This is a genomic window from Acidovorax sp. (genome assembly GCF_034519795.1).
Lineage (GTDB): Bacteria > Pseudomonadota > Gammaproteobacteria > Burkholderiales > Burkholderiaceae_C > Acidovorax.
The window spans coordinates 332,596-555,111 of record NZ_JAXHOB010000014.1 but is presented as its reverse complement, the minus strand read 5'-3'; the positions used below and the strand labels follow the sequence as shown (position 1 = coordinate 555,111).

Sequence of the window (222,516 nt, the reverse complement as noted above, 5' to 3'; positions counted from 1 at the left end):
GGGCTCCGACGCCTGGCTCATGGCCACCGTGGCGCTGGGCATCGTGGTCGACAACCTGGCCATGTTCACCTTCGGCAAGGAGCCGCGCAGTCTGCCCTCGCCGCTGGCCCAGGCACCGATGACGCTGGGCGACATCGGCCTGGGCGTGTACCCGCTGCAGCTCCTCATCCCGGCCATCGGCCTGGTGCTGGCCGCCGTGCTGCATTTCGTGGCGCGGCGCACGCGCTGGGGCACGGCCATGCTGGCCGTGGTGCAGAACCGCGATGCGGCGCGGCTCATGGGCATCCCCATCGGGCGCGTGGTGTCGGCCGCGTTCGCGCTGTCGGCCGTATTCGCCGGCGTGGCCGGTGTGCTCATCGCACCGCTCGTGAACGTGCAGTCCGACATGGGCACGCTGTTCGGCCTCAAGGCCTTTGCGGTCGCCATCCTGGGCGGTATCGGCAGCGCCTGGGGCGTCATGGCCGCAGGCCTGCTGTTCGGTGTGGCCGAGGCGCTGATCACCTCCACGCTGGGCTCGGGCTACACGCAGATCCTCACTTTCTCGCTCGTCATCGTGGCGCTGGCCCTGCGGCCCAACGGGCTGTTCGGGCGTGCCCTGGTGCGCAAGGTATGAAGACCACTTTCCCCTCCATGCAGAACGCATCCTCCCTTCCTGCGTCCGCGCGCGGACTGGCCATGCCCACCCTGCTCGTGCTCACCGCACTGGGCGTGGCGGCGGGCCTGGCGCTGGCCACGCAGGTCAATGGCTACTACGTCTTCGTGCTGGCCAACGTGGCGCTGCTGGCGCTGGTGGGCATCGGTCTGAACGTGCTGCTCGGCCTGTCGGGCCAAGTCTCGTTTGGGCACGTGGGCTTCTACGCCATCGGCGCCTACGCCGTGGCCATTCTCACCACCAAGGCCGGCTGGAGCTTCTGGGCCGCCTGGCCGGTCGCTGCCGTGCTGGCCGGCGCCATGGGCGCGCTCCTCGCCTTGCCGGCACTGCGCGTCAAGGGACCGTACCTGGCCATGGTGACGATTGCCTTCGGCCTGATCGTGGAGCACAGCGCGGTGGAGATGCGCGAGCTCACCGGCGGGCAGAACGGCATCATGGGCATTGCCGCACCGGCACTGGGCATCGATGCCCTGCGGGGCGAGCGCGCCATCGCAGTGTTGGCCATCGTGGCCGTGGCGGTGGCGCTGCTGGCCTATGTGCGGCTCTCGCGTGGCGCCTGGGGCGCCGCGTTGCGCGCGGTGCGCGACTCCGAGACGGCGGCCGAGTCCATCGGCCTGAACCCGCTGGTCGTGAAGACCGTGGCGTTCGCCGTGTCGGCCCTGCTCGCGGGGCTGGCGGGTGGGCTGTATGCGCCGCTGTCGGGCTTCGTCACGCCGCACAGCTTTTCCTTCCTGCAGTCCATCCTGTTCGTGCTGGTGGTGATGATCGGCGGCGCGGGCAGCATCGCCGGGCCGCTGGTGGGCGCGGTCATCGTTGGCCTGCTGCCCGAGCTGCTGTCCAGCCTGGAGGAGTACCGCCTGCTGTTCTTCGGCGCGCTGCTGCTGGTGGTGCTGTGGGTGGCGCCGCAGGGCCTGGTAGGGCTGCTGGCGCGCCTGCACCGCAATGCGCCGGCCAGCGTGGATGCGGGCACCGCATCAGGCGCTGCCTTGCCAGCCCTGAAACCCGAGGGCAGCCGTGCGCTGAGCGCGCAAGGCCTGTCCATGGTGTTCGGCGGCGTGCGCGCGGTGAGCGAGCTGTCGTTCGCAGTGCGGCCCGGTGCCGTCACCAGCCTGATCGGGCCCAACGGCGCGGGCAAGAGCACGGTGCTCAACATGCTCAGCGGCTTCTACACCCCCACCAGCGGCGGCGCGCTGCTGGGCGCCGAGCCGCTGCAGGGCCGCGGTGCCTGGCGCATCGCGCGGGCCGGCGTGGCGCGCAGCTACCAGACCTCGCAGCTCTTCGGTTCGCTCAGCGTGCTCGACAACGTGGCCCTGGCGCTGGCACGCGGTGGCCTGGGCCCCTTGCTGGGCGATGGCCGCGTATGCTCGCCCGGTGCCCGGGACGAAGCGCGCGCGCTGCTGGCCTGGTGCGGCTACCGGGGCGCCGTGCAGGTGCCGGCAGCCGACCTGGCCCACGTGGACCGGCGCCTGGTGGAGATTGCCCGCGCACTGGCCCTGCGGCCCGAGGTGCTGCTGCTCGACGAGCCGGCCGCCGGCCTGTCTGCCGAGGACAAGGACCAACTCTCCGCCCTGCTGCGCCGCATTGCCGACCAGGGCGTGGGCGTGCTGCTGGTGGAGCACGACATGGCGCTGGTGATGGGCCTGTCGGACCATGTGGTGGTGATGGAGTCGGGCCGCCACCTGGCCGAGGGCTCGCCGGCCGAGGTGCAGGCCCACCCCGCCGTGCGCAAGGCCTACCTGGGCGATGGCGCAGGCGGTGCGGTGGCCGTGCACGCCGCCTCGGCACGCACCCTGCTGGCCGAGGCGCCCGAGGTACTGGGCGTGGGGCGGCTCACCACCGGCTATGGCGCCGAGCCTGTGCTGCACAACGTGGACCTGCGTGTGCGCCAGGGCGAGATGGTGGCGCTGCTGGGCGCCAACGGCGCGGGCAAGTCCACGCTGATGCGCACCCTGGCGGGCCTGCACCGGCCGCTGTCGGGCGGCATCCACATGGACGGCGTGGAGTTGGGCCCGCTGCGCGCCGAGCAGATCGTGGCGCGCGGCCTGGTGCTGGTGCCCGAGGGCCGCCAGGTGTTTCCCGAACTTTCGGTGCTCGACAACATCCGCCTGGGCGCCTTCCTCCACCCCGAGGGCCGCGAGGTCCGGGTGGAAGAGATGCTGCAGCGCTTTCCGCGCCTGCGCGAGCGCCTGCACCAGCGCGCCGGCCTGCTGTCGGGCGGCGAGCAGCAGATGCTGGCCATCGCCCGTGCCCTGATGAGCCGCCCGCGCGTGCTATTGCTCGACGAGCCCTCGCTGGGCCTGGCGCCCAAGGTCATCGAAGAGCTGTTCGCCTCGCTGGCGCGCCTGCGCGACGAATCCATGACCCTGGTGCTGGTGGACCAGATGGCGGCGCTGGCGCTGTCGCTGGCCGACCGGGCCTATGTGCTCGAAGGCGGGCGCGTGGTGGCCCAGGGCACGGCGGCGGAGATCGCCGCCAACGATGCCCTGACCCGGGCCTACCTCGGAGGGGGGCATTGAACGCCATGGACAACACCGCCATCAACCTGCCCGATGTCCTGGCCGAAGTCACTGCCGCGTTTGTTCGCTACGAGCATGCCCTGGTCCACAACGAAGTGGATGTGCTCGATGCGCTGTTCTGCCATAGCCCGCACACCGTGCGCTATGGCGCCACGGAATGCCTTTACGGCATCGATGCAATCCGCGCCTTCCGCAGCGGCCGTTCTGCGGCCGGCCTGGCGCGAACGCTGTGCAACACCACCCTCACCACCTACGGGCGCGACTTTGCCACCGCCAGCACCGAATTCACGCGCGAAGGCAGCGCGCGCACGGGCCGCCAGCAGCAGACCTGGGTGCGCATGCCCGGCCAGGGTTGGTGTGTTGTCGCAGCCCATGTATCGTTGATGGATTGACCGACAAACGACGGACCGACCGATACCCAGGAGACTTCTCGATGTTGCACAGCCTGCAAAGCCGCGGTGGCATGGTCACCGCCCCCCACCACCTGGCCGCACAGGCCGGCGCCGCCGTGCTGCGCGAGGGTGGCAACGCGGTCGAGGCCATGGTCGCGACAGCCGCCGCCATCGCCGTGGTCTATCCGCACATGAACGGCCTGGGCGGCGATGGCTTCTGGCTCATCCACACGCCTGGCACGGCGGCACCGGTAGCGGTGCGCGCCTGCGGTGGCGCGGCCCAGGCGGCGGACGCGGCCTTCTACCAGGCGCACGGCGACGCGGCCATCCCCACGCGCGGACCGCGCGCGGCGCTCACCGTGGCAGGTGCCGTCGGCGGTTGGGCCGAGGCGTTGGAAGTGGCGCGCGCCTGGGGCGGCAAGCCCTTGCCGCTGGCGCGCCTGCTCGAAGACGCCATCCGCCATGCGCGCGAGGGCATGCCCATCACCACCTCCCAGGTCGAGCTGACCCGCACCAAGTGGGCCGAGCTTGAACATGTGCCCGGCTTTGCCGCCGCCTTCGCGCCCGAGGGGCAACCGCAGCGGGGCGACACCTTGCGCCAGCCGCGCATCGCCGCCACCTTGCAGCGCCTGGCCGAGGCCGGGCTGCACGACTTCTACCGCGGCGACCTGGCGCGCAGCATGGCGCGCGACCTGCAGGCCCTGGGCAGCCCGCTGGCGCTGGCCGACCTGGAGGGCTGGCACGCGCAGCGGGTGGCAGCGCTGGAAGTGCAGCTGTCGGCGGGCCGCGTTTTCAACCAGCCGCCGCCCACGCAGGGCGTGTCCTCGCTGGCCATCCTGGGCCTGTTCGACCGCCTGGGCGTGGGCCAGGCCGAGGGCTTCGACCACGTGCACGGCCTGGTGGAATCCACCAAGCGCGCCTTCGCCTGGCGCAACAAGCATGTGGGCGATCCGGCCTTCATGCGTGCCGACCCGGTGGCCTTCCTGCAGGCCGCCGCGCTCGACGCCGAGGCCGCGCGCATCGACAAGGCCCGCGCCGCGCCCTGGCCGGAGCCCACGGAGCCCGGCGACACGGTGTGGATGGGTGCTGCCGATGCCCAGGGCAATGTCGTCAGCTACATCCAGAGCATCTACTGGGAGTTCGGCAGCGGCATCGTGCTGCCCGAGACAGGCCTGCACTGGCAGAACCGCGGCGCCTCGTTCACGCTCGGCGCCGGGCCCAACCAACTGGCCCCGGGGCGCCTGCCGTTCCACACCCTCAACCCGGCATTGGCGCACCTCAAAGACGGCCGCGTGCTGGCCTACGGCACCATGGGCGGCGAGGGCCAGCCGCAGACGCAGGCGGCGGTGTTCACGCGCCACGTGCTCTTCGGCCAGGACATGCAGGCGGCGGTGACCGCGCCGCGCTGGCTGCTGGGCCGCACCTGGGGCGACCACTCCACCAACCTCAAGCTCGAATCGCGCGCGGACCCGGCCCTGGTGGACCGGCTGCGCGCCGCCGGCCACGACGTGCAGGTGGTGGGCGCCTTCGAGGACATGATGGGCCATGCAGGGGCGGTGGCGTTCCACCCCGACGGGCGCATCGAGGGCGCGACCGACCCGCGCGCCGACGGGGTCTGCGCGGCCGTTTAGGCCGTATTGCCTCAGCGCGGCGCCAGGATCGCCATGGTGATGCGCGACACGCAGGTCATCTCGCCGGCGTCGTTGACCATGTCGATCTGCCACACATGCGTGGTGCGGCCGATGTGCACCGGGCGTGCCGTGCCCGTCACCCAGCCGCTCTGGGTGGAGCGCAGGTGGTTGGCGTTGATATCGAGGCCCACGGCGCGGTAGCCCTCGGGGCAGGAGTGGGCAGCGCCCACCGAGCCCAGGGTTTCGGCCAGCACCACGCTCACGCCGCCGTGCAGCAGGCCGTAGGGCTGGTGGGTGCGCTCGTCCACGGGCACGCGGCCGCGCACGAAGTCGTCGCCGACTTCCAGGAACTCGATCCCCAGGTGCGGCACGGCGGTGCGCAGGCTGTGGTGGGTGAGCGATTCGACGGTGATGGGTTTCTTCCAGATGGCAGGCATCGTTGATCTCTTCTCTCGCAGAGGGCGCCGTCAGGCGCCCGTCGGGTTGGCAACACGCCATTGTGCTTCGGTTCGGCGACCTGGGCTGCGGGTTGCGTCGCCAGCGGGTCGGCTCGCCAGCGCGCTACCATGGCCGCATTCCCGTCGACTTTCCACCCGTCCCATGCAGCACCTGCCCTCTTGCCCCTCCTGCCGCCAGCCCATGGAAGCGCACCAGTTCGCCACCAACCAGGGAGGCATGCAGACGCTCGACCTGTGCTTTGCCTGCCAGGGCATCTGGTTCGACCGGCACGAGAACCTCAAGCTTGCGCCTGCGGCCGTGGTGGAACTGTTCAGGCTGCTGCACGAGCACCGGACGGACGAGCGGCGCCCGTTGCAGAACAGCCTGGCCTGCCCGCGCTGCGTGCGCCCGCTGGCGCACGGCTTCGACCTGGTGCGCAGCGGCCGCTATGTGCTCTACCGCTGCGCCAGCCAGCATGGCCGCTTCAGCACCTTCTCGTCCTTCATGGTGGAGAAGGGCTTCGTGCGCCACATGACCAAGCCCGAGGTGGCCGACCTCGCCAAGCGCGTGGGTGCCATCTACTGCACGGGCTGCGGCTCGCCGGTGGATATCCGCAAGGACCACGCCTGCCCCTACTGCCGCGCTGCGTTCTCGCTGATCGACCCCGAGGCCGTGAAAAGCGCGCTGGAGGGCTATGCCCAGGCCGGTCAGCGCGCCGCCCAACTGCACCCGCCCCAGCGCACCGACCTGGCGGACGCACTGGTGTCGCTGGAGCGCGACCGCACGCGCGCCGAGCGCGAGCGGCAGAAAGAGCGCTTCACCAGCGCCAATGCGTCCGACGCAGGCGTCACCGGCGATCTGCTCGTGGCCGGGGTGGCCCTCGTCTGGGGCATGCTGAGTTCTTAGAGCGGCTCACAAAACTCTTCTGGCGTCGTTGCTGCGTCTTGTCGTACTGCTCGTACTGCTCGTACTGCCTGCGACGCAGCGCCTGGCCAGAACCGCTTCGCTGGGTTTTGTTGGCCGCTCTTAGGCCAGGCTTTTCAGTCCCAGGGCCGCAGCGCGGTCCGGTGCGGCGCGGCAGCGAGCGCGCCCATGCGCCCGGTGAGCTGCCCCACGATGGCCGCCTGCAGCGGTGGCAGGTGCCGCGCCAACTGCAGCACGCCCTGGCGCAGCAGGCGTGGCACGGGCCGGGCATCGGTGTACAGGCGCACGAGGGCGTTCGTGCCCTGGTACATCGGCCAGGCATTGCGGTGGTGCGCGCTGGCATAGCGGGCCAGGGCCGCGCCATGGCCCGGGTCGTGGCCCTGGTGGCGGCCTGCCACAAGCGCCGCGACCAGGCGCTCCACCCCTGCCAGCCCGAGGTTGAAGCCATGGGCCGTCACCGGGTGCATGCCCACGGCGGCGTCGCCCAGCAGCGCGCAGCGCGGCCCGGCAAAGCGCGGGGCGTACACGCCGACCAGCGGGTAGGCATGGCGCTCGCCGTCCAGTGCCATGGGCCCCAGCCGCTGCTGGAACTGGGCCTGCACCCGTGCGGCGAAGGCCTCGGGCGGCAGGGCCATCAGGGCCGCGGCATCGGCGGCCCCGGCCGTGACCACCACCGAGCACACGGGCTGGCCGTCCGTTGTGTCGGGCAGGGGCAGGATGGCGAGCGTGCGCTCGTAGCCAAAGCATTCGTGGGCCGTGCCGCCGTGCGGCAGGGCATGGCGCATGCGGCAGACGATGACCGTGCGGCCGAAGTCGGTGATGTCCGCGCCGATGCCCAATTGGCGGCGCGTGGCCGAAAAGCGGCTGTCGGCCGCCACCAGCAGGGGTGCGCGCAGCTGCAGCGTCTGCGAGGCGCCCGTGCCTTCGGCCGGCGCCAGCGTGCAATCAAGTTCGGCATGCTCGGCCCCGGTGGCGACCCGTTGCACCTGCGCGCCGCTGAGGATGCGCACGTCCGCCATGCGCGCGGCCACCGCATGGGCCGTGCGCCGCAGCGCATGGTTGGAGACGATGGCACCCAGCGCCTGCGTGCCGCCGGTGTGCAGCCGCAGGGGGCCGTGGCGACCCAGGGGGCCGTCGTGCACCTGGGCCTCGCGGATCGTGCCGCGTTCGTGCGCCTGCAGGCCGGCCCAGGTGCCCAGGCGCTGCAGGGTGGCCACGCTGGGGTGGGTGAGCGCGATCTCGCGGCCGTCGGGTGCTGGGTCGGCCAGTGCCGCCTCGGGCTGCTGCTCCACCACCGTGGTGCCGAAGCCGGCCTGCGCCAGGGCAATGGCGAGCGAAAGCCCGGCGGGGCCGCCGCCCACGATGAGAACGTCACTTCGGGAAGAAGCCATGGCAAGAGGGTATGGGCGCACCCGCTGTGGGTGCGTGCCCATTGTGCTGCCCCCGTGCCAGCAAGGGCTTTGCCCTGGGTCAAGCCTTGCGCGACTTGCTGGCTGCCTTGGCCGGCTTTATCTTCTTGCCAGCACCCGGTTTGCCGCCGCCGCGCAGGTGCAGCACCCAGGCCACCAGCAGCCACAGGAAGGACAGCGGCACGGAATACGCCGCCACAGCGGCCATGGACAGCGGCGGCGCCGTAATGGAGCGCGGGTTGGCGATGGTCTGCAGCAGCCGGCGCGTGCCGTCGCCCAGCGCCGGCGTGCCCTGCACACCGCCCGTGCGCGACATGCGCGCGGCCATGAAGAGCATGAACTCCATGAGCAGCGCACCGATCAGGAAACAGGCCACCAGGGCCAGCAGTTGCAGGAAGGCGCGCCGATCGCCTCGGGCGAGAAAGACAATGGCGGACAGCACGACCAGGGCGAGCAACACCCAGACCAGGATGGGCCAGGCGGACATGAGCAGGGACATCGGGAATTCGGGTCGGCAGGAACAGGCTGCCGATCATAGGCCTGGCACCCGGGGCGGTATCAGCCCTGTATGAAATCCGCCACGGCGCGCAGCACCGCGTCGTCCTGCAGCAGCTTGCGATGGCCCAGCCCATCGGTGGCCAGCAGCTGCGCGCCCGCGATGTGGTCGCGGTAGGCCTCGCCATCGGCAAAGCGGTTGATGCGGTCGCCCCGGTCGTGCACCACCAGCGTGGGCTGGGCGATGCGCGGCCCCACGGCCTGGGGTTCGAACTGGGGCATGAGGATGCCTTCGCGCGCTTCGATGTGCCGCTCCATGGCGGCGCGCGTGGTCTCGGTCAGGCCGAACACCTGTGCGAACAGCCGGGTGTACTCACGCGGCGACGCGGGCGGCGCCAGCAGCACCAGCCGGGCGGCCGGCAGGCCCCGGCTGGCGGCATGGGCCGCCGCATTCGCCGCCAGCGAATGGGCGACCACGGCGGCCAGCGTGCCCCCCCGCGCCTGCAGACGCGCCGTGGCGTATTCGATGGCGCGGGCGAACTGCGGCAGGTTGCTCACCCGTCCGCGGCTGCCGCCGTGGGCGGGCAGGTCCACCAGCACCGGGCGCATGCCGCGCGCGGCCAGGGCGTCTGCCAGGGGCAGCATGTGCCGCGCATGCCCGCCCCAGCCATGGGACAGCAGCACCACGGGGCCGTCGGTGGGCAGGTCGCTGCGGGTATAGAGCGTGATCTCGGCATCCTCGAAGGGCCAGCGCTCCGCTTGCCAGCCTGCGGCGGGCAGTGCCTGTTGGCCGCTCTTGCGCAAGGGCAGGGGCGTGCCGAAGAGGCGGTAGGCGCTGCGCACGGCAAGCCGGGGCCACAGGCGCTGCGCCGTGCCCAGCGCCAGGCGCACCAGGCGCATGCCGGCATGCGCGCCGTAGAAGTTCGAGGTGGCCTGTACGGCAGTGGACTGGCTCATGGTGGGGCTCCGAAAGCGATGGACGGGGGTGAAGCGGGCGGCGGCGGGTCAGTAGAAGACCCAGTCACGGTTGTTGCGCGGAAGGCCGGCGAGTGCCTTGCGCAGCACATGGATGGCGCCTGCGATGGCGGCCGCGGCCGCAATGCCACAAAGGATCAATATGGTGGTTGTCTTTCTTCGCACGACTGTGCGAAATTTGGGCGAACAAGAACAAGGGTTGCCATGGCGTATGCCCGGGTGTCAGGCGGTCTGGTAACTCTTGACGAGGCGCGCCCAGGACGCCTCGGTGCGGTGCACTGCCTGCGGATCGCGCAGGAAGCGGACATCGTGCAACAGGCCCATCATCAGGGCGTAGATCTCCGCGACCAACTGGTCGGCCGGGGTGTCACCAGGCAGGTGCCCGGCCTCGGTGGCCTGCAGCACGGTGCGGCGCAGCGCGGCTCGCCAGCGCGTGATCTCGGAGTGCAGCAGGTCGCGCAGCTCGCCGGTGCGGTCGTCGAGCTCGAAGGCCCCGGCGATGTAGATGCAGCCCGTGAAGGCCTCCACATCGCGGGTGCGAGCGATCCAGCGGCGCACGATTTCGTGCAGGCGCGGCAGGCCCTTGGGCTGCTGCATGGCGGGCACGAACACCTGGGCCAGGAAGCTGCGACCGTACTCTTCGATCACGGCCTTCTGCAGCGCCTCGCGCGAGCCGGCGCGCGAAAACACGCCGCTCTTGGACAGGCCCACCCGGTCGGCCACGGCCTGCAGGGTGATCGATTCCAGCCCGTCTGCCGCAGCGACATCCAGCGCGGCCCCGATGATGGCGGCGCGTGTGAGTTCTGCTTTCTGGGTCTTGGCGTCCATGGCCGCAATTTAGCACAACTGTGCTAAAAAAGACGCACCTGTTCCGGCATGGCCCTGCCGGCAGCGCGAGTTTTTCCTACGGCGTGTTCCCCGCAGGGGCAGTAGAGTGGGTCTTTTGTAACCGCCAAAGGACCAACCATGCGCGTGGACATCTACCGTCGGGCCGAAGCTGAGGGCCGTTTCTCCCACCTGGCCGTGCCGGAAGGAAAGCGGATTCCGGAGGAAGCGACGAACACGGATTGGGACACCGAGGTGAAAGGCCAGGACCTGGACGAAGATGCCGAGCGCTGGGACCCCTACGGAATCGTCAAGCCCGGGGCCCAGCTCAAGGAGAAGGGCTACGCGATCACGGGCCTGCACGAGCCGGAAGGTGCCTGACCCCGGCCCTTGCGCAGCCGGATGACCGGCGCCAGGCCAGGAGGCCAGCCGCAGGAGTGCGGGGTCTCTATGGCCCATGACCGGGAGGGTTTGTCAATCCGGTGACGGCGCCGTATGGCACGCCTGCGCCAGCACTGGTACGCTGCGTCGCCATGGAGACAAACAACACCCCCCCGTTCATTCCCCAGATCCGTCTGTACCAGGACTGGCTGCGCGAGCAGCGCGGCCTGGCCTTCGACAACTACGACGCGCTGTGGCGCTGGTCCACCACCGAGCTCGACGCCTTCTGGCACAGCGTCTGGGACTACTTCGAGATCGAGTCGCCCAAGCCCCCCACCGTGGCGTTGGCGAAGAACACCATGCCCGGGGCCGAGTGGTTCCCGGGCGTGCAGCTCAACTACGCGCGCCAGGCGCTGCGCCATGTGCAGGCGGCCCATGCCGCCGGCCTGCCGGCCATCGTCAGCCGCAACGAAAAAGGGCAGCACCGCGAGCTGGCCTGGCCCGAGCTGCACCGCCAGGTGGCCTCGCTGGCGCTGCACCTGAAGGCCCAGGGCGTGCAGCCCGGCGACCGCGTGGCCGCCTACCTGCCCAACATCCCCGAGGCCATGGTGGCCCTGCTGGCCACGGTGAGCATCGGCGCCGTGTGGAGCATCTGCGCGCCCGACATGGGCACGAACGCGGTGCTCGACCGCTTCCGCCAGATCGAGCCCAAGGTGCTGATCGGCGTGGACGGCATCACCTACGGCGGGCGCGACCACGACCGCACGGGCGTGCTCACCGAGCTGCGCGCAGCGCTGCCCAGCGTGCAGCACGCCATCCTGGTGCCCAACCTCGATGCGGCGGCCACGCTGCCCGGCTGGTCCGACTGGGCGGCCGACGTGGCCGCCAACGGCGCGGCGGTCGACGCCTTCGAACCGGCGTGGATGCCCTTCGACCACCCGCTGTGGATCGTCTACTCCAGCGGCACCACGGGCCTGCCCAAGCCCATCGTGCACGGCCACGGCGGCATGGTGCTGGTGGCGCTGCAGCTCAAGGTGCTGCACAACGACATCGGCTGCAGCTACGAGGCCAACAGCTTCGGCGAGCGCTACCACTGGTACAGCTCCACCGGCTGGGTGATGTGGAACGCCCAGGCCAGCGGCCTGCTGTCGGGCACCACCTGCGTGATCTACGACGGCAATCCCGGCGGCAGCAAGGACAGGCCCGACTGGGGCACGCTGTGGCGCTTTGCGGCCGAGACGGGTGTGACGTTTTTCGGTGCAGGCGCTGCCTTTTTTGCCAACTGTATGAAGTCGGGGTTGGACATCGCTGCCTGCGGCGACCTCTCGCGCGTGCGCGCCCTGGGCACCACAGGGTCGCCGCTCTCGCCCGAGGTGCAGGCCTGGGGCACGGCGCAGTTCGCGCGCATAGGCACGCCCGACATCTGGTGGAACAACATCTCGGGCGGCACGGACTTCTGCGGCGCCTTCATCGGCGGCCACCGCGAGATGCCCCAGGTGCCCGGAGAGATGCAGTGCCGCATGCTGGGCGCCGCGGTGGAATCGTGGAACGCCCAGGGCGAGCCGGTGAAGGACGAGGTGGGCGAACTGGTCTGCGTGCAGCCCATCCCTTCCATGCCGCTGTACCTGCTGAACGACCCGAAAGGCGAACGCTACCTCTCCAGCTACTTCGACATGTACCCGCCGGGCCATGGCCGCCGGCCCGGCGGCGGCGACACCGGGCCCGAGGCCGGCGCCGTCTGGCGCCATGGCGACTGGCTCAGGATAGATGGTGCCAGCGGCGGCTGCATCATCTACGGCCGATCCGACGCCACCATCAACCGCCACGGCCTGCGCATGGGCACGAGCGAGATCTACAGCGCGGTGGAGGCCCTGCCCGAGGTGCTCGACAGCATGGTGGTCGACCTCGAGTACCTGGGCCGCGAGAGCTACATGCCGCTGTTCGTGGTGCTGCGCGAGGGCGTGGCGCTCGACGAGGCCGTGCGCCAGCGCCTGAATGTCGCCGTGCGCACCGCGCTGAGCCCGCGCTTCGTGCCCGACGACATCTTCCAGGTGCCCGAGATCCCGCGCACCCTGAGTGGCAAGAAACAGGAGCTGCCCATCAAGAAGCTGCTGCTGGGCCAGCCCATCGAGAAGGTCGTCAACAAGGACGCCATGGCCAACCCAGGCTGCCTGGACTGGTATGTGGCGTTTGCCAACCAGCGGGCTGCCAAGGCGGCAGCGCAAGGCTGAGCAAGGCTCTCGGCCTGCAAAGCGGGCGCGCCCGAAGCCAGTGCCCCGTGCAAGGGCCGCCCCGCCGCACCGGGGGCGTCCCCCTTCAGGGGGATGCTGCGAAGCAGCTCAGGGGGTCAGTCAAGCTTTGCGCCCGACTGCCTGATCAAACGCTCCCACACCGGCCGCTCCTTCATGTACGCGGCCTTGAACTCGGCCGGCGAGCTGGCCTTGGCCTCGAAGCCCATGCCCGCAATGCGCTGTGCCACATCGGGCAGCTGCACGGCCTTGCGCACCTCGGCCGCCAGGCGCTCCAGAATGGCCGGTGGCGTGCCCGCTGGCGCAGCAAAGGCCAGCCAGCCAGCCACGCGGTAAGCCTCGTCGTTCATGCCCTGCTCGGCCAGCGTGGGCACATTGGGCAGGATGCCCATGCGCCGCTCACCGGTCACGCCCAGCGCCTTGAGCTTGCCGGCGTCGATGTGCGGCTTGGCCACCAGCGCGCTGGCGTAGGCCATCTGGATCTGGCCGCCGATCAGGTCCTGCACCATGGGCGCTTCGCCCCGGTAGGCCACATGGCTCATGTCGGCGTTCTGGGTGAGGCTCATGTAGGCGCCCGCCAGGTGCGGGTAGGCGCCCGTGCCGTAGGAACCATAGGCCACCTTGCCCTTGTTGGCGGCGGCGTACTTGAGCAGCTCGGGGCCGGTGGCCACGGGCACACTGGGGTGGGCCACCAGCACCAGCGGGGCGATGGCGATCTGGTAGATCAGCGCCAGGTCGCGCTGCGGGTCGTAGGGCAGCTTTTCGTAGAGGAACTGGTTGGTCAGCAGCGAGTTGCTCAGGCCCAGCACGATGGTGTAGCCATCGGGCGCTGCCTTGGCCACGGCATCGGTGCCGATGATGCCGGCCGCGCCTGGCTTGTTGTCGATGACCAGGGGCTGGCCCAGGCCGGGCGCCATCTTCTCGGCGAGCACGCGGGCCAGCACGTCGGTGGCGCCGCCCGGTGCGAAGGGCACGATCACCTTGATCGGCTTGGTGGGGTAGGCTGGCTGCTGCGCCAGCGCGGCCATGCCGGTGAGGGTGCCGATGGCCAGAGCGGCTGCGCCGAGCCAGGTGCGCCGTTGAAGGGTTGAAAAGCTTGGCATGGTTTTGTCTCCTGGAGTAGTTGTTGGCGATGCGGTGTGAAGGGATCGGTCAGGTTGCGGGGGGCGACAGCGCCACCTGCACCTTGACGGGCAGGGGCTCCAGCACCTGGCGCAGGCGCTCCAGCAGTGCCTGCGAGCCTGCGGCGGCGGCATCGACGGCGACACGCACGGCGCTCTCGCCCTCGGCCTGCACGGTGGGGCGTTCGGCTACGCTGAGCTCGGTGCACAGGCTGTCCACCAGCGCCTGCACGGTCTGGCAGGCGGCCTTCTGGCGCAGGGCGGGCTTGTAGATCTTGCCCACGTTGGTCACGGGCATGGTGTCCAGCACAGTGATGCGGCGCGGCCGGGCCACGGCCTCGTCCACGCCTGCGCTGGCGAAGTCGAGCAGCTCGGCCTCGCTGGCCTGCTGGCCTGGCACCAGCGTGGCGAACACCACGGGCAGCTCGCCCGCATAGGCATCGGGTGCCCCCACGGCGGCGCACAGCTGCACGGCGGGGTGGGCGCCCAGGGCATCCTCGATCACCTTGGGGTCGATGTTGTGGCCGCTGCGGATGATGAGGTCCTTGGAGCGCCCGCTCAGGTGCAGCCGGCCCTCGGCATCGACGAACCCCAGGTCGCCCGTGGCCAGCCAGCCATCGGGCGTGAAGGCCCGGGCCGTGTCGGCCGCATCGAGGAAGCCCGAGAACAGGTTAGGCGAATGGAACAGCACCATGCCCGGCTCGCCGGGCGGCATCTCCTGGTCCGAGGCATTGCCGTGCGCATCGAGCGCCACGATGCGCAGCCGCGTGTAGGGCAGGCGCCAGCCCACGCAGCCTGCGGGCGCGTCCACGCCGGGCGGTGTGATGGTGGAGATGCCGGCCATCTCGGTCATGCCCAAGCTCTCGTGCACCTGCAGGCCGAACAGGCGCGCAAAGCGCGCTGCGAGCTCGGGCGCCAGCACGGCCGCACCCGTGCGGCAGTAGCGCAGGGCCGAGATGTCGGCCCCGTCCAGCGGCACATTGGCCAGTGCCGCCAGCACCGTGGGCACGGCCGACAGGTAGGTGCAGCGGTAGCGCTCGGCCAGGCGCCAGTAGTTGGCGATCACCTGGCGGTTGCGGAACAACCCGGCGGTCGGGATGATGGTCTCCACCCCGGCTGAGAGCGCGGCCAGCGCGCCCGGCAGCACACCCGCCACGTGGAACAGCGGGTAGCCGTTGATGCCCGCGTCTTCGGGCCGCATGCCCTGCATCTGCACGCAGGCCCAGGCCGTGAACACCTGCGCCCCGTGGCTGTGGCGCGCGAGCTTGGGCGCCCCCGTGGTGCCGCCGGTGTGGAAGTAGGCGGCGATGTCGCCGGCCACGATGCGCCGCCCGCTCACCAGCCTGTCGTCGGGCTGGGCGCTGCGGCTGGCAAAGTCGATCACGCCCTCAGGCAGGGGGCCGGCGGCGCCGGGGGCCTCGCCGTGCGGTGCCACGCGCAGCACGGTGCGCAGCGTGGGCACCTGGCTGCGCAGGCCCATGGCCTTGGTCCAGAAGCCCGAGTCGCCGTCCTCGCCATAGGCGATCAGCACCTTGGCACGGGCCAGGCGCATCATGGACGCGAGCTTTTCGGGCGTGAGCAGCGGGTTGAGCGGCTGCACGATGCCGGCCGCCTCGCCACCCCACAGCGCCAGGTGGTATTCCAGGCAGCCGGGCAGCAGCACCGCCACGGCATCCCCAGGTTCCACGCCCAGGTCGTGCAGCAGGTTGGCCGTCTGGTGGATGCCGGCCAGCAGCTGCGCGTACGAGCAGCGCACGGGCTCGTCCGCCGGGTCGGCGGTGGGCAGAAAGCTCAGTGCCGTCTTGTCGCCAAAGGCATGGGCCGAATTGCAGAAAATTTCGTAGGTGCTCTGCACCGGCAGCGCCTGGGCCAGCGGCAACGCCTCCAGGCGCTCCACGTCCTGCAGGCTGCGCACCGGGAACGCCGGAGCGAAAGGGGCCGACAAGGGCGGGCGCTGGTGCGGGGTCCCGGTGGCGGTCGTCATGCGCAGGCCCCCCAGCCCGTGGCGACAAGGGTGGGGCAGGGCGACTGTGCGCTCCCGGCTGTGTGCATGGTGTTGTCTCCTGGCAAATCGGGTCCATCCTGAAAAACAGGTGGAGAGGCCATTGTTGGTGCGCGCCGATTTTTTGACAATCCTATAAATTCATGGACACACTGTTCAAAGAATTCATACAGCCAATGGCGTCTTTGCGAGGCGCCTGCGCCTGGGGCCTTGCGCCGAAATCCCGCAAGTAGGGGCCGCCTGCCGATGCCACCGCTTGCGGGCGGGTGATGTGCCTACAGGAGCCGGCGCCCATGGCCGCCCATAATGTGGCGTCACCACTTCCCCTGGCGCGACCCGACATGACCACTCCCCAACCCCATCCCAAGCGTTTTTCGATGATCCGCGAGTTCCACCTGGCCGACTGGTTCACGCTGGGCAACGCGGTGTGCGGCGTCGGTGCGCTGTTCTCGGCCATGACCTACCTGGCAACCGGGGATGTGCTGCATGTCTACTTTGCCGCTGCCCTGGTGCTGGCGGCCCTGATCTTCGACGTGCTGGACGGCCGCATCGCGCGCTGGCGCCAGAAGAGCTCGGCCATGGGGCGCGAGCTCGATTCGCTGGCCGACGTGATCTCGTTCGGCGTGGCTCCCGCCATCATGGCCTACGGCTGCGGCATGCAGGGCCTGTATGACCGGGTGGTGCTGGCCTACTTCGTGGCCTGCGGCGTCTCGCGCCTGGCACGCTACAACGTCACGGCCGAAACGCTCTCGGGCGACGACGGCAAGGTCCGGTACTTCGAGGGCACGCCCATCCCCACCTCCATCGTGCTCGTGGCCTTGCTGGCCCTGGCCGGCTACATGGGCGCGCTGGGCGAGAACCTGTGGTTCGGCAAGGTGCTGGTTGGCGGCTTCACGCTGCATCCGCTGGTGCTGCTGTTTGCGGTTTCGGGTTCCTTGATGATCAGTCGCATCCGTATTCCAAAATTCTGAAGTGGGACGTGCCCTGAATTCTCAGGCTGTCGCGGGTTTGCGATTCACCAGCACGATGCCCGCCGCCACCAAGGCCAGGGCCACCACCAGCCCCGTGGTCACTGGCTCGCCCAGCCACCAGGCGCCGAACAGCAGCGCGAAGACCGGCGTCAGGAACACGAACACCGAGATGCGCGTGGCCGGGTAGTGGGCCAGCATCCACATCCAGGCCAGGTAGCTCACGAAGGCGCCCACCAGGGCCTGCACCAGCAGCGAACCCCAGGCGAAGGCGCTGAAGTGCCAGGTCCAGGTCTCGCCCAGCGCCAGGGACAAGAGGGGCAGCACGGCGGCGCTCACGCCCACCTGGTAGAGCAGCTGCTTGGCCGGTGCCACGCGCGTGAGCGGCGTGGTGCGGATGACCACCGTGGTCAGTGCCCACATCAGGCCGGCGGCCACCCCCAGCAGGTCGCCGAGCCAGGCCTGGGGCATGGCGGCGTTGGCCGGGCCCACCATGCCGTCGCCCAGTGCCAGACCCACGCCCACGAAGGCCGCGGCCAGGCCCAGCCATTGCCAGCCGCGCAGCCGCTCGCTGGGGATGAAATGCGGCAGCAGCAGCGCCACCCAGAACGGCGCACCGTACAGGAACACCGTGAGCCGCGAGGCGCTGGTGTACTGCAGGCCGACATAGATGCAGGCGAACTCGCCTGCGAACAGGGTGCCTGCCAGCAGCCCGGCGCGCAGCGCGCCTGCGGGCTCGCTGCGGCTGGACAGGGGCACGCCGCGCCACAGGCACCAGGCAGTCACGGCCAGCGCCGCCAGCACGAAGCGCACGAAGGCCTGGAACACCGGGGCCACTTCGGCCACGGTGGCCTTCACCAGCACCTGCTGGAAGCCCCAGAACATGCAGCAGGCGAGCAACAGGCCGACGGCCAGGGAGTCGAGATGGGTTTTGCGGGCAATAGTGGGCATCGGCCGATTATGGAAGGGGTGTGCCAGGGCTGCCGGGAACGCCTGAAACGTTGCGAGACAGGGCCTGTGTGGGCCCACGGTACACTTTGCGGCTGGCGATACCGGCTTTCGGGCGCTTTCTTCACCCCACTCCGTTGACATGGCCTTTTCCACGGCGGCCCAGGTCCGCACCCGCTTCGATCTCAAGAGCGCATCGCTGTCCGTGGTGGCGGTGCTGCTCAAGACCACCGATGCCGCACAGTTCGCCGCCGAACTGGCCGAGCGCGTGGCCGACGCCCCGGGCTTTTTCGACAACGACCCGGTGCTGATCGACCTGGCCCTGGTGCGCGAGGCCGAGGAGGCCATCGATTTTGCCGCCATCGTCGCCGTGCTGCGCGAGCACCGCACCCTGCCCGTGGCGGTGCGCGGCGGCAGCGATGCCCAGATGGAGGCCGCCCGCGCCGTGGGCCTGGCAGCCGTGCCCGATGCGCCGCCGGCCCGGGCCGAGGCCGCAGCCCCTGCGGTTGAGCCCGAACCGGAGTCCGAGGCGCAGGCCCCGGTGCAGGAAGTCATCCGCGAGGTGGTGCACGAGGTCGAGGTGGTGCGCGAAGTGCCCGTGGCCAGGCCCGGCACCATGGTCATCGACAAGCCGCTGCGCTCGGGCCAGCAGGTCTATGCGCGCGGTGCCGACCTGGTGGTGCTGGCCATGGTCAGCTTCGGTGCCGAGGTGATCGCCGACGGCAACATCCACGTGTACGCCCCGCTGCGCGGGCGCGCCATCGCCGGCGCGCGCGGCAACACCGAGGCGCGCATCTTTTCCACCTGCATGGAGCCGCAACTGGTGTCCATTGCAGGCATCTACCGCACGACGGAGACCGCACTGCCCGACGACGTCGCGGGCAGGCCGGCCCAGGTGCGCCTGGAGGGCGAGAAGCTCTTCATCGAGCCGCTGCGCAATCCCGTTCGTATCAACCCCAGAGAGATCCAATAATCCATGGCCAAAATCGTCGTCGTGACCTCCGGCAAGGGTGGTGTGGGCAAGACCACCACCAGCGCCAGTTTTGCCACCGGGCTCGCCCTGCGCGGCCACAAGACCGCCGTGATCGACTTCGACGTCGGCCTGCGCAACCTGGACCTCATCATGGGCTGCGAGCGCCGCGTGGTGTACGACCTCATCAACGTGATCCAGGGCGAGGCCAACCTGAACCAGGCCCTCATCAAGGACAAGCAGTGCGAGAACCTGTTCGTGCTGGCCGCCAGCCAGACACGTGACAAGGACGCCCTCAAGCAGGACGGCGTGGAGAAGATCCTCAAGGACCTGGCCGAGATGGGCTTCGAGTACATCGTCTGCGATTCGCCCGCCGGCATCGAAAGCGGCGCACTCATGGCCATGCACTTTGCCGACGAGGCCTTGCTGGTGACCAACCCCGAGGTCTCCTCTGTGCGCGACTCCGACCGCATCCTGGGCATGCTGGGCAGCAAGACCAAACGCGCCATCGAGGGCGGCGAGCCGATCAAGGAGCACCTGCTCATCACACGCTACAACCCGAGCCGGGTCGAAGACGGGCAGATGCTCTCGCTCGAAGACATCCAGGACATCCTGCGCATCAAGCTGATCGGCGTGATCCCCGAGTCCGAGGTGGTGCTGCAGTCGTCCAACCAGGGCACGCCCGCCATCCATGCCCAGGGCACGGATGTCTCGGAAGCCTACAAGGACGTGATCGACCGTTTCCTCGGCCAGACCGACAAGCCCCTGCGCTTCATCGACGCGGAGAAGCCGGGCTTCTTCAAACGCCTGTTCGGGAGCAAGTAAGCCATGGCATCGTTTCTCTCCTTCCTGCTGGGCGAAAAGAAGAAGACCGCCAGCGTCGCCAAGGAACGCCTGCAGATCATCCTGGCGCACGAACGCAACGGCCGCAACGCCTCCGAACCCGACTACCTGCCCGCGCTGCAGCGCGAACTGGTGCTGGTGATCTCCAAGTACGTGAAGATCAACCCCGAAGACCTCAAGGTGCACCTGGAACGCCAGGACAACCTGGAAGTGCTCGAGGTGAAGATCGAGCTGCCCGACACCGTGCGCTGAGGTCTCGCGCCGCTTTCGTGCGGCAAGCATTCTTGAGGAGGTGATCGGCGCATGCTGTCCCATGTCCATATCGGCGTGAACGATTTCGGGCGCGCCCTGGCCTTCTATGGCCCGGTGCTGGAGCGCCTGGGCCTGGTGCAGCGCTTTTGCGAAGCGCAGGTGCCCTGGGCCGGCTGGCAGGCGCCTGGCGTGGCGCGGCCGCTGTTCCTCATCGGCCGCCCATTCGACGGCCAGGCCGCCAGCCCCGGCAACGGCGCCATGAACGCCTTGCTGGCGGCCGACCGCGCCACCGTGGACGAAGTTCATGCCCTGGCCCTGCGCCATGGCGGCCGTTGCGACGGCCCCACCGGCCTGCGCCCCCAGTACCACGCGAACTATTACGGGGCGTATTTTCGCGATCCGGACGGCAACAAGCTGTGCGTGTGCTGCCACGGTGCGGCCTGAACAACCTTCTGGCCGGCTTATTGCTTAACATTAGGGTTATCCCTGATGTGAGGCATCCCCGTGGACGAATCCTGGAAATCCAGCTGGCAGCGCGCACGCAACCATGAAGGGGTCACGCGCGGGGCGCGGGCCTTCTGCGCGCTGGCCGCCGTGCTGGCCTGGGGCTGGTGGGCGGGGTGGCAGGCCGAGCTGATGCCGGTGCTGCTGGGGGTGATCGCCAGCGCCCTGACGGAGACCGATGACAGCTGGCGCGGCCGCCTGCGCGCGCAGCTGCTGGCGCTGGGCTGCTTTGGCCTGATGGCGCTGGCGGTGTGGGCCACGGTGGCCTGGCCCTGGGCGCTGATGGGGGTGCTGGCGCTGTCGGCCCTTGCCTTCACCCTGCTGGGGGCACTCGGTGAGCGCTACCGGGCCATCGCCTTCGGCTCGCTGGTGCTGTTCATCTATGCCGCCCTGGCGGCGCACACCAGCCGCGCCGGGGCAGCGCAGGCGACGCCGCTGATGCTGGCGGGCGCCGCCTGGTACGGCCTGGTGTCGGTGGCCTGGGCCTGGGCCATGCCGCGGGCACCGGTGCGCTTTCGCCTGGCCCGGCTGTATGCGGTGCTGGGCGAGTACCTGCGCCTGAAGGCCCTGCTGCTGGAGCCGGTGCGCGATGTGGACCTGGAGCGCCGGCGCATGGCGCTGGCGCTGCACAACGGGCGCGTGGTGGATGCCCTCAATGCCGCCAAGGAAAGCCTCATGAGCCGCATGGGCCGAGGCCAGCCGCCCGCCTGGCTGCAGGCCGCCATGCACCAGTACCTGGCCGCGCAGGACGTGCACGAGCGCGCGAGCTCCTCGCACGAGCACTACGACCTGCTGGCCACGGCGTTCTTCCACAGCGATGTGCTCTACCGCTGCCAACGCGTGCTCACGCTGCTGGGTGAACAATCGCTCAAACTGTCGCTCGCCATCCAGCAGCAATCGCCCCCGCAGCACGGAGGCATGACCTCCCGCGCCATCGAGGACCTGCAGGCCGCCATCGCGCACCAGGACGGCATTGCCGCCGAACTGGCGGGCGCGCAGGGGGCTGCCCCCATGGCCCGGCCCCTGCGTTCGCTGCACGCCCTGGGCCACAACCTGGCGGCCATGGCCGCGGTGTTCGCGACCGCCCTGGGCGGCGCTGCTGCCGACGAGCGCGGCGGTGTCGACCACGCCCTGTTCGACCGCGAGCCGCGCAGCCTGGGCGATGCCTGGGGCCGCGTGCGTGCGCAGTTGCACGCGCAGTCGCCCTGGTTGCGGCACAGCGTGCGACTGGCCCTGTCGCTGCTGGCGGGCTTTGCCCTCATGCAGGCCACGAGCGATCCGCACGGCTACTGGATCCTGCTGACCATCGTCTTCGTGAGCCAGCCGCAGTACGCAGCCACGCAGACGCGGCTGGTGCAGCGCGCCAAGGGCACCGCCATCGGCCTGGCCCTGGGCTGGGCGGCGATCCAGCTGTTCCCCGGAGCTCTGGTGCAGGCCGCGCTGCTGGTGCTGGGGGGCGCCGTGTTCTTCGGCGCGCGCCACACCCGCTACGTGCTGGCCACGGCGGCAGTGACCACCTTGCTGCTGCTCGGTTTCCACCAGATGGGCATGGCCCAGGGCGTGATCCTGGCGCGCCTGCTGGACACCGCAGCCGGCTGCCTGATCGCGGCCGCTGCCTCCTGGCTGGTGCTGCCGCACTGGCAGTCGCGCCAGTGGCCGCGGCTGGCGGCCCAGGTGCTGCAGACCCAGGCCCTGTACCTGCGCGCCATCCTGGCGCAGTACCACAGCGGCAAGCGCGACCACCTGGAATACCGCCTGGCGCGGCGCAATGCACACAATGCCGATGCCGCGCTGTCCAACTCCTACAGCGCCATGCTCAAGGAGCCGCGCAGCGTGCGCGGCAACGTGGAGGTAGTGGCCAACTTCCTGCGCCTGTCGCACACCCAGCTCAATTACCTCTCGGCCCTGGGTGCGCAACGCGGCGGGGCCGGGGCGGATATGGACGCGGCAGACGAGGAGATGGCCAGCGCCCTGCTGCTGTCGCTGCAGCAACTGGCTGAAAAGCTGGAGCAGGCCCAGCAGGCCAGCGGTGCGCGAACCGGCAAAGCGCCTGCAGCCCCGGCCGTGGCACAGGTGCTGCAGGAGTTCGGCCCCACCGGCAGCGCGCCGCCCCACGCTCCGGCCCGCAGCCTCATGGCCGCTCAGCTGGCGCTGGTGGGCAAGGTCTTCCCGCAATTGCAGGAGCAGGCGCGGCAACTGGTGGAGCCGCCGCACGGCCGGGCCGTGTAGCGTGCGAGCGCGTTGCAGCGTCAGCGCGAATGCTTTGCGAACTTGGCCGCGAAGGCCTGCGCAATGCCCAGCGAGCGCCGGCCGGGCACCAGTGTGGCGCGCTGGCCGGCGGCGATGGCGCCGGGTTCGTCCACCGCCAGGTAGTAGCCGCAGCAGCCCGCCAGCGCCATCGCGCGGCTGGCCTGGGCAAAGCCCATCACCGCGTTGAACTTGAAGCAGGGCTCGCGCGGTGCGGTCACGCGCAGCACGCAATCGGGGAAGTGCAGGGTGTCGCCCACGAAGATCTCGTGCTCCAGCGGCCCGTCCACGGTCAGGTTCTCGCCCGCGAAGCCCGCAGGCAACACTTCATCGAACAGGCTCACACCATGCTCGCGGCGCTGCGCCTGCCAGAACGCGTAGTGTGCGGCGGGGTAGGCATACACGGCCTTGTCCAGGCCGCCATGCACGCTCGGGTCGGCCTGCTCGTCGCCCTCAAGGCCCAGGCGGTGCACGGCCACGGGGCCTTCGACCGGGTGCTTGCCGATGGCGGTGAGCACGCTGCGCTCTCCCACCTTCAGGCACCGGGCACTGCCCGTGTTGATGCTGCGCACCTGCATACGGCGCTCACCAGCCCCACAGCAGGCGGCCGGCCACCCAACCCCTGGGGCCGCCGTCCTGCTGGACCTTGACCCACTCGCTGCGCCGCTCCAGGGTGCGCAGCACCTCGCCGTTCTCCGCCGTCCCCAGCACCCGGCTGCGCGTGCTTGGGGCACTGCGGATGTTGGCACGGGGGCTCTTGACGATGTGGTGGGGCGTCTTGCCCACCAGAGGGCGGTGCACCCAGCCGGTGTCTCTTTCGAAATCGCGCACCTTCAGCCAGTTGCCGCTGCGCCCGATGACTTCCAGTGGAAAGCCCCGTCCGAGCGTGAACAACGCTGGATGCCGGGTACCGGCACCAGCGCGCAGGTTGATCTCGGGCTTGGCCACGCTGACCATGTTGCGCGGTGGAGCCGCCTGGGCGGATGTGGCCAGGACCAGGCCGATGAGACAGGAGGCGAGAAGGCGACGGGGCAGTGACATGGGGCTCCAGTGCAGGCAGGGCGGGCCCGGCAGCGCCCTCAGGCACGGGTTGGTGCCCGGTGCGGCCGGAAGCGATGCGGCCATTCTTCCAGCTTCGCCGTGCATGTCAAAACCCCGGCGCATGCCGCAGCGGGATGCGTGGGCTTGTGGCGCACCAGCGGTCTACAGCGGGTGCTCGGTGTAAAAGCGCCCGCCGTGGTACAGCAGCGGCGGCACGCCGGCACGGTGGCTGCAGCGCTCGACCTCGCCCACGAAGATCAGGTGGTCGCCCTCTTCATAGCGGCTGCGGTTGAAGCACTCGAAGCTGGCGGCCGCGCCGTCGAGCACCGGGGCGCCGCTGATGCCGGCATGGTGGCCGACGCCGGCCCAGCGGTCGATGCCGCGTGTGGCAAAACGTTCGGCCAGTTGCTTCTGGTCTGCCGCCAGCACGTTGATGGCGTAGTGTGCGCCATTGGCAAAGGTGGGCATGGTGCTGGCACCGCGCGACAGGCTCCACAGCACCAGCGGCGGGTCCAGCGAGACGGAGTTGAACGAGCTGGCGGTGAGTCCCACCAGGCTGCCGTCCTCATTGCGTGCGGTGACGATGGTGACGCCGGTGGCGAACATGCCCAGCGCATCGCGGAACTCGCGGGCGGAGAAGCTCGGGGGCCGGGCAAGGGCGGGGCGGGGCAGGGGGCGGTTCACGGAGGGCGGGCGCAGCGGCCGGAAAAGGGGGCAGGTGCCCATTATGGGCCGCATGCCACAGCCATGCTGCGGCCGGGGGCGCTGGGGGTGTCGCGCACGCGTGTCGGGCAGGGGTGCACGGAAAGCGATGGCCTGACCAGCGTCCGGGGTTAAAAAGGCCTGGGCTATCATGGCCAGGCCCTTGCCATGCAGGGCTTTTCGCAGGAAAACCATGGCACTCCTCCCCCATTTCTCCACCCTGGGCAGCGGGCATACCGTGCTCATGCTGCACGACGCCGATGGCGGCCACCTGACCTTTGCCCCCCAGGTCGAAACCCTGGCCAGCCTGGGTTACCGCGCCGTGGCCTGGGACATGCCCGGCTATGGCAACAGCGCCCCGATCGAACCCTATGGCTTCAAGGGCCTGGCCGAGGGCTGCATGGCGTTGATCGATGCGCTGCAATGCGGCCCCGTCACCCTGGTAGGCCACGGCATGGGCGCCATGGTGGCGCTGGAGGTGGCCGTGCGCCAGAGTGCCGTGGTGCGCCGCCTGGTGCTGTGCGCCGGCGGCCCTGCGCTGGATGCGCAGGCCGTGGCGGACTGGGTGGAGCCGCGCCTTGCAGCCCTGGACGCCACGCAGGACGACATGCATTCGCTGGCCCAGGCCCTGGTGCCGCAGTTCATCGGCAGCGGTGCCCTGCCCGAGGGGGTGCGCCTGGCCACCCATGCCCTGTCGCAGGTGTACAAGGGCTCGTACCGCCGTGCGCTGCAGGCCCTGTCCACCTTCGACCGCGCTGCCGGCGTGCTGGGCCGGCTGCACATGCCGGCGCTGATCATCGGCGGCGCGCAGGACCGCTGCACGCCGCCTGCCGCGCTGCAGGCCCTGGCCCACGTGCTGCCCGACGCGCGCCACCTGAGCCTGCCGCACGCGGGCCACTGGCCCCAGCTCGAAGACCCCGATGGCTTCGATGGCGCGCTGGCAGATTTCCTGGCGTCCTCGCGGGTACTGCATTGACGCAAGCCGTGACGCCCTGGGGATCCGGCTGGCTGGGTTCGGCACTGGCCGGTGGCGTGCTGGCGGCCCTGGCGGCCGGCGGCTTGTGGATCGCGCCCCGCGCCGATCTGGAGCGGGGCACCACGGCGCCCCGGGCTGCGGCCGTGCGCTCGCCGGCGGCCCCTGACGCGAAGGCGGTGGCCGAGCCGGTGGCGCCGCTTCCCGTTGCCGCAGCATCCGCAACCCCGCCAGCGCCGGGTGGGCCAGGCGCCTGCGAGCTGTTCCTGCAGCGGCTGCCCACCGTGTCGCGCGCCCAGTGCGATGCCGCGCAACTCACCCCGAGCGGTGCTGCCTCGGCGCATGGCGTGCCGCTGTTCTGGCGCGACCTGCCGGTGCCCGGGGTGCAGGCTTCCGCCGACGCCCCGCTGCGCGTGCTGGTGGCTGGCGCCATCCACGGCGACGAGCTCACAGCCGCTGCGCTGGCCTTGCGCTGGATCGCCCTGGCCGAGCAGACAGAGCGGCCGGTGCACTGGCGCTTCATCCCCGTGCTCAACCCCGATGGCCTGCTGGCCAGGCCCGCCACACGCACCAATGGCCGTGGCGTCGACCTGAACCGCAACTTCCCCACGCCGGGCTGGGACAAGGATGCGCCGCTGTACTGGGACAAGCGCACCCAACGCGACCCGCGGCGCTATCCCGGACCGTCGGCACTGTCCGAGCCCGAGTCGCAGTTTCTGCACGCGCAGATGGCGGCTTTCCAGCCGCACCTGATCGTGAGCATCCACGCGCCCTATGGCGTGCTCGATTTCGACGGCCCGCTGTCGCCGCCCGAGCGGCTGGGCCGCCTGTGGCTGGACCAGGTGGGCATCTTTCCGGGGTCGCTGGGCAACTACGGCGGTGTGCACCGCGGCATCCCGGTGGTCACCATCGAACTGCCGCACGCGTTGCGCATGCCCGAGGACGCGGAGCTGCGCTCCATGTGGGAGGACCTGCTGCGCTGGATGGGAGCGCATTGGGCCGAGGTCCAGGCTCCCGAACCGAAGCCCTGACGCCGCAGGTGGCGGCTCGGTCAGGAGGCTGCGAGGGTGGCGTTGCGCGGCTGCGCGGACTGCTGGCCCAGAAAACCGAAGTTCATCGCCGGCTGTTCGCCGCTGATCAGTTCGGCCAGCGCCTTGCCCGAGCCTGCGCCGTGCGTCCAGCCCAGCGTGCCGTGGCCGGCATTCACCCACAGCTTGCCCACGCGCGTGCGGCCGATGAAGGGGATGTTGGTGGGGGTGGCGGGGCGCAGGCCGGTCCAGTACTGCGGGTTGCCCCCCTGCTCGGGCGTGCGCGTGTCGCACACACCGGGCAGAATTTCCTCGATGCGGCGCGACAGCATGTGGCAGCGTGCCTTGGCCACCGGCGAGTCGAGCGACAGGTCGTAACCACCCAGCTCGATGGTGCCGGCCACGCGCAGCACATTGCCCAGGCGGCTCATCGCGATCTTGCGGCCGTCGTCGATGGTGGAGACCGAGGGCGCCGCCTCGGGGCGCAGCAGCGGGAAGGTCGCGCTGTAGCCCTTGCCGGGGTAGATCGGCAGGTCCACGCCTACCGTGCGCAGCAGCGGTGCACTGTAGGAGCCGCAGGCCACCACGACGGCATCGGCCTGGAGCAGGAAGTCCTTCTTGAGCCCGTTGGCGCCGCCGCGCGCCATGACGGCCACCGAATCGATGGTGTCACCGATCTTGTTCAGCCGCAGCACGTCGTGGCCGTACAGGAACTGCACGCCGCGCTCCGCGCAGCGGCGCGCCAGGGCCTGCGTGAACACGCGGGCGTCGCCGCTCTCGTCGGTGCTGGTGTAGGTACCGCCGGTGATGTGATCGCCATAGGCCTTGAAGGCCGGCTCGATCTGCAGCAGTTCTTCCTTGCTCACCAGGCGGCGCTGCACGCCGTGCTTGCGCATCAGCTCCACGGCGTGACCGGCATCGTCGAAGGACTTCTGGTCGGTGTAGAAATGGGCGATGCCGCGCTCGAGCCGGTTGTAGTCGATGCCGGTCGTGGCCACCAGGTCCTTGAGTGCGGCATGGCTGTACGCGCCCAGCGCCACGATCTGCTGCACGTTGCGCTCGAAGGCCGTGTCGTTGCACTGCGCCAGGAATTTGAGGCCCCAGCGCCATTGCTCCCAGTCGAGCTGGGGTCGGAACAGCAGCGGTGCCTCCTTGTCGAACATCCACTTGAGCGCCTTGAGCGGTGCCTCGCGGTTGGCCCATGGCTCGCAATAGCTCACCGAAATCTGGGCGGCATTGGCGAAGCTGGTTTCCAGCGCCGCATCGGGCTGGCGGTCGACCACGACGACCTCGTGGCCACGCTCCAGCAGGTGCCACGCGGTGCTGATGCCGATGATGCCGGCGCCCAGGATGATGGTTTTCATGGATGGCAGTGTGATCCACATTGCGTTCTACTAAAAGCAAAATTAAACTCAATCCAAACGCATCAGTCTGTCTAATGCAAGCAGTGCCCACAAGGCCACCCTTGCACCCGTTTGCCGAGAACCCTGCCATGAGCACCTACGACCCCGCCGCCCTCGAATGCCTTGCCGCCATCGTCGAAGAAGGCGGCTTCGAGCGCGCCGCCCAGCGCCTGAACGTCACGCAATCGGCGGTTTCGCAGCGCCTGCGCGCGCTGGAGGCGCAGGTGGGTTCGGTGCTCATCGTGCGCAGCCGGCCGCTGCGGCCCACCTCGGCGGGGCAGTTGCTGCTCAAGCACACCAAGCAGATGCGCCTCTTGCGCGCCGACCTCGAGCGCGACCTGCAGGAACTGGCCCCGAGCGCACCCGGCGCCACGCGCGAGGACGAGCGCATCTCGATCGCCATCAATGCCGACAGCATCGCCACCTGGGCCATGGGCGCGCTGCACGAACTGGTGGGCCAGCGCCTGCCGCTGGAAATCATCGTCGACGACCAGGACTTCACGCAGGAGTGGCTGCGCTCGGGCCAGGTGCTGGGCTGCGTCACCACGCTCAAGCAGGCGCTGCGCGGCTGCAAGATGGTGCCGCTCGGGGCCATGCGCTATGTGGCTGTGGCGTCCCGGGATTTTGCTGAAAGGCACCTGCCCCATGGGCTCACGCCGCACAACTTCCGCGAGGTGTCGTTCCTCTCGTTCAACCGCAAGGACGACATGGCGGCCGAGTTCGTGGCGCGCGCCTTCGGGCTCAAGCGCGTGGCGCTCAACCATCTGTTCGTGCCCAGCACCGAAGGCCAGATGCGCGCCGTCGCCGCTGGCTGGGCGGTGGGCGTGGTGCCCGAACTGCTCGCGCGCGGGCCGGTGGCCGATGGCAGCATGGTCGACCTGGCGCCGGGCCACGCACTGCCCATCCAGCTGTACTGGCACTGCTGGAACCTCGAATCCGTGGTGCTCGACGCCCTGACGGCCGCGCTCACCGCCACGGCTGCCAAGACACTGACCCAGCCCTGAACTCCAGGACAGCGGCAGCAAAAGCAGTCAACAGGGGGTAACCCGCACGAAATGGCACTCCCTGCAGTGGGGCGGCACGATTCCTGCAGACTAAAACGTGAACGGCGTAGTTGTATTGCAACTTTGTCATTTATTTTTCTACTGCAATGTATAAGATGGGGCCCATGTCTACCACCACGCTACAACCCAAAGTGTCCTTCAAGGAGCAGATGCACCAGGCTCGGGAGGGCGCGATCCTCCAGTCGGCCTGCCGCCTGCTGGGTGAGAAGGCCTTCGATGCCATGACCATGGACGATGTCGCCAATGCGGTGGGCATCGCCAAGGCCAGCCTGTACAAGCACTTCTGCAGCAAGGAAGAACTGTGCAGCGCCGCCATGGTGCAGATCCTCGCGCGGGTGCGCACCTACCTGGAGGGGCTTCCGGCCGAGCTGCCGGCGCACGAAAAGCTGCGCGCCCTGGTGCGCTGGTCGCTCGAGCGCCTGCTGACCAATGAAATGCCGCTGCTGCCCAGCCGCAACTCCACGCTGCGCGCCGTGCTCATGGCCGACAGGGACTACCTCGATGGCCTGGTCACCGTGAGCGACCAGATCGGCGAGTGGATCGTGCAAGCCCAGGCGCAGGGCGTGATCAACCCCACGCTGCCACCGCTGGTGGTGCTGTACACCCTGTACGCCCGTGCCTGCGACCCGGTCGTGACCTTTCTCAAGGAAGGCGGCCAGTATTCCGACGCCGAGATCGTGGACCTGGTGCTGCGCACCTGTTTCGATGGGCTGGTATCGAGGTGAAGCGGTGGTGGTGACTGCACGCTAAAACGCCCGGCAGTCCGGGCGTTTCGCATCAGGGGGCGGCGCATGCCGCCGCCAGCTCAGCGCACCAGCAGCACCGGCACCTTGCAGTGCGCCAGCACCTGCGTCGTGACGGAGCCCACGACCAGGGTGGCGATGGCGCCGTGGCCGTGCGAGCCCATCACCAGCAGGTCATAGCGGCCAGAGTCCGCCACCTTGGCAATGGTTTCACCGACATGGCCGACCTTGACGATGGTCTTGGCCTGCACGCCTTGGCGCGAGATGAACTTGAGCACCGGGGCCAGGATCTTGTCGGCCTCTTCGGCGTGGTAGGTGTCCACGGCTTCCTTGCCCAGCGCAGAGCGGGCGCGGGCCGGCAGGGGCGCCTGCACGGTGAGCACCGTGTAGTCGTGCTTCGGGCCCAGCAGTTCTTCGTGCGCCGCCAGGTAGGCGAGCATTTTCTTGGTGTAGGCGCTGCCGTCGACAGCGAGCAGGATGTTCATTCGAGTTCTCCTAATTGGAATGGTCAGACTAATCGGCGCGGGCGGTTGTTGTCTTGACCTGTGTCATGCTTTTCATCCTGCGCTCTGCGGGGCATGGGCCCCGTCGACCCATCATACGGTCACGCAGTACCGGGGCCGGAAGGTTTCCTGTTCCCCGTTGCGGGCATAGCCCAGCGGGTTGGCCACCACCCGGCATGCGAAGGGGCTGCCATCGGCCCGCGCGCCCTGTACCGTGTAGTCGCTCGGTGCATGCAGGTGGCCGTGGATCCATACCTGCGCATGGGGCAGCAGGTCGTCGAGCACGTTGCAAAAGCCGGCCGTGCCGGGCACCACGCCATAGCGCGGATCGGCGCTGCGCAGGCTGGGGGCAAAGTGGGTGATGGCCACGGTGGTGCCGTCGAAGGGCGTGGCCAGTGCCTCGCGCAGCCACTCTGTGCACACCAGCGCCAGCTCGCGCATGGGCTCGGCCAGGAAGGGCTCGCCGTCCTTGGTGCCGCCGGTCTTGCGCAGGTAGTGGTTGGCTGCGCGAAAGGCCTTCTCGCGCAGCTTCAGGCGCCGGGTGAGGTCGCTCACCTGCTGCTCATCGGCCAGCGCGTCGTAGTCGGCCCACAGGGTGGTGCCCACGAAGCGCACGCTGCCCATCACCAGGGTCTCGCGCTCCAGCATGCGGATGCCCAGGCGCTCGCAGGTGGCGCGCAGGCGCGCGTGGGCGACGTCGAAATCGAGCGCGTCGTACTCATGGTTGCCGGGCACGTACAGCACCGGCGTGGGCCAGCCGGCGAACTGCGGCAGCGGCGAAAAACGCGCCAGGCCGAAGTCCTCGTCCTGCATGCGGCCCCCCTCCTGGTAGGAGCCGATGTCGCCGGCCAGCACCAGCAGATCGGCGCCCGGGGCGGGCTCGGGCATGAAGTCGGGGTTGGCTTCGAGGTGCAGGTCGGACAGGATCTGGATTTTCATGGACCCCGCAGTCTAAGGGGATGTGCCAAATGGCGTGCCCGCTGCATGGCCGGGCTCCCCCTGCGGAAAGGCGCGCCGGGCCGCACGCGCCAGCGCCGACAGCAGCCAACCCATGGCCGCCTCCTGCGTGCTGTTGCGGCGCCACAGCGCGTCCACGTGCACCGGCGGAACGTCGAAGGGCAGGCTGCGCTGCACCAGCGCGTCGGCGATCCCGGTCACCGGCACGAAATGGCGCGGCAGTACGGTGAGCATGTCCGAGCCCGAGACCACGCGGCCGGCGGTGAAGAACTGGTTCACCGTGAGCACCACGCGCCGGCGCCGCCCGAGCGAGGCCAGCGCCTCGTCGATGAAGCCGAAGGGCCGGCCCGAAAAGCTCACCAGCATGTGGCGTGCCTCGCAGTAGGCATCGAGCGTCAGCGGCGCATCGGCCAGCGGGTGGCCCTGGCGCATCACGCACATGTATTCGCTGTCGTACAGCCGCCGGCTTTCGAACGAAACCATGCCGCCGGACTGCGCGCGCGCCGTCAGGTCGGCCAGCACGGCAGGAAAGTAGCCCACGGCCATGTCGGCTGCCTCCTCCTCCAGCAGGCGGCGCGGGTCGCGCGTGGTCAGGGGCACCACCCGCACGGCGACGCCGGGCGCCTCGCTTTCGAGGATCTCCACCAGCCCGGGCACCAGGGTCGCACCCGTGGCATCGGCCATGGCCAGCACGAAGGTGGACTCGGCCGTGGTCGGGTCGAAGCGGCCGGGCGACAGCGATTCCTGCAACTGCGTGAGCGCATCGCGGATGGGCGGCCACAGGGCCAGGGCCCGGGGCGTGGGCTCCACCCCCTGGCCGCTGCGAACCACCAGGTCGTCGCCCAGCACCTCGCGCAGGCGGCGCATGGCATTGCTCACGGCGGGCTGGGTCAGCGAGAGCTTGTGCGCCGCCTTGGTCAGGCTGCGCTCGGCCATGACTTCGTCAAAGACCCTGAGCAGGTTCAGATCGAGGGAGCGGAAGTTGAGGCGGCTGGACATGGTTCCAAATCATCACCAATGTGAATACCAATGATTCAAAATATAAACTTGAAGCGCTAAAGGGTAAACCCTAGTATCGCCACATCGCCCGGCAATGTCGCCAAAAGCGCTGATTAGGGGAACCGAAAATGACCAATTTTGTACACGTGGACTATCCCACCGAACACCCTGGCGTGATGCGCGCCGAAAAGGCGGCTGCTGCCCTCAAGGGCATCGCCGCAGGCTTCGACAGCGCCCGTGGCGCTGCCTCCCTGGTGCTGGCTGCCGTGGTCTCCGCCCTGCTGGTGCTGGCCAACCAGGTGGTCGATCGCTGGACCGACGGACACCTGCTGTCGGCCTGGGTCGTGCTCTGGCTGGTGGCGTTTGCTGCCCTGGCCCTGCTGTCCGCACCGGCCCGCCGTGCCGGCCTGGCCCTGCGCGCCGGCTTCGCTCGCTGGGCCGAAAGCCAACGCCAGGCTGCCGAAGACCGCCGCACCTGGCAGGTCGCCCTGCGCGATCCGCGCATCATGGCTGAGCTGCACCAGGGCATCACCGACATCCGCAAGTACTACTGAGCCAGCGCACCGGCCATCAGGCAGGGCCGACCTGGGCATTCAAGCCGTGGCATGCCACGGCTTTTTTGTTGCCGGCCGCAGCGGGATGGGGCGATACATCACTGCAGTGAATGGCGGTAATTCAAGATATAAACTTGATAACACCTGGGGTAAACCCTAATATTCAGTCACTCGCCCGGCAATGTCGCCACAAGCGCTAGAAAAGGGGAAACCAAATGACGAACTTTGCACACGTTGACTATCCAACCGAACACTCGGGCGTGATCCGCGCCCAAAACGCCGCTGCCGCCATCAAGGGCATCGCAGCCGGCTTTGACAGCGCCCGTGGCGCCGCCTCGCTGCTGCTCGCCGCCATCGTCTCCGCCCTGCTGGTGGTCGCCAACCAGGTGATCGACACCTGGAGCGAAGGCCACCTGATGGCCGCTTGGATGGTGCTGTGGCTGGTGGCATTTGCCGCCCTGGCCCTGCTCTCGGCCCCCGCACGCCGCGCCGCTGCCGCCCTGCGCGCCGGTTTCGCTGGCTGGGCCGAAAGCCGCCGCCGCGCCGCCGAAGACGAACGCACCTGGCAAGTCGCCATCCGCGACCCGCGCATCATGGCCGAATTGAGCCACGCGATGGGCGTGCGCACGGTGAACGACCTGCGCGCCTATTACTGAGCGGACCTCTTTCACCAGCCTGCCGCATGGCAGGATGGTGGACACCGACGAAAGCCGTGGCTGTGCCACGGCTTTTTTCATGGGCGTTAGGCTGGCACGACTGCCCATCCCTTGCGCCAATGCGCGCAACCACGGAGCACCCATCGGGGTCGAGTCGAGAACGAAGAGATTCCCCAGGAGCGCCTGCGTCTGGTCTTTACCTGCTGCAACCCGGTGCCGGGACAGAAGCCGCAGGTGGCACTGGCGCTGCGCGTAGGCGCCGGGCTGTCCACGGTCCAGAGGACGCACTGACCGGGTAGCGCCGAGAAAGCCATGAAAAAGCCGCCCGGACCTGCAGTCGGGGCGGCTTTTTCCTCGTGGTGCCCGGCAGGCCGGGCACGCTCTTCAGCCCATCAGGCTGCCAGGCGCTGTTCGATGGCGGCCTTGGTGTCCAGCAGGGCCTTGGGCAGGTGGTAGGCCAGTTGCTCGAAGTGCGTGGTGTGCAGCTTGAGCTCTTCGGACCAGGCGGCCTTGTCGATGCTGGTCACGGTGTTGAACTGGGCGGCGCTGAAATCCAGGCCCGACCAGTTGATCTCGGCGTAGGCCGGGGCCACGCCGAACATGGTTTCCTCGCCCGTGGCCTTGCCTTCCAGGCGGTCGATCATCCACTTGAGCACGCGCATGTTCTCGCCATAGCCGGGCCAGACGAACTTGCCGGCCTCGTCCTTGCGGAACCAGTTGGTGGTGTAGATGCGCGGCAGGGTGGCGCCCGAGGCAGCCAGCTTCTCACCCAGCGTGAGCCAGTGCTGGAAGTAGTCGCTCATGTTGTAGCCCATGAAGGGCAGCATGGCGAACGGATCACGGCGCACCACGCCCTGCTGGCCGAAGGCGGCAGCGGTGGTCTCCGAGCCCATGGTGGCGGCCATGTAGACGCCTTCGGTCCAGTTGCGGGCCTCGGTCACCAGCGGCACGGTGGTCGAGCGGCGGCCGCCGAAGATGAAGGCGTCGATCTTCACGCCCTTGGGGTCGTCCCAGGCGGCGTCGAGCGCGGGGTTGTTGGTCGCGGCCACGGTGAAGCGGGCGTTCGGGTGGGCCGCCTTGGCGCCGGTCTGCTTGGCGATCTCGGGCGTCCAGTCCTTGCCTTGCCAGTCGATCAGGTGGGCGGGCTGGCCGCCGGTGTCCTTCTCCATGCCTTCCCACCAGACGTCGCCGTCATCGGTCAGGGCCACGTTGGTGAAGATCACGTTCTTGTCCAGGCTGGCCATGCAGTTGGGGTTCGTCAGCGTGTTGGTGCCGGGGGCCACGCCGAAGTAGCCGGCCTCGGGGTTGATGGCGCGCAGGCTGCCGTCGGCCTGGGGCTTGATCCAGGCGATGTCGTCGCCGATGGTGGTGACCTTCCAGCCGCTGAAGGCCTCGGGCGGCACCAGCATCGAGAAATTGGTCTTGCCGCAGGCGCTCGGGAAGGCGGCAGCCACGTGGTACTTCTTGCCTTCGGGGTTGCTCACGCCCAGGATCAGCATGTGCTCGGCCAGCCAGCCCTGGTCACGGCCCATGGTGGAGGCGATGCGCAGCGCGAAGCACTTCTTGCCCAGCAGGGCGTTGCCGCCGTAGCCGGAGCCGTAGCTCCAGATCTCGCGCGTCTCGGGGTAGTGAACGATGTACTTGGTCTTGTTGCAGGGCCAGGACACGTCCTGCTGGCCGGCGGCCAGGGGGGCGCCCACGGTGTGCACGCAAGGCACGAACTCGCCGTCCACGCCCAGCACGTCGTACACGGCCTTGCCCATGCGCGTCATGATCTTCATGTTGACGGCCACGTAGGGGCTGTCGGACAGCTCGATGCCGATGTGGGCGATGGGCGAGCCCAGCGGGCCCATGCTGAAGGGCACCACGTACATGGTGCGGCCCTTCATGCAGCCGTCGAACAGGGGTTGCAGCGTGGCACGCATCTCGGCCGGGGCCATCCAGTTGTTGGTCGGGCCGGCGTCTTCCTTGGCGGCCGAGCAGATGTAGGTGCGGTCTTCCACGCGGGCCACGTCCGAGGGGTCGGACCAGGCCAGGAAGCTGCCAGGGCGCTTGGCGGGGTTGAGCTTCTTGAAGGTGCCGGCATCGACCAGTTGCTGGCACAGGCGGTCGTACTCTTCCTGGCTGCCATCGCACCAGTAGATGCTGTCGGGCTTGCACAGGGCGGCCATGTCGGCCACCCAGGCGAGCAGCCGGGCGTTCTTGACGTGCGAGGGGGCGTTGAGATTCAGGCCCTGCATGGTGGGTGCGTTCATCGGGAGCTTCCTAAGTTGAAAAACAGTCTTTTCAAAGGAAGCGTCCCGGGGCCCGGGGCGAGAGGCCTGGCGCAGGTGCGGATGCTGAGCGCTGCCTTTGAAAAAACGGCTTTCGTGCTCAGTCGGCGGGCGGGGCGCGGTTCATCCCCACGGGGTGGAGGACGGATTCCACGGATTCCGCGGGTCGGCTGGGATGTCGATTTTATGAATCTGCCGCCCGCTTGTCTGTCAGACAGGGCCTAAAACCATGCAAAAATTGCATGGGGTTATGCTTTTCAAGTGGGCGCTTCAGGCGCCAGCCGAGGCTACCCAGCGCTCGTAGCCGGCCTTGCGCAGCGCGCAGGCCGGGCAGGTGCCGCAGCCGTAGCCCCAGGCGTGGCGCTCGCCGCGCACGCCGTGGTAGCAGGTGTGCGACTGCTCCAGCACCACGTCCACCAGCGCCTGCCCGCCCAGGTCCTTGGCCAGTTGCCAGGTGTCGGCCTTGTCCAGCCACATCAGCGGCGTCTCGAAGGTGAAGCGCTGGCCCATGCCCAGCGACACCGCCACCTGCAGCGCCTTCAGGGTGTCGTCGCGGCAGTCGGGGTAGCCCGAGAAGTCCGTCTCGCACATGCCACCCACCAGGGTGTGCAGCCCGCGCCGGTAGCCCACGGCGGCCGCCAGGTTGAAGAACAGCAGGTTGCGCCCGGGCACGAAGGTGTTGGGCAGGCCGGCGGCGGTCATCTGGAGCTCGGTCTCGCTGGTCAGTGCCGTGTCGCTGATGCGGCCCAGCACGGCCAGGTCCAGCATGTGGTCTTCGCCCAGCCTGCCGGCCCATTGCGGAAAACGCTCGCGCACGGCCGCAAGCACGGTCTGGCGGGCCGCAAGCTCGATATGGTGGCGCTGGCCATAGTCGAAGCCGACGGTCTCGACATGGGCGAAATGCGTGAGCGCCCAGGCCAGGCAGGTGGTGGAATCCTGTCCACCGGAAAAAAGAACCAATGCGCTTCCGGGTCTCATGGGGCGGCTCCTGGGCGTTGAAGAAAAAAAGGGCAAAAAAAAGCCCCGCTGCGCGGGGCTGCCATGCAAGCGTGTGGGACGCTCCGTGGCGATCAGGCCATGTTCACGGCGATGAACGCCAGCAAGAACATCATGATGCCGCCCACGACAGGCAGCACGATGGGCATCAGTGGCACCACATTTTCCACGGCGTCGGCCGGATGCTCTTCAGGGGCTTGCGGGGTGTTGTGGTCGGACATGGCGGGGCTCCAGGTGCTTAAAACTGGGCCAATTCTAGCCGGTGTGCGACATCAGGCCCAGCCCGTCAGATCAGCACGGCCTCCATTCCCCCGTCGTGCAGGTGTTCCAGCACCTCCGCGATGTGGGCCTTGCCGCGCGTCTGCAGCACCAGCTCGATCTCCACGTTCTGCGCGGCCAGCATGGTGAAGGCGCGCTGGTGGTGCACCTCCTCGATGTTGGCGCCCGTGTCGGCCACCATGGCCGTGATGCGTGCCAGCACGCCGGGGATGTCGCGCGCGCTGACCTTGACGCGTGCCAGCCGGCCCGAGCGCACCATGCCGCGCTCGATGATGGCCGCCAGCAGCAGCGGGTCGATGTTGCCGCCGCACAGCACCAGCCCCACCTTCTTGCCCTTGAAGCGCTCGGGGTAGCGCACCAGTGCCGCCAGGCCTGCGGCGCCTGCGCCCTCGACCAGGGTCTTTTCGATCTCCAGCAGCATCAGCACGGCCTGTTCGATGTCGCCTTCGTCCACCAGCACCAGGTCGTCCACCAGGCGCCGGATGATCTCCTGCGTGATCTTGCCGGGCGTGCCCACGGCAATGCCTTCGGCGATGGTCGAGGTGCCCTGCGGGTGCTGCGTGCCCTGGATGGCATTCACCATGGCCGGGAAGCGCGAGGTCTGCACGCCCACGATCTCGATGTCCGGGCGGATCGCCTTGGCCGCCGTGGCCACGCCCGAGATCAGGCCGCCGCCGCCCACGGCGATCACCAGCGTGTCGAGGTCGGGCACGGCGGCCAGCATCTCCAGCCCCAGCGTGCCCTGTCCGGCGGCCACGGCCTCGTCGTCGTAGGGGTGCACGAAGGTCAGGCTGCGCTCGTCGGCCAGCTGGTAGGCATGGGCCCGCGCCTCTTCGAGCGTGTCGCCATGCAGCACCACCTCGGCACCGAAGCCGCGCGTGCGCTGCACCTTCACGCCCGGGGTGAAGCGCGGCATCACGATCACCGCATGCAGGCCCAGGCGCTGCGCATGGTAGGCCACACCCTGGGCATGGTTGCCGGCGCTCATGGCGATCACGCCGCGGGCCTGTTCCTCGGCGCTCAACTGCACCAGCTTGTTGCAGGCCCCGCGTTCCTTGAAGGAGGCGGTGAACTGCAGGTTCTCGAACTTGAGGAAGACCTGTGCGCCCACGATCTGCGAGAGCGTCTTGGATTCGACGCACGGGGTATCGAGCACGTGGCCCTGGACGCGGGTGGCGGCGGCTTGGATGTCTTGGAGGGTCAGCATGACCGCCATTGTGGCGCGCCGGGGGCCCTTTGGGCGATGGCGGCGCTGCCTTTTCATGCACGCGGCAGCCCGCCAGCAAGCTCCCTCAGCGCGTGAAGAAGCGCAGCGGCCCAAGCACCAACTGCGGGAACAGCGTGAGCAGCAGCAGTACCGCGCCCTGCGCCAGCAGGTAGGGCATGACGGCGCGGATCACCGGCTCCATGCGCTCGCGCGCCACCCCGCAGACGACGTTGAGCACCGTGCCCACCGGCGGCGTGATCAGGCCGATGGCGTTGTTCATGATGAACAGCACGCCGAAGTACACCGGGTCGATGCCGGCCATGCGCACCACCGGCATCAGCACGGGCACCAGGATCAGGATGGTGGGCGCGAAATCGAGCGCGGTGCCCACGGTGAAGACCAGCGCCATGATCACCAGCATCAGCAGCACCGGGCTGCCCACCAGCGGCTGCAGCATGTCGGCCACCACCATCGGGATGTTGGCGGCCGCGATGAGCCAGGCCGACACCTGCGCCGCCGCCACCAGGAACATCACCACGGCCGAGGTCTTGGCGCTGGCCAGCAGCAGCCCGTAGAGCTGCGCCCAGCGCAGTTCGCGGTACACCACGAAGCCCACGAACAGCGCGTAGAAAACCGCCACCACGGCCGCCTCGGTGGGGGTGAAGTAGCCCGCCTTGAGCCCGCCCACGATGAGCAGCGGCAGCAGCAAGGCCCAGAAGCCTGCGATGGTGGCGGACAACCGCTGGCGCAGGGGCATGCGCTCGCCACGCGGCATGTCGTCGCGGTGGGACTGGTAGGCCCAGGTGACCACGAGTGCCAGCGCCATCATCAGGCCCGGCACGATACCGGCGATGAACAGCTGCGTGATGGAGATGTTGCCCACCACACCGAGCATCACGAAGCCGATGGATGGTGGTACCACGGGCGCGATGATGCCGCCCGAGGCGATGAGCCCCGAGGCGCGCGGAATGTCGTAGCCGGCCTTGCGCATCATCGGGATCAGCAGCGCGGCGACGGCGGCCGTGTCGGCGATGGCCGAGCCCGACAGCGAGGCCATGAGCACGCAGGCGAAGATGGCCACATAGCCCAGGCCGCCCTTGAAGTGCCCCACCCAGGCGCCCGCCACGTCGACGATGCGCCGCGAGATGCCGCCGGCATTCATGAGTTCGCCCGCGAGCACGAAGAAGGGGATGGCCATCAGCGGAAAGCTGTCGGCCCCGGAGAGCATGTTCTGCGCGATGATCTGCGCGTCGAACATGTCCATGTAGAACATCATGGCCATGCCGCAGGCCATGAGCGAGAAGGCGATGGGCACGCCCAGCGCCATGGCGGCCAGCAGCGAGAGCACGAAGACGGCGACGACCATGGCGTCAGGCCCCTTCTTCGCTGACCGCGACCAGTGCGCCGGGGCTCACCCGGCCGCTCAGCAACCGCACGATGTTGACCACCGTCATCACGCCGATGGAGGCCGCGCACAGGTAGGCCACCGAGTACACCACGCCCAGCGAAATGCCGGTCACCAGGCCGGTGTTGGCCATGTTCAGCGCATGCTGCCTGAGCAGGCCCCACAGCAGCACCGCGCAGCAGGCCAGCGTGGTGCACTGCGCCAGCAGCACGGCGGCAAACAAGGCCTTGCCCGAGAGGCGGTGCACCAGCATGTCCATGCCCAGGTGGCCGCCCTCGCGCATCGCCAGAATGGCGCCCAGGAAGATCAGCCAGATGAACATGAAGCGTGACAGCTCCTCGGAGATGTTGATGCCCGAGTCGAACAGGTGGCGCAGCACCACGTTGCCGAACACCATGACGCACATGGCGGCCAGGCACAGCACGACGACCCCCTCCAGCGCCTTGAAATACCAGTGGATGAGTTGCTTCATGGAATGTGGGTGCAAAGAGGGGGCCCGCGTCAGAACGCGAAGATCTTGCCGGGGTTCATCAGGTTGTGCGGGTCCATGGCGTGCTTGATCTGGCGCATCAGTTCCACCGGGGCGGCGCCCAGTTCGTCGAGCAGGAAGCCCTGCTTGTGCAGGCCCACGCCGTGCTCGCCGGTGCAGGTGCCGTCCATGGCCAGGGCGCGCCGCACCAGGCGGGCATTGAGCGCTTCGGCCTGTTCCACCTCAGCGTGGTTGCCTGCATCCACCAGCATCTGCACATGGAAGTTGCCATCGCCCACATGTCCGACGATGGGCGCGAGCATGCCCGACTGCTGCAGGTCCTGCGCGGTCTGGCCCACGCATTCGGCCAGGCGCGAGATCGGCACGCAGACATCGGTGACCACCGAGCGGCAGCCCGGGCGCAGCTGCAGCGCGGCGAAGTAGACGTTGTGGCGCGCCTCCCACAGGCGCGTGCGCTCCTCGGGGCTGCTCGCCCACTGGAACTGCGCGCCGCCGCCGTCCAGCGCCAGGGCCTGTACGGTGGCCACCTGCTCCTGCACGCCGGCCGCACTGCCATGGAATTCGAAGAACAGATGCGGCTGCTCGGGCAGGCCGGTGCGGCTGTAGCCGTTGAGCGCGCGGATGGCCGTGGCGTCGACGAACTCGCAGCGCGCGATCGGCACGCCGAGCTGGATGGTCTGCACCACCACCTGCACGGCGGCATCGATGTCGGGAAAGGCGCACACGGCAGCCATCACGCTCTCGGGCAGCGGGTACAGGCGCACCGTGGCCTCCACCACCACGCCCAGCGTGCCTTCGGAGCCCACGAACAGCCGCGTGAGGTCATAGCCCGCAGCCGATTTGCGCGCGCGCTGGCCGGTCTTCACCACCTCGCCATCGGCCGTCACCACGGTCAGGTTGAGCACGTTTTCGCGCATGGTGCCGTAGCGCACGGCGTTGGTGCCGCTGGCGCGGGTGGCGCACATGCCGCCGATGGTCGCGTCGGCCCCGGGGTCGATGGGGAAGAACAGGCCGGTATCGCGCAGTTCCGCGTTGAGCGCCTTGCGCGTCACGCCTGGCTGCACGGTGGCGGTCTGGTCCTCGGGGTGGATGGCGACCACCTGGTCCATCTGCTGCAGGTTCAGCGTGAGGCCGCCGCGCATGGCCAGGGTGTGGCCTTCGAGCGACGAGCCCGCCCCGTAGGGCACCAGCGGCACGCGGTGCTCGCGGCACAGGCGCACGATGGCCACCACCTCGCCCTGCGTGCGTGCATGGGCCACGGCGTCGGGCGGCATGGCGGCAAAGATCGACTCGTCGCGCCCGTGGTGCTCGCGCACCGCCACGCTGGTGGACAGGCGCGGGCCGAGCAACTGGCCCAGTGCGTCGAGGAAGGCGGGCGGCAAGGGCGAGCGGTCGGGCATGTCCATCACTGCGGCTTGGCCGCGCCGCGCGCCTTGGCGATCTCGCTGCGCACCAGGGCCATGAACTCGGGCCCGATCTTTTCCAGGTGCGGCGCAATCGCTGGCGGCACCTTGTCGCGGATGGCCTGCAGGTCGGCTTCGGAGAACTGCGTCACCTGCATGCCCTTGTCCTTCATGCCCTGCAGGGCCGCACCGGCCTCGGCGGCGGTGGTCTTGCGCTGGTAGGCCGTGGCGCTCTTGGCGGCGCTGGTCATCATCTGTTTCTCGTCGGCCGAGAGGCTGTCCCAGTATTTCTTGGACACCGCGAAGATCAGCGGCGAGTAGACGTGGCCCGAGAGCGTCATGTACTTCTGCACTTCATAGAAGCGCTGGGTGTACATCAGCACGATGGGGTTCTCCTGGCCATCGAAGGCCTTGGTCTCCAGCGCCACGAACAGCTCGGACCAGGGCAGCGGCGAGGCGTTGGCGCCGATGGCCTTGAACGCATCGAGCGTGAGCGGGTTGGGCTGGGTGCGCAGCTTCAGGCCCTTGAGGTCGTCGAGTTTGTGGACCGGGCGGCGCGAGTTGGTGATGTGGCGAAAGCCATTCTCCCACCAGCCCAGCACGTGGATGCCCACGCCAGCGAGCTTGGTGTTCAGGTGCTGGCCCACGGGGCCGTCGAACACCGCATGCGCCTCGGCCTCGGTGTTGAACAGGAAGGGCACGTCCTGGAAGCCGAGTTCCTTGACCTGGCCCAGCAGCGCCAACGCACTGCCGGTGTAGAACTCCTGCACGCCGCCCTGCAGGGCGCCCAGCATCTGCGGGTCGGGCCCCAGGGCCTGGTTGGCGATCACGGTGATCTTCATCTTGCCGCCGGTGGCCTTGTCCATGTCGGTGGCGAACTGCTTGGCCGCCAGGCCGGCCGGGTGGTTGTCGGCCAGGCCATGGCCGAAGCGGGCGGTGCGGGGCTTGGCGTCCTGGGCCTGCACGCTGAGGGCGGCCAGGGCGGTGAGGGTGCCGATGAGGGCGGTGCGCAGCAGTCGGTTCAATGGCATGGCAGTCTCCTGGGGTTGGGCGTTATGCGGTGGCGGTCTCGAAGGGGCGGGGTGCCGTGGCGGCCACGGCGTGCACGGGGTTGCGCAACAGGCCGATGCGCTCGATCTGCACCTCGCAGACGTCGCCCGGTTTCATGTACAGGCGTGGCTCGCGGGCGTGGCCGATGCCCGCCGGGGTGCCGGCCACGATGAGGTCGCCCGCTTCGAGCGTGATGGCCTCGCTGATGGTGACGATCAGCGACTCGATGTCGAACACCATGTCGTCGGTGTTGGCCGACTGCACGGTCTGGCCGTTCAGGCGGGTTTCCAGCAGCAGGCCGCGCGCGCCCGGCGGCAGTTCGTCGGCGGTCACCAGGCAGGGGCCGAAGGCGCCGGTGCCATCGAAGTTCTTGCCCATGGTCCACTGCGGCGTCTTGAACTGGTACTCGCGCACGCTGGCGTCGTTGAAGACCGAATAGCCCAGCACGTGGGAGAGCGCGTCTTCCCGCGCGATGCGGCTGCCGCCGGTGCCGATCACCGCCACCAGCTCGCCTTCGAAATCGAGCGAATCCGACAGCGGTGAGTGCAGCAGCGGTGCGCCATGCGCGATCACGCTGGAGTTGAAGCGCGCGAACAGCGTGGGGTAGGCGGGCTGCACGAAGCCGCTTTCGGCCGTGTGGTCGCGGTAGTTCAGGCCCACGCAGATGATCTTGGCCGGCCGGGCCACGGGCGCCAGCAGCTGTACGGCAGCCAGGTCCACGGCGCCCTGGCGGGCCATGGCGGCGGCAGCGGCGTCGAGCGCTGCACGCCCCTGGCGCAGCAGGTCATCCACATCGCCGGGGTAGGCGCCATGGCCTTCGGTGGTGCCATGCCATGCGCCGGTGGCCGGGTGGCACACGGCCCAGCCGTTGCGACCGGCCGATTGGAAACGAAGCAATTTCATCGGTTCTCCTGGTGGGCAGCCAAGAACCTCGGGGTCTGGCTGTATGGATATATATTTGATCAAATAATCTATTATTCTTCTCTTGGTAGATTCCCGCATAAAATACGCAGGCCATGCAGACCACCCTTCCCAAGCGCACCCAGGCCGAGACCGCCTGCGACCTGATCCGTGCCGAAATCCTCGACGGGCGCCTGCCGCCGGGCACCAAGCTGAACATCAAGGCCATCGAAGAACGGCTGGAGCTGAGCCTGGGCGCCGTGCGTGAGGCGCTGTCGCGCCTGGGGGCCGAGGGCATGGTGATGGGCGAGTCGCACCGCGGCTACCGCGTGAGCCCGGTGAGCAAGGAAGAGCTGCTGGACCTGACCCGTGCCCGCGTGGAGATGGAATCCCTGTGCCTGGGCCAGGCCATGGAGCACGGCGGCGTGGAGTGGGAGACGCGCATCGTCGCGGCAGCCCATCGCATGGAGCGGCTGCAGTCCCTGCCGTCGGAAGCCGAGGCGCGGTCCACCACCGCCTGGAACGACGCGCATGGCGAGTTCCACGAGGCGCTGGTTGGTGCCTGCCCCAACCAGTGGCTGCTGCGCATGCGCCACATGCTCTACCGCCAGAGTGAGCGCTACCGCCGTCTTTCGGTACCGCTGAGCAGCGACCACCGCGACGTGCGCGGCGAGCACCGCCAGATCATGGAGGCGGCCCTGGCGCGCGACAAGGCCCGGGCTTTCGCAGCCATCGACGCCCACCTGTTCGCCACGGCGCAGATCATCCTGCGCTCACCGCTGCTGCAGGAAGGCTGAGACCCCAGGTGCCGTAGCCCTCGGAATCACAGAGTGTTACGGCCCCTGTCGGGGCTAGGGTGTACTGTTGCAGGTTTACGGAGGTGCGCGCCATCGCCCGTTTGCAGGCTTTCATCCTTTCGTTGACCTTGTCCGCCGCAGTGGTGGCTGCGGGCCCTGCGCATCCCCAGGGCGCCTCGTCGCCGCGCCCAGCCTGGCCCGAACTGCTGCAGGAGCAGCTCAACCAGGTGGCGGCGCAGAACACCGCCGGCATCGGTGTCTACGTGCGCGATCTGGACAGCGGCATCGCCGTGTCCCACGGCGGCCAGGAGCGCTGGTACCTGGCCTCGACGGTGAAGATCCCGGTGGCGCTGGCGGTGCTGCAGGCCGTGGAGCGGGGCGAGTTCGCGCTGGATACCAAGCTGCGCGTGCGCGCCTCGGACTATGTGGACGGTGCCGGCCAGACCAACGCCAAGCCCGTGGGCGCGGCGCTGAGCATCCGCTACCTGCTTGAGCAGATGGTCATCTACAGCGACAACACCGCCAGCGACATGCTGATCGGGCTGGTCGGCATCCGCGCGGTCAATGCCCTGGTCGAGCAGCTCGTGCCGCGCGGCTTCGAGCGCATCACCAGCCTGGCCGACGTGCGCCGCCATGCCTATGGCTACCTGACGCCGCAGGCATCGCACCTCTCGGGCCATGACTTCCTGGTGATCAAGCAGCAGCGCAGCGACGCGGACCGGGTGCAGGTGCTGTCCCGCTTGCTGCATGTGCCCGTGTCGGCCTTCCTGCTGCCCAGCGTGGGCGACGCCTTCGAGGCCTACTATGCCAGCGGCCTGAACTCGGGCCGGCTCGATGCCTATGCCGATCTGCTGGAGCTGCTGGTCAACGGCAAGGCGCTGAATGCCGCGCATACCCGCTACCTGCTGGGGGTGATGGAGCGGGTGCAGACGGGCGTCCACCGGGTGCAGGCCGGCCTGCCCAGGACGGCGCGCTTTGCGCACAAGACCGGCACGCAAAGGGCGCGCACCTGCGACTCCGGATTGGTCACTGTCCCACGTCTGGGCCGGGACCAGCGGGTTATCGTGGTCGCCTGCACGCGCGGAGAGCTGTCCAGCGCGCGTTCAGACCGTGCCCTGCGCGACGTGGGGGCGGCCCTGTGCAACTCTGGCCTGCTCACCGACGGATTGACCCATGACCCCGAGTGTCCCCCTGTTGCGCGCGTGGTGCACCGCGCTGACCCTGGCGAGCGCTAGCCTGGCCGCGCATGCCGCTGCGTGGAGTGACGCGCTGCGCCAGCAGATCGAGAAGATCGACAAGGCCACGCCCGGGCAGCTCGGGGTCTATGTCAAGCGGCTGGACACGGGCGAAGTGCTGTCCTACCAGGCCGATAGGCCCTGGTACCTGGGCTCCTCGGCCAAGCTGCCGGTGGCCATTGCCCTTCTGCAGGAGGTCGAGCAGGGAAAACACAGCCTGGCCGAGCAGGTGACGCTGCAGGACACGGACAAGGTCGACGGCTCGGGCAACGTGGTCTGGAACAAGGCCGGCACCCGCTACCGGGTGGACGCACTGCTCAAGCGCATGCTCATGGAGAGCGACAACACTGCGGCCAACATGCTGATGCGCACCATTGGCGACGCTGCGCTGCAGCGCCGCGCGCGCGACCTGCTGGGGACCAGGGGATTCGAGCGCATCACCAATTTCACGCAGGTGCGCTACGACGTGTATGCCGAGCTGCACCCCGACGCGCGCAAGATGGCCAACATGGACCTGGTGCGCCTGGCTGCGGCACCGATGGGGCCGAAGCGCGTGGATGCGCTGGCGCGCACCATCGACGTGACCACGACCGACTTGCGCGTGAAGACCATGGACGAGGCCTACCAGCGCTATTACGCGCGCGGACTCAATTCGGCACCGCTTACATCCTACGGCGGCATGCTGGAGAAGCTGGTCACCGGCAAGCTGCTCTCGCCCGCCCACCAGCAGCGCCTGTTCACCAACCTGAAGTACGCCACCTACGACGCCTACCGGCTCGAAGCCGGACTGCCGCGCAGCGAGCGCTTCATCCACAAAACGGGCACCCAGCTGCACCGCGCCTGCCACATGGGCGTGGTCAACCCGCAGGACGGCGGCCATGCCGCCATCATGGTGGCCACCTGCGCCGAGGACCTAGACGAGCATGGCGAGGCGGGCAGGGCTTTCGAGCAGATCGGCCGGGCCATCACCCAGACCTTCTTCCCGGGCAAGAAGCCCGGTCGCTGAAGTCCTACTGCGCGCAGACGCGCAGCACCTCGCTGCCGTAGGCTTCGAGCTTCTTGGCACCCATGCCGCTGATGCCCTGCAGGTCTTCCAGGGTGGCGGGGTTGCGCTCGGCAATCGCGGCCAGGGTGGCATCGTGGAAGATCACGTAGGCCGGCAGGTTGTGCTCCTTGGCCACCTCGGCGCGCCAGGCCTTGAGGTTGATGAAGCGCACCTGCGCATCGGGCCCCAGGTTGGCGGCCGCTGCCGGCGGGGCACTGCCCTTGCGGGTGCGCTTGGCCGGTGCGGCCGAGACCGATTCGCGCAGCTGCACGGGCACCTCGCCCTTGAGCACGGCGCGCGAGCCTTCGGTCAGGCACAGGGTGTCGAAGCTGTGGCCGCTGTCGAGCATCACCTTCTGCAGCCCCAGGGCGCCTGTGGCGATCAACTGGCGCAAAACACCGCGCAGCTGAGGCTCGGACAGGTCGGCCCCGATGCCGAAGGTGGAGATCTTCTCGTGCCCGAACTGCAGCACCTTCTCGGTCTTCTTGCCGCGCAGGATGTCCATGATGTGGCCCGCGCCAAAGCCGATGCGGCTGACCTGCTGCACCCGGTAGATGGTGGACAGCAGCTTGCGCGCCGCGTCGGTCGCATCCCAGATGGCCGGGGGCGTGAGGCAGTTGTCGCAGTTGCCGCAGGGCGTGGATTCTTCGCCGAAATAGGCCAGCAGGCGCACGCGGCGGCAATCGGTGGCCTCGGCCAGCGCCAGCAGCGCATCGAGCTTGCCGCGCAGCGCCTGCTTGAACTCCTCGCCGGCGGGGCTCTCGTCGATCATGCGGCGCTGGTTCACCACGTCGTTCAGGCCATAGGCCATCCAGGCGTCGGCGTTCAGGCCGTCGCGGCCGGCGCGGCCGGTCTCCTGGTAGTAGCCCTCGATGTTCTTGGGCATGTCCACGTGCGCGACGAAGCGCACGTCGGGCTTGTCGATGCCCATGCCGAAGGCGATGGTGGCCACCATCACAATGCCCTCCTCGCGCAGGAAGCGGTCCTGGTTCTTCTGGCGCACCTTGGTGTCGAGCCCCGCGTGGTAGGGCAGGGCCGTGAGGCCCGCGTCGCTCAGGGTCGAGGCCAGTTCCTCCACGCGCTTGCGCGACTGGCAGTACACCACGCCGGCCTCGCCCGCGTGCTCGCGCTCGATGAAGCGCAGCAACTGGGTGGTGGCGTCCTTCTTCTCGACGATGGTGTAGCGGATGTTGGGCCGGTCGAAACTGCTGATGAACAGCCGCGCATCTTCGAGCTGCAGGCGTTCGATGATGTCGGCGCGCGTCAGGTCGTCGGCTGTGGCGGTGAGCGCGATGCGCGGCACGCCGGCGTAGCGCTCGTGCAGCACGGTGAGGGCACGGTATTCGGGGCGGAAGTCGTGGCCCCACTGGCTCACGCAATGCGCCTCGTCGATGGCGAAGAGCGACAGGTGCCCCTCGTTGTACAGGCTGTCGAGCAGGCCCAGGAAGCGCGGCGTGTTCAGCCGCTCGGGCGCCGCATAGAGCAGGGTGATGGCGCCGGTCTGCAGGCGAAACTCCACGTCCTGCGCTTCGTCGAAGCTCAGCGTGGAGTTCAGGAAGGCCGCATCCACCCCGGCTTCGTGCAGGGCGCCCACCTGGTCGTGCATCAGCGCGATCAGGGGCGAGATGACGATGGTCACCCCGCGCCCCTGCTGCTGGCGCACGATGGCCGGTACCTGGTAGCACAGCGACTTGCCGCCGCCCGTGGGCATGAGCACCAGCGCATCGCTGCCGCCGATCACGTGCTCGACAATGTCCTGCTGCGGGCCCCGGAACTGCTCGTAGCCGAAGACGTCGTGCAGGACGGTGTGGGCGGGTGATGGGGCGGATGACAAAGGACGAGAAGACAAACGAATACTCGGGTTTAAGGGCCGTTGGCGCTCTTTCAGCAAGCGATGGCAGCCAGTTGGTATCAATAGGGGCCTTGCAGGGTGCCTGTGGCATCTTGCGCGGCAGGCGCATATTGTGCGCTGCATGCGGGCCTGGGCTGCACTTTCTACAATAGGGGGATGCAAGCCCTCCACTACACCCGCGCCCAGCAGCTGCCCGACATCCTCGCCCAACGCATCGCCATCCTCGATGGCGCCATGGGCACCATGATCCAGCGCTTCAAGCTGGGCGAGGCGCAGTACCGGGGCGAGGGCTACACCGGCCCCGGCGGGGCGGGCGACCGGTTCAAGGACTTTCCGCGCGACGTCAAGGGCAACAATGAACTGCTGAGCCTCACGCGGCCCGATGTGATCAGCGACATCCACGAGCGCTACCTGGCTGCCGGCGCCGACCTGATCGAGACCAACACCTTCGGCGCGACCACCATCGCGCAGGAGGATTACAAGATGGCCGACCTGGCGCGCGAGATGAACCTCAAATCCGCGCAACTGGCCCGCGCCGCCTGCGACAAGTACAGCACGCCCGACAAGCCACGCTTCGTGGCGGGCGCCCTGGGCCCCACGCCCAAGACGGCCAGCATCAGCCCCGACGTGAACGACCCCGGCGCGCGCAACGTCGATTTCGAGCAGCTGCGCGCCGCCTACTATGAGCAGACCGAGGCACTGGTCGAAGGCGGCTCCGACGTGCTGCTGGTCGAGACCATCTTCGACACCCTGAACGCCAAGGCCGCACTGTTCGCCATCGACGAGTATTTCGAGCACAGCGGCCAGCGCCTGCCGTTGATCATCAGCGGCACAGTCACCGATGCCTCGGGCCGCATCCTCTCGGGCCAGACCGTGACCGCCTTCTGGCACAGCGTGCGCCATGCGCGCCCGCTGGCCATCGGCCTGAACTGCGCCCTGGGCGCCACGCTGATGCGCCCCTACATCCAGGAACTGAACCGTGTGGCGGGCGATACCTTCATCAGTTGCTACCCGAATGCCGGCCTGCCCAACCCCATGAGCGACACCGGCTTCGACGAGACGCCCGAGGTCACGAGCCGGCTGGTGCACGAGTTCGCGGCCGAGGGGCTGGTGAACATCGTCGGCGGTTGCTGTGGCACCACGCCGGACCACATCGGCGCGATTGCGCGCGCCGTGGAGACGGTTCCTGCGCGCAAGATGTTCTACCCGGCCGAGGCCTGACCGAGGCTTGATCCAACCGGCCTCTGCCGGACGGTGATTTGTACGAAAATCGCACCTGGGCGATGGAATCCCCATCGCCCTTTGCTATTGGAAAGATAGCAAATCCTTCGGCGGCATCTGATCGGCGCGCAGGACTGCCTTGTCTTGCGCGCGCGTGCCGCCCTGACCCCTTGCCTGCCCGCCCATGCTGACCGACGCCCCCACCTCGCCCGCCGACACCGTACCTCCCGCCCCCGTGGCGAGCGGTACCGACCGCGAGGCCCTCAAGCTCGAAAAGCGCCTGGTGCGCCAGGTGAGCCAGGCGATCGCCGACTTCGGCCTGATCGCCGATGGCGACAAGGTCATGGTCTGCGTGTCGGGCGGCAAGGACAGCTACGGCATGCTCGACGTGCTGCGCATGCTGCAGCAGCGCAACGGAAACCGGTTCGAGCTGATCGCCGTCAACCTCGACCAGAAGCAGCCGGGCTTTCCGGCCCAGGTGCTGCCCGGGTACCTGGCGGGGCTCGGCGTGCCCTTCCACATCGAGACGCGCGACACCTACAGCGTGGTCAAGCAGCACGTGCCCGAGGGCAAGACCATGTGCAGCCTGTGCAGCCGCCTGCGCCGGGGCATCCTCTACCGCGTGGCTGACGAGCTGGGTTGCACCAAGATCGCGCTGGGCCACCACCGCGACGACATGCTGCAGACCTTCTTTCTGAACATGTTCTTCGGCGGCAAGCTCAAGGGCATGCCGCCCAAGGTGCAGAGCGACCGGGGCGACCACCTCGTCATCCGCCCGCTGGCCTATGTGGCCGAGGACGACCTCACGCGCTGGGCGGCGCTGCGCAACTTCCCCATCATTCCGTGCACCCTGTGCGGCAGCCAGGAGAACCTGCAGCGCAAGCAGATCGGGCAGATGCTGCGCGACTGGCAGCAGCTGTACCCGGGCCGCATCGAGAACATGGCCGTGGCGCTGCGCAACCTGGTGCCCTCGCACTTCATGGACCCGCGCCATTTCGACTTCCAGGGCCTGGTCGCCAACGGCGTGGCCGATGCCGATGGCGACAAGGCCTTCGATGGCGAGGAATTCCCGCAGGCCATCGCCATGCCGGTGCCGCGCTGAACCCCACACGACCCGATTGGATGGCCCCGATGACCGCCCTCAAAGCCCCTGAACTGCTGCTGCCCGCCGGCTCGCTCGACAAGATGCGCGCGGCCTACGACTTCGGTGCCGATGCCGTGTACGCGGGCCAGCCGCGCTACTCACTGCGCGCGCGCAACAACGAGTTCCGCCTGGAGCAGATCCGCCAGGGCATCGCCGAGGCCCATGCGCGCGGCAAGAAGTTCTTCGTGACCAGCAACCTGATCGCGCACAACGACAAGATCCGCACCTACCTGCGCGACATCGAGCCCGTGATCGATCTGAAGCCCGACGCCCTGATCATGGCCGACGCCGGCCTGATCATGATGGTCAAGGAAAAGTGGCCGCAGGTGCCGGTGCACCTCTCGGTGCAGGCCAACACCACCAACTGGGCGGCCGTGAAGTTCTGGCAGAAGATGGGTGTGGAGCGCATCATCCTCTCGCGCGAACTGAGCCTGGACGAGATCGCGCAGATCCGCCAGGAGTGCCCCGACATCGAACTCGAAGTGTTCGTGCACGGTGCCCTGTGCATTGCCTACTCGGGCCGCTGCCTGCTCAGCGGCTACTTCAACCGCCGCGACCCGAACCAGGGCACCTGCACCAATGCCTGCCGCTGGGGCTATGCCACGCATGGCGCCGAGGTGGATGCGAGCACGGGCGAGGCCGTGGCGCAGAAGATGGAGGCCGGCTTCGACTTCGCCGCCGCCCAGCAGGAGGCCGAGCAGTCCTTCTCCACCTGCGGCGACGGCGCGCGCCACCCGGCGGCCGACCAGGTCTACCTGCTGGAAGACATCGGCCGGCCCGGCCAGCTCATGCCCATCATGGAAGACGAGCACGGCACCTACATCCTCAACAGCAAGGACCTGCGCGCCGTGGAGCATGTGGCGCGGCTTGCGCAGATCGGCGTGGATTCGCTCAAGATCGAAGGCCGCACCAAGAGCCTGTACTACGTGGCCCGCACCGCCCAGGTGTACCGCCGCGCCATCGACGACGCCGTGGCCGGACGGCCTTTCAATCCCGAACTGCTGGTCGAGCTCGAAGGCCTCTCGAACCGCGGCTACACCGGTGGCCTGCTGGAGCGCCGCCCCAGCCAGGACTACCAGAACTACCTCAGCGGCCACTCGGCCACCCAGCGCAGCCAGTTCGCAGGCGAGGTGCTGGGCGTCGACGGCCAGGAGGCCGTGGGCCTGGTCGGTGACTGGGTGCAGGTGGAAACCAAGAACCACTTCGCCGTGGGCGACCTGCTGGAGGTGGTGCACCCCAGCGGCAACATCGCGCTGCGGCTCGAGCGCATGCACGACGTGCACGGCCAGCCCGTGGCCGTGGCCCAGGGCAACCCGGTGCGCGTGTGGATACCGCTGCCTGCGCGCTACGCGGGCGCGCTGCTGGCGCGCGTGGTGGAGGCGGTCTCCCAGCCCGAGTCAGTCGCCTGACGGCTGCTGCAGGTAGTGGACGGATTTCAGTTCGGCGCCAGCGCTGCAGCACTGCCTGCGCCGCGCTAGCCGCGACGGTGGCGGGCAGGGTGTCCCTGCGGCACCGCGCTGGTCATGGGGACCGATTGCCGCCAGAATCGGGCCAGTTCCCACGACCCTGCACGACCGGCATGTCCATCCAAGTGGATCCTCCCCGCAACCCTGTGCCCCCTGTGGCGCAGGTGCTGGCCGAGGCCGCCCTGCAGCGGCAGAACATGCTGCTGGGCACCGGGCAAAAACCCCCTGTGCCGCCGGCCGCCGACGGCGGCAGCCCCGCAGTTCCGGTGGGGTCACCGGGTGCGGTGCCGCCACCGCTTCCGACCGGTGCGCCCGTGCCCGCAGCCACCGAGCGCGTGAGCATTTCGCCCGAAGCCCGGCAAAGCCTGGAAGGCACTGGCGATGCCGCAGGGGATGCGCGAACCAGCCGTGCAGCGCAAGGCCCGGCGTTGGCGGGCGCACCGGCGCTGCCTGCATCGCCTGCCGCACCTGGCGTGCGGGCGCCCGCTGCGGCCTCGGCCCCTGTGCTGCCCGCTGCGGCCTGGCCGACCACCGGTGTCAGCGCCCCGGTTCGCAGCCTGGTGGTGGCCCTGGTGCAGCAGCTCACCGCCCCCTTGCCGCAGCCCCAGCGCGTGGCGGGCATCCAGCCCTGGCCGGCGGACCTGGTACGCCAGGTGCAGGGCGAAGGCGGCGGGGCAGAGGGCACGCTGCCCCCGCTGCAGACCTGGCGCGTGGCCCAGGGCACGGTGCAGACGGCCGAGGGGCCGCGCAGCTTTGCGATCACCCTGCGCGTACCGGTACCCTGGCTGGCAAGCCAGCCCCCGGCGACGGCTGCACCCGCCGTCCCTTTGCAGGCACCGTTCACCGGCAACCCGCAGGCCCTGCAGTCCGGCGTGTTCGCGCTGGTGCTCGAAGGGCCCGACAACGCGGCCCAGCGCACCAGCGCCCTGCTGGTGCTGGACATGGCGCCGCAGCAGGGCTCGGCCGTGTATGGCCGCGAGCAGATGCTGGCGCGCATGGACCCCTGGACGCAGATGGCCGTGCTCCAGGCCAGCGGGCATCTGCCTACCCAGGAGGCCCGCGAGCGCGACCGACCGCTGTGCGAGGTGGCCGGCTGCCCCTATTCCGGGCGGTCCCCCTGCGCACAGCCGTTCTGCCTGGCCCTGCGCTGGGTGGAGCCCGTCGTCCCGGTTCTTCCGGCGGGGCCCCCAACCTGAATTGCGCTGTCCGCCGCGAACTCGCGTGCTCGCGGTCCTGTCCACGGTGGCATAGGAAACGGGTGATGCGATCGCATGCACATCCGTATCAAAGCGCGTGCGCCAGCTCGGCCACGGGCACCTCGGCGTCCAGCATGGCGCGCACCTCGCGGCGCAGCATCTTGTTGAGGAAGCTGCGCGGGATCTCGGGCACGATGCGCACGCGGTCCGGCTGCAGCGCCGCAGGCAGGTTCTCGCCCAGGTACTCGGTGATGTCATGCTCCAGCGCGCGCCAGTTGTGCTCGGTGCGCCAGCTCTGGCGCAGGCTTACCACCAGCACGGCCTGCTCGCCGTGCTGCACCAGGCAGCACTCCTTGACGGCAGGGTGCTGGTGCGTGACCTCTTCCACCTCGCGCGGGTTGAGCATGCGGCCGTCCTTGTGCACGCGGTCGGCACTGCGGCCCAGCACGTGCAGGTAGCCTGCCTGGTCGAAATAGCCGATGTCGCCCATCACCACCCAGCCGTTGCGAAGCGTCTCGGCTGTTTTTTCGGTGTCGTGCCAGTACCGGTCGAATTGCACCGGGGTCTGTACCGTGATGAGGCCCGTGGAGCCCGGGGGCAGCGGGTTGAAGTCGCCATCGCGTATCACCACCTCCACGCCGGGCATCACGCGGCCTACGGACGAGAGAATGTCCGGGCTGACCGGCGCACCGCTGGCATCCACATGCTCGTGCGGCAGCAGCCAGGTAATGGGCGGCAGCGCTTCCAGGCAGCCATAGCCCTGCTGGAAGATAGGCCCGAAATGGCGGATCGCCTCGGCGATCTTGGCTGCGGGCATCATTTCAGAGCCATAGGGCACATGCGTGAGCGAGGCCAGGCGGTAGCGCGGCAGCTCCGGGTCGTCCAGCAGGTCGATGATGGCCGATGGCGAGAGGAAGGCGCGCGAAACCTTGTGCCGTGCGATCAGCCCGGCCAGCGTGGCCGAGCGGAAGTTCTCGGGCATCACCAGCACCGCGCCCGAGAGCAGCGTGGGCAACACCAGGCCCGAGCCCGGCCCGGTGAGCGGCAGGCCCAGCATGTTGATGTCCTGGCCGCTGGCCGGGGGCGTGAAGTTGATCGACTGCGCGATGAAGCGCACACTGTCCAGGTACTTGCGGTGGGTATAGCCGATGGCCTTGGGCAAGCCCGTGGTGCCCGAGGTCATGTGCAGCGCGAACACCTCGTCCTCGTGCACCTTGGCCGTGCCGCGCGTGGGCGCGGCCTGGGCCAACGCGTCCTCGTAGGGCTTGCCCAGGGCCAGGATGTGCAGGCCGGGCATGCGCTCGCGCACGGTGGCCAGGATGGGCGCGCTCAGCGCCGGGTCGTGGATGAACACGGTGGGCTTCACGCGCAGCAGCGTGTCGAGTGCGGCCTGCGCCGACAGGTGCTTGTGGAAGCTCGCGAAGATGGTGCCGTTCTCGAACGTGGCCAGGCGCGTCTCGTACTGTTCGCCGGTCTCGGGCAGCCAGGTGAAGACGATGTCGCCCTGCTGGACGCCCTGCGCCTGCATCCAGCCGTGCAGGCGCAGCACGCGCTCGTGCAGTTGCTGGTAGGTGAGGGTGCCGCGCCGGTCGATGAGGGCGCGCTTGCTGCCATGCAGACGGTAGGCCAGGCGGGCCACCGAGCGGGCGGTGCGCAGGCGGCTCAGCATGAAGCGCGCCATGACGCTGCGCAGGGAGGAAAGGGCCACCGTTGTCTCCTGGGATTGCCGAGATGAAAGGGCAGTCTCCCACGCGGCCTGCGGGGCAATCATTTCCATTTGTTGGCGTGCGTATCCGCCTGTTTCAGCGGCCGCCGAGTGGCCGCATCGTGCCGACAACAGGCAGGAATGCGGGCCTGCAGCGTCGCCCGCACGCAACAGGCACGCCCGGAAAAAAGCCGCCAGTACCGGGTGCGGCGCTGGCGGCTGGGTCGGACCGGGGGCCGCCGGATGGGCGGCTCGGTGCTGTCAGAAAGGAACGATCAGGGGTACAGGCCGCGCATTTCGCGGGCGTGCAGAATGCGCTGGCAGGCCACGATGAAGGTGGCGGTGCGCAGGCTCACCTTGTGCTCCTGGGCCACCTGCCACACGCCGGCAAAGGCGTCCTGCATGATGCGCACCAGGCGGGCGTTGATCTCGTCCTCGCTCCAGAAGAAGCTGGAGAAGTCCTGCACCCATTCGAAGTAGCTCACCGTCACGCCGCCGGCGTTGGCGATCACGTCGGGCAGCACCAGCACGCCTTTGTCGTGCAGGATGTCGTCGGCCTCGGGCGTGGTGGGGCCGTTGGCGCCCTCGATCACCAGTTTGGCCTTGATCTGGCCGGCGTTGTGCTCGGTGATCTGGCCTTCCAGCGCGGCAGGGATCAGGATCTCGCAGTCCACGCCCCAGAACTCCTCGGGCTTCATGGCTTCGGCGCCGGCAAAGTCGCCCACGCCGCCGCGGATCTTCACGTGGGCCAGCAGGGCCGGCACATCGAGGCCCTGGCTGTTGAAGATGGTGCCGGTGTGGTCCTGCACGGCCACGACCTTGGCACCGGCTTCTGCAAACAGCTTGCCGGCAATGCCGCCCACGTTGCCAAAACCTTGCACGGCCAGGCGGGCGCCTTCGATCTGCATGCCGGTCAGCTTGGCGGCTTCCACACCCACGGTGAACACACCGCGGCCAGTGGCTTCCACGCGGCCCAGCGAGCCGCCCAGGTCCACGGGCTTGCCGGTGACCACGCCGGTGGCGGTGGAGCCCGTGTTCATCGAGTACGTGTCCATCATCCAGGCCATGATCTGGCCGTTGGTGTTCACGTCCGGCGCCGGAATGTCCTTGGAGGGCCCGATGATGATGCCGATCTCGCTGGTGTAGCGGCGGGTCAGGCGCTCGAGTTCACCGAGCGAGAGCTTCTTGGGGTCGACGCGGATGCCGCCCTTGGCACCGCCGTAGGGCACGTTCACGGCCGCGTTCTTGATCGACATCCAGGCCGACAGGGCCATCACTTCCGACAGCGTCACGTCCTGGTGGAAGCGCACGCCGCCCTTGCCGGGGCCGCGCGAGGTGTTGTGCTGCACGCGGTAGCCTTCGAAGTGGGCGATGGTGCCGTTGTCCAGCTCGATCGGCACGTCCACGATCAGCGCGCGCTTGGGGCGCTTCAGGGTCTCGACCCAGCGGGCCAGGTGGCCCAGGTAGGGCGTGACGCGGTCGACCTGCTGCAGGTAGACGCCCCAGGGGCCGAGGTTGTCCGCTTGGAGGTACGAGGGCAGGGTATGGACGGCGCCCAACTTGGAGCTGGTGGCCGGAGCGCCGGAAGATTGCGACATGTGAATTTCCTTGTGGGATAAGTTCAAGCCACGAAGCTTATGCCTGCCCCTGAAAGCTGTCCAAGGCCAGAGTGTCACAGGGTTATGCGTCTGATGCATAACCTGCCGAAAGCCCTTTCGATACCCCCACAAGCCATTCTCCAGGGGCTTGTGCGCAGGGTCAGGAAATCACTCCACCTTGAAGCCTGCCAGCAACGGGTCGCCTGGCGGGTAGCGCAGGTCCAGGTTCTGCAGCACCTGGCGCAGCACGGTGGCGATCATCAGGTTGCGGTGCGTCTTGGAGTCGGCCGGCACGATGGTCCAGGGGGCCCAGGGCGTGTGCGTGGCGTTCAGCAGGGTGTCGTAGGCCAGGCGGTAGTCCTTCCACTGCTTGCGCACCTCGATGTCGCCCATGCTGAACTTCCAGTGCTTGGCCGGGTCGTCCAGCCGCTCCTGCAGGCGCAGGCGTTGCTCCTCGGGGCTGATGTGCAGCAGGAACTTGAGCACGATGGTGCCGGTCTCGCTGAGCATGCGCTCGAAATCGTTGATGTGGGCCAGGCGCTGCTGTTGCTGTTCGGGCGTGATCCAGCCGTTGACCACGGGCACCAGCACATCCTCGTAGTGGCTGCGGTTGAAGACGGTGATGTCGCCGGCCTGCGGCACCTGCTGGTGGATGCGCCAGAGGTAATCGTGTGCGCGCTCGGTCTCGGTGGGCGCCTTCCAGCCCACGGTGTGCACGCCCAGGGCGCTCATGCGGCCGAACACGCCGCGGATGGTGCCGTCCTTGCCCGAGGTGTCGGTGCCCTGCAGCACCACCAGCAGCTTGTAGCGCTTGTCGGCATAGAACAGGTTCTGCAACTCGTCGAGCTCCAGCGCCAGGGCTTCGACGGCAGCCTTGTCCTCGGCCTTGTTGCCCAGCGAGTACGGCTTGGCGCCCGGATCCCAGTCGGCCAGCGACGAGGCCTTGCCCTTCTTGCCGCCCGTCTTGGGCTGCCAGGCCGACCAGCGCTCGCCGAAGGCCTTGCTGCTGCTCTGGAAGGGAGGGGTCATGGTGTGCGTCTCCGGTGGTGTGGAAAGGGATATCAATGGTTGCCGTGGGTCGTGCGGTAGGCCATGGGGGTCTGGCCGGTAGCATGGGCAAAGGCCCGGTGCAGGCCGGCCTCGCTGGCGAAGCCCAGGTCCTGGGCAATGCGCTTGAGCGGATGGCGGGTCTGGCACAGGGCATCTGCAGCCTGCCGCAACTTGATGCGGCGCATCCAGTGTGCCGCAGACAGGCCCGTGTGCGCACGCACCCGCCGCGCCAGGGTGCGGGTGGACAGGTGCATGGCCACCGCCAGGTCGGCCAGGCACAGGCCCTGGGCCGGGCTGCGCTGCACCCAGAGCATGGCGCTGCGCAGGGCGGGCTCCGCCTGGGCCATCAGGTCCAGCCCGGCAAAGACCGGGTGGGTGGTGCGCGGGCGCGGCAGCATCAGCACCTCCTGCAGGTCCTGCACTGCCTGGGGCGGCAGCCGTGCCGCCAGCGCGTGCAGCATCAGCGGCAGGTAGCCGCTGGCACCGGCGGCAGTGGTGGCCGCTGCATCTTCCACCAGGGGCTCGTCGAAGCGCCACTGCACACCCGCGAATTCCTGCTGCAGCGCCGCCTGCAGCCACCAGGTGGCCGTGGCCGCGTGGCCATCGAGTCGGCCGCTGGCGGCCAGCAGCACCACGCCGGCGCAGTAGCTCCACAGCTGTGTGCGGCGCGGCAGGGCGCGCAGCGCCCGCACCAGGGGCTGCAGGGGGCGCAGCTGGGCCTTGACTTCGTCGGGCGACGACAGCCACAGGCCCGGCACCAGCACGGCATCGGCCTGCGCCTGGGCCAGGGTGCTCGTCGGGGTCAACGCCGGTCCCTGCCAGGTGGGCACCGGCTGCCGGCCCAGGCCCACCCACTGCACATCGAAGAGCAGGCGCCCTGCGCGCAGGTTGGCCGCGCGCGCCATGTCGGCGGTGGCAAACAGGCCTGCGGGCATGCAGCCCTCGTAGAGCAGCAGGGCCAGTCGCCAGGGGCGGTCAGGGATGGAGGGATCAATGCCCGGGTGTGGCATGGATTGGCAATGAATTGTCCATTCCAGCCATTTTCACCAGGCAGGCGCCTTTGAACAATAGGGCTTCAACCAACGCACCTGCAACCACCCCATGAAGATCACCCAATTGCGCAATGCCACCCTCGTGCTGGAATTCACGGTCCAGGGCGCACCCGTGGCCTTGCTGGTCGACCCCATGCTCTCGCCCCAGGGCGGCCTGCCCACGCTGCGCTACCTGGGCGGCACGCGCCGCCGCAATCCCATCGTGGAGCTGCCCGAAGGGGCCGACGCCGTGCTCGGCCGTGTGACGCATGCCCTCATCACCCATTGCCAGCGCGGCCACTTCGACCACCTGGACCGGGCGGGCAAGCAGTTCCTGCGCGGGAGGGGCACGCCCGTGCTCTGCATGCCCCGCGACGCCGACTACCTCGCCACGCGCGGCCTGCTGGTGCAGCCGCTGGCGGGCCCTGGCCGCCAGCCCTTCATGGGCACAGGGCACATCACGCCCATCGCCTGCCTGCACGGGCGCGGCTGGGTCGGCCGCCTCATGGAGCATGGCCATGGCTACCTGATCGAGATGCCGGGCGAGCCCAGCGTCTACATCGCCGGGGACACCGTGCTCACCCCCGAGGTGCGCGACTGCCTCACCCGCCTGCGCCCCGACGTGGCCGTGCTGCCGGCCGGCGGCGCGCGCTTCGACCTGGGGGGCGAGATCCTCATGGATGGGCAAGACATGATCGAGGCCTGCACCCTGGCACGCGGCATGGTGGTGGCCAACCACCTGGAAGCCCTGGACCATTGCCCCACCACACGTTCCGGTCTGGCGGGCCTGGCCGCAGAGGCTGGCGTGCAGCAACGGCTGTGGATACCGCAGGACGGCGAGTCACGCGTGTTCTGATGCGGGCGTGGAGCAGGCCTGCTCGGCGGGATGCCCGGCCCGGTGCGCGTCGTGCGACATCAGGTCCACGAAGCGCCGCGCGCCCAGGCCCAGCGGCCGCTCCTTGGACCAGACCACGTCCACCCACAGGGCCGTGCCATTGCTCAGGTTCTCGAACGGCATCTCCACCAGGGTGCCGGCGTCGATGCGCGGCTGCACCAGGGCGCGCGGCTGCCAGCCCCAGCCCAGGCCGGCTTCGATCAGGCCCAATGCGGCCAGGTGGTTGTCGGTGCGCCAGTGGTGGCGCGCGAAGACGAAGCGCCGGTCGATCTGCGCCAGGTCGCGGCTGGCCACCACGATCTGCCGCGTGCTCGTGAGGTGCTCTTCGCGCAATTGCGCCTCCCGCGCTGGCTCGCCGCGCTCCGTGGCGGCTGCGCGCGCGGCCTGCAGCACCGGGTGGTCGGGCGCCATCACGGCCACCAGGGTTTCGCTGCCTACCTCCTGAAAGCCCTCGCGCCCGTCGATGCTGGGCCGCTCGAACACCAGCGCCAGCTGCGCGCGCCCGGTGTGCAGCAGTTCCAGCGCATCGACCTGGGGCGCGGCCAGCACCTCCACCTGCAGCAACGGGTACTCGCGCGCCAGGGCGGCGATGGGCTCCGTCCAGCGCGAAGCCAGCAGCTCGGGCGCAATGGCCACTGTGAGCCGCTCCTCCAGCCCCTGGGTGAGCGACAGCGCCTGCGCGTTGAGCTGCTGCAGCTGACCGGCCAGCAGCCGCGCCTGGGGCTCCAGTGCCCGGGCCGCCGCCGTGGGCCGGGGCTCGCGGCCGCTGCGGTCGAAGAGCGGCATGTCCAGCTCCGCCTCCAGGTGGGCAATGGCCATGCTCACGGCCGAGGGCACGCGCGAGAGGCTGCGTGCCGCAGCCGAGAACGAGCCCTTGTCCAGCACGGACAGGAAGACCTGGATGTTGTCCGAAGAAAAAGCCATACCTGGCTCAATCTATCAGAAAAACTGAAATAAGCTAACTTTTTATATCAGTCTAAAGCACATAAAGTTCGTGCCATGGAAACGCAGAACACCACCATTTCTCTGGCAGCGCCGCAGCCTGCCGCCGGCCTGCAGGGCGTCAAGCGCCGGGTCGTCTACGTCACGCTGTACGAACTCATCGCCATCGCCGCCGCCACGGCCGGTTTGGCCTTTCTCTCGGGCCAGGGGGCTGCGCATGCCGGCGTGATCGCCGCAGTGGCGGCCCTGATCGCCGTGGCGTGGAACCTGCTGTTCAACTGGGCGTTCGAGCGCTGGGAGGCGCGGCAGGAGGTGCGCGGGCGCAGCGCCGCCCGCCGCGTGGTGCATGCCGTGAGCTTCGAGATGGGCCTGGTGGTCACCCTGGTGCCGATCTTTGCCTGGTGGTTCCACATCAGCCTGTGGCAGGCACTGGTGATGGACATCGGCATGATCGTCTTCTTCCTGTGCTACACCTTTGCCTTCAACTGGGTGTTCGACCATGTGTTCGGCCTGCCGGCCAGCGCGCAAGGTGCCCCGCAGTCCTGACAGGCGCCCTTTCAGCCTTGCAGCAACTGGCCCGCCATGGCCGCGGCGGCGGTGCGTGTCTCCACCCCCAGCTTCTCGAAGATGTGCTCCAGGTGCTTGTTCACCGTGCGCGGGCTCATGCCCAGGATGTCGGCGATATCGCGGTTGGTCTTGCCCTTGGTCAGCCACGAGAGCACCTCGGTCTCGCGCGGCGTCAGCGCCACCTGCTGCAGGCGGCGCGGCGCGGCGGCCTCGGGCCGTGCGTGGCTGAGCAGCAGCATCGATTCGGCCAGGCCGCTGGCGCCCATGTGCCGGGCCAGCAGCTGCCGGCCGTCGGCCAATGCCAGGGTCTGTTCGCCATCGCGCTGGGCCTGCACCAGCCAGGCGGTGGCCAGTTCTGCGGGCGCCTGGGCATGGGCAAAGGCATCTTCCAGCCAGCGCGTGGCCTGGGGTGAGCGCCAGGCCATGCGGCCCTGGCCATCGAGCACCACCACACCCAGGCCGGCCACGTCCACAGCCTCGCGCGCCATGCGCGTGGCCTGGGCATTGCGCACGTGGGTCGCCAGGCGCGCCAGCACCTCGGGGATGCGCAGCGGCTTGACTACGTAGTCCACCCCGCCGCTGTCGAATCCCTGCAGGATCTGCGCCGTGTCCGACAGCCCGGTCATGAACACGATGGGCACGTGCGACCAGGGCGGCGTGGCCTTGAGTTGGCGGCACAGCGCAAAGCCGTCGATGCCGGGCATCACCGCGTCGAGCAGCACCCCGTCGGGCACCACCATGTCGAAGCGCTGCAGCGCCTCTTCGGCGTCGCGCGCCGCCAGCACGGCATAGCCCTCGGCAGCGAGCGCGTCGCAAAGCATGCGCAGGGTGTCCAGGGCGTCGTCCACCACCAGGATGACGCGCTGGCCGGGCTCTGCGGGGCTGGCCGGGGCCGATGGGTCAAAGGGACTGTTCATGGTCGGGTTCGCGGAGGTGGCGGGCCAGGGCCTCGAAGTCGAAACGCTCTGCGCAGGCCTGCAGCACGGCCAGCGCGGCAGCATGGGCCGGCAGCTCGCTGCGCGCCTGGCGCAGCAGCTCGCGCACGGCGCCGGCCTGGCCCTGGCGTGCCAGGCGGGTCAGGCCGTCGCGCAGGTCCTGGGGCAGGCTGACAGGGGAGGGCACCGGGACCGCAGCCTGGGCCGCTGGGGGCGGCAGGGGCTGTGGCGTGTTGTCGTGTACCCATTCGATCTGCAGCGCCGCCTGCAGCGCACGCAGCAGCTCGGACTCGATCACCGGCTTGCCCACGAAGCCCTGCACCTGCATGGCCGCCAGGCGTCCGGGCTCGTGGTCGAACTGGTTGGCCGAGACAAAGACGATGGGCAATTCGCTGGCGGGCAACAAGGTGCGCAGCAGACCAGCGGTCTGCCAGCCGTCGAGGTCGTCCATGGAGATGTCGAGCAGCACCAGGTCGGGCGGGGACTGGCGCACGATCTCCACGCACTCGCGCCCGCTGGCGGCCTCGCGCACGATGAACCCCAGCGGCACCAGCAGGCCGGCCAGCAGCTGGCGCTGCAGCGGCTGGTCGTCCACCACCAGCAGCGTGCGGCGCGGGCCGATGTGGCCGATCACCGGGCGCAGGGCCGCCATGTGGGCCGGGCGCCAGGCCGGGTCGGGCGAGATGCCGGGCAGGTACAGGCGCACGGTGAAGGTGCTGCCCTGGCCGGGCGTGCTGGCCACCGTGAGCTCGCCCCCCATGAGCTGCGTGAGCAGGTGCGTGATGGTCAGGCCCAGGCCGGTGCCGGCCTCGCTCGCGCGGCGGCCGGCGCTGCCACGCTCGAACGGCAGGAAAATGCGTTCAAGGTCTTGCGGCTCGATGCCGATGCCGGTGTCGATCACTTCGATGCGCGAGACATGCGGGCGAAAATCCAGGCGCAGCCGCACCTCGCCGCGCTCGGTGAAGCGCACCGCGTTGGACAGCAGGTTGATCAAAATCTGGCGCAGCCGCTTGGCGTCGGCGCGTATCCAGCCGGGCATGGTGCCCTCGGTCTGCACCACGAAGCGCAGGCCCCTGGCCTCCGCCTGCGGGCGCAGCATGCCCTCCACGTTCTGGATCAGCTCGGGCAGGGGCAGTGGCAGCAGGTCCAGGCGCAGGCGGCCGGCCTCGATGCGCGCCAGCTCCAGCGAGCCGTCGATCAGCGCATGCATGTGCTGCCCGCTGTGCTGGATGGTGGACAGGCTCTCGCGCAGCCAGCCCTCGGTCTGCGGGTTCTTGAGCAGGATCTGGGTGTAGCCGAGGATGCTGTTGAGCGGCGAGCGCAGCTCGTGCGTCATGCCGGCCACATAGCGCGTCTTGGCCAGGCTGGCCGATTCGGCCTGGTCCTTGGCGGCCTGCAGTTCGGCGTCGGTGCGCTTGTGCGCCTCGATCTCCTGCAGCAAGAGCTGCGTCTGGCGCTCCGACTCGTCCTGCGCCATGCGCCGGCTGTCCGTGCTCAGCACCACCCACCAGGCGCACACGGCGGCCAGCAAGGCCAGCAGCGCGAACACCTTGAAGAACGGCATGCGCAGGAACTGCGCGGGCGTCTCGATGCTCTCCTGCACATAGACCACGCCGAGCAGAAAGACCATCACCGCGCACAGCGAGACCATCACCATCAGGTACTGGCCCATGCGGAAGTTGACCTTGGCCGCCCAGTGGCGCGGCAACAGCAACGCGGCCACTGCGCGCAGCTGGTCGGTGGCGCGCGAGCCAGTCTTGCAGCGGTCGTGGCAGCGCGACTCGAGCGAGCAGCACAGCGAGCAGATCGCCGCCCCGTAGGCCGGGCAGCGCGCCATGTCCTCGGATTCGAACTGGTTCTCGCACACCGTGCAGCGCACCGCCTCGCCGGGCTGCCAGGTGGTGTCGGGCTGGCGCGCCAGGTAGTAGCGCCCCTTGGTGGCCCAGGCCAGCAGCGGCGCCAGCGCCATCGACAGCACCAGCGCGATGAAGGGCGAGAACGCCGCCGCCATCTCACCGAGCATGCCCGCATAGGCACAGCAGGCCACAGTGGCCGCCAGCACCATGGAGCCCAGGCCCACGGGGTTGAAGTCGTACAGGTGCGCCCGGCGGAACTCGATGCCCGGCGGCGACAGCCCGAGCGGCTTGTTGATCACCAGGTCGGCCACCAGCGCGCCCACCCAGGCGATGGCCACGTTGCTGTAGACCGCCAGCACCTTCTCGAGCGCGCCGAAGACCCCGAGCGTCATGAGCAGCGTGGCGATGCCCACGTTGAACACCAGCCACACCACGCGCCCCGGGTGGCTGCGCGTGATGCGCGCGAAGAAGTTGGACCAGGCCAGCGAGCCTGCGTAGGCATTCGTCAGGTTGATCTTGATCTGCGAGACGACGACGAAGAGCACCGTGACCGCCACCGCCAGGCCCGGCAGGCCCAGCGCCGCCATGACCTGGTGGAAGCCCGCGAGGAACATCTGCGTGGGCTCGGCCGCGCGCGTGGTGCCCACCTCGAACTGCAGTGCCGCAAAGGCCAGGAAGGCGCCGCCCGCCATCTTGAGCATGCCCATCACGATCCAGCCCGGGCCCGCCACCAGCACCGCGCCCCACCAGCGCCAGCGGTTGGCGGCCGTGCGTTCAGGCAAAAAGCGCAGAAAATCCACCTGCTCGCCGATCTGCACCACCAGCGAGAAGATCACCGTGCCCGCCACGCCGAACATCAGCAGGTTGAACTGGCTGCTGCCGCTCTTGAGGCCCGACAGCCCCGCGAAGTCACGGTACAGCTGCGGCTGGGCCAGTGCGATCCAGACGAAGGGCAGCAGCAGCAAAAACAGCCACAACGGCTGCGTCCAGGCCTGAAGGCGCGAGATCAGCGTGATGCCGCGCATGGCCAGGGGCAGGATGACCAGGGACGAGACCACGTAGCACCACTGCAGCGGCCAGTCCACCACCATCTGCAGCGCCAGCGCCATGATGGCCGCCTCCAGCGCGAAGAAGATGAAGGTGAACACCGCGTAGATCAGCGAGGTGATGGTCGAGCCCAGGTAGCCAAAGCCCGCGCCGCGCGTGAGCAGGTCCATGTCCAGGCCGTAGCGCGCCGCGTAGTAGGCGATGGGCAGCCCGGTGAGGAAGATCAGCACCCCCACCGTGAGGATGGCCCACATGGCGTTGGAAAACCCGTAGTTGAGTGCAATCGCCCCGCCGATGGCTTCAAGCGCCAGAAAGGACAGCGAGCCGAAGGCCGTGTTCGCCACGCGGAACTCGCTCCAGCGCCGAAAGCTCTTGGCGGTGTAGCGCAGCGCGTAGTCCTCCATGGTCTCGTCGGCCACCCAGGCGTTGTACTCGCGCCGAAAGCGAAAGATCGTCTGCTGGGCAGGCTGCGGGGCGCCGGACGGAGGGGTGGAGGGCATGCACGGGGCCCATGCAAGAAACGTTCTAGCAACGCTTGCCGCGAGGTGCGTACGCAGGGGCTACGTTAATTGACGTATGGGCGCGTACCAGGGTTGTCCCTAATCTTGGCACCAGCGCGGCACCCACGGCAACCCAGCCGGCCAGCGCCGCACACCACCCCAACCCGTCTGTTGCAAGGAGCGTTTTCACCATGAAGCACCTCACCGATCCGAATGCCCTGGGCCTTCCTCCCTCCACGGACGGCGGCCGCCGCCGCCTGCTGCAGGCCATGGGCGCCGCGTCGATGGCGGGCCTGCCGGCCTGGTCCTTCGCCCAGCCCACCGCCCAGGTCAACACCACCAAGCTGGCCGTGACGGACACCGAAGTCACCGTGGGCCAGCTGCATTCGGCCACCGGTACCATGGCCATCTCCGAGACCGGCTCCATCCAGGCCGAGCAGCTCGCCATCGACCAGATCAACGCCATGGGCGGCGTGCTCGGCCGCAAGATCAAGGTCATCAAGGAAGACGGCGCCTCCGACTGGCCCACCTTCGCCGAAAAATCCAAGAAACTGCTCATCAACGACCACTGCGCCGCCGTGTTCGGCTGCTGGACCAGCGCCTCGCGCAAGGCCGTGCTGCCGGTGTTCGAGAAGGAGAACGGCCTCTTGTACTACCCCACCTTCTACGAAGGCCTGGAGCAGTCCAAGAACGTGATCTACACCGGCCAGGAAGCCACGCAGCAGATCCTGTACAGCCTGGAGTGGGCCAAGACCGAGAAGAAGGCCAAGACCTTCTTCCTGATCGGCTCGGACTACATCTGGCCGCGCACCTCGATGAAGATCGCGCGCAAGCATGTGGAGAACTTCCAGAAGGGCAAGATCGTCGGCGAGGAGTACTACCCGCTGGGCAGCACCAACTTCGGCTCGCTGATGAACAAGATCAAGCTGCAAAAGCCCGACTGCCTGTTCGTCGCCGTGGTGGGCGGCTCCAACGTGGCCTTCTACAAGGCGCTCAAGGCCGCCGGCATCACAGGCGACAAGCAGCTTTTGGTCACGCTCTCGGTCACCGAGGACGAGATGACCGGCGTGGGCGGCGAGAACTTCGCGGGCTTCTTCTCGTCGATGAAGTACTTCCAGTCGCTGGACAACGAGAACAACAAGAAGTTCGTCGCCGCCTTCAAGGGCAAGTACGGCAAGGACGCCGTGATCGGCGACGTGACCCAGGCCGGCTACCTCGGCCCCTGGCTGTGGAAGGCCGCGGTCGAGAAGGCCAAGAGCTTCGACGTGGACAAGGTGGTGGCCGCATCGCCGGGCATCGAGCTCAAGACCGCGCCCGAGGGCTACGTCAAGCTCGACGCCAACCACCACCTGTGGAGCAAGTCGCGCATTGCCATGGGCATGCCGGATGCGAGCTTCAAGGTCGTCGCCGAGTCGCCGGAATTGATCAAGCCCGATCCGTTCCCCAAGGGTTACCAGTAAATCCCCCCGCTGCAGCGTCCGGCCCACCAGGCCGGGCCGCTGCATGGCCGCCCCCTTGTTTGCCGTGAATGGAGTCTGGCACCCATGAACTTTTCAGAAATGCTCAACATCGGCCTCATGCAGGGCTTTGCGGGCCTGAGCCTGTTTGCCGTGCTGCTGCTCATGGGCCTGGGGCTGGCCATCATCTTCGGGCAGATGGGCGTGATCAACATGGCGCATGGCGAGTTCATGACCATCGGCGCGTACACCATCTACCTGGGTTCCACGCTGGCCTCCACGCATGCGCCGCAGCTCGTGGCCTACTACTTTCCGGTGGCCATCGTGGCCGCCTTCGGCTTTGCCTTCGCTGCGGGCTGGCTGGTGGAGTGGGGGCTGATACGCCACCTGTACAAGCGCCCACTCGACACCCTGCTGGCCACCTGGGGCATCAGCCTGGCGCTGCAGCAGTGCTTTCGCACCTTCATCGGCCCCAAGGAAGTCAGCCCCACCCTGCCTGACTGGCTGCTGGGCTCCTGGGCGCCCGTCGAGGGCCTGGATATCCCCATCAACGGCATGTTCGTGCTGGGCCTCACGGCGGTGGTCACCTGCGGCGTGCTGCTGGCGCTGCACCGAAGCCGCTGGGGCCTCAGGGTCCGCGCCACGGTGGCCAATCGCACGATGGCCAACGCCACGGGCATCGACACGCAAAAGACCGACCGCCTGACCTTCGCCATCGGCTGCGGCATCGCCGGCGTGGCGGGGGCGGCCTTCACCACCATCGGCTCCACCGGGCCGACCTCGGGCTCACTCTACATCGTGGACGCCTTCCTGGTCGTCACCTTCGGCGGTGCGGCCAGCCTGCTGGGCACGGTGGTCTCGGCCTTCGGCATCGCGCAGACCCAGTCCATCACCGAGTTCTTCCTGGCCGGCTCCATGGCCAAGGTGATCACGCTGTCGCTGATCGTGCTGATCCTGATGGTGCGGCCACAGGGCCTGTTCGCCTCCAAGGTGCGCCGCTGAGCGTTTGTCGATTTCACCCTGAGTTTCACCGGAGTCACTTCATGAATGCCCTCAAAGCCTGGATCCAGCGCTACCAGCTCGCCAGCCTGGTGCTGCTCACCGTGCTGCTGGCCGTGGTGCTGCCGCTGGCGCTCGACATTTTTCGCCTGAACCTCGTGGGCAAGTACCTCACCTACGCCTTCGTGGCCATCGGCCTGGTGATGGTCTGGGGCTACGGCGGCGTGCTCAGCCTGGGGCAGGGGGTGTTCTTCGGCCTGGGCGGCTACGCCATGGCGATGTTCCTCAAGCTCGAAGCCTCCGACCCCATCAGCACCAAGATCCAGTCCACACCGGGCATCCCCGACTTCATGGACTGGAACCAGATCACCGAGCTGCCCACGTTCTGGGTGCCGTTCAAGAGCCTGCCGTTCTCGCTGGCGGCCGTGATCGTGGTGCCCACATTGTTGGCCTGGATCGTGAGCTTCGCCATGTTCAAGCGCCGCGTGGGCGGCGTGTACTTCGCCATCATCACCCAGGCCGTGGCGCTGATCTGCACCGTGCTCATCATCGGCCAGCAGGGCTACACCGGTGGCGTCAACGGCATGACCGACCTCAAGACCCTGTGGGGCTGGGACACGCGCACCGACAGCGCCAAGTACATCCTGTACTACGTGTGCGTGGCGCTCTTGGTGCTGTCCATCGTGCTGTGCCGCTTCATCCAGACCAGCAAGCTCGGCACGCTGCTGCTGGCCATGCGCGACAAGGAAGACCGCGTGCGCTTCTCGGGCTACGACGTGGCCAACTTCAAGGTCTTCACCTTCTGCCTGGCGGCCGCGCTGTCGGGCATCGGCGGTGCGCTGTTCTCGCTGCAGGTGGGCTTCATGTCGCCGAGTTTCGTGGGCATCGTGCCCTCCATCGAGATGGTGATCTACGCCGCCGTGGGCGGGCGCATGAGCCTGGTGGGTGCGGTCTACGGAACCTTGCTGGTCAACGCCGGCAAGACCTACTTCTCCGAGAGCTTTCCCGACCTGTGGCTGTTCCTCATGGCGGCCCTGTTCATCGGCGTGACCATGGCCTTCCCGATGGGACTGGCCGGCCTGTGGGAGAGCCACATCGTGCCCTGGTGGAAGGGCCGGCGCGAGGCGCTGCGCCAGGCCTCGGTGCGCGCCCCGGCAGCGGCCAGCCGCCCACCCGCCGACACCGAACCCGCCGCCCCGGCAGCGCGTGCGCCGGGCCTGCCCGAAGGCACCAGCAGCCAGAGCGCCTGAGCGCACCCCGCACCTGGAGCCCCCTTCATGAGCAACACCGACTTCGCCCTGGCCGTGGAAGACCTCACGGTCTCGTTCGACGGCTTCAAGGCCATCGACGCCCTCACGCTGTACGTCGACAAGAACGAACTGCGCGTGATCATCGGCCCCAACGGCGCGGGCAAGACCACGCTCCTGGACCTGATCTGCGGCAAGACGCGCGCCACCGGGGGCAGCATCAAGTTCAAGAACGAGGAGCTCACGCGCATGGCCGAGCACAAGCGCGTGCGCCTGGGGATCGGCCGCAAGTTCCAGACCCCCTCGATCTACGAGAACCTCTCGGTGTTCCAGAACCTGGAAGTCTCCTACCCCTCGGGCCGCTCGGTGTTTGGCGCACTCGCCTTCCGTTGCACCCCGGCGGTGAAGGAGCGTGTGCAGGCCGTGGCCGATGACATCGGCCTGGGCGACAAGCTCGCCACCGAGGCCGGCCTGCTCTCGCACGGGCAAAAGCAGTGGCTGGAGATCGGCATGCTGCTGATGCAGGAGCCCGAGCTGCTGATGCTGGATGAGCCGATTGCCGGCATGAGCGCGCGCGAGCGCGAGCTCACCGCCGAGCTGCTGCAGCGCATCTGCAAGAACCGCGCGGTGATCGTGATCGAGCACGACATGGAATTCGTCAAGCGCATCGCGCACAAGGTCACCGTGATGCACCAGGGAAAGATCCTGGCCGAGGGCTCGATGGACAAGGTCCAGAACGATCCCAAGGTGATCGACGTCTACCTCGGCCACTGACCGAACCACCCCGCACAGGAGCACCCATATGTTGGAAGTCAAGGACCTGTTCGTGGCCTACGGCCAGAGCGAAGCGCTGCACGGCATCTCGTTCTCGGGCCGCGCCAACGAGACCGTGGCCATCATGGGCCGCAACGGCATGGGCAAGACCACGCTGTTCAAGAGCCTCATGGGCGTGATGCCGGTCAAGAGCGGCAGCATCCGCGTGGCCGGCCAGGAGGTGACGAAGGACGAGAGCTTTCGCCGCGTGGCCAAGGGCATCGCCTATGTGCCGCAGGGCCGCATGATCTTTCCGACACTGACGGTGGAAGAAAACATCCAGACGGGCCTCGAAAACTCGAAGACGCGCGAGATCCCCGACGAGATCTACGCGCTGTTCCCCGTGCTCTGGGACATGCGCCGGCGCAAGGGCGGCAACCTCTCGGGCGGGCAGCAGCAGCAACTGGCGATTGCGCGCGCGCTGGTCACCGACCCCAAGGTGCTGCTGCTCGACGAGCCCACCGAGGGCATCCAGCCTTCGATCATCAAGGACATCGCCAAGGCCCTCAACGAGATCCGCAAGCTGCGCCAGATCACCATCGTGGTCAGCGAGCAGGTGCTCTCGTTCGCCATGGACGTGGCCGACCGCCTGTTCGTCATTGAAGGCGGTCGCCTGGTGCACGAGACCGCGCGTGCCGACACCGATCAGCAGCACATCAAGGCCTACCTTTCCGTCTGAGCCTCACTTCCGTCTCTTTTCGTTCCCTCCCACAACCATCCAAGGAGCAACACGCCATGGCCGATACCCTGATCAAGGTGGACCTCAAGCAGTCCCCGTACGAGAACCCGCTGGTGCACAACCGCTGGCATCCGGACATCCCCATGGCCGTGTGGGTGGAGCCCGGGGCGGAGTTCAAGCTCGAGACCTACGACTGGACCGGCGGCGCCATCAAGAACGACGACAGCGCCGACGACGTGCGCGATGTGGACCTGTCCACCGTGCACTTCCTGTCGGGGCCTGTGGGCGTCAAGGGCGCGGAGCCAGGCGACCTGCTGGTGGTGGACCTGCTCGACATCGGCGCGCGTGACGACAGCCTGTGGGGCTTCAATGGCTTTTTCTCCAAGAAGAACGGCGGCGGCTTCCTGACCGAGCACTACCCGCTGGCGCAAAAATCCATCTGGGACTTTCACGGCATGTTCACCAACAGCCGCCACATCCCGGGCGTGAACTTCGCGGGGCTGATCCACCCCGGCCTGATCGGCTGCCTGCCCGACCAGAAGATGCTCGACGCCTGGAACGCCCGCGAGGCCGAGCTGATCGCCACCGACCCCGACCGCGTGCCCGGCCTGGCGAATCCGCCCAACGGCATCACCGCCCACATGGGCAAGCTGCAGGGCGAGGCCAAGGCCAAGGCCGCCGCCGAGGGCGCGCGCACCGTGCCACCGCGCGAGCACGGCGGCAACTGCGACATCAAGGACCTCTCGCGCGGCTCCAAGGTCTACTTCCCGGTCTACGTGGAAGGCGCGGGTCTGTCGGTGGGCGACCTGCACTTCAGCCAGGGCGATGGCGAAATCACCTTCTGCGGCGCCATCGAGATGGCCGGCTGGGTGCACATGAAGGTCAGCCTGATCAAGGGCGGCATGGCCAAGTACGGCATCAAGAACCCGATCTTCAAGCCCAGCCCGGTCACGCCCAACTACAAGGACTACCTGATCTTCGAGGGCATCTCGGTCGACGAATCGGGCAAGCAGCACTACCTGGACGTCACGGTGGCCTACCGCCAGGCCTGCCTGAACGCCATCGAGTACCTCAAGAAGTTCGGCTACAGCGGCGCGCAGGCCTATTCCATCCTGGGCACCGCCCCCGTGCAGGGCCACATCAGCGGCGTGGTCGACGTGCCCAACGCCTGCGCCACGCTGTGGCTGCCCACGGAAATCTTCGACTTCGACATCAACCCCACGGCCGCCGGCCCGGTGAAGATGCTCGACGGCAGCATCGACATGCCGATCTCGCAAGACAAGTAGCAAGGCAGGCCCCCATGCCCACCTACGACTACGCTTGCGCCGACTGCGGCAACTTCGATGCGCTGCGCAGCGTGGCCTTGCGCAACGAGCCCTGCGCCTGCCCCGCCTGCGGAGCGGCCGCGGCGCGTGTGTTCGCGCACGCACCGCACCTGGCCTGCGTGAGCCCCGAGCAGCGCCGCGCGCACGACACCAACGAGCGTGCCCAGCACGCCCCGCGCTCGTCCTCGCGCGATGGCGATGCCGGCAGCTATGGCCGGCTGCGCCATCCCTCGGGCTGCGGCTGCTGCAGCGGTGGCGGGAGCAAACGCGGCAGCACCGTCACCGCGCCCAACGGCGCAAAGACATTTCCCTCCAAACGCCCCTGGATGATCAGCCATTGACGCTGGCCACCGAGTACCGATCCAAGGAGAACACGCCATGATCCACGGCGATATTTCGAGCAGCAAGGACACCGTCGGCGTCGCGGTGGTCAACTACAAGATGCCGCGCCTGCACACCCAGGCCGACGTGCTGGACAACGCGCGCAAGATCGCCGACATGCTGGTCGGCATGAAGACCGGCCTGCCGGGCATGGACCTGGTGATCTTCCCCGAGTACAGCACCCACGGCATCATGTACGACCGCCAGGAGATGATGGACACCGCCACCACCATTCCGGGGCCCGAGACGGAAATCTTCGCGGCGGCGTGCCGCAAGGCCAAGGTCTGGGGCGTGTTCTCGCTGACCGGCGAGCGGCACGAGGAGCATCCGCACAAGATGCCCTACAACACGCTGATCCTGATGAACGACCAGGGCGAGATCGTGCAGAAGTACCGCAAGATCATGCCCTGGACGCCCATCGAGGGCTGGTACCCGGGCGACCAGACCTATGTGAGCGAGGGCCCCAAGGGCCTCAAGATCAGCCTCATCATCTGCGACGACGGCAACTACCCCGAGATCTGGCGCGACTGCGCGATGAAGGGCGCCGAACTCATCGTGCGCTGCCAGGGCTACATGTACCCGGCCAAGGAGCAGCAGATCCTCATCAGCAAGGCCATGGCCTTCGCCAACAACACCTACGTGGCGGTGGCCAATGCGGCGGGGTTCGACGGCGTGTACAGCTACTTCGGCCATTCGGCGCTGATCGGCTTCGACGGCCGCACGCTGGGCGAGTGCGGCGAAGAGGAATACGGCGTGCAGTATGCGGCCCTGTCCACCAGCCTGATCCGCGACTTCCGCAAGAACGGCCAGTCCGAGAACCATTTGTTCAAGCTGCTGCACCGCGGCTATACCGGCATGATCAACTCCGGCGAGGGGGACAAAGGCGTGGCCGCCTGCCCCTACGGCTTCTACCAGCGCTGGGTGACCGACCCCGAAGGCACGCGCCAGGCGGTGGAAGCGCTCACGCGCAGCACAGTGGGCACGGCGGAATGCCCCATCGAGGGCATTCCGCACGCATAGGCTTGGCTCAGCGTCGCTCTGTGCCCTCCACCATCGGGAACGCCTGGAAAGCGCGCGTGAAGTCGCAGCAGGACTGGGCCAGCATGGTGATGGACGACACCAGCGCACTGCGGTGCTCGCCCTTGTACAGCGCCACGTAGGGCACGGGCGGCAGGGGTGGGTCCACCTCCAGCACGGCCAGCAGGCCGGCGCCGATGAGCGGGTCCAGGCAGTGGCGCGGCAGGTAGCTCACACCCAGCCCCGAGATGGTCAGGCCGATCAGCGCGATCAGGTTGCTCACCACGATGGCGTCCGAGGGCTCGGCGCCCAGTTCCTTCATCCATGCGTCGTAGCGCCGGCCGGTGCCTGACGACTGCCCCTGCACCAGCAGCCGCTGGTGCGCCAACTGGTGCAGGCGCACCGGGCCGGCGGGCAGCAGGCCGGGCTGGCACATCCAGGCGCTCTCCACCTGGCCAACGGCCTTGGCGGGCAGGCGCGCATCGGCAAACGCATCGGGCACGATGATCAGGTCCAGATCATCGGCCAGCAGCTTGTCGCGCAGCGGCAGGCTGCCGTCCACGTCGGGCTCCAGCGTCACCTTGGGGTAGTGCTGCTGCACCAGGGCCACCAGCCGGGGCAGCCAGGTCATGGCCGTGAGTTCGGTCACGCCGATGCGCAGGCGCCGCTCGATCACCCCGGGCTTGCTGAACTGCTCCACCGCCGCGTCGCGCTGGCGTAGCAGCTGGCGCGCCAGCACGAACATCTCTTCGCCCTTTTCGGTGAGCCGCGCGGTGCGCTGGCTGCGGTCGAACAGCGGGGTGTCGAACAGCTGCTCCAGCTCATGCACCCGTTTGGACACGGCCGACTGCGAGGTGTGCAGCTTGTGTGCCGCCTGGGCAAAGCCGCCCAGTTGGGCAATCCAGTACAGGGCCTCGAGCTGCTTGAAGGTCATCATGGGAGTGCACGGCTTTCAAATCACTTTTATTCATGCAATTCGAGCACAAAAAATCGCTTTTTTTAAAGTGAGGGCGATTCCAAAATCCATTACAGCCCGCCACCGAACGCATTGAACTGCTGAGCGCCGGTGGCGAATCCTGGTCCCGCTGACCGTCCCCTTGCTTTTCTGGAAAGACCGCCATGCACCCCTTCAAGACGTCTGCTCTCGCTGTACTGGGCGCCACCATGCTGGTATCGGCTGCCATGGCGCAGGAGGTCGACACCCTGCGCAAGATCAAGGAGAGCGGCACCATCCACATTGGCAACCGCGACAGCTCCGTCCCTTTCTCGTACAAGCCCATGGGCAGCGGCGACCCCGTCGGCTTTTCCAACGACATCTGCCTGAAGATCGTCGACGCCGTCAAAGCCAAACTCGGCCTGCCTGCGCTGCGCGTGCAATACACCCTGCTCAATTCGCTGAACCGCATTCCGCTGATACAGAACGGCACCGTGGACCTGGACTGCGCCACCACCACCAACTCGGTGGTGCGCCAGCAGCAGGTCGCATTTGCGCCCAGCCACTTCGTCACCAACATCACCGTGGCGGTCAAGAAGAAGTCGGGCATCACCTCGCTGGCGGACCTGGCGGGCAAGAGCGTGGCGACCGTGGCCGGCAGCACCTCGATCCAGTTGCTGCGCAGCTTCCGCCGCACCGAGAACCTGGAGGTGCAGGAGATTTCGGGCAAGGACACTGCCGACGCCTTCCTGCTGCTGGCCAGCGACCGGGCCGTGGCCTACGTGCTCGACGACGTGCAGCTCGCAGGGCTGATCGCCGTGTCCCCCAACCCCGGCGACTACGTGATCCTCAAGGACGTGGTGCTGCGCCAGGAGCCCTACGGCATCATGCTGCGCAAGAACGATGCGCCCTTTCAGGCGCTGGTGGACCAGACCGTAACGCAGCTCATGAAGTCCGGCGAGATGGAGCGGCTGTATGCGCGCTGGTTCACCCAGCCCATCCCGCCGAGCAACATCAACATCAACTTCCCCATGACCGATGCGGTGCGCGAGGCCTACCGCAACCCCAGCAACAAGGGGGTGTGATGGCTGCATCCTCTCTGACCCGGTATCCCGAAGGCCTGCTGTTCCCTGAGGACCTGATGCGCGCGGTGCGCCAGCGCTTCCTGCAGGTGGAGCATGACCACCATGGGCGCGAGCGCCTGTATTTCGACAATGCGGGCGGCTCGCTGCGCCTGCAGGCCGCCGTGGAGCGCATGGGCCAGGTCGATGCCGTGCCCGACAACACCGAGCGCATCCACGAGGTGGCGCGCGAGCTGCAGGGCGTGCAGGCCACCGGTGCGGGCGATCTGCGCGCATTGCTCAACGCGCAGGGAGGCAGCGTCTATGCAGCCCTGACCGCATCGGGCGCCATGTTCGACATGGTGCGCGCCGTGGCCGAGAACGTGCCGGGCACCAACATGGTCACCACGGTGCTCGAGCACCCCTCGTCCTTCGATGCCATGGAGCGCTACGCGCGCCAGACGGGGCGGGAGCTGCGCGTGGCCCCGAGCAACCCGGCCACCGGCGGTGTCGATGTGGATGCCATCGTGCGCCTGGTGGACGAGGGCACCTGCCTGCTCAACGTGATCTATGCGTCCAACATCTCGGGCGCCAAGCTCGACCTGGTGCAGATCGTGGAGCGCGCCCGCGCCGTGAAGCCCGACCTGTACATCATCGTGGATGCCGTGCAGCATGCGCCCCACGGCCTCATCGACCTGCAGGCCACGCCGGTGGACGGCATCAACATCGCGCCCTACAAGTTCTTTGGTTGCCGCGGCTCGGGCCTGGCCTGGCTGTCGGACCGCGCGGCCGCATTGCCCCACCACAAGCTGGCCGGCAAGGCGCCCGATTTCTGGGACCTGGGCAGCGCTGCGCCCTGGCAGTTCGCAGTGCTTACCGAAATCATGGACTACGTGTGCTGGCTGGGCGATGCCTCGGGTGTTGCCGCGCCCGGCGCCAGTGGCCGCCGCGAGCGCTTTGCCGCGGGCATGGAGCGCATCCTGCTGCACGAGCGCGCACTGCTGGCGCGCCTGCTCGACGGCAGTGCCGAGGTGCCCGGGCTGCGCGCCATGGAGGGCGTGCAGGTCTACCTGGACCATGGCGACCTGGCGCGGCGCGATTTGATCATCGCGATCGGCCTTTCGGGAATCGACTGCACCGAGGCCGTGCACGAGTACGGCATGCGCGGCGTCACGGTGTACGAGCGCAGCGCGGCCAGCATCTACTCGCGGCGCATGCTCGAATCGTTCGGGCTGCTAGGCGCCGTGCGGGTCTCGCCGCTGCACTGCCACTCGCCCGCAGATGTCGACCGTTTCCTGCAGATCACGCAGGACATCGTGCGCGATGTCGCCGCGCGTTCGCTGGCGGTTGCGTAGGCCGGGACACCCATGGTCATAATGCGGCCCACATGGTGGCGCCTGCATCCCTTCTCCCTCCCTTCCTCCCTCTGGCCTGCGTGGCCCTGACCGCCCTGGCCCTGCTGGCTGGCTGTGCCGCCCCGGCGCCCACCCCGCGCGGCGAGGTGAAGGGCGCACCGGCGACCACGGGCGAACTGGCCCAGTCCGACGTGAACCGCATGGCCACCCTGGCCATGCGCGACAACCTGGCCAGCCTGACCCTGCTGATGGACAAGCTCTACCGCCGCAATCCGGCCGAGTGGCGCAAGGCCGGCGTGGCCAGCCGCGAGCAGGCCATGGAGCAGGTGCACGCCGCCATCGCGCAGCGCCAGCCCTGGGCGCCGCTGCAGGGCCGGCGCGACATCGCGGCCCTGGCCTTTGCGCTGGCGCCCGAGTTCGCGGGCGACCGGGTGGCTGCCTTCATCGTCGCCACGGCCGACATGCTGGTCACCGCGCATGGTGGCAAGACCGAGTTCTTTCTGCTCGACGCGCTCGACGCCCAGCACCTGTACAACGCCGCGCGCAATGTCGAATCGGCCGTATGGCTGCTGTCCCAGCGGCGCAATGCCGCGGGCCAGCCGCTGCTGTGGGCCGACGAGATCGGCCCCCAGGGGCGCAACCTGAGCTTCGAGCGCGAATTCGGCAAGCTCATCGCCCGCCTGGACCTGGTGGCGGTGGTGGTGACCGAAAAGTACCGGCGCGCGGCCATCAGCTATGTGCAGGGGATTGTCGGGGGCACTTTCCTGCAATTCCTCCCTGTGCGTTGAGCAGGTAAAATCATGCCTCCCCCGAGGAGCGTTGCAGCGGACCGCCCAAGCACCCAGATGCCGGCTGTTCGTCAGGCTCGGGGCCGACCACCCCGCAACGACGCTCACCTACGTTACTGAACCGATTGCGCAGGTGAGTCTGATGTCCGCCCTTCCCATGCCCCCCCTGAAGCTGTCCGGCCTGGAGCCCGTCTCCATTGGCGAGGGCACCCTGTTCGTCAACATCGGCGAGCGCACCAACGTCACCGGCTCCAAGGCCTTCGCCCGCATGATCCTGAACGGGCAGTACGAGGAGGCCCTGGCCGTGGCCCGCCAGCAGGTGGAGAACGGCGCCCAGGTCATCGACATCAACATGGACGAGGCCATGCTCGACAGCAAGGCGGCCATGGTGCGCTTTCTGCAGCTCATCGCCTCCGAGCCCGACATTGCGCGCGTGCCCATCATGGTCGACAGCTCCAAGTGGGAAGTGATCGAGGCCGGCCTGCGCTGCATCCAGGGCAAGGGCATCGTCAACTCCATCTCCATGAAGGAGGGCATCGACAAGTTCAAGCACGAGGCGCGCCTGGTCAAGCGCTATGGCGCGGCCGCCGTGGTCATGGCCTTCGACGAGAAGGGCCAGGCCGACACCTTCGAGCGCAAGATCGAGATCTGCGAGCGCGCCTACCGCGTGCTGGTGGACGAGGTGGGCTTTCCGCCTGAGGACATCATCTTCGACCCCAACATCTTCGCGGTGGCCACCGGCATCGAGGAGCACAACAACTACGCGGTCGACTTCATCGAGGCCGTGCGCTGGATCAAGCAGAACCTGCCCGGCGCCAAGGTCTCGGGCGGTGTCTCCAACGTGAGCTTCAGCTTCCGCGGCAACGACCCGGTGCGCGAGGCCATCCACACCGTGTTCCTGTACCACGCCATCCAGGCCGGTATGGACATGGGCATCGTCAATGCCGGCATGGTCGGCGTGTACGACGACCTGGAGCCCACGCTGCGCGAACGCGTCGAGGACGTGGTGCTCAACCGCCGCCCCGATGCCGGCGAGCGCCTGGTCGAGGTGGCCGAAACCGCCAGGAGCGGTGCCAAGGACGAAAGCAAGCGCCTTGAATGGCGCGGCACGCCCGAGGCCCCGCGCACCGTGGGCGAACGCTTGTCGCACGCGCTGGTGCATGGCATCACCGACTTCATCGTCGAAGACACGGAGGAGGCCTACCAGGCCATTCTCGCCAAGGGCGGGCGCCCGCTGCACGTGATCGAAGGCCCGCTGATGGACGGCATGAACGTCGTGGGAGACCTGTTCGGCGCCGGCAAGATGTTCCTGCCCCAGGTGGTCAAGAGCGCGCGCGTGATGAAATCCGCCGTGGCCCACCTGATTCCCTACATCGAGGAAGAAAAGCGCCAGGACGAACTGGCCGGGCGCGACGTGCGCAGCAAGGGCAAGATCATCATCGCCACCGTCAAGGGCGATGTGCATGACATCGGCAAGAACATCGTCACCGTCGTGCTCCAGTGCAACAACTTCGAGGTGGTGAACATGGGCGTGATGGTGCCCTGCCACGAGATCCTGGCGCGCGCCAAGGTCGAGGGCGCCGACATCGTCGGCCTGTCGGGCCTGATCACCCCGAGCCTGGAAGAAATGCAGTACGTGGCCGGCGAGATGCAGAAGGACGAGCACTTCCGCATCAAGAAGATCCCGCTGCTCATCGGCGGTGCCACCACCAGCCGCGTGCACACTGCCGTGAAGATCGCGCCGCACTACGAAGGCCCCGTGGTCTACGTGCCCGACGCCTCGCGCAGCGTGAGCGTGGCGCAGAGCCTGCTGGGCGATGGTGTGGACCACTACGTGCAGGAGCTCAACGCCGACTACGACAAGGTGCGCACCCAGCACGCCAACAAGAAGCAGACCCCGCTGTGGTCGCTGGCCAAGGTCCGCGCCAACAAGACGCCGGTGGACTGGGCCGCATACCAGCCCACCGTGCCGCGCGCACTGGGCCGGCGCGTGTTCAAGAACTTCGACCTGGCCGAACTGGCGCGCTACATCGACTGGGGCCCGTTCTTCCAGACCTGGGACCTGGCCGGCCCCTACCCCGCCATCCTGACCGACGAGGTGGTGGGCGTGGAGGCCACGCGCGTGTTCGCCGATGCGCAGGCCATGCTGAAAAAGATCATCGAGGGCCGCTGGCTCACCGCCAGCGGCGTGATGGGTCTGTACCCGGCCAACAGCGTGAACGACGACGACATCGAGTTCTACACCGACGAAACCCGCACCGAGGTCGCCATGACCTGGTACGGCATGCGCCAGCAGACCGAAAAGCACGTCATCGACGGCGTGACGCGCCCCAGCCGCTGCCTGGCCGACTTCGTCGCGCCCAAATCGAGCGGCATCGCCGACTACGCCGGCATGTTCGCCGTGACGGCGGGCCTGGGTATCGAGAAGAAGGAAAAAGCCTTCATCGACGCGCTCGACGACTATTCCGCGATCATGTTCAAGAGCCTGGCCGACCGCCTGGCCGAGGCCTTTGCCGAGTGCCTGCACCAGCGCGTGCGCACCGACCTGTGGGGCTATGCCGCAGGCGAGCAGCTCACCAACGAGGAGATGATCGGCGAGAAATACGCCGGCATCCGCCCCGCGCCCGGCTACCCTGCCTGCCCCGACCACAGCGCCAAGAGCGAGTTGTTCCGCGTGTTGCAGTGCGAGGAGGTGGGCATGACCCTGACCGAGAGCCTGGCCATGATGCCGGCCGCCAGCGTGAGCGGCTTCTACCTGGGCCACCCCGAGAGCACGTACTTCAGCGTCGGCAAGATCGGCGAGGACCAGCTGCACGACATGGCCCAGCGGCGGGGCATGGACGAGGCGGTGCTGGCGCGGTTGTTGGCGCCCAACCTGTAAAAGGCAGCCCCTCCAAGGGGCCGCCGCCGGGGCCTCAGGCGATGATGGTTCCGCTCACCTCGCCCAGCCCGATGCGCACGGCGCCCTCGCGCTCGCACCAGCCCTTGAGGATCAGCGTATCGCCATCTTCGAGGAAGCTGCGCTGCTCGCCATTGGGCAAGGTCACGGGCTGCTTGCCGCCGCCGGTCAGCTCCAGCAGCGAGCCGGCTTCGCTGGCCTCGGGGCCCGAAAGCGTGCCCGACCCCATCAGATCGCCGGGTTGCAGGTTGCAGCCGTTCACCGTGTGGTGCGCCACCAGTTGCGCGGGCGTCCAGTACGCGGCGCGCTGGGTGTTGGTCAGCGCCAGGCGCACTGCGGGCTCGCCGGCTTCGCGCATGCGGGCGGTTTGCAGCAGCACTTCGAGCGCGATGGTGAAGGCGCCCTGGGCGCGGTTGCCGGGCGAGTCGAGGTAGGGCAGGGGCTGTGGGTCGGCCGCGTCGCGCTCGAACGGCGCGCGGAACGGCGCCAGCGCCTCCATGGTCACCACCCAGGGCGAGAGCGTGCTGGCGAAGTTCTTCGACAGGAAGGGGCCGAGCGGCTGGTATTCCCAGCCCTGGATGTCGCGCGCACTCCAGTCGTTGAACAGCGCCACGCCGAACAGGTGCTGCTCGGCCTGGCCGATGGCGATGGGCTCGCCCTGCGCATTGCCCTGGCCGATGAACCAGCCCAGTTCCAGCTCGTAGTCCAGCCGCTTGCAGGGGCCGAGCACCGGTGCGGCGGCCTCGGGCGCCTTGGTCTGGCCTTGCGGGCGCTTGACGCGCTGGCCGCTGATGCCGATGGACGAGGCGCGCCCGTGGTAGCCGATGGGCACCCACTTGTAGTTGGGCAGCAGTGGGTTGTCCGGGCGGAACTGCTTGCCCACCGTGGTGGCGTGGTGCACGCTGGTGTAGAAGTCCGTGTAGTCGCCGATCTGGCAGGGCACGGCCATTGCGGCCTCGCTCTGGGGCGACAGTGCCTGGGACCAGGCGGCCTGCTGGCTGCTGCTTTCGCGCAGGCCTTCGGACAGCTGCTGGCGCAGCGCCTGGCGTGCCGCCGGTGTGGCGGCCATCAGCGCGTTCATGTCGTTCGAGGCGGCGAGGCCTATGGCCTGCAGGTCCAGGATCTGGTCACCGATGGCCACGCCAATGCGCAGCGCCTCGCTGCTGCCCGCCTTGCGGTAACGGCCGAAGGGCAGGTTCTGGATGGGAAAGTCGCAGCCCGCGGTGTTGGCGGAGGCGACCCAGCTGCGCAGCCGGGTGTCATGGGTGGCGTCGAGGGTAGTGGTCATGGTCATGTGCGTAAAAAAAGGGGGGGGTCAGTTGGCGCTCATCTGGCCACTGCGGGACATCTGGCGGCGTGGACAGCGGGGCCGGCGGCCAGGCCGAGCACCGTGGCAGCGGCAGTGCGCAGCAGGGTGCTGCGGGTGGGCGAAGTCGGGGCGAAAGCGGCAATGTCCTGATGTCTCCGAAGATGGTTTTGGCAATGCCGCCATTCTTGGCCGGCCTGCGGTTTCCTACAATCGTTCTTTCCACTGCATGGACAAGCATGACCACCCTGGTGCTCGACCGCGTGCTGCGCATCCTTGACCAGCTCTCGCGCTACGACGCGCGCGGGTTGTCGCTGTCCGACGTCGCGCGCCAGTCCGGCATACCGCACCCCACGGTGCACCGGTTGCTGCAGGACATGATGGCGGCGCGCCTGGTGGCTGCGCTGCCCGAGGGGCGCGGCTACGTGCTGGGCCGCCGCCCGTTCGAGCATGGCCTGGCCGCGCGCGGCCGGCACGACGTGGCGCCGCTGTTCACGGCCAACCTGCAGCGCCTGGCCGACGCCACGGGCTATGCGGCCTACCTGTTCGTGCTCAGCGGGCACGAGGCCGTCTGCTACGCCCATACCAACGTGCAGCGGCTGGACCCGCCCCTGAGCGTGACCGTGGGCGGGCGCCGCCCGCTGGGCGTGGGCGCGGCGGGGCTGGCGCTGATGGCGGCGCAGGACGCAGAATTCATCGACGCGGCCATGCAGGCCAATGCGCCTACCTTGGGCCGCTACGGCGGGCTGGACGGGCCGGCACTGCGCCAGTTGCTCGCGCAGACCCAGGCCCTGGGCTATGCGCGCAGCGGTGGTTGCCTGAACACCAATACCGCAGCGGTGGGCCACGCGGTGGCAGACGCGGGAGGGCGGGCGTTCGCAGCCATCAGCCTGTCGACCACCGTGGCGCGGCTCACGCAGCGCGAGGCGGCCCGGCTGGCCGCCTTGCTGCGCACCGAGATCGCGGACATAAAGCCGCGCGTGCACTTCCACTGGAGCGACTCGGCGCCGTTGCGCTGAGCTGAGCTTCGTCAGAAGCGGATCGGGGCTTACGGCGGCGCCTGATCTGCACCGGTGTCGGCGCTGGCGGCCATCTCCAACTGCATCATGATCATGTTGACCAGCATGTGCACCGTGGGGCGGCCGGTCTCGATCACGTAGTGCGCGGTCTCGCGGTACAGGCCATCGCGCTGGCCGTACAGGGCGCGCAGCTTGTCCATGGGGTTGCCGCCCTGCAGCAGGGGGCGGGTGCGGTCGTGCTTGACGCGCTTGTAGATCTCTTCGGGCGAGGCGCGCAGGTAGAGCACCGGGCCCATGGCGCGCAGCACCTCGCGGTTCTCGCGGCGCAGCACCGCGCCGCCGCCGGTCGAAAGCACCATGCCGCCGGGCTGGGCCGCAGCCTTGGCCAGCTCCTGCGCCTCCAGGTCGCGAAAGCGCGCTTCGCCATGTTCCTCGAAGAACTGGCGGATGCTGGTGCCCAGCGTTTCTTCCAGCCGGTGGTCCAGGTCGATGAACGGCACGCCCGTGCGGTGTGCCAGCTGCCTGCCGACGGTGGATTTGCCCGAGCCGGGCATGCCGACCAGTGCACAGCGAATCTGCATATTCTTTTCTTGCCCCTTGGGGGCGAGTTTAAGGCAGGCGCCAGGCCTGCCTTTGGCGGCGCTTACAGCGCCGCATAGACCAGCGCCGGGTACAGCTCGCACAGGTAGCGCAGCTGGCCGGGCGCCTGGGTGAGCAAGATGGCCACCAGGTCCTCGGCCGGGTCCACCAGGAAGTAGGTGCCGCCCATGCCGCTCCAGCCGTACTGGCCTACCGAGGCGGCATGGGGCGCCAGGCCAGTGGCGCGGCGCACGGCCACCCCCAGGCCAAAGCCATAGCCCTCGGGCAGGATGTCCCCGGCCGCCGGGATGCGGTCCCCCAGATGGTCGGCCGCCATGAAGGCCACGGTGGCGCGACTGGCCAGGCGCACGCCGTCGAGCGTGCCGCCAGCGAGCAGCAGGCGCGCAAAACGTGCGTAGTCGCCGGCCGTGGACACCAGCCCGCCGCCGCCCGATTCGAACGTGGCCGGGCGCGACACGTCGCTGAGCGCCACCTCGGCGCCGGTCTGCGGGTCGCGCGCGAAGGGCTCGGCCAGGCGGTGCAGTTGCTCCGCCGGCACGTGAAAGCCGGTGTCGTGCATCTGCAGCGGGCCGAACACCCGGCGCTGCAGGATGGCGCCCAGGGGCTCGCCCTCCACCACCTCCAGCAGCGCGCCCAGCACGTCGGTGGCGCGGCTGTATTCCCAGCGGCTGCCGGGCTGGTGCAGCAGGGGCAGGGGCCCGATGGCCTTGGCCAGCGCCGCATTGCCATCGCGGCGCGAACCGATGCGCGCGCTCTGGTACGCCTGCGCCACTGGGCCGGTGTCCCAGGCATAGCTCAAACCCGCCGTGTGGCGCAGCAGGTCGTGCACGGTGGCCTCGCGCCGCACGGCGACAGTGCCGCCCGTGGCAGGATCGAACACGCCCTGGCCGGCAAACGAGGGCAGGTAGCGCGCCACCGGGTGGGACAGGGGCAGGCGGCCCTCTTCCATGAGCATCAGCGTGACCAGCGACACCACGGGCTTGGTCATGGAATAGATGCGGAAGATCGAATCCGCTGCCATGGCCGGCGCGCCCGCGCCCGGCGCCTGTGCGCCCAGGGCCTCGTGCAGCACGGTCTGGCCGCGGTGGTGCACCAGTGCCACGGCGCCAGGCAGGATGCTGCGGTCGATATGGTCCTGCAGGACGCTGCGCAATCGGATCAGGCTGGGGGCGTGCATGGGCGGGGCTCCTGGAAAAGATGGTAAGAGCCTGCCACAAGTGGCACTTGATCCCAGCCGCCTGTGGGACAGCGCCTACAGTGGCTTCCGTGCCCGGCCGGTGGCAGGAGGCCTGGCGGCACACTAAGCTCGGTGCATGACCGTCTCCGACCGAATCCAGCGCGTCTGCGAACGCCTCAAGCCCCTTTTGAAACCTGTGCTGCCGTTGTGGCGCGCGGTGCAGCTGTGGCTCGACGCGGACGGCCTGCGCATGAGCGCGGCCATGTCCTTCTACGGCATGCTCAGCCTGGCGCCGTTGCTGCTGTTGCTGGTTGGGGTGCTCGGCTGGTGGATGGACCGCAGTTACCTGGAGACCAGCCTGCTGCAACAGGTACAGTCGGTGATGGGCGAGCGTGTGGCTGACGTGATGCGCCAGGCCCTCGCCAGCGCGCAGGAGCCTTCCGAAGGGCGCCTGGCTTCCCTGATCGGCTTCGTGGTGCTGCTCTCGGGCGCCACCGGGGTGTTCGTGGAACTGCAATCGACCCTGGCGCGGCTGTGGCAGGGCGCCGAGCCCGAACCCACGCGGGCCGCGTGGTGGCACATGGCCTCGCTGCGTCTGCGCGGGCTGGCCTATGTGCTGGCCATCGGCTTCCTGCTGATGGTCTCGCTCACCATGTCCACCCTCATCAACCTGTTTGCCGGCTGGGCCGGTGCAAGGCTCTCGATGGCGCCGCTCGGGCCCATCCTGTTGGTGGTCAACGAGGTCGTGGCCTTCGGCTTTGCCGTGGCACTGTTCGTGGGGCTGATGCGCATCGGCAGCGGGCGCAAGCCGCCCCTGCGCTGCCTGGTGGCCGGCGCAGTGATGGGGGCCACGCTGTTCACCATCGGCAAGCAGCTGCTGGCCTGGTACCTGTCCACCGCCGCCGTGGTCTCGGCCTATGGCGCGGCCGGCTCGCTGGTGGTGCTGCTGATGTGGATCTACTTTTCGTCCGCCGTGCTGCTGTTCTCGGCCAGTTGCGCGCGGGCCCTGGACGAGGCCGGCCTGGAGATGCGCAGGATGCGCGCGCCCGCGCCCACCGTGCCCCAGGCCGGCGCGGACGTGGCCCCTGTGCCTTAAGGGGTGAGCAGGTTGGTGTCGCTTGGCGCTGTAAGCAACGGCAAATGTGTGCCGCCGGCCCTGGCCCCCTGCGGGGTGCTCGCAGCACTTCTTACCGACCCTTACAAAGCAGACAAATCCCCGCACCATGGCTTGTATACCGTGCGTTCATGGGCTGCGTTGTGCATTGAGCGACGGCCCCGACACCAGAACGAACCATTGAATGGCGCGCATGCGCGCGGAAGGAAACACCATGAACAACCCTGTCACCCTGCAACCGTCCGATGTGCGCACGGTGCCTTCCACCCCCTCGCCGATGAAGTGGATGTGGGTGGCCATTGCCTCCCTGGGGGCGTGTGTGGTGGCGCTGGGGACCACGCTGGTGGTACAGCACCGTCCCACTGAAGTGCCTGCCGCCGCAACGGCGGCCAGCCCAGTCGTGGTGGCCCCATCGCTGCAGGGCGTTCCCGCCCAGCCGCCGCTGGGCCTGGTGCAAGCCCAGGCCGGTGCCCCGGTCCAGCGCGCGCCTGCGCCCATGCCCGAGCCATTCCACCCCCAGCGCGCGAACCTGGCCGGCGGCACGGCGCAGATGGTGCAACGCGCGCCGGTGTGCAACACCTGCGGCCGGGTCGAATCGGTGCAGGCCATCCAGCAGGCCGAGCCTGCCACCGGTGTGGGTGCGGTCGCGGGCGGCGTGCTCGGCGCGGTGGTGGGCAACCAGATCGGCAAGGGCAGTGGCCGCACGGCCGCCACGGTACTGGGCGCCGTGGGTGGCGGCTATGTGGGCCACCAGGTGGAGCAGCGCTCGCGCACCCGCACGGTGTACCAGGTGGCGATCCGCATGGACGATGGTTCGCTGCGCCGCTTCACGCGCGCACAGCCCCCGGCCGTGGGCACACCCGTTGCGCTGCAGGGCAAGGGCTACCGCATCGACCACGAGCGCGACAGCCGCCCGAACGGCGGTGGCGCGTACACCAACAATGCCCCTGCGGGCGCGGTGCGCGTGGCCAACGGCTATTGAGCGGTGGCCGGCCTGATCACAACGCCTTGACCAGCTCCGGCACAGCCGTGAACAAGTCCGCCTCCAGCCCATAGTCCGCCACGCTGAAAATCGGCGCCTCGGCATCCTTGTTGATCGCCACGATCACCTTGGAGTCCTTCATGCCCGCCAGATGCTGGATGGCCCCCGAGATACCCGCCGCGATGTACAGCTGCGGCGCCACGATCTTGCCCGTCTGGCCCACTTGCCAGTCGTTCGGGGCGTAGCCCGCATCCACCGCAGCGCGGCTGGCGCCCAGGGCGGCCCCGAGCTTGTCGGCCAGCGGGGTCATCACTTCGTCGAACTTTTCCTTGCTGCCCAAGGCCCGGCCACCGGAGACGATGATCTTGGCGGCGGTGAGTTCGGGGCGGTCGCTCTTGGCGATCTCGCTGCCCACAAAGGTGCTCTTGCCGGTGTCGGTGGTCGCTGCTGCGGTTTCTGTTGCTGCGCTACCACCGGTGGCTGCTGCCGGGTCAAAGCCCGTGGTGCGCACGGTGATGACCCTGGTGGCGTCGCTGCTCTGCACGGTGGCAATGGCGTTGCCGGCGTAGATGGGGCGCTCGAAGGTGTCGGGGGAGACGACCTTGGTGATGTCGCTGATCTGCGCAACATCGAGCTTGGCGGCCACGCGGGGCGCCACGTTCTTGCCGCTGGCGGTGGCGGGGAACAGGATGTGGCTGTAATTGGATGCGATGGCCAGCACCTGGGCGGCCACGTTCTCGGCCAGGCCGTGTTCCAGGCCAGGGGCGTCGGCGTGGATGACCTTGGCCACACCGGCGATTTGTGCGGCGGATTGGGCTGCAGCACCGGCATTGTGGCCGGCGATCAGCACATGGACGTCGCCACCGCAGGCCACTGCGGCGGTCACGGTGTTGAGCGTTGCGCCCTTGACGCTTGCGTTGTCGTGTTCAGCAATAACGAGTACCGACATTCAGATCACCTTCGCTTCGTTCTTGAGTTTCTCGACCAGGGCGGCGACATCGGCCACCTTGACGCCGGCACCGCGCTTGGCAGGTTCCGTGACCTTGAGGGTCTTCAGGCGCGGAGTGACGTCCACACCGAGGTCTTCGGGCTTGAGGGTATCGAGCTGCTTTTTCTTGGCCTTCATGATGTTGGGCAAGGTGACGTAGCGCGGCTCGTTCAGGCGCAGGTCGGTGGTGATGACGGCGGGCAGGGTCAGGGCCAGGGTTTCCAGGCCGCCGTCGACTTCGCGGGTCACGCTGACCTTGTCGGCGGAGAGTTCGACTTTGCTGGCGAAGGTGGCCTGGGGCAGGTCGGCCAAAGCGGCGAGCATCTGGCCGGTCTGGTTGGCGTCGTCGTCGATGGCCTGCTTGCCCAGGATCACGAGGCCTGGCTGCTCTTTGTCGACCAGGGCTTTGAGGATCTTGGCCACGGCCAGGGGTTGCAGTTCGACGTCGGTTTCCACCAGGATGGCGCGGTCGGCGCCAATCGCCATGGCGGTGCGCAGGGTTTCCTGGCACTGGGCCACGCCGCAGGAGACGGCGATGACTTCGCTCACCAGGCCTTTTTCTTTCAGGCGCACGGCCTCTTCGACGGCGATTTCGTCAAAGGGGTTCATGCTCATCTTCACGTTGGCGATGTCCACACCCGTTTGGTCCGACTTGACTCGGACTTTGACGTTGTAGTCGACCACGCGCTTGACGGCGACGATTGCTTTCATGGAAGGAACTCCTTCAGTACAAAAAAAAGGGGGTGCGTGGGCTTGCGGGGTGCTGAAGGGCCTGGCGCCGACTCACAGAACTACGGGGATCTCCGTGGCCGGCGGCGTGTTGCGGCTGCGGCCGCAGCGCACCAGGCCGTCGATCATCACCATGCCGATGCCCGGGATGTCGCCCAGCTGCACGCTTTCGAGCAGCGTGGCGCCGGCGGTGTGCTGGGCACGGTCCATGAACACGAAGTCCGCCGCGCGGCCTGGCTCGATCAGCCCGCAGTTGAGGTTGCGGATGCGCGCCGTGTTGCCCGTGGCAAAGCAGAACACCAGCTCGGCCGGGATGTTGGCGAAGCTTGAGATCAGCGCGATCATGCGCAGCATGCCCAGGGGCTGCACGCCCGAGCCCGCGGGCCCGTCTGTGCCCAGGATCACGCGGTGCGGGCACTTGAGTTCCATGGCCGCGCGTGCGGCCTCGATGGCGATCTTCTCGTTGCCGTTGTGCACCAGTTCGATGGCGCGCGAGGACTTCTCGCACAGCTCGCACACATGCTTCCACGGCAGCGAGGTGTGGCCGCCGTTGATGTGGCCTATCACGTCGGCATCGGCTTCCAGTACCACATCCTTGTCGATCAGGCCCGAGCCGGGAATCGACGGCCCGCCCGTGTGGATGGTGCTCTGGATGCCGTACTTGCGCGCCCAGGCCACCATCTGCTGGGCCTCGTAGCCGGCCTTGACCGTGCCCAGGCCGACTTCGCCGAGCAGTGTCACGCCGGCATCGGCCATGTCCTTGAAGTCCTGCTCGACCATGCCCTTCTCGATGATGGGCGCGCCTGCGATCACCTTCACGCCGCCAGGGCGGAAGTTGTCGAACGCGCGCTGCGCGGTGATGGCCAGGGCCTTCAAGCCCACGATGTCCTTGGGCCGGCCGGGCAGGTGCACCTCGCCGGCCGAGACCATGGTGGTCACGCCGCCGTTCATGGTGGAGTCGATCCAGCCGATCTGGTTCTGGCGCGGCGTCCAGTCGCCGAAGACGGGGTGTACGTGGCTGTCGATCAGGCCGGGGGCCACGCAGGTCTGGCGCGCGTCGATGGTGGTGCGCGCATGCTCGGTGTCGCAGTCCTTCTCGCGGCCCACGGCCACGATAAGGCCGTCGTTCACGACGATGGTGTCGGCGTCGAGGATGGGGCGTTCCAGGTCGCCCGAGAGCAGCAGGCCGATGTTCTTGATGACGACTTTGCCGGAGGCCGCATTGGTGGAGATGTCTGCCATGGGAAGGTACCAGTCGGTTGGTGGAGGGGGAGGGCGCAAACTGCGCCGATCGTGGGGCTGCAATTCGTGTAGTGAATACTACATAAGAGGCCCGCGTCATGCAAGATGGCAAGCACTGCAAAGTGCTGCCGCCGGAAAATCAAACGGGCTTGCGAGACAGGCAGGCTGCGCCCAGCCGAATCCGCGGATCGGCAGGAGACTCACGCAAGACAGGGGCCTTGGGCCCCGGGGGAGGGGCGCGTTGCGCCTCAGGACGCCCGCACGGTCCGCAGCACGGTATCGATCATGAACTCGTCCCAGTGGGCCACGGCCTCGGGCTGGTCGATGTCCTCGCCCAGGAAGGCCGAGAGCGTGTAGCGGTTGGACTGGTAGAAGTAGCCCATGGAGGCGATCAGCAGGTACAGGTCGCGCGCACGCAGGTCGGCGCGGAACTCCTGGCTGGCCACGCCCGCTGCCAGCACCTGCTCGATCACCGACACGGCGGGCGAGGAATACTCGCGCGCGCGCATCGACTTGGAGATGTGCTTGCCCTTGTGCAGGTTCTCGGTGTTGAGCAGGGTGACGAACTCGGGGTGCTTGCGGTAGTACTGGCTCACGAAGCGCACCACCGATTTGAGCGCTTCGACCGGGGTTTCGAGGCGGATGTCCAGCGCCGACTCGGCGTCGTTCATGCGCCGGTAGATCTCTTCGAGCACCTCGATGAAGAGACCTTCCTTGCTGCCGAAGTAGTAGTAGATCATCCGGTCGAAGGACTTGGCCGCCTTGGAGATCTTCTCCACGCTGCCGCCTTCATAGCCGTAGCGGGCGAACACCTTGATCGCCGCCTTGAGGATGTTGTCGCGCGTGGTCTGCGCCGCCTGCTCGCGCACGCCGGTGCGGCGGGCGGAGGGGGCGCGGGTGGAAGCAGTCCGGGTCTTGGTGGGTGTGGCCGACATGGATGATCCGTTGGGTGGCAGGGCAGCCCCTGCCGTGCAGGGACCGGGCCTGCCGGGGATATTACTGCTCCGCGAAGGCGCGTTCGATCACGAAGTCGCCGGGCTTGGTGGTGTTGCCTTCCTTGAAGCCGCGCACTTCCATCATGTGCTTGAGGTCGCGCAGCATCTCGGGGCTGCCGCAGATCATCACCCGGTCTTCCACCGGGTTCAGGGCCGGCAGGCCCAGGTCGCGGGCGAGCTGGCCGTTTTCGATCACGGTGGTCACGCGGCCCTGGTGCTTGAACTCCTCGCGCGTCACGGTGGGGTAGTACTTGAGCTGCTTGCTCACCATCTCGCCCAGGAACTCGTGCTTGGGCAGCTCTTCGGTGATGTAGTCGTGGTACGCCAGCTCCTTGACCTCGCGCACGCCGTGCACCAGTACCACTTCCTCGAACTTCTCGTAGGTCTCGGGGTCGCGGATCAGGCTCAGGAACGGGGCCAGGCCCGTGCCGGTGGACAGCATGTACAGGCGCTTGGCGGGCAGCAGGTAGTCGATCAGCAGGGTGCCCGTGGGCTTCTTGCCGACCACGATGGAGTCGCCCACCTGGATGTTCTGCAGGCGCGAGGTCAGCGGGCCGTCGGGCACCTTGATCGACAGGAATTCGAGGTGTTCCTCGTAGTTGGCGCTGGCGATGCTGTAGGCGCGCAGCAGGGGCTTGCCGTTCACGCGCAGGCCGATCATCGTGAAATGGCCGTTGGAGAACCGCAGCGCGGTGTCGCGCGTGGTGGTGAAGGAAAAAAGGCGGTCCGTCAGGTGGTTGACGGTCAATACGCGTTCTTCAAGAAATGCGCTCATGGTCGTAACGTCGGCTAAAAGTTGAAAAATGGGGCGAAAAGCTGGCTGAAAGGCAGGGGGCGCAGGCGTCAGTAGGTGACATCCAGCCCGGAAAGCTTGTGGCTCACAACCCTCCATTGTTCCGCATCTGGCAAAGGCGGTTTTCTTTTGGTGATAGTGGGCAGTCCCGGAGCCAGCTTTTTGTTGAACTGGAGGAAGATTTCCATGCCTGCCGGCAGATCGTCCTCGGCATAGATGGCATTGGCCGGGCACTCGGGGATGCAGACCGCGCAGTCGATGCATTCGTCGGGGTCGATCACCAGGTACTCGGGCCCCTCCTTGAAGCAATCGACCGGGCATACATCCACGCAATCGGTGTACTTGCACCGAATGCATGCGTCTGTGACTACGTGCGTCATTTTGGGGCTCCTTGTGCACCATTTCAGGGGGCGCGCAAACACTATTGCGGACTGCGAATGATTGCGCTACATTCGCCTCAAATGTAGTGATCACAACATTTAAGTTAAGTGAATGCTACACAAAACGCCATGAACGTACAAGCACAGAAAACGGTGCGAGGAATGGGTTGCCACGATGACTGAACACACCAAGACCGACGGCCTACCAGGCATGGACGCACCCGAGCTGCCGCAGGTGCTCGAGCGCGCCCGGCCGCGCAATGAACGCATGAACACGGCCAAGGTGGAGTGCAACGCCTGCCCCGTGCTGTGCCAGATCTCCGAAGGCCGCAGCGGCGCCTGCGACCGCTACGCCAACCAGGCCGGCGTGCTGGTGCGGGTCGATCCCGTGGTGCTGCTGCGCAAGACCATGGCGGACGGCGAGGCGGTGCTGGTGCCTTTCGCGGGCCGTGCTGCCGACGCGGGTGCCGACGGCCAGGAGGCACCGGCTGAGCAGCCCGCCTGGAGCGGCGACCTGCTGCTGACCGAGGAGGTCTTCGTCACCGGTGTGGGCTCTTCCACCACCTACCCCGACTACAAGCCCGCGCCCTTCATCGTCGGCTCCCAGGTCGATGGGGTGGACATGGTCACCGTGGTCACCGAGGGCATCTTCAGCTACTGCAGCTTCAAGGTGAAGATCGACACCGACCGCTTCCTCGGCCCCGAGCAGGCCAATGTGCGCTGCAAGGGCGAGGTGGTGGGCCATGTCACCACGGCCGAGTACGGCTCGCAGATGCTGTCGCTCGGCGGCGTGCACCATCTCACGGGCGGCAGCAAGAAGGAAGGGCGCATTGCCAACGAGATGATGCAGCTGCTGGGCAACAAGCAGGCGGTGGAGCTCACCATCGACGGCGGCTCGCAGCTCGTGATCCAGGCCGGGCACGCGCCCATCGTCAACGGCGTGGCCGAGCAGCGCATGCGCGTGGGCTGCGGCTCGGCCGCCATCGGCATCTTCGCGCGCCAGTTCTTCGGCCAGGCCGACGAGGTGGTGGTGGTGGACGACCACATCACCGGCGTGCTCACCGAGCACCAGGCCGGCCGCTGCCTGGACATGAAATCCTCGGGCATCAAGATGCGCGGGCGCAAGTCCACGCCGGGCCGCTACTTCCAGGTGGCCAACCCCGGCACGGGCTGGGGCGGCACCGACATCGCCGATCCGCTGTCCATCATCGAGAGCTGGGACGAAGCGGTGGCCTGGCCCGGCCTGCGACTGTTGATGACCTCGACCACCGGCGAACACGCCAGCTGGTATGTGCTCGATGAATCGCTGAATCCGGTGGAAGCCGAGATGCCCGCCGAGGTGCGCCGCATCGTCGACCGCATCGGCGAGAACTGCGAACCCTCGATGACCTCGGTGCTGTTCCTTGGTGGCGCGGGCGGCAGTCTGCGTGCGGGCGTTACCGAGAACCCGGTGCTGCTCACGCGCTCCATCAAGAATGCGCTGGTCAACGTGACCTGCGGCGGCGCGCCGGCCTATGTCTGGCCCGGCGGTGGCATCACGGTGATGGCCGACGTGCTGCGCATGCCCGACAACAGCTTCGGTACCGTGCCCACGCCGGCCATCGTGGCGCCCATCGAATTCAGCATGCGCCGCAGCGACTACGAGTTGCTCGGTGGCCATATGGACCAGGTGCGCAGCCTGCGCGAGGTGCTCGACCGCGGTGCCTGGCACAACGATGGTGCGCCGCAATCGGCCTCGTGGCTGGCACTGCCGGCGACCAACCCCTGGCCACTGGGCCAGCCGCCGCTGCTGGGCTGAGAGCGCACCACCATGCAAGCCACCCGACAACTGCTGTCCGCCGGCCGCTGGCACCTGCAGCACGGCCCCATGGACGTGATCGTGCAGGCCGAAGGCGATGCGCTCGCGGTGGCCGCGGCCCATGCGCGCGCCTGGGTGCGCTTTCAGGGCCTGCTGCAGGAGCTGGTGCGCGAGCTGCCCACGCTGCGTGCGCCGGTGGGCGCTGGCGACTGCCCGCTGCAAGGCCCCGTGGCGCGCCGCATGTGGAGCGCCTGCCAGCCATTTCGCCAGAACTTCCTCACGCCCATGGCCGCAGTGGCGGGCTCGGTGGCGCAGGAGCTGGTGGCCTGCTATGCGGTGGACGGCGTCAAGCGCGCCTGGGTGAACAATGGCGGCGATATCGCGCTGCACCTGGCGCCGGGCGCTTCGGCCAGCGTCGGGGTGTATGCCGACATGGCCGGGCTCGATGTGGCGCAGCTGCAGGGCGGGCTGCTGCTCGATGGCGCCTTTCGCCTTGCGAGCACCATGCCGGTGCGCGGGGTGGCAACCAGCGGTTGGCGCGGGCGCAGCCACTCGCTAGGCATTGCCGACAGCGTCACCATCCTGGCGGCCACGGCGGCCCAGGCCGATGCCGCAGCCACGGTGGTGGCCAATGCCGTGAACGTGGCCGATGCACGCATTGCCCGCAGGCCCGCCTGCGAGGTCAAGGACGACAGCGACCTGGGCGCCATGCTCGTCACGGTGGACGTGCCTGCGTTGCCGGCCGCCCTGGTGCGCCAGGCCCTGCAGGCGGGTCTTGAAAAAGCGCAAGAATTGCAGGTTGCCGGCCATCTGTGGTGCGCACTGCTTTCCTGCCAGGGGCACTGGATGGCGACGCCATCCGCGCGCCGGGCGCTGGAAGGTGCCACCGGGGAGAAATCGGCTGCCTTGATTGAAGTTGGTTCAGTATTTGCTTAATGAATTGCACAGGCCATCCCATGATCCAGATCCGACGCGTTTTCACCCATGTTGAGGAAATCCGGCACGAATTCGGGCCCGAGACCGGTGCGCCGCTGCTGCGTGGTGCCATCGGTGCGGTGCTCACCAACCCCTATGCCGGCCGCTACGAGACCGACATCCTGCCCATGATGGATGCGCTGCAGGACGTGGGCCTGGACATGGCGCAGCGCCTGCTGGCGGCCATGGACGTGCCGGCCGAACGCATCGCTACCTACGGCAAGGGCGCCATCGTCGGTGCGGCCGGCGAGCTGGAGCACGGTGCGCTGTGGCATGTGCCGGGCGGCTACGCCATGCGCGAGCTGCTGGGCTGGAAGGGCGACCGCAATGCCTACGCCAAGGGCCAGGCCGAGGAGAAGACCGGCCAGCCCGCCAATGCGCTGTCCATCGTGCCCTCGACCAAGAAGGTGGGCGGCCCGGGCGCCGCACTCGACGTGCCGCTCACGCACATCAACGCCAGCTACGTGCGCAGCCACTTCGACGCCATCGAGGTGCGCGTGCCCGGTGCGCCGCGGGCCGATGAAATCGTCTTCATCCTGGCCATGACCACCGGCGCGCGCATCCATGCACGCGTGGGCGGGCTCCAGGCCGCCGACATCAGCCAGTGGAACGGCCTGCGCTGAACCCATGCCAACCATAACGACTACGAGAGACCAAGGAGCACACACATGCCAGCCAAGATCCGGAAAATCATCGTCCAGACCGACGAAGTGCGCGTGGAAATGGGCCGCGAGGTGAATCCGCCCGTGCGCAAGGCCCTGGCCATGGCCGTCATCGAAAATCCTTTTGCCGGCCGCTACGCGGAAAACCTCGACGAGCTGATCGCCATCGGCGAGGAGCTCGGCGGCCTGCTGGGCGAGCGCTGCGTGCAGGCCCTGGGCATTGCCCCCGGCCAGGCCGAGAGCTATGGCAAGGCTGCCATCGTGGGCGAGGGCGGCGAGCTCGAACATGCCGCCGCCATCCTGCACCCCAAGCTCGGCGCACCGCTGCGCGTGGCGGTCGAGAAGGGCGCCGCCCTGGTGCCATCGAGCAAGAAGGTCGGCGGCCTGGGCGCTGCCATCGACGTACCCCTGGGCCACAAGGATGCCGCCTACGTGCGCAGCCACTTCGATGCCATGGAGGCCCGTGTGGCCGATGCGCCACGCGCCAATGAAATCGTGGTGGCGGTGGTGGTCACGGCCGGTGGCCGCCCGCTGCCGCGCATCGGCGGCCTCACCACGGCAGAAATCCAGGGCAAGGACGGCCTGCGCTGAGCGCACCGCCACACCCGTGACCCGCTGTCTCCCCCATACTGTTCGCCACCGCTGTTTCTCTCCCATCCAATCCATCAGGAGTGTTTCCATGACGATGCTTAAGACCCTCATGCGTGCTACGGCCGCTGCCGCGCTGGCCGCCACAATCGCTCCCGCGATAGCCCAGGATGTCATCAAGATCGGTGAGATCAACAGCTACAAGGCCCAGCCCGCCTTCCTGGAGCCCTACAAGAAGGGCATGGAGCTGGCCGTGGACGAGATCAACGCCGCCGGCGGCCTGCTGGGCAAGAAGGTTCAGCTCGTGATCCGCGACGACAACGGCAACCCCGGCGATGCCGTGCGTGCCGCCGAGGAGCTGGTCTCGCGCGAGAAGGTGGACGTGCTCACCGGCTCCTTCCTCTCGCACGTGGGCCTGGCGCTGACCGACTTCGCCAAACAAAAGAAATTCTTCTTCCTGGCCGGCGAGCCGCTGACCGACAAGATCGTCTGGCAGAACGGCAACCGCTACACCTACCGCCTGCGCCCCTCGACCTACATGCAGGTGTCGATGATGGTGCCCGAGGCCGCGGCGCTCAAGAAGAAGCGCTGGGCGCTGGTCTACCCCAACTACGAATACGGCCAGTCGGCCGTGGCCACCTTCAAGCAGCTGCTCAAGGCGGCCCAGCCCGACGTGGAGTTCGTTGCCGAGCAGGCGCCTCCGCTGGGCAAGGTCGATTCGGGCAGCGTGGTGCAGGCCCTGGCCGATGCCAAGCCCGATGCGATCTTCAACGTGCTGTTCGGTGCAGACCTGTCCAAGTTCGTGCGCGAAGGCAACACCCGTGGCCTGTTCAAGGACCGTGAAGTGGTCAGCCTGCTGACCGGCGAGCCCGAGTACATGGACCCGCTCAAGGACGAGGCCCCCAACGGCTGGATCGTGACCGGCTACCCCTGGTACGGCCTGCAGACGCCCGAGCACAAGGCCTTCCACACCGCCTACCAGGCCAAGTTCAACGACTACCCGCGCCTGGGCTCGGTCGTGGGCTACAGCGCCATCAAGTCGCTGGGCGAGGGCATCAAGAAGGCCGGCTCCACCGACACCGAAAAGCTCGTCGTTGCCTTCAAGGGACTGCAGGTGCCCACACCGTTCGGCCGCATCACCTACCGCCCCGAGGACAACCAGTCCACCATGGGCGGCTATGTGGGCCGCACCAAGAACGAGGGTGGCAAGGGCGTGATGGTCGACTACCGCTACGTGGACGGCGCCAAGGTGCAGCCCACGAACGACGAAGTCAAGAAGATGCGCCCGGCCGACTGAGCGCCGGTCCCCGGCTGACAGCGGTTCCGGCGGACCCTTGCGTCCGCTGGCCGCTGCAGCCATATTGCAACCCCACAAGCACAAAACGGGCAGTCGACATGCCCGAGGGACAACCTTTGCCGTGACCCCGAAGGATCTGGAATGAGTTTATCGAGTTTTATCGTTCAGCTGCTCAATGGACTGGCGGGGGCCTCCTCGCTGTTCCTCGTGGGCGCCGGGCTATCGCTGATCTTCGGCGTCACGCGCATCGTGAACTTTGCGCATGGCTCGTTCTTCATGGTGGGCATCTACGTCGCCTACTCGCTGGTGGCCAAACTGGGCACCGGCCTGGGCTTCTGGCCTGCGCTGCTGCTGTCGGCCGTGGTGGTCGGTGCGCTCGGTGCGCTGGTGGAGGTGGTGCTGCTGCGCCGCATCTACAAGGCGCCCGAGCTGTTCCAACTGCTGGCGACCTTCGCGCTGGTGCTGGTGATCAAGGATGCGGCCCTGTGGATCTGGGGCCCCGAGGAACTGCTCGGCCCGCGTGCACCGGGCCTGTCGGGCTCGGTGAACATCCTGGGGCGGCAGTTCCCGTCGTACGACCTGTTCCTGATCGTTGTCGGCCCGGTGGTGCTGGGCTTGTTGTGGCTCTTGCTCACCCGCACCCGCTGGGGCACGCTGGTGCGCGCCGCCACGCAGGACCGTGAGATGGTCAGCGCCCTGGGCGTGAACCAGGCCTGGCTGTTCACGGCCGTGTTCGCCCTCGGTGCCCTGCTGGCCGGCCTGGGCGGCGCGCTGCAGCTGCCGCGCGAACCGGCCACACTGGAGATGGACCTGAACACCATCGGCGCCGCCTTCGTGGTGGTGGTGGTGGGCGGCATGGGCTCCATTCCGGGAGCCTATGTGGCCGCGCTGCTGATCGCCGAGATCAAGGCCATCTGCATCTGGCTCGGCGTGGTCGAAATCTTCGGCTACAGCATTTCGTTCTCAAAGCTCACGCTGGTGGTCGAATTCCTGGTGATGGCCGTCGTGCTCGTGGTGCGCCCCTGGGGGCTGATGGGCAAGCCCCAGGCTGCCAGTCGCAACACCGGTATTCCCGAAGCGCCGCTGCGCGCCTCGCCCCCCTGGTACAAGATCGGCGCGGCCGTGCTGGTGGCCGCGCTGGTGCTGCTGCCCTTCGTGACCACCGGTTCGCCCTACCTCACCGTGCTGATGATCGACCTCTTGATCGCGGCGCTGTTCGCGGCCAGCCTGCACTTCATCATGGGGCCGGCGGGCATGCACTCCTTCGGCCATGCGGCCTACTTCGGCCTGGGTGCCTATGCGGCGGCGCTGCTGGTGCGCTCGGCCGGCATCCCGATGGAAGCGGCCCTGGTGCTGGCACCGCTGGCCGCAGCGGCGGGGGCCTTGCTCTATGGCTGGTTCTGCGTGCGCCTGTCGGGCGTGTACCTGGCCATGCTGACGCTGGCCTTCGCACAGATCACCTGGGCCATCTGCTACCAGTGGGACGGCTTCACCGGTGGCAGCAACGGCCTCACGGGCGTGTGGCCGGCCGAGTGGCTGTCGGACAAGCGCAACTACTACTTCCTCACGCTGGCCCTGGTGGTGGGTGGCGTGCTGGCGCTGCGCCGGGTGCTGTTCTCGCCCTTTGGCTATGCGCTGCGCGCCGGTCGCGACTCAGTGCTGCGGGCCGATGCCATTGGCATCGACGTCAAGCGCATGCAGTGGACGGCCTTCGTCATCGCCGGCCTGTTCGCGGGCCTGGGCGGTGCGTTGTTTGCCTTCTCCAAGGGCAGCATCTCGCCCGAGGCGCTGCACGTGGGCAAGTCGGTGGATGGCCTGGTGATGGTGCTGTTGGGCGGCATCCAGACCCTGGCCGGCCCGGTGGTGGGTGCGGTCACCTTCACCTGGCTGCACGACACCGTGGCACGCAACACCGATTACTGGCGCGCCATGCTGGGCGCCATCATCCTGATCCTGGTGCTGCTGTTCCCGCAGGGCATCGCGGGAGCCATCAAGCAACTCTTCGATAACAAGCGCGAAGCCAAGGAGGCAGCATGAGCCTGCTCAAAGTTACCGGCCTGGGCAAGTCCTTTGGCGGGGTCAAGGCCGTCGACGGCATCCACTTCGAGCTGGCGGCCGGCGAGCTGCTGGCCCTGATCGGCCCCAACGGCGCTGGCAAGTCCACCACCTTCAACATGGTCAACGGCCAGCTGCCGGCCGACGTGGGTTCGATCCAGCTCAACGGCCAGGAACTGGTGGGCCGCAAGCCGCGCGACATCTGGCGCATGGGCGTGGGCCGCACCTTCCAGATTGCCGAGACCTTCTCCTCGCTGACCGTGGTGGAAAACGTGCAGATGGCGCTGATCTCGCATGACAGCCGTTTGTTCTCGATGTTCCGCAAGGCCTCGGAACACAAGCGCGACGAGGCCCTGGCCCTGCTTGAGCAGGTCGGCATGAAGGCCCAGGCCGACCGCCCCTGCAGCGTGCTCGCCTATGGCGACGTGAAGCGCGTGGAGCTGGCCATCGCCATGGCCAACGCGCCCAAGCTCTTGCTCATGGACGAACCCACGGCCGGCATGGCGCCCAAGGAGCGCAACGAGCTCATGGCGCTGACCAAGCAGCTCGTGATCGACCGCGGCATGGCCGTGCTGTTCACCGAGCACAGCATGGACGTGGTGTTCGCCTACGCCGACCGCATGATCGTGCTGGCGCGCGGGCGCCTGATCGCCGAGGGCAAGCCCCTGGAGCTGCGCGACCACCCCAAGGTGCAGGAGGTGTACTTCGGCACCGGCAAGACCTTCGAGAAAAAGACGGCCGGTGCGGCGACGACTGCCGCTGCGCCTGCGGAGACCGCATGATGACGACGACGATTGATTCCAAGGACGTGTTGCTGGAGGCCAAGGGCCTGCAGGCCTGGTACGGCGCTGCGCAGATCCTGTACGACGTGGACCTCAATGTGCGCCGCGGCGAGGTCGTGGCCCTGATGGGCCGCAACGGCGCAGGCAAGTCCACCACGCTCAAGACGCTGATGGGCATGCTGGCCAAGCGCAAGGGCCAGATCCGCTTCATGGGCAAGGACCTCTCGAAAAGTGACCCGCACGATGCGGCGCGCCTGGGCCTGGGCTTCGTGCCCGAGGACCGCCGCGTGTTCACCGACCTCACGGTGATGGAAAACCTGGAGGTGGGGCGCCAGCCGGCGCGCCACTGGCCCGATGGCACGGCAGCGCCGCTGTGGACGCCCGAGGCCCTGTTCAAGCTGTTCCCCAACCTGGGCGAGATGCCCCAGCGCCCCGGCGGCCGCATGAGCGGCGGCGAGCAGCAGATGCTGACCGTGGCGCGCACGCTGATGGGCAACCCCTACCTGGTGCTGCTCGACGAACCCTCCGAGGGCGTGGCCCCGGTCATCGTCGAGCAGATGGCGCAGATGATCCTGGAGCTCAAGGCCCAGGGCGTGAGCATCCTGCTCTCCGAGCAGAACATGCATTTCGCCGAGCTCGTGTCCGACCGTGCCTACGTGCTCGAAAAGGGCCAGATCCGCTACCAGGCGTCCATGGCCGAACTGGCTGCCAATGACGAGGTGCGCAGGTCCTACCTGAGCGTCTGAGGCTTTTCCCCTGGCATCGGCCCACCCGGCCCCTGCCATTTTGTGTGTGTTCCCTACCGGAGTTGTCACCATGAGCCTTGCCCCCCGCCGCCACTTCCTCCAATCGGCCGCCGCCTTCGCGCTGGCTGGTACCGGCATGCCCCTGTCATGGGCACAAGCGAAGATCAAGCCCGGCGGGCGAGCGGCGCTGATCGTCGTGGACGTTCAGAACTGCTTCGTGCCCGGCGGCACGCTGCCGGTGGCCAAGGGCGACGAGGTGGTGCCGGTCATCAACCGCATCGCCACCGCGTTCGAGAACGTGGTCGTCACGCAAGACTGGCATACACCGGGCCATGCCTCGTTCGCCAGCACGCATGCCGGCAAGAAGCCCTTCGAGACCACCAAGCTCAGCTACGGCCAGCAGGTGCTGTGGCCCGACCACTGCGTGCGCGGCACCGACGATGCTGCGCTGCACAAGGATCTGAAGCTGCCCCAGGCCCAGGTGATCCTGCGCAAGGGCTTCCACGAGCATGTGGACAGCTATTCCGCCTTCGAGGAGGCCGACCGCAAGACCTCCACGGGCCTGGCGGGCTATCTGAAGCAGCGCGGCATCAAGACGGTGTTCGTGACCGGCCTGGCCACCGACTTCTGCGTGGCCTGGACGGCGCTCGACGCCAAGCGCCTGGGCTTCGAGACCTATGTGGTGGAAGACGCCTGCCGGGCCATCGACCTCAACGGTTCGCTGGAGGCGGCCTGGAAGCAGATGAAGGCGAAGGGGGTCCAGCGCATCCAGTCGAGCGACCTGGACATCGCCTGAGCCATGGGCACGGGACTTGCAAACCACCAGGGGCTGCCGCCTCGCCGGCAGCGCGGGAATCCGTTTTTGACGGTTTCGCAACACCCCCTGTAAATGGTTGCACAGTCCCTGGTGTTGCGGGGAAACTGCCACCTTTGATGTAAGGAGCGTTTCATGAAGTACCGTGGGATGAGGGATGGGCGCACCGACCGCAGGGCCATGCTGATGGCCATGGCGGCGACGGCCCTGGGCAGCACAGCGACGACGGCCACGGCGGCCGAGACCGGGGTGACGGACAAGAGCATCAAAGTGGGGCAGTCCGCCGTCTTCACCGGGCCTGCCAAGGATTTCGGCGTGGATTACAAGGCCGGCATCTCCCTGTACTTCGACCGCACCAACAAGGCCGGTGGCGTGTTCGAGCGCAAGCTCGAACTGGTCTCGCTCGACGACGCCTACGAGCCCAAGAAGACCGCCGAGAACACGGCACGCCTGATCGACGAGGAGAAGGTCTTCGCCCTGATCGGCTACGTGGCCACGGGCAACCTGATCGCCGCCATGCCGCTGGCCGAGAAGGCCGGCGTGCCCATGTTCGCGCCGCTCGTGGGTACCACCTCGTTTCGCACCACGCACAACCGCTACCTGTTCCATGTGCGCGCAAGCTACGAGACCGAGCTGCGCAAGATCGTCGGCCACCTGGCCACGCTGGGCATCAGCAACATCGCCGTCGTCTACCAGAACAGCGCGTTCGGCAAGTCCAACCTCGAGACCTGCCTGCAGATCGCCCAGGGCCTGAAGGTCAAGGTCGTCGAGTCGGTGCCCATGGAGATCGCCGCCACCGATGCCAAGGCCCAGGTGGCCCAGCTCACCAAGGCCCAGCCCGGTGCGGTGGTGATGATCATGGCCGGCAAGATGGTCGAGGTGTTCCTGCGCGACTACCGCGCGGGTGGCGGCGCCTCGCCGCTGTACACCATCTCGGTGGGTATCACCGATGCGCCGGGCTCGGCCCAGCGCCTGAACGGCGGCATCGAGGGCCTGGTCACGGCCAGCATCGTGCCCTCGCCGCAGGCCAGCCGCCTGCCCATCGTCGTGGACTACCGCAAGGACCGCACCGATGCCGGTGCCAAGATCGACAGCTACACCATGCTCGAAGGCTATATCGCCGCGCGCGTGTTTGTCGAGGGCCTCAAGCGTGCGGGGCGCAACCTCACGCGCGAGGCCTTCATCAAGGCCATGGAAGAGATGGGCACCACCAAGTTCGGCGATTTCCCGGTGCAGTACGGACCGAACAACCACAATGGGTCCAACTTCGTGGACCTGGAGATGTACACCCGCACCGGCAGCCTGCGCCGCTGACGTTTCATTCAGGATCCATGCAGACCCCAGCCACCGTTTTCTCCCTTTCCGTCAACGGCCAGCCATGTGAACTGCCTGCAGGCACCCCGGGCGCGGGCGCCACGCTGCTGCATGTGCTGCGCAACGACCTCTCGCTCAATGGCCCCAAGTACGGCTGCGGCCTGGGCCAGTGCGGCGCTTGCACGGTGCTGGTGGACGGGGTGGCCGCGCGTGCCTGCGTGATCCCTGCGCGCGGCGTGGCAGGCCGGGAGGTGACGACGCTGGAGGGACTGCCGGCGCGCTGCCATGGTGCAGGTTGTGAAGGAAGGCTGCACCCGGTGCAGCAGGCCTTCGTGGACGAGCAGGCGGCCCAGTGCGGCTATTGCCTCAATGGCATGGTGATGATGGCCGTGGCGCTGCTCGAACGCAATCCCGATCCCGACGAGGCCGCCATCCGCCGCGAGCTTGCGGGCAACCTGTGCCGCTGCGGCACGCATGTGGAGATCATCCGCGCCGTGCAGCGCGCGGCGGTGCTGGTGCGCGGGGTGGCGGCATGAACCCCGTGCAGCCCTTGCGCGCGCACAGCCCGCTCACGCGCGCCGACTTCCATGCCGCACACGGGGTGCTGCTGCTCGTGCGCAACCCGCCGCCCGCCCCCCCACCCATGAAGGGCCAGCCCGCGCTGGTGGCCGGCAACCCGGCCGAGGGCGTGGAGATCCTGCTGGCCGTGTGGGACGACGGCAGCGTGACCGCGCTCAACGGCCACGTCGACCTGGGCACCGGCATCCGCACGGCGCTGGCGCAGATCGTGGCCGAGGAACTCGACGTGCCGCTGGCCCGGGTGAACATGGTGCTGGGCGATACCACGCGCGCGCCCAACCAGGGCGCGACCATTGCCAGCGCCTCGATCCAGATCCATGCCAAGCCCCTGCGCACCGCTGCGGCGCAGGCGCGCCACTGGCTGCTGGCCCGGGCCGCCGAGCGCCTGGGCGTGGCGGCCGATGCGCTGCAGGTGCAGGCCGGCGTGGTGCAGCTAGTGGCCGACCCGGCCCGCCAAGTGGCCTATGGCGAGCTGCTGGCCGGTGCGCACACCGCGCTGGAGCTGGCCGAGGCCACGCCCACCAAGCCCGCAGCCGACTACACCGTGGTCGGCCAGTCGGTGCCGCGCGTGGACATACCGGCCAAGGTCAGCGGCGAACTGGTGTTCGTGCACGACATGCGCGTGCCCGGCATGCTGCACGGCCGCGTGGTGCGCCCGCCCTATGCGGGCGCCGACCATGGCGACTTCATCGGCAATACGCTCGAATCGGTGGACCAGTCGTCCATCGCCCACATCCCGGGCATCCGCGCGGTGGTGGTGGTGCGCGATTTCGTGGGCATCGTCGCCGAGCGCGAGGAACAGGCCGAGGAGGCGATGCGCGCACTGCGCGTGCACTGGAAGCCCTGGCCCGGCTTCCCGCGCCAGGACAGCCCCGACGCCCTGGCCCAGGCCATCCGCGCCAACCCCTCCACGCAGCGCCGCCTGGTGGACGAGGGCGATGTGGATGCGGCGTTGGCCGGTGCCGCGCAGACCCTGCCGCGCACCTATGTCTGGCCCTACCAGCTGCACGGCTCCATCGGGCCCTCGTGCGCGGTGGCCGAGTGGCGCCAGGACGAAGCCTCTGGCCGCCCGCGCATGGCGGTGTGGGCCGGCACGCAGAACCCCCATGTGCTGCGCGCCGACCTGGCGCGCCTGATGGGCCTGGCCGACGTGGACATCGACCTGGTGCGCATGGAGGCGGCCGGCTGCTACGGCCGCAATGGCGCCGACGACGTGGCGGCCGATGCCGCGCTGCTCTCGCGCGCCGTGGGTGCGCCCGTGCGCGTGCAGCTCACACGCGAGCAGGAGCACCTGTGGGAGCCCAAGGGCACGGCCCAGCTCATGCAGGTGCGCGGCGGGCTCAATGCCGATGGCTCGGTGGCCGCCTACGACTTCGAGACTTCCTACCCGTCCAACGGTGCGCCCACGCTGGCCTTGCTGCTCACGCGCACCATCGAGCCGCTGGCCCAGGCCTACGAGATGGGCGACCGCACGGCCCGCCCGCCCTACGATTACGACAACCTGCGCGTGGCCGTGAACGACATGGCGCCCATCGTGCGCGCCTCGTGGTTGCGCGGGGTCTCGGCCCTGCCCAACTCGTTCGCGCACGAGTCCTATGTGGACGAACTGGCCACCGCAGCCGGGGTGGACCCGGTCGAGTTCCGCCTGCAGCTCTTGAGCGACCCGCGCGCGGCAGAGCTGGTGCGGGCCACGGCCGAGAAGGCCGGCTGGTTGCCCCACACCGGCCCGCGTGTGCCCGGCCCCGGCGAGCTGCAGGGCGCTGACGGCGACTGGGTGCAGGGCCAGGGCTTTGCCTACGCCCGCTACATCCACAGCAAGTGGCCCGGCTTTGGCGCCGCCTGGGCGGCCTGGGTGGCCGATGTGGACGTGAACAAGAAGACCGGCGAGGTGCATGTGCGCCGCGTGGTCGTGGGGCACGATGCGGGCATGATGGTCAACCCCGCCGGGGTGCAACACCAGGTGCATGGCAACGTGGTGCAGACCACGAGCCGCGCGCTCAAGGAGCAGGTGCGTTTCGACCCAGTCACGCAGGCGGTGGACACGCGCGAATGGGGCAGCTACCCGATCCTGAGCTTTCGCGAGGTGCCGGTCATCGAGGTGATGCACATGCCCCGGCAGGACGAGGCGCCGCTGGGCTCGGGCGAGTCCTCGTCGGTGCCTGGCACGGCGGCCATCGCCAACGCCATCTTCGACGCCACGGGCGTGCGCTTCCGCGCGCCGCCCTTCACCCCCGAGGTGGTGCGCGCCGGGCTCAACCCGCTGGGCGCGGCAGCAGGGCAGGGCGGTGCCTGTGCCGCCCCTGCAGGGTCGCCGGCGGAACCGGCCGATGTGCTGCCCACGCTGGAGCTGCCAGCCCCGGTGGTACCTGCCAACGCCACCTGGCCAGCCCGGCGCAGCCCTTGGGCACGTGCACTGGCCCTGGCCGCGGGCGGTCTGGCCATGGGGGCCGCGCTGCTGGGCTGGCGCCCGGCCATCGCACCGGTCGCGCAGACGGCAGGCGCTTCGGTCTACAACGCCGCCACCATAGAACGTGGGCGCCTGGTGGCGGCTGCCGGCGACTGCGTGGTCTGCCACACGGCCCCCGGTGGCGTGCCGAATGCCGGTGGGCGGGCCATGGATACGCCCTTCGGCACGGTCTACACCACCAACCTCACGCCCGATGCAGAGACCGGCCTGGGCCTGTGGTCCTTCAGCGCCTTCCAGCGCGCCATGCGCGAAGGCATCTCGCGCGACGGCAAGCACCTGTACCCGGCCTTCCCCTACACGTCCTTCGCGAAGATGGACGACGACGACCTGACCGCGCTGTACGCCTGGCTCATGGCCCAGCCGCCGGTGCGCTCCGAGGTGCCGGCCACGCAGCTGGCCTTCCCGTTCAGCGTGCGCCCGCTCATGGCCGGTTGGAACGCGCTGTTCCACGACGCCACGCCCTGGAAGCCCGACCCCACGCGCCCGCCCGAATGGAACCGCGGTGCCTACCTGGTGCAGGGCGCCGGCCACTGCGGCGCCTGCCATACGCCGCGCAATGCGCTGGGGGCGGAGATGGGCGGCGCGGCCTTCCTCTCGGGGGCGCTGGTCGATGGCTGGGAAGCGCCCGCACTCACGGGCCTGTCCAAGGCGCCCGTGCCCTGGAGCGCCGACGCGCTGTACAGCTACCTGCGCAAGGGCCACAGTCCGGAGCACGGCAGCGCATCCGGCCCCATGGCGCCCGTGGTGCAGGAGCTGGCCAAGCTGCCCGACGAGGACATCCGCGCCATGGCCACGTACCTGGCCTCGTTCAGCGCGACCCCGGAGCCGGCTGCCGAGGCATTGACGAAGGCGCAGGCCGCCGTGGCCCGGGCGGCCGCACTGGCGCCCCAGCCCGGCCAGGCCCAGCGCCTGTTCGACGGCGCCTGCGCTGCCTGCCACCACGACGGCAATGGCCCCAAGCTCCTGGGTGCGAACGTGCCGCTGGCGCTCAACAGCAACCTGCACAGCGACCGGCCCGACAACCTGCTGCAGGTCATCGTCCATGGCATCCGCGAGCCGGCTTCGCGCGAGCTGGGCTTCATGCCGGGCTTTGGCGACGCGCTCAGCGATGCGCAGATCGCCGAACTCGCGGGCTATATGCGCCAGCGCTATGCGCCGGGCCGGCCAGCCTGGAGCGATGTGCCGGCGGCGCTGGCCCGGGTGCGGGCGGGGCCAGCGCATCCGTGAAGTGAAAAACCCCTTTGTATCAAAGGCCCATCTGCGTCATGCCAGTGCGTGGAGGCCGACACGGTTGCCATCCAGATCCTGGATGTGCGCGAAGAAGCCCAGGCCCGGTGGCAGCGCCTGGCGCGCCAGGGCCACCTGGCCGCCGTGGGCCAGCACGCGGTCCAGTGCCGCGTCGAGCGAGGGCGAGGCGTCCAGGTAGACCAGGGTGCCCGCGCCAGGCGCGGGCAGTGGTGCCGTCGGCCCCATGAGCAGCGCGCCGCCCGTGCCATCGGCCTCGGGGTCGTAGGCGAATACCGCGCCTTCGCTCGGGCCCATGGCCTCGCGGCGCATGGTCTGGCCCAGCACGGCTTCGTAGAAGGCCTGGGCGCGGTCCAGCTGGGTGGTAGGGATCTCGAACCAGGTGATGGCGTTTTTCATGGAAGGGCTCCTTGCGTTGGATGGAGCCCGCATGGTGCCGACCGTCTGCTGACACCGCTTTGTCAGCAGGTTTGCAGCAGTGCCGTCATTCCCTTGTGCGGGTCATTTCCATCGAGAACTTGAAACGGTCCGCCGGGTGCAGCGAGACCGAGATCTCGAACACCTGGTCGGCCGGGTCGATGTAGTGGCGCGTGATCTTCAGGGCGGGCGTGCCGGCCTCGGCGCGCAGGGCTTCGGCGTGCTCGCGCGGCACCAGCAGGGCCTCGATGTCCTGGCGGATGCGGGCGATGCGCCGGCCATAGCGCTCTTCGATGATGGAGCTGGCCAGCGTCTCGGGCGAATCCCGCACGACGGGGCCGATGTCCGCGTACGCCGGGTCGATGTACAGGTCCAGCCAGCAGATCGGGCGTGCCTTGCTGCCGCCTTCCATGCGCAGGCAGGCGATGTGCAGCCAGCGCGTGCCGCCGGGGCAGCCCAGGTCCTTGGCGAGCGCCAGGTCCGCGACTACCTCGTTGACGGATTGCACGGTGCGCACATGCTCGGCGCCGAAGCGCGCCAGTTCCTCCACCGTGGCGATGGACTGCGTGAAGCCGGCGCGCGGCCGCATGGCCTCCACTCGCGTGCCCACGTTCTTGCGCCGCGAGATCAGTCCCAGTTCCTGCAATTCGTCCAGCGCCTTGCGCACGGCATAGCGGCTCAGACCGTACTGCTCGCACAGCTCGAACTCGGTGGGCAATAACGTGCCCACGGCGAAGCGTCCGGAGGCGATGCCTTCGGACAGGTCACGGGCGAGGTCCAGGTTCTTGGCGGCGGTCATGCGGGCAGGCTCCTGCTCAGGGAAAACCCCAGATTGAGTTTTGTTCGAACATATTTACAGTTCATTTGTTCGAACATTTAAATATGTTCGTATTTTATCAACATATCTGGCCTGCCATGTCCTCTTCCCTGTTTACCCCTGCCAGCACGGTGCTCGACTCGGTGCTGTTCCGCGACGCCTTCGGCACGCCGCGTATGCGCGAGGTGTTCTCCGACCACACCCTGATCGCCCGTTACATCGAGGTGGAGGTGGCGCTGGCGCGGGCCGAGGCGCGCTGCGGCGTGATCCCGGCCGAGGCGGCCGAGGCCATCGCGCGCGAATCGCGCCTGGACCGCGTGGACTTCGACCACATGCGCCACGAGACCGACATCGTCGGCTACCCCATCCTGCCGCTGGTGCACCAGCTCGTGGGCATGTGCGGCGAGGCCGGGCGCTATGTGCACTGGGGCGCCACGACGCAGGACATCATGGACACGGCCAACGTGCTGCAGCTGCGCGACGGCCTGGCGCTGGTCGAGGCCGACCTCCGCGAACTGCGTTCCATCCTGGCAGCGCTGGCCGCAAAGCACCGCGACACGCCCATGGCCGGCCGCACCCACCTGCAGCAGGCGCTGCCCGTGACCTTCGGCTACAAGGTGGCGATTTGGCTGGCCATGTTCGACCGGCACCAGGAGCGCTTGGCCGAGCTGCGCAAGCGCGTGCTGGTGGTGCAGTTCGCCGGGGCCGCCGGCACGCTGGCATCCCTGGGCGACAAGGGCTTCGAAGTGCAAGCCGCGCTGGCCGACGAGCTGGGCCTGGCCGTGCCCGTGACCACCTGGCACGTGGCGCGCGACGGCTTCGCCGAGGCTGTCAACTTGCTGTCGCTGGTCGCCGGCTCGCTGGGCAAGATCGCGCTGGACATCATGATCATGGCCTCCACCGAGTTCGGCGAGGTCTACGAGCCCTTCGTGAAGGGCCGGGGCGCGAGCAGCACCATGCCGCAAAAGCGCAATCCGATCTCCAGCGAGCTGATGCTGGCGGCCTCCAAGGCCGTGCGCCAGCACGCCGGGTTGATGGTCGATGCCATGGTGCAGGACTTCGAGCGCGCCACCGGCCCCTGGCACGCCGAATGGCTGGCGCTGCCCGAGAGCTTCATCCTCACCGCGGGCGCGCTGCACCAGGCGAAGTTCGCGCTCGGCGGCCTGATCGTGGACGAAGCGCGCATGCGCAGCAACCTCGGCATGAGCCGGGGCCTGATCGTGGCCGAGGCCGTGATGATGGGCCTGGCCCCGGCCATGGGTCGCCAGCAGGCGCACGACGTGATCTACGGCGCCTGCCGCACCGTCAACGAACACGGCGGCACGCTGGCCGAGGCTCTGGCCGCGCTGCCCGAGGTCATGCGCCACGTCGACCGCGCCACCATCGACCGCCTCACCGACCCCACCAACTACCTGGGCCTGGCGCCCGCCATGGTGGACCGCGCCCTGGCCGCATCGGCCGCGCTCGGCCACTGAAGCACCGCATCCGCTTGCGTTTTCCGTTCCTTCCCACAACCATTGCAGGAGACAAGTCCATGAACACCGCCAAAGTCCTCGGTGCCGCCGCCGCATTGCTGTGCGCCGCCACCTTCGCCCACGCCCAGCAGGCCTGGCCCGCCAAGCCGCTCACCTGGCTCGTGCCGTTCGCGGCGGGCGGGCCCACCGATGCCATGGCGCGCGACATCGCCGACAAGGTGGGGCGCCAGATCGGCCAGTCCATCGTGATCGAGAACGCGGCGGGCGCGGGCGGCACCATCGGCGCGGCCAAGGTGGCCAAGGCCGCGCCTGACGGCTACACCTTCCTGGTCGGCCACATGGGCTACATGGGCGCGGCGCCTTCGCTGTACAAGAAGCTGGCCTATGACCCGGTGAAGGACTTCGACGCGGTGTTCCGCTTTCCCGACACCCCGCTGGTGCTGCTGGTGCCCAAGAGCTCGCCCTACAAGACGGCGGGCGAGCTGATTGCGGCGGCCAAGGCCAATCCGCGCAAGATCAACTTCGGCAATGCGGGCGTGGGTTCCACCTCGCACCTGATCGCCGCACTGTTCGAATCGCGTGCGGGCATCGAGGTCACGTCCATCTCGTACAAGGGCGCGGCCCCGGCCATGAACGACCTGGTGGGCGGGCAGGTGGAGGCCATGTTCGACCAGAGCAACACGGCACTGCCCCAGGTCACGGGTGGGCGGCTCAACGCCATCGCGCTGACTTCGCTCACGCCCATGCCGCAGCAGTACCCCAATGTCGCGCCGCTGGCCGACAAGACCCTGCCCGGCTTCGAGGCCGCCACCTGGTATGGCCTGTATGCGCCCAAGGGGGTGCCCAAGGAGGTGGTGCAAAAGCTGCACCAGGCCTACCTCAAGGCCCTGGCCGACAAGCCATGGACGGCGCGCATGGTGGCGCAGGGCATCCACCTGCTGCCCGAGGCGCAGTACGCGCCCGAAGCCTTCGCGAAGCACACGGCGGCCGAGGTGGACAAGTGGCGCAAGGTGGCTACCGACGCCAAGATCCAGATCGACTGAGCGGCCCGGCCCATGACCCGCATCGCGCAGGAAGACCTGGCCACCAGCATCGCCCAGGCGCTGCAGTTCATCAGCCACCGGCATCCGCCCGACTTCGTGCGTGCGCTGCGGCGCGCCCATGCGGCCGAAACCCATGCCCCGGCGCGCGCCGCCATGGGCCAACTGCTGGTCAACAGCCGCATGGCGGCCCTGGGCCGCCGCCCCCTGTGCCAGGACACGGGCGTGGCCCAGGTGTTCCTGCGCATCGGCGCCGGCGTGGCCTTCGTGCGCCACGACGGCGGGCCGCTGCGCAGCCTGCAGGCCGTGGTGGACGAAGCAGTGCGCACGGCCTATGGCGACCCCGCCAACCCGCTGCGCGCCACCATGGTGGCCGACCCACTGGGCGCGCGCACCAACACGCGCGACAACACCCCCGCCATCGTGCACTGCGAACTGGTGGAAGGCGATGCGCTGGAGCTGCTGGTGGTGGCCAAGGGCGGCGGCGGTGACGTGAAGGCGCGCTTCGCCACGCTGAACCCCAGCGACAGCGTGGCCGACTGGGTGCTGGCCCAACTGCCGGGCATGGGCGCTGGCTGGTGCCCGCCCGGCGTGCTGGGCATCGGCATCGGCGGCAGCCCCGAGCAGGCCGTGCTGCTGGCCAAGCTGTCGCTGTTCGATGCGATCGACATCGACGAACTGCAGGCGCGCGGCGCAGCAACGGCCGAGGAGGCGCTGCGATTGGACTTGCATGCGCGCAGCAATGCGCTGGGCATCGGCGCCCAGGGGCTCGGGGGCTTGTCGGCCGTGCTCGACGTGAAGGTGCGCAGCGCCCCCTGCCATGCGGCCACGATTCCTGTGGCGCTGATCCCCAACTGCGCCGCCACGCGCTACCTGCGCCTCACGCTCGACGGCTCGGGGCCGGCGCCGTTGCCGGACCTGTCGCTCGATGCTTGGGAGGGCATTCCCGACCACTTCACGGTGGACGACGCGGTGCGCGTGGACCTCGACACGCTGGACCGTGCCGAGGTCGGCCGTTGGAAGGTGGGCCAGACCCTGCTGCTCACAGGCACCTTGCTCACCGCGCGCGACGCGGCGCACAAGCGCCTCGTGGACCTGCTGCAGCGCGGCGAGCCGCTGCCGGTGGACCTGCGCGGGCGCACCATCTACTACGTGGGCCCGGTGGACGCCGTGGCGAGCGAGGCCGTGGGCCCGGCCGGCCCGACCACCGCCACGCGCATGGACCGCTTCGTGGAGCCGCTGCTGGCGCAGACCGGGCTGCTGGCCATGGTCGGCAAGGCCGAGCGCGGGCCCGAGGCCATCGCCTCCATCCGCCGCCATGGCGGGGCCTACCTCGCGGCGACCGGGGGCGCTGCCTACCTGCTGTCGCGCTCCATCCGCAAGGCGCGGGTGCTGGCCTTTGCCGACCTGGGCATGGAGGCCATCCATGAGTTCGAGGTGGTGGACTTCCCGGTGACCGTGGCGGTGGACGCGCAGGGCCGCACCATCCACCGCTTCATGCAGGCATGAGATGAACACCCCGACCCCGCAGGCGTGAAGCGACTCCAGGGGCTACCTCCTCTCCTGCGGATTGGCCTTCCAACGTCTCACGTCTTCGGCTCCCCGCCTGGTTGTCTGATGGAGTGCCCATCCGCGTCACTTGCAGCTGAAGCTGCTCGCGCTCTCCACATCGCCCGTGCCGTTGTAGCGCGCCACCTTGGGGTAAGCGCACAGGGGGCGGGTGCGTTTGGCCGACCAGCTGGCGGGCAGCTCGGCATTGACCACGTTGGCACCGGCCCCACGGGCCTGGGCCAGCACGGTGTCGGGCGCCTGGCCCTGTTCCACCCACTGCACTAGTGGCGCCAGCATGTCGAACTGGTCGGTGGCGGGGCCGCCCGAGCAATGGTTCATGCCGGGCACCAGGTACAGGCGCGCAAAGCCCGCGGCGTCGCCCTGGTGGCGGGCCTGCAGCCGGTCCATCCAGTTCGCGGTGTCCACGGGCGAGAACACGCCGTCGGCCACGCCGTGGTAGACCATCATCTTGGCGCCTCGGTTCCTGAGCGGGCCCAGGTCGGATGGGTTGGGCGGTGTCATGTACGACCAGGCCGATTCGGTGTAGGGCGGCGTGGTGGCGAACATCTTCGGGTAGTCCGTCTCCATGCTGAAGTTCAGCGCGTACTGCAGACCCGTGGTGTCCTTGAAGGCCGCCTGCGTGGAGGGCGGCGAGGTGAACAGGAAGGCCACGGCACCCGCGTCGCGGTTGGGCGGCGCATTGAAATGCCAGAACGCGAAGTTGCTGCCCGCAACGCCCGGGTCGAACCAGGTGCCGGTGTACAACGCTTCGCCCTTGCCATTGCGGGGCCCGGCGAAGACCCGGGCGAGCACCGCTTTGCGTTCGGGTGCCAGGCAGGTGCCGTCGCGCGTACCGGCGCCCGTGCAACTGGGCACGTCGGCCTGCAGGTCGAACGTGGCCTGGCAGGCCGCCCCGTCGTTCACCTGCTGGTCCATCGGTCACGCCGTCGAGCGCATCGCAGCTTGGCCAGCACGCGCGTTGCCGACGAGCTTGAACTCGGCCGGTGTGATGGCCAGTGGCCAGGTCGGGCTGCTGGTTCGTGCCGGGCGTGGAGATCCTGGCGTACTGTTGGGCCTTCCACAGCTGCGCCGTGGCCGCCTTGGGCAGGTTGAAGCCGGGGTTGCCCACGAGAAAGCCGTCGTACTGGTCCGCATAGCGCGAGGCCGCCACCATGGTGTGGCGCCCGCCGTTGGAGCAGCCGCCAATGTAGGAGCGGTCGGGTGCCTTGCCATAGGCGGTCTGGATGGCGCTCTTGGCCATGGGCGTGAGCTTGGCCACGGCCTGGTAGCCGTAGTCCAGGCGCGCCTGCGGGTCGATGCCGAAGTTCGGTCCCATGGCCGCCTCGTGGCCGGCGTCCGAGCTGATCACGGCAAATCCCATGTTCAAGGCGTTGTTCAGTCCGGCGCCACCGTTGACACCGCCCGTGGCGGGCACCACGCTGCCGTCGATGCCGCCGTTGGCCTGGTAGAAGAAGCGGCCGTTCCAGGCATTGGGCAGGCGCATCTCGAAGCCGATCGCATAGTTCTTGCCGTCCACGGGGCCCACGCGCTGGAACATCTTGCCCGTGACCTGGCAGTGCGCCCGCACGGGAGTGCCAGCCACCATCAACGTGCCGACCGCAATGGGGCTGGCCGCCGTGATGGTGGTGTTGGGAAAGTTCAGGCGCCCGGCCAGTTCGGCGCAGGACTGCAGGGTGCCCGGCGTGGCGGCCGACAGTTGCGGCAGGCCCGGATCGGATCCCCCTCCGCAGCCGATCAGCAGCGCTGCCGGCAAGGCGGCCAGTGCCAGGGGGTGGGGAATGCGCATGGTGGTTCTTCCTCTCATGGTGTTCATGGTGTTGTCTCCTGTTGTTTTCTGAGGCGCAGGTAAGCCCCCAGCGCGGCCTCGAAACGCTGTGGACGGGGAAAGGGATCGGGTGGGCCCGTGGTGTGCTGCCGATGCCTCGGCTGCGCCACGGGTGGCCTGTCAGGCAGCAGTGGCCATGGCAGGGGCTGTTCGGGGATGAACGTCGGCAGCGGCGGTGGACAGGCGCTGGCGGATGATGGCCAGGCGCAGGTCGAATTCGGGCAGCACCCAGGTCGTGAATGCCTGAGCGGGGTCGGTCCAGCGCGGGCCCTGGCTGGCGGCACGGATGCGGGCCCAGGCCCATTCCAGCAGCACCAGGGCCACGGCCCGCAGATAGTCGTCGGCCACCCAGTAGGGCAGCTCGGGGTCGGTGGTGGCTGCGGCGGCCAGGGCGCGCGTGGTGTCGGCCAGGGCATTGCGCCGGGTGTTGCCGGCCTCGTCGAAGGGCACGTCGGCGCGCAGCGAGGCCAGCAGCGCACACAGGCCCTGGCCGCCGTCGGCCAGCACCTTGCGCACCAGCAGGTCGATGGCCTGGATTTCGTTGGTGCCCTCGTAGATCATGGCCACGCGCGCGTCGCGCACGATCTGCTCCATGCCCCATTCGCGCACATAGCCATGGCCGCCGAGCACCTGCAGGCAGGCGCTGGCGCCGTGGAAGGCCTGGTCGGTCAGCGCGGCCTTGAGCACGGGCGTGACCAGCGCGCACCAGCGCTGGGCCACGGCGCGCTCGGTCGCGTCGGGGTGGTGGCGCGCCACGTCGAGCTGCAGGGCCGTGTGGTAAGCCAGCACGCGCCCGCCGTCGATCCAGGCGCGCTGCGTCTGCAGGATGCGGCGCATGGCGGGGTGTTCAGCAATCGGATCGGGGCCCGGCGATGCGGTGGTGCCCATGGGCCTGGGCGCGCGCATCTGCCGGCGCTCCAGTGCGTAGGCGCTGGCCTTCTGCCAGGCGGCTTCCAACAGCCCCAGCCCCTGCAGGCCCACATGCAGGCGCGCGGCGTTCATCATCACGAACATCGCGGCCAGGCCCTTGTGGGGCTCGCCCAACAGCCAGCCGTTGGCGTCGTCGAAACGCATCACGCAGGTGGGGCTGCCGTGCAGGCCCATTTTCTCCTCGATGCGCTCGCACACCACGGCATTGCGCTCGCCGCCCGGCAGCCGCTTGGGCACAAGGAACAGCGACAGCCCCTTGGGGCCGGCCGGTGCATCGGGCAGGCGCGCCAGCACCAGGTGCACGATGTTGTCGGTCAGGTCGTGCTCACCGCCCGAAATGAAGATCTTGCTGCCGCTGACGCGCACGCTGCCGTCGGCCTGCGGCACGCCGCGCGTGCGCGCCAGGCCCAGGTCGCTGCCCGCATGGGCCTCGGTCAGGCACATCGTGGCCAACCACTCGCCACGGGCGATCTTCGGCAGGTACTGCGCCTTCAAGGCATCGCTGCCATGGTGGCGCAGGCATTCATACGCGCCGTGCAGCAGGCCGGGTGCCATGGTCCAGCCATGGTTGGCACCGGCCAGCCATTCGAACAGCACGCCTTCGAGCACCGCGGGCAGGCCCTGGCCACCGTCTTCGGGGGCGCAGGCCAGCGAAGGCCAGCCCGCCTGCCAGAAGGCCTGGTAGGCCGCGCGAAAGCCGGAGGGCGTGGTGACGCTGCCGGCCTCGAAGTGGCAGCCCTCTTCGTCGCCCGTGCGCTGCAGCGGGGCAATGGCGCTGTCGACGAACTTGGCGGCCTCTTCCAGCACCTGCGCCGCCAGCCCGCCATCGGTGTCGGCAAACGGCGCCAGCGCCTGCCACTGCGAAGGCGCCTGGAGCACTTCGGTCAGCAGGTGCTGGATATCGGCCAGGGTCTGGTGTGCTTGCATGCTGATCGTGCGTCCTTGTCCATCGTTAACCCATGGCCTTCGCAACTGGCGCGGCCAAAGGCCAGCACCACCGTGGAACCGGCTGTGCCGGGCCACCGGAGGCGTCCCCCTCAGGGGGAAGGCGCGCCAGCGCCTCAGGGGGTGAGCCAATCCAGAGTCAAGACTCTGAAGTGAACCCGATCTGTTTGACCAGCGGGCCCCAGCGCTCGAACTCGGCCTTCTGGTCGGCCAGCATCTCCTGCTGTGTGCTGCCGTGGGCCACCAGGCCAACGGTGCCCAGAGCGTCGATCACGGTCTTGTCCTTGAGCACGCCGGTGATGGCAGCATTGGCATTGGCCAGCGTGGCGGGGGGTGTCTTGGCCGGAGCATAGAAGCCGAACCATTCCTCGGACGTCACGTCGGGGTAGCCCAGTTCGATGAAGGTGGGCACATCGGGCAGGTAGGGCGAGCGCTTCTTGCCCGAGGTGGCCAGCACGCGCACGCGGCCGGTCTTCATGTACTGCAGGTAGTCGCCGCTGGGGTTCATGGCGGCAGCGATCTGGCCGCCCACCAGGTCGGTGATGCTGGGCACGGTGCCACGGTAGGGCACGTGCTTGAGCTCCACTGCCGCACGGATGCCCAGCAGCGCGCCCAGCAGGTGGGGCATGGAGCCCGCGCCGGGCGAGCCGTAGCTGGCCTTGTCCGGGTTCGCCTTGGCCCAGGCCAGGAAGTCCTTGAGCGTCTTCACCTCGGCCGGCACGGCCGGGCCCACGGCCAGGCCGTGGTGCATGATCGCGCCGATGGAGACGGGCACCACGTCATCGGGCTTGTAGCTGAGCTTGGGATAGATGTGCGGGTACACCGACAGGGCCGATACCGGTGCCAGGGTGAGCACCGAGCCATCGGCGGGGGAGTTCTTCAGCGTTTCCACCGCAATGCGGCCACCGGCGCCGGGCTTGTTCTCGACGAAACCCGGGTTCTTGCTGTAGGCCGTGCCGCCGAGCTTTTCGGCCACGCGGCGGGCCACGCTGTCGCCCGCGCTGCCGGCCGGAAAGCCGTACATGATCTTGACCTGGTCCAGCGCCTGCGCGAAGGAAGACAGGGGATAGAGCGCTGCGAGGGCAGCGGCGCTGCCAAGGGTGTGAACAAAGTGGCGTCGTGTCGTCGTCATGGTTGTCTCCGGTATAGGTATGGTGGGTTGACGGGGCGGGGGAACTGGGGCTATCGGGGTGCCATGCGCAGGGCACCGTCGAGCCGGATCACCTCCCCGTTGAGGTGTCCGTTGGTCACGATGTGGGCCGCCAGCTCGGCAAACTCCTCGGGCTTGCCCAGGCGCGGGGGGAAGGGGATGCTTGCGGCCAGTGACTGCTGCACGGCCTCGGGCAGCTCCTTCATGAGTGGCGTGGCGAACAGGCCCGGGGCCACGGTGCACACGCGGATGCCGTGCTGCGCCAGGTCGCGCGCCATGGGCAGCGTCATGCCCACCAGGCCGCCCTTGGAGGCGCTGTAGGCCTGCTGGCCTACCTGGCCGTCGAAGGCCGCCACCGAGGCGGTGAACATCATCACGCCGCGCTCGCCGTTGTCGAGCGGCGCCAGCTTGGCACAGGCGGCTGCGAACAGCCGGCTGATGTTGTAGCTGCCGATGAGGTTGATGCCCACCACGCGCGCAAAGTCTTCGAGCGGCGCTGCGCTGCCGTCGCGCTGCACCACGCGCTTGGCGCTGCCGATGCCGGCCACGTTCATGAGGATGCGGGCCGGGCCCAGGGCCGCCTCGGCCTGGGCCAAGGCGGCGACCACGCTCTCGGTCTGCGTGATGTCGCAGGTGCAGGCCACGGCCGTGCCGGCGCCATGCTGTGCGTTGATGCCCTCGGCCACCTGGGTGGCGAGGGCGGTGTTCACGTCGAGCACTGCGACCTTGGCGCCCAGGCGGGCCAGTTCGCGTGCGGTGGCCTCGCCCAGGCCCGATGCGGCGCCGGTGACGAGGGCGGTCTGTCCTTGGATCTGCATGGATGGCTCCTTGGGTAGTGGGTGTCAGGCGGCAGGCACGATGGTGCCTGGGGCCTCCCCGTCGTGCAGGGCCTGCACCAGCGCATCACGGTGCTTGAGCACGGCGCGCTGGTTGATGGAGCCCTTGTCGGTGATCTCGCCCTTGTCGAGCGAGGGCGGCTCGGCCATCAGCAGCGCCCGCGCCACACGGCTGGCACTGCCGGTGGATTCGCGCGCCAGGTGGTCGATGACTGCCTGGATGCGCTGGCGCACGCCGGTGCTGGCGATCACCTCGGCCCAGGGGGCGTCTGCTGGCAGGCCACTGACCTCGCGGCAGGCGGGCGAGAGGAACAGCAACGCGCCCACTTCCTTCCTGTTCAGGCCGGTGAGCACCGCGTCCTGGATGTAGGGCGCACCGGCCACGACGATCTTGGCGCGCATCGGGCCCACGCTCACGAAGGTGCCGGTGGAGAGCTTGAAGTCTTCGGCGATGCGGCCATCGAAGCGCAGGCCGCGGTGGATGTCGTTGTCGTCGATCCACAGCACCGCGTCGCCGGTGCACAGATAGCCTTCCTCGTCGAAGGCCTCGCGCGTGGCGGCGTCCGAGCGCCAGTAGCCGGGTGTCACGTTGGGGCCGCGGTAGCGCACCTCGGTCTTGCCGTCCACGTCCACCAGCTTCAGCGTCATTCCCGGCACGGGCGCGCCGATGTGGCCGGAGCGCACGTCGGGGCTGTTGCAGAACATGGCCGAGGGGGCCGACTCGGTCATCCCCAGGCCTGTGGACATGACGATGCGCTCGCCGAGCTCGGCCTCCTGCGTGGCGTGCAGGCTGTCCCAGATGGGTTGGGCCAGGCCGGCGCCCGAGTAGAAGAACATGCGCACCCGCGACAGCAAGGTGCGGCGCAGCACGGCGTCGGTCTTCATCGCCTCGGCGATCATCTCGAAGCCGGTGGGCACGTTGAAGTACACCGTGGGGGCGATCTCGCGCAGGTTGCGCAGGGTCTCGCCGATCAGCGCCGCCGTGGGTTTGCCATCGTCGATGTAGAGCGTGCCACCGTGCTGCAGCGTGAGCCCGAAGTTGTGGTTGCTGCCGAAGGTGTGGTTCCACGGCAGCCAGTCCACCAGGATGGGCGGGGCTTCGGCCAGCACCGGCAGCGACAGGGTGATCTGCTGCAGGTTGGCGCACCACATGCGCTGGGTGTTGATCACCGGCTTGGGCATCTTGGTGGAGCCGCTGGTGAACAGGAACTTCACGATGGTGCCAGGGCCCGTGGCAAGCATGGCCGCGTCCACCGCGGGTGTGGCCACGGTATTGCGCAGGCTCTGGAAGGTGCTGGCCTTGCGGCCGGCGATGGCGCCCTGGGCGAGCACCACTTCCACGTCTGCCGCCACGGTGGCCCCGATGGCCCGGCCAAAGCGCGCGCCATCGGCCGCAAACACCAGGCCCGGCGTCAGCGTGTCCAGCACGTGGCGCAGCTTGTCGTAGTCCTGGCTCACGGTGGCGTAGGCCGGCGACACGGGACAGTAAGGCACACCCGCATACATGCAGCCCAGCGCCATCAGCGCGTGCTCCAGGCTGTTCTCGCTGAGCACCACCACGGGGCGCTCGGCGTTCAGCCCCCGGTCCAGCAGCGCCTGGCCGATGCTGCGCGCGGCGTCCAGCGCCTGCGCGTAGGTGACATGCTGCCAGTCGCCTGTGCTGCCATCGGCCTGCTGCACCCGGCGCGCGAGAAAGCTGCGCTCGGGCTCCGCCTCGGCCCAGTGCACCAGGTAGTCCGTCACCCGGCGGGCGTAGGCGCCCAGGGGCAGATCGGCCTGCAGGTAGCGCACGCCGGGTGCGCCTTCGCGCAGGTTGACGCGGGTGACGCCAAAGGGTACCGGCCGGTAGCGCGGCGGCGCGAGGGGGGTGGAGAGATCGCTCATGGGTGGATGTCCGGCGGTGGGGGAATGCGGGGCTCAGTCTTTGCGCACCTTGGCGGCGCGGCCTTCCAGGAAGTCCGCCAGGCGCGACTTGGCCTCGGGTGCGCTCTGGGCGATCGCGGCCATCATGGCTTCGGTGAAGAAGCCCTGGTCGGCCGGCTGCTCGGCAATGCGCGGCAGGGCGTGCATCAGCGCGTAGTTGGTCAGCGGCGCGTTCTGCGCCACGCGCTTGGCAAGTTCCAGCGCCTTGTCGAAGGCCTGGCCCTCGGGCACCAGGTACTGGGCAAAGCCGACCTTCTCGCCATCCTGCGCGTTGTAGACGCGGCCGGTGAGCATCATGTCGGTCATGCGCGCCGCGCCGATCAGCTTGGGGATGCGCACCGCGCCGCCGCCGCCCACGAAGATGCCGCGCGAGCCCTCGGGCAGCGCGTAGAACGTGGATTCATCGGCCACGCGGATGTGGCAGGCGCTGGCCAGCTCCAGCCCGCCGCCGACCACTGCACCGTGCAGCGCGGCGATCACGGGCACGGGGCCGTACTGCACGCGCTCTAGCGCCGCGTGCCACATGCGCGAGTGGTACAGGCCCTGGCCTGCGTCGCGCTCCTTGAGTTCGGACAGGTCGAGCCCGGCGCAGAAGTGCGGGCCTTCGCCGTCGATCACCGCGGCGCGCACGCTCGCGGGCATTCTTTCGAACAGGTCGCGCAGGGCCAGGATCAGGCCGTCGTTCAGCGCATTGCGCTTGGCGCTGCGCGTGAGGCGGATCACGGCAACTTCCTGCTCGTCGCCGGCAAGCTCGAAATGGATGTCTGGATGGGTCATGGTGGCTTTCTAGATAGGTGAATTGTGGTTATAGTTCATAACCAATTCAAGCAAGCCAGACCGGTTTTTCATCAGTAGTTACCCTTGATCCACCTGCTGTGCGGTGGTGCATGCTGAAGGGCGGTGCCATGAAAGCCCGGTCACCATAGGAGACAGATATGGACCACGAGAACCTGATTGCCATCGACATCCACACGCACGCCGAAGTGAGCTGCTGGAACCCGTTCGACAACTACGGCGAGGAGTACGACCGCGCCGCCGACAAATACTTCAAGAATGGCCGCCGGCCCACCATCGCCGAGACGGTGGCCTACTACCGCGAGCAGAAGATCGGCCTGGTGATGTTCACCGTGGACGCCGAGTCCAAGATGGGCCGCCGGCGCATCCCCAACGAAGAGATCGCCGAGGCCGCCAAGGCCAACAGCGACATGATGATGGCCTTTGCCAGCATCGACCCGCACAAGGGCAAGATGGGTGCGCGCGAGGCGCGGCGCCTCATCGAGGAGCATGGCGTCAAGGGCTTCAAGTTCCACCCCACGGTGCAGGGCTACCACCCTTACGACCAGATGGCCTGGCCGATCTACGAGGTGATCGCCGAGTACGGCATGCCGGCCATCTTCCACACCGGCCACAGCGGCATCGGCAGCGGCATGCGCTGCGGCGGTGGCCTGCGCCTGGAGTACAGCAACCCCATGCACCTGGACGATGTGGCCATCGACTTCCCGGACATGCAGATCGTCATGGCGCACCCGAGCTTCCCCTGGCAGGACGAGGCGCTCTCGGTCGCCACGCACAAGCCCAACGTCTGGATCGACCTGTCGGGCTGGAGCCCCAAGTACTTCCCCAAGCAACTGGTGCAGTACGCCAACACCCTGCTCAAGGACCGCATCCTGTTCGGCAGCGACTACCCGCTGATCACGCCCGAGCGCTGGATGAAGGATTTTCAGGAGGCCGGCTTCAAGCCCGAGGTGATGCCCGGCATCCTCAAGGGCAATGCGGTGCGCCTGCTGGGGCTGGACAAGGCCGCGAAGGCCACGCCTGCGGGCGCCTGAGCACAGCGGGTCGGTGCGGGCCCGTCAGTCGTAGACTTTTTGCAAGAGGCGGATCAGCGTCTTGCGCTCGGTGGCGGTCAGACGCGCGGTGGCATCGACTTCCAGCTGGGCCGCAGTCTGCTCGGCCTGCCCGCACAGGTCCTCGCCAGCGGCCGTCAAATGCAGGCCCATGGCGCGCCCGTCGCTCGGGTGTGGGCGGCGCTCGATCAGGCCGCGCCGGTCCAGCGCCGCGATCAGGCCCACCAGGTTGGGCGGCAGCACGCCCAGCGTGGCGCACAGCTGGCGCGAGGTGATGCCGGGGTTGTGCGCCACCAGCGAGAGCACCGAGAAATCCACCACCTTGAGCCCATAGACCGCCATGCGCTCCATGAACACCTCGATGATGGACAGCGAGGCCCGGCGCGCGTTGTAGCCCACGAGGGTGCGCAGGTAGCTGTTGTCGACCACTTCGGTGGTGGCGGGAGTTGTGGGGAGGATCTTGGTGGATGCGCTGGCCATGAGATGCTTGCTGCTGGGTTTGGCGGGAACTATAGCCGGGCCGCTCAGGTGGGCGCACGCAGCACGCGGCGGTACTGCACTGCCTCGGCCACATGGCCCACGGCGGTGGCCTCGGCACCGGCCAGGTCGGCGATGGTGCGCGCCACCTTGAGCGCGCGGTGCGTGCTGCGCGCCGACCAGCCCAGGCGCGCTGCTGCGGTATTGAGGAACTTGGCGGCCGCATCGTCGAGGTGCAGGTGCTCGTCGATCTCCTGGCCCTGCAGCGCCTGGTTGGTCCTGCCCTGGCGTGCCAGGGCCCGTGCCCGCGCCTGCACCACGCGCTCGCGGATGGCGGCGCTGGACTCCCCGGGCGCTGCCTTGAGCAGTTGCTCCGAAGGCACGGCGGGCACCTCGACATGCAGGTCGATGCGGTCCAGCAGCGGCCCGCTGAGCTTGCCCTGGTAGCGCGCGATCTGGTCGGGTGTGCAACGGCAGGCGCGCTGGGTGGAGCCGAGAAAGCCGCAGGGGCAGGGGTTCATGGCCGCGATCATCTGGAAGCGGGCCGGGAATTCGGCACGTTGCGCGGCGCGGGAGATGGTGATGTGGCCGGTTTCCAGGGGTTCGCGCAGTGCCTCCAGCGCAGCCCTGGTGAACTCGGGAAATTCGTCAAGGAAGAGCACGCCATGGTGCGCCAGCGAGATCTCGCCCGGCCGTGGCGGCGAACCTCCCCCTACCAGCGCCACGGCACTGGCCGTGTGATGGGGTTGCCCCGTGGGACGCAGTCCCCAGCGTTCGGGGCTGAAGCGGCCGGCCAGGCTGGAGATGGCGGCGCTCTCCAGTGCCTCCTGCACCGTCATGGGCGGCAGCAGTCCGGCAAAGCGCTGTGCAAGCATGGACTTGCCCGAGCCGGGCGGGCCGGCCATGAGGGCGCTGTGGCCGCCGGCCGCAGCGATCTCCAGCGCGCGCTTGGCCACGGCCTGGCCCTTCACGTCTGCCATGTCGGGGCCTTGCAGCCCTGTGACCATGGGCGTGGGCTGCAGGCGCACAAAGCCGCCGTCGTCCCCTTCGGGTGCGGGCGCGCCCGGCGGCAGAAAGGCGCGCACCACATCCAGCAGGTGGCGCGCGCGCACGACCTGGGCATCGGGCACCAGGGCGGCTTCCTCGGCGCTGCCGGGCGGCAGCACCAGTTGCGTGCTGATGTGCTGGGTCTGCAGCGCCAGGCTGGTGGCCAATGCACCGCGCACCGGGCGCAGCTCACCCGAGAGCGAGAGCTCGCCTGCGAACTCGTGGCCCGCCAGGCGGGCGCCGTCGATCTGCCCGGTCGCAGCGAGGATGCCCAGGGCAATGGGCAGATCGAACCGACCCGAATCCTTGGGCAGGTCGGCAGGGGCAAGATTGACCGTGATGCGTTTGTTGTGGGGGAACTCCAGCCCGGCGTTCTGCAGCGCCGAGCGTACGCGCTCGCGGGCCTCCTTGACCTCCACCTCGGCCAGGCCCACCAGGGTGAAGCTGGGCAGGCCATTGGCCAGGTGCACTTCAACGGTGACGGCCGGTGCCTGCAGCCCCAGAAGGGCGCGACTTTGCACCAAAGCAAGACTCATGGTCGACTTTCTCCCCAGATGGGTGCGTTTTATGGCGGACCGGCGTGAACTGTTTCACGCTCGCACCACCGTGGTGCGCCTGCAAAGTCCCCTCAACCCTCACTTTAATAGGGAATCCCCATCTGCCCTGCCCGCAGCGGCCACGGCCCGTTGGTGACGCGTGGCACGGTCCATGCTTAAAGCGCTTGTCCCTACTTTGTCCAACCGGAGGAAACATGAACCGCGCAACCGTCAAATTCCTGGGCGTCGCCCTTGTCGCAACCCTGCCCCTGCTGGCCAGCGCCCAACTGACTGGCAACGTCAGCCTGACCACCAACTACAAGTTCCGTGGCCAGGACCAGGATACCTCCAAGGTCAAGGCCGTGAAGCCCGCCATCCAGGGCGGTTTTGACTACGCTTTCGGCGAGTCGGGCTTCTACGTGGGCAACTGGAACTCCAGCGTCGACTGGCTGTCGGGCAACTCCATCGAGTCCGACATCTACGGCGGTTACAAGTTCAAGGCCGGTGGCGCCGACCTGGACGTGGGCCTGCTGACCTACATCTACCCTGGCAACAGCGCCGGCAACACCACCGAAGCCTATGGCGCTGCCACCTTCGGTCCCGTGACGGCCAAGTACTCGCACACGCTGTCCAAGGACTACTTCGCCTACGCAGGTTCTGGCTTCAAGGGCCGCAACACGGGCTACTTCAGCCTGGCATTCGCCCAGGAAGTGATGCCCAAGGTCACGCTCAAGGCCTCCGTGGGCTACACGCGTTTCGGTGGCGACATCACGGCCCCCAACTACATGGACTACAGCCTGGGCGGCGCCTATGACTTCGGCTCGGGCCTGTCGCTCGGTGCCGCTGTGGTGGGTGCCAACAAGAAGGAATTCTTTGGCCCCGTCAACAAGTCGCGCTTGATCGTCGCGCTGACCAAAACCCTGTAAATCTTTCAGGGGCGCATGGTGCGCCCCTTCCGGAGGAACCAAAAATGAAAATGGTGACAGCCATCATCAAACCCTTCAAGCTCGACGAGGTGCGTGAAGCCCTCTCGGACATCGGGGTCCAGGGGATCACGGTGACCGAAGTCAAGGGCTTCGGACGCCAGAAGGGCCATACGGAGTTGTACCGTGGCGCGGAGTACGTGGTCGACTTTCTGCCCAAGGTCAAGATCGAAGCCGCTGTGGCGGACGAACTGGTGGACCGGGTGATCGAAGCCATCGAAGCCGCTGCGCGCACCGGCAAGATCGGCGACGGCAAGATCTTCGTGACGCACCTCGAGCAGGTGGTGCGCATCCGCACCGGCGAAACCGGCAAGGAAGCCCTCTAAAGGGTACGCCGCATCACACACAAGAGAAAAAAAGCCATGAAAAAATTGCTTGCTTCCTTCATCCTGGGGTTGAGCCTGCTGTCGGTCGGTGGACTGTCGCTGGCCCAGGCACCTGCCACTGCCGAGCCTGCGGCATCCGCGCCGGCGGCCGCTGCACCTGCTGCGGCACCCGCCGCCCCTGCGGCGGCTCCCGCCCCGGTCGCTGCGGCCGAGGCCGCTCCCGCTGCTGCCGCCCCCGTGCCCAACAAGGGCGACACCGCCTGGATGATGACTTCCACCATCCTCGTGATCCTGATGGTCCTGCCTGGCCTGGCACTGTTCTACGGTGGCCTGGTGCGCAGCAAGAACATGCTGTCCGTGCTGATGCAGGTCATGGTCACGTTCTCGATGATCGTGGTGCTATGGTTCATCTACGGCTACAGCCTGGCGTTCACCGAAGGCGGCGCCTTCATCGGTGGTTTTGATCGTCTGTTCATGAAGGGCATCTGGGACAACGCAGCCGGCACCTTCGCGAATGCTGCGACCTTCAGCAAGGGCGTGGTGATTCCGGAAGTGGTGTTCGCCGCCTTCCAGGCCACCTTTGCCGGCATCACCTGTGCCCTGATCGTCGGTGCCTTCGCCGAGCGCATCAAGTTCGGTGCCGTCATGCTGTTCATGGTCCTGTGGTTCACGTTCAGCTACCTGCCGATCGCCCACATGGTGTGGTTCTGGATGGGTCCCGACGCCTACGCTTCCAAGGAAGTGGCCGATGCGATGACCGGCAAGGCCGGCCAGATCTGGCAATGGGGCGCGCTGGACTTCGCCGGCGGCACCGTGGTGCACATCAACGCCGCTGTGGCGGGCCTGGTGGGTGCCTTCATGGTGGGCAAGCGCGTGGGTTACGGCAAGGAAGCCATGGCGCCTCACAGCCTGACGCTGACCATGGTTGGTGCCTCGCTGCTGTGGGTGGGCTGGTTCGGCTTCAATGCCGGCTCCGCGCTCGAAGCCAACGGCTTTGCGGCACTGGCCTTCATCAACACCCTGGTGGCCACGTCTGCCGCGGTGCTGGCCTGGTGCATCGGCGAAGCGCTGGCACGCGGCAAGGCATCCATGCTGGGTGCTGCCTCGGGTGCGGTCGCCGGTCTGGTGGCCATCACGCCTGCCGCGGGCAACGTCGGCATCGGCGGCGCACTGGTCATCGGTCTCGTGGGCGGCTTTGCCTGCCTGTGGGGTGTGAACGGACTCAAGCGCATGCTGGGTGCTGACGACTCGCTGGACGTGTTCGGCGTGCATGGCATCGGCGGTATCGTCGGTGCCCTGCTGACCGGCGTGTTCAACGCACCTTCTCTGGGCGGCCCCGGCTACGTGGCCGACTGGGTGACGGCAACCATGGTGACGTCTGCGGACTACTCCATCGTCGCCCAGGTGTGGACGCAGACGAAGGCCGTGCTGCTGACCATCGTGTGGTCGGGTGTCGTGTCCTTCATCGCCTACAAGATCGTCGATCTGACGGTGGGCCTGCGTGTCTCGGAAGAAGCCGAACGCGAAGGTCTGGACATCACATCGCACGGCGAAACGGCCTACAGCCGCTGAGCCGCGATCCCCAGGGCTGCGGTGTCTGGTGGTGCCGCAGCCCGTCCTGGTTCCTGTTTTTCTGCGAGAGTCTCCTCGGAATCCTCCTCGGATCCCTTTGCCCGCCGTCTGGCGGGCTTCTTTTTGACCAACCCGCCTTCCGGCGGGTTTTTCATTGGAGGTGCCGGGATGGGCCTCCCCACCGCAGGCCTCACGCCGGCCGTTCAAAAAATTCACGCCAGCGCCAGCGGCCCGGACAGGGTGCAGCCGCTACGATGCAAGGCATGGATTTCGCCCTTGCCCAAATCACCGAACGCGTGCGCGTCGCCGCGGCCGACCAGACCCCCTTGCGCATCCGCGGTGGGGGCAGCAAGGACTTCCATGGCCTGGCCTTGCATGGCGAGGTGCTCGACACCCGGGTGCTCCACGGCATCGTCGATTACGAGCCGAGCGAACTGGTGGTCACCGTGCGTGCCGGCACGCCACTGGCCGAGTTGGAGGCCGCTCTGGCCGCGCAGGGGCAATGCCTGCCGTTCGAACCCCCGCACTTCGGTGCGCAGCCACAGGCCACCACGGTCGGCGGCATGGTGGCGGCAGGCCTGTCAGGCCCGGCGCGTGCCAGCGTGGGCGCCGTGCGCGACTACCTGCTGGGCGTGGTGCTGCTCAACGGCCGGGCCGAGCGGCTCACCTTCGGCGGCCAGGTCATGAAGAACGTGGCGGGTTATGACGTGTCGCGCCTCATGGCCGGCTCCTGGGGTACGCTGGGCCTGCTCACCGAAGTCAGCCTCAAGGTGCTGCCCGTGGCGCCCGGCGAGGCCACGCTGGGCTTCGAATGCAGCCAGGCCGATGCCTTGCGCCGCCTGCATGCCTGGGGCGGCCAGCCCCTGCCACTCAACGCCAGCCGTTGGGCGGGCGATGCCCACACGGGGACGCTGCAGGTGCGCCTGCGCGGCGCCGTGGCCGCGGTGGAGGCAGCCTGCCGCACCATGGGTGGCGAGCGCCTGGATGCTGCCGCTGCGAACGCCGGGTGGAGCGCCTGCCGTGATCAGTCCCTGCCCTGGTTTGCGGCGCGCGCCCCTGACCACGCCTTGTGGCGTCTGTCCCTTCCCGCGACGGCGCCTGCCATGGCCTTGCCCGGTGGCGCGCAGCCACTGGTCGAGTGGCATGGCGCGCTGCGCTGGGTGCAGGCGCCCGAATCCGCAGGCGATGCCTTGCGCGAGGCGGCGCGGGCGGCGGGCGGCAGCGCGGCGATGTTCCGGGCGCCTGCGGCGCGCGAACCGGGCGGGGTCGGCCACGCGGCCCTGCCTTCGCGCGCGCTGGAGCAGATCCATGCGCGCCTCAAGCACAGCTTCGACCCGGCAGGCATCTTCAACCCCGGGCGCATGGCCCTGGGCTGGTAGGCAGCCTCGCATGCGCCGCCTGCGCCACCTCATGGGCCACCGCCGCACGGTGGCCAGCAACCGCGCGCTGGGCTTGCTGCTGGCCTTCAACGCGGGGGCGGTCAACGCTGGCGGCTTCCTGGTGGTGCATTTGTACACCTCGCACATGACGGGGTTCGTCTCCATGCTGGCCGACAACCTCGTACTGGGCAACACAGCGCTGGTGCTCGGCGCGCTGGGGGCCCTGCTGGCCTTCACCAGCGGTGCGGCGGCAACCGCCGTGCTCGTCAATTGGGGGCGCCAGAGACACCTGCACAGCAGCTATGCATTGCCCTTGCTGGTCGTTGCGGCACTGATGCTGGTGTTCGGCCTGGTGGGCGCCATCACGCTGCACTGGCGCACGCCATTCGCCGTGCCGGCCACCGTGCTGCTGCTGTCCTTCATCATGGGGCTGCAGAACGCGACCGTGACCAAGATGTCCGCGTCCCAGATCCGCACCACCCACATGACAGGCGTGGTCACCGACCTGGGGATCGAGCTCGGGAAGATGCTCTACTGGAACCGCACCGGCACCCCGCCAGAGGCCCTGGTGCGCGCCAACCAGGCGCGACTGCGCCTGTTCGCGGGGCTGCTGGGCATGTTCCTCGTGGGGGGCGTGGCAGGTGCCACCGGATTCAAGCATGTGGGCTTCGTGTTCGTGGTTCCCCTGGCGCTGCTGCTGCTGGTGCTGTCGCTGCCGCCGCTGTGGGCCGACCGTGCCCGCCTGCGCCACCCGCTGCACAGGCCGACGCCAGCGGCTCCGCCGGCCGGGCCCTAGAGAAGAAACAACTGTCCAGGCATGCACCATGCAAACCCAACTCTCCCCTGAATACCGCGACCGCGCCGATGGCCTCGAAGCCGAGGTCATCCTGCGCAAGTGCGTGCACTGCGGCTTCTGCACCGCCACCTGTCCCACCTACCAGTTGCTGGGCGACGAGCTCGACGGCCCGCGCGGCCGCATCTACCTGATCAAGCAGGTGCTCGAAGGGCAGGCCCCCACGCGCGCCACCCAGATGCACCTGGACCGCTGCCTGACCTGCCGTAACTGCGAGACCACCTGCCCGAGCGGCGTGCAGTATGGCCACCTGGTGGACATCGGCCGCAAGATCGTGGACGAGAAGGTGCCACGCCCCCTGGGCGAAAAGGCCTTGCGCTGGGCGCTCAAGGAAGGGCTGCCTTCGCCCCTGTTCGCCCCGGCGATGAAGGCCGGGCAGAGGGTGCGCGGCCTGCTGCCCGCAGCCCTCAAGGCCAAGGTGCCGGCAGCTCAGAACCCGGGCGCCTGGCCCACGCGGGAGCACGCGCGCAAGGTGCTCATGCTGGCTGGCTGCGTGCAGCCGGCGATGATGCCGGGCATCAACACCGCCACGGCGCGTGTGCTCGATGCTGCCAGCATCCAGACCCTGGTGGCGTCCAAGGCGGGCTGCTGCGGCGCGGTCAAGTTCCACCTCAACGACCAGGAGGGGGGCAAGGCCGAGATGCGTGCCAACATCGACGCCTGGTGGCCGCTGGTCGAGGCGGGCGGCGTGGAATGCATCGTCATGAACGCCTCGGGCTGCGGCGTCACGGTCAAGGAGTACGGCCACCTCCTGAAGGACGACGTGCAGTACGCCGCCAAGGCCGAGCGCATCAGTGCGCTCACGCGCGACCTGTCCGAACTGCTGCCGGACCTGCTGCCCGAACTCGCCGAGCGCCTGGCGGGGCGCGTCAGCCTGCCGGCGGACGTGCTGTACGCCTACCACCCACCCTGCACGCTGCAGCACGGGCAAAAGCTGCGTGGCGGGGTCGAGATGCACCTCGCAAAGCTGGGCTTCAAGCTGCGCGTGGCACGCAATGAGTCGCATCTGTGCTGTGGCTCGGCGGGCACCTACTCGGTGCTCAACCCTGGCCTGTCCTACCAGCTGCGCGACCGCAAGCTCGGCGCTCTGGGCGAGGCCTTTGGCGAGCAGCCGCCCGATGCCATCCTGTCGGCCAATATCGGCTGCATCACGCACCTGCAGAGCGGCACGGCGACCCCCGTGCGCCACTGGATCGAGGTGCTGGACGGCGCACTGGCCGCTGCGCGCTGATGGCGCGTGCCACCATCCGAGGGGATGGGGGCAGGTCCAAGAGGGGGTGGCAGGAAGCCTTGGATTAGGCGCCTGGCGCCAAGGCTGGCATGATTGAGGGTTTTGTTGCCCCCTTCCTTCGCTACGCCATGACCGACAACGTGCCAGAACAAGAACAGACCGCCGCGCCCGCCGCTGCCCCCGTGGCCGCCAGCGCGGCACCGGCCCCCGCCGTGGCTCCTGGGGAAGCAGGGGAGGGCGGTGGTGCGCCAGCAGCAGTCCCTGCCACCGCTGCAGCCCCCCGCCGTGAAGGCCGTGGTGGCCGCAACAACAATAACGGCAACAACAACAACCGCCGCGGTGCTCGTCCGCGCGGCGAAGCCGGCGCACCGGCCGCAGCAGGCCAGCCCGGCACTGCGGCGCCTGCGGGCGCGCGTGCGCCGCAGCGCACCCATCCGGCGCTGGAGCAACTGGCAGGCCTGTACCCGCAGTTGTTCGGCGCCGTGTTCCGCCCGCTCAAGCGCGGCATCTTCCAGGACATCCTGGCCGCGCACCCCGAGCAGTTCGAGCGCGATGCGCTCAAGGTGGCCCTGGGGCTGCACACCCGCTCCACGCGCTACCTGCAAAGCGTGGCAGCCGGCGAGAAGCGCCATGACCTGGCGGGCCAACCCGTGGAAGCCATGGCCCCCGAGCATGTGCACCATGCCCTGCTGGAGGTCTACCGCCGCAGAAAGAACAACAAGGCCCGCGCCAGCGAGGACCTGTTGCCCAAGCTGCGCAGCCGCATGGTCCAGGCGTTCGAAGCCTCGGGCCTGACGCGCGAGGCCTATACCGAGCTCGTGGCGGGCCGCGACGAGGAGGCCAATGCCCTGCTCGAAGAGGCCTTTGCCGAATGGTCCGTGCGCAACGCCAAGGACGAGGCGCTGCTGCGCGCCTTCGATGCCAGCGGCCAGGCCCTGGAAGCCTTTGCCGACATGTACGGCATGGCACCACGCGCCGTGGGCCAGACGCTGGAGCGCGCGCGCCGCTACCGCGGCCTGGTGGCCGCCGCCGCGACGGCTGCCGCGGTGGCGACGGCGCCTGCCGCCGACTGACCCGGTCGCCGCCCCGGGCATTGCCCGGCGGCTCCTGCTGACACGGTCTTGGCAGCAGGAGCATGCGGCCCATGGGGCAGCTCCCCCTCTCGCTCTCGGTTGCAATTTGTGGGGTACCAGGCCACCCTGCTGACACCAGGTTGTCAGCAGCAGGCCGGCACCATCACGGCTCCCGATAACCAACGAGAGAGAGTGAGAATTCCGCATGCCACCCGTTTCTGAAAAGATTCCCGCATTCCGCGTTGCCGGCATTGCCGTGCGCACCCGCAACAGCGACGAGATGAACCCCGAGACCTCCCGCATCGGCGCCCTGTGGGACCGCTTCTTCAGCGAAAGCTGGGAGCACAAGCTGCCCCGCCCTGGGGTGGACGGCCGCATCTTCGGCGTCTACAGCGCCTATGAGTCCAACGAGCATGGCGCCTTCGACGTCACGGCCGGCGTGGCGGCCCCCGAAGGCTCGGAGATCGTGGGCGGCGCATCGACGATTGCCATCGAGGCCGGCGACTACCTGGTTTTCCATGGCCAGGGCACCATGCCGCAGATGGTGATCGATGCCTGGGGCGAGGTCTGGCGCTACTTTGGCGAGAACCCGCAGATCCAGCGCCGCTTCGCCACCGACTTCGAGGCCTATGCCGGCCCCGACCGCGTGGCCATCCACATCGGCGTCTAGGTCCGTTCCCCCGTCACCCACCATGCGCCGTGCCGACCGCCTGTTCCAGATCGTCCAGCTCATCCGCGGGCGGCGCCTGTCCACCGCCGCCTTCCTGGCCGAGCGGCTGGAGGTGTCGCAGCGCACCATATACCGCGACGTGGCCGACCTGCAGCACCAGGGCGTGCCCATCGAGGGCGAGGCGGGGGTGGGCTACCGCCTGGGCGCGGGCTTCGACCTGCCACCGCTGATGTTCAGCCAGGGCGAGGCGAATGCCCTGGTGGCCGCTGCGCGGCTGGCGCAGGCCTGGCTCGATGCGGGGCTGGCGCGCGAGGTGGAAGGGGCGCTGGGCAAGATCCTCTCGGTGCTGCCGCCCGAGGCGCGTGTGGCGGCCGAGGCGCAGGCGCTCTATGCCCCGTCGGTGGGCCTGGGGCCGCGTGCCCAGGCCACCCTGCAGACCCTGCGCGAGGCGGTGCACAGCCGCCATGTGGTGCAGATCGACTACGCCGACGTCCAGGGCCGGCCCAGCGTGCGCCGCCTGCGGCCCCTGGGCTGCTTCTATTGGGGCAAGGTCTGGACGCTGTCGGCCTGGTGCGAGCTGCGCGATGATTTCCGGGGTTTTCGCATCGACCGCATCGCGACCCTCACCGTGCTGCCCGAGCAGTTCCGCCAGGAGCCTGGCAAGACCCTGGCCGACATGCTGCGCCAGATCGAGGCCGAGATGGCCGCGCGCCCTCCATCCCTGAACGACGAGGCCCCCTGCGCATGACCGAGCTCACCTACTATGTGGCGGCCACCCTGGACGGCTTCATCGCCGCCCCCGGCGGTGAGCTCGACTGGCTGCACCCTTTCGAGCAGGCTGGCACCGACTATGGCCTAGCGGACTTCATGGCGGGGGTTGATGGTCTCGTCATGGGACGCACCACCTATGCCGTGGCCCGCTCCTTTGGCGACTGGCCTTATGCCGAGCGGCCGGCCTGGGTGCTCAGCCACCAGCAAGCCCCCTCGGATGGGACGCTCCCGCCCAGCGTGCGCTGGGGGGCCGCGCAGCCGCAGCAGCTCATGGCCCAATGGGTGGAACAAGGGCTGCGGCAGGTCTGGCTGGTCGGCGGCGGCCAGTTGGCCGGGCAGTTCCTCCACGCGGGGCTGGTGGACCACCTGATGCTGGCCACCATTCCGGTGACGCTGGGAGCCGGCCTGCCGCTGTGGGGCGCGCCACAGGCGATGGCGCAGCAGCACTGGACGTTGCAGGCGCACCAGGCCTATCCGAATGGCGTGCTGACGCAACACTTCACGCGGGTGCGCAGCGCGCCTGCCGCCAGCTGATCAGGCTGCTGTGCCCGGCTGGGCCAGCGCACCGCGGTAGCGCCGGCTGCACGGTACGGTGCTGCCATCCTTCATCCGCAGGCGGGCGTCGCCGCTGTCCAGCGGCTCGATCTCGGCCACCGCGTCCAGGTTCACCGCATAGCTGCGGTGCACGCGCACGAAGCGCGCCGGGTCCAGTTGCGTGAGGAAGTCCGCCAGGGTCGAGCGCACCAGGTAGTCGTGCCCGTTGACATGCATGCCCACGTAGTTGGCCTCGGCCTGCAGCCAGGCGATGTCGCTGGCGGCGATCAAGAACTCGCGGCGCAGCTTGCGCACCAGAAAGCGCTCGGGGCGGTGCACGGGCAGGGACGGAGCCGGTTCAGGCGCCGCCGATCCTGTGGCGGGTGATGCTTCGGGAATGGCGGGTGATTCGGGCGTGTCCAGCACCCGGGCCTCGCCCTGCAGCCGCAGCAGCAAAAAGCGGTAGCCCACCAGGCCGCTGACGATGAGCGCATAGGTGCGCACGTCCTTGAGGTACTCGTAGCCCCACTGCGCCCACCAGGGGCCGTTCAGCCGGTACTCCGCGCCCATGGCCCCGTAGGCCAGGTGCCGCAGGGCCATCATCCCGGCCAGGTGGACGCTGCAGTAGGCCACGCTGCCCAGCAGGTGCCAGGGCAGGTGGCGGCGCAGCGTGTCCCAATGCAGCGGAAAGCGCCGCTCGAACGCCACGATGGCCGGGATCAGCAGCCCGACCACCAGCACGCTCGACAGCTCCCACAGCGCCGGCTCCCAGGCGGCCACCGGCCGTCCTGCAGAGCGCAGGTCGATCAGCGTCACCACGCTGTTGAAGGCCGCCTGCACCAGCAGCAGCACGGCCCAGAACGCCACCTCGGCGCTGCGGCGCAGGGGGCGGTAGCGTTCGGGCCAGGGCAGGGTGGGGTGGGACATGCCGCCAGTGTAGGCAAGGCGCGCAGCAGCCTGGGAAATCAACACCCGGCTCCGTCCCGGCCGGCCACCGCTCGTCCCAAAGCGGGTTGTTTCCGTCCCGGCGAGGTGCGTCGTGCCACCGAAGCGCCCGAGCATGTGTCCATGACCGCTCCATCCCCTTCCACCTCCCGCCGCCACGACATCGATGCCCTGCGCACCCTGGCCTTCGCCCTGGTCATCGTCTACCACGTGGCCATGTACTACGTGGCCGACTGGCACTGGCACATCAAGAGCCCGCACGCGGCCGAATGGCTGCAGGCGCCCATGCGGGCCTTGAACCTGTGGCGCATGGACCTGGTGTTCCTGGTCTCCGGCCTGGCGCTGGGCCTGGTGCGCCGGGGTCAAACGGTGGCGGGGCTGGTCCGGCTGCGCAGCATGCGCCTGTTGTTGCCCCTGGCTTTTGGCATGGCGGTGGTCGTGCCCTACCAGCCTTATGCACAGGGCGTTGCCAACGGGCTCATCGCCCCGGGTTTCGGTGCCTTCCTGCTGCGCTACTACGGCGGCGGCACCTGGCCGGCTGGCGCCTTCGATGGCTGGGAGGCCGGCGTGACCTGGAACCACCTGTGGTACCTGCCCTACCTGTGGGTCTACACCGTGGTGCTGGCCCTGCTGCTGCCCTGGCTGGAATCCGCCCGCGGCCAGCGGCTGCGCCGTGCCTTCACGGGCCTGCGTGGTTGGGCGCTTTTTGCGGTGCCCGTGCTGCCGCTGGTGCTGTATTCGGTGCTGCTGTGGCGGCATTTCCCGCCCACCCACGACCTCATCCACGACGCCTGGCTGCATGCCGTGTACTTCACGCTGTTCCTGTACGGCTATTGGATCGGGCTGGACGCCGGCCTGTGGGCCGAGTTGGTGCGCCTGCGCTGGCGCCTGCTGGGCGCTGCCCTGGCACTGCTGGTGCTGTTCACGGTGCTGCGCGGCCTGGCCGTGCAGCAGGGCGGCTGGCCGGCGCGCACCGCCGTGCGCGTGCTGGCCGACCTGTACCTGTGGAGCATGCTGCTGGCCATCCTGGGCTGGGCCCACCACCGGCTCAACCGGCCGTGGCCCTGGCTGCGCTGGGCGCAGGAGGCGGTCTACCCCTGGTATGTGCTGCACCAGACCGCGATCATCGTGCTGGCGGTGGCACTGGCGCGGTGGCAACTCGGCCCGGTGCTGGAGCCCATGCTCCTGCTGGCCGGCACGGTGCTGGCTTGCTGGGCCGTGACGGGGTTGGTGCGGCCCAGCCGTTGGGCCAGGCCGCTGTTCGGGCTGCCGCCGCGCGGCGCGGTCCCGGCCAGCCCGGTGCCGGGCAGCACCGCCGGCACGCCGCCAGCCCAGGGCCTGCAGAACCCGTGATCAGGCCAGCGCTGCCTTAATGTCCCCGGCCAGCTTCCTGGGCGCATCCTGTGGCGCATACCGGCGGATCACCTTGCCGTCCTTGCCCACCAGGAACTTGGTGAAATTCCACTTGATGGCCTTGCTGCCCAGAAGGCCCGGGGCCTCTGCGCTGAGCCATTGGTACAAGGGCGATGCGTTGGCCCCGTTGACGTCGATCTTGGCCATCATCGGAAAGCTCACGCCGTAGTTGAGCTGGCAGAAGCTGGCGATCTCGTCGTTGCTGCCCGGGTCCTGGCTGCCGAACTGGTTGCAGGGAAAACCGAGCACCACCAGCCCCTGGTCGGCATACTCCTTGTGCAATTCTTCGAGCCCACCGAACTGCGGCGTGAAACCGCAGGCGCTGGCCGTGTTGACGATGAGCATCACCTTGCCCTGGTACTGCGAGAGCGGCACGCTCTGGCCATTCATCTGCTGGGCTTCGAAATCGTAGATGCTGTCGGGCATGGTGGCTCCTCGGTGGCTGAAGGGCCCATGGTAGCCGCTGTGCGATGTATTTGCCCGTACCGGCATCGCCGCCACCTGTGCAATGCGTGCGGCCTACACCAGCGACCGCCGCGTAAGCGCCTCAGGGGGATGCTCTAGTGATGCGCGTCCTGGCGGGCGATGTGCAAGAGGTGCTCGACTTCTTCGCGGTAGTTCACGCAGTTGCGCTGGTGCCAGCGGCGGATGATCCACATGATGCCCGCGACCACCAGGCCGAAGATGGTGATGGCGCCGAACACCGACAGGCCGAACTTGAGCGACAGGCTGTAGAACGCGCCCAGCGCCAGGATGCAGGCCTGCTCGTTGAAGTTCTGCACGGCGATGGAGCGCCCGGCGCCCATGAGGTTGTGGCCACGGTGCTGCAGCAGGGCATTCATGGGCACGACCAGGTAGCCGCCCAGGCCGCCCAGCAGGATCAGGAAGGGAATGGCCAGCCAGATGTTCTTGATGAAGACCATCAATATCAGCAGCAGGCCCATGGCGATGCCCAGCGGGATGACCCGGGTGGCCATGTCCAGCCGCATGCGCATGGAAGCGACCACGGCACCCACGGCCGTGCCGATGGCCACCACGCCCGTCAGGGCCGAGGCCTGCGTGGTGTTGTAGCCCAGGGCCACGCCGGCCCAGGCCAGCACGATGAACTTGAGGTTGCCGCCCGCGCCCCAGAACAGGGTGGTGGTGGCCAGCGAGATCTGGCCCAGCTTGTCGCGCCACAGGCGGTTGTTGCAGGCCCAGAAGTCGGGCAGCAGCGCCATGGCATTGGCCAGGATGCTGCGCGACGGGTCGGCGCGCAGGGGGCGCATTTCCACGCCGGTGTGCGGGATGCGGGTGTTGAACCAGGCCGCCAGTGCATAGATCAGGATCAGCCCGGCGATGGCCGCCTCGGCGGGGGTGTCCACGCCCGTGTCGATCATCGGGATGTCGATGTTGAGCATCATGCCCGAGAGGTTCTGCCCGACGAGCTGGCCGCCCAGCAGCACCCCGAGGATGATCGACGCGATGGTGAGCCCTTCGATCCAGCCATTGGCCTTGACCAACTGCGAGGCGGGCAGCAGTTCGGTCAGGATGCCGTACTTGGCCGGCGAATAGGCCGCAGCGCCGAGCCCGACCACCGCGTAGGCGATCAGCGGGTGCGAGCCGAACAGCATCATCAGGCAGCCCACCACCTTGATGGCATTGCTCACGAACATCACCTTGCCCTTGGGCAGGGCGTCGGCAAAAGCGCCAACGAAGGGCGCCAGTACCACGTAGAACAGCGCGAACATGGGCACCAGTGCGGCACGCTGCCACTCGGGAGCCCCTTCCGAGCGGAGGAGTTCGACAGCGGCCACAAACAGCGCATTGTCGGCCAGCGAGCTGAAAAACTGCGCCGACATGATGGTGTAGAAACCGCGCTTCATCGAATGGCTGGTGCTGCATCAGTTGGACTGATGCCCTGTTAAATATGGGGAGCTTGTTGGCCGACAGATGGTTATATCACGCGGGTAAACGGCCCCGGTGCCAGAATCCAGGACATCCCACCCGGTCAAACCCCATGCCCCGCCCGATACAAGCCACCATCCACACCGCCGCCCTGCACCACAACCTGGAGCGCGTGCGCCGCAGCGTGCCCGACGCCAAGGTCTGGGCCGTGGTCAAGTCCAATGCCTATGGCCATGGCATCGAGCGGGCGTACGAGGGCTTGCGCGGGGCCGATGGCTTTGCCCTGCTGGACCTGGCCGAAGCCGAGCGCGTGCGCCAGCTGGGCTGGCGGGGTCCCATCCTGCTGCTCGAAGGCGTGTTCGAGCTGCGCGACCTGGAGCTGTGCTCGCGCCTGGGGCTCTGGCATGCCGTGCACTGCGACGAGCAGATCGACATGCTCGCCACCCACAAGACCCAGGTACCGCACCGCGTGTTCCTGAAGATGAACTCGGGCATGAACCGCCTGGGCTTCACGCCCCAGCGCTACCGCGCCGCCTGGGCACGGCTCAATGCGCTGCCGCAGGTGGACGAGATCTCGTTCATGACCCACTTCAGCGATGCCGATGGCCCGCGCGGCATCGCCCACCAGATGGCCGCGTTCAACACCGCCGCTGCAGACCTTCCAGGTGAGCGCACACTCTCAAACAGTGCCGCCACGCTGCGCCACAGCGGTGACGCCAGCGTGCGCGCCGATTGGGTGCGTGCGGGCATCGTGCTGTACGGCAATGCGCCCGATCACCCGGAAAATACGGCCGGCCACTGGGGGCTGGCGCCCACCATGACCTTGTCCACGAAACTGCTGGCCGTGCAGCAGCTTCAGGCGGGCGACACCGTGGGCTACGGTTCGAGCTTCACCGCCGAGGGGCCGCTGACCATCGGCGTGGCCGCCTGCGGCTATGGCGATGGCTACCCGCGCCACTGCCCCACCGGCACGCCGGTGCTGGTCAATGGCGTGCGCACGCGCATCGTGGGCCGGGTGAGCATGGACATGGTCACCGTGGACCTGATGCCGCTGCTGCAATCGGGCATGGCGCTGGGCACGGACGTCGGTTTCGGCAGCGAGGTCACGCTCTGGGGCCGCGCCAGCAACGGCGCCGTGCTGACCATCGATGAGGTGGCCCAGCCGGCCGGCACCGTGTCCTGGGAGCTGATGTGCGCGCTGGCCCAGCGCGTACCGGTCAACGTCGACTGAATTGAGCATCTGTTCACGGTCGGGCCTGCGGACCGGCGGGTGAACCGGTGCGGATGGGGTACGCTGCGCGGCGGATTCCCCTCTCCATCCAGCCGACAGGAGCCACTCCATGGCCGACAAGCGCAGCAGCAATAGCAGCAGCAACCCGTCCCGCAAGAAGAAGGCGTCGAACTGGCGCTCCGTGCGCATGCAGCCCCGGCACCAGCTGGCTAGCACCCTGCAACAGCGCTACAGCCTGCGCGTGCATGGTTTCCTGATCGGGGGCTTCACGCTGCTCATCATGTGGTGCACCTCGCATGTGCAGATGCTGCTGGGCATGGAGACCCTGGCGCTGCGCTACCTCATCACCCTGTCGGTCGGCTACATCGGCTACCTGCTGGTACTGCGCCTGTGGGCGGCCCGCCTGGTGCAGCGCGATGACGACGATTCCGATGGCGGCGCCGGGGACGCGGTCGAGGCCGCCGGGGATGTGGCGGACATGGCGCTCGATGCCGTCTCCTGGCGTGGCGGCGGCGGGCAGGGCATGCCCATGCCGCGTTCGGGCGGCACGGTCCACACCAACGGCGGCTCGGGCGACTTCGGCGCGGGCCTGTCGGACGCGGGCTCCGGCCTGGGCGAGTTGGCCAGCGGCGCGGCCGACGCGGTGTCGGGCGCCGACGAGGGCGCGGTGGTGGTCATCCCCATCGTCGCCATCTTCCTCATCGGCTCGGCCATCGTCTTCGGCGCGGGTGCCCTGGCCATGCTGTTCTTCGGCTGGGACGTGCTGCTCACCGTGGCGGTAGAGCTGGCCTTCTCGGTGGTGACGGCGCGCGCCGCCATGGGCGTGGAGCGCGAGGGCTGGCTCAGCGCCGCCGTGCGCCTGACCTGGAAGCCCATGCTCGGTGCCGTGGTGTGCGCGGTGGCCCTGGGGTTTGCCATCGACCACTTCCTGCCCCATGTGAATTCGCTGCCCGAAGCGGTGCGGGCCATGCAGTCGGGCATGAAGGCGCGCTGAGTTCGGCGCCCGGCGGGCGCGCATACCCCCAAAACAAAGCGGGAGGCGCCTTGGGCGCCACCCGCTTTGCTTGCGTGGCTGGACCGGGTCCTTGCTGGCGTGCTCAGCGCGCCGTCACGGCGAAGCCCTGCACCAGCCCGCCGGGGTAGCGCACAAAGAGCTTGGCGCCCTCGAACCACCAGTTGCTGTTGGCGGGGCCGGTGCCCGCAGGCAGCAGCGCCAGATCGGGAACCAGCAGGAAGCGCTGGCTGCCAAGCGTCAGTTCGGTCTGCAGGTCCAGGCCGGTGCGCAGAATGGTGGTCGTACCCAGGACCGACTGCAGCAGGCTGGTGAGGCCGTCATAGTCGGCCACGTCGCCCTGCAGCGCCTGGCTCACGCCACTCGCATCTGTGAAGACCAGGCCGGCCGTGCTGCTGAAGACGAAGCCCGGGGCATTGCCCGTGCGCCCCATTGGCAGCCACTGCGCCCGCATGTGGAAGACGGTGGTGCCCAGGGAAACGCGCAGGGCGCCATTGGGCTGCATCACCGTCGTGGCGCCCAGGGCCGTCAGGGCCTGGCCCATGGCGGGCAGGGACTGCAGGGCCGGGCCGAAGCGGGTGACCAGGCCGGCCGTGGCCACCTCGATGCTGCCATCCTCCGCCACGCTGGCACCATCAGCGCGGCCAGGCACCACGCGCACTTCCAGCGGCACCACAGGGAAGCTCACGCCGCCCAGGGTCCAGGTGACGCTGCCGTCCGAGGACTGCGGACTGCTGGTGATGCCGACGGTGCGCAGGCCATTGTGGACCAGGGTTTCCAGCGGCGCGCTGCCGCCAGTGCGGGTCGGAACGCCCGCAAGGCGCACGAAGCCCACGTTGGCGTTGATGCCGGCTGGCAAGTCCGTGCGCTGCACCGGGTCGCCCAGGCCGTTGCCGGCCACGGTGCCCAGGCGCACGCTCTGCACCTTGCCCGTGCCATCGAGCCGCGCCATTTCGCCGCTGTACACCGTCACGGCGGCAGCCCCATTGGCAGCCGGTGGCAGGGCCACGCGGCCCGTGCGCACGAACACGCTCCACGACTGCGGCGTGCCTGCGGCAGCGCGCGGGGTGGTGATGAGCGTGACCGACACCACGCCATCGCCCTGAGCGGTCAGCGGCAGGTTGCCCGTGCTGGTGGACAGCAGGGCCACCACCGTGCCCTGGCTCACCGTGCCGCTGAGCGTCACCTGGGAGTCGCCCGAGGTCGATGGGTTGAGCACCAGGGCCACCTGGGGCTGGCCATTGGCGCCGATCAGCGTGACCACGCTGAGCACGGTGGCCGTATCGGCCTGGGGCTGGATGCTGAAGGTCTGGCCGCCGATCACCAGGGTCACGGGTGCCGGGGTGCCGCCGCTGCCTGCGGGGGGCAGGGTGATGGTGGATCCGCCCGATTGCGGGTTGAGCGTGATCGTGCTGCCCGGCGATGCGGTGACCTGGACGCTGCCGCCCACGGTGACCGGCGTGCCTGGCGTCACGGCCACGCTGCCCTGCGTCACCACTGCGGGCGGGGTCGACCCACCGCCACCACTGGGCACCTGGGCCGTGTAGGTCAGCACGGGGCTGCTGGCGCTCTCGTTGCCTGCAGCGTCGGTGGCCTTGAGCGTGAAGTTGTGCACCACGAAGGCCAGGCCGGACACCGTGACCGAGAAGTTGCCGCCCGTCGCCGTGCCGCTGCCCAGCAGGGTCGCGCCTTCGTACACATCCACCCGGCTGCCGGCCTCTGCCGTGCCGCTGATGACCACCGAGCTGCCTTCGGCCGATGCGTTATTGGCTGGTGTGGTCACTGCGGGGGCTGCCGGAGCGCTGGTGTCGTACGTCACCCCCGTGATCGATGCGGTGACGGCGGGGTTGCTGGCCGCATCGGTCGCGTCGAATGCGAAGGTGTAGATCGCACCATCGACCAGACCCAGCGGGGCCATGCAGCCATTGGCGTCAGCGGTCAGCGCCACCCTATTGGCGCCCGCATGGAGGGCGATGCCCTGCAGGTTGCAGGTGTGGGGTGAGGAGCCGTCGGCCGCGCCGCCCGTCCGGGTGGCGGTGATGAGCGCGCTGGCCACAGGCTTGCTGAGCGTGAAGCCCAGCGTGGCATTGGCCTTGATGGCTGCGTTGTTCGCCGGGGTGGTCGCACTGAACACCGGGGCGCTGGTATCGCGCGTCAGGGGCAGCACCAATTCCGCGCTCACATTGCCTGCCGCATCGCGCAGCGTGATCCGGAAGGTGGCTTGCTGACCATTGGCGATGCCGCTGGTGTCGATGCTGATGCTGGCCGTACCGCCCGCGATGACCTGGCCGGTGTTGCTGTTACCGAGCCAGACCTGCAGCCCATTCTCGGCGCTCTGGATGGTCAGCGCGGTGGAGTTGCCGATGGCGTAGGTGGGCGTCGTGGCCAAGGTGGGAGCCACCGGCACGCTGGAGTCCACCAACACGCTGGCAGTGGCAGCGGGCGCAACGGCAGAGACGTTGCCCGCATTGTCCTTGACGAAGCCGTACAGTGTCTTGTTGCCATCCGATGCAAACGGATAGCTCGTGGGCACTGCACCCCAGGCGCAATTGGCCGACACATTGCTCTCCTGCAGGCAGTAGCCCGCAGCGGCAATGCCCGATCCTGTATCGCTGCCACTGAACGCACCGGCTGCCACGGTGATCGTCCGGCTGGTGGACGTGGTGGGCAGGGTCAGCGTGGCGGTGGGAAGCGTGGTGTCGTAAGTGACGCCGGTGACCGGGGCGGTGGCCGACGGGTTGCCCGCCTTGTCCGTGCCGCTGAAAGCGATGCTGTAGATGGCGTTGCTGACCAGGTTCAGTGCCGTGGAGCAGCCGTTGGCATTGGCCGCATAGGCGATCTGGTGGGAGCCCGCATTCAGGGCCGTGCCCTGCAGCGTGCAGGTATGCGGTGTGGGGTCGGCAGCGCCGCCGGTGCGTGTGAATACGATGGTAGCGCCGGCCTCCACGTCTTCGCTCAGCGTGTAGTCGATGGTGCTGCTACTGCCCAGTAAGCCGCCGTCTGCAGGTTGCAGGGCCGAGAACACCGGCGGCGTACCGTCGCGCGTGATCGTGAGCGTGCCGGTGACCAACGTGCTGCCCCCGCCTGCGGTCTTGGTTTCGACCACGAAGGGCTTGGCGCCATCCGGCGCGGGTGTGTCCAGTGCAACGGTCAGCTTGCCTGTGGCCGTGAGGGTGCCCTTGTTGGCACTGTCTACCCAGACCTCGGCATTCTGCGGCCCGCTCACCGTGACCTGCTTGGTGTCGACATTGGTGGATCCGTCGATCACCTGGGCCACCCCTGCGGAAGTGCCGGGCAGGTAGTTGCTGTCGCCTGAATACTGGGCCGTGATGGTGTGCATGCCCACGACCAGGGTGGTCGGGCTGCAGCTCGCAGCGCCATTGGTCAGGTTCAGGTTGGAGCAGCCGGCAATGGCATCCACGCCGGACAGCAGGCTCACCGTGCCTGTGGGTGTGGTACTGCCGGTCAGCGTCACCGACAGGGTGGCAGCGCTGCCCACGGTGACGGGGGTGGTGGGCTGGACCGTGATCGTCGGCGGGCTTTCCGGATAGGCCGACGCATTGGAGACGCTGCCCGTGGTGGTCAAGGTGGCGCTGCTGCCCGTGGCATTCATCACGGCCGTGCCCAGGACCACCGCGCCGCCAATGCTGCCGCCGGTGTTGGCCCCGAATTTGGAGTTCAGCAGGTCGATATTGGTCACCGCCGTGCGGTTGACCCACACCGCGCCGCCGCGATCGGCTGTGTTGCCGTTGAAGATGGACCCGTCCACCGTCATCGTGCCGATGTTGCGGATGGCGCCACCTTCACCTGCCGCCGTGTTGCCGGTGAAGGTGCAGGCATTGATGGTCAGCGCGCCGCGGTTTTCGATGGCGCCGCCGCTGGACTGGGCGTCGTTGCTGCGGAAGGCACAGTTGCTCAGGTTAGCGGTAGAGCCTGCGGGGATGAACAGTCCGCCCGCATTGCTCATGGTGCTGCTGGCCAGTGCCTTGCCGTTGCTCACCGTGAGCCCGTTCAACGCCAGGATCACGCTGCTGCCCACGGGGATGTCCAGCACGCGGACCAGGCCGCCTCCCGAGATGCTCGTGGACGCCGCGCCGTTGCCCGTGATGGTGAGGCTGCGCTCAATGACCAGGGGGCCATTGCCCGCGGTCAGTACGATCACTTGGGTCGCAGTATTGAAGCGGATTTCGTTGCCGCCGGAATCCCCCCGCGTGCACTCTGTCGCCCCCTGGTTGGCGGCGTTGGCATTGGCAAGGGCCCTGCGCAGTGTGCATCCCGTGTTGCCATCCCCCAGTGTGTCCACCGTGATGGTGGCAGCCATGGCATGGCCACCGGCCCCCAGGGCCAGAACCAGCATGCCCAGCCCAGACCACCAGGTCGGCTTCAGGGTTTGGATCCATCGTTGCATGAAATCTGCTCCTTGGTCGGCCCGAAGGCCTTGCAGCGCCAGGGCGCCTTGTGGGTTCTTGTGTGGATCAGTTGCGGGACGGAAAAATGCCCTGCAGCGCAATAACGAAGTTCATCACCAAGTACGGCGGAAGATTGTTGTGCGGCTGCGATCCGCCAGCGCTTGTGAGCAGATCGTTGTTGACGCCTGCTGTGACCGCGTCTGTATAGGGCGCATCAACGGCTGACGCTGCGAGGTAGGCGTTCTGCGGAGAGCTGCTGGTGCCGACCCCGCTAGCTACGCGCAGCAAATGGTTGTGCGTGGGCATTTCGGCGAGGGTCAGAATGTGGGTTTCTTCTCCCCCCTGCTGGCCCCAGACGTAGTTGACCCCCTGTGTACTGGTCCCGGTACCTATAGGGCGTCGTCCCCGCAGGTCCGGCAGAGCGAAGGTGGTTTGTCCGTTGCCACCGTAGGTGGTCCCCAGCAGGGAAAAAAGTGCGGAGTTCTGTGCAATGGGCAACTGCTGCCCATTGCAAAGAGCCCAGCCTCTGGGGGGGAAACTGAATGCGCACAGGCTGATTTCGCCGAGAAAAGGGGTGGCCATAGGATGTTCCGGTCAGGGGGCAGCAGACACTCAGTTAGTTGCGGGAGGGGAAAATCCCCTGGAGGGCAATGCAGAAATTGAGGGCCAAGTAGGGCGGCATGTTGTTGTGGGCCTGGTTCCCGCCTGTCGATGTGACCGCAGTGGGCGCCATCGTGGTGTTAGCGGCCGTGGTCTCGTAGAGGTTGGAGCGGATGCTGGACTGCGCTAGCAGGCCCGCCGCAGGTGTGTTCAAGGTGCCTACCGCTGCCACTGCGGCCACGGTATGGGTGTGTGCAGGAATATCCGCTGCCAGGAGTGTCACGTCTGCTGCGCCGCCCACCTCTCCCAGCGCGTAGTCCGACAAGCCTGCACCTTGGCCGAACCCTATGGGGGTGTTCCCCCGGAGGTCGGGTAGTGCAAAGGTGGTGGTCCCGTTGCCGCCATACGTGGTGCCCAACAGCGAAAACAAGGCGGTGTTTTGCTGAATCGGCATCAGCTGTCCTGCGCAGATCGCCCAGCCAGACGGGGCGAAGTTGCAGCCGAGCAAACGGATTTCCCCGAGGAATGGATCCATGTTTTTTCTCCTGTCAGTTGCGTGACGGAAAGATTCCGGCCACGCAAATGATGAAATTGACCGCCATATAGGGCGAGCGGTTTTCGTGCGGCATACTGCTGCCAGACATGGTCAGCGTGTCGGCCGCCAGGTTCGCTGATGCAGCCACATTGGTGTATCGGAAATCGCGAGCGGACGTGGTGCCCAGCAGGCCATTCTGAGGCGATGCCTGGTCACCCACGCCTCCATGTGCCAGACCATGGGAATGCTGCGGAATCTGCAGGGCGGTCAGGGTTACGCTCTCCGAACCTGAAACTTCTCCTATGGTGCGGTTGGTCAGCCCAGGGCCCTGGCCTTGGTGCACGGGCGCACGCCCCTGCAGGTTGGGTAGGCCGAAGGTATTCTGCCCATCGCCTCCATAGGTGGTTCCCAGCAGTGAAAACAGTGCGGAGTTCTGTGAAATGGACAACAGTTGTCCACGGCAAAACATCCAGTCTCGCGGAGCAAAGTTGCCGCCAAATATGCGGACCTCGCCAAGGTAAGGGTCTGACATCGTCAATCGCTTTCAGTTGTTGTCGTTGATGCCGTCATGCAGCAAGGTACGTCCCAGCGATGCGGCTGCCCAGGATTTCACACAGCCCCTGACAACTGCCGGCACGCACGGATTGCAGCGCCACTACCGAGCTGGCCTGATCCAGGTGAAGGCCCTGCAGATAGGCTGGCGCCACCGTTTCACCGGTGCCCGCATCCAGGCGCACTTCTCCACGGGGTGTCTGCAGCACCGCTGCTGCCATGGCCTGGGCCAGCGGCAGGCCACGTGCACCGGATGCCGCAGCGGCGGCGTGCACGCGCTGCGCCATTTCATGGCCCAGCAGATGAAACGGGGTGGGGTTGCCGGCGCTCGATGAAGCAGCCATGCCGGCATCGCCTGCTCCCTGCTGCCAGGACCGCGTAGCCCAGATGCGCGCGCCCTGGGCGGGCCGCTGTGCCAGGGCGGCGGTTGCCATGGCTTCACCCAACATGCCACCAGCCACCAGGGGCACCTGTCGGGCTGCTTCTGAGCGGGACCAGAACCGCTGGAATGCGTCGGCCCGCATGCCGGAGTCCAGCGCATAGACCAGGTCCGGCCGCGTCTGGCGCACTAATTGGGCGAGGGCATCCAGTTGGCTGGTTCCATCGGGCGACCGCGTGAAGACCGTGGTTTGCACCTTGCCGCCGCCCGAGGCAAAGCCGCGCTCAAAAGCCGGCAGATGGTCGAAGCCACTGTCCGCCGGGCCCACGGCCACAATGGCGCGGGGCCCGAGGTTTTGGGCTGCCCAACGGCCAGCGGCCCAGGCCGCCTGCCAGTAGCCCAGGCTGTTGCGCAGCACCCATGGGGACTGGGCCCCAGGCACCAGCGCATTGGCCCCGGCATCGCCCACGAGCAGGGGTACCTGGTGTGCGGCCAGCTGGGGGGCCCATTGCGTGGCCGCGTTGGCGCAGACAAAACCGGCGAGCACATCCACCTGTCCGGCGGACAGCATCTGTTGCATGGCCCGCTCTGCCTGTTGGGGGTGGCTGCCGTACACCACCGGGGTGAAATGCACAGGCGTGCCGCTGTTCGCCTGCGCGGCAAAGGACTGTGCGCCGGCCAGGAGCTGTGCTCCCATCAGCGGGTATGCCCTTGCGTCCGGCAATAGCAGCCCCACGCGCAGTGCGCGGCCGCTCGTGAGCTTTGATTGGGCGGCGCCGGCCAGGCCGGTGCCGCCCAGTGCGATGGCGGTCGCCACCATACCGGTCTGTGCGACAAAACGGCGACGGCTTTCCGATTCCAGCGCTGGGCGGGCCAAAGGCGCGGTGTCTTCGAATTCCATGGGTCTTGGTTCCTGGTTCAATCAGTCCACTGTCTGTTTGTCGGTGCCACGGTTGCCTGGCTTCCTCGGGGAAGCCCGCCGTGGCTTGCCGTGCGGCCACTCCATCTGCCGCACCATGCCGTCATCGGTCACGCTCTCAAAGCCGCAGCGCTCGTACAGGCGCACCACGGGGCTCGCGCTGGCGGCCTGCAGCCGCAGACCCACGCCAGCGGACACGGCGTCCTGCTGGAGCCGGGCAATCAGTTCGGATCCTATGCCCTTGCCCCGTGCGGCGGGAAGAAGCTCGATGTTCACCAGCACCCAGCGTTCCGCGCTGCGGCACACTGCGAGCATTCCCGCAGGGTTGCCCTCCCACAGCACCAGGGTCGTTTCCACGGGGGGCAGGTACTGCCCATACCCCGTCGTGCGAAACCGGTGCTGCATTTCGCAGAAGGCATCGATCTGTGCGTCCGGCCAGCCGATGGCCTGTAGCTCCGGCTCGCGCACCGAGCGGTACAAGGCGAACAGGAACGTTGCGTCCTGCTCTGTCGCAGGACGCAACGCGAGGGCCTGCTGCTGCTTCGCCGTTGACGCTCCCACTTGGCACACCTTTCTTGCCGCCCACCCGGGCAGGCGCTCCCTGGCGGCGCAGGGCCGCGAAAACCTGAAGTTACACGCAAATTTTAACGATTGCACGTAAAGTTTTACGGGCTTGTGCAATTGTGGGCCCGTAGCAGTTGCTCCGCCACAGGCAAATCTACTGCATGGGGCCGGCGCCAAGTGGCCGTGGTGCCGAAGTCAGCCCTGCTACCCGCACGCAGGCAAGGCGTCCAGCTCGCCGCGCAACTGTCCCAGCAGCGCGAGCAACTGCTCCTGGGTGCCTGCATCGCAGCCTTGCAGCAGCCGCGCCGACAGCGTCTGGCGCAGGCCGCGCACCTCCTCCTGCAGGGCCTGACCTTCGGGGCTCAGCGCCAGGATGCGGCTGCGGCCGTCTTCGGGGTTGGGGTGGCTGGTGATCCAGCCGCGCTCGGCCAGTTGGGCCACCATGCGCGCCACCTGGGCCTTGTCGGTGCCGCTGTGGCGCACCAGGTCCTTTTGCGTCGCGCCCGGATGGCGGCCGATGAAGCCCAGCGCGCGCACCTCGTTCATCGTCAGGTCGGGGTGGATGGCCGCCATGGCCCGCACCATGTGCGCGCGGTACACGTGCATCAGGTCGTGCATCGCTTCGAAGACATCGGCGGGGGGGCGGCTGCGGTGCATGGCAAAAACCAACCGGTTGACAATGTCAACTTGTTGGCGGATGATTTGGTTGATTGAATCAACAACATTGTAATTTATGACCTTCGAACCTCTCTCTGCGGCTGTGCCCGCCGACGCCCTGGCCATCAGCCGTGTGCGCCACACCCTGAAGGCGCGCCACGCGCAGGTGCTGCGCCGCACGCAGGTCAGCCCCGGATTCGTGCGGCTCACGCTCGGCGGGCCGGACCTGGCCGACTTCGTGAGCGCGGGCTTCGACGACCACCTCAAGCTCATCCTGCCGCTCCCGGGCCAGGAGCGCGCCGCGCTGCCCACGGTGCAAGATGGCCGCTCGGTGATGCCCGAGCCGCGCCCCGTGCTGCGCGACTACACCCCCGCGCACTACGACGCGGCGCGCGGCGAGCTGGACATCGAGGTGGCCCTGCATGACGCTGGCCCCGCATCGGACTGGGCCGCCGCTGCAGCCGTGGGCCACTGGGTGGGCGTGGCCGGGCCACGCGGCAGCATGGTGGTGCCCACCGCATTCGCGTGGCACTGGCTGCTGGGCGATGAAACCGCCGTGCCCGCCATCGTGCGCCGCCTGGCCGAGCTGCCGGCCGAAGCCGCTGCAACCGTGCGCATCCAGGTGCGCAACCCGGCCGACCGGCGGCCCCTGGCCAGCGCCGCGAAGCTCGACCTGCAGTGGGTGGACTCGCTGCCCGAGGCAGCCCAGGCGCTGACCATCCCCGAAGGTGATGGCTATATCTGGGCGGCAGGCGAGCACGCCGACATGGCGGCCCTGCGCAAGGTGGTGCTGGCCAAGCCGGGCGTGAACCCCAAGCGCATGCGCATCGCCGCCTACTGGAAGAAAGGCGTGGCCGACCACCATGAAGACCTGCCGGCCTGATCCCCTGTGATCACGGTAGCAGGGACGCCGCTGCGGCTTGCTGCACCGCCTGTGTCATGCGCTGCAGCGCCTGCACGTTCAGGCGCCAGAACTGCCAGTACAAGGCCACGTCTACGGGCTTGCCGGGCACCAGTTCGACCAGGCGGCCGGCGTCGATGGCCTCGCTCGCCAGTTGGTCGGGGCTCATGCCCCAGCCCAGCCCGGCCAGGGTGGCCGCTACGAAGCCTTGGGACGAGGGCAGCCAGTGCACCGGCGGTGCCAGCGCGCGGCGCGCGATGCGGCGCATGAAGCGCTCCTGCAAGGCGTCCTTGCGGTTGAAGACCAGCACCGGGGCCTGGGCCAGTGCCGCCGCCGTCACGCCGTTCGCGAAATGGCGCTCCATGAACGCGGGGCTGGCCAGCGCCCGGTAGCGCATGGTGCCCAGGCGCACCACCTGGCAGCCCTGCACGGGTTGCGGGTCGGCAGTCACGGCGGCCATCACGCGGCCTTGGCGCAGCAGTTCGGAAGAATGGTCCTGGTCCTCGACATGGATGTCGAAGGTGATGGGCGGGGCCATGCCCTCGCCGGGCTCCGCGGCCTGGGCCATGGCGTCCACGAACCACGAGGCCAGCGAATCGGCATTCACCCCCAGTGCCAGCCGCACCGGTCCCAGTCCGGCGCTGCTGCCCGCAATGCTGCGCAGTGCATCGGCTTCGCTCAGCGCCATCTGCTGGGCATGGCGCAGCAGGGCCTGGCCGGCCTCGGTCGGGGTGCAGGGCGAGGCGCGGCGAATCAGCACCTGGCCCACGCGCTCTTCGAGCAGCTTGACACGCTGGGACACGGCCGAGCGCGTCACGTGCAAGGCCAGCGCGGCGCGCTCGAAGCTGCCTTCTTCCAGCACGGCAGCGAGGGCGGCGAGTTGCGCGGTGTCGAGGTGCATTCAGCTTTGCTTACGGTAAGCAAAAAAGTATAGCTTTTCTTTCCTCATGCAGTTGGTCACCATCGGGCCCATGAACCTATCCTCGGCCTTTGCCAACGGCTTTTCCTCGACCGCCATCCTCATCATCGCCATCGGCGCACAGAACGCCTTCGTGCTGCGCCAGGGCCTGCGGCGTGAGCATGTACTACCCGTGGTGCTCGTGTGCGCGCTGTCCGACGCCATCCTGGTACAGGCCGGCGTGTGGGGCCTGGGGTCGGCCGTGCAGGCACACCCCACGCTGCTCGTGGCCGCGCGCTGGCTCGGCGCCGCCTTTCTGCTGGCCTATGCGGCGCGCGCCTTGCTGCGGGCCTGGAAGCCCGCCGCGATGCAGGTAGCAACCGAGGGCACGGCGCCAGCCGGATGGCAGCCGGTGGTGCTCACCGCCATGGCCTTCACCTGGCTCAATCCCCATGTCTACCTGGACACGGTGCTGCTGCTGGGGGCGATCGCCAGCCCCTACCCGCCCTCGCTGCGCATGGGCTTCGCCGGAGGGGCCAGCCTGGCCAGCCTGGTGTGGTTCGCCGCACTGGGCTGGGGGGCGCGCTGGCTGGCGCCGCTGTTCGCATCACCCCACGCCTGGCGCGCGCTCGATGGCTTGGTGGCGGTCATGATGCTGGTACTGGCCGCAGGGTTGATACTGCACTGATGCGGCTCCCGCCTGGCTATCCGGTCGAATCCAAAGCCGTGGGGCCCCCCGGGGGTCCACCCGGAAAAAGCCCTCGCAGCCGTCTTGGCTGCGAGGGCTTTCTCTTGAGGTCCAGAGAGATCAGGCCAGTGCGCGTTGGACGGCGGGGCGCTCCAGCATGCGCGCCGTGTGCGCAGCCACCTTGGGAAACAGCGCAATGTCCACGCCATCCGACTGGAGCCACGAGGCGATGGTGAACAGATAGGCATCGGCCACCGAATAGGCCTCGCCCAGCACCCAGGGGCCCCGCAGGTAGTGGGTTTCGATGACGTTGAAGGCCTCGGTCATGGTCTGCGGCACCTTGCGCTGCATATCGGCGATGGAGCTGGGCTCATCGGCCCAGCGCCCCGCTCGCCGCCCGTGGGCGTGGTTGACGTGCACGGTGGAGGCCAGGTAGCTGTTGAACTCCTGCATATGCGCCAGCGCGAACGGGTCTTCCAGAGGGGCGAGCTTCGCAGCGGGAAAACGCTGAGCGATGTACAGCAGCAGTGAGATTGTTTCGGACAGCACGCCGTGCTCCGTCACCAGCGTGGGCACGCGGCCCTTGGGGTTGATGGCGAGGTATTCGGGGCTGCGCTGCTGCTGGTTGGCAAAGTCCAGCGTCACCAGCTCGTGGCCGGCGTCGGCCTCGTGCAGGGCAATGTTGGCAGCCAGGGAGCAGGTGCCGGGGGCGGAATAGAGTTTGAGCATGGTCGGAGGTTGGGGTAGGAAATCAGTACAAACCGCGGGTGCGGGCCATCAGGCGCGCCAGACCCAGCAGGGCGGCGGTGTGCGGGGTGGGGATGCCGGTGATCTGCCCCAGTTCGTGGACCGCGCCCACGAGGGCGTCGATCTCCACGGGCTTGCCGGCCTCCACGTCCTGCAACATCGAGGTCTTGAAGGCGCCGAGCTTGCGTGTCACGGCATGGCGGTCTTCGGGCTGCTGGTCGATGGGCAGGCCCAACTGCCCGCCGATGGCCTTGGCCTCCAGCATCACGGCCGAGACGAAGCCGCGCACCAGGTCGTCGTCGAGGATGCGGTCGGTGGTGGCGCCGGTGAGCGCGCTGATCGGGTTCACGGTGAGGTTGCCCCAGAGCTTGAACCAGATGTCCTTCTGGATGTTCGTGGAGACCTCCACATCGATGCCGCCGGTCTGCAGCGCACCGGCCAGCGCCTGCAGCCGGGTGCTGGCACTGCCATCGGGCTCGCCCACGATCAGCCGGTTGCCGAAGTGCTGCTTGACGAAGCCCGGCGCCTCCAGCGAGCAGCTGGTATGCACCACGCTGCCCAGCACCTGGCCGGCCGGGATGGCGCGGGCAATCGCGCCGCCGGGGTCCACCGACTCCAGCGTGCGGCCCTGGGCCTCACCGCTGCAGCCGTCGAGGAACCACCAGGGCACGCCGTTCATCGCGGTCAGCACCACGGTCTGGGGGTCGATCAGCGGGGCCATGGCGCGCGCCACCTCGGGCAGGCCCGGTGCCTTGACCGCCACCACCACCAGGTCCTGCACGCCCAATGCGGCCGGGCTGTCGCTGGCGCGCACGGGGACATGCACCACGCTGCCATCGGGGCGGCGCAAGCGCAGGCCGTGTTCCTCAAGGGCCGCCAGCGTGGCGCCGCGCGCCACCATGCTGACCTCGGTGCCCGCCTGCGCCAGTGCCAGGCCGATCCAGCCACCAATGGCGCCAGCGCCGTAGATACATGCTTTCATCGTTGCATTGCTTTCCATATCAAAGGGTGTTCAGTAGCCATTGGGCATTGCGGCAGGGGCGTCCGCGTGAAAGCGGGCCAGCAACTGCCGGGCCGCGCTGGCCAGCAGCATGGTATCGACCCCCACCGCCACGAACAGCGCGCCCGCCGCCAGCCACTGGCGTGCCTGCGCTTCGTTGGTGGCCAGGATGCCCGGTGCCTTGCCCGCACGCAGGATGCGCGCAATGCCCTCGGTGATCGCTGCCTGCACAGCGGGGTGGCCGGGGTTGCCGGGGTGGCCCATCGATGCCGACAGGTCTGCCGGGCCGATGAACACGCCGTCCACGCCGGGCACGGAGGCAATCGCATCCAGGTTGTCCATGGCCTGAACCGTCTCTGCCTGCACCAGCAAGCACACCTGGGCATTGGCCTCGTGCACATAGTTCGGGTACGCCTGCCAGCGCGAGGAGCGCGCCAGGGCGCTGCCCATGCCGCGCACGCCCTCGGGTGCGTAGCGCGTGGCGCGCACCAGCTCGCGCGCCTGCTCGGCCGTGTCCACCATGGGCACCAGCAGCGTGGTGGCGCCGATATCGAGGTACTGCTTGATCAGCACCGTGTCGCCCACGGGCACGCGTGCGATCGCATGGGGTGGCTGTGCGCCGGCGGGCAGGGCGCTGGTGGCGCTGGCCACGGCCTGCAGCAGGTGCAGCTGCGAGCGCAGGTCGTTGGGTGCGTGCTCGCCGTCCAGCAGCAGCCAGTCGTAGCCGGTGCCGGCCAGGATCTCCGTGCTGTAGGCGTCGGCCAGGGCCAGCCACAGGCCGATCTGGCTCCGGCCCTGGGCCATGGCCTGCTTGAAGGGATTGACAGGGGTTTGCATGCGGGTGTGTCTCTGTGGTTCTGGTGCAAGGCCGCCATCGTACGGCTTGTGCGCCGGGGCTGCAGGCCCGTGCTGCGGCCGCTATAGTCACCAGCCCGCTTCCCTTCCTGCTCCACCATCCCACGCCATGGCCAAAGACAAGACCGTTTACTCCTGCACCGAATGCGGCGGCACCAGCCCGCGCTGGCTGGGCAAGTGCCCGGCCTGCGGTGCCTGGAACTCGCTGATCGAGCAGGTGGCCGAGGCCGGGCCGGGCAAGAACCGCTACAGCGGTGCGCAGTTCGCGGGCCTTGCCCAGGCCCAGGCAGTGATGCCGCTGTCGGCCATCGAGGCCAGCGACGTGGAGCGCACACCGAGCGGCATCGACGAGCTCGACCGGGTGCTGGGTGGCGGCATCGTCGAAGGTGGCGTGGTGCTGATCGGCGGCGACCCGGGCATCGGCAAGTCCACCCTGCTGCTGCAGGCGCTCGACGCCCTGCAGCGCGCGGGCCTGCCCACGCTGTACGTGACCGGCGAGGAAAGCGGTGCCCAGGTGGCGCTGCGCTCGCGCCGGCTCGGGCTGGACCACAGCCAGGTCAACGTGCTGGCCGAGATCCAGCTCGAAAAGATCCTGGCCACCATCGAATCCATGCAGCCGGCCGTGGCGGTGATCGACTCCATCCAGACCGTGTACTCCGACCAGCTCACCTCGGCCCCGGGCTCGGTGGCCCAGGTGCGCGAATGCGCGGCCCACCTCACGCGCGCGGCCAAGTCTTCGGGCGTGGCCATCGTGCTCGTGGGCCATGTCACCAAGGAAGGGGCCCTGGCCGGCCCGCGTGTGCTCGAGCACATGGTGGACACGGTGCTCTACTTCGAGGGCGATACGCACAGCCAGTTCCGCCTGGTGCGCGCCATCAAGAACCGCTTTGGTGCGGTCAACGAGATCGGCGTGTTCGCCATGACCGAGAAGGGCCTCAAGGGCGTGAGCAACCCCAGCGCCATCTTCCTGAGCCAGCACAGCGAGCCCGTGCCGGGCAGCTGCGTGATGGTCACCCTGGAGGGCACGCGCCCGCTGCTGGTGGAGATCCAGGCGCTGGTGGACAGCGGCGGCCCCAGCCCCCGGCGCCTGTCGGTGGGCCTGGACAAGGATCGGCTGGCCATGCTGCTGGCCGTGTTGCACCGCCATGCGGGTGTGGCCTGCATGGACCAGGATGTGTTCGTGAATGCGGTGGGTGGGGTGCGCATCAGCGAGCCCGCCGCCGATCTGGCCGTCATGCTGGCCATCACCTCCAGCCTGCGCGGCAAGGCCCTGCCGCGCGGCTTCCTGGCGTTTGGCGAAGTGGGCCTGGCCGGCGAGGTGCGGCCCGCGCCACGCGGGCAGGAGCGGCTCAAGGAGGCCGCCAAGCTCGGTTTCAGCGTGGCCGTGGTGCCCAAGGCGAATGCCCCCAAGAAGCCTATCGAAGGGCTGACCATCCACGCCGTGGAGCGCGTGGAAGAGGCGATGAACGTCGTGCGCGAGATGGGCTGAAGCGTTCAGCCCTTCAGTTTCGCGGAGTCAGAAGGACTCCCAGTCTTCGTCCGAGCCCTTGGCCTTGGGGCCGGGCCTGGCGGCGGCCGGTGACGGGGCCTTGGCGGCTGCGGGCGTTGGGGCCTGCAGCTTGCGGGTGGCACTGGTGGACGCCGTGACCTTGCTGGCAGGCGCCGCAGTGCGCGGGGCCGGGGCACGGGCCGGGGCAGGCCGGGGTGCTGGCGCGGCAGCCGCCGGCTGGTAGCCCACATTGAACACCGACACCACCTCGGCCAGGCGCTGCGCCTGGTCGCGCAGCGACGAGGCGGCGGCGGCCGATTCTTCCACCAGCGCGGCGTTCTGCTGCGTCATCTGGTCGAGCTGGGTCACGGCCACGTTCACCTGGGCAATGCCGTCGCGCTGTTCGGACGAGGAGGCGGTGATCTCGCCGATCAGGTCCGACACGCGGCGCACGCTGCTGACGATCTCGTCCATGGCCTGGCCGGCCTGGGTGACCTGCTCGGATCCGGTCTCCACCGATTCCACCGACGCCGTGATCAGGCCCTTGATCTCCTTGGCCGCCTCGGCGCTGCGCTGCGCCAGACCGCGCACCTCGCTGGCCACCACGGCAAAGCCCCGGCCCTGCTCGCCGGCGCGGGCCGCTTCCACGGCGGCATTCAGCGCCAGGATATTGGTCTGGAAGGCGATGCCGTCGATGGTGCCGATGATGTCGGCGATCTTGCGCGAGCTGTGGGTGATGGTCTGCATGCTGGTCACCACCTGGGCCACTACTTCGCCACCCCGACCGGCGGCCTGCGCGGCGGTGCTGGCCAACTGGTTGGCCTGGCGTGCGGTGTCGGCCGACTGGGTCACAGTGGCGGTCAGCTCCTCCATGCTGGCGGCAGTTTCCTCCAGGTTGGCCGCCGTCTGCTCGGTGCGCGACGACAGGTCGTGGTTGCCGGTGGCGATCTCCACCGAGGCGTTGGACATCGAATCCACGCCGCTGCGCACTTCCGACACCAGGCCGCGCAGCTTGGCCGCCATTTGCGAAACCGAGCGCAGCAGGTGGCCGAACTCGTCCTGGCGGTCATCCGAGGATTGCACGGTGAGGTTGCCACCGGCAATGGCGTCGGTCAACTGCACGGCATCGTTCAGCGGCCGGGTGATCGAGCGCACCAGCAGGAAGGAAAGTACCAGCCCCAGCAGGAACACCACGGCCTGGATGGTCCAGGCCAGCGCGCGGGCCCGGGCCATGGCGCCTGCGGCCTCCTGCTTGGCCGTGTCGCGCTGCGACTGCTGCAACTGCACGAAGGCTTCCAGCGAATCCACGTAGCGGCCGATGGCGCCCAGGTATTTCGACTCCACGAAGGTCTTGAAAGCGGCAGCATCGCCGGCCAGCTTGATCTCGCGGGCCTGCTTGTTCAGTGCCAGCACATTGGTGCGTTCGCTGGCCACGCGCTCCAGCGCAGCTTTGTCGGCGGGACTGGTGGCCAGTTCCACCACCTTGGACTGGATGCCCGAGATGCCGGTCACGCCCGCCTTCACGCGGCCGTCGAACAAGGTGGTCAGCTCCGCATCGGGCGTGGAATTGCTGGCCAGCACGCGCTCGCCCGTGGTTTCGGTGGCGCCTTTCCATTGCTGGGCCAGGGAGATGCGCTGTTCGAACGCCTCCAGCGACGCCAGCGTCTGCGCCATGACCTGCGAGGCCTGGTATTGCGACCAGAGGGAGACCAGCAGCATGGCACCCAGCAGGCCCACGATGGACCCCCAGAGCTTGGGGGAAAGGCGTATGTTGTCCAGTTTCATGGCTTGTGCTCCCGCGGGCGTCACCCCTGCGTATCAGGTTGTATCAACCAGCGAGCGTAAACCGCAGCGCAGGGTTGCGCCAGACGCCACCCGTTCAGACGCATTTGATGTAGCGTTTGCACAACGAATTCTCCGCCCGCGCCATACTGGTGCGGCTTGCGCGGGTTTTGGGCGCCCATCGGCTAGGCAGTACCCGCAGGACCTGCGGTCTTCACGTACGGCGGCATGTGCTGGCCATATGACAATACCGCCCATGAATTTGCGCAATATCTTCGTTCCGCTCGCTGCCGTAGGTGCCCTGGTGTTCGGCTTCGTGTCCTATGGGTGGCCCGGCTTGGCCGCGGTAGGGGGCGGGCTCCTGATGTGGCTGCTGTTGCACTTCACGCGCCTGATGAATGTGCTGAAAAGAGCGGCAGACCGGCCCATCGGCCATGTGGGCAGTGCCGTCATGCTCAATGCCAAGCTGCGTGCCGGGGTGAACCTGATGCATGTGGTGGCCATGACGCGCTCGCTGGGCCAGTTGTTGTCGGACGACGGCGCCCAGCCCGAGTTGTACCGCTGGACCGACGGTAGCCGCTCGTCCGTGACCTGCGAATTCAAGAACGGCAAGCTCGTGAAGTGGGAGCTCGTGCGCCCGGTGCAGGAGGAAGAGGTGCCGCAGGCAGTTGCCCCAGTGGCCGAGCTGCCGCCAGCCCCGTAAAATCGCTCTTTTGCGACCCACAGCAATTCAAAGGATACCCATGAGCCCCGTAGTTCCCTCAATGGCCGACCGTGACGGCAAGATCTGGATGGACGGCCAGATGGTGGATTGGCGCGACGCCAAGATCCACGTGCTGAGCCACACCCTGCACTACGGCTGCGGCGCGTTCGAAGGCGTGCGCGCCTATAAAACCGCCGACGGCACGGCCATCTTCCGCCTCGAAGAGCACACCGACCGCCTGTTCAACAGCGCCAAGATCCTGCGCATGAGGATCCCCTTCAGCAAGGAAGAAGTGAACGAGGCCCAGAAGGCCGTGGTGCGCGAAAACAAGCTGGAATCCGGCTATCTGCGTCCATTGACCTGGATCGGCTCACAAAAGCTCGGTGTTTCGCCCAAGGGCAACCAGATCCACCTGATGGTGGCGGCCTGGGCCTGGGGGGCCTACCTGGGCGAAGAGGGCATGCAGCGCGGCATCCGCGTCAAGACCAGCAGCTACACCCGCCACCACGTGAACATCACGATGACGCAGGCCAAGGCGGTGAGCAACTACACCAACTCCATCCTGGCCAACATGGAAGCGCTGGACGATGGCTACGACGAGGCCCTGCTGCTGGACAGCAGCGGTTTCGTGAGCGAAGGCGCGGGCGAGAACATTTTCGTCATCAAGAACGGCGTGATCTACACGCCCGACCTGTCGGCTGGCGCCCTGAACGGCATCACGCGCAACACCGTGTTCCACATTGCCAAGGACCTGGGCCTGGAGATCGTGCAAAAGCGCATCACGCGCGACGAGGTCTACATCGCCGACGAAGCCTTCTTCACCGGCACGGCCGCCGAAGTCACGCCGATCCGCGAGCTCGACCGCATCGAACTGGGCAGCGGCAGCCGCGGCCCGATCACCGAAAAGATCCAGAGCGCCTTCTTTGACATCGTCAACGGCCGCAACCCCCAATACGCCCACTGGCTGGCAAAGGTCTGAACCATGTCCCAAGCTGCGATCGAACTGCTGGCCAAGGACCTGAACGCCCAGGGCGGGGTCTTCTGCCCCAGCCCCAAGGCGGACATGAAAATCTGGAACAGCCACCCCAAGGTCTATCTGGACGTGGCCCGCAGCGGTGAGGCCAAGTGCCCCTACTGCGGCACGGTGTACCGCCTGAAGGCGGGCGAGCACGTGCACGCTGGCCACTGACGGATGTCGGCGGCCGCTGGCGACGCGAAGGCGTCGCCCACGCTCACGGTGGCGGTGCTCACGCACAACGAAGCGCACCGTATCGAAGCCTGCCTGCGCAGCGCCGCTTTCGCCGACCAGGTGCTGGTGGTCGACAGCGGCAGCACGGACAACACCGTCGCCCTGGCCCAGGGCCTGGGCGCGGAAGTCCATTCCTACCCCGACTGGCAAGGCTTCGCCGTGCAGCGCAACCGGCTGCTGGCCCACTCGCGTGGCGACTACGTGTTCTTCCTCGACGCCGACGAGGTCATGACGCCGGCCTTCCAGCAGGAACTGCAGGCCATCGTGCGCTCGGGCGCGCGCGGTGTGTGGACCATCCGCTGGCGCATGGTGGCCTTTGGCCAGGAGCTGCGCTATTTCCTGTCGCAGTCGCGCATCGAGCGGCTGTTCGTGCGCTCCATGGTCCGTGAATTCACGGGCGTGGTGCACGAGCAGGCGCAACTGCACCCCGATCCCGGTGGCGCTGGCGTGCCGCGGCACCTGGTCCGTGCCCGGCTGCTGCACTACACGCGCAACTCCGTGCGCACCAGTCTTGAAAAGCTCACCCAGTACGTGATGCTGGGCGCCGCCAAGCGCGCCGAACTGGGCAAGCGCGGTGGCGTGCTGCGCGGCCTGGCCTCGGGTGGCTCGATGTTCCTGCGCCTGTACGTGTTCCGCCTGGGCTTCCTGTGCGGAGGCGCGGGCTTCCTGTACTGCCTGTTCGTGGCGCTGGAGGGCTTTTTCCGGTATGCCGCATTGCACTACGACCGCGACAGCCTCACCGGCCGGGTGATCCGGTGATGGTGAAGAACTACCGCTGGTTCGGGCGCTGCGCAAGTGCCGGGGCGTTCATGGTGCCGGGCCTGGCGCTGTGGTTGCCCTCGGGCTATTCCTACGGTGCGGTGCTGCTGCTGTTGGCAGCGCTGGCCAGTGCGCCGGTATGGTGGCGGCGCCCGGCGCCGCGTGCCGCCTGGTGGCTCACGGCCGCCTTCTCGTGCATGGCCGCCCTGTGGCTGCTCGATGTGGGCGCCGCCTGGGGCTGGGGCAGCATGGACCGCCCGGTCAAATACCTGCTGGCGCTGCCCTGCATCTTCTACCTCATGACCTTCGAGCCGCGCGCCTCCTGGCTGTGGATGGGCCTGGCCGTCGGCGCCGTGGGAAGCGGTGCCGTGGGCCTTTACCAGATCGGTGTGCTGGGCCTGCCGCGCGCCAGTGGCTTCACCAACGCCATCCAGTACGGCAACCTGAGCATGCTGCTGGGCGTGCTCAGCGGCCTGCTGCTGGTCGTGCAATGGCGGCGCTGGGTGGCCTGGCAGCGTCTGCTGCTGGCAGCGGCCATCGCGCTCGGTGCGGTGGGATCGGTGCTGTCGCAGTCGCGCGGCGGCTGGCTGGCACTGGTGCTGCTCTTGCCTGTGTGCGCCTGGTTGCTGGTGCGCACCACGGGCCAGCGGCGCGTGTACTGGGGCCTGTGCGCCCTGGCGCTGGTGGCCGCGGCCTTGTCGCAGGTGCCGGCCGTGGAGCAGCGGGTGGACGAGGCACGCCAGGAAATGCAGACCTACCAGCAGCGCGGCGATGGCCGCAGCTCCGTGGGCCAGCGCCTGGCCCACTGGCAACTGGCCTGGCAGATGGGCTGGGACCGGCCGCTCACCGGCTGGGGCCGGGCCGGCTACGAGCAGGAGAAGGCGCGCCGCGTGGCGGCAGGTCTCGCCCACCCCGTGGTGCTCGAATTCGGCCATGCCCACAACGAGGTGCTGGACCTGTTCGCCAAGCGTGGGCTGCCCGGCGTGGCGCTGCTGCTGGCCTTCTACGGCATTCCGCTGATCATGTTCTGGCCCACGGCGCGGCGCATCCGCGACGGCGCGGGCAAGATGGACCGCGAATCGCTCTCGCTGTGCCTGGTGGGCGTGATGCTGCCGCTGTCGTACATCGGCTTCGGCCTGACCCAGGTCTTCCTCGCGCACAACAGCGGCAACATGTTCTACCTCTTCATGTGCCCGCTGGTGCTGGCGGCCCTGCATGAGCGGCGCGCACGCATCGGCTGCGGCCGGCCCTTCTGACGACGACACAGGCATCCCCATGCACATCCTGCTGGTCAACAACTCTCCCATCCCGGTGTACGGCTACGGCGGTACCGAGCGCGTGATCTGGGACCTGGGCAAGACCCTGGTGCAGCTGGGCCACCGCGTGAGCTACCTCGTGCCCGAGGGCAGCAGCTGCGACTTCGCCCAGGTGCTGCCGATCAAGCCCGACGAGCCCTGGGACGGCCAGATCCCGGCCGGCGTGGACATCACCCACTTCCAGTTCAACCCGCGCAGCGAGCCCTCGCGGCCCTACCTCGTCACCGAGCATGGCAACGCGCGCAAACCCAAGCCGCTGCCGCTGAACACCGTGTTCCTCTCGCGCAACCATGCCGCGCGCTATGGCTCCACCGAGTTCGTCTACAACGGCCTCGATTGGTCGGCCTATGGCCCGGTGGACTTCGAGCGCCCGCGCTCGCACTACCACTTCCTGGGCAAGGCGGCCTGGGGCGTGAAGAACGTGGCCGGCGCCATCAAGGTGGCCAAGCTGGCGGGTGTGGAGCTCGATGTGCTGGGTGGCGAGCGCATCAACTTCAAGCGCGGCTTTCGCTGGACGCTGTCGCGCAAGGTGCACTTCTTCGGCATGGTCGGTGGGCAGCAGAAGAACGCGCTGCTCAATGCCTCGCGCGGCCTGATCTTCCCCGTGCGCTGGCATGAGCCCTTTGGCCTGGCGGTGATCGAGAGCCTGTACTTTGGCTGCCCGGTGTTCAGCACGCCCTACGGCGCGCTGCCCGAACTGGTGCCTGCCGAGTGCGGCAGCCTGTCGGCCAGCGCCAGCGAACTGGCCGAGGCCGTGCGTTCCCACAAGGCCGACCCGCGTGCCTGCCACGCCCATGTACAGCAGCATTTCAGCGCCGAGGCCATGGCGCGCGGCTACCTGCGCTACTACGAGCGCGTGCTGGCCGGCGAGGTGCTGCACCGCGAGCACCCGGTCATCCAGGGAACTGCCCGCGACCTGCCCTGGACGCGCTGAGCTGCGTGCTTCAGTGCGCAGCGCCCACGCGCGCGCAGGCCTGCTTCCATTCCTCTTCGAGCAGCGCCATCAGCGCACTGGCGGCCATGGGCCGCACGGCCTCCACGCCCTGGCCGGCCCAGAGCGACAGGTAGTCGGCCCGGCCCGCCTCGTTCGAGGCCTTGCGCAGCGCTCCTGTCAGCGCGTTCTGCACGGGGTAGGGCGGCACGGCCGTTTCATCGGACTGCAGGCGCTCCATCAGCGCGTTGACGATGCCGCGTGCGACGCGCCCGGTGAGGGCGCGCGTGGTGCGCGTGTCGGTGCCCTGGGCGCTGGTCAGCGCCTGGCGGTAGGGCGCACCGATGCCCGATTCATCGCAGGAGAGGAAGGCCGTGCCCATCTGCACCGCTTCGGCCCCCAGGGCCTGCGCTGCGGCGATGCCGCGCCCGTCCATGATGCCGCCGGCCGCCACCACCGCCACGCCGCGCGGCGCCAGCGCATCCACGCAGCGCGGCACCAGGGCCATCGTGCCGATCATCGAAGAGGCGAAATCCCCGAGAAAGGTGCCCCGGTGCCCGCCCGACTCCATGCCCGAGGCACAGACCCCGTCGGCCCCCACGTCGGCCCAGGCCACGGCCTCGGCCACCGTGGTCGCGGTGCCGATCACATAGCAGCCCGCAGCATGCAGGCGCGCCACCTGCGCGGGACTGAGGATGCCGAAGGTGAAGCTCGCCACCGCCGGGCGCGCGGCGACGAGGGCGTCAAACTGCGCCGCAAAGTCCTCGCACCAGCGCGACGGCACGGGAGGCTGTTGGCCGAACTCTGCGTACAGCGGGGCGAGCCGCGCCACGGCGGCGTCCACCGTGGCCGCGTCGGGTGCGGGCGTGTCCTGCACAAAGAGGTTCATGCCAAAAGGCCGGTCGGTGCGCTTGCGCACCTCGGCGGCCGCCTCGGTCATGGCTGCGGGCGAACGCATGCCGCAGCCCAGGGAGCCCAGCCCGCCGGCTGCGGATACGGCAGCGGCCAGGGCCGGGGTGTCGGAGCCGGTCATGGGGCCCTGGATGATGGGCAGGCGAAGCGAAAGGGCGGTGCGAAGGCTGCGGTCGGTCATGGCGGATTCCTGGAATGCGGGAAAGAAGAAGGAACGATCAGGCAGCAGACAGCGCCTGCCGCAGGGCATCGAGCGCGCTGGAGCGGTAGCCTTTGCGCCAGGTGAGCAGGGTGTCGATGCGGGTGATCGGCTGGTGGCTGAGCAGCCCGGCGTGGGGCGTCATGGCCAGCACCGAGCGCGGCACGATGCCCGCGCAACTGCCGGCGGCCACGCAGGCCAGAATGGCGTGGTACGAGCCCAGCTCCAGCACCTGCATGGGCTGCGGCCGGGGGGCGAACCAGTCCTGGCCGATGCGCCGGTAGGTGCAGCCCGGCTCGAAAACCGCCAGCGTGCCGGGCTGTACATCCTGGGGACCGGCCACGACAGGGTGGCCGGCGGGCAGCACCAGCAGCAGGTCTTCGGTGAATGCGGCCTGGGTCTCGAGCGCCGGGTCCGGGGCCTGGCCCGGTGGCCAGGCCACCAGCACCGCATCGAGCGCATGGGCGCGCAGCCGCTCCACCAGCTCGCGCGTGGGTGCGGTCGACAGCTCCAGCGCCACGCCTGGCCATTGGCCATGCAGGCGTGCCAGCGGCACGGGCAGGCGGCTCGCGGCCGTGCTTTCCATTGAGCCCAGGCGCAAGCGCCCACCGGGGGGCCCCGGGCGCACTGCCTGGCGCGCTTCCTCGGCCAGCGCCAGCAGCCGGTCGGCATAGCCCAGCAGCACCTGGCCCTCGGGCGTGAGCGCCATGCGCTTGCCTTCGCGCAGGAACAGGGTGGCGCCCAGGTCCGCCTCCAGCTGGCGCACCCGGGTGGTCACGTTGGACTGCACGCGCCCCAGCCGCTCGGCCGCGCGCGTGACGCTGCCTTCCGCCGCCACGGTGCGAAAGATGTCCACGGCGGCAAGGTCCAGCAAGGATGAAGAAGATTCAATCATCTTGAAATAGTATGAATTACAAAAATTCAATCTCTTGATAAGATGATACGCAGCGGCATCCGCCGTGGCAATCCTTTCCGGTATCCCCGCATGGACCAGGTGTCTTCTTCCCCTTCCCCCGCCCGCGTGCATGACGCCGACACGGCGCCTTTGCGGGTCGCCCTGGCCGGCATGGTCGCCCTCGCGGTCGCCATGGGCATCGGCCGCTTCGCCTTCACCCCGCTGCTGCCGATGATGCTGCACGACGGCGTGGTAGACATCGCCACCGGCAGCTGGCTGGCCACGGCCAACTACGCCGGCTACCTTGCCGGGGCGCTGCTGTACATGGCCCTGCCGTGGCTTGGCCGTCGCCTGGGCGCAGTCCCGGGCAATGCGGCCCTGGCGCGCGGCGGGCTGGTGGCCACGGTGCTGCTGACCGGAGTGCTGGCCTTGCCCTGGCCCGCGTCGTGGCCGCTGCTGCGCTTTCTGGCGGGGGTCGCGAGTGCCCTGGTGTTCCTGGGCACGGCCAACTGGTGCATGGGCCAGCTCACCCGGCTGGGGCGGCCCCAACTCGCCGGTCTGATCTTCTGCGGGCCCGGGCTGGGCATCGTGGTGACGGGCCTGCCCACCGGCGCCATGGTCGCTGCAGGCTGGAGCGCGGCGGCGGGCTGGGCCACCTTTGCCGCGCTGGCGGCGGTGCTGTGTGCCGGAATCTGGCAGGTGCTGCGCGGCGGCGAGGCGCAGGGCCATGCTGCGGGAACGCCCGCTGCGGCCTCGCTGCCTGCGCCTGCAGCGCAGCGGGCACTGCACGCCGTGGCCTATGGCCTGGCGGGCCTGGGCTACATCGTCACCGCCACCTTCCTGCCGGTCATCGCGCGTGCTGCGCTGCCGGCCGGCTCGGCCTGGCCCGACCTGTTCTGGCCGGTGTTCGGCGCCGGCGTGGCACTGGGGGCCTTTCTGTCCACGCGCATCGCGCCGCACCGCGACCGCCGCTGGCTGCTGGCCGGCGCCTACCTGCTGCAAGCGGTGGGCATTGCGCTGGGCCTGCTGTGGCCGGGGCCGGTGGGGTTTGCGCTGGGCAGCCTGCTGCTGGGCCTGCCATTCACCGCCATCACCTTCTTCGCCTTGCAGGAGGCGCGCCACCAGTGGCCGCAGGCGGGCGCGGGCTTCACCGGTCTGCTCACCGCGCTGTACGGCATCGGCCAGATCGCCGGGCCGCCCATGGCGGCTGCGTTGCTGGCGCACGCCAGCACGCAGTCACAAGGCTTCGACTGGGCGCTGGGTGTCGCGGGCTCGGTGCTGGTGCTCGGGGCCGCACTCTACGCGCTCATGGCGTGGTGCTGGCGGAAGTAAGACCCTGTTCAAGGGGCAGCCGCAGCACGAAGCACGCGCCGCCCGCGCCATCGGGCCGGTCTTCACAGGCCACCGTGCCGTTGTGGCGCCCCGCGATGGAACGCACCAGCGACAGGCCCAGGCCCACGCCGCCGGCGCGCTCGCTGGCGCCGGGCAGGCGGTAGAAGGGCTCGAAGATGCGCTCACGCTGGTTGCCGGGCACGCCAGGCCCCTGGTCGCACACGCGCACTTCGGCATGGCCCTGGTGCCGGTGCACGACCACGCTGACTTCGCCCGTGCTGTAGCGCCGGGCGTTCTCCAGCAGGTTGCGGATGGCCCGGCGCAGCAGCTTGGAGACGCCGCGCACGTCCACGGCATCGGGGCTGGCGCCCACATCCAGGTCGGCGTCCACGCGCGCGCATTCCTCGGCCGCCAGGCCCACCAGGTCCACCGTCTCCACTGTGCCCACGTCGGCCTCGCGCGCGTCCAGGCGGCTGGCCAGCAGGATTTCGTCCACCAACTGGTCGAGCTCGGCGATGTTGCGCAGGATCTCGGCGCGAAAGGCCGACGAGGGCTGCTGCCCGCCCATCAGCTCCATGCCCATGCGGATGCGCGTGAGCGGCGAGCGCAGCTCGTGCGAGGCGTTGGCCAGCAGCGACTTGTGCGATTGGACCAGGGTTTCCACCCGCGCAGCGGCAGCGTTGAACTGGCGTGCCAGGTCGGCCACTTCGTCCTGGCCCTGCTCGGGCACGCGCACCGAGAGATCGCCTTCGCCAAAATGCTTGACGCTGCGCTGCAGCGCCTCCAGCCGCAGGGTCAGGCGCCGGATGATGGGGTACACGCCCACTGCCACGGCCAGGCCCACGATGCCCAGCAACCACAGGAAACCGAAGGGCGGACGGGTCCAGAAAGCAGCGTCACCCTGATTCGGCCCGCTACCGGGCCGCCCGCCGATGCGGGGCTGGCGTGGTGCCATCTGCAGCACAAAGGACTGGCCGGTGTCGGATTCGATCTGGAACTCTATGTTCTCGCCGGGCTCCGACGGCTGACGCGTCGCAGGTCCCCGAAAGACGACGTCGCCCTTGGCATCGCGCAGCACCATCTCGCGCGAGGGTGGCACGAAGGGTTGGTTGTTCCGTGCGTTCTGCTCCTCTGCAGCGCGCCAGGCCCAGCCCACAAGCAGGATGAGCACGGCGATGCCGCCGACCACCGCGAGCCAGATGCGCAGGTACAGGCGCCGGGCGAAGGGGTTGGAAAGGCTCACAGGGCTTCAGTCCTGCTGCTTGGCGAATACATAGCCCACGCCGCGCACGGTCAGGATGCGGCGCGGGTTCTTGGCATCGACCTCGATGGCCGCGCGGATGCGGCCCATGTGCACGTCGATGGAGCGGTCGAAGGCCTCCAGTTCGCGGCCGCGCACGGCCTCCATGATCTGGTCGCGCGTGAGCACGCGGCCCGCGCGTTCGGCCAGCGCCACCAGCAGGTCGAACTGGTAGGAGGTCAGGTCCGCCGGCTGGCCGGCCACGGTGACGGTGCGCGCATCGCGGTCGATCTCCAGCGTACCGAAGCGCAGGGCCTGCGCCACCGGCGTGCCGCCATCGGTGCGCCGGCGCAGGATGGCGCGGATGCGCGCCAGCAGCTCGCGCGGCTCGAAGGGCTTGGGCAGGTAGTCGTCGGCACCGAGTTCCAGGCCGATGATGCGGTCCATCGGGTCGCCCTTGGCCGTGAGCATGAGCACCGGCACCTGCGCAGCCGGGCCCTGCAGCGAGCGGATGCGCCGGCATACCTCCAGGCCATCCATGTCGGGCAGCATCAGGTCCAGGATCACCAGGTCGGGCAGGGCGGCGGCGTCCGGCCCCTGCAACTGCGCCAGGCCGCTCTTGCCGTCGGCACGGTGCGTCACCACCAGGCCGGACTGGCCCAGGTACTCTCCCACCATCTCGGCAAGGCGGGCGTCGTCTTCGATCATCAGCAGTTGGGAGCTCATGGGGTCAGTGTAGTAGCGGCCTGCCCATGGTCGCGCAATGGCGTCACAAGGTGTTGAAGCGCCTGTAAAGCTCCCGTAAACCTGCCGCCATTGCCATGGCTTGCATTGCTATGCAATGCATAGCAAAAATCGCCTATCCCTGGCCGGTGCCGGCAATTCTGACCCGTGATGCCAGCCACACCAGCAGCAGCACGGGCACCCCCAGCAGCGCGGTGGCCGTGAAGAAGTGCGCGTAGCCGAACCCATCCACGTAGCGGCCCGAGAAGCCTGCGATGAACTTGGGCAGCAGCAGCATCAGCGAGCTGAACAGCGCGTACTGCGTGGCCGAGTAGCTCACGTTGGTCAGGCTCGACAGGTAGGCGATGAAGGCCGCCGAGGCGATGCCGCTGGCCAGGTTGTCGGCCGAGACCACGGCGATCAGTGCCGTCACGTCGTGCCCGTGCCCGGCCAGCCAGGCGAACAGCAGGTTGCTGCCGGCGCTGAGCACGGCGCCCAGCATGAGGATGCGCATGACGCCGAAGCGCATCGACAGCACGCCGCCCACGAAGGCGCCCACCAGCGTCATCACCACACCGTAGATCTTGGTCACGGACGCCACCTCGTCCTTGGTGAAGCCCATGTCCACGTAGAAGGGGTTGGCCATGATGCCCATCACCACGTCGCTGATGCGGTACACGGCGATCAGCGCCAGGATCAGCGCCGCATGCCAGCCGTAGCGCGTGAGGAAGTCGGCGAAGGGGTCGACCACCGCGCCCTTGATCCACTCGGCCGCGTTCTTTGCAGGCGGCAGCACCACCTGCGCAGGTTCGCGCGAGAACAGCACCGTGAAGACGCCCACCGCCATGGACGCGGCCATGGCCAGGTAGGCTGCCTGCCAGGCCGCGTTTTGGTACGCCGCCGCGCCCTGCGCCACGGCCTGGCCCACAGCCGGCGCCACCTCGGCGCGCGCGGCGATCCACAGCACGCCGGCACCGGCCCAGATCATGGCCAGGCGGTAGCCGGTCTGGTACGAAGCGGCCAGGGCCGCCTGGTGGCGTGCGTCGGCCGACTCGATGCGAAAGGCGTCGAGCGCGATGTCCTGCGTGGCCGAGCCGAAGGCCACGGCCAGCGCGCACCAGACGATGGGCCCCAGCATCTCGCGCGGGTCCGCCAGGGCCATGCCCACCAGTCCTGCCACCACCACCAACTGGGACAACAGCAGCCAGCTGCGCCGCCGGCCCAGCCAGCGGGTGAGCAGGGGCAGGGGCATGCGGTCCACCAGCGGCGCCCAGACCCATTTGAAGCCGTAGGCCAGGCCCACCCAGCTCAGGTAGCCGATGGTGCTGCGGTCGATGCCCGCCTCGCGCAGCCGGAAACTCAGCGTGCCCAGCACCAGCAGCAGCGGCAGGCCGGCCGAGAAGCCGAGGGTGAGCATGCGCAGGCTGGCGGGCTCCAGGTAGACGCGCAACGTCTGCAGCCAGGTGGGGCGGGGAGCGTCGGTCGGCGCGGCGGATACGGCCGATGCAGCCGGGGTGGAGGTGATGTCTGACATGGGTACCTGGGTTTTTGTCTATTATTCCTGCATGTGCATGCTTTGCCCCCCTCCTTCCGCCGCGCCGTCATCCATGTGGTCCGCGCGCCGCGCATTTCTTCTGGCGGCGGGGGCGGGCGCCATGGCCCCGGCCATCGCCCAGGTGGACGTGGGCACATCGTCCACGCTGCGCAAGCTGATCCCGGCCGAGACGCTGGAGCGCTCCGCCGCACAGCAGTACCAGCAGATGATGGAACAGGCCCGCGCCAAGCGCGCCCTCGCGCCCGACGATTTTCCGCAGCTGCAGCGCCTGCGCACCATTGCTCAGCGGCTGATCCCGCACACCAAGCCCTGGAACGAGCGGGCAAGCCAGTGGCGCTGGGAGGTGAACCTGATCGGCAGCAAGCAGATCAACGCCTTCTGCATGCCCGGCGGCAAGATCGCCTTCTACACCGGCATCCTCGACCAGCTCAAGCTCACCGACGACGAGGCGGCCATGATCATGGGCCACGAAATGGCCCACGCGCTGCGCGAGCATGCGCGCGAGCGCCTGGCCAAGACCCAGGCCACCAACATCGGCCTGCGCCTGGGCTCGCAGCTGCTCGGCCTGGGTGATCTGGGCAATGCCGCCGCCAGCCTGGGCGGGCAACTGCTCACGCTGCAGTTCAGCCGCTCGGACGAGAGCGATGCCGACCTGGTGGGCCTGGAGCTGGCCGCGCGCGCCGGCTACCGGCCCGATGCCTCGGTGAGCCTGTGGAAGAAAATGGGCAGCGCCACCGGCAGCAAGCAGGGCGGCCTGGCCTTTCTGTCCACCCACCCCTCGGGTCCGGCGCGCATCGAGCAACTGGAGCTCAACGTGCCCAAGGTGCAGAAGCTGTACGAAGCTGCGCGCAAGGGTTGACGGCTGATCAGCCCGCCGTGACGCGGTTGCGGCCGTTGTTCTTGCTCTGGTAGAGCGCCTGGTCGGCCCGTGCAATGGCGGCCTGCAGGTCGTCGCTGCCAGCGACCTGGGCCACGCCGAAGGACATGGTCAACGGCACCGGCGTGCCTTGGCAGTCCAGCTCGATCCCTTCCATCGCCACGCGGATGCGCTCGGCCACCTCCATGGCGGATTCCAGCGGGCTTGCCGGCATCAGCGCCAGGAACTCTTCGCCGCCCCAGCGCGCGATCACGTCGCTTTCGCGCAGGTTGCGCGCAAGCACGCCGGCCACGGTCACCAGCACGCGGTCACCCATGGCATGGCCATGGCGGTCGTTGACCTGCTTGAAATGGTCAATGTCGCACAGCAGCAGTGCCACCGGTTCGCCGGTGCGCTGGGTGCGGGTCAGCGTGTGCCCGGCCAGGGTGTGAAAATGCGCACGGTTGTTCAGCCCGGTCAGCGCATCCAGCGTGGCCTGCTTGAGCAGCCGGTTCTCGGCAATCAGGATGGTGCGCCGGTAGAACGCCGCCAGCGCCGCGAACATTCCGAACACGATGCACACGTGGATTGCGTTGACCACCTGCTGGCCCTTGCCGACCAGTGGCGCGAGGGCGCCCCAGTGGTCGCAGGCAAAGCGCAGGCCCAGGTAGTACGCCAGCAGCGCCAGCACCATGGGCCCGGCGTAGCGGCCCGAGTTGGCGATCACGATGGCCGGGATGAACAGCAGCAGGTAGTAGTGAAAGCCGCTGTCCCAGCCCACCAGCAGCGAGCCCAGTGCGGAGTGGACGATCACCTCCAGCCAGATCAGCAGGATGCCGGCCGTGTTGCGGCGCCGCTTGATGAGCTGGTAGGCACCCAGGTACATGCCGATGCTGGCCAGGTTGACCAGCGCCAGCGGCACCGAGCCCAGCCATAGAAAGAGCACGATGTAGCCGCAGTCGATGGCCGCGGCCGTGAGTGCCACCCGCTGCGCCATGGCCCAGTAGGCCTTGCCGGCAACGCTGGAGCCGCGCTGTGGAATGGCAAAGGGGCGGGGTGGGTGGGCAGTAGGGACGGTGCTTGCGGGGGATGCCATGGCGGGACGCTGCCCGGCGCGCTCCTCCGATCGCCGGGATTGTTAACAGAATGTCACATCTTAGAAAATTGCAGTGCAGCGCATCGGTCGATCAAGGCGGGCAAAGCATCCCAGTTCCGCGCTACCGGGAAAGGAAAGACTCTCAGCCTCTCAGGTGCCCCCGACGTAGGGATTGCTTTTTCGTTCACGGCCAAAGGTGCTCTCGGGCCCGTGGCCGGGAATGAACACCGTCTGGTCGCCCATGGGCCACAGGCGCCCGGTGATGCTGTCGATCAGGTCCTGGTGGTTGCCCTGCGGAAAATCCGTGCGGCCGATGCTGCCCGCAAACAGCACATCGCCCACGAAGGCGCGATCAATCTGCGGCGCGTGGAAGACCACGTGGCCGGGCGTGTGCCCCGGGCAATGGCGCACGTGCAGCGTCTCGTTGCCGATCTGCACCGTGTCGCCGTCGGCCAGCCAGCGCGTGGGCGTGAAATGCTGCGCGGGCGGAAAGCCGAACATCGCGCTTTGCTGCGGCAGCGCATCGATCCAGAACTGGTCCCCGGGGTGCGGCCCCACGATGGGCAGCGACAGCCGCTCGGCCAACTCGCCCGTGCCGCCCGCATGGTCGATGTGGGCGTGGGTGAGCCAGATCTGGTCGAGCGTGAGGCCCAGGCGTGCGACCTCGGCGAGCAGCACGTCGAGGTCGCCGCCGGGGTCGACGATGGTGGCCTGGTTCGTGGCGTCGCACCAGAGGATGGAGCTGTTTTGCTGGAAGGCGGTGACGGGGACGGTGAGGTAGTGGAGCATGGGTGGAGATTTCTTTGGTCGATATTAGACATCGACCACGCCCCGGCCAGTGCCTGCCGTGTTCGCCTTAGCGGCTACAGCCTGCCGAACCGTTTCTCGAACCAACGGTCCAGCAACGCCTTTTCGTACCGCAACCGGTCACCGCTCGAATACCGGTTGCTGGGCACCATGAAGTTCAGGTCGCTGAGCAGTTCTTCGCCGCCGGACACGGGGGCGCTGTCATCGCGCACCAGGCTGTAGTGCAGCCTGATGCGCGGGCCCGTGATGTCGGTGACCACGCGCAGGTTCGAGCCGCCAACGCCCATGGGCGGGAAGTGGCCGGCCAGATCGATGTCCAGCACTTCGATCTTGAGGGTGTCGGTGGGCGCCAGGCCCTTCGTGGCCAGGCGCTGCAGGTGCTGCTCCACGTCGCGCAGCACCTGGGCGCGGTCGGGCTCGCTGGCCACGGGGTGGGCGTAGCTGGCATCGGTGTACTTTTCCGGCGCGGTGAACGTGACGCTGGCGGTGCCTGCGAACGCGGCCGTGGTGCTGGCGGCGATCAGGCAGGCGGTCATCAGCAGGTGGAAAGGGCGTTGTCGGTGCTGCAGCAGCATGGTGGGTTCCTCCATCGTGGTGAGTATGACGATGGATGGGGTCCTGCGTTCCCAGCGGGGGAATAGGGATGCGTGGCGGGCGCCGGTCCTCCTACCTCCGGCCACAAGATGGGGCTCTATGGGCCTGGCGTCGGGTGGGCCGGGCACAGAACCAAGCGGCATCGCATGCCCTGGAATGCCCGTCTTCGTTGCAGTGATGCAACAGTTCGATAATCACTTTGCTGCGAATTTTGTAGCAACCGTTCTCGCCTTGCGGCCGATTCGGGTTTTCCCGAACCGGCAGGCACGGGGCCGCTGGCGGGCTTTACAGAGCCCAACGTACCCGTTCAAAGGGTGCTAAATTAAAATGCGAATAATTGTCGTTATGATTTGTTTCATGAAGTAGAAACGGCTGCCCCTCGCGGTGCCCCGGGTTGTACGACCTCCCACCGTGATATCGCCCGGCCACGGCTGGGCTTTCGTTCGTCTTTTTGTATCTCTCTATCTCTGCCCACACCATGCCATCCTCGACCGCCCGTGCGCCCCGTCGTTTCACCCCCCATCCCCTGGCCCTGCTGGTGCGCCAATGCCTGGGCGCGGGCCTGGCCGTGGCCGCAGTGGGTGTGGCGGCGCAAACCAGCACCTCCGGCACCACGCTGGATGAAGTGAAGGTGCGCGAGCAGGCCGAGGCCATCGGTGGCCTGCAAAAGACCTACCACGGCGGTCAGTTTGCGCGCGGTGGTGACTTGGGCATCCTGGGCCGCACCGACCAGATGAACGTGCCCTTCAGCACCACCAACTACACCAACGAGCTGATCCAGAACCAGCAGGCCCTGACAGTGGCCGACGTGGTGATGAACGACGCATCGGTGCGCTCGCTGCAGGCGCGCGGCGGCTATGGCGACGACTTCCAGGTGCGCGGCCTCACGGTGTCCAACACCGATGTGAGCCTGAACGGTTTGTTCGGCCTGAGCCCCTCGACCCGCATTCCGCTGGAAATGATTGAGCGCGTGGAAGTGCTCAAAGGCCCCGGCGCCCTGACCAATGGCGTGGGCCCTGGCGGCAGCGTGGGCGGCAGCATCAACCTGGTGACCAAGCGCGCGGCCGATACGCCGTTGACGCGCCTGACCACCAGCTACATGGGCAAGGCCCAGTTCGGTGCCCACCTGGACGTGGGCCGCCGCTTCGGCGAAGACAACCAGTGGGGCGTGCGCGCCAACGCGCTGGTGCGCAATGGCGAAGGCAATGTGGACGGTGGCCGCCAGCGTGCCGACGTGGCAGCGCTGGGCGTGGACTACGCCGGCGGCCGCCTGCGCTGGTCACTGGACGCCTTCGCCACCGAGGGCAAGACCCAACAGTTCCGCCCCCAGACGGCCTTCCGCGCCGGCGTCACGCAGATGCCCGCGGCGCCGGACAACCGCACCAGCATCTACCCCGGCGCCAACCTGACGGACGACATGCGCACCGTGATGTCGCGCCTGGAGTACGACCTGAACGACAGCACCACCGTGTACGGTGGCGTGGGCTACACCCACAACACCAGTGAGCAGCACTTCCCGACCGCCGGGCTGCGCGTTGACGCTCTGGGCAACTTCACGGTGGCCAACGGCTACTACGACGCCTACAACAAGACGTCTTCGGCCGACGTGGGCCTGCGCACCAAGTTCCAGACCGGTGGCATCGGCCACACCGTGGCCCTGGCCACGAACTACCTGGACCAGGAGATCGGCTACTTCTACCAGCTGACCAGCACCTACGCCCCGTCCAACATCTACAACCCCGCGCCGCTGCCGACCATCAACTTCCCGCGTGGCAACCCCAGCAAGAGCAGCGAGCTCAAGCAGCACAGCCTGGCGCTGGCCGACACCATGTCGTTCGACAACGGCCGCTACCTGCTGACGCTGGGCGTGCGCGACCAGACCATCGAACAGGGCAGCTTCAACGTCAACACCGGCGCAGGCACCAGCTACTACAAGGCCAGTGCCGTGACGCCGCTGGCGGGTCTGGTGATCAAACCGACGAAGAACATCTCGGTCTACACCAACTACACCGCGGGCCTGACCCGTGGCGGCACGGCCGGGCCCGGCACGGCGAATGCGGGCGAGACGTTTGCGCCGCAAAAGTCCAAGCAGAACGAAGTGGGCGTGAAGATCGACTGGGGCCAACTGACCACCCAGGCCGCCGTTTACCAGATCAAGCGCCCCAGCGCCCTGACCGACCCGGCCACCAACCGCTACAGCTTTGGCGGCGAGCAGCGCAACCGCGGCTTCGAGCTGACGGCCTACGGCGAAATCCAGCGCGGCCTGCGTGCCATGGCCAGCGCCTCGTTCAACAACGCCAAGCTCACGCGCACCGCCGGTGGCGTGAACCAGGGCAACGATGCGGCCGGCGTGCCGGACCGCACCTTCAACCTGGGCCTGGACTGGGATACGCCGCTGCAGGGCCTGAGCGTGAACGGCCGCGTGATCAACACCTCCGGCATGTACGCCGACGCCACCAACCGCCTGCGCGTGCCGGCCTGGACGCGCCTGGACATCGGTGCCCGCTACGCCACCAACGTGGCTGGCAAGCCCCTGGTGCTGCGTGCCAACCTGGAGAACGTGTCCGACAAGAACTACTGGGTCATCAGCAACTACGTGACCGTGGGCGCGCCCCGCACGCTGATGCTGTCGGCCGCCGTCGACTTCTGAGGTATGTGCATGACCGGAGTCTTGCCATGATGGCCGTGCTGCGCGGAGCCTGGCGCGCCGGGCCGCTGGTGTCGCGCATCGTTGCGGCCATCGGCGGCGGCTATGTGCTGGCGGCGCTGTTCAGCGTGGCCGTGCTGGCATTGCCCATGGCGCGGCCGCAGGCCGTGATCACGGGCATGCTGGCCAGCTTCGCCATCTATACGTGTGCGGTGATCTGGGTGTTTGCCGTGCGCAGCGCCTGGCGCGCCTGGGCCGGGCTGGTGGTGGCGGCCGTGCCGCTGCTGCTGGCCGCATGGACCGTGTGGTCCTCTGCAGGAGCTTCCCAATGACGACGAACAACAACGACGCAGCGCTGGACGAGCCCAAGGCGCCGGGCATTCGCCAGACCATGTCGGACCTGCACACCTGGGCCGGCCTGCTGTGTGGCTGGTTCCTGTATGCGATGTTTCTCACGGGTACCGTGAGCTACTTCAAGGACGAGATCTCGCAGTGGATGCGGCCCGAGCTGCCGCACCGCGCGGTGGTGCCCGATGCGGCCGAGTCGGCCCAGCGCATCGCCAACCAGCTCATCGCGCTGGTGCCCAATGCGCCGCAGTGGAGCATGCGCCTGCCCGACGAGCGCTACACCACGGTGGACAGCTTCTGGCGCCTGCCGCGCGGGCAGGGCCCGGCGCCCAACGGGCGCAACTTCGGCAGCGCCAACTTCGATCCGCTGACCGGCGAGAAAGTGGCATCGCGCGAGACGGTGGGGGGCGAGTTCTTCTACCGCTTCCACTTCCAGTTCCACTACATGCCCGTGCGGTGGGGGCGCTGGCTGGCGGGCTTTTGCGCCATGTTCATGCTGGTGGCCATCGTCAGCGGGGTCATCACGCACAAGAAGATCTTCACCGACTTCTTCACCTTCCGCTGGGGCAAGGGCCAGCGCTCGTGGCTGGATGCGCACAACGCGCTGTCGGTGTTCGGGCTGCCGTTCCACTTCATGATCACCTACACCGGCCTGATCACGCTGATGGCGCTGTACATGCCGTTCGGCGAGCAGGCGGCGTACAAGACACCGGCACAGCGCCAGGAGCTCACGGCGCAGCTCAGCGCCTTCATCCAGCCGCGCAAGGCCACGGGCCAGGCGGCGCCGCTGGCACCGGTGGACGACATGGTGCGCCAGGCCCAGGCGCGCTGGGGCGAGGGCAACGTGGGCCGGGTCACCGCCACCAATGCGGGCGACTCGGCCGCGCGTGTAAGCGTCACGCGCGGCGAGGAGGGCCGGGTCTCCATGAGCCCGCAGTACATGCTGTTCGATGGCGTGAGCGGCAAGCTGCTGGAGGTCAAGGAGGGCGTGGGCGTCGCAGCCGAAACGCGTGGCGTGCTGTACTCGCTGCACCTGGGCCGCTTTTCCGACCTGCACATGCGCTGGCTGTACTTCATCGTGAGCCTGGCGGGCACGGCCATGGTGGGCACGGGCCTGGTGATGTGGACCGTCAAGCGCCGCCGCAAGCTGGGTGACCCGGAGCGGCCGCACTTCGGCTTTCGCCTGGTGGAAAAGCTCAACATCGCCAGCATCGCGGGCCTGTCCATCGCCATGGCCGGCTTCCTCTGGGGCAACCGCTTGCTGCCGCAGGGCATGGCCGAGCGCACCGCCTGGGAGGTGCATGTGTTCTTCATCGTCTGGGCGCTGACGCTGGCGCATGCCATGCTGCGCCCCTCGCGCCGGGCGTGGATCGAGCAGTTCTGGGTCGGTGCGGCCGCGCTGGCCCTGCTGCCACTGGTCAGCGCACTGACCACCGAGCGGCCGCTGTGGCGCAGCCTGGCCGAAGGGGATTGGGTGTTCGCCGGCTTCGAGCTCATGCTCTGGGTGCTGGCGGGCCTGCATGTCTGGCTGGCGGTGCGCACGGCGCGCCACCAGGCGCCCATGCGCCGTGCGGCGCGCGCGGCCTCCAACGTGCCCGCCGGCGCAGCCATGGCCAAGGAAGGTGCCTGATGGTCCACGCAGCCACCTTCCTGGTTTGCCTCGTCGCGTTCGCGGCGCTGGCGCTGGGCACCGAGCGCCAGCAGGACGACCTGTTCGGACAGCCGCTGGCGCCACGCACCACCTGGCTGTGGCGCCTGCTGGGCTGGGGCGCCTTGGCCCTGGCGCTGGCCATCATCGTGCAGGCGCAGGGCTGGGGCATGGGGCTGGTGAGCTACAGCGGCCACACCAGCCTGGCGGCCGGCATCGTGCTGGGCGCGCTGATCGTGCGCAGCCGCACGCGCGACCGCCGCTGACGCAAGCGTTCAGCGGCGAGCCGCCGCTTCGGCCCGTCGGCGCGCGCGCAGCATGAGTGCCTGGGCTGCGTAGCCGATGGCAAAGATCCCGAGCCACGCGAGCAGCGCGCCGCGCACCAGGGGCGAGTCCGGTCCGGATGCCAGCGGCTGTGCGGGCGGCAGGCGCGTCAGCGTTTCGTTGATGCCAGGCACCAGCAGCAGGAAGACACTGAACGACCATCCCAAGGTCGCCAGGTAGGCACTGGCCCGTCCGAGGAACGGGAGTTTCGGTGCCAGCCAGGCGCTGAAGACCGCGAGCAGCGCCAGGATGCCCAGCGCATGCCCGGCGTTGAACCCACCGGTGCTTGACAGGCCGAAGGCCGTGAGCACCGAGAGCACCAGGCCGACCAGGTACACGCGGCCAGAGCGGTTACCTGGATCGATGCCGCCGAAGCGGGCAAAGCTGTAGAGCGCCGCGCCCAGCGGCACGAGGCTGACGGCGGTGTGGGCGATGCCGAGGAGGGAGAGGGGATTGGGCATGGAAAAGGATCTCGTGGGGGTGGGGCTCTTGCTGACAGGGGCAGTCTAGGATTGCGCGCCACGGGCGGGGGTGACAAGTGCATGACAAAGCTGTCATCCAGCGCCCGCTGCGCGCCTTTGCCCCAGAATCACCCGCATGAAGATCCTGGTCATCGAGGACGACCCCAAGACGGGCGACTACCTGAAGAAGGGCCTGCGCGAGAGCGGCTACAGCGTCGACCTGTCCCGCACGGGCACCGACGGTCTGCAGATGGCGCTGGGCGGGGCCTACGACCTGGTGGTGCTCGACGTGAGCCTGCCGGGCATCGATGGTTGGCAGATCATGCCGGCGTTGCGCGAGAAGGGCGACATGCGCGTGCTGTTCCTCACGGCGCGCGACCAGTTGAGCGACCGCATCCGCGGACTCGAGCTGGGGGCAGACGACTACCTCGTGAAGCCGTTCTCCTTCACCGAACTGGTGCTGCGCATACGCACCTTGCTGCGGCGCGGACCTGCGCGTGAAGCCGACGTGTACGAGGTGGCCGGCCTGCGCCTGGATGTGCTGCGGCGCAAGGTCACCCGCGAAGGCGCGGAGATCGCGCTGACGAACAAGGAGTTCTTGCTGCTGCACCTGCTGGTGAAGCGGCAGGGCGAGGCGTTGCCCAGAACGCTGATCGCCTCCGAGGTCTGGAACATGAACTTCGACAGCGACACCAATGTGGTCGACGTCGCGGTCAAGCGCCTGCGTGCCAAGGTCGACAAGCCATTCGCCAGGCCGCTGATCCATACCGTGCGCAATGTCGGCTACTCCTTTGGCGACCCGCCCTCGGACCCGCCCGGGAGCGGAGAATGACGGGTGCGCGCTGGCTTCCCCGCTCGCTGGCGGTTCGCGTGACCCTGCTGTGCGGGTTGATCGCGGTGTCGGTCACCGGCATGCTCGGGGGCAATTACTTCTTCGCTGCGCGCAGCGCCATCCTCGCCCACGCCGACGAGCAGCTGGTCATGCGGGTGGAGCGGCTGCGCCGCCTGCTGGGCGGTGTGCGCACCGTGCAGGAGCTGCGCGACCAGACGATGCTGCTCGAGGCCTTGTCGGGCAATTCAGGAGATGTCTTTGTGGTGCGCCGCGCGGACGCGGCTGCGCTGGTCGAAGTCAATCCAGGCCAGGTGGCGCCGCCGGCGTGCGCCGTACCCGCCGCCTTGGACAGGGCAGTGGCTCGGGGGGATGTGTGCCACAGCGATGCACCGGGCATACCCCGCATGCATTGGGCCGCGGGCGCTGCCCGCTCGGGCCACGATGGGCAGATGGTCGAGGTGTTGGCGGGGCATGCCCTGGTCAGCGAGATGCAGATGATCCGGCGCAGCCGCGACCAGGTGCTGTTCAGCACTTTCCTGGCCGTGCTCGCCTGCTCGCTGCTGGTCTACTGGGTGCTGCGCCATGGCCTCAGGCCCCTGCACCGGGTGGCGGCGCAGGCCTCGCTGATCGAACCGCTCAACCTGGCGATCCGCCTGCCCGAGCACGATGCGCCGCTGGAGCTGCAGCAGATGGTGGCGGTGTTCAATGCCATGCTGGACCGCATCGCCACCGGCTATGGCCGGCTGTCGCAGTTCTCTGCCGATCTGGCGCACGAGATCCGCACACCGGTCGGTGCCTTGATCGGGCAGACGCAGGTGGCGCTTAACCGCACGCGCAGCCCCGAGGAATACCAGCAGGTGCTCGAATCCAACCTGGAGGAATTGAACCGCCTGCGCCGCATCGTCGATGACATCCTGTTCCTCGCCCAGGCCGACCATGCCACGCTGCAGATCGAGCGCATGCCGATGGACATGGCGGCCGAACTGCAGCGCATTGCCGACTACTTCGAGGGCCCGGCCGACGAAGCGGGCCTGCGCTTTTCCGTGCAGGCCAGTGGCATGGCGCAGGTGAACCCGCCGCTCGCCCTGCGCGCGTTGCACAACCTGGTGGTCAATGCCGTGCGCTACGGCACGCCCGGGACCGTGGTGCGCCTGACCGCCGTCGAAGAGGAGGGTGCGTCGACGATGGTGGTGGAGAACCAGGGCCTGCCGATTCCGCCCGCGCAGATGGAGCGGCTGTTCGACCGCTTCTACCGGGCCGAGGCCGTGCACCACCGCCCCGCCGAGTCCAGCGGGCTGGGCCTGGCGATCATGAAGGCCATCATGGACCTGCATGGGGGCGAGGTGCGGGCCTCGTGCCCGGCGCCGGGCACGATCCGGTTCGAGCTGCGGTTTCCGCGCTGAACAGGATCAGAGCGTGAAGTCGTAGCCGATGGTGATCGGCGCGTGGTCCGAGAACTTCACGTCCTTGTAGATGGTCTCGGTGCGTGCCAGCGCCGCCATCGCCGGGGTGGCCAGGTGGTAGTCCAGGCGCCAGCCCACGTTGTTGGCATAGGCCTGCCCGCGGTTGCTCCACCATGTGTAGGCCGTCTCGGTGGCCGTGGGTTGTAACTGACGGTAAACGTCGATCAGGCCGCCGCCTTCATCAGTTGTGTGCAACAACTTTGTCATCCAGGCCCGCTCTTCGGGCAGGAAGCCGCTGTTCTTTTGGTTGCTGCGCCAGTTCTTGAGGTCGATCTGCTGGTGCGCGATGTTGATGTCGCCGCACAGGATGAGCTCGCGCCCCTGCTTGAGCTGCATGAGGTGCGGGTGGAATTCCGCGAGGAAGCGGTACTTGGCGAGCTGGCGCTCCTCCCCCGACGAGCCGCTCGGGAAGTAGGCGCTGATGATGGACAGCTTGCGCTTGGGGGTGTCAAAGCGCAGCTCGAGGTAGCGGCCTTCGGCGTCGAATTCGGCCGAGCCGTAGCCCACGATGACGTCGCTGGGCAGGTGGCGGGTGTAGATGCCCACGCCCGAATAGCCCTTTTTCTGCGCGTAGTGGAAGTGGCCGTCCATCTCGGCCAGGCGCTCGAAGCGCGTGGCGATGTCGGCGGCCTGCGCCTTGACTTCCTGCACGCAAATACAATCTGGCCGTGTGGCAGCCATCCAGCTTTCCACCCCCTTGGTGGTCGCCGAACGGATGCCATTGAGGTTGAGGCTGGTCAAATTGAACAAGGAATTTCCCATGGTAGATGTAGGTAGCCAGGGCCCGGATCAGGGCCAGCTGGCGCAGGACTTTGTACGGTTCGCCGTCGAATCGGGCGTGCTGCGCTTCGGGGAGTTCAAGACCAAGGCCGGGCGCCTGAGCCCCTATTTCTTCAACGCCGGCCTGTTCGACGACGGCAGCAAGATGGGGCGCCTGGCCGAATTCTATGCAAAAGCCCTGATCGCCAGCGGCATCGAGTTCGACATGGTGTTCGGGCCGGCCTACAAGGGCATCCCGCTGGCTGCGACCGTGGCGGTGGAGCTGGCGCGCCAGGGGCGCAACGTGCCCTTCGCCTACAACCGCAAGGAAGCCAAGGACCATGGCGAAGGTGGCACGCTGGTAGGGGCGCCGCTCCAGGGCCGGGTGCTGATCGTGGACGACGTGATGTCGGCCGGCACCGCAGCGCGCGAGTCGATCGCCCTCATCCAGGCGGCAGGCGCCACCCCCCATGCGGTGGCCATTGCGCTGGACCGGCAGGAGAAAGCCACCGAAAATGGACTGGACGTGGAGCACAGTGCAGTGCAGTATGTGCGCCAGCAGCTGGGCATGAAGGTTTGTACTATCGCCAGGCTGGCAGACTTATTGCTGTACCTATCGCAAACAGGGGGGGCGGAGATGCGCGCCCATCACGAACGGGTTTCGGCCTACCGCGAGCGGTATGGGGTGAACGAAGGGTAACCAGTTGCACAAGACGGCGTGGCTCATTGGCGAGTTGGCATTGGCAGGCCTGGCCACGGCGTCCGCGTGGGCGCAGCAGACGGGACCGGTGGGCAGCATCTATACCTGCGTGGACCGCAACGGGCGCAGGCTCACGGCGGACCGGCCAATTGCCGAATGTGCGGACCGCGAGCAGCGTGAGCTCGCCCCTTCGGGCATGGTGCGGCGCCATTTGGGCCCTGTGCTCTCCGAGCAGGAGCGTGCGGTGGTCGAGGCGCGCCAGCGCAAGGAGGCCGAGGAGCGTGCCCGGGCCCTGGACGAGCGCCGCCGCGAGCGGGCATTGACGGCGCGCTACCCCGACAAGGCAGCCCACGACGTGGAGCGCAAGGCCGCCATCCAGATGGTCGATGACGTGGCCGCCACGGCAGAAAAGCGCATTGTCGAGTTGCGCCAGCAGCGCAAGACCATGGACACCGAGATGGAGTTCTACAAGAAGGACCCCAGCAAGGCGCCGATGGTGCTGCGCACGCGGATCGCCGAGAACGAAGACAGCATTGCCGAGCAGCAGCGCTTCATCGCCGGCCAAGGCGACGAGAAGCGCCGGGTGCACCAGCGCTTCGATGCGGAACTGGCGCACCTGCGCAGGCTCTGGGATGAGCAGCGGGGCGTTGCAGTGCCCGGCGCTGCCACCCCGGCATCGGCCGGCGGTTCACGCTGAACCGCGACCTCTCGACGGGGAAGCCTGCGGCAAACACCTTCCAGGGGGTGGAAGGTGCCTGCAGGACCGTGTCAGCCTGACAGCTTTGCGCGCAGCAGGTCGTTGACCTGTTGCGGGTTGGCCTTGCCCTTGCTCGCCTTCATGATCTGACCCACCAGTGCGTTGAAGGCCTTGTCCTTGCCGGCGCGGAACTGGGCCACGTTGTCGGCATTGGCGGCGATCACCTCGTCGATGATGCCCTCCAGCGCACCCGTGTCGTTCATCTGCTTGAGGCCCTTGGCCTCGATGACGGCGTCCACGTCGCTGGATTCACCGGTCCACAGTGCTTCGAACACCTGCTTGGCGGCGTTGTTGGACACCGTGCCGTCGGCGATGCGGCCGATCAGCGCGCCCAGCTGGGCGGCCGATACGGGCGATGCGTCGAGCGCCAAGTCGCCCGCGTTCAGGCGGCGCGAGACCTCGCCCATGATCCAGTTGCTGGCCAGCTTGGGCTGCTTGCTGGCCTGGGCCGCGGCCTCGAAGTAGGCCGCCATGGCCTTGCTCTGGGTCAGGGTGGTCGCGTCGTACTCGGGCAGGCCATAGTCGGCCACGAAGCGCGCGGCCATGGCGCGCGGCAGCTCGGTCATGAGGGCGCGCTGCTCGTCCACCCACTCGCGCGAGATCTGCAGCGGTGGCAGGTCCGGGTCGGGGAAGTAGCGGTAGTCGGCCGCGTCTTCCTTGGTGCGCATGGCGCGCGTCTCGCCCGTATCGGGGTCGAACAGCACCGTGGCCTGCTGGATCTCGCGTCCATCTTCGATTTCCTCGATCTGCCAGCGGATCTCGTAGTCGATGGCCTGCTGCATGAACTTGAAGCTGTTCAGGTTCTTGATCTCGCGGCGCGTGCCCAGCGGGCCGCCGGGCCTGCGCACCGAGACGTTGGCATCGCAGCGGAACGAGCCCTCCTGCATGTTGCCGTCGCAGATGCCGATCCAGGTCACGATCTTGTGCAGCTCGCGCGCGTAGGCCACGGCCTCTTCGCTGGAGCGCATGTCGGGCTCGGTCACGATTTCCAGCAGCGGCGTGCCGGCGCGGTTCAGGTCGATGCCGCTCTGGCCGATGAAGTCCTCGTGCAGCGACTTGCCCGCGTCCTCTTCGAGGTGGGCGCGCACCAGGCGCACGGTCTTCTTCTCGTCGCCCAGGAAGAACTGCACCTCGCCACCCTGTACCACCGGGATCTCGAACTGGCTGATCTGATAGCCCTTGGGCAGGTCGGGGTAGAAGTAGTTTTTGCGCGCGAAGATGCTCTCGGGCGCGATGTGCGAGCCCAGCGCCAGGCCGAGCTTTATGGCGCATTCCACGGCCGCACGGTTCATCACCGGCAGCGTGCCGGGCAGGGCCAGGTCCACGGCGCAGGCCTGGGTGTTGGGCTCGGCGCCGAAGGCCGTGGCTGCACGGCTGAAGATCTTGCTCTGTGTGGCGAGCTGGGTGTGGGTTTCGAAGCCGATCACGACCTCGTAGCCGTGGATCAATTTGCTTGCTGTCGTCGTCGTCATGTCACAGACCTCCGGGTTGGCGGAGGTGAAAGTCGGTGGCCTGCTGCAGCCGGTGCGCTGCGTTGAGCAGGCGCGCTTCCTGGAAGTAGTTGCCGATGAGCTGCAGGCCCACGGGCATGCCGCCTTCGCCAAAGCCTGCGGGCACGCTCATGCCGGGCAGGCCGGCTAGCGAGCCGGGCAGGGTGAAGATGTCGGCCAGGTAGTCGGCCAGCGGGTCGGCGCCATGCTCGCCGAGCTTCCAGGCCACGGTGGGGGCCACCGGGCCGGCGATCACGTCGCACTGCGTGAAGGCCTGCTGGAAGTCATCGGCGATCATGCGGCGGATCTTCTGCGCCTTGAGGTAGTAGGCGTCATAGTAGCCATGCGAGAGCACGTAGGCGCCGATCATGATGCGGCGCTTGACCTCGTCGCCAAAGCCTTCGGCGCGGGTCTTCTTGTACATGTCCACCAGGTCGGTGTAGTCCTTGGCGCGGTGGCCGAACTTCACGCCGTCGAAGCGGCTCAGGTTGGACGAGGCCTCGGCCGGCGCGATGATGTAGTACACCGGGATCGACAGCTCCGTACGCGGCAGGCTGATGGGCACCAGCTTGGCGCCGAGCTTCTCGTATTCCTTGAGCGCGCCGTCCACGGCGGCGCGCACGTCGGGCGCCAGGCCCGCGCCGAAGAATTCGGCCGGGATGCCGATGCGCAGGCCGTCGATGGAGTCGTTCAGCGAGCGGCCGAAGTCCTCGGCCGGCATGTCGATCGAGGTCGAGTCGCGGTCCAGGTCGGGGCCGCACATGGTCGACAGCAGCAGCGCGCAGTCCTCGGCCGTGCGGGCCATGGGGCCGGCCTGGTCGAGGCTCGAGGCGAAGGCGATCATGCCGTAGCGCGAGGCGCGGCCGTAGGTGGGCTTGATGCCGGTGATGCCGCAGAACGAGGCCGGCTGGCGGATGGAGCCGCCGGTGTCGGTGCCGGTCACGGCCGGCGCCAGGCGCGCGGCCACGGCCACCGCGCTGCCGCCCGAGGAGCCGCCGGGGATGCGCGCGGTGTCCCAGGGATTGCGCACCGGGGCGGGCGCGTCGAAGCCGACGGGGACCACGGCCGAGTTCTCGTTGGCCGAGCCCATGGCGAACTCGTCGCAGTTGAGCTTGCCCAGGGTCACGGCGCCGGCCTCGGCCAGCTTGCGCACCACGGTGGCGTCAAAGGGCGACTGGTAGCCCGCCAGCATTTTCGAGCCGGCGGTGCTGGGGAAGTCGCGCGTGACGAAAATGTCCTTGTGCGCCAGGGGCACGCCTTCGAGCGTGCCTGCCATGCCCGCGGCGATGCGCGCATCGGCCGCGCGTGCCTGGGCCAGCGTGACGTCTTCATTGACCGCCACATAGGCGCCCAGCGACTGGTGGCTCTTGGCGCGCGCCAGGAAATGCTGGGCCGCCTCCACGGCGGACACCTGGCGCTCGCGCAGTTGGGTGGCCAGGGCGGTGACCGTCAGGTCGTGCAGGTCTGTTATTTGCTTGTTCATGCCTGCCTCACTCGATCACTTTGGGCACGAGGAACAGGCCACGCTCCACCGCAGGGGCACTGCGCTGGTTGGCTTCGCGCTGGTTCGGTTCGCTGGCCACGTCGTCGCGCAGGCGCAGGGCGACTTCCCGGATGGCTGCCACGGGGTGGGCCAGGGGGGTCAAGTCCCCGGTATCCACAGCGCGCATCTGCTCCACGATGTCGAAAAAGCCGTTGAGTTGTGTGAGCATGCGCTCACTTTCGCTCGCGCTCAGTTCCAGTCGTGCCAGGTTGGCGATTCGACCGATGTCCAGGGATGTCAGTGCCATAGGGAAAAAATTCGGGAGAAACCAGATGTAAAGCTGAAATGGGGGGGGAGGCCAGGGGAGTTATTCACAGGGGATAGGGTATTATCCCGGCTTTGCCGCAATACCCTCCCTCATGCCGGTCATTGTGCGAAAAAAGCGAAATTTGACCCCGTAAACCCGGCGATGGCAGGCCGATGCGCACGCCATGCCTGAGAGGATTCTTGAATGTTCGGAGCTTTCCGTCGGTACTTCTCCACCGACCTTGCCATTGATCTTGGCACAGCCAACACCCTGATATTCGCCCGCGACAAAGGCATTGTGCTCGATGAGCCCTCTGTCGTCGCCATCCGCCACGAAGGTGGACCCCACGGAAAGAAAGTCATCCAGGCCGTAGGCCATGAAGCCAAGGCCATGCTGGGCAAGGTGCCCGGCAACATCGAAGCCATCCGGCCCATGAAGGACGGCGTGATCGCCGACTTCGTGATCACCGAGCAGATGATCAAGCAGTTCATCAAGATGGTGCACCCGCGCACGCTGTTCACCCCCAGCCCGCGCATCATCATCTGCGTGCCCTGCGGTTCCACCCAGGTCGAGCGCCGCGCCATCAAGGACGCGGCTGAAGCCGCCGGCGCCACCGCCGTCTACCTGATCGAGGAGCCCATGGCTGCCGGCATCGGCGCCGGGCTGCCGGTCTCCGAGGCCAGTGGCTCGATGGTCGTGGACATCGGCGGCGGCACCACCGAGGTGGGCGTGATCTCGCTGGGCGGCATGGTCTACAAGGGCAGTGTGCGCGTGGGCGGCGACAAGTTCGACGAAGCCATCATCAGCTACATCCGCCGCAACTACGGCATGCTGATCGGTGAGCCCACGGCCGAATCCATCAAGAAGAACATCGGTTCGGCCTTCCCCGGCTCCGAAGTGCGCGAGATGGAAGTCAAGGGCCGCAACCTCAGCGAAGGCGTGCCGCGCAGCTTCACCATCTCCAGCAACGAAGTGCTGGAGGCGCTGACCGATCCGCTCAACCAGATCGTCTCGGCCGTCAAGAACGCCCTGGAACAGACCCCGCCCGAACTCGGTGCCGACATTGCCGACCGCGGCATGATGCTGACCGGCGGCGGCGCGCTGCTGCGCGACCTCGATCGCCTGCTGGCCGAGGAAACCGGCCTGCCGGTGCTGGTGGCCGAAGACCCGCTGACCTGTGTGGTGCGCGGCTGCGGCATTGCGCTGGAACGCATGGACCGCCAGGGCAGCATCTTTACAAGCGAGTAAGTTCCCCGTGCCTGCGCGCTGCGCAGGCACCCATCGCGCTGAAATGGCATGACCGCAACCGCACCGATGCTTTTTGAGCCGTGCCCCTGGCCGCCGTGTTCGCACGCGTTGCAGATCCGACGTTGAGCGCCATGCCCCTGGGAACCCTGGAGCGCAGTGCGCCTCCCTTCTTCAAGCAGGGCCCTTCGGCCTTGTCCCGGCTGGCGCTGTACAGCGCGCTGGCCCTGTTCCTCATGGTGGCGGACGTGCGCTTCAAGCTGACCGGCCCGTTCCGCCAGGCCGTGTCCACCGTGCTCTACCCCGTGCAGTGGCTCATGCTGCAGCCGGTGGAGTTCGCCGGGCGCGGTGCCGGCTACTTCCAGAACCTGCAGACGGCGCAGCAGGACGCCGACAGCGCGCGCAGCAAGATGGCGCAGATGTCGCAGCGCGCAAGCCAGGCCGAGCAACTGCTGCTGGAAAACGAGCGCCTGCGCAAGCTGCTCACGCTGCGCGAGCGGCTGGACACGCCGGCCCAGGCGGCCGAAGTCATCTACGACACCGCCGACCCCTACACCCGCCGCGTGGTGGTGGACAAGGGCCACATGGCCGGCGTGGAGCTCGGCTCGCCCGTGCTCGACGAGGCCGGCGTGCTGGGCCAGGTCACGCGGGTGTTCCCGTTGCTCGCCGAGGTGACGCTGCTGATCGACCGCGACCAGGCCATTCCCGTGCTCAACATCCGCACCGGTGCGCGCGGCGTAGCCTACGGCGATCCGGTGGCGGGCAACAGCGGTGGCATGGAGCTGCGCTTCATGCCCGCCAACGCCGACGTGCGCGAAGGCGACCTGCTGACCACCAGCGGCGTCGACGGGCTGTACCCCTCGGGCCTGCCCGTGGCCAAGGTCGTGCGCGTGGAGCGCCGGGCCGACTCGGCCTTTGCGCGCATCTACTGCGAACCGCTGGCCCAGGTGCAGGGCGCACGCCATGTGATGCTGCTCAAGCCGCTGGCAGGCCATATCCCGGAGCGGCCCGAGCCGGCACCGGCGCCCACCGCGGGCAAGAAGGGGCGCCACAAATGATCATGCCGCGTGGCCAGCCGCTGCTGCTGCCCGTCAATCCGGTCTTCATCGCCGCCAGCCTCGCAGTGGGGCTGGCCATCAACATGCTGCCCCTGGGGCGCGTGGTCTGGACGCCCGACCTGCTGATGCTGCTGATCGTGTTCTGGAGCGTGCACCAGCCGCTGCGCATCGGCATGGGCACGGCTTTCCTGCTGGGCCTGTGCATGGATGTGCAGCAGTCCGCACTGCTGGGCCAGCATGCGCTGTCCTACGCGGTGCTGGCCTTCGGCGCCATCGCCATCCACCGGCGCCTGCTGTGGTTCAGCGTGCCCTCGCAGGCGCTGCAGGTGCTGCCGCTGTTCCTGATCGCGCATTCCATCGAGTTGCTGGTGCGCGTGGTGTCGGGCGGCATCTTCCCCGGCCTGTGGGTCTTCGTGGCGCCGGTGCTGGAGGCGCTGCTCTGGCCCCTGGCCAGCTGGGTGCTGCTGGCGCCGCAGCGCCGCCCGCCCGACCGCGACCAGAATCGCCCGCTATGAGGCCGGTGTGGAACCTCCAGCGAGCTGCTTGCGCCTGCCGCACGGCGGTGGGGAGAGCGCAACATGACTGAACTGCGCAACGCCGAAGCGGATTCCTCGCGTTTTCGCGCGCGCATCTTCACCGTTGCCTTCGTGGTGCTGCTGGCCTTCGGCCTGCTGGTCTCACGCCTGGTGTACCTGCAGGTGGTGCGCCACGACGATCTGGCTGCACAGGCCGAAAGCAACCGCACGGCCGTGGTGCCCATCGTGCCCAACCGCGGCCAGATCCTGGACCGCAACGGCGTGGTGCTGGCCACCAACTATGCGGCCTACACGCTGGAGATCACGCCATCGCGCGTGGCCAGCCTGGAGGAGACCATCGAGGCCCTGTCCAAGGTGGTGGACATCCAGCAACGCGACCGGCGGCGCTTCAAGCGCCTGCTGGAGGAGTCGCGCAACTTCGAATCCCTGCCGATCCGCACGCGCCTGAGCGACCAGGAGGTGGCGCGCTTTTCCGCGCAGCGCTACCGCTTCCCCGGCGTGGACATCAAGGCCCGGCTGTTTCGCAACTACCCCCTGGGTGAGGTGGGCGCCCATGCCATCGGCTACATCGGCCGCATCAACCAGACGGAGAAGGCGCGCATCCAGGATTCGGAGGACGAGGCCAACTACCGCGGTACCGAGTACATCGGCAAGCTCGGCGTGGAGCAGAGCTTCGAGGGCATGTTGCACGGACTGACCGGCGTGGAGCGCATGGAGACCTCGGCCGGCGGGCATGCCGTGCGCCGCCTGGCCAGCCACCCGGCGACACCGGGCAACACGGTGATGCTGTCGCTGGACATCAAGCTGCAAAAGCTGGTGGAGGACATGTTCGGCGACCGGCGCGGCGCGCTGGTGGCCATCGACCCGCGCAACGGCGAGGTGCTGGCGCTGGTGAGCAAGCCCACGTTCGACCCCAACCTCTTTGTGGAAGGCATCGACAGCGAGAGCTGGCAGACGCTCAACGAATCCATCGACAAGCCGCTGCTCAACCGCGCCCTGCGCGGCACCTACCCTCCGGGCTCGACCTACAAGCCCTTCATGGCGCTGGCCGCACTGCAGCTGGGCAAGCGTTCGCCGAGCATGGTGGTCAACGACCCGGGTTTCTACACCTTTGGCGGCCACACCTTCCGCAGCCACGAAGGCGGCCTGGGCGGGGTGGACATGCACCGCGCCATCCAGTTCTCGAGCAACACCTACTTCTACTCGCTGGCCGTGGAGATGGGGGTCGACGCCATCCATGATTTCATGAAGCCGCTGGGCCTGGGCCAGACCACGGGGATCGATCTCAACGGCGAGGTGCGCGGCGTGCTGCCCAGCACCACCTGGAAGCGCAATGCCTACAAGCGCCCCGAGATGAAGCGCTGGTACCCCGGCGAGACGGTGTCCCTGGGCATCGGCCAGGGCTACAACAACTTCACCATGCTCCAGCTGGCGCAGGCCGAGGCCATACTGGCCAATGGCGGCACGCGCTACGCGCCCCACCTCATCAAGGCCGTTCGCGACACGGTGACCGGCACGGTGACGCCGGTGGTGCAACCCCCGGGCGAGGACCTCGGCTACCTGCCCAAGAACGTGGAGGTCGTGCGCAATGCGCTGGTGGCTGTGAACAAGGGCGGTACGGGCACGCGCATCTTTGCCGGCGCGCCCTACACCTCCGCCGGTAAGACCGGGACTGCACAGGCCATGAGCCTGGGCCAGAACGTGCGCTACAACGCCAAGCTGCTCGAGGAGCACCAGCGCGACCACTCGCTGTTCGCGGCCTTCGCGCCGGCGGAGGAGCCCACGATCGCCCTGGCCGTCATCGTGGAGAACGCCGGCTTCGGTGCGGCGGCTGCAGGACCCATCGCCCGGCGCGTGTTCGACTACTGGCTGCAGGGCGAGTACCCGAACGAGGAGGACCTGGCCGCCGTGCGCAAGGGCCTTGCTGCGGCACCCATTGGCAAGCCGCGCCTGGCGGCCGATGTGCCCGTCAGCCCGGCGGCACCTTGAGCCTCGTCAGGCCTTGGCGCCCCGTACCGGCGGCGCTAGCTGGCTGAACACCAGCGCAGCGACGATCAAGGTCGCGCCGCACAATCCCGCCCAGCCGAGCCGCTCGCCCAGCAGGGCCCAGGCCGTGAGCGCGGCGAACACGGGCTCCAACCCGAAGACGATGGCGCTGCGCATGGCGTCCACGCGCTGCTGGCCCCAGGCCTGCAGGGTGACCACCACCACGCTGGCCAGCAGGCCCAGGTAGACCACGGCCACCCAGGCATCGGCGGGCAGGCGGCCGGCGGCCAGGGGCAGCCAGTCCATGCCGCCGCCGCGCGCGAGCAGCAACAGCGTGGAGGCCAGCGCCATCACCAGGGCCTGCGCCGCCGCCATGCGCGTGGCACGCAGCGGGTGGGCCGCGGTGCGCCGGGCGCATTCCTCCAGCGCCAGGATGTACAGGGCATAGAACACGGTGCTGGCCAGCGTCAGCGTATCGCCCAGGTTCCAGGGTTCGTTCTCGTGGAACATCAGCGCCATGCCCGCGCAGGCCATGGCGCAGGCGGCCCACAGGCGCCAGCCGTAGCGCCGGCCCATCAGCACCATCGCGATCAGCGGCACCATCAGCACGTTCAGGCCGGTCACGAAGGCATTGCGGTTGCTGCTGGTGCGTGCAAGCCCTTCGATCTGCAGCCAGAACGCGAGGAACAGCAGCAGGCCCAGCGCGCAGCCCCAGCGGCGCTCATGGCGCAGCATGCCGCGCCACAGCGGCGCGAGCACCGCCAGGGCGATCACGAAGCGCAGCCAGATGATCTGCAGCGCATCGAGCTGGGCGGACAGCAGCTTCATGGCAGGGAAGGTGGTGCCCCACACCATGGTCACGACCAACAGGGCCAGCAGGCCGAAACGTTCAGTGCGCATGGGATCGGGATTCGGTCAGCCGCAGGGCACTGCCTGTCCAGGGCCATGCCCATGGACCCGGCAGGCTGCGTGGATCAGGCGCTCATGCGGCCGATGAAGGCGCGGATGCGGTCGTTGGCGGGGTTGCTGAAGAACTCGGCAGGCGGGGCGTCGTGGGCGATGCAGCCCTGGTCGAAGAACATGACGCGGTCGGACACCTCGCGCGCAAATCCCATCTCGTGGGTCACCACGATCATGGTCATGCCGCCACGGGCCAGCTCACGCATCACGTCGAGCACCTCCTGCACCATTTCCGGGTCCAGGGCCGACGTGGGTTCGTCGAACAGCATCACCTTGGGCTGCATGGCCAGCGCGCGCGCGATGGCCACGCGCTGCTGCTGTCCGCCCGACAGCTGCCAGGGATACTTGTGCGCATGGTCCTGCATGCCCACGCGGCGCAGCAGGGCCATGGCCTGCTCGTTGGCCTGGGCGCGCGGCGTGCGGCGGATGCGGCGCGGCGCCAGCGTCACGTTGTCCAGCACGCTCATGTGGCCGAACAGATTGAACTGCTGGAACACCATGCCGACCTCGCTGCGCTGGCGTTGCAGCGTGGCGGCGTCGTCGGTCACTTCCAGTCCGTCGATGGTGATGCGACCCGAGTCGTGGGGCTCCAGCCGGTTGATGGCGCGCAGCAATGTGCTCTTGCCGGAACCGGATGCCCCGATGATCACGGTGACTTCCCCGGTATTGAACACCGTGGACACATCCCGCAGCACCTGGTGGGAACCGAACGACTTGCATACGCGGCTCGCCACGATGAAGGGTTTGGGCTGGCTCATTGGTTGCGCCCCTCGACATCGAAGCGGTATTCGATGGCGTTCGAGATCTGTGTCACCAGCGTGGTGAGCAGCAGGTAGGTGATGGCCACGGTCGAAAGTGTGGCAATGGGCTGGAACGTGGCCGACTGGATGCGGTTGCCCACGTTGGTCAGTTCCACCACGCCGATGGCATAGGCCAGCGACGAGTCCTTGAGCAGCGCCACGAAGTTGCTCACCAGCGGTGGCAGCGAGATCTTGAAGGCCTGCGGGAACACCACGTCCATGAACACATGGGTGCGCCCCAGGCCCAGAGCCCTGGCCGCCTCGGTCTGACCGCGCGGCACGGCCAGCAATCCGGCGCGGATGGCTTCGGAGTTGTAGGCACCCACGTTCAGGCCCAGGGCCAGCACTGCAGAGGCGAAGTCGGGCAGGTTCAGGCCCGGCACCAGCACCGGCAGCGCAAAGTACACAAACAGGATCTGCACCAGGAGCGGAGTGCCGCGGATGACCCAGATGTAAAAGCGTGCCACCCAGCGCACGACAGTCCAGCGCGAGGTGCGCGCCAGTGCTGCGCCGGTGCCCAGCACCAGGCCCAGGCTGCCGCTGATCAGCGTCAGCCACAGGGTGGTGCGGGCACCGTCAGAGAAGGCCTGGGCGTTGGAGCCGATAGGCTCGGGCAGGAACGAGAGCAACTGGCCCAGCAGCGCCAGCGCCACCACCATCAGGACGACGGCACAGATGAGCGTGGCGTTGCTGCGCTGCTGGCGAGTCCAGCGCGCGGGCCAAAAGGCTGTAAGCATGAGAACCCCGGGTCAGAACAAGAGGGGGCTCAGTTCGGGCAGCGAACGTCTTCTTTGAAGTACTTCTTGGAAACCGTTGCATAGCTGCCATCGGCCATGACTTCACCCAGGGCCTTGTTCCAGGCGGCAGCCAGTGAGCTGTTGTCCTTGGCAACGGCGGCGGCAATGCGTTCGATGAACAGCATTTCGCCGAGCTTGAGGCCGGCACCCGGGTTCTTCTCCACCACTTCCTTGGCCACGAAGCGGTCGGTCACCCAGGCGTCCACGCGGCGCGAGCTCAGGGCGCTGCGGGCGTCCACATCGGTGGGGAAATTCTTCATTTCCTTGATGGTCGAGAGCTTCTGCACGTTTTCCAGGTAGCTGGTACCCGTCTGCACGGCAACCACCTTGCCAGCCAGGTCCTTGGCGCTCTTGATGGCCGGGTCCAGGGCGATGATCATGCCGCCCGAGCAGTAGTGGGGCGCGGTGAAGGTCACCGCCTTGGCGCGCTCTTCGGTCACGCCGTGGGAGGCTATGACCACATCCCAGCGGTTCTGGCCCAGGCCGGTGAGCAGGGCGTCGAAGCCCAAGGTTTTCCACTCGATGGCCAGGCCCATCTTCTTGGCCACGAGTTCCGCCACTTCCACTTCGAAGCCAGTCAGCTTGGTGCCCTTGAAGTAATTGAATGGTGCGAACTGTCCTTCCGTGGCGACAAGGATCTTGCCGCCCTTCTTCACCTCGTCCAGCGTACGGGCTTGGGTGGCAAATGCGGTGCACAGAGCGAGTGCGGTGACGACGGCCTTGAACAATTGCATGGGATGGGTCCTGTCCGGGATATTTCAGGTACAAAAAAACCGGCATGCGGATAGGCAGGCCGGAGGCTGGGGCATGTGCGCACATCATCGCGGATGGCGATGGCTGCCGTCACGAAACCGACACGATTATAGGGAAGTGCGATTTTGCTGTGCCAATGCACGAAAGCAACGGACGCACGTTGTATGCCAATTCGCAACAGGTTTAGAGGGTGCTCCCGAACCCTCTTTTCAGCAAATGCTGAGCGTGCTAACCCGCGCGCTATTTCAGGAAGGCGTCGTAACCCGTCTTGAGGATCAGCGCACCCACCACCATGATGAAGATGCCGCGCACGAAGCCCGTGCCGTGCTTGAGCGCCATGTGCGTGCCGATCAGGCTCCCCACCACGTTGGCCACAGCCAGCGTCACCGCGAAGTGCCACCAGACATGGCCCTTGGCGGCAAACAGGGCGATGGCCGCCACGTTGGTGGCTGTGTTCAGCAGCTTGGCCGAAGCCGAGGCGTTGAGAAAGTCATAGCCCAGCCAGCGCACGAACAGGAAGACGAAGAAGCTGCCCGTGCCCGGACCGAAGAATCCGTCATAGAAGCCGATGCCAAGGCCGACCAGGCTCGCCGCGGCGATTTCCGACGGCCCGGCAAAGCGCGGCACGTGGAGCCGTCCCATGTCCTTTTTCGCCAGGGTATAGGCCAGCACGCCCAGAAGCACCAGCGGCAGCAGGCGGCGCAGGAAGTCGGGCGATGCCACGGTGACGGCCCAGGCCCCGGCGAATGAGCCGGCAAAGCCGGCCGCCGCGGCCGGCAGCAGGGCGCCCCAGCGCATCTGCACGCGGCGGCTGTACTGCCAGGTGGCCATGGCCGTGCCCCAGACGCCGGCCGCCTTGTTGGTGCCCAGCAGCGTGGCGGGCTGCGCCACGGGAAACGCCGCGAACAGGGCCGGCACCATCACCAGGCCGCCGCCCCCGACGATGGCGTCCACAAAGCCGGCCAGCAGCGAGGCGAGGGTAATGAAAATCCATTCCATCCCATGATTGTCGCACCCCACCAGCTACGCTTTTGCTAGCGAAAGCGCTTGCGCCGCGGCCATAAAAAAGGCGCTGGGATCGCCAGCGCCTGAAAAGGGGGTGCACCTCGTTGGGTGCTTGTTCGGTTGTGCTTGTAGGGATGTCTCCTCGGCCCCTCGTCCAGCACACCGGGGCGCGCTTTCGAGTGACATGACTGTAACGGCGGCACCCGCTTGGTGCATTGGGGGTTTCCCGCCCCCAATTGGGGGCGCGCACCGGGCGGGGATCGGCCCTGCGCGCCCCAAATGGGGCTTTTTGCCTGGCATGCCTTGTGCGTCGTGCCGTGTAACAAATTGCGAAAAGGGAGCTTCCACATGCGGGCAGTCATCCATGGGTTCGTCACGGTCGTGGCCTTGTGTCTCGGGCTCTGCACCGCAACGGTCTGGGCGCAAGCCCCGGCTCCCGAAGCCGCTGCTTCGGCTGCCCTGGCCGCACCGACACCCGCACCCTTGACGCGCCCCGGCCTGGTGGCCAAGGAGGCCATCAATGCCGCCGACACCGCCTGGATGATGACTTCCACGGCCCTGGTGCTGCTCATGACGCTGCCGGGCATCGCCCTGTTCTATGCCGGCATGGTGCGCCGCAAGAACGTGCTCAACACCATGGCCAGCGTGGTCGCCATCGCCGCGCTGGTGAGCCTGCTGTGGTTTGCCATCGGCTACTCGTGGGCCTTCACCCCGGGCAGCGCCTGGCTGGGCGGTACCGAGCGCATGGGGTTTGCCGGCTTCGACTTCCAGCTGGCAGCGGGCAAGCTGTCGGTGAGCCACGTGGCGCCAGCCATCCCTGAATCGGTCTACGCCATGTTCCAGCTGACCTTCGCCATCATCACGGCGGCGCTGCTGGTGGGGGCCGTCGTCGAGCGCATGCGCTTTTCCGCCATGCTGTTGTTCATCAGCCTGTGGACGGTGTTCATCTATGCGCCCGTGGCGCACTGGGTCTGGGAGCCGGGCGGCTGGCTGGCGCAGATGGGGGCGCTCGACTTTGCCGGCGGCTCCGTGGTGCACGTGAACGCCGGTGTGGCGGGCCTGGTGTGCGCCTGGTTCCTCGGGCGGCGCAGCGGCTATGGGCGCGAACCTTTCGAGCCCTACAGCCTGGCACTGACCATGGTGGGCGCGGGCATGCTCTGGGTGGGCTGGTTCGGCTTCAATGCGGGCTCGGCGGTGGCGGCCGACGGCCGGGCGGGCCTGGCCATGGCGGTCACCCACGTGGCCGCCGCCGCAGGGGCGCTGTCCTGGATGCTGGGCGAGGCGGTGATGCGCGGGCGCCCCTCCTTGCTGGGCCTGTGCTCGGGCCTGGTGGCCGGGCTGGTGGCCATCACGCCCGCCGCCGGCTTCGTCACCCTGCGCTCGGCCGTGGTCATCGGGCTGGTGGCCGGTCTGGCCTGCTACTGGGGTGCAACGGGGCTCAAGCGCCTGTTGCGTGCCGATGATTCACTGGACGTCTTCGGTGTGCACGGCATTGGGGGCATCGTGGGCTCGCTGCTCACGGGCGTGCTGGCCAGCCGCAGCGTGGGCGGCGTGTCGGGCAGCCTGTGGACCCAGGCCATCGGCGTGGGCGCAGTGATGGCCTTCAGCCTGGTGGGCACGGCGCTGCTGCTGTGGATCACCAACCTCGTGCTCGGCCTGCGCGTGGACGACCAAAGCGAGCAGGTGGGTCTGGATATTGCGCAGCACCGGGAGCGCCTGGGTCAGTAGGCCCGCCAACGTTCTGAGGAGTTCATCACCATGCAGGACAGCGACAAACTCGCCATCGCAGCACACCTGCACGTGCTGCTGCGCCGCAAGACAGGCCGCGTGACCGATACCGAGTGGATGGCGGTCAACACCGAGTACGCGCTGGAGATCGTGCGCTTCGCACGCCAGCATGCGCTGGAGGACGGGTTGCCCGAGCTGGCCGAATGGGCCGACCGGCTTGACCGCGCCGTGCATGAACCGGCCCCCGCGCCGCAACGGCGCCCCTTGCTGGAGACCGCCAGCCAGGCGGTGCGCCAGCGCCTGGCGCCCGCTCCGGTGGTCGAGGTGCCCCGCTACGTAGGCGGTATCCGTTGATGCCGGGCGGCCATCACGCTTTTTGAGCCGCCACGATCCACTCGGCCGCCTTTTCGGCCAGCATCAGCGTGGGCGAGTTGGTGTTGCCACTGGTGATCGTGGGCATGGCGCCCGCATCCACCACGCGCAGGCCGGCAATGCCGCGCACGCGCAGCTGCGAATCGAGCACGGCCATGGGGTCGTCGGCCCGGCCCATGCGCGTCGTGCCCACGGGGTGGAAGATGGTGGTGGCGATGTCGCCCGCCAAACGCGCCAGGTCCTCGTCGCTTTCGAACTGCACGCCCGGCTTCCACTCCTCGGGCTGGTAGGCGGCCAGGGCCGGCTGGGCGACGATGCGGCGCGTGACGCGCAGGCTGTCGGCGGCCACCTGGCGGTCTTCGGGCGTGCTCAGGTAGTTGGGGGCGATGGCCGGCGCGGCCCGGAAGTCCGCGCTCTTGATCTGTACCGTGCCCCGGCTCGTGGGGTTGAGGTTGCAGACGCTGGCCGTGAAGGCCGGGAAGCTGTGCAGGGGCTCGCCGAAGGCGTCGAGCGACAGGGGCTGCACGTGGTACTCGATGTTGGGCCAGGGCTGGCCGGGGTCGCTGCGCGTGAAGGCGCCGAGTTGCGAGGGCGCCATGCTCATGGGCCCGCTGCGCTTCATCGCGTACTCCATGCCGATCTTGGCCTTGCCCCAGAGCGAACTGGCCATGGTGTTGAGCGTGGGCACACCGTTGACCTTGAACACTGCGCGGATCTGTAGGTGGTCCTGCAGGTTGGCGCCCACGCCCGGCAGGTCCTGCACCACGCCGATGCCGTGCTGTCGGAGCAGGTCGGCCGGGCCGATGCCCGACAGCTGCAGCAGCTGGGGCGAGTTGATGGCCCCGGCACTCAGGATCACTTCGCCGGTGGCGTGGGCGGTCACCATCTCGTGCCCATCCCACACCTTCACACCGGTGCAGCGGCGCGTGCCATCGGGCTGGGTCTCGATGAGGAGCTCTGTGGCATGCGCGTTGGTCCACATTTCGAAGTTGGGCCGGCCGTAGCAGGTGGGCCGCAGGAAGGCCTTGGCCGTGTTCCAGCGCCAGCCGCTCTTCTGGTTGACCTCGAAGTAGCCCACGCCCTCGTTGCTGCCGCCGTTGAAGTCCTCGGTGGCCGGGATGCCGGCCTGCTGCGCGGCCTTGGAAAAGGCGTCCAGCACATCCCAGCGCAGGCGCTGCTTTTCCACGCGCCACTCGCCCGTGCTGCCGGTGGACTTGTTGCCGTGCAGGCGCTTGAAGTTCTCGTTCACCTCGCCGGGCTGGTCCAGGCGCCAGTGGTCCTCATGGCGGCGGAAGTAGGGCAGGGCGTTGTCCCAGCGCCAGCTGGCATCCCCGGTGAGGTCGGCCCACTGGTCGTAGTCGCGTGCCTGGCCACGCATGTAGATCATGCCGTTGATGCTGCTGCAGCCGCCCAGCGTCTTGCCGCGGGGGTAGCGCAGGGTGCGGCCGTTCAGGCCCGCATCGGGCTCGGTGTTGTAGAGCCAGTCGGTGCGCGGGTTGCCGATGCAATACAGATAGCCCACGGGAATGTGTATCCAGTGGTAATCATCCTTGCGCCCCGCCTCGATGAGCAGCACCCGGCGGCGGCCGTCGGCGCTCAGGCGATTGCACAGCAGGGCACCCGCCGTGCCGCCGCCAATGATGATGTGGTCAAACGTGGTGTCGCTCATGGGAATAACGGTGTGGGCAAGGGGGTGGCGCAGGTGGATCGGAAGGGTCGGCGCCATTGTGCGGACCGCGCTGGTGGTGTCGAGGGGGTAAACGCGGCTTGCTAGCAACTTTGTAGCTGGTATGGCTTGCAGCGGTTGCGGTTGCACGCAATTTGATAATAATTGCAAGCATTCGGGTCCGTGTCGTGCTTGCACGCAAGGGCTTGTCCTACCTGCGGGCCATCGGCTCCGCTACCATGCTTCCCCTACCCCCTTCCCGGTGGCTTGCGCCGCCCGTTTCATGACCGACCTAGCTCCGCGCATTGCCCGCACCGACACCCCCGAGGGCCCGGGGGTGCTGCTGCATGGCCGATGGGGTGCCGCAGAACTGGGCACGCGCCGGCAATGGAAGGCCCTGTCCGCCCAGCTCCACGCGCAGCAAGGGGGGGCAGGGCTGGGCTGGGACCTGCGCGAACTGCAGTGGCTGGACCATGTCGGCGCGCAACTGCTCTGGAACCACTGGGGCCGCGCCTGGCCCGAGCGCCTGGCGCTCACGGACATCCAGCGCGACATCCTGGAGCGCGTGGCCGAGTTCACCGTGGCCGAGCCGCCGCCGCCCGAGCCCTGGAGCCTGGCCAAGGAGGTGGACCACCTGGGCCTGCTGGTGCTGCATGGCGTGGACCATGCACGCCACATGCTGCAGATGGTGGGGCAACTGGTGCTGGACCTGCTGCGCCTGGCGCGTGCGCCCCAGCGCGGCCCCTGGCGCGACGTGTCGGGCCACCTGTACCGCATGGGCGCCACGGCGCTGCCCATCACGGCGCTGGTCGGCTTCCTGATCGGTGTGGTGCTGGCCTACCTGATGTCGCTGCAGCTGCGCCAGTTCGGCGCCGAGTCGTTCATCGTCAACATCCTGGGCATCTCCCTCATCCGCGAACTCGGGCCCATGCTGGCCGCCATTCTGGTGGCGGGCCGTTCGGGCTCGTCCATCACCGCGCAGATCGGCGTGATGCGCGTGACCGAAGAGCTCGATGCCATGCGCGTCATGGGCATACCCCACGGCTTTCGGCTGGTGATGCCGCGCACGCTGGCGCTGGCGCTGGCCATGCCGCTGATCAGCGTGTGGACCACGCTGGCTGCGCTGGCCGGCGGCATGCTTGCGGCCGACGTGGCCATGGACATCTCGCCTGCGTATTTCGTGCAGGCCCTGCCGTCGGCCGTGAAGGTGGGCAACCTCACCCTGGCCATGACCAAGTCGGTGGTGTTCGGCGCCTGCATTGCGCTCATCGGCTGCCACTGGGGTCTGCGCGTCAAGCCCAACACCCAGAGCCTGGGCGAGGGCACCACGGCCTCGGTGGTCACTTCCATCACCATGGTCATCATCGTGGATGCGCTGTTTGCCATCGCTTTCAAGAGCATCGGAATCTGACGCCGTGAGCACCGCCGCCATTTCCGCTCCTGCCACCACCACCGCCGGCAGCAACGCGCCCCAGGCGCTGGCCCTGCCGCCGGGCACGCCGCCCGTGGTCGAGGTCCGGGGCCTGTGGAGCGTGTTCGGCAAAGGCAGCGAAGCCTTTGCCGTGCACCAGGACCTGGAATTCACCGTGCAGCGCGGCGAGATGCTGTCGCTCGTGGGGGGCTCGGGCACCGGCAAGACGGTGCTGCTGCGCCAGATACTGGGCCTGGCCCGGCCCGCGCGTGGCACGGTCACCGTGCTTGGCCGTCCGGCCTCCGAGATGGGCCGTGAAGGGGCCGCCAGCCGGGTGGGCATGCTGTTCCAGCACGGGGCCCTGTTCTCGGCCTTCAACGTCCTCGACAACGTGGCCTTCGCGCTGCGTGAGCAGGGCACCCTGCCCGACGATCTGGTGCGCGATGCCGCGCTGGTCAAGCTGCAGATGGTGGGTCTCAAGCCCGAGCACGCCAGCCGCATGCCGGCCGACCTGTCGGGCGGCATGGTCAAACGCGTGGCCCTGGCGCGCGCCCTCATCATGGACCCGCCACTGCTGCTGCTCGACGAGCCCACCGCCGGGCTGGACCCGAGCAGTGCCGACGAGTTCTGCGCATTGCTGCGCGAGCTGCACGCGGCGCTGGGCCTCACCATGGTCATGGTCACGCACGACCTCGACACCCTGTTTGCCCTGTCCACCCGGGTAGCCGTGCTGGCGGACAAGAAGGTCATCGTCACCGGCCCGCCTGTTGAAGTGGCGCGTTTCAAACACCCCTTCGTCGAGCAATTCTTCATGGGTGAACGTGGCCAGCGCGCCATGGCCCCCCTGGCGGGCTTGCCTGGGCAAGCGCCCGCGGCCCCAATGCAGACTTCCAAGGACGCCTGATGGAAAACAAATCACACGCACTCGCCGCCGGCATCTTCGTCATCGTGGTGGCCGCCATGCTGGCGGGGCTGGCCATCTGGCTCACGCGCGACAACGCCAACTACGAGCAGTACGAGCTGTCCACCAAGGACGGCGTGAGCGGCCTGCAGCCCCAGGCCACCGTGCGCTACAAGGGGGTGGCCGTGGGCAAGGTCACGCGCATCGGCTTCGATCCCCAGGTCAACGGCAATGTGCTGATCCGCATTGCCGTGAACGAGCAGGCCCCCATCAGCCCCAACACCTTCGCCGTGCTGGGCTACCAGGGCGTCACCGGCCTGGCTCATGTGCAGCTCGACGATGCGGCCGCACCGTACCCCGAGCTGCCCCCGGGCCCGAGCGGCCTGCCGCGCCTGCCGCTCAAGCCGTCGCCGTTTGGCCGCCTGGCCGAGCAGGCGCCGGCCATCCTGGGCCAGGTGGAGGAGGCCACGCGCCGCATCAACCAGCTGCTGGGCGACACCAACCAGAAGCTGCTCACGGAGGCCATCGGCAACATCGGCCAGGCGGCGGGCAGCGTCAACGCCCTCACCCAGCGGCTGGACACCACGGTTCAGACCCGGCTCGACCCGGCGCTGGCGTCGCTGCCCGCGCTGGCCGGCGATGCGCGCCAGACCCTGCAGTCGCTGCAGAAGGCGGGTGCCAGCGTGTCGGACATGGCCGCAGGCATCAACGCCACCAACCGGCGCCTCACCGTCGAAGGCGGCCCCATCGACCAGATCACCCAGGGCACCCAGGCGCTCACGCGCGCGGCCGATGCACTGGGCAGCAACACGCTGCCGCGCGTCACCCGTGCGGCCGACGAGCTGTCGCGCACGGCACGCCAGATCGGCCGGGCCGCCAACAGCGTGAGCGACAACCCGCAGTCGTTCATCTACGGTTCGGGCCGCATTCCCCCCGGCCCGGGCGAAGAGGGCTTTGCCGCACCAGGCGCCGCGCGCTGATGCCGCCGTCCGACGAATTCAAGGAGTACATCGCCATGCAGGATATCCAACGCACTGTCCCGGGGCGTCTGGGGCGCCGGAGTGTCGCCCTGGCATGCGCTGCCGCCGTGCTGGCCGGTTGTTCGGCCCTTCCCGGCCCCCCCACTCGGGCGGTGCAGTACGACTTCGGGCCCGGTGCCATGGCGACGGCACCGAGCGACCGCCGCGCTCCGCTGCCGCCGCTGGCGCTGGCCGACGTGGAAGCCACCGGCATGCCCGAGAGCAGCACATCGGTGCTCTACCGCCTGGCTTATGCCGATGCGCAGCAGCCACGCCCCTATGCGCAGGCGCGCTGGAGCCAGCCCCCGGCCACGCTGGTGCAGCAGCGCATCCGCGAGCACCTGGGCCTGCGCCGGGCCGTGCTGAACACCAGCGATGCGGCCGTACAGGCCCGCGTGGCGAACAAGCGGCCCACCGTGCTGCGCCTGGAGCTCGAAGAGTTCAGCCAGGTGTTCACCAGCGCGACCGAGAGCGCCGGCCTGGTGCGCCTGCGTGCCACCGTCGCGGAGCCCACCCAGCTGGGTGAAAACCTGGTGGGCCAGCGTGTCTTCATCGTGCAGCGCCCGGCCACCACGGCCGATGCGGCCGGTGGTACCCGCGCGCTCGCCGAAGCGGCCCACCAGGCCGCGCGCGAGATCGACGAGTGGCTGGAGCAGGTGGTGCAGGCACGGTAAGGCAGCAGCAACTGCCGTGGCGGACGACTGCGGTTGAAACACTTTGTGTATTCCGCCCAAACCCTACTTTGGTAGGGTGCCAGGGCACGCGGCGCTCTTCCATAATGGCCCGGACCGTGTTGACGATCTGTTTGGGGCCGTGCAAGTCCCTTGTCGGGCAGCAACCGCAGGCGCTGCCCGGCACGGCTTCGCATGGATCGTCAGTACGTTCCCGGCGCGCATGGGCGCCGGGTGGTCCACCGTGGCAGGCAGCGTCCGTGTTCGCCGTTGCGCAGGGCCTTTCGGCTTTCTCTTTCCCTTTCCCGGCCTGTGAGCGTGAGGCTGGGCGGCGCTTGATTCGCCGCCCGGCACCCACAGGCTCCGATCCACTGTCATTGCCAAGGTAATCTCTCGTATGTTCTTCAAGCCATCGCTGCTGCGCTCCGCCTGTGCCGCCACCATCGCCCTCGCCACCACCGCCGCCTGGGCCGGTGACAAGCTTTATGTACAGGACAGCGGCAAGATCATGCTCGTCGATGTGGACGCCAAGTCCCTGACCCTGGTGTCGCGCCCCACGGTGGACGGCTCCATCACCGACATCGCCACCGATGCGGCTGGCACCCTGTATGTGATGACCTTCAACTCGCTGTACCGCCTGGATGCTGCTGGCGCCGCGGTCCTGATCGGCAAGCATGGCATCAACGGCGCCAACGCGCTGACCTTCGACGGCAGCGGCAAGCTGTTCGGTGCCTCCAGCACCAACACCAACCTCTACCAGATCAATCCTGCCAACGCGCAGTCCACCGTGGTCGGCACCTTGCCATCCCAGTCGGCCGGCGACCTGGCCTACCTCAATGGCCGCCTGTTCTTTGCCGGCGAGAACGACTCGCTGGGCATCGTCAACCTGCGCAACAACCAGCAATCGGCCAACGTCGGCAGCTTCGGCCTGGCCACCTCGGTCTATGGCCTAGCCGAAGGCGACAGCAACACCTTGTACGGCGCGGCGTTCACCAAGCTGTTCAAGGTCGATCCATCGACCGGCTCCATCAGCTACGTGATGGACTTCACGGGCCTGGGCCAGGCCGGCGGCCTGGCTCCTTTCAAGGCGGTGGTCACGCGTTCGGAAGACCGGCTGTTCAACTACGCGGAAGACACCTTCCCCACGCTGTTCAAGCCCTCGTTCTCGCCCTCGCTGACCTACGGCAACCAGTACTACCGTTTCTACCGCGAAACGGGCACCATCCTGTCGATCAGCAATGGCCAGCTGAGCTACACCCAGGTGGGCGGCGCGCCTGCCGTGCTGGGGGCGGTAGACACTTTCCTGCCGCTGGCGGTGGGCGCCGGGTACTGAGCACCCGGTTCCGGCATCGCCAGGCGGTGTCGACCAGCGCAGGGTAGGCTCCTGCGCAAAGGTACCGCCTGGCGAGGCTGGTTTGCATGAGCGGGCCTTGGGGCCCGTTTGTCATTCGCGGACTTTTTTCGCTGCGCCCTCGATGCCCGTCACTACGCGCGCGTAGCGCGCAAAGCTCCAGTAGGCCCAGCCCCAGTCCATGAGCACGACCAGGCGGTTGCGAAAGCCGATCAGGAAGTAGACGTGCGCAAACAGCCAGAACAGCCAGGCGAAGTAGCCTGAAAAGCGCACCGGCCCCATCGGCGAGGTGAGGTCCACCACGGCGGCGTTGCGGCCGATGGTGGCCAGGTTGCCGTAGTCGCGGTAGCGGAACGGCTGCGTGGGCTGCTGGGCGAGGCGGCGCAGCACGTTGGCGGCGGCGGCGCGGCCCATCTGCTTGGCGCCGGGGGAGACGCCGGGCACGGGCGTGGGCTCCTGGCCGGGCACATGGCTCCTGGCGGCGGCCAGGTCACCCACCACGCTGATCTCGGGATGGCCGGGCAGCGTCAGGTCGGGCTCGACCACCACGCGGCCGGCGCGGTCGGTGGTGCAGCCGGTGGCCTCGGCCAGCAGCCGGCCCAAAGGCGAAGCCGCCACGCCGGCAGCCCAGACGATGCACTGGCTGGGAATCGCGTAGCTGGCGGCGGTGGGGTCCGCACCCGGTGCGGGGCCGGCCACCGTGAGGCCGGTGGCATCGATGGCCGTGACCCGCGCATTCAAGCGCACTTCCACGCCCAGCTTTTCCAGTTGCTCCTTGGCGCGCTGGCTCAGGGCCTCGGGCATGGCCTGCAGCACGCGCGCGCCGCCTTCGAGCAGGATGATTTTCGCGCTGGCCGGATCGATGTGGCGAAACTCGCCGGGCAGTGTGTGGCGCGCGATCTCGGCCAGGGTGCCGGCCATCTCCACGCCCGTGGGGCCACCGCCCACCACCACGAAGTTGAGCCAGGCGGCGCGCTGCACCGGGTCGCTCGTGCGCTCGGCGGCTTCGAAGGCCAGCAGGATGCGCCGGCGGATGTCGAAGGCATCGTCCAGGGTCTTGAGGCCCGGGGCGAAGGGCGCCCAGTCATCGCGCCCGAAATAGCTGTGCGTCGCACCGGCGGCGACGATCAGGTGGTCGTAGGGCAGGGTGTCGTCACCCTGCAGCAGCACCTGGCGCGCGGCCACGTCGATGCGCTCCACCTCGCCGAGCAGCGTGGTCACGTTGGGCTGCTTGCGAAACAGGTGGCGGATGGGCGCGGCAATGGCCGGTGCCGAGAGCCCGGCCGTGGCCACCTGGTAGAGCAGGGGCTGGAACAGGTGGTGGTTGGTCTTGTCGACCACCGTGACGTCGATGGCGCTGCCGTGCAGCGCGCGCGCCGCTTCGAGCCCGCCGAACCCGCAACCGATGATGACGACCCGGGGACGGATGGCTGTGTTGGGAATGCTGCTCATGGCTGCATTATGGGCAGTCTGCAGCGGGGGCCCGGAAAGGCACGCCCCGCTGGCTGTGCAGCGTGCGGGGCGTTGTGGCGGCGTGGCCGCTCAAGCGTTCATGAAGCCCAGGTCCACGGGGTATTCGGCACCGCCGAAGTGGCTCAGGTTGGGCAGCACGCCGGCCAGCTCGGTGTTGCTCACGCCGAACCACTTGGCCAGCGTGGCCGCGTACTGGTCCACCGAGGTGCTGGGCAGCAGGCGGCCCTGGCCCACGTGCCACTGGTCGTCGGGTGCGGCGGTGTTGGTGTTGCTGACCGGCGGGGGCGTGCCGTAGAAGGCCTTGCCCTTGACGGCGCCGCCCACCATCAGGTGGTGGCTGCCCCAACCGTGGTCGGAGCCATCGCCGTTGGAGTTGAGCGTGCGGCCGAAGTCGGACGCGGTGAAGGCCGTCACCTTGTCGGCGATGCCCAGTTCCACCGTGGCATTGTGGAAGGCGGTCATCGCATCGCTCAGGCGCTGCATCAGCCCCGGTTGCTGGGAGATCAGGTTGTCGTGCAGGTCGAAGCCCCCCATCGAGACCATGAACACCTGGCGCTTGGTGCCCATGGTGCCGCGTGCGCCGATCAGGCGCGCCACCATCCGCAGCTGGTCGGCCAGGTTGTTGTTCGCGGGGAAGGGCGTCGCCAGGTTCACGCCCGCGATGCCGGTGGTGACCAGCGATTCGGAGGTCACGGCGCGTGTCGTCACCCGGTTGTACTCGTTCTCCAGCGTCTGGCTGCTGGTCTGCTGGATCAGGCTGGTCAGCGCCGAGCGCACGGCGGTGGAGCCATAGACGCTGCTCTTGACGCCATTGATCGGGATCGCGCCGTTGGTGCTCACCTGGTATTGCAGTGCCGAGTCGCCCGAGAGAAACACCGCATTGCCCGTGACCGAGATGCAGGTGAACAGCGAGTTGGCGTTGGACGACAGGGCCAGGTCGCCGATGTTGCCGCCCCAGCCGATGGTCGAGCCTTCGGGCGAGGACGATTGCCACACCGACTGCTGGTCGTTGTGCGAGAACAGCTTGGGCGGCAGCGGGTACAGGCTGCGGTTGGAGCCGTTGTACTGGGCACGGGTCAGCGGCACCACCAGCGGGCCGACGTTGAGCTGCACGGCGGCCTTGCCATTGTTGAACAGGCCCGTGAGGCCCGACATGGACGGGTGCAGTGCGTACTGGCGGCCACCGGGCAGGGCGGCCGTGGGGTTGAGCAAGGTGGCCCCCAGTGCACTCTTGGGAATGGCGATGCCGCCGCCACCCAGGCCGTTGCCGCCGCGGATGGCGCTGTACTTGAGGTAGCTCGGGTCGTCGTAGGTGACCACGGTGTTGGCATAGTCGTTGCCGCCATAGAGGAAGACGCACACCAGGGCCTTGTAGTCGGTGGCGGTGAAGGCCGCTGCCTCGCCCATGGCGGCCAGATTCAGCGCAAAGGGCAGGGCGGTGCCGGCCAGGCCCAGCTGGCCGCTGCGGCGCAGGAAGGCCCGGCGGGTGTGGAGTTCGGGTTGGAGCAGGTGCATGGCAGCGCGTCCTCTTATTTCTGGATGAGGTACTCGGCCGAGGCCATGACCAGGAAGATCGCCGACGCGATGCGGTTGAGCTTGACGTTGTCGGTGCTGGCGGCCGTGACCGGCGTGGCCTTGATCGCATCGACAATCAATTTCACGGTGGCGGCCGACAGCTGGCCCGCGCACATCAGCAGGTTGATGCGCGCGACCAGGGCGTCGGGGTCGACGACCAGCACCATCTCGTGCGTGTAAAGCGCCTTGATGTCATAGCCGTTGTTCGCGTTGCTGCCGTTGTTGGGCTGGTCGGGCGCGTTCACGTAGATGCCGTTGCGGATCACGCCCTGGATGTAGTTCAGGTAGCCGCCCACGCTGCTTTCGTTGACCAGCTGGAACTCGGGCGCCACCGCGCCGCTCTGGGCCAGTGCGGTGGAAGGCGGCACGTAGCCCGGGCGAAAGAAGTTGAACACCGAGGGCGAGCGCAGCGGGCTCTGGCCCAGCCGCGTGCTGGCGGAGCTGGTGTCCCCGATCTTCCAACTGCCGAAGTTGGAGCTGATGTTGAAGGTGCGACCCCACTGCACCAGGCGCAGCATGGGCTCGCGCAGCTTGCCGAAACCCGGCTGCGTGAGGCCGGCGGAGGAGCGTGCCTCGTCATCGAGCAGGATGGCGCGGACCACCGCCTTCATGTCACCGCGCACACTGGCGCCGTTGTTGTTGAACACCGTGGCCACGCGCGCCACATAGGCCGGCGACGGGTTGCTGGTGACCAGGCGCTGGATCAGCTGCTTGCAGATGAAGGGCGCCACGTTGCCGTGGTAGAACAGGGTGTCCATCGCCGTGGCCAGGGCCGCAGCGCCCGGCGTGTTGGCCGGGATGCTGGCACCCAGAAAGTTGACCGCCAGGTTGGAGTGCAGCGAGGCATTGAGCGACATGGGCAGCCGCGTGAACGCCGTGTTGGGTACCGTGCGGGTGGTGCCCGGGACGGTGCCCTGCTGGTTGAGCGACTGGTTGTAGTCGTAACCCGTGAACACGCGCGCCAGATTGGTCACGTCGGACTGGCTGTAGCTTTCGATGGGCTGGCCCGCGCCGTCGCGGCGCACGGTGCCGTCGATGTTGAGCATGACCAGCCCGATGGACATGAGCTGCATGACCTCGCGCGCGTAGTTCTCGTCCGGCTGGCGGCCCGTGGCGGCGTTTTCCTTCTGGTTGCCGCGGGTGTTGAGGTAGTAGCCCATGGCCGGGTTCAGCGACACGTCCTGCAGCAGGTTGCGGAAGTTGCCGAACGAATGGAAGACCAGTGTGTCCCAGTAGTGCGCGATGGCGTGGCTGCGCCAGTTGAAGTCCAGGCCCGAGAGCGAGACCACGAAGATCTCCGACAGCGCGAGCGCCACGCGCTTGCGCAGGCTGTCGGGCGACGTCATGAGCTGCGACCAGATCATGCAGTCGCCGGGGTAGGTGTTGTCGTAGTAGGCCGTGGAGTTGTCGACCGTCGCGTACCCGCGCTGGTTGAGCCACTCCCAGCCCGAAATGCCGATGGGGGCGTTGAACTGCGCGTTCAGCCAGGCGTCGAAACCAATGGAGCGGACGGTGGCGATGTCCTGCGTGGTGGCTGCAAAGCCCGCCTGCAGCAGAAAGCGCGCCGCCTCCGGGTCGTTGAACGGCCGGCCACTGGAGAAGACCACGTCGCCGAAGCTGGCCAGTGCGCCGACGTTGACCACGGCGTTGTCGGTGGGCGGGCCCAGGACCACGACATTGCCCTGGTACACCCCGAGGTAGTTGCGCGTGCCGCCGTAGTAGCGGAAAACGAGCGTGCCGCTGGTGATGCTGGCCTGGTGCGAGTCGAAGTACTGCGGGAACACCATCTCCGCCCAGTCCATCAGCTCGTCGGGCGTGGGCGTGCGGCTGGCCGCCTGCTCCGATCGGAAAGAGCCTGAACCGCCCATGTCGCCCAGCAGAGGCATGTGGGGCGCGTTGTCGGCTTGCCTGAGCGCCAGGGGCGCCTCGGCTTCGGCCTCACCGCCGCCGCAGGCGGCGAGGGCCGCGCTGGCTGCGGCGGCCGCCGACAGCTGGATCCAGGGAGCGCCCGCGGAGTCCGACGCTGCTGGCGCTGCCTCGGTCGGCGACGAGAAGGAGGCTGTGCGGGCGGGCAGCGGTGCTGCCAAAGCCGCATCGGATGCTTCGTGGGCGTGTGTCATGGCGACTTTTGTGAAGATTTGTAGAGAAGTGTAGGCAAGCTCCTACAAAAGTGGCATTCCTACCCGCCAGTAAGCGTTACCAAAAGAAACGCGCCGGCCTCGCTACAGAGGAAAGGGCCGCACTGCGCGATGCGCAGCAGCAACACCCGCTTTTCGGCGATGGAAACACCGGTGCCGCTGGGCGGGTGCTTGTCCGGCAGGGCCGTAGGCGTGCGCCGACGCGTGTTCCACGGTGCGGACTACGCGCCGCAGGCGGGCCTGTTCTTACAGTCTCTCCATCGCATCACGCAAGTGTTCCACGCAATCCGAGTGGATGGCTGAAGCGAATTTTTTCGAGGATGCACACCATGAATGAAGACACCATCAAGGGCAACTGGAAGCAGTTCACCGGCAAGATCACCGAACAGTGGGGCAAGCTCACCAACGATGACCTGGACGTCATCGATGGCAAGCGCGAACAGTTCCTGGGCAAGCTGCAGGAGCGCCAGGGCCTTGCCCGCGATGCCGCCGAAAAGCAGCTCAGCGACTGGCAAAGCCGCCACCCCGACTTCCGCTTCAACGACTGACATCGCCGTGGCGCACCGGTAGCCAGAACCCTCCAGGGCAACCGCCCTGCAGCTGGCGGGCTACCGAATGCACAACGCTTTTTCACCACCCCTACAAGACACCCCCGAGACCCCGAGGAGAACCACCATGAAATTCGCACGCACCCTGATCGCTTCCATCGCCGCCGGCCTGCTGGCCACTTCCGCGATGGCCATGACCGACGCCGAGTACAAATCCGCCAAGGACAAGATCTCGGCCGACTACAAGGCCGCCAAGACCAACTGCGACACCCTCAAGGACAACGCCAAGGACATCTGCGTCAAGGAAGCCAAGGGCGCCGAAGACGTGGCCAAGGCCGAACTGGACGCCCAGCACAAGCCTTCCGACAAGGCCACGAACAAGGCCCGCATGGCACGTGCCGACGCCGACTATGAAGTGGCCAAGGAAAAGTGCGATGACCTCAAGGGCAATACCAAGGATGTGTGCGTGAAGGATGCCAAGGCCGCCCACACCAGCGCCAAGGAAAACGCCAAGGTGGCCAAGGCCGCAGCCAAGCCTGCCGACAATGCCGCCGAGAAGGGTGCCCAGGTCGCCGAAGCCCGCAAGGACGCCTCGGCCGAAAAGAACGAAGCCAACTACAAGGCTGCCAAGGAACGCTGCGATGCCATGAGCGGTGATGCCAAGTCCAAGTGCGTGGACGACGCCAAGCGCATGTACGGCCAGAGCTAAATCGCTCCAGCCCCTGCACCGCGGCCCTCCGGGCTGATGGTGCGACACCGAGCCCCGCCCTGTGCGGGGCTTTGGCATGGGCCGCGCCACGTTGCGCTGCGAGCTGACCTGCATCAAAGTCTTGCGGCCCGTGTGCGCCTAAGCTGGCCTCTCGATTGGCTTGGAAGAACGGAGCGGCACATGGCAGCACTGGAATGGTCGGGGGCACTGGCACTGGACCTGCCGCTGATGGACGAAACGCACGAGGAGTTCGTCGAACTCCTGGCGCAGGTGGAGTGCTCGGACGACGCGCAGTTGTTGACCCGCTGGCAGGCACTCGTCACCCATACCGAGCAGCACTTCGGCATGGAGGACCGGTGGATGGCCAGCACGCACTTTGCATCCGGCAACTGCCACAGCATGCAGCACAAGGTGGTGCTGCAGGTGATGCGCGAAGGCGCGTTGCGCGCTGCGCAGGGCGACCTGCAGGCGCTGCGCATGATGGCCGCCGAGCTGGCGCTGTGGTTCCCCCAGCATGCGCAGACCATGGACGCCGCGTTGGCACTGCACCTGCGCCGCGTGGGCTTCGATGCGTCCACCGGCGTGGTGAATGCACCCGAGGCGCTGCCCGGCGAACTGGTGCATGGTTGCGGCGGCGCGGGCTGCTCGCCAACGCCTTTGGCACGGCCGGTGGCTGCCTGAGCGACCGGCAGCGCCTGCTTTCAGTGCGCCAGCAAGCCGGCCGGATGGCGCGGCAGCAGCAGGATCGCCATGTGCCACGACAGGTCGCGCAGTGCCGCGCGCAGTGCGGCCGAGGCCGGCGGGCCGGATGTGCCCTGGGGGCCATAGGCCGCCCGCAGCACGGCCTGCTTGGCGCATTGCAGCGCGGCCCGGTCCCGCGCCTGCAGTGCGGCCAGCAACTGGTCGCGGTAGCGCTGTACGCGCAGGGCCTCGGCGCCCGACAAGGTCCGTGCCGGGTCTGCGACGGGCGCGGCCAGGTGCTGCTCCCAGGCCGAGGGAAGCCGTGTGGCGCATGCTTTCACGACGGGCTCCCAGGCTGGGTGGCAGTGGCCAGCCCCGGTTGTGCGGGGGGGCGGGGCGTGCTGGCGGGCGGGGTCAGTCCATACCAGTTGACCTTGCGGGTCAGCACCATCACGGCCGCCAGCACCAGGAAGAGTGCGATCGCGCCTACCGCCAGTGCGGTCTGCTCCAGCTGCAGCAGCACGTAGAGCAGGCCATACAGCAGGGCGATGGCGGCGCCCAGCGGAATGCCGCGCGCCAGGCTGCCCAGCATGTGGCTTGCGTAATAGGCCAGCAGCAGCACGCAGGCGGTGGCCGCGATGCCATAGGCGATGCCGAACGGCAGGTGCTCCGACAGGCTCACCAGCAGCAGGAAGAAGCTGCACAGCGCGCTGCCCACCAGCAGGTACTGCACAGGGTGCACGCGCAGCTTCTTCATCAGCTCGAACAGGCCCACGGCCACGAAGGTCAGCGCAATGAACAGCTCGCCGTACTTGGTGGCGCGGTCGGCCAGGGTATAGGGGTTCACCGGGTCGACGAAGGCCACGCTGAAGCTGTCGGCGCAGTCGCTGGCGCTGCCCCCTCCCGGTGCTGCGTACTCGTTCGGGATGTCGTGGCCGTTGACGCAGATGCGTTTGCTGTTGGCGATGTCCTGCTGGGCCGTGGTGGCCAGGGACGACAGGCGCCACTGCGCGGTGAATCCGTCCTTCGTCACCTCGCGCTCTGAGGGAAGAAACCGCCCCGAGAACGAGGGGTGCGGCCAGCCGCTGGTCATCTGCACCTCGGTGCTGCCGCCCAGAGGCACGATGGCCAGGCGCTCCGTGCCCACCAGTTCCAGGTCCAGCGTGGCCGTCAGGCCCTCTGAACGGCCGCGCACCGACTCGGGCAGGCTGGCATGCAGGCCGCGCGTGTAGGTGGGGTGGAAGGTGCCAGGCTTGAGCGGCAGCGCCTGCTCACCCAGCGTGACCTGGGCCATGCGGATGCCGCGCGCATCGCCCACGGCCACCATCAGGATCGGTGCGCCGCAGTGCATGCGCGAGCCCTTCGTGGTGCTTTGCGGCTGCAGGCTGTCCAGGGGGCCCCACTGCGCGGTGATGTGCGACTTCAGGTTGAAGGTGTTGACCTTGTGCAGGCCGCGTGCGCGCTCTTCCATCGCGGCACCGGTGCGCAGTTTGAGCTGCTCGGGCATGGCCGTGAGCAGGAACTCGCGGCGCTGCTCCACCATGCGACGCTCCTCGCCCTTGCCGGTCTCCACGTCCCAGCTCTCCACGCAGGCGCTGTGGATCATCGGGCCCATCAGCGTCTGTGGCCCGGCCAGGCTGTCGGCCACGCTCTGCGCCGTCATGCTGCGGTAGCGCTGCCTGTCGCGCACCACGTCCTCGATCAGGCCCAGCCCGACCATGAGCAGCAGCACGATGGCCGCGAGCCCCAGCAGTTTGATGAACAAGGGGTGTTTCAAGGAGTCCTCCACAGGTGATGAATGTGCAGGCAGTGTTGGCGGCGGGTGTGAGGGGGCGATGAAGTTTGTGAGGCGGGTGTGAAGTGGAGACGGGTGGCAGAATGCGGCGAACTGGCACCATGCCGCCGTCAGGAGCGCCTGCGATGAAACCTGCATCCCGACACATGCCCCGGATCGAACACCCGTCCGCAACGCCCGCGTCGCGTTGGTTCGGAGACCTGTTTGTCGCCGGCCTGGTTGGCGGCTTTCTCTGGGCGCTCTGGGCGCACCCTTCTGTGGTCGGGGTTCTGGCGGCGCTGGCCATGGGCGGCGAGGCGGTCTCCCGCGCACGCGAAAAGAAGCACTTCACACGGTTGCTGCAGACCCGCTCGGAAGAGTCCATTTGCCACTTTGCCAGGTCCATCGACTGCCGCCATGTGGACACCTGGGTCGTGCGCGCCGTGTACGAAGAACTCCAGGCCTGCCTGGCGCACCACCGCGCGCGGTTTCCTTTGCGGGTGACGGACCGACTGGGCGCCGACCTGCAGATCGATGGCGACGAGCTTGACCTGTCCCTGGTACCGGGCATCGCCCAGCGCACAGGTCGCGACCTCTCGTCCACCCAGGCCAACCCCTTCTTCGGGAAGGTCACCACCGTGGGCGATCTGGTGAACTTCTTCAATGCCCAGCCGCGCTTGGCTGTCGTCTGAGCGTGCCTACGCGGCCCGGAACTCCAGCTCCACCCGCAGCCCCGGTGCCGTATTGCGCACCACCATCTGCCCGCCATGCAGCGCCATCACGCGCCGCACGATGGCCAGGCCCAGGCCCGAGCCGCTGCGCTCGCCGCCGGGCCGTGCCGTGGTGAAGAAGCGTTCGCCCAGCCGGGGCAGGGCGTAATCGGGCACGCCCGGGCCGCTGTCCTGCACGGCCACGGTGCTGCCGGCCAGTTCCACATGCACGCTGCTGCCCGCCGGCGCGAAGTCGATGGCGTTGTCGAGCAGGTTGGTCAGGGCCAGGGTCACGAGCTCGGCTTCCCACGGGCCGCTGGCACCGCTGCCGGTGACGGCCAGGGTGATGCCGCGCTGGCCCGCGCGACCTTGCGTGTGGGCCACGGCGGCGCGCGCGCAGTCCTGCAGCGCCACGGGTACGGGCGCTTCGGCATGGTGGCGCTGCTCCAGCTTGCTCAGCTCCAGCAGGCGGTCGATGATGCGCTGCAGGCGCTCGCTCTGCTGCACCACCTGGGTGGCGAACTCGGCGCGATCGGCGGTGGGCAACTCGTCCTGCAGCAGCTCGCCCGCGCCGCGAATGGCAGCCACGGGGCTCTTGAGCTCGTGGGTGAGCGCGCGCACATAGCCTTCGATGTAGTCGCGCCCTTCCAGCCGCGCACGCATGCGGTCCATGGCACGGGCCAGGTCACCGAGCTCACCCGGCACCTCGGGCACCGCCAGCGCCGTGGTGGGCGGCGAATCCCGGTCGCCAGCGGCGGGGCCCTGCACACTGAGCGCGTAGTCGCGTAGCTTGCGCACGTTCCACACCATCCACAGCGTCACCGCCACGCCCACGGCGGCCGACAGCGCCAGCAGCAATACGCCGCTGGCCAGCACCTTGTTCTCGGCCCGGTCGATGAAGCGCTGCACCGTGCGCGTGGGCTTGGCCACAGTGAGCACGCCGACGATGCGGCGTTCGCCGGCGCCGTGGCCTGGCGCATAGATGGGCGCCGCCACGTGCATCACGCCGCTGGCATCGTCGTCCGGTAGATCGCGGGTGGAACGCGCGCCGTACTCCCCGCGCAGGGTGCGCGCCACGTCGCGCCACTGCGAATAGTCGGCGCCCACGGCGCGGTTCTCCGAATCGAACAGCACCCGGCCCGCGGCGTCCGTCACGTAGATGCGGTAGTCCAGCGACTGCTTGGACAGGCCCCAGATCGCCGCGTCGATGGGCCGCGTGGCGTAGATGCGCACATGCCGGGCAAAGGCGCTGTCCACTGCGCCGTTCTCCAGCCGCCCGGCCACCAGGTCGTCGCTGGCGAGCTCGGCCAGGATGTTGGCCGTGTCCACCATCATGTCCTCCATCACCTCGCGCACGCTGGGCTTGATCTCGGCCGTGAACACGCGCAGCACGAAGAAGGCCGCGATGCCGTTGATCAGGAAGAACGCGAACAGCAGGCGGATGCCCAGGCGCATAGGCTGCAGTCCTTGTCTACAGGTCCAGGCAATAGCCCATGCCGCGGTGGGTACTGATGTACTCGTGGCCGGCATCGACCTCGCGCAGTTTGGCGCGCAAGGTCTTGATGTGGGTGTCCACCGTGCGGTCGGTGCTTTCGCTGTCATCTCCCCAGGCCGCATTGAGCAGGGCGTCGCGCGAATGGATGCGCCCCGCGCCGCGCAGCAGGCAGGCCAGCAGGCGGTACTCGCGCCGGGTCAGCGCCAGCGGCTGGCCGCGCAGGCTGATGCGCTGGCCGGCCTCGTCGTCGTGGAACAGCGGCGCTGGGCGCGCAGCCGGTGCGGGTGCGGCGCCCTGCGTACCGGCTCGGCGCAGCAGGGCCTTCACGCGCGCGGACAGCTCGCGCGGGCTGAAGGGCTTGGCCAGGTAGTCGTCGGCACCCAGCTCCAGCCCCAGCACGCGATCGAGCTCCTCCCCATGGGCACTGAGCACGAGGACGGGCAGGGTGGCCGTGGCGGCCACGCCGCGCAGTTCGCGCAGCAGGTCCAGGCCGCTGCCATCGGGCAGGCCCACATCCAGCACCAGCAGGTCGAAGGGCGTGCGGGCGAGCTGCTCGCGTGCGTCGTGCACGAGCACGCTGTGCGCCACCGCCAGGCCCTCGCGCTCCAGCGCATAGGCCACGGTGCGCGCGATGGCCGGGTCGTCCTCCAGCAGCAGCAGCCGTGCCGGCATGGTGCGCAGGGGGAAGCTCAACGCGCCACCAGCACGGGGAACAGCTTGCCCAGCCCGTCGGCCATCACCTCCACGGCCAGCGCAGCAAGGATCAGGCCCATGAGCCGTGTCATCACGTTGATGCCGGTCTTGCCCAGCACGCGCGCGATGGGATCGGCCAGCGCAAAGCACACGGCCGTGGCCAGTGCGATCACCACGCCGTAGCCCACCAGCGCCAGTTGCTGCCAGATGGTCTGGGCGCGGTCGGCATAGATCACCACGGTGGACATGCTGGCCGGCCCGGTCAGCAGCGGAATGGTCAGCGGCACCACGGCGATGCTGGAGCCCGTGGCGGCCTTTTCCACCCCTTCCTCCAGCTCGTTGGTCAGGGGCTTGGCCTCGGCCGGTTGGGCGTTGAGCATGTTCATCGCGCTGATCAGCAGCAGCATGCCGCCGCCCACCTGGAAGCTCTGCAGGGAGATGTTGAAGAACTCCAGGATCTGCAGGCCCAGCAGCGCACAGGCCGCGATCACGCAGAACGAGGCAAACGCCGCCGTGCGGATCGTGGCGCGCCTCTGCGCCGCCGAAAAGCCCTGCGTGTAGTGGATGAAGAACGGCACGATGGCCAGCGGGTTCACGATGGCCAGCAAGGTGATGAGCGGTTTCAGATCCATATCAGTTCTCCATTGTGCTGCGGACCAACCTCAGGCCAAGAAACTGGCGCGGCCAAGGCCAGTGCCCCCGTGCAAGGGCCGCCCCGCCGCACTGGGGGCGTCCCCCTCCCGCATTGCGCAGCAAGGCGATAGAGGGGGAAGGCGCGAAGCGACTCAGGGGGTGTTTCACTACCTGCCTCCGGATACGTCTAGAAGGGTCATGGTGGTGTAGGGCGATGCATCGGACATCAGCCACACGATGGCTTGGGCCACCTCCTCGGCGGTGCCGCCGCGCTGCATGGGCACCTGGTGGGCCAGGTCCTGCACCCGGTCGGGCAGGCCGCCACTGGCGTGGATTTCGGTCTCGATCAGTCCCGGGCGCACAGCGTTTACGCGGATGCCCTCGGCTGCCACCTCGCGCGCCAGGCCGACGGTGAAGCTGTCGATGGCCCCCTTGCTGGCCGCATAGTCCACATACTGGTGGGCCGAGCCCAGGCGCGAGGCGGCGCTCGAGACGTTGACGATGGAGCCGCCCGTGCCGCCATGGCGTGTGCTCATGCGGCGCACCGCCTCACGCGCGCAGACGATGCTGCCGATGACATTGGTCTCGAACATGCGGCGCAGGCGCGCCACGCCCATCTCGTCCACCCGGGCTGTCACGTCCACCACCCCGGCGTTGTTCACCAGGGCCGTGAGGCGACCGAGCTGCGCATCGACCGCTGCGAACATGGCCAGCACCTGGTCTTCGTGCGCCACGTCGGCCTGCACGGCGATGGCCGTGCCGCCCTGGGCGCGGATCTGCGCTACCACCGCCTCGGCAGCAGCCCGGTTGGCCTGGTAGTTCACGGCCACGGCCCAGCCCTGGCTCGCGGCCAGCAGGGCGGTGGCCGCGCCAATGCCCCGGCTGCCCCCTGTGATCAATGCAACTTTGTCCAAATCGGCGTCTCCTGCAAGAATGGGGCATTACAGCATTGCCAGGGGTCTTTGCGGGGCCTGGTTAGCCCCCTTTCATTCCCTGTCTGTCTGGTTTTTGTCGTCTTCAAGGAGTTGCACCATGGGTCAGTTTGTCGATCTGAAGTCCGCCGACGGCTTCGTCTTTCCCGCCTGGGTGGCCGGGCCCGACACCGCGCCGCGCGGCGCCGTGGTGGTGCTGCAGGAGATCTTCGGGGTCAATTCGCACATCCGCGCCGTCGCCGACCGCCTGGCCGCGCGCGGCTACCTGGCCGTGGCGCCCGCCACCTTCCACCGCGTGCAGACCGGTGTGGACCTGGGCTACACCGCCGAGGATGTGTCGGCCGGCGCGGCGCTCAAGGCCGCGGTGGAAGGGCTGCCCAGCCCCGGCGTGCTGCCGGACATCCAGGCCGCCATTGACTACGCGGGTGAGCGCAGCGGCCGCAAGGTCGGCGTCGTGGGCTTCTGCTGGGGTGGCCTGCTCACCTGGCGCGCGGCCTGCCTGCTCCGGGGCCTGTCGGCCGCCGTGCCCTACTACGGCGGTGGCATGACCAGCGAGGCCGAGACCAGCCGTACGCCCCAGGTTCCCGTGCTCGCCCACTTCGGCCAGCGCGACAAGCACATCCCGGTGGATGGCGTGCAGGCCTTCGCGCGTACCCACCCCGAGGTGGAGGTGCATATCTACGAGGCCGACCACGGCTTCAACTGCGACCAGCGCGGCAGCTACGACGAGGCCTCGGCCCTGGCCGCGCGCGACCGCACGCTGACCTTCTTCGACAAGCACCTGGGCTGACCGCCATGGCCCGCCCCTTCCGACGGCTGCTGGGCATTCTGGTGGCAGCCGCCTGCGCGGTGGGTGCCGTGCAGGCGGCCGACTACACCGGCCCGCTGTTCGACGCGCACCTGCACTACAACGAAGAGGCCTGGAACGGCCAGAACGGCCCGCACCCGCCCGCCGACGTCATCGCGCGCATGAAGGCCTCGGGCGTGCGCGCCATCGTCGCCAACTCGCGGCCCAACACAGGCTCGCTGGCGCTGGCAGCCTCCAAGGAGGTGCGCGAGGCGGGCATCGCCGTCGTGCCCTTCGTGCGCCTGTACCGCAACCGCGAGGATTACAGCAACTGGTTCCGCGACGAGACGATCTACGAGATGGTGCAGGCCGAACTCGCCAAGGGCACGGCCGCAGGCCCCTACAAGGGCATCGGCGAGTTCCACCTCTACGACAGCGCCAACGCCGACGGCCCGGTGGCCAGAAAGCTCATGGTGCTGGCCGAGCAGCGCGACCTGGTGGTGCTGGCGCATGTGGACGACATGGCCATCGACCTGCTGATGGCCAATACGCCTTCCAAGGGGCAAAAGGCACGACTGGTCTGGGCGCACACGGGCATCGGCGGCGCACCGGTGGAGCGGGTGGACGCGCTCATGGCGCGCTACCCGGGCCTGGTGGGCGAGCTGTCCTACCGCCCTGGCCTCGTCTGCGACAACGAGCAGCTGTGCCCGGCCTGGCGCGCTCTGTTGCTCAAGTACCCCACGCGCTTCGTGATCGGCTCGGACACCTGGGTCAACCAGCGCTGGCAGCACTACGAAGGGCTCATGAAGGGCTACCGCACCTGGCTGGGGGGCCTGCCGCCTGCGGTGGCGCAGGGGGTGGCCTTTGGCAACGGCGCCGCCTTGTTCGGGGTGCCGGCACCGGGCAAGTAGCCGGGGCTTGCGGGCGCTGCGTCGCCTATCATTTCAGCGCGGGCAGGGGGCCGCGGGGAATCCACCTTCCTGCACCCTGGCCCAGCATTGCGGAGACAAGCCCTTGCAAGACACGACAAGCCTTTCCTTCCCTCCCGGCCGCCGTCCCATGGCACGCAGCGCCTGGGCCTTGGCCCTGGCGGCCGCCAGCCTGGGTTGCGTGGCACCTGCCATCGCGGCCACGGCCTTCGAGCCGACCCAGATTGTGCAGGGCACGCCCCTGGTGCTGCAGGGCACGGGTACGCGCTATCGCGCCGTGTTCAAGGTCTACGACATGGCCTTGTACCTGCCGAAGAAGGCGCGCACGGCCGAGGAGGCGCTGGCCGCCATCAGCGGACCGGTGCGCCTGCAGTTCGTCGCCCGGCGCGACATCCCGGGCACGGACCTGGGGCTGTCGTTCATCAAGGGGCTGTCCAGCAACGCCACACCGGACCAGGTCCGGCGCCACACGCCGTCGAGCAACCGCCTGGTCGAGATCTTCTCGGGCCGCACCAAGCTGGCCTCGGGCGACACCTTCGCGATGGACTTCGTGCCCGGCAAGGGCACGACCTTCTTTATCCAGGGCCAGCCCCAGGGCGCCCCCGTGGGCGATGCCGAATACCTCGGCATGGTGCTGCGCATCTGGCTGGGGGCCGCGCCGGTGGACAGCCAGCTCAAGGACGCCTTGCTGTCGTCCGCCGCCAACTGATCTGCCTCTCGCAGCGAATGCCGGGTTGTGGCCGCAGCGGCGGTCAGGAGCCCGTGCGGGCCAGGTAGCGCTTGCGCCAGAAGACCGAGACCAGTACCACTGCAATGGTGATCATCGAGCCCATGGCCCACCAGAAACCGTCCTGCTTGTGGATCAGCGGAATGAACTCGAAGTTCATGCCGAAGATGCCGGCGATCAGGTTCAGCGGCAGGAACACGGCCGTGAGCGCTGTCAGCGTGCGCATGATGTCGTTGGTGCGGTTGCCCTGCACCGAGAAATGCATCTGCACGGCGGTCTCGGTGTTCTGCTCCATGCGCCGCACGTGGTGCACCACGCGCTCGATGTGTTCGAGCACGTCGCGGCTGCGCACCTTGAGCAGGTCCAGGTCGCGCAGGCCGGTGGGCGACTCGGGCACCGCCCAGGTTTCCAGCGCGTCGATCCAGTCCTGCACGGCGGTGCGCTGGTCCTCGCAGATCTCGTCCAGGGCGTGCAGCGACAGGCGCGCGTCGAGCAGCGAGCTCCAGTTGACGTAGCGCGCACGGGGCCTGAGCAGTTCGGTCTGCCAGTGGTCGAGTTGGCGCGACAGCTCGCGGCGCAGGTCCAGGTAGCCGTCCACCATCTGATTCACCAGGCGCAGCATCAGGTCGGCCGGCGAAGTGGGCTTGCGCGAGCCCGAGGCCGTAGGGCTGGCACGGCCTTCGCGCGGGTCGGTGGGGGAGGGCGCCAGCAGGCGCGTGGCATAGGCATCGCGCACGCTGCAGTCCCCGGGGTGCACCGTCAGCAGCACCTGGTCGAACACCGCAAACCCCACGGGGCTGGTATCGATGCGCCGCAGCACCGGCGGGCCGCCGCGCCGGGGCGCGGGCTGCAGCGCGGCGGCGTCATCGGCATCGGGCGGCGCCGTGGCCAGGCGGCGGAACACCAGCAGGTCGTACTGCGAGGTGTAGTCGTAGTGCGAGGGCAGTTGGGCGTTGAGCAGGTCCGAGACATGCAGGTCCACCAGCTGCAGCCCGGTCAGTCGCAGCAGGGCGGCCTGCACTTCGGCCAGTTGCGCCTGGAAGGCCGGGCGCGCGCAGGCGATCCAGAGGTAGCCTTGCTCTGGCTGCTGCGCCGGCAGCGCGTCGAGTTCCTGGGCGCTGTTGCCCTGGATGTGGAAGATGCGCATGGAGGCGGTGCCTGGGGGCGTTCTACCGCGCGAGCAACAGACGGGCCGCGTCGCGCGCAAAGTAGGTCAGCACGCCATCGGCGCCCGCACGCTTGAAGGCCAGCAGGCTTTCCATCATCACCGCGTCGTGGTCGAGCCAGCCGTTGGCGGCGGCGGCCTTGAGCATGGCGTATTCGCCGCTCACCTGGTAGGCGAAGGTGGGCACGCCGAACTCATCCTTCACGCGGCGCACCACGTCCAGGTAGGGCATGCCGGGCTTGACCATCACCATGTCGGCGCCCTCGGCGATGTCCTGGGCCACCTCGCGCAAGGCTTCGTCGGTGTTGCCGGGGTCCATCTGGTAGACGTTCTTGTCGGCCTTGCCCAAGGCGCCGCGCGTGCCCACCGCGTCGCGGAAGGGGCCGTAGAAGGCGCTGGCGTACTTGGCGCTGTAGGCCATGATGCGCGTGTGGATGTGCCCCTGTACCTCCAGCGCCTCGCGGATGGCGCCGATGCGCCCGTCCATCATGTCGCTGGGCGCCACGATGTCCACGCCTGCCTCGGCATGCGTGAGGGCCTGGCCGGTGAGGATCTCCACCGTGTCGTCGTTGATGATGTAGCCGGTGTCGTCGAGCAGGCCATCCTGGCCGTGGCTGGTGTAGGGGTCCAGCGCCACATCGGTCATCACGCCCAGGCTGGGGAACTCCTTCTTCAAGGCCCGTACCACGCGCGGGATCAGGCCATCGGGGTTCAGGGCCTCCTTGCCATCGGGCGTCTTCAGTGCCGGATCGATGGCCGGGAACAGCGCCAGCACCGGGATACCGAGCTGCACGCAGTCCTCGGCCACGGGCAGCAGCAGGTCCAGGCTCAGGCGGTCCACGCCGGGCATGGAGGCCACGGCCTCGCGCCGGCTCTCGCCTTCGTGCACGAACACCGGGTAGATCAGGTCGTGCGGGGTCACGCGGTGCTCGCGCACCAAGTTGCGGGTGAAGGCATCGCGGCGCAGGCGGCGTGGGCGGTTCTGCGGGAAAGGGGCGGGGCTTGGGAGGTGCATGGGGAAAATTGTGCCTCAAGCGCCGCCACCAAGGCCGCAGGAGGGCTGCAGGCGCCGGTGCCAAACCCTGCTTGTATGCCCCGCGGGCTGGTGCTAAATTGGTTCCGGGCAGCTTGCTGCCCCCCGCTTTTCCTCCCTGAGCGGGGCTCTGGGCTGCTGCAATGCAGGCAGGGCTTTCGAAGCCCGGCAGCTTTTGCCGGGCTTTTTTTTGCGAGGCCCCATGGCCTGCCATGCCACCCGGGGCCCTTAAACTGCAGCCATGCTCTGGGTCAAAGCCTTCCACATCGTCTTCATCGCTAGCTGGTTCGCCGGCCTGTTCTACCTGCCGCGCATCTTCGTGAACCTGGCCATGGTGGCACCGGGCTCGGTGGCCGAGCGGGAGCGCCTGATCCTCATGGCGCGCAAGCTGCTGCGCTTCACCACCTTGCTGGCCGTGCCGGCGCTGGCCCTGGGCCTGTGGCTGTGGCTGGGCTATGGCATCGGCCGCGGGCCGGGCAATGGCTGGATGCATGCCAAGCTGGCCGTCGTGGTGTTGGCCATCGGCTACCACCACGCCTGCGGCGTGCTGCTGCGCAAGCTGGCCGATGGCAGCAGCCGCCGCAGCCACCGGTGGTTCCGCTGGTTCAACGAGGTGCCGGTGCTGCTGCTGGTGACCGCCGTGGTGCTGGTGGTGGTCAAGCCGTTCTGACGGCCCGGCCCCCGTGTACAAGAGTTCGGCCGGCCCCCTCGCGCTGATCTATGCGGCGCTGATCGTCTTTGCCAGCCTGTTCCCGTTCGAGGGCTGGCGCGCGCAGGGCATCGATCCCTGGGTGTTCCTCGCTTCGCCGATCCCACCGCCCTACTGGACCGGCTTTGACGTCACCTCCAACCTGGTGGGCTATGCCCCGCTGGGCTTCCTGCTGGCGCTCGCGTTGCTGCGCATGCGCTGGCGCTGGGGGGCCTGGGTGCTGGCCACGGTAGCGGGCCTGCTGCTGTCGCTGACCCTGGAGTTCCTGCAGATCTACCTGCCCCGGCGCGTGCCCTCCAACATGGACCTGCTGCTCAATTCGGCAGGCACGCTGGCCGGGGCGCTCACGGCCGCAGCACTGGAGCGGCTGGGCGCCATCGACCGCTGGAGCGACTTTCGCAACCGGTGGTTCGTGC

The 222,516-nt window shown here is 68.3% G+C and carries 206 protein-coding genes, 2 pseudogenes and 1 riboswitch (2 of these 209 cut by a window edge); of the genes and pseudogenes, 111 read left to right on the top strand and 97 right to left on the bottom strand.

Annotated features, from left to right (window positions below; translation table 11 throughout):
• The 4 genes from U5N23_RS19365 to U5N23_RS19350 all read left to right on the top strand — a co-directional run.
• Positions 1-613: the 3' portion of a branched-chain amino acid ABC transporter permease gene (locus U5N23_RS19365; RefSeq protein WP_322594357.1), read on the top strand. The gene continues 266 nt to the left of window position 1, outside the view; 613 of the gene's 879 nt are visible here — the last part of the coding sequence; the start codon falls outside the window, past its left edge; it ends in the stop codon at positions 611-613.
• 62 nt (positions 614-675) lie between these two features.
• Positions 676-3,168, top strand: coding sequence for a branched-chain amino acid ABC transporter ATP-binding protein/permease (locus U5N23_RS19360; protein WP_322594524.1), 2,493 nt, complete (start codon positions 676-678; stop codon positions 3,166-3,168).
• Between the two features lie 5 nt (positions 3,169-3,173).
• Positions 3,174-3,560 carry an oxalurate catabolism protein HpxZ gene (gene hpxZ / locus U5N23_RS19355; RefSeq protein WP_322594356.1) on the top strand — a complete coding sequence of 129 codons (387 nt, stop codon included), beginning with the start codon at positions 3,174-3,176 and terminating at the stop codon, positions 3,558-3,560.
• A gap of 41 nt (positions 3,561-3,601) precedes the next feature.
• Positions 3,602-5,191, top strand: coding sequence for a gamma-glutamyltransferase family protein (locus tag U5N23_RS19350; protein ID WP_322594355.1), 1,590 nt, complete (start codon positions 3,602-3,604; stop codon positions 5,189-5,191).
• Between the two features lie 11 nt (positions 5,192-5,202).
• Here U5N23_RS19350 and U5N23_RS19345 read toward each other — a convergent pair whose 3' ends face one another.
• A complete protein-coding gene (locus U5N23_RS19345) occupies positions 5,203-5,628 on the bottom strand; it encodes a hotdog fold thioesterase (RefSeq protein ID WP_057200328.1) in 426 nt (141 codons plus the stop codon).
• Between the two features lie 163 nt (positions 5,629-5,791).
• Between U5N23_RS19345 and U5N23_RS19340 the strand changes: the two genes are divergently transcribed.
• A complete protein-coding gene (locus U5N23_RS19340; RefSeq protein ID WP_305744144.1) occupies positions 5,792-6,535 on the top strand; it encodes a zf-TFIIB domain-containing protein in 744 nt (247 codons plus the stop codon).
• Between the two features lie 134 nt (positions 6,536-6,669).
• Here U5N23_RS19340 and ubiM read toward each other — a convergent pair whose 3' ends face one another.
• The 4 genes from ubiM to U5N23_RS19320 all read right to left on the bottom strand — a co-directional run bounded on the left by ubiM (position 6,670) and on the right by U5N23_RS19320 (position 10,260).
• Complete coding sequence (gene ubiM, locus U5N23_RS19335; RefSeq protein ID WP_322594354.1) at positions 6,670-7,944, bottom strand: 5-demethoxyubiquinol-8 5-hydroxylase UbiM; 1,275 nt, start codon at positions 7,942-7,944, stop codon at positions 6,670-6,672.
• A 79-nt stretch (positions 7,945-8,023) separates the two neighbouring features.
• Positions 8,024-8,461: a hypothetical protein gene (locus U5N23_RS19330; RefSeq protein ID WP_322594353.1), complete on the bottom strand. Its 438-nt coding sequence runs from the start codon at positions 8,459-8,461 to the stop codon at positions 8,024-8,026.
• A 59-nt stretch (positions 8,462-8,520) separates the two neighbouring features.
• Positions 8,521-9,414: an alpha/beta hydrolase gene (locus U5N23_RS19325; RefSeq protein WP_322594352.1), complete on the bottom strand. Its 894-nt coding sequence runs from the start codon at positions 9,412-9,414 to the stop codon at positions 8,521-8,523.
• A gap of 240 nt (positions 9,415-9,654) precedes the next feature.
• Positions 9,655-10,260 carry a TetR/AcrR family transcriptional regulator gene (locus U5N23_RS19320; protein WP_322594351.1) on the bottom strand — a complete coding sequence of 202 codons (606 nt, stop codon included), beginning with the start codon at positions 10,258-10,260 and terminating at the stop codon, positions 9,655-9,657.
• Between the two features lie 138 nt (positions 10,261-10,398).
• On the opposite strand from U5N23_RS19320, the gene U5N23_RS19315 reads away from it, so the two are divergent.
• Complete coding sequence (locus U5N23_RS19315) at positions 10,399-10,638, top strand: DUF6139 family protein (protein WP_322594350.1); 240 nt, start codon at positions 10,399-10,401, stop codon at positions 10,636-10,638.
• 152 nt (positions 10,639-10,790) lie between these two features.
• Positions 10,791-12,869 (top strand): acetoacetate--CoA ligase, encoded by a 2,079-nt coding sequence (locus U5N23_RS19310; protein WP_322594349.1) that lies wholly within the window; start codon positions 10,791-10,793, stop codon positions 12,867-12,869.
• A 116-nt stretch (positions 12,870-12,985) separates the two neighbouring features.
• On the opposite strand, the gene U5N23_RS19305 is transcribed toward U5N23_RS19310, so the two are convergent.
• Together U5N23_RS19305 and U5N23_RS19300 are read right to left on the bottom strand one after the other, a co-directional pair.
• A complete protein-coding gene (locus tag U5N23_RS19305) occupies positions 12,986-13,990 on the bottom strand; it encodes a tripartite tricarboxylate transporter substrate binding protein (RefSeq protein ID WP_322594348.1) in 1,005 nt (334 codons plus the stop codon).
• 49 nt (positions 13,991-14,039) lie between these two features.
• Positions 14,040-15,905, bottom strand: coding sequence for an acyl-CoA synthetase (locus U5N23_RS19300; protein ID WP_416208636.1), 1,866 nt, complete (start codon positions 15,903-15,905; stop codon positions 14,040-14,042).
• Positions 15,906-16,351: 446 nt separating this feature from the next.
• Between U5N23_RS19300 and pssA the strand changes: the two genes are divergently transcribed.
• Entirely contained in the window at positions 16,352-16,981 is a 630-nt protein-coding gene (gene pssA, locus U5N23_RS19295; RefSeq protein ID WP_057266775.1) for a CDP-diacylglycerol--serine O-phosphatidyltransferase, read from the top strand.
• 21 nt (positions 16,982-17,002) lie between these two features.
• On the opposite strand, the gene U5N23_RS19290 is transcribed toward pssA, so the two are convergent.
• Positions 17,003-17,929, bottom strand: coding sequence for a DMT family transporter (locus tag U5N23_RS19290; RefSeq protein ID WP_322594346.1), 927 nt, complete (start codon positions 17,927-17,929; stop codon positions 17,003-17,005).
• A gap of 139 nt (positions 17,930-18,068) precedes the next feature.
• Here U5N23_RS19290 and minC point away from each other — a divergent pair, with 139 nt between their 5' ends.
• Genes minC through yccS form a run of 5 tightly spaced genes read left to right on the top strand, consistent with a single transcriptional unit; the run spans position 18,069 to position 22,724 of the window.
• Positions 18,069-18,899 carry a septum site-determining protein MinC gene (minC, locus tag U5N23_RS19285; RefSeq protein ID WP_322594345.1) on the top strand — a complete coding sequence of 277 codons (831 nt, stop codon included), beginning with the start codon at positions 18,069-18,071 and terminating at the stop codon, positions 18,897-18,899.
• 3 nt (positions 18,900-18,902) lie between these two features.
• A complete protein-coding gene (gene minD / locus U5N23_RS19280; RefSeq protein ID WP_007855951.1) occupies positions 18,903-19,721 on the top strand; it encodes a septum site-determining protein MinD in 819 nt (272 codons plus the stop codon).
• Positions 19,722-19,724: 3 nt separating this feature from the next.
• A complete protein-coding gene (minE, locus tag U5N23_RS19275) occupies positions 19,725-19,991 on the top strand; it encodes a cell division topological specificity factor MinE (protein WP_007855949.1) in 267 nt (88 codons plus the stop codon).
• Between the two features lie 51 nt (positions 19,992-20,042).
• The gene (locus U5N23_RS19270) at positions 20,043-20,435 is read left to right on the top strand and encodes a VOC family protein (RefSeq protein WP_322594344.1); all 393 of its coding nucleotides are present in this window, start codon (positions 20,043-20,045) and stop codon (positions 20,433-20,435) included.
• Between the two features lie 60 nt (positions 20,436-20,495).
• On the top strand, positions 20,496-22,724 hold the full coding sequence (yccS, locus tag U5N23_RS19265; RefSeq protein WP_322594343.1) for a YccS family putative transporter: 2,229 nt from the start codon (positions 20,496-20,498) through the stop codon (positions 22,722-22,724).
• Positions 22,725-22,744: 20 nt separating this feature from the next.
• Here yccS and U5N23_RS19260 read toward each other — a convergent pair whose 3' ends face one another.
• From U5N23_RS19260 to U5N23_RS19250, 3 genes are all read right to left on the bottom strand, one after another.
• Positions 22,745-23,320, bottom strand: coding sequence for an MOSC domain-containing protein (locus U5N23_RS19260; RefSeq protein ID WP_322594342.1), 576 nt, complete (start codon positions 23,318-23,320; stop codon positions 22,745-22,747).
• A gap of 7 nt (positions 23,321-23,327) precedes the next feature.
• The gene (locus U5N23_RS19255; protein WP_057200313.1) at positions 23,328-23,783 is read right to left on the bottom strand and encodes an SH3 domain-containing protein; all 456 of its coding nucleotides are present in this window, start codon (positions 23,781-23,783) and stop codon (positions 23,328-23,330) included.
• Between the two features lie 162 nt (positions 23,784-23,945).
• Positions 23,946-24,467: a flavin reductase family protein gene (locus U5N23_RS19250; RefSeq protein ID WP_322594341.1), complete on the bottom strand. Its 522-nt coding sequence runs from the start codon at positions 24,465-24,467 to the stop codon at positions 23,946-23,948.
• A gap of 211 nt (positions 24,468-24,678) precedes the next feature.
• Here U5N23_RS19250 and U5N23_RS19245 point away from each other — a divergent pair, with 211 nt between their 5' ends.
• Both U5N23_RS19245 and U5N23_RS19240 read left to right on the top strand, forming a co-directional pair.
• Entirely contained in the window at positions 24,679-25,461 is a 783-nt protein-coding gene (locus U5N23_RS19245) for an alpha/beta fold hydrolase (protein WP_322594340.1), read from the top strand.
• 8 nt (positions 25,462-25,469) lie between these two features.
• Complete coding sequence (locus tag U5N23_RS19240) at positions 25,470-26,489, top strand: M14 family zinc carboxypeptidase (protein ID WP_322594339.1); 1,020 nt, start codon at positions 25,470-25,472, stop codon at positions 26,487-26,489.
• 20 nt (positions 26,490-26,509) lie between these two features.
• Here U5N23_RS19240 and U5N23_RS19235 read toward each other — a convergent pair whose 3' ends face one another.
• Positions 26,510-27,850 carry a D-amino acid dehydrogenase gene (locus tag U5N23_RS19235; protein WP_322594338.1) on the bottom strand — a complete coding sequence of 447 codons (1,341 nt, stop codon included), beginning with the start codon at positions 27,848-27,850 and terminating at the stop codon, positions 26,510-26,512.
• A gap of 128 nt (positions 27,851-27,978) precedes the next feature.
• Between U5N23_RS19235 and U5N23_RS19230 the strand changes: the two genes are divergently transcribed.
• Positions 27,979-28,893 carry a LysR family transcriptional regulator ArgP gene (locus U5N23_RS19230; protein ID WP_322594337.1) on the top strand — a complete coding sequence of 305 codons (915 nt, stop codon included), beginning with the start codon at positions 27,979-27,981 and terminating at the stop codon, positions 28,891-28,893.
• A 164-nt stretch (positions 28,894-29,057) separates the two neighbouring features.
• The gene (locus tag U5N23_RS19225) at positions 29,058-29,678 is read left to right on the top strand and encodes a TetR/AcrR family transcriptional regulator (protein WP_322594336.1); all 621 of its coding nucleotides are present in this window, start codon (positions 29,058-29,060) and stop codon (positions 29,676-29,678) included.
• An 80-nt stretch (positions 29,679-29,758) separates the two neighbouring features.
• On the opposite strand, the gene U5N23_RS19220 is transcribed toward U5N23_RS19225, so the two are convergent.
• The 3 genes from U5N23_RS19220 to U5N23_RS19210 all read right to left on the bottom strand — a co-directional run bounded on the left by U5N23_RS19220 (position 29,759) and on the right by U5N23_RS19210 (position 32,155).
• A complete protein-coding gene (locus U5N23_RS19220; RefSeq protein WP_322594335.1) occupies positions 29,759-30,181 on the bottom strand; it encodes a universal stress protein in 423 nt (140 codons plus the stop codon).
• 111 nt (positions 30,182-30,292) lie between these two features.
• Complete coding sequence (locus U5N23_RS19215) at positions 30,293-31,138, bottom strand: metallophosphoesterase (protein WP_322594334.1); 846 nt, start codon at positions 31,136-31,138, stop codon at positions 30,293-30,295.
• Between the two features lie 12 nt (positions 31,139-31,150).
• Positions 31,151-32,155, bottom strand: a complete 1,005-nt coding sequence (locus tag U5N23_RS19210) for a LysR family transcriptional regulator (protein ID WP_322594333.1) — start codon at positions 32,153-32,155, stop codon at positions 31,151-31,153.
• Between the two features lie 128 nt (positions 32,156-32,283).
• Here U5N23_RS19210 and U5N23_RS19205 point away from each other — a divergent pair, with 128 nt between their 5' ends.
• Positions 32,284-32,709, top strand: coding sequence for a hypothetical protein (locus U5N23_RS19205; RefSeq protein WP_322594332.1), 426 nt, complete (start codon positions 32,284-32,286; stop codon positions 32,707-32,709).
• Between the two features lie 215 nt (positions 32,710-32,924).
• A complete protein-coding gene (locus tag U5N23_RS19200; protein ID WP_322594331.1) occupies positions 32,925-33,365 on the top strand; it encodes a hypothetical protein in 441 nt (146 codons plus the stop codon).
• 392 nt (positions 33,366-33,757) lie between these two features.
• On the opposite strand, the gene U5N23_RS19195 is transcribed toward U5N23_RS19200, so the two are convergent.
• The 9 genes from U5N23_RS19195 to U5N23_RS19155 form a co-directional block, all read right to left on the bottom strand.
• Entirely contained in the window at positions 33,758-35,620 is a 1,863-nt protein-coding gene (locus U5N23_RS19195; RefSeq protein WP_322594330.1) for a phosphoenolpyruvate carboxykinase (GTP), read from the bottom strand.
• 288 nt (positions 35,621-35,908) lie between these two features.
• Entirely contained in the window at positions 35,909-36,616 is a 708-nt protein-coding gene (gene queC, locus U5N23_RS19190) for a 7-cyano-7-deazaguanine synthase QueC (protein ID WP_322594329.1), read from the bottom strand.
• A gap of 92 nt (positions 36,617-36,708) precedes the next feature.
• On the bottom strand, positions 36,709-36,855 hold the full coding sequence (locus U5N23_RS19185; RefSeq protein WP_322594328.1) for a hypothetical protein: 147 nt from the start codon (positions 36,853-36,855) through the stop codon (positions 36,709-36,711).
• Positions 36,856-36,920: 65 nt separating this feature from the next.
• Entirely contained in the window at positions 36,921-38,120 is a 1,200-nt protein-coding gene (locus tag U5N23_RS19180; protein ID WP_322594327.1) for a threonine ammonia-lyase, read from the bottom strand.
• 85 nt (positions 38,121-38,205) lie between these two features.
• Complete coding sequence (locus U5N23_RS19175; RefSeq protein WP_322594326.1) at positions 38,206-39,486, bottom strand: TRAP transporter large permease subunit; 1,281 nt, start codon at positions 39,484-39,486, stop codon at positions 38,206-38,208.
• Positions 39,487-39,490: 4 nt separating this feature from the next.
• On the bottom strand, positions 39,491-39,997 hold the full coding sequence (locus U5N23_RS19170) for a TRAP transporter small permease (RefSeq protein WP_322594325.1): 507 nt from the start codon (positions 39,995-39,997) through the stop codon (positions 39,491-39,493).
• Positions 39,998-40,026: 29 nt separating this feature from the next.
• Entirely contained in the window at positions 40,027-41,421 is a 1,395-nt protein-coding gene (locus U5N23_RS19165) for an FAD-binding oxidoreductase (RefSeq protein ID WP_416208635.1), read from the bottom strand.
• Complete coding sequence (locus U5N23_RS19160; protein WP_322594324.1) at positions 41,421-42,449, bottom strand: TRAP transporter substrate-binding protein; 1,029 nt, start codon at positions 42,447-42,449, stop codon at positions 41,421-41,423. The genes U5N23_RS19165 and U5N23_RS19160 overlap by 1 nt, the downstream gene beginning before the upstream one ends.
• Before the next feature lie 22 nt (positions 42,450-42,471).
• Positions 42,472-43,371 carry a fumarylacetoacetate hydrolase family protein gene (locus U5N23_RS19155; RefSeq protein WP_322594323.1) on the bottom strand — a complete coding sequence of 300 codons (900 nt, stop codon included), beginning with the start codon at positions 43,369-43,371 and terminating at the stop codon, positions 42,472-42,474.
• A 113-nt stretch (positions 43,372-43,484) separates the two neighbouring features.
• Here U5N23_RS19155 and U5N23_RS19150 point away from each other — a divergent pair, with 113 nt between their 5' ends.
• From U5N23_RS19150 to U5N23_RS19140, 3 genes are all read left to right on the top strand, one after another.
• A complete protein-coding gene (locus U5N23_RS19150; protein WP_322594322.1) occupies positions 43,485-44,165 on the top strand; it encodes a GntR family transcriptional regulator in 681 nt (226 codons plus the stop codon).
• Between the two features lie 128 nt (positions 44,166-44,293).
• The gene (locus tag U5N23_RS19145) at positions 44,294-45,400 is read left to right on the top strand and encodes a serine hydrolase (protein ID WP_322594321.1); all 1,107 of its coding nucleotides are present in this window, start codon (positions 44,294-44,296) and stop codon (positions 45,398-45,400) included.
• A complete protein-coding gene (locus tag U5N23_RS19140; RefSeq protein WP_322594320.1) occupies positions 45,339-46,406 on the top strand; it encodes a serine hydrolase in 1,068 nt (355 codons plus the stop codon). Before U5N23_RS19145 ends, U5N23_RS19140 begins: the two co-directional genes overlap by 62 nt.
• Positions 46,407-46,410: 4 nt before the next feature.
• Here U5N23_RS19140 and recQ read toward each other — a convergent pair whose 3' ends face one another.
• Complete coding sequence (recQ, locus tag U5N23_RS19135; RefSeq protein WP_416208634.1) at positions 46,411-48,420, bottom strand: DNA helicase RecQ; 2,010 nt, start codon at positions 48,418-48,420, stop codon at positions 46,411-46,413.
• Positions 48,421-48,453: 33 nt separating this feature from the next.
• Between recQ and U5N23_RS19130 the strand changes: the two genes are divergently transcribed.
• The 4 genes from U5N23_RS19130 (at position 48,454) to U5N23_RS19115 (ending at position 53,324) form a co-directional block, all read left to right on the top strand.
• Positions 48,454-49,518, top strand: a complete 1,065-nt coding sequence (locus U5N23_RS19130) for a homocysteine S-methyltransferase family protein (protein ID WP_322594318.1) — start codon at positions 48,454-48,456, stop codon at positions 49,516-49,518.
• A 184-nt stretch (positions 49,519-49,702) separates the two neighbouring features.
• Positions 49,703-50,620: a tRNA 2-thiocytidine(32) synthetase TtcA gene (ttcA, locus tag U5N23_RS19125; protein WP_322594317.1), complete on the top strand. Its 918-nt coding sequence runs from the start codon at positions 49,703-49,705 to the stop codon at positions 50,618-50,620.
• 29 nt (positions 50,621-50,649) lie between these two features.
• Positions 50,650-52,071 carry a tRNA 5-hydroxyuridine modification protein YegQ gene (gene yegQ / locus U5N23_RS19120; RefSeq protein WP_322594316.1) on the top strand — a complete coding sequence of 474 codons (1,422 nt, stop codon included), beginning with the start codon at positions 50,650-50,652 and terminating at the stop codon, positions 52,069-52,071.
• 170 nt (positions 52,072-52,241) lie between these two features.
• Entirely contained in the window at positions 52,242-53,324 is a 1,083-nt protein-coding gene (locus tag U5N23_RS19115; RefSeq protein WP_322594315.1) for a hypothetical protein, read from the top strand.
• Positions 53,325-53,412: 88 nt separating this feature from the next.
• On the opposite strand, the gene U5N23_RS19110 is transcribed toward U5N23_RS19115, so the two are convergent.
• From U5N23_RS19110 to U5N23_RS19095, 4 genes are all read right to left on the bottom strand, one after another.
• The gene (locus U5N23_RS19110; RefSeq protein WP_322594314.1) at positions 53,413-55,032 is read right to left on the bottom strand and encodes a class I adenylate-forming enzyme family protein; all 1,620 of its coding nucleotides are present in this window, start codon (positions 55,030-55,032) and stop codon (positions 53,413-53,415) included.
• A 272-nt stretch (positions 55,033-55,304) separates the two neighbouring features.
• Positions 55,305-56,627: a Glu/Leu/Phe/Val dehydrogenase gene (locus tag U5N23_RS19105; protein ID WP_322594313.1), complete on the bottom strand. Its 1,323-nt coding sequence runs from the start codon at positions 56,625-56,627 to the stop codon at positions 55,305-55,307.
• A gap of 168 nt (positions 56,628-56,795) precedes the next feature.
• Entirely contained in the window at positions 56,796-57,656 is an 861-nt protein-coding gene (locus tag U5N23_RS19100; RefSeq protein ID WP_322594312.1) for a PPK2 family polyphosphate kinase, read from the bottom strand.
• Positions 57,657-57,688: 32 nt separating this feature from the next.
• Entirely contained in the window at positions 57,689-58,687 is a 999-nt protein-coding gene (locus U5N23_RS19095; protein ID WP_322594311.1) for a GlxA family transcriptional regulator, read from the bottom strand.
• Between the two features lie 91 nt (positions 58,688-58,778).
• Here U5N23_RS19095 and U5N23_RS19090 point away from each other — a divergent pair, with 91 nt between their 5' ends.
• Positions 58,779-59,564: an MBL fold metallo-hydrolase gene (locus U5N23_RS19090; RefSeq protein ID WP_322594310.1), complete on the top strand. Its 786-nt coding sequence runs from the start codon at positions 58,779-58,781 to the stop codon at positions 59,562-59,564.
• Here the strand turns inward: U5N23_RS19090 and U5N23_RS19085 are convergent.
• Positions 59,550-60,527 (bottom strand): LysR family transcriptional regulator, encoded by a 978-nt coding sequence (locus U5N23_RS19085; protein WP_322594309.1) that lies wholly within the window; start codon positions 60,525-60,527, stop codon positions 59,550-59,552. The genes U5N23_RS19090 and U5N23_RS19085 overlap by 15 nt on opposite strands.
• A gap of 75 nt (positions 60,528-60,602) precedes the next feature.
• Here U5N23_RS19085 and U5N23_RS19080 point away from each other — a divergent pair, with 75 nt between their 5' ends.
• Positions 60,603-61,091 carry a PACE efflux transporter gene (locus tag U5N23_RS19080; protein ID WP_322594308.1) on the top strand — a complete coding sequence of 163 codons (489 nt, stop codon included), beginning with the start codon at positions 60,603-60,605 and terminating at the stop codon, positions 61,089-61,091.
• An 11-nt stretch (positions 61,092-61,102) separates the two neighbouring features.
• Here the strand turns inward: U5N23_RS19080 and U5N23_RS19075 are convergent, their stop codons facing one another.
• Together U5N23_RS19075 and U5N23_RS19070 are read right to left on the bottom strand one after the other, a co-directional pair.
• Positions 61,103-62,029, bottom strand: a complete 927-nt coding sequence (locus U5N23_RS19075) for a response regulator (RefSeq protein WP_322594307.1) — start codon at positions 62,027-62,029, stop codon at positions 61,103-61,105.
• Positions 62,013-65,450 carry an ATP-binding protein gene (locus U5N23_RS19070; protein WP_322594306.1) on the bottom strand — a complete coding sequence of 1,146 codons (3,438 nt, stop codon included), beginning with the start codon at positions 65,448-65,450 and terminating at the stop codon, positions 62,013-62,015. The genes U5N23_RS19075 and U5N23_RS19070 overlap by 17 nt, the downstream gene beginning before the upstream one ends.
• Before the next feature lie 191 nt (positions 65,451-65,641).
• Between U5N23_RS19070 and urtA the strand changes: the two genes are divergently transcribed.
• The 8 genes from urtA to U5N23_RS19030 all read left to right on the top strand — a co-directional run bounded on the left by urtA (position 65,642) and on the right by U5N23_RS19030 (position 73,371).
• A complete protein-coding gene (gene urtA, locus U5N23_RS19065; RefSeq protein ID WP_322594305.1) occupies positions 65,642-66,910 on the top strand; it encodes an urea ABC transporter substrate-binding protein in 1,269 nt (422 codons plus the stop codon).
• An 84-nt stretch (positions 66,911-66,994) separates the two neighbouring features.
• Positions 66,995-67,909, top strand: a complete 915-nt coding sequence (gene urtB / locus U5N23_RS19060) for an urea ABC transporter permease subunit UrtB (protein ID WP_322594304.1) — start codon at positions 66,995-66,997, stop codon at positions 67,907-67,909.
• 41 nt (positions 67,910-67,950) lie between these two features.
• Positions 67,951-69,156, top strand: a complete 1,206-nt coding sequence (gene urtC, locus U5N23_RS19055) for an urea ABC transporter permease subunit UrtC (RefSeq protein WP_322594303.1) — start codon at positions 67,951-67,953, stop codon at positions 69,154-69,156.
• 27 nt (positions 69,157-69,183) lie between these two features.
• Positions 69,184-69,927: an urea ABC transporter ATP-binding protein UrtD gene (urtD, locus tag U5N23_RS19050; protein ID WP_057200280.1), complete on the top strand. Its 744-nt coding sequence runs from the start codon at positions 69,184-69,186 to the stop codon at positions 69,925-69,927.
• A 28-nt stretch (positions 69,928-69,955) separates the two neighbouring features.
• Positions 69,956-70,645, top strand: coding sequence for an urea ABC transporter ATP-binding subunit UrtE (urtE, locus tag U5N23_RS19045; protein ID WP_322594302.1), 690 nt, complete (start codon positions 69,956-69,958; stop codon positions 70,643-70,645).
• Between the two features lie 56 nt (positions 70,646-70,701).
• On the top strand, positions 70,702-71,931 hold the full coding sequence (gene fmdA / locus U5N23_RS19040) for a formamidase (protein WP_322594301.1): 1,230 nt from the start codon (positions 70,702-70,704) through the stop codon (positions 71,929-71,931).
• Between the two features lie 14 nt (positions 71,932-71,945).
• Positions 71,946-72,311 (top strand): FmdB family zinc ribbon protein, encoded by a 366-nt coding sequence (locus tag U5N23_RS19035; RefSeq protein WP_057200277.1) that lies wholly within the window; start codon positions 71,946-71,948, stop codon positions 72,309-72,311.
• Positions 72,312-72,348: 37 nt separating this feature from the next.
• Positions 72,349-73,371, top strand: a complete 1,023-nt coding sequence (locus tag U5N23_RS19030) for an aliphatic amidase (RefSeq protein WP_322594300.1) — start codon at positions 72,349-72,351, stop codon at positions 73,369-73,371.
• 7 nt (positions 73,372-73,378) lie between these two features.
• Here the strand turns inward: U5N23_RS19030 and U5N23_RS19025 are convergent, their stop codons facing one another.
• Positions 73,379-74,302 carry a LysR family transcriptional regulator gene (locus U5N23_RS19025; RefSeq protein WP_322594522.1) on the bottom strand — a complete coding sequence of 308 codons (924 nt, stop codon included), beginning with the start codon at positions 74,300-74,302 and terminating at the stop codon, positions 73,379-73,381.
• A 185-nt stretch (positions 74,303-74,487) separates the two neighbouring features.
• Between U5N23_RS19025 and U5N23_RS19020 the strand changes: the two genes are divergently transcribed.
• The 4 genes from U5N23_RS19020 (at position 74,488) to metH (ending at position 80,387) form a co-directional block, all read left to right on the top strand.
• The gene (locus U5N23_RS19020) at positions 74,488-75,387 is read left to right on the top strand and encodes an amino acid ABC transporter substrate-binding protein (RefSeq protein ID WP_322594299.1); all 900 of its coding nucleotides are present in this window, start codon (positions 74,488-74,490) and stop codon (positions 75,385-75,387) included.
• Positions 75,387-76,718: an aminotransferase class V-fold PLP-dependent enzyme gene (locus tag U5N23_RS19015; RefSeq protein ID WP_322594298.1), complete on the top strand. Its 1,332-nt coding sequence runs from the start codon at positions 75,387-75,389 to the stop codon at positions 76,716-76,718. The genes U5N23_RS19020 and U5N23_RS19015 overlap by 1 nt, the downstream gene beginning before the upstream one ends.
• 32 nt (positions 76,719-76,750) lie before the next feature.
• On the top strand, positions 76,751-77,506 hold the full coding sequence (locus tag U5N23_RS19010; RefSeq protein ID WP_322594297.1) for a hypothetical protein: 756 nt from the start codon (positions 76,751-76,753) through the stop codon (positions 77,504-77,506).
• A 17-nt stretch (positions 77,507-77,523) separates the two neighbouring features.
• Positions 77,524-77,619, top strand: a riboswitch (S-adenosyl-L-homocysteine riboswitch).
• Positions 77,620-77,648: 29 nt separating this feature from the next.
• Positions 77,649-80,387: a methionine synthase gene (metH, locus tag U5N23_RS19005; RefSeq protein ID WP_322594296.1), complete on the top strand. Its 2,739-nt coding sequence runs from the start codon at positions 77,649-77,651 to the stop codon at positions 80,385-80,387.
• A 34-nt stretch (positions 80,388-80,421) separates the two neighbouring features.
• Here metH and fahA read toward each other — a convergent pair whose 3' ends face one another.
• Positions 80,422-81,693 carry a fumarylacetoacetase gene (gene fahA / locus U5N23_RS19000; protein WP_322594295.1) on the bottom strand — a complete coding sequence of 424 codons (1,272 nt, stop codon included), beginning with the start codon at positions 81,691-81,693 and terminating at the stop codon, positions 80,422-80,424.
• Positions 81,694-81,950: 257 nt separating this feature from the next.
• Here fahA and U5N23_RS18995 point away from each other — a divergent pair, with 257 nt between their 5' ends.
• Positions 81,951-82,730 (top strand): IclR family transcriptional regulator, encoded by a 780-nt coding sequence (locus tag U5N23_RS18995; protein ID WP_322594294.1) that lies wholly within the window; start codon positions 81,951-81,953, stop codon positions 82,728-82,730.
• Positions 82,731-82,759: 29 nt separating this feature from the next.
• Here the strand turns inward: U5N23_RS18995 and U5N23_RS18990 are convergent, their stop codons facing one another.
• Positions 82,760-83,311, bottom strand: a complete 552-nt coding sequence (locus U5N23_RS18990; RefSeq protein ID WP_322594293.1) for a shikimate kinase — start codon at positions 83,309-83,311, stop codon at positions 82,760-82,762.
• A gap of 62 nt (positions 83,312-83,373) precedes the next feature.
• Positions 83,374-84,507: a serine hydrolase domain-containing protein gene (locus U5N23_RS18985; protein WP_322594292.1), complete on the bottom strand. Its 1,134-nt coding sequence runs from the start codon at positions 84,505-84,507 to the stop codon at positions 83,374-83,376.
• 136 nt (positions 84,508-84,643) lie between these two features.
• Between U5N23_RS18985 and U5N23_RS18980 the strand changes: the two genes are divergently transcribed.
• On the top strand, positions 84,644-85,603 hold the full coding sequence (locus tag U5N23_RS18980; protein WP_322594291.1) for a YihY/virulence factor BrkB family protein: 960 nt from the start codon (positions 84,644-84,646) through the stop codon (positions 85,601-85,603).
• Between the two features lie 232 nt (positions 85,604-85,835).
• Positions 85,836-86,603 carry a glycine zipper 2TM domain-containing protein gene (locus tag U5N23_RS18975; protein ID WP_322594290.1) on the top strand — a complete coding sequence of 256 codons (768 nt, stop codon included), beginning with the start codon at positions 85,836-85,838 and terminating at the stop codon, positions 86,601-86,603.
• A 16-nt stretch (positions 86,604-86,619) separates the two neighbouring features.
• On the opposite strand, the gene U5N23_RS18970 is transcribed toward U5N23_RS18975, so the two are convergent.
• The 6 genes from U5N23_RS18970 to fdxA all read right to left on the bottom strand — a co-directional run bounded on the left by U5N23_RS18970 (position 86,620) and on the right by fdxA (position 91,730).
• Positions 86,620-87,552, bottom strand: coding sequence for an electron transfer flavoprotein subunit alpha/FixB family protein (locus U5N23_RS18970; RefSeq protein ID WP_322594289.1), 933 nt, complete (start codon positions 87,550-87,552; stop codon positions 86,620-86,622).
• Entirely contained in the window at positions 87,553-88,302 is a 750-nt protein-coding gene (locus U5N23_RS18965) for an electron transfer flavoprotein subunit beta/FixA family protein (protein ID WP_322594288.1), read from the bottom strand.
• 72 nt (positions 88,303-88,374) lie between these two features.
• On the bottom strand, positions 88,375-89,562 hold the full coding sequence (locus tag U5N23_RS18960; protein WP_057202720.1) for an amidohydrolase family protein: 1,188 nt from the start codon (positions 89,560-89,562) through the stop codon (positions 88,375-88,377).
• Between the two features lie 248 nt (positions 89,563-89,810).
• Positions 89,811-90,497 carry a TetR family transcriptional regulator gene (locus tag U5N23_RS18955; protein WP_322594287.1) on the bottom strand — a complete coding sequence of 229 codons (687 nt, stop codon included), beginning with the start codon at positions 90,495-90,497 and terminating at the stop codon, positions 89,811-89,813.
• 61 nt (positions 90,498-90,558) lie between these two features.
• Entirely contained in the window at positions 90,559-91,332 is a 774-nt protein-coding gene (locus tag U5N23_RS18950; RefSeq protein ID WP_305746949.1) for a ferredoxin--NADP reductase, read from the bottom strand.
• Between the two features lie 68 nt (positions 91,333-91,400).
• On the bottom strand, positions 91,401-91,730 hold the full coding sequence (gene fdxA, locus U5N23_RS18945; protein ID WP_322594286.1) for a ferredoxin FdxA: 330 nt from the start codon (positions 91,728-91,730) through the stop codon (positions 91,401-91,403).
• A 175-nt stretch (positions 91,731-91,905) separates the two neighbouring features.
• Here fdxA and U5N23_RS18940 point away from each other — a divergent pair, with 175 nt between their 5' ends.
• From U5N23_RS18940 to U5N23_RS18885, 12 genes are all read left to right on the top strand, one after another.
• Positions 91,906-93,528 (top strand): 6-hydroxynicotinate reductase, encoded by a 1,623-nt coding sequence (locus tag U5N23_RS18940; protein ID WP_322594285.1) that lies wholly within the window; start codon positions 91,906-91,908, stop codon positions 93,526-93,528.
• 12 nt (positions 93,529-93,540) lie between these two features.
• Entirely contained in the window at positions 93,541-94,464 is a 924-nt protein-coding gene (locus tag U5N23_RS18935; RefSeq protein ID WP_322594284.1) for a UPF0280 family protein, read from the top strand.
• A 20-nt stretch (positions 94,465-94,484) separates the two neighbouring features.
• A complete protein-coding gene (locus U5N23_RS18930) occupies positions 94,485-95,126 on the top strand; it encodes an amino acid synthesis family protein (RefSeq protein WP_322594283.1) in 642 nt (213 codons plus the stop codon).
• A gap of 45 nt (positions 95,127-95,171) precedes the next feature.
• Positions 95,172-95,756 carry an amino acid synthesis family protein gene (locus U5N23_RS18925; protein WP_322594282.1) on the top strand — a complete coding sequence of 195 codons (585 nt, stop codon included), beginning with the start codon at positions 95,172-95,174 and terminating at the stop codon, positions 95,754-95,756.
• A gap of 94 nt (positions 95,757-95,850) precedes the next feature.
• Positions 95,851-97,050 carry an ABC transporter substrate-binding protein gene (locus tag U5N23_RS18920; protein ID WP_322594521.1) on the top strand — a complete coding sequence of 400 codons (1,200 nt, stop codon included), beginning with the start codon at positions 95,851-95,853 and terminating at the stop codon, positions 97,048-97,050.
• Positions 97,051-97,191: 141 nt separating this feature from the next.
• Positions 97,192-99,087, top strand: coding sequence for an ABC transporter permease (locus U5N23_RS18915; RefSeq protein ID WP_322594281.1), 1,896 nt, complete (start codon positions 97,192-97,194; stop codon positions 99,085-99,087).
• Positions 99,084-99,887, top strand: a complete 804-nt coding sequence (locus U5N23_RS18910) for an ABC transporter ATP-binding protein (RefSeq protein ID WP_322594280.1) — start codon at positions 99,084-99,086, stop codon at positions 99,885-99,887. Before U5N23_RS18915 ends, U5N23_RS18910 begins: the two co-directional genes overlap by 4 nt.
• Positions 99,887-100,633: an ABC transporter ATP-binding protein gene (locus U5N23_RS18905; RefSeq protein ID WP_416208633.1), complete on the top strand. Its 747-nt coding sequence runs from the start codon at positions 99,887-99,889 to the stop codon at positions 100,631-100,633. Before U5N23_RS18910 ends, U5N23_RS18905 begins: the two co-directional genes overlap by 1 nt.
• A 70-nt stretch (positions 100,634-100,703) precedes the next feature.
• The gene (gene pncA, locus U5N23_RS18900) at positions 100,704-101,429 is read left to right on the top strand and encodes a bifunctional nicotinamidase/pyrazinamidase (RefSeq protein ID WP_322594278.1); all 726 of its coding nucleotides are present in this window, start codon (positions 100,704-100,706) and stop codon (positions 101,427-101,429) included.
• 153 nt (positions 101,430-101,582) lie between these two features.
• Positions 101,583-102,761, top strand: a complete 1,179-nt coding sequence (locus U5N23_RS18895; RefSeq protein ID WP_322594277.1) for an ABC transporter substrate-binding protein — start codon at positions 101,583-101,585, stop codon at positions 102,759-102,761.
• Between the two features lie 17 nt (positions 102,762-102,778).
• Entirely contained in the window at positions 102,779-103,297 is a 519-nt protein-coding gene (locus tag U5N23_RS18890; RefSeq protein ID WP_322594276.1) for a (2Fe-2S)-binding protein, read from the top strand.
• On the top strand, positions 103,294-107,034 hold the full coding sequence (locus tag U5N23_RS18885) for a molybdopterin cofactor-binding domain-containing protein (protein WP_322594275.1): 3,741 nt from the start codon (positions 103,294-103,296) through the stop codon (positions 107,032-107,034). Before U5N23_RS18890 ends, U5N23_RS18885 begins: the two co-directional genes overlap by 4 nt.
• A gap of 36 nt (positions 107,035-107,070) precedes the next feature.
• Here U5N23_RS18885 and U5N23_RS18880 read toward each other — a convergent pair whose 3' ends face one another.
• Together U5N23_RS18880 and U5N23_RS18875 are read right to left on the bottom strand one after the other, a co-directional pair.
• The gene (locus tag U5N23_RS18880) at positions 107,071-107,451 is read right to left on the bottom strand and encodes a VOC family protein (protein WP_322594274.1); all 381 of its coding nucleotides are present in this window, start codon (positions 107,449-107,451) and stop codon (positions 107,071-107,073) included.
• Between the two features lie 85 nt (positions 107,452-107,536).
• Positions 107,537-108,268, bottom strand: a complete 732-nt coding sequence (locus U5N23_RS18875) for a GntR family transcriptional regulator (protein ID WP_322594273.1) — start codon at positions 108,266-108,268, stop codon at positions 107,537-107,539.
• Positions 108,269-108,384: 116 nt separating this feature from the next.
• Here U5N23_RS18875 and pcaB point away from each other — a divergent pair, with 116 nt between their 5' ends.
• The 3 genes from pcaB to U5N23_RS18860 are packed head-to-tail and all read left to right on the top strand — an operon-like array spanning position 108,385 to position 112,310.
• Positions 108,385-109,761: a 3-carboxy-cis,cis-muconate cycloisomerase gene (pcaB, locus tag U5N23_RS18870; protein WP_322594272.1), complete on the top strand. Its 1,377-nt coding sequence runs from the start codon at positions 108,385-108,387 to the stop codon at positions 109,759-109,761.
• Between the two features lie 59 nt (positions 109,762-109,820).
• A complete protein-coding gene (locus tag U5N23_RS18865; protein ID WP_322594271.1) occupies positions 109,821-110,804 on the top strand; it encodes a Bug family tripartite tricarboxylate transporter substrate binding protein in 984 nt (327 codons plus the stop codon).
• 12 nt (positions 110,805-110,816) lie between these two features.
• Positions 110,817-112,310, top strand: coding sequence for a fumarate hydratase (locus tag U5N23_RS18860; RefSeq protein WP_322594270.1), 1,494 nt, complete (start codon positions 110,817-110,819; stop codon positions 112,308-112,310).
• Between the two features lie 126 nt (positions 112,311-112,436).
• On the opposite strand, the pseudogene U5N23_RS18855 reads toward U5N23_RS18860, so the two are convergent.
• The 6 genes and pseudogenes from U5N23_RS18855 to U5N23_RS18830 all read right to left on the bottom strand — a co-directional run bounded on the left by U5N23_RS18855 (position 112,437) and on the right by U5N23_RS18830 (position 120,759).
• Positions 112,437-114,186 (bottom strand): annotated as a pseudogene (locus U5N23_RS18855) (tannase/feruloyl esterase family alpha/beta hydrolase).
• A 132-nt stretch (positions 114,187-114,318) separates the two neighbouring features.
• Entirely contained in the window at positions 114,319-116,055 is a 1,737-nt protein-coding gene (locus U5N23_RS18850; RefSeq protein WP_322594269.1) for an acyl-CoA dehydrogenase family protein, read from the bottom strand.
• 157 nt (positions 116,056-116,212) lie between these two features.
• Positions 116,213-117,205 carry a Bug family tripartite tricarboxylate transporter substrate binding protein gene (locus U5N23_RS18845; RefSeq protein ID WP_322594268.1) on the bottom strand — a complete coding sequence of 331 codons (993 nt, stop codon included), beginning with the start codon at positions 117,203-117,205 and terminating at the stop codon, positions 116,213-116,215.
• A 50-nt stretch (positions 117,206-117,255) separates the two neighbouring features.
• Entirely contained in the window at positions 117,256-118,041 is a 786-nt protein-coding gene (locus U5N23_RS18840) for an SDR family NAD(P)-dependent oxidoreductase (RefSeq protein ID WP_322594267.1), read from the bottom strand.
• A gap of 24 nt (positions 118,042-118,065) precedes the next feature.
• Positions 118,066-119,943 carry a feruloyl-CoA synthase gene (locus U5N23_RS18835; RefSeq protein ID WP_322594266.1) on the bottom strand — a complete coding sequence of 626 codons (1,878 nt, stop codon included), beginning with the start codon at positions 119,941-119,943 and terminating at the stop codon, positions 118,066-118,068.
• Between the two features lie 33 nt (positions 119,944-119,976).
• Positions 119,977-120,759, bottom strand: coding sequence for a crotonase/enoyl-CoA hydratase family protein (locus tag U5N23_RS18830; RefSeq protein ID WP_322594265.1), 783 nt, complete (start codon positions 120,757-120,759; stop codon positions 119,977-119,979).
• Between the two features lie 158 nt (positions 120,760-120,917).
• On the opposite strand from U5N23_RS18830, the gene U5N23_RS18825 reads away from it, so the two are divergent.
• A complete protein-coding gene (locus tag U5N23_RS18825; protein ID WP_322594264.1) occupies positions 120,918-121,811 on the top strand; it encodes an amidohydrolase family protein in 894 nt (297 codons plus the stop codon).
• 24 nt (positions 121,812-121,835) lie between these two features.
• Here U5N23_RS18825 and U5N23_RS18820 read toward each other — a convergent pair whose 3' ends face one another.
• Both U5N23_RS18820 and U5N23_RS18815 read right to left on the bottom strand, forming a co-directional pair.
• The gene (locus U5N23_RS18820; protein WP_322594263.1) at positions 121,836-122,309 is read right to left on the bottom strand and encodes a MarR family winged helix-turn-helix transcriptional regulator; all 474 of its coding nucleotides are present in this window, start codon (positions 122,307-122,309) and stop codon (positions 121,836-121,838) included.
• Positions 122,310-122,353: 44 nt separating this feature from the next.
• Complete coding sequence (locus tag U5N23_RS18815) at positions 122,354-123,889, bottom strand: YifB family Mg chelatase-like AAA ATPase (RefSeq protein WP_322594262.1); 1,536 nt, start codon at positions 123,887-123,889, stop codon at positions 122,354-122,356.
• Between the two features lie 215 nt (positions 123,890-124,104).
• Here U5N23_RS18815 and U5N23_RS18810 point away from each other — a divergent pair, with 215 nt between their 5' ends.
• The 10 genes from U5N23_RS18810 (at position 124,105) to U5N23_RS18765 (ending at position 133,281) form a co-directional block, all read left to right on the top strand.
• The gene (locus tag U5N23_RS18810) at positions 124,105-124,815 is read left to right on the top strand and encodes a TorF family putative porin (RefSeq protein ID WP_322594261.1); all 711 of its coding nucleotides are present in this window, start codon (positions 124,105-124,107) and stop codon (positions 124,813-124,815) included.
• A gap of 44 nt (positions 124,816-124,859) precedes the next feature.
• Positions 124,860-125,198, top strand: a complete 339-nt coding sequence (gene glnK, locus U5N23_RS18805) for a P-II family nitrogen regulator (RefSeq protein ID WP_007851823.1) — start codon at positions 124,860-124,862, stop codon at positions 125,196-125,198.
• 36 nt (positions 125,199-125,234) lie between these two features.
• Positions 125,235-126,770 carry an ammonium transporter gene (gene amt, locus U5N23_RS18800; RefSeq protein ID WP_322594260.1) on the top strand — a complete coding sequence of 512 codons (1,536 nt, stop codon included), beginning with the start codon at positions 125,235-125,237 and terminating at the stop codon, positions 126,768-126,770.
• A 254-nt stretch (positions 126,771-127,024) separates the two neighbouring features.
• The gene (gene glcE, locus U5N23_RS18795; protein WP_322594259.1) at positions 127,025-128,149 is read left to right on the top strand and encodes a glycolate oxidase subunit GlcE; all 1,125 of its coding nucleotides are present in this window, start codon (positions 127,025-127,027) and stop codon (positions 128,147-128,149) included.
• 10 nt (positions 128,150-128,159) lie between these two features.
• Positions 128,160-128,945 carry a YoaK family protein gene (locus U5N23_RS18790; RefSeq protein ID WP_322594258.1) on the top strand — a complete coding sequence of 262 codons (786 nt, stop codon included), beginning with the start codon at positions 128,160-128,162 and terminating at the stop codon, positions 128,943-128,945.
• A 28-nt stretch (positions 128,946-128,973) separates the two neighbouring features.
• On the top strand, positions 128,974-130,233 hold the full coding sequence (gene glcF, locus U5N23_RS18785; RefSeq protein ID WP_322594257.1) for a glycolate oxidase subunit GlcF: 1,260 nt from the start codon (positions 128,974-128,976) through the stop codon (positions 130,231-130,233).
• A 128-nt stretch (positions 130,234-130,361) separates the two neighbouring features.
• A complete protein-coding gene (locus U5N23_RS18780; RefSeq protein ID WP_322594256.1) occupies positions 130,362-131,306 on the top strand; it encodes a ProQ/FINO family protein in 945 nt (314 codons plus the stop codon).
• A 205-nt stretch (positions 131,307-131,511) separates the two neighbouring features.
• Positions 131,512-131,976, top strand: coding sequence for a GyrI-like domain-containing protein (locus U5N23_RS18775; RefSeq protein WP_322594255.1), 465 nt, complete (start codon positions 131,512-131,514; stop codon positions 131,974-131,976).
• A 22-nt stretch (positions 131,977-131,998) separates the two neighbouring features.
• Entirely contained in the window at positions 131,999-132,724 is a 726-nt protein-coding gene (locus U5N23_RS18770; protein WP_322594254.1) for a YafY family protein, read from the top strand.
• Entirely contained in the window at positions 132,721-133,281 is a 561-nt protein-coding gene (locus U5N23_RS18765) for a dihydrofolate reductase family protein (RefSeq protein ID WP_322594253.1), read from the top strand. Before U5N23_RS18770 ends, U5N23_RS18765 begins: the two co-directional genes overlap by 4 nt.
• Here U5N23_RS18765 and U5N23_RS18760 read toward each other — a convergent pair whose 3' ends face one another.
• Positions 133,282-134,208, bottom strand: coding sequence for a LytTR family DNA-binding domain-containing protein (locus tag U5N23_RS18760; RefSeq protein ID WP_322594252.1), 927 nt, complete (start codon positions 134,206-134,208; stop codon positions 133,282-133,284). It abuts the gene before it with no gap.
• Between the two features lie 141 nt (positions 134,209-134,349).
• On the opposite strand from U5N23_RS18760, the gene U5N23_RS18755 reads away from it, so the two are divergent.
• Positions 134,350-135,579, top strand: coding sequence for an acyltransferase (locus U5N23_RS18755; protein WP_322594251.1), 1,230 nt, complete (start codon positions 134,350-134,352; stop codon positions 135,577-135,579).
• On the opposite strand, the gene U5N23_RS18750 is transcribed toward U5N23_RS18755, so the two are convergent.
• Both U5N23_RS18750 and lplT read right to left on the bottom strand, forming a co-directional pair.
• Complete coding sequence (locus tag U5N23_RS18750) at positions 135,580-136,065, bottom strand: glutathione peroxidase (protein ID WP_322594250.1); 486 nt, start codon at positions 136,063-136,065, stop codon at positions 135,580-135,582.
• Between the two features lie 134 nt (positions 136,066-136,199).
• Positions 136,200-137,504 carry a lysophospholipid transporter LplT gene (lplT, locus tag U5N23_RS18745; protein WP_322594249.1) on the bottom strand — a complete coding sequence of 435 codons (1,305 nt, stop codon included), beginning with the start codon at positions 137,502-137,504 and terminating at the stop codon, positions 136,200-136,202.
• 134 nt (positions 137,505-137,638) lie between these two features.
• Between lplT and alr the strand changes: the two genes are divergently transcribed.
• Together alr and U5N23_RS18735 are read left to right on the top strand one after the other, a co-directional pair.
• Positions 137,639-138,757, top strand: coding sequence for an alanine racemase (gene alr, locus U5N23_RS18740; protein WP_322594248.1), 1,119 nt, complete (start codon positions 137,639-137,641; stop codon positions 138,755-138,757).
• Between the two features lie 109 nt (positions 138,758-138,866).
• Entirely contained in the window at positions 138,867-139,751 is an 885-nt protein-coding gene (locus U5N23_RS18735; protein ID WP_322594247.1) for a hypothetical protein, read from the top strand.
• 3,298 nt (positions 139,752-143,049) lie between these two features.
• On the opposite strand, the pseudogene U5N23_RS33165 reads toward U5N23_RS18735, so the two are convergent.
• The 7 genes and pseudogenes from U5N23_RS33165 to U5N23_RS18700 all read right to left on the bottom strand — a co-directional run.
• A pseudogene (locus tag U5N23_RS33165) lies at positions 143,050-143,382 on the bottom strand (Ig-like domain-containing protein); the annotation flags it as partial.
• 862 nt (positions 143,383-144,244) lie between these two features.
• Positions 144,245-144,760, bottom strand: coding sequence for a phage tail protein (locus U5N23_RS18725; RefSeq protein WP_057202678.1), 516 nt, complete (start codon positions 144,758-144,760; stop codon positions 144,245-144,247).
• 34 nt (positions 144,761-144,794) lie between these two features.
• Positions 144,795-145,313: a phage tail protein gene (locus tag U5N23_RS18720; RefSeq protein WP_057202677.1), complete on the bottom strand. Its 519-nt coding sequence runs from the start codon at positions 145,311-145,313 to the stop codon at positions 144,795-144,797.
• A 13-nt stretch (positions 145,314-145,326) separates the two neighbouring features.
• Positions 145,327-145,845 carry a phage tail protein gene (locus U5N23_RS18715; protein ID WP_057202676.1) on the bottom strand — a complete coding sequence of 173 codons (519 nt, stop codon included), beginning with the start codon at positions 145,843-145,845 and terminating at the stop codon, positions 145,327-145,329.
• 34 nt (positions 145,846-145,879) lie between these two features.
• Complete coding sequence (locus U5N23_RS18710; protein ID WP_322594245.1) at positions 145,880-147,145, bottom strand: ABC transporter substrate-binding protein; 1,266 nt, start codon at positions 147,143-147,145, stop codon at positions 145,880-145,882.
• Between the two features lie 21 nt (positions 147,146-147,166).
• Positions 147,167-147,685 (bottom strand): GNAT family N-acetyltransferase, encoded by a 519-nt coding sequence (locus U5N23_RS18705; RefSeq protein ID WP_322594244.1) that lies wholly within the window; start codon positions 147,683-147,685, stop codon positions 147,167-147,169.
• A gap of 246 nt (positions 147,686-147,931) precedes the next feature.
• Positions 147,932-148,384: a MarR family transcriptional regulator gene (locus U5N23_RS18700; RefSeq protein ID WP_322594243.1), complete on the bottom strand. Its 453-nt coding sequence runs from the start codon at positions 148,382-148,384 to the stop codon at positions 147,932-147,934.
• A 76-nt stretch (positions 148,385-148,460) separates the two neighbouring features.
• Here U5N23_RS18700 and U5N23_RS18695 point away from each other — a divergent pair, with 76 nt between their 5' ends.
• A complete protein-coding gene (locus U5N23_RS18695) occupies positions 148,461-149,267 on the top strand; it encodes a siderophore-interacting protein (protein WP_322594242.1) in 807 nt (268 codons plus the stop codon).
• A gap of 10 nt (positions 149,268-149,277) precedes the next feature.
• On the opposite strand, the gene U5N23_RS18690 is transcribed toward U5N23_RS18695, so the two are convergent.
• Positions 149,278-150,186: a LysR family transcriptional regulator ArgP gene (locus U5N23_RS18690; protein ID WP_322594241.1), complete on the bottom strand. Its 909-nt coding sequence runs from the start codon at positions 150,184-150,186 to the stop codon at positions 149,278-149,280.
• 70 nt (positions 150,187-150,256) lie between these two features.
• On the opposite strand from U5N23_RS18690, the gene U5N23_RS18685 reads away from it, so the two are divergent.
• Complete coding sequence (locus U5N23_RS18685; RefSeq protein ID WP_322594240.1) at positions 150,257-150,871, top strand: LysE/ArgO family amino acid transporter; 615 nt, start codon at positions 150,257-150,259, stop codon at positions 150,869-150,871.
• A gap of 120 nt (positions 150,872-150,991) precedes the next feature.
• Here U5N23_RS18685 and U5N23_RS18680 read toward each other — a convergent pair whose 3' ends face one another.
• The 3 genes from U5N23_RS18680 to U5N23_RS18670 are packed head-to-tail and all read right to left on the bottom strand — an operon-like array spanning position 150,992 to position 153,455.
• Positions 150,992-151,600 (bottom strand): glutathione S-transferase family protein, encoded by a 609-nt coding sequence (locus U5N23_RS18680; protein WP_322594239.1) that lies wholly within the window; start codon positions 151,598-151,600, stop codon positions 150,992-150,994.
• A 22-nt stretch (positions 151,601-151,622) separates the two neighbouring features.
• Positions 151,623-152,600, bottom strand: coding sequence for a 2-dehydropantoate 2-reductase (locus U5N23_RS18675; protein ID WP_322594238.1), 978 nt, complete (start codon positions 152,598-152,600; stop codon positions 151,623-151,625).
• Positions 152,601-152,630: 30 nt separating this feature from the next.
• The gene (locus U5N23_RS18670; RefSeq protein WP_322594237.1) at positions 152,631-153,455 is read right to left on the bottom strand and encodes an HpcH/HpaI aldolase/citrate lyase family protein; all 825 of its coding nucleotides are present in this window, start codon (positions 153,453-153,455) and stop codon (positions 152,631-152,633) included.
• Between the two features lie 127 nt (positions 153,456-153,582).
• Between U5N23_RS18670 and radA the strand changes: the two genes are divergently transcribed.
• A complete protein-coding gene (gene radA, locus U5N23_RS18665; protein ID WP_322594236.1) occupies positions 153,583-154,962 on the top strand; it encodes a DNA repair protein RadA in 1,380 nt (459 codons plus the stop codon).
• Between the two features lie 27 nt (positions 154,963-154,989).
• Here the strand turns inward: radA and U5N23_RS18660 are convergent, their stop codons facing one another.
• Positions 154,990-156,747 (bottom strand): methyl-accepting chemotaxis protein, encoded by a 1,758-nt coding sequence (locus U5N23_RS18660; protein WP_322594235.1) that lies wholly within the window; start codon positions 156,745-156,747, stop codon positions 154,990-154,992.
• 253 nt (positions 156,748-157,000) lie between these two features.
• On the opposite strand from U5N23_RS18660, the gene U5N23_RS18655 reads away from it, so the two are divergent.
• From U5N23_RS18655 to U5N23_RS18630, 6 genes are read left to right on the top strand one after another with little or no spacing between them, the layout of a single operon-like run.
• Positions 157,001-157,447, top strand: a complete 447-nt coding sequence (locus tag U5N23_RS18655; RefSeq protein ID WP_322594234.1) for a glycerate kinase — start codon at positions 157,001-157,003, stop codon at positions 157,445-157,447.
• Positions 157,448-157,487: 40 nt separating this feature from the next.
• On the top strand, positions 157,488-158,426 hold the full coding sequence (locus tag U5N23_RS18650) for a branched-chain amino acid transaminase (RefSeq protein WP_322594233.1): 939 nt from the start codon (positions 157,488-157,490) through the stop codon (positions 158,424-158,426).
• A gap of 3 nt (positions 158,427-158,429) precedes the next feature.
• Entirely contained in the window at positions 158,430-158,636 is a 207-nt protein-coding gene (locus U5N23_RS18645; protein WP_322594232.1) for a zinc-finger domain-containing protein, read from the top strand.
• A gap of 3 nt (positions 158,637-158,639) precedes the next feature.
• Positions 158,640-159,455, top strand: coding sequence for a glycosyltransferase family 2 protein (locus U5N23_RS18640; protein ID WP_322594231.1), 816 nt, complete (start codon positions 158,640-158,642; stop codon positions 159,453-159,455).
• Positions 159,455-160,711, top strand: a complete 1,257-nt coding sequence (locus U5N23_RS18635) for an O-antigen ligase family protein (RefSeq protein WP_322594230.1) — start codon at positions 159,455-159,457, stop codon at positions 160,709-160,711. Before U5N23_RS18640 ends, U5N23_RS18635 begins: the two co-directional genes overlap by 1 nt.
• A gap of 19 nt (positions 160,712-160,730) precedes the next feature.
• The gene (locus U5N23_RS18630; RefSeq protein WP_322594229.1) at positions 160,731-161,705 is read left to right on the top strand and encodes a glycosyltransferase; all 975 of its coding nucleotides are present in this window, start codon (positions 160,731-160,733) and stop codon (positions 161,703-161,705) included.
• 10 nt (positions 161,706-161,715) lie between these two features.
• On the opposite strand, the gene U5N23_RS18625 is transcribed toward U5N23_RS18630, so the two are convergent.
• Entirely contained in the window at positions 161,716-162,795 is a 1,080-nt protein-coding gene (locus U5N23_RS18625; RefSeq protein WP_322594228.1) for an NAD(P)H-dependent flavin oxidoreductase, read from the bottom strand.
• A gap of 37 nt (positions 162,796-162,832) precedes the next feature.
• Positions 162,833-163,708: a LysR family transcriptional regulator gene (locus tag U5N23_RS18620; RefSeq protein ID WP_322594227.1), complete on the bottom strand. Its 876-nt coding sequence runs from the start codon at positions 163,706-163,708 to the stop codon at positions 162,833-162,835.
• 90 nt (positions 163,709-163,798) lie between these two features.
• Between U5N23_RS18620 and U5N23_RS18615 the strand changes: the two genes are divergently transcribed.
• On the top strand, positions 163,799-165,040 hold the full coding sequence (locus tag U5N23_RS18615; protein ID WP_322594226.1) for a YbfB/YjiJ family MFS transporter: 1,242 nt from the start codon (positions 163,799-163,801) through the stop codon (positions 165,038-165,040).
• Here the strand turns inward: U5N23_RS18615 and U5N23_RS18610 are convergent.
• The 3 genes from U5N23_RS18610 to U5N23_RS18600 form a co-directional block, all read right to left on the bottom strand.
• Positions 165,015-166,283 carry an ATP-binding protein gene (locus tag U5N23_RS18610; RefSeq protein WP_322594225.1) on the bottom strand — a complete coding sequence of 423 codons (1,269 nt, stop codon included), beginning with the start codon at positions 166,281-166,283 and terminating at the stop codon, positions 165,015-165,017. The two genes, U5N23_RS18615 and U5N23_RS18610, sit on opposite strands and share 26 nt — an antisense overlap.
• A gap of 6 nt (positions 166,284-166,289) precedes the next feature.
• Positions 166,290-167,006 carry a response regulator transcription factor gene (locus tag U5N23_RS18605; RefSeq protein ID WP_322594224.1) on the bottom strand — a complete coding sequence of 239 codons (717 nt, stop codon included), beginning with the start codon at positions 167,004-167,006 and terminating at the stop codon, positions 166,290-166,292.
• Positions 167,007-167,139: 133 nt separating this feature from the next.
• A complete protein-coding gene (locus U5N23_RS18600; RefSeq protein ID WP_322594223.1) occupies positions 167,140-168,537 on the bottom strand; it encodes an AmpG family muropeptide MFS transporter in 1,398 nt (465 codons plus the stop codon).
• Between the two features lie 73 nt (positions 168,538-168,610).
• Here U5N23_RS18600 and U5N23_RS18595 point away from each other — a divergent pair, with 73 nt between their 5' ends.
• Complete coding sequence (locus U5N23_RS18595) at positions 168,611-169,417, top strand: M48 family metallopeptidase (protein WP_322594222.1); 807 nt, start codon at positions 168,611-168,613, stop codon at positions 169,415-169,417.
• Between the two features lie 7 nt (positions 169,418-169,424).
• Here U5N23_RS18595 and U5N23_RS18590 read toward each other — a convergent pair whose 3' ends face one another.
• The 3 genes from U5N23_RS18590 to U5N23_RS18580 form a co-directional block, all read right to left on the bottom strand.
• Complete coding sequence (locus U5N23_RS18590; protein WP_322594221.1) at positions 169,425-170,510, bottom strand: GGDEF domain-containing protein; 1,086 nt, start codon at positions 170,508-170,510, stop codon at positions 169,425-169,427.
• 150 nt (positions 170,511-170,660) lie between these two features.
• On the bottom strand, positions 170,661-171,299 hold the full coding sequence (locus tag U5N23_RS18585) for an MBL fold metallo-hydrolase (RefSeq protein WP_322594220.1): 639 nt from the start codon (positions 171,297-171,299) through the stop codon (positions 170,661-170,663).
• Between the two features lie 74 nt (positions 171,300-171,373).
• Positions 171,374-171,892 (bottom strand): DUF3016 domain-containing protein, encoded by a 519-nt coding sequence (locus U5N23_RS18580; protein ID WP_322594219.1) that lies wholly within the window; start codon positions 171,890-171,892, stop codon positions 171,374-171,376.
• A 497-nt stretch (positions 171,893-172,389) separates the two neighbouring features.
• On the opposite strand from U5N23_RS18580, the gene U5N23_RS18575 reads away from it, so the two are divergent.
• Genes U5N23_RS18575 through U5N23_RS18560 form a run of 4 tightly spaced genes read left to right on the top strand, consistent with a single transcriptional unit; the run spans position 172,390 to position 176,820 of the window.
• The gene (locus tag U5N23_RS18575) at positions 172,390-174,561 is read left to right on the top strand and encodes a TonB-dependent siderophore receptor (RefSeq protein WP_322594218.1); all 2,172 of its coding nucleotides are present in this window, start codon (positions 172,390-172,392) and stop codon (positions 174,559-174,561) included.
• 26 nt (positions 174,562-174,587) lie between these two features.
• Complete coding sequence (locus U5N23_RS18570; RefSeq protein WP_322594217.1) at positions 174,588-174,890, top strand: DUF3649 domain-containing protein; 303 nt, start codon at positions 174,588-174,590, stop codon at positions 174,888-174,890.
• Complete coding sequence (locus U5N23_RS18565; RefSeq protein ID WP_322594216.1) at positions 174,887-176,536, top strand: PepSY-associated TM helix domain-containing protein; 1,650 nt, start codon at positions 174,887-174,889, stop codon at positions 176,534-176,536. Before U5N23_RS18570 ends, U5N23_RS18565 begins: the two co-directional genes overlap by 4 nt.
• Complete coding sequence (locus U5N23_RS18560; protein ID WP_322594215.1) at positions 176,536-176,820, top strand: DUF3325 domain-containing protein; 285 nt, start codon at positions 176,536-176,538, stop codon at positions 176,818-176,820. The genes U5N23_RS18565 and U5N23_RS18560 overlap by 1 nt, the downstream gene beginning before the upstream one ends.
• Positions 176,821-176,829: 9 nt before the next feature.
• Here the strand turns inward: U5N23_RS18560 and U5N23_RS18555 are convergent, their stop codons facing one another.
• Positions 176,830-177,339 carry a hypothetical protein gene (locus tag U5N23_RS18555; protein WP_322594214.1) on the bottom strand — a complete coding sequence of 170 codons (510 nt, stop codon included), beginning with the start codon at positions 177,337-177,339 and terminating at the stop codon, positions 176,830-176,832.
• Positions 177,340-177,475: 136 nt separating this feature from the next.
• On the opposite strand from U5N23_RS18555, the gene U5N23_RS18550 reads away from it, so the two are divergent.
• Positions 177,476-178,171: a heavy metal response regulator transcription factor gene (locus U5N23_RS18550; RefSeq protein ID WP_322594213.1), complete on the top strand. Its 696-nt coding sequence runs from the start codon at positions 177,476-177,478 to the stop codon at positions 178,169-178,171.
• Positions 178,168-179,574 carry a heavy metal sensor histidine kinase gene (locus tag U5N23_RS18545; protein WP_322594212.1) on the top strand — a complete coding sequence of 469 codons (1,407 nt, stop codon included), beginning with the start codon at positions 178,168-178,170 and terminating at the stop codon, positions 179,572-179,574. The genes U5N23_RS18550 and U5N23_RS18545 overlap by 4 nt, the downstream gene beginning before the upstream one ends.
• A gap of 6 nt (positions 179,575-179,580) precedes the next feature.
• On the opposite strand, the gene U5N23_RS18540 is transcribed toward U5N23_RS18545, so the two are convergent.
• Positions 179,581-180,384 carry an exodeoxyribonuclease III gene (locus U5N23_RS18540; RefSeq protein WP_322594211.1) on the bottom strand — a complete coding sequence of 268 codons (804 nt, stop codon included), beginning with the start codon at positions 180,382-180,384 and terminating at the stop codon, positions 179,581-179,583.
• 10 nt (positions 180,385-180,394) lie between these two features.
• On the opposite strand from U5N23_RS18540, the gene pyrE reads away from it, so the two are divergent.
• Positions 180,395-181,093, top strand: a complete 699-nt coding sequence (gene pyrE, locus U5N23_RS18535) for an orotate phosphoribosyltransferase (protein ID WP_322594210.1) — start codon at positions 180,395-180,397, stop codon at positions 181,091-181,093.
• A 4-nt stretch (positions 181,094-181,097) separates the two neighbouring features.
• Positions 181,098-181,790, top strand: a complete 693-nt coding sequence (locus U5N23_RS18530; protein ID WP_322594209.1) for a DUF4124 domain-containing protein — start codon at positions 181,098-181,100, stop codon at positions 181,788-181,790.
• 71 nt (positions 181,791-181,861) lie between these two features.
• Here U5N23_RS18530 and gatB read toward each other — a convergent pair whose 3' ends face one another.
• The 3 genes from gatB to gatC are packed head-to-tail and all read right to left on the bottom strand — an operon-like array spanning position 181,862 to position 185,130.
• On the bottom strand, positions 181,862-183,322 hold the full coding sequence (gene gatB, locus U5N23_RS18525) for an Asp-tRNA(Asn)/Glu-tRNA(Gln) amidotransferase subunit GatB (protein ID WP_322594208.1): 1,461 nt from the start codon (positions 183,320-183,322) through the stop codon (positions 181,862-181,864).
• A 1-nt stretch (position 183,323) separates the two neighbouring features.
• Positions 183,324-184,823, bottom strand: coding sequence for an Asp-tRNA(Asn)/Glu-tRNA(Gln) amidotransferase subunit GatA (gene gatA / locus U5N23_RS18520; protein ID WP_322594207.1), 1,500 nt, complete (start codon positions 184,821-184,823; stop codon positions 183,324-183,326).
• Between the two features lie 7 nt (positions 184,824-184,830).
• On the bottom strand, positions 184,831-185,130 hold the full coding sequence (gatC, locus tag U5N23_RS18515; protein WP_322594206.1) for an Asp-tRNA(Asn)/Glu-tRNA(Gln) amidotransferase subunit GatC: 300 nt from the start codon (positions 185,128-185,130) through the stop codon (positions 184,831-184,833).
• Positions 185,131-185,334: 204 nt separating this feature from the next.
• Here gatC and U5N23_RS18510 point away from each other — a divergent pair, with 204 nt between their 5' ends.
• The 4 genes from U5N23_RS18510 (at position 185,335) to mrdA (ending at position 189,958) form a co-directional block, all read left to right on the top strand.
• Positions 185,335-186,378 (top strand): rod shape-determining protein, encoded by a 1,044-nt coding sequence (locus U5N23_RS18510; protein ID WP_007858125.1) that lies wholly within the window; start codon positions 185,335-185,337, stop codon positions 186,376-186,378.
• 131 nt (positions 186,379-186,509) lie between these two features.
• On the top strand, positions 186,510-187,433 hold the full coding sequence (mreC, locus tag U5N23_RS18505; protein ID WP_322594205.1) for a rod shape-determining protein MreC: 924 nt from the start codon (positions 186,510-186,512) through the stop codon (positions 187,431-187,433).
• Positions 187,430-187,948, top strand: a complete 519-nt coding sequence (mreD, locus tag U5N23_RS18500; RefSeq protein ID WP_322594204.1) for a rod shape-determining protein MreD — start codon at positions 187,430-187,432, stop codon at positions 187,946-187,948. Before mreC ends, mreD begins: the two co-directional genes overlap by 4 nt.
• Positions 187,949-188,011: 63 nt before the next feature.
• A complete protein-coding gene (mrdA, locus tag U5N23_RS18495) occupies positions 188,012-189,958 on the top strand; it encodes a penicillin-binding protein 2 (RefSeq protein ID WP_322594203.1) in 1,947 nt (648 codons plus the stop codon).
• A gap of 6 nt (positions 189,959-189,964) precedes the next feature.
• On the opposite strand, the gene U5N23_RS18490 is transcribed toward mrdA, so the two are convergent.
• The 5 genes from U5N23_RS18490 to U5N23_RS18470 all read right to left on the bottom strand — a co-directional run bounded on the left by U5N23_RS18490 (position 189,965) and on the right by U5N23_RS18470 (position 194,264).
• Positions 189,965-190,855, bottom strand: a complete 891-nt coding sequence (locus U5N23_RS18490) for a DMT family transporter (RefSeq protein WP_322594202.1) — start codon at positions 190,853-190,855, stop codon at positions 189,965-189,967.
• A 74-nt stretch (positions 190,856-190,929) separates the two neighbouring features.
• Positions 190,930-191,673, bottom strand: coding sequence for an amino acid ABC transporter ATP-binding protein (locus tag U5N23_RS18485; RefSeq protein WP_322594201.1), 744 nt, complete (start codon positions 191,671-191,673; stop codon positions 190,930-190,932).
• The gene (locus U5N23_RS18480; RefSeq protein ID WP_322594200.1) at positions 191,670-192,452 is read right to left on the bottom strand and encodes an amino acid ABC transporter permease; all 783 of its coding nucleotides are present in this window, start codon (positions 192,450-192,452) and stop codon (positions 191,670-191,672) included. The genes U5N23_RS18485 and U5N23_RS18480 overlap by 4 nt, the downstream gene beginning before the upstream one ends.
• Before the next feature lie 29 nt (positions 192,453-192,481).
• A complete protein-coding gene (locus U5N23_RS18475; RefSeq protein WP_322594199.1) occupies positions 192,482-193,246 on the bottom strand; it encodes an ABC transporter substrate-binding protein in 765 nt (254 codons plus the stop codon).
• Between the two features lie 259 nt (positions 193,247-193,505).
• Positions 193,506-194,264: a sulfite exporter TauE/SafE family protein gene (locus U5N23_RS18470; protein ID WP_322594198.1), complete on the bottom strand. Its 759-nt coding sequence runs from the start codon at positions 194,262-194,264 to the stop codon at positions 193,506-193,508.
• Positions 194,265-194,618: 354 nt separating this feature from the next.
• Here U5N23_RS18470 and U5N23_RS18465 point away from each other — a divergent pair, with 354 nt between their 5' ends.
• Entirely contained in the window at positions 194,619-195,998 is a 1,380-nt protein-coding gene (locus U5N23_RS18465; protein ID WP_322594197.1) for an ammonium transporter, read from the top strand.
• A gap of 30 nt (positions 195,999-196,028) precedes the next feature.
• A complete protein-coding gene (locus U5N23_RS18460; RefSeq protein WP_322594196.1) occupies positions 196,029-196,352 on the top strand; it encodes a hypothetical protein in 324 nt (107 codons plus the stop codon).
• Positions 196,353-196,365: 13 nt separating this feature from the next.
• Here U5N23_RS18460 and U5N23_RS18455 read toward each other — a convergent pair whose 3' ends face one another.
• Positions 196,366-198,039 carry a GMC family oxidoreductase gene (locus U5N23_RS18455; protein WP_322594195.1) on the bottom strand — a complete coding sequence of 558 codons (1,674 nt, stop codon included), beginning with the start codon at positions 198,037-198,039 and terminating at the stop codon, positions 196,366-196,368.
• Positions 198,040-198,319: 280 nt separating this feature from the next.
• Here U5N23_RS18455 and U5N23_RS18450 point away from each other — a divergent pair, with 280 nt between their 5' ends.
• The 5 genes from U5N23_RS18450 to U5N23_RS18430 all read left to right on the top strand — a co-directional run bounded on the left by U5N23_RS18450 (position 198,320) and on the right by U5N23_RS18430 (position 203,371).
• Positions 198,320-199,447, top strand: a complete 1,128-nt coding sequence (locus tag U5N23_RS18450) for an ABC transporter permease (RefSeq protein WP_322594194.1) — start codon at positions 198,320-198,322, stop codon at positions 199,445-199,447.
• A 4-nt stretch (positions 199,448-199,451) separates the two neighbouring features.
• On the top strand, positions 199,452-200,351 hold the full coding sequence (locus U5N23_RS18445; protein ID WP_416208632.1) for an ABC transporter ATP-binding protein: 900 nt from the start codon (positions 199,452-199,454) through the stop codon (positions 200,349-200,351).
• Positions 200,351-201,328 (top strand): MlaD family protein, encoded by a 978-nt coding sequence (locus U5N23_RS18440; protein WP_322594192.1) that lies wholly within the window; start codon positions 200,351-200,353, stop codon positions 201,326-201,328. Before U5N23_RS18445 ends, U5N23_RS18440 begins: the two co-directional genes overlap by 1 nt.
• A gap of 35 nt (positions 201,329-201,363) precedes the next feature.
• Positions 201,364-202,041 carry an ABC-type transport auxiliary lipoprotein family protein gene (locus U5N23_RS18435; RefSeq protein WP_322594191.1) on the top strand — a complete coding sequence of 226 codons (678 nt, stop codon included), beginning with the start codon at positions 201,364-201,366 and terminating at the stop codon, positions 202,039-202,041.
• Positions 202,042-202,435: 394 nt separating this feature from the next.
• Positions 202,436-203,371, top strand: coding sequence for a hypothetical protein (locus U5N23_RS18430; RefSeq protein ID WP_322594190.1), 936 nt, complete (start codon positions 202,436-202,438; stop codon positions 203,369-203,371).
• A 111-nt stretch (positions 203,372-203,482) separates the two neighbouring features.
• On the opposite strand, the gene U5N23_RS18425 is transcribed toward U5N23_RS18430, so the two are convergent.
• The 3 genes from U5N23_RS18425 to U5N23_RS18415 form a co-directional block, all read right to left on the bottom strand.
• On the bottom strand, positions 203,483-204,841 hold the full coding sequence (locus U5N23_RS18425; RefSeq protein WP_322594189.1) for an NAD(P)/FAD-dependent oxidoreductase: 1,359 nt from the start codon (positions 204,839-204,841) through the stop codon (positions 203,483-203,485).
• Between the two features lie 90 nt (positions 204,842-204,931).
• Positions 204,932-206,377 (bottom strand): DUF1501 domain-containing protein, encoded by a 1,446-nt coding sequence (locus tag U5N23_RS18420; RefSeq protein WP_322594188.1) that lies wholly within the window; start codon positions 206,375-206,377, stop codon positions 204,932-204,934.
• A gap of 14 nt (positions 206,378-206,391) precedes the next feature.
• Positions 206,392-208,557, bottom strand: a complete 2,166-nt coding sequence (locus U5N23_RS18415) for a DUF1800 domain-containing protein (protein ID WP_322594187.1) — start codon at positions 208,555-208,557, stop codon at positions 206,392-206,394.
• Between the two features lie 347 nt (positions 208,558-208,904).
• Between U5N23_RS18415 and U5N23_RS18410 the strand changes: the two genes are divergently transcribed.
• From U5N23_RS18410 to U5N23_RS18400, 3 genes are all read left to right on the top strand, one after another.
• Complete coding sequence (locus U5N23_RS18410; protein WP_322594186.1) at positions 208,905-209,123, top strand: CsbD family protein; 219 nt, start codon at positions 208,905-208,907, stop codon at positions 209,121-209,123.
• A 127-nt stretch (positions 209,124-209,250) separates the two neighbouring features.
• Positions 209,251-209,832: a hypothetical protein gene (locus U5N23_RS18405; RefSeq protein WP_322594185.1), complete on the top strand. Its 582-nt coding sequence runs from the start codon at positions 209,251-209,253 to the stop codon at positions 209,830-209,832.
• Between the two features lie 180 nt (positions 209,833-210,012).
• A complete protein-coding gene (locus U5N23_RS18400; RefSeq protein ID WP_322594184.1) occupies positions 210,013-210,513 on the top strand; it encodes a hemerythrin domain-containing protein in 501 nt (166 codons plus the stop codon).
• Between the two features lie 20 nt (positions 210,514-210,533).
• Here U5N23_RS18400 and U5N23_RS18395 read toward each other — a convergent pair whose 3' ends face one another.
• Complete coding sequence (locus U5N23_RS18395; protein ID WP_322594183.1) at positions 210,534-210,854, bottom strand: hypothetical protein; 321 nt, start codon at positions 210,852-210,854, stop codon at positions 210,534-210,536.
• A complete protein-coding gene (gene creD / locus U5N23_RS18390) occupies positions 210,851-212,290 on the bottom strand; it encodes a cell envelope integrity protein CreD (RefSeq protein ID WP_322594182.1) in 1,440 nt (479 codons plus the stop codon). The genes U5N23_RS18395 and creD overlap by 4 nt, the downstream gene beginning before the upstream one ends.
• Positions 212,291-212,454: 164 nt before the next feature.
• On the opposite strand from creD, the gene U5N23_RS18385 reads away from it, so the two are divergent.
• The gene (locus U5N23_RS18385; RefSeq protein ID WP_322594181.1) at positions 212,455-212,979 is read left to right on the top strand and encodes a hypothetical protein; all 525 of its coding nucleotides are present in this window, start codon (positions 212,455-212,457) and stop codon (positions 212,977-212,979) included.
• A 6-nt stretch (positions 212,980-212,985) separates the two neighbouring features.
• Here the strand turns inward: U5N23_RS18385 and creC are convergent, their stop codons facing one another.
• The 4 genes from creC to U5N23_RS18365 form a co-directional block, all read right to left on the bottom strand.
• Entirely contained in the window at positions 212,986-214,452 is a 1,467-nt protein-coding gene (creC, locus tag U5N23_RS18380; protein WP_322594180.1) for a two-component system sensor histidine kinase CreC, read from the bottom strand.
• A 16-nt stretch (positions 214,453-214,468) separates the two neighbouring features.
• Positions 214,469-215,164 (bottom strand): two-component system response regulator CreB, encoded by a 696-nt coding sequence (creB, locus tag U5N23_RS18375; protein WP_322594520.1) that lies wholly within the window; start codon positions 215,162-215,164, stop codon positions 214,469-214,471.
• 17 nt (positions 215,165-215,181) lie between these two features.
• Positions 215,182-215,817: an NAAT family transporter gene (locus U5N23_RS18370; RefSeq protein ID WP_322594179.1), complete on the bottom strand. Its 636-nt coding sequence runs from the start codon at positions 215,815-215,817 to the stop codon at positions 215,182-215,184.
• 168 nt (positions 215,818-215,985) lie between these two features.
• Positions 215,986-216,732, bottom strand: a complete 747-nt coding sequence (locus U5N23_RS18365; protein ID WP_322594178.1) for an SDR family oxidoreductase — start codon at positions 216,730-216,732, stop codon at positions 215,986-215,988.
• Positions 216,733-216,850: 118 nt separating this feature from the next.
• Between U5N23_RS18365 and U5N23_RS18360 the strand changes: the two genes are divergently transcribed.
• The 3 genes from U5N23_RS18360 to U5N23_RS18350 all read left to right on the top strand — a co-directional run bounded on the left by U5N23_RS18360 (position 216,851) and on the right by U5N23_RS18350 (position 219,175).
• A complete protein-coding gene (locus tag U5N23_RS18360) occupies positions 216,851-217,540 on the top strand; it encodes a dienelactone hydrolase family protein (RefSeq protein WP_322594177.1) in 690 nt (229 codons plus the stop codon).
• A gap of 5 nt (positions 217,541-217,545) precedes the next feature.
• Complete coding sequence (locus U5N23_RS18355; protein ID WP_322594176.1) at positions 217,546-218,448, top strand: amidohydrolase; 903 nt, start codon at positions 217,546-217,548, stop codon at positions 218,446-218,448.
• A 148-nt stretch (positions 218,449-218,596) separates the two neighbouring features.
• Positions 218,597-219,175 (top strand): chalcone isomerase family protein, encoded by a 579-nt coding sequence (locus U5N23_RS18350; protein ID WP_322594175.1) that lies wholly within the window; start codon positions 218,597-218,599, stop codon positions 219,173-219,175.
• Positions 219,176-219,218: 43 nt separating this feature from the next.
• On the opposite strand, the gene U5N23_RS18345 is transcribed toward U5N23_RS18350, so the two are convergent.
• Both U5N23_RS18345 and hemB read right to left on the bottom strand, forming a co-directional pair.
• Entirely contained in the window at positions 219,219-220,340 is a 1,122-nt protein-coding gene (locus U5N23_RS18345; RefSeq protein WP_322594174.1) for a magnesium transporter CorA family protein, read from the bottom strand.
• Between the two features lie 22 nt (positions 220,341-220,362).
• Complete coding sequence (gene hemB / locus U5N23_RS18340; protein WP_322594173.1) at positions 220,363-221,373, bottom strand: porphobilinogen synthase; 1,011 nt, start codon at positions 221,371-221,373, stop codon at positions 220,363-220,365.
• A 259-nt stretch (positions 221,374-221,632) separates the two neighbouring features.
• On the opposite strand from hemB, the gene U5N23_RS18335 reads away from it, so the two are divergent.
• Together U5N23_RS18335 and U5N23_RS18330 are read left to right on the top strand one after the other, a co-directional pair.
• Positions 221,633-222,061 (top strand): CopD family protein, encoded by a 429-nt coding sequence (locus tag U5N23_RS18335; protein WP_322594172.1) that lies wholly within the window; start codon positions 221,633-221,635, stop codon positions 222,059-222,061.
• A 13-nt stretch (positions 222,062-222,074) separates the two neighbouring features.
• Positions 222,075-222,516, top strand: partial view of a VanZ family protein gene (locus U5N23_RS18330; RefSeq protein ID WP_322594171.1) — the beginning only. The gene runs 656 nt beyond the window's last position; only the first 442 of its 1,098 coding nucleotides appear in the window; its start codon is at positions 222,075-222,077; its stop codon lies beyond the right edge, outside the window.

Bases quoted from the DNA above. Each gene is read 5' to 3' on its own strand.
- U5N23_RS19360 (WP_322594524.1), top strand. From the start codon at position 676: ATGCCCACCCTGCTCGTGCTCACCGCACTGGGCGTGGCGGCGGGCCTG.
- hpxZ (WP_322594356.1), top strand. From the start codon at position 3,174: ATGGACAACACCGCCATCAACCTGCCCGATGTCCTGGCCGAAGTCACT.
- U5N23_RS19350 (WP_322594355.1), top strand. From the start codon at position 3,602: ATGTTGCACAGCCTGCAAAGCCGCGGTGGCATGGTCACCGCCCCCCAC.
- U5N23_RS19345 (WP_057200328.1), bottom strand. From the start codon at position 5,628: ATGCCTGCCATCTGGAAGAAACCCATCACCGTCGAATCGCTCACCCAC.
- U5N23_RS19340 (WP_305744144.1), top strand. From the start codon at position 5,792: ATGCAGCACCTGCCCTCTTGCCCCTCCTGCCGCCAGCCCATGGAAGCG.
- ubiM (WP_322594354.1), bottom strand. From the start codon at position 7,944: ATGGCTTCTTCCCGAAGTGACGTTCTCATCGTGGGCGGCGGCCCCGCC.
- U5N23_RS19330 (WP_322594353.1), bottom strand. From the start codon at position 8,461: ATGTCCCTGCTCATGTCCGCCTGGCCCATCCTGGTCTGGGTGTTGCTC.
- U5N23_RS19325 (WP_322594352.1), bottom strand. From the start codon at position 9,414: ATGAGCCAGTCCACTGCCGTACAGGCCACCTCGAACTTCTACGGCGCG.
- U5N23_RS19320 (WP_322594351.1), bottom strand. From the start codon at position 10,260: ATGGACGCCAAGACCCAGAAAGCAGAACTCACACGCGCCGCCATCATC.
- U5N23_RS19315 (WP_322594350.1), top strand. From the start codon at position 10,399: ATGCGCGTGGACATCTACCGTCGGGCCGAAGCTGAGGGCCGTTTCTCC.
- U5N23_RS19310 (WP_322594349.1), top strand. From the start codon at position 10,791: ATGGAGACAAACAACACCCCCCCGTTCATTCCCCAGATCCGTCTGTAC.
- U5N23_RS19305 (WP_322594348.1), bottom strand. From the start codon at position 13,990: ATGCCAAGCTTTTCAACCCTTCAACGGCGCACCTGGCTCGGCGCAGCC.
- pssA (WP_057266775.1), top strand. From the start codon at position 16,352: ATGACCACTCCCCAACCCCATCCCAAGCGTTTTTCGATGATCCGCGAG.
- U5N23_RS19290 (WP_322594346.1), bottom strand. From the start codon at position 17,929: ATGCCCACTATTGCCCGCAAAACCCATCTCGACTCCCTGGCCGTCGGC.
- minC (WP_322594345.1), top strand. From the start codon at position 18,069: ATGGCCTTTTCCACGGCGGCCCAGGTCCGCACCCGCTTCGATCTCAAG.
- minD (WP_007855951.1), top strand. From the start codon at position 18,903: ATGGCCAAAATCGTCGTCGTGACCTCCGGCAAGGGTGGTGTGGGCAAG.
- minE (WP_007855949.1), top strand. From the start codon at position 19,725: ATGGCATCGTTTCTCTCCTTCCTGCTGGGCGAAAAGAAGAAGACCGCC.
- U5N23_RS19270 (WP_322594344.1), top strand. From the start codon at position 20,043: ATGCTGTCCCATGTCCATATCGGCGTGAACGATTTCGGGCGCGCCCTG.
- U5N23_RS19260 (WP_322594342.1), bottom strand. From the start codon at position 23,320: ATGCAGGTGCGCAGCATCAACACGGGCAGTGCCCGGTGCCTGAAGGTG.
- U5N23_RS19255 (WP_057200313.1), bottom strand. From the start codon at position 23,783: ATGTCACTGCCCCGTCGCCTTCTCGCCTCCTGTCTCATCGGCCTGGTC.
- U5N23_RS19245 (WP_322594340.1), top strand. From the start codon at position 24,679: ATGGCACTCCTCCCCCATTTCTCCACCCTGGGCAGCGGGCATACCGTG.
- U5N23_RS19235 (WP_322594338.1), bottom strand. From the start codon at position 27,850: ATGAAAACCATCATCCTGGGCGCCGGCATCATCGGCATCAGCACCGCG.
- U5N23_RS19230 (WP_322594337.1), top strand. From the start codon at position 27,979: ATGAGCACCTACGACCCCGCCGCCCTCGAATGCCTTGCCGCCATCGTC.
- U5N23_RS19225 (WP_322594336.1), top strand. From the start codon at position 29,058: ATGTCTACCACCACGCTACAACCCAAAGTGTCCTTCAAGGAGCAGATG.
- U5N23_RS19220 (WP_322594335.1), bottom strand. From the start codon at position 30,181: ATGAACATCCTGCTCGCTGTCGACGGCAGCGCCTACACCAAGAAAATG.
- U5N23_RS19215 (WP_322594334.1), bottom strand. From the start codon at position 31,138: ATGAAAATCCAGATCCTGTCCGACCTGCACCTCGAAGCCAACCCCGAC.
- U5N23_RS19210 (WP_322594333.1), bottom strand. From the start codon at position 32,155: ATGTCCAGCCGCCTCAACTTCCGCTCCCTCGATCTGAACCTGCTCAGG.
- U5N23_RS19205 (WP_322594332.1), top strand. From the start codon at position 32,284: ATGACCAATTTTGTACACGTGGACTATCCCACCGAACACCCTGGCGTG.
- U5N23_RS19200 (WP_322594331.1), top strand. From the start codon at position 32,925: ATGACGAACTTTGCACACGTTGACTATCCAACCGAACACTCGGGCGTG.
- U5N23_RS19195 (WP_322594330.1), bottom strand. From the start codon at position 35,620: ATGAACGCACCCACCATGCAGGGCCTGAATCTCAACGCCCCCTCGCAC.
- queC (WP_322594329.1), bottom strand. From the start codon at position 36,616: ATGAGACCCGGAAGCGCATTGGTTCTTTTTTCCGGTGGACAGGATTCC.
- U5N23_RS19185 (WP_322594328.1), bottom strand. From the start codon at position 36,855: ATGTCCGACCACAACACCCCGCAAGCCCCTGAAGAGCATCCGGCCGAC.
- U5N23_RS19180 (WP_322594327.1), bottom strand. From the start codon at position 38,120: ATGCTGACCCTCCAAGACATCCAAGCCGCCGCCACCCGCGTCCAGGGC.
- U5N23_RS19175 (WP_322594326.1), bottom strand. From the start codon at position 39,486: ATGGTCGTCGCCGTCTTCGTGCTCTCGCTGCTGGCCGCCATGGCGCTG.
- U5N23_RS19170 (WP_322594325.1), bottom strand. From the start codon at position 39,997: ATGAAGCAACTCATCCACTGGTATTTCAAGGCGCTGGAGGGGGTCGTC.
- U5N23_RS19165 (WP_416208635.1), bottom strand. From the start codon at position 41,421: ATGGACATGCCCGACCGCTCGCCCTTGCCGCCCGCCTTCCTCGACGCA.
- U5N23_RS19160 (WP_322594324.1), bottom strand. From the start codon at position 42,449: ATGCCATTGAACCGACTGCTGCGCACCGCCCTCATCGGCACCCTCACC.
- U5N23_RS19155 (WP_322594323.1), bottom strand. From the start codon at position 43,371: ATGAAATTGCTTCGTTTCCAATCGGCCGGTCGCAACGGCTGGGCCGTG.
- U5N23_RS19150 (WP_322594322.1), top strand. From the start codon at position 43,485: ATGCAGACCACCCTTCCCAAGCGCACCCAGGCCGAGACCGCCTGCGAC.
- U5N23_RS19140 (WP_322594320.1), top strand. From the start codon at position 45,339: ATGACCCCGAGTGTCCCCCTGTTGCGCGCGTGGTGCACCGCGCTGACC.
- recQ (WP_416208634.1), bottom strand. From the start codon at position 48,420: ATGCAGCGCACAATATGCGCCTGCCGCGCAAGATGCCACAGGCACCCT.
- U5N23_RS19130 (WP_322594318.1), top strand. From the start codon at position 48,454: ATGCAAGCCCTCCACTACACCCGCGCCCAGCAGCTGCCCGACATCCTC.
- ttcA (WP_322594317.1), top strand. From the start codon at position 49,703: ATGCTGACCGACGCCCCCACCTCGCCCGCCGACACCGTACCTCCCGCC.
- yegQ (WP_322594316.1), top strand. From the start codon at position 50,650: ATGACCGCCCTCAAAGCCCCTGAACTGCTGCTGCCCGCCGGCTCGCTC.
- U5N23_RS19115 (WP_322594315.1), top strand. From the start codon at position 52,242: ATGTCCATCCAAGTGGATCCTCCCCGCAACCCTGTGCCCCCTGTGGCG.
- U5N23_RS19105 (WP_322594313.1), bottom strand. From the start codon at position 56,627: ATGTCGCAATCTTCCGGCGCTCCGGCCACCAGCTCCAAGTTGGGCGCC.
- U5N23_RS19100 (WP_322594312.1), bottom strand. From the start codon at position 57,656: ATGACCCCTCCCTTCCAGAGCAGCAGCAAGGCCTTCGGCGAGCGCTGG.
- U5N23_RS19095 (WP_322594311.1), bottom strand. From the start codon at position 58,687: ATGCCACACCCGGGCATTGATCCCTCCATCCCTGACCGCCCCTGGCGA.
- U5N23_RS19090 (WP_322594310.1), top strand. From the start codon at position 58,779: ATGAAGATCACCCAATTGCGCAATGCCACCCTCGTGCTGGAATTCACG.
- U5N23_RS19085 (WP_322594309.1), bottom strand. From the start codon at position 60,527: ATGGCTTTTTCTTCGGACAACATCCAGGTCTTCCTGTCCGTGCTGGAC.
- U5N23_RS19080 (WP_322594308.1), top strand. From the start codon at position 60,603: ATGGAAACGCAGAACACCACCATTTCTCTGGCAGCGCCGCAGCCTGCC.
- U5N23_RS19075 (WP_322594307.1), bottom strand. From the start codon at position 62,029: ATGAACAGTCCCTTTGACCCATCGGCCCCGGCCAGCCCCGCAGAGCCC.
- U5N23_RS19070 (WP_322594306.1), bottom strand. From the start codon at position 65,450: ATGCCCTCCACCCCTCCGTCCGGCGCCCCGCAGCCTGCCCAGCAGACG.
- urtA (WP_322594305.1), top strand. From the start codon at position 65,642: ATGAAGCACCTCACCGATCCGAATGCCCTGGGCCTTCCTCCCTCCACG.
- urtB (WP_322594304.1), top strand. From the start codon at position 66,995: ATGAACTTTTCAGAAATGCTCAACATCGGCCTCATGCAGGGCTTTGCG.
- urtC (WP_322594303.1), top strand. From the start codon at position 67,951: ATGAATGCCCTCAAAGCCTGGATCCAGCGCTACCAGCTCGCCAGCCTG.
- urtD (WP_057200280.1), top strand. From the start codon at position 69,184: ATGAGCAACACCGACTTCGCCCTGGCCGTGGAAGACCTCACGGTCTCG.
- urtE (WP_322594302.1), top strand. From the start codon at position 69,956: ATGTTGGAAGTCAAGGACCTGTTCGTGGCCTACGGCCAGAGCGAAGCG.
- fmdA (WP_322594301.1), top strand. From the start codon at position 70,702: ATGGCCGATACCCTGATCAAGGTGGACCTCAAGCAGTCCCCGTACGAG.
- U5N23_RS19035 (WP_057200277.1), top strand. From the start codon at position 71,946: ATGCCCACCTACGACTACGCTTGCGCCGACTGCGGCAACTTCGATGCG.
- U5N23_RS19030 (WP_322594300.1), top strand. From the start codon at position 72,349: ATGATCCACGGCGATATTTCGAGCAGCAAGGACACCGTCGGCGTCGCG.
- U5N23_RS19025 (WP_322594522.1), bottom strand. From the start codon at position 74,302: ATGACCTTCAAGCAGCTCGAGGCCCTGTACTGGATTGCCCAACTGGGC.
- U5N23_RS19020 (WP_322594299.1), top strand. From the start codon at position 74,488: ATGCACCCCTTCAAGACGTCTGCTCTCGCTGTACTGGGCGCCACCATG.
- U5N23_RS19015 (WP_322594298.1), top strand. From the start codon at position 75,387: ATGGCTGCATCCTCTCTGACCCGGTATCCCGAAGGCCTGCTGTTCCCT.
- U5N23_RS19010 (WP_322594297.1), top strand. From the start codon at position 76,751: ATGGTGGCGCCTGCATCCCTTCTCCCTCCCTTCCTCCCTCTGGCCTGC.
- metH (WP_322594296.1), top strand. From the start codon at position 77,649: ATGTCCGCCCTTCCCATGCCCCCCCTGAAGCTGTCCGGCCTGGAGCCC.
- fahA (WP_322594295.1), bottom strand. From the start codon at position 81,693: ATGACCACTACCCTCGACGCCACCCATGACACCCGGCTGCGCAGCTGG.
- U5N23_RS18995 (WP_322594294.1), top strand. From the start codon at position 81,951: ATGACCACCCTGGTGCTCGACCGCGTGCTGCGCATCCTTGACCAGCTC.
- U5N23_RS18990 (WP_322594293.1), bottom strand. From the start codon at position 83,311: ATGCAGATTCGCTGTGCACTGGTCGGCATGCCCGGCTCGGGCAAATCC.
- U5N23_RS18985 (WP_322594292.1), bottom strand. From the start codon at position 84,507: ATGCACGCCCCCAGCCTGATCCGATTGCGCAGCGTCCTGCAGGACCAT.
- U5N23_RS18980 (WP_322594291.1), top strand. From the start codon at position 84,644: ATGACCGTCTCCGACCGAATCCAGCGCGTCTGCGAACGCCTCAAGCCC.
- U5N23_RS18975 (WP_322594290.1), top strand. From the start codon at position 85,836: ATGAACAACCCTGTCACCCTGCAACCGTCCGATGTGCGCACGGTGCCT.
- U5N23_RS18970 (WP_322594289.1), bottom strand. From the start codon at position 87,552: ATGTCGGTACTCGTTATTGCTGAACACGACAACGCAAGCGTCAAGGGC.
- U5N23_RS18965 (WP_322594288.1), bottom strand. From the start codon at position 88,302: ATGAAAGCAATCGTCGCCGTCAAGCGCGTGGTCGACTACAACGTCAAA.
- U5N23_RS18960 (WP_057202720.1), bottom strand. From the start codon at position 89,562: ATGGCAGACATCTCCACCAATGCGGCCTCCGGCAAAGTCGTCATCAAG.
- U5N23_RS18955 (WP_322594287.1), bottom strand. From the start codon at position 90,497: ATGTCGGCCACACCCACCAAGACCCGGACTGCTTCCACCCGCGCCCCC.
- U5N23_RS18950 (WP_305746949.1), bottom strand. From the start codon at position 91,332: ATGAGCGCATTTCTTGAAGAACGCGTATTGACCGTCAACCACCTGACG.
- fdxA (WP_322594286.1), bottom strand. From the start codon at position 91,730: ATGACGCACGTAGTCACAGACGCATGCATTCGGTGCAAGTACACCGAT.
- U5N23_RS18940 (WP_322594285.1), top strand. From the start codon at position 91,906: ATGACTGAACACACCAAGACCGACGGCCTACCAGGCATGGACGCACCC.
- U5N23_RS18935 (WP_322594284.1), top strand. From the start codon at position 93,541: ATGCAAGCCACCCGACAACTGCTGTCCGCCGGCCGCTGGCACCTGCAG.
- U5N23_RS18930 (WP_322594283.1), top strand. From the start codon at position 94,485: ATGATCCAGATCCGACGCGTTTTCACCCATGTTGAGGAAATCCGGCAC.
- U5N23_RS18925 (WP_322594282.1), top strand. From the start codon at position 95,172: ATGCCAGCCAAGATCCGGAAAATCATCGTCCAGACCGACGAAGTGCGC.
- U5N23_RS18920 (WP_322594521.1), top strand. From the start codon at position 95,851: ATGCTTAAGACCCTCATGCGTGCTACGGCCGCTGCCGCGCTGGCCGCC.
- U5N23_RS18915 (WP_322594281.1), top strand. From the start codon at position 97,192: ATGAGTTTATCGAGTTTTATCGTTCAGCTGCTCAATGGACTGGCGGGG.
- U5N23_RS18910 (WP_322594280.1), top strand. From the start codon at position 99,084: ATGAGCCTGCTCAAAGTTACCGGCCTGGGCAAGTCCTTTGGCGGGGTC.
- U5N23_RS18905 (WP_416208633.1), top strand. From the start codon at position 99,887: ATGACGACGACGATTGATTCCAAGGACGTGTTGCTGGAGGCCAAGGGC.
- pncA (WP_322594278.1), top strand. From the start codon at position 100,704: ATGAGCCTTGCCCCCCGCCGCCACTTCCTCCAATCGGCCGCCGCCTTC.
- U5N23_RS18895 (WP_322594277.1), top strand. From the start codon at position 101,583: ATGAAGTACCGTGGGATGAGGGATGGGCGCACCGACCGCAGGGCCATG.
- U5N23_RS18890 (WP_322594276.1), top strand. From the start codon at position 102,779: ATGCAGACCCCAGCCACCGTTTTCTCCCTTTCCGTCAACGGCCAGCCA.
- U5N23_RS18885 (WP_322594275.1), top strand. From the start codon at position 103,294: ATGAACCCCGTGCAGCCCTTGCGCGCGCACAGCCCGCTCACGCGCGCC.
- U5N23_RS18880 (WP_322594274.1), bottom strand. From the start codon at position 107,451: ATGAAAAACGCCATCACCTGGTTCGAGATCCCTACCACCCAGCTGGAC.
- U5N23_RS18875 (WP_322594273.1), bottom strand. From the start codon at position 108,268: ATGACCGCCGCCAAGAACCTGGACCTCGCCCGTGACCTGTCCGAAGGC.
- pcaB (WP_322594272.1), top strand. From the start codon at position 108,385: ATGTCCTCTTCCCTGTTTACCCCTGCCAGCACGGTGCTCGACTCGGTG.
- U5N23_RS18865 (WP_322594271.1), top strand. From the start codon at position 109,821: ATGAACACCGCCAAAGTCCTCGGTGCCGCCGCCGCATTGCTGTGCGCC.
- U5N23_RS18860 (WP_322594270.1), top strand. From the start codon at position 110,817: ATGACCCGCATCGCGCAGGAAGACCTGGCCACCAGCATCGCCCAGGCG.
- U5N23_RS18850 (WP_322594269.1), bottom strand. From the start codon at position 116,055: ATGCAAGCACACCAGACCCTGGCCGATATCCAGCACCTGCTGACCGAA.
- U5N23_RS18845 (WP_322594268.1), bottom strand. From the start codon at position 117,205: ATGACGACGACACGACGCCACTTTGTTCACACCCTTGGCAGCGCCGCT.
- U5N23_RS18840 (WP_322594267.1), bottom strand. From the start codon at position 118,041: ATGCAGATCCAAGGACAGACCGCCCTCGTCACCGGCGCCGCATCGGGC.
- U5N23_RS18835 (WP_322594266.1), bottom strand. From the start codon at position 119,943: ATGAGCGATCTCTCCACCCCCCTCGCGCCGCCGCGCTACCGGCCGGTA.
- U5N23_RS18830 (WP_322594265.1), bottom strand. From the start codon at position 120,759: ATGACCCATCCAGACATCCATTTCGAGCTTGCCGGCGACGAGCAGGAA.
- U5N23_RS18825 (WP_322594264.1), top strand. From the start codon at position 120,918: ATGGACCACGAGAACCTGATTGCCATCGACATCCACACGCACGCCGAA.
- U5N23_RS18820 (WP_322594263.1), bottom strand. From the start codon at position 122,309: ATGGCCAGCGCATCCACCAAGATCCTCCCCACAACTCCCGCCACCACC.
- U5N23_RS18815 (WP_322594262.1), bottom strand. From the start codon at position 123,889: ATGAGTCTTGCTTTGGTGCAAAGTCGCGCCCTTCTGGGGCTGCAGGCA.
- U5N23_RS18810 (WP_322594261.1), top strand. From the start codon at position 124,105: ATGAACCGCGCAACCGTCAAATTCCTGGGCGTCGCCCTTGTCGCAACC.
- glnK (WP_007851823.1), top strand. From the start codon at position 124,860: ATGAAAATGGTGACAGCCATCATCAAACCCTTCAAGCTCGACGAGGTG.
- amt (WP_322594260.1), top strand. From the start codon at position 125,235: ATGAAAAAATTGCTTGCTTCCTTCATCCTGGGGTTGAGCCTGCTGTCG.
- glcE (WP_322594259.1), top strand. From the start codon at position 127,025: ATGCAAGGCATGGATTTCGCCCTTGCCCAAATCACCGAACGCGTGCGC.
- U5N23_RS18790 (WP_322594258.1), top strand. From the start codon at position 128,160: ATGCGCCGCCTGCGCCACCTCATGGGCCACCGCCGCACGGTGGCCAGC.
- glcF (WP_322594257.1), top strand. From the start codon at position 128,974: ATGCAAACCCAACTCTCCCCTGAATACCGCGACCGCGCCGATGGCCTC.
- U5N23_RS18780 (WP_322594256.1), top strand. From the start codon at position 130,362: ATGACCGACAACGTGCCAGAACAAGAACAGACCGCCGCGCCCGCCGCT.
- U5N23_RS18775 (WP_322594255.1), top strand. From the start codon at position 131,512: ATGCCACCCGTTTCTGAAAAGATTCCCGCATTCCGCGTTGCCGGCATT.
- U5N23_RS18770 (WP_322594254.1), top strand. From the start codon at position 131,999: ATGCGCCGTGCCGACCGCCTGTTCCAGATCGTCCAGCTCATCCGCGGG.
- U5N23_RS18765 (WP_322594253.1), top strand. From the start codon at position 132,721: ATGACCGAGCTCACCTACTATGTGGCGGCCACCCTGGACGGCTTCATC.
- U5N23_RS18760 (WP_322594252.1), bottom strand. From the start codon at position 134,208: ATGTCCCACCCCACCCTGCCCTGGCCCGAACGCTACCGCCCCCTGCGC.
- U5N23_RS18755 (WP_322594251.1), top strand. From the start codon at position 134,350: ATGACCGCTCCATCCCCTTCCACCTCCCGCCGCCACGACATCGATGCC.
- U5N23_RS18750 (WP_322594250.1), bottom strand. From the start codon at position 136,065: ATGCCCGACAGCATCTACGATTTCGAAGCCCAGCAGATGAATGGCCAG.
- lplT (WP_322594249.1), bottom strand. From the start codon at position 137,504: ATGAAGCGCGGTTTCTACACCATCATGTCGGCGCAGTTTTTCAGCTCG.
- alr (WP_322594248.1), top strand. From the start codon at position 137,639: ATGCCCCGCCCGATACAAGCCACCATCCACACCGCCGCCCTGCACCAC.
- U5N23_RS18735 (WP_322594247.1), top strand. From the start codon at position 138,867: ATGGCCGACAAGCGCAGCAGCAATAGCAGCAGCAACCCGTCCCGCAAG.
- U5N23_RS18725 (WP_057202678.1), bottom strand. From the start codon at position 144,760: ATGGCCACCCCTTTTCTCGGCGAAATCAGCCTGTGCGCATTCAGTTTC.
- U5N23_RS18720 (WP_057202677.1), bottom strand. From the start codon at position 145,313: ATGGATCCATTCCTCGGGGAAATCCGTTTGCTCGGCTGCAACTTCGCC.
- U5N23_RS18715 (WP_057202676.1), bottom strand. From the start codon at position 145,845: ATGTCAGACCCTTACCTTGGCGAGGTCCGCATATTTGGCGGCAACTTT.
- U5N23_RS18710 (WP_322594245.1), bottom strand. From the start codon at position 147,145: ATGGAATTCGAAGACACCGCGCCTTTGGCCCGCCCAGCGCTGGAATCG.
- U5N23_RS18700 (WP_322594243.1), bottom strand. From the start codon at position 148,384: ATGCACCGCAGCCGCCCCCCCGCCGATGTCTTCGAAGCGATGCACGAC.
- U5N23_RS18695 (WP_322594242.1), top strand. From the start codon at position 148,461: ATGACCTTCGAACCTCTCTCTGCGGCTGTGCCCGCCGACGCCCTGGCC.
- U5N23_RS18690 (WP_322594241.1), bottom strand. From the start codon at position 150,186: ATGCACCTCGACACCGCGCAACTCGCCGCCCTCGCTGCCGTGCTGGAA.
- U5N23_RS18685 (WP_322594240.1), top strand. From the start codon at position 150,257: ATGAACCTATCCTCGGCCTTTGCCAACGGCTTTTCCTCGACCGCCATC.
- U5N23_RS18680 (WP_322594239.1), bottom strand. From the start codon at position 151,600: ATGCTCAAACTCTATTCCGCCCCCGGCACCTGCTCCCTGGCTGCCAAC.
- U5N23_RS18675 (WP_322594238.1), bottom strand. From the start codon at position 152,600: ATGAAAGCATGTATCTACGGCGCTGGCGCCATTGGTGGCTGGATCGGC.
- U5N23_RS18670 (WP_322594237.1), bottom strand. From the start codon at position 153,455: ATGCAAACCCCTGTCAATCCCTTCAAGCAGGCCATGGCCCAGGGCCGG.
- radA (WP_322594236.1), top strand. From the start codon at position 153,583: ATGGCCAAAGACAAGACCGTTTACTCCTGCACCGAATGCGGCGGCACC.
- U5N23_RS18660 (WP_322594235.1), bottom strand. From the start codon at position 156,747: ATGAAACTGGACAACATACGCCTTTCCCCCAAGCTCTGGGGGTCCATC.
- U5N23_RS18655 (WP_322594234.1), top strand. From the start codon at position 157,001: ATGAATTTGCGCAATATCTTCGTTCCGCTCGCTGCCGTAGGTGCCCTG.
- U5N23_RS18650 (WP_322594233.1), top strand. From the start codon at position 157,488: ATGAGCCCCGTAGTTCCCTCAATGGCCGACCGTGACGGCAAGATCTGG.
- U5N23_RS18645 (WP_322594232.1), top strand. From the start codon at position 158,430: ATGTCCCAAGCTGCGATCGAACTGCTGGCCAAGGACCTGAACGCCCAG.
- U5N23_RS18640 (WP_322594231.1), top strand. From the start codon at position 158,640: ATGTCGGCGGCCGCTGGCGACGCGAAGGCGTCGCCCACGCTCACGGTG.
- U5N23_RS18635 (WP_322594230.1), top strand. From the start codon at position 159,455: ATGGTGAAGAACTACCGCTGGTTCGGGCGCTGCGCAAGTGCCGGGGCG.
- U5N23_RS18630 (WP_322594229.1), top strand. From the start codon at position 160,731: ATGCACATCCTGCTGGTCAACAACTCTCCCATCCCGGTGTACGGCTAC.
- U5N23_RS18625 (WP_322594228.1), bottom strand. From the start codon at position 162,795: ATGACCGACCGCAGCCTTCGCACCGCCCTTTCGCTTCGCCTGCCCATC.
- U5N23_RS18620 (WP_322594227.1), bottom strand. From the start codon at position 163,708: ATGATTGAATCTTCTTCATCCTTGCTGGACCTTGCCGCCGTGGACATC.
- U5N23_RS18615 (WP_322594226.1), top strand. From the start codon at position 163,799: ATGGACCAGGTGTCTTCTTCCCCTTCCCCCGCCCGCGTGCATGACGCC.
- U5N23_RS18605 (WP_322594224.1), bottom strand. From the start codon at position 167,006: ATGAGCTCCCAACTGCTGATGATCGAAGACGACGCCCGCCTTGCCGAG.
- U5N23_RS18600 (WP_322594223.1), bottom strand. From the start codon at position 168,537: ATGTCAGACATCACCTCCACCCCGGCTGCATCGGCCGTATCCGCCGCG.
- U5N23_RS18595 (WP_322594222.1), top strand. From the start codon at position 168,611: ATGTGGTCCGCGCGCCGCGCATTTCTTCTGGCGGCGGGGGCGGGCGCC.
- U5N23_RS18590 (WP_322594221.1), bottom strand. From the start codon at position 170,510: ATGGCATCCCCCGCAAGCACCGTCCCTACTGCCCACCCACCCCGCCCC.
- U5N23_RS18585 (WP_322594220.1), bottom strand. From the start codon at position 171,299: ATGCTCCACTACCTCACCGTCCCCGTCACCGCCTTCCAGCAAAACAGC.
- U5N23_RS18580 (WP_322594219.1), bottom strand. From the start codon at position 171,892: ATGCTGCTGCAGCACCGACAACGCCCTTTCCACCTGCTGATGACCGCC.
- U5N23_RS18575 (WP_322594218.1), top strand. From the start codon at position 172,390: ATGCCATCCTCGACCGCCCGTGCGCCCCGTCGTTTCACCCCCCATCCC.
- U5N23_RS18570 (WP_322594217.1), top strand. From the start codon at position 174,588: ATGATGGCCGTGCTGCGCGGAGCCTGGCGCGCCGGGCCGCTGGTGTCG.
- U5N23_RS18565 (WP_322594216.1), top strand. From the start codon at position 174,887: ATGACGACGAACAACAACGACGCAGCGCTGGACGAGCCCAAGGCGCCG.
- U5N23_RS18560 (WP_322594215.1), top strand. From the start codon at position 176,536: ATGGTCCACGCAGCCACCTTCCTGGTTTGCCTCGTCGCGTTCGCGGCG.
- U5N23_RS18555 (WP_322594214.1), bottom strand. From the start codon at position 177,339: ATGCCCAATCCCCTCTCCCTCCTCGGCATCGCCCACACCGCCGTCAGC.
- U5N23_RS18550 (WP_322594213.1), top strand. From the start codon at position 177,476: ATGAAGATCCTGGTCATCGAGGACGACCCCAAGACGGGCGACTACCTG.
- U5N23_RS18545 (WP_322594212.1), top strand. From the start codon at position 178,168: ATGACGGGTGCGCGCTGGCTTCCCCGCTCGCTGGCGGTTCGCGTGACC.
- pyrE (WP_322594210.1), top strand. From the start codon at position 180,395: ATGGTAGATGTAGGTAGCCAGGGCCCGGATCAGGGCCAGCTGGCGCAG.
- gatB (WP_322594208.1), bottom strand. From the start codon at position 183,322: ATGACGACGACGACAGCAAGCAAATTGATCCACGGCTACGAGGTCGTG.
- gatA (WP_322594207.1), bottom strand. From the start codon at position 184,823: ATGAACAAGCAAATAACAGACCTGCACGACCTGACGGTCACCGCCCTG.
- gatC (WP_322594206.1), bottom strand. From the start codon at position 185,130: ATGGCACTGACATCCCTGGACATCGGTCGAATCGCCAACCTGGCACGA.
- U5N23_RS18510 (WP_007858125.1), top strand. From the start codon at position 185,335: ATGTTCGGAGCTTTCCGTCGGTACTTCTCCACCGACCTTGCCATTGAT.
- mreC (WP_322594205.1), top strand. From the start codon at position 186,510: ATGCCCCTGGGAACCCTGGAGCGCAGTGCGCCTCCCTTCTTCAAGCAG.
- mreD (WP_322594204.1), top strand. From the start codon at position 187,430: ATGATCATGCCGCGTGGCCAGCCGCTGCTGCTGCCCGTCAATCCGGTC.
- mrdA (WP_322594203.1), top strand. From the start codon at position 188,012: ATGACTGAACTGCGCAACGCCGAAGCGGATTCCTCGCGTTTTCGCGCG.
- U5N23_RS18490 (WP_322594202.1), bottom strand. From the start codon at position 190,855: ATGCGCACTGAACGTTTCGGCCTGCTGGCCCTGTTGGTCGTGACCATG.
- U5N23_RS18485 (WP_322594201.1), bottom strand. From the start codon at position 191,673: ATGAGCCAGCCCAAACCCTTCATCGTGGCGAGCCGCGTATGCAAGTCG.
- U5N23_RS18480 (WP_322594200.1), bottom strand. From the start codon at position 192,452: ATGCTTACAGCCTTTTGGCCCGCGCGCTGGACTCGCCAGCAGCGCAGC.
- U5N23_RS18475 (WP_322594199.1), bottom strand. From the start codon at position 193,246: ATGCAATTGTTCAAGGCCGTCGTCACCGCACTCGCTCTGTGCACCGCA.
- U5N23_RS18470 (WP_322594198.1), bottom strand. From the start codon at position 194,264: ATGGAATGGATTTTCATTACCCTCGCCTCGCTGCTGGCCGGCTTTGTG.
- U5N23_RS18465 (WP_322594197.1), top strand. From the start codon at position 194,619: ATGCGGGCAGTCATCCATGGGTTCGTCACGGTCGTGGCCTTGTGTCTC.
- U5N23_RS18460 (WP_322594196.1), top strand. From the start codon at position 196,029: ATGCAGGACAGCGACAAACTCGCCATCGCAGCACACCTGCACGTGCTG.
- U5N23_RS18455 (WP_322594195.1), bottom strand. From the start codon at position 198,039: ATGAGCGACACCACGTTTGACCACATCATCATTGGCGGCGGCACGGCG.
- U5N23_RS18450 (WP_322594194.1), top strand. From the start codon at position 198,320: ATGACCGACCTAGCTCCGCGCATTGCCCGCACCGACACCCCCGAGGGC.
- U5N23_RS18440 (WP_322594192.1), top strand. From the start codon at position 200,351: ATGGAAAACAAATCACACGCACTCGCCGCCGGCATCTTCGTCATCGTG.
- U5N23_RS18435 (WP_322594191.1), top strand. From the start codon at position 201,364: ATGCAGGATATCCAACGCACTGTCCCGGGGCGTCTGGGGCGCCGGAGT.
- U5N23_RS18430 (WP_322594190.1), top strand. From the start codon at position 202,436: ATGTTCTTCAAGCCATCGCTGCTGCGCTCCGCCTGTGCCGCCACCATC.
- U5N23_RS18425 (WP_322594189.1), bottom strand. From the start codon at position 204,841: ATGAGCAGCATTCCCAACACAGCCATCCGTCCCCGGGTCGTCATCATC.
- U5N23_RS18420 (WP_322594188.1), bottom strand. From the start codon at position 206,377: ATGCACCTGCTCCAACCCGAACTCCACACCCGCCGGGCCTTCCTGCGC.
- U5N23_RS18415 (WP_322594187.1), bottom strand. From the start codon at position 208,557: ATGACACACGCCCACGAAGCATCCGATGCGGCTTTGGCAGCACCGCTG.
- U5N23_RS18410 (WP_322594186.1), top strand. From the start codon at position 208,905: ATGAATGAAGACACCATCAAGGGCAACTGGAAGCAGTTCACCGGCAAG.
- U5N23_RS18405 (WP_322594185.1), top strand. From the start codon at position 209,251: ATGAAATTCGCACGCACCCTGATCGCTTCCATCGCCGCCGGCCTGCTG.
- U5N23_RS18400 (WP_322594184.1), top strand. From the start codon at position 210,013: ATGGCAGCACTGGAATGGTCGGGGGCACTGGCACTGGACCTGCCGCTG.
- U5N23_RS18385 (WP_322594181.1), top strand. From the start codon at position 212,455: ATGCCCCGGATCGAACACCCGTCCGCAACGCCCGCGTCGCGTTGGTTC.
- creC (WP_322594180.1), bottom strand. From the start codon at position 214,452: ATGCGCCTGGGCATCCGCCTGCTGTTCGCGTTCTTCCTGATCAACGGC.
- creB (WP_322594520.1), bottom strand. From the start codon at position 215,164: ATGCCGGCACGGCTGCTGCTGCTGGAGGACGACCCGGCCATCGCGCGC.
- U5N23_RS18370 (WP_322594179.1), bottom strand. From the start codon at position 215,817: ATGGATCTGAAACCGCTCATCACCTTGCTGGCCATCGTGAACCCGCTG.
- U5N23_RS18360 (WP_322594177.1), top strand. From the start codon at position 216,851: ATGGGTCAGTTTGTCGATCTGAAGTCCGCCGACGGCTTCGTCTTTCCC.
- U5N23_RS18355 (WP_322594176.1), top strand. From the start codon at position 217,546: ATGGCCCGCCCCTTCCGACGGCTGCTGGGCATTCTGGTGGCAGCCGCC.
- U5N23_RS18350 (WP_322594175.1), top strand. From the start codon at position 218,597: ATGGCACGCAGCGCCTGGGCCTTGGCCCTGGCGGCCGCCAGCCTGGGT.
- U5N23_RS18345 (WP_322594174.1), bottom strand. From the start codon at position 220,340: ATGCGCATCTTCCACATCCAGGGCAACAGCGCCCAGGAACTCGACGCG.
- hemB (WP_322594173.1), bottom strand. From the start codon at position 221,373: ATGCACCTCCCAAGCCCCGCCCCTTTCCCGCAGAACCGCCCACGCCGC.
- U5N23_RS18335 (WP_322594172.1), top strand. From the start codon at position 221,633: ATGCTCTGGGTCAAAGCCTTCCACATCGTCTTCATCGCTAGCTGGTTC.